The sequence below is a fragment of the Bryocella elongata genome, from assembly GCF_900108185.1.
In the GTDB taxonomy this organism is placed as follows: domain Bacteria; phylum Acidobacteriota; class Terriglobia; order Terriglobales; family Acidobacteriaceae; genus Granulicella; species Granulicella elongata.
The window spans coordinates 806217-1036902 of sequence record NZ_FNVA01000001.1 but is presented as its reverse complement, the minus strand read 5'-3'; the positions used below and the strand labels follow the sequence as shown (position 1 = coordinate 1036902).

Annotated in this window: 189 protein-coding genes and 3 tRNA genes (2 of these 192 only partly in view); 99 read left to right on the top strand and 93 right to left on the bottom strand. The window is 62.2% G+C overall.

Annotation, left to right across the window (positions count from 1 at the left end):
- Positions 1–1193 carry the 5' portion of a M20/M25/M40 family metallo-hydrolase gene (locus tag C4S68_RS04290; protein WP_103931734.1) on the bottom strand. 106 nt of this gene lie to the left of the window's left edge, so the window shows 1193 of its 1299 coding nt (coding positions 1–1193); its start codon is at positions 1191–1193; its stop codon lies off the left edge, out of view.
- Positions 1190–2122, bottom strand: coding sequence for a tRNA pseudouridine(38-40) synthase TruA (gene truA / locus C4S68_RS04285; RefSeq protein ID WP_103931733.1), 933 nt, complete (start codon positions 2120–2122; stop codon positions 1190–1192). The genes C4S68_RS04290 and truA overlap by 4 nt, the downstream gene beginning before the upstream one ends.
- A gap of 224 nt (positions 2123–2346) precedes the next feature.
- On the opposite strand from truA, the gene C4S68_RS04280 reads away from it, so the two are divergent.
- Both C4S68_RS04280 and C4S68_RS04275 read left to right on the top strand, forming a co-directional pair.
- A complete protein-coding gene (locus C4S68_RS04280) occupies positions 2347–4431 on the top strand; it encodes a TolC family protein (RefSeq protein ID WP_103932179.1) in 2085 nt (694 codons plus the stop codon).
- 126 nt (positions 4432–4557) lie between these two features.
- Positions 4558–6666 carry a thioredoxin domain-containing protein gene (locus C4S68_RS04275; protein WP_103931732.1) on the top strand — a complete coding sequence of 703 codons (2109 nt, stop codon included), beginning with the start codon at positions 4558–4560 and terminating at the stop codon, positions 6664–6666.
- Between the two features lie 15 nt (positions 6667–6681).
- Here C4S68_RS04275 and C4S68_RS04270 read toward each other — a convergent pair whose 3' ends face one another.
- The gene (locus C4S68_RS04270) at positions 6682–7710 is read right to left on the bottom strand and encodes a mechanosensitive ion channel family protein (RefSeq protein ID WP_103931731.1); all 1029 of its coding nucleotides are present in this window, start codon (positions 7708–7710) and stop codon (positions 6682–6684) included.
- 81 nt (positions 7711–7791) lie between these two features.
- Between C4S68_RS04270 and C4S68_RS22865 the strand changes: the two genes are divergently transcribed.
- Positions 7792–8184 (top strand): hypothetical protein, encoded by a 393-nt coding sequence (locus tag C4S68_RS22865; protein ID WP_146072003.1) that lies wholly within the window; start codon positions 7792–7794, stop codon positions 8182–8184.
- Between the two features lie 25 nt (positions 8185–8209).
- Here the strand turns inward: C4S68_RS22865 and C4S68_RS04260 are convergent, their stop codons facing one another.
- Complete coding sequence (locus C4S68_RS04260; protein WP_235011339.1) at positions 8210–9442, bottom strand: S8 family serine peptidase; 1233 nt, start codon at positions 9440–9442, stop codon at positions 8210–8212.
- Positions 9443–9568: 126 nt separating this feature from the next.
- Between C4S68_RS04260 and C4S68_RS23510 the strand changes: the two genes are divergently transcribed.
- Both C4S68_RS23510 and C4S68_RS04255 read left to right on the top strand, forming a co-directional pair.
- On the top strand, positions 9569–9805 hold the full coding sequence (locus C4S68_RS23510) for a hypothetical protein (protein WP_235011338.1): 237 nt from the start codon (positions 9569–9571) through the stop codon (positions 9803–9805).
- Positions 9806–10372: 567 nt separating this feature from the next.
- Positions 10373–12505, top strand: coding sequence for an alpha-ketoacid dehydrogenase subunit alpha/beta (locus C4S68_RS04255; RefSeq protein ID WP_235011410.1), 2133 nt, complete (start codon positions 10373–10375; stop codon positions 12503–12505).
- Between the two features lie 80 nt (positions 12506–12585).
- On the opposite strand, the gene C4S68_RS04250 is transcribed toward C4S68_RS04255, so the two are convergent.
- Both C4S68_RS04250 and C4S68_RS22860 read right to left on the bottom strand, forming a co-directional pair.
- Entirely contained in the window at positions 12586–13587 is a 1002-nt protein-coding gene (locus C4S68_RS04250; RefSeq protein ID WP_200821464.1) for a DUF6976 family protein, read from the bottom strand.
- Between the two features lie 33 nt (positions 13588–13620).
- A complete protein-coding gene (locus C4S68_RS22860; protein ID WP_146072002.1) occupies positions 13621–13845 on the bottom strand; it encodes a hypothetical protein in 225 nt (74 codons plus the stop codon).
- A 364-nt stretch (positions 13846–14209) separates the two neighbouring features.
- On the opposite strand from C4S68_RS22860, the gene C4S68_RS04245 reads away from it, so the two are divergent.
- Positions 14210–16627, top strand: coding sequence for a DUF1800 domain-containing protein (locus C4S68_RS04245; RefSeq protein ID WP_235011337.1), 2418 nt, complete (start codon positions 14210–14212; stop codon positions 16625–16627).
- 124 nt (positions 16628–16751) lie between these two features.
- Positions 16752–18068: a DUF1501 domain-containing protein gene (locus C4S68_RS04240; protein ID WP_103931729.1), complete on the top strand. Its 1317-nt coding sequence runs from the start codon at positions 16752–16754 to the stop codon at positions 18066–18068.
- Between the two features lie 347 nt (positions 18069–18415).
- On the opposite strand, the gene C4S68_RS04235 is transcribed toward C4S68_RS04240, so the two are convergent.
- Positions 18416–19357 (bottom strand): alpha/beta hydrolase, encoded by a 942-nt coding sequence (locus tag C4S68_RS04235; RefSeq protein WP_103931728.1) that lies wholly within the window; start codon positions 19355–19357, stop codon positions 18416–18418.
- Positions 19358–19659: 302 nt separating this feature from the next.
- Here C4S68_RS04235 and C4S68_RS23765 point away from each other — a divergent pair, with 302 nt between their 5' ends.
- From C4S68_RS23765 to carB, 3 genes are all read left to right on the top strand, one after another.
- Positions 19660–19791 carry a hypothetical protein gene (locus C4S68_RS23765; protein WP_268807254.1) on the top strand — a complete coding sequence of 44 codons (132 nt, stop codon included), beginning with the start codon at positions 19660–19662 and terminating at the stop codon, positions 19789–19791.
- Between the two features lie 204 nt (positions 19792–19995).
- On the top strand, positions 19996–21132 hold the full coding sequence (gene carA / locus C4S68_RS04230; RefSeq protein ID WP_103931727.1) for a glutamine-hydrolyzing carbamoyl-phosphate synthase small subunit: 1137 nt from the start codon (positions 19996–19998) through the stop codon (positions 21130–21132).
- Entirely contained in the window at positions 21132–24419 is a 3288-nt protein-coding gene (gene carB, locus C4S68_RS04225) for a carbamoyl-phosphate synthase large subunit (protein WP_103931726.1), read from the top strand. The genes carA and carB overlap by 1 nt, the downstream gene beginning before the upstream one ends.
- Positions 24420–24491: 72 nt before the next feature.
- Here carB and C4S68_RS04220 read toward each other — a convergent pair whose 3' ends face one another.
- Complete coding sequence (locus C4S68_RS04220; protein WP_103931725.1) at positions 24492–24995, bottom strand: hypothetical protein; 504 nt, start codon at positions 24993–24995, stop codon at positions 24492–24494.
- A gap of 55 nt (positions 24996–25050) precedes the next feature.
- On the opposite strand from C4S68_RS04220, the gene C4S68_RS04215 reads away from it, so the two are divergent.
- Entirely contained in the window at positions 25051–26088 is a 1038-nt protein-coding gene (locus C4S68_RS04215; protein ID WP_103931724.1) for a dihydrodipicolinate synthase family protein, read from the top strand.
- A gap of 78 nt (positions 26089–26166) precedes the next feature.
- On the opposite strand, the gene C4S68_RS04210 is transcribed toward C4S68_RS04215, so the two are convergent.
- The 6 genes from C4S68_RS04210 to C4S68_RS04185 form a co-directional block, all read right to left on the bottom strand.
- Positions 26167–27123 (bottom strand): tetratricopeptide repeat protein, encoded by a 957-nt coding sequence (locus tag C4S68_RS04210; protein ID WP_235011336.1) that lies wholly within the window; start codon positions 27121–27123, stop codon positions 26167–26169.
- Positions 27124–27334: 211 nt separating this feature from the next.
- Complete coding sequence (locus C4S68_RS04205) at positions 27335–28120, bottom strand: OmpA family protein (protein ID WP_235011335.1); 786 nt, start codon at positions 28118–28120, stop codon at positions 27335–27337.
- Between the two features lie 165 nt (positions 28121–28285).
- Complete coding sequence (locus C4S68_RS04200; protein ID WP_235011334.1) at positions 28286–29617, bottom strand: translocation protein TolB; 1332 nt, start codon at positions 29615–29617, stop codon at positions 28286–28288.
- A gap of 140 nt (positions 29618–29757) precedes the next feature.
- The gene (locus tag C4S68_RS04195) at positions 29758–30549 is read right to left on the bottom strand and encodes a TonB family protein (RefSeq protein ID WP_103931722.1); all 792 of its coding nucleotides are present in this window, start codon (positions 30547–30549) and stop codon (positions 29758–29760) included.
- Between the two features lie 42 nt (positions 30550–30591).
- A complete protein-coding gene (locus C4S68_RS04190; protein ID WP_103931721.1) occupies positions 30592–31005 on the bottom strand; it encodes an ExbD/TolR family protein in 414 nt (137 codons plus the stop codon).
- Positions 31005–31814, bottom strand: a complete 810-nt coding sequence (locus C4S68_RS04185) for a MotA/TolQ/ExbB proton channel family protein (RefSeq protein ID WP_103931720.1) — start codon at positions 31812–31814, stop codon at positions 31005–31007. Before C4S68_RS04185 ends, C4S68_RS04190 begins: the two co-directional genes overlap by 1 nt.
- A 256-nt stretch (positions 31815–32070) precedes the next feature.
- Here C4S68_RS04185 and recN point away from each other — a divergent pair, with 256 nt between their 5' ends.
- The 7 genes from recN (at position 32071) to C4S68_RS04145 (ending at position 41167) form a co-directional block, all read left to right on the top strand.
- A complete protein-coding gene (recN, locus tag C4S68_RS04180) occupies positions 32071–33777 on the top strand; it encodes a DNA repair protein RecN (RefSeq protein WP_103931719.1) in 1707 nt (568 codons plus the stop codon).
- A gap of 445 nt (positions 33778–34222) precedes the next feature.
- The gene (locus C4S68_RS04170) at positions 34223–35257 is read left to right on the top strand and encodes a 4-hydroxy-3-methylbut-2-enyl diphosphate reductase (RefSeq protein ID WP_103931717.1); all 1035 of its coding nucleotides are present in this window, start codon (positions 34223–34225) and stop codon (positions 35255–35257) included.
- 249 nt (positions 35258–35506) lie between these two features.
- On the top strand, positions 35507–37540 hold the full coding sequence (gene shc / locus C4S68_RS04165; RefSeq protein WP_103931716.1) for a squalene--hopene cyclase: 2034 nt from the start codon (positions 35507–35509) through the stop codon (positions 37538–37540).
- 118 nt (positions 37541–37658) lie between these two features.
- Positions 37659–38819 (top strand): adenosyl-hopene transferase HpnH, encoded by a 1161-nt coding sequence (gene hpnH / locus C4S68_RS04160; RefSeq protein ID WP_103931715.1) that lies wholly within the window; start codon positions 37659–37661, stop codon positions 38817–38819.
- Between the two features lie 77 nt (positions 38820–38896).
- The gene (locus tag C4S68_RS04155; protein ID WP_103931714.1) at positions 38897–39355 is read left to right on the top strand and encodes a hypothetical protein; all 459 of its coding nucleotides are present in this window, start codon (positions 38897–38899) and stop codon (positions 39353–39355) included.
- A gap of 6 nt (positions 39356–39361) precedes the next feature.
- Positions 39362–40378, top strand: coding sequence for a hopanoid-associated sugar epimerase (gene hpnA, locus C4S68_RS04150; protein WP_103931713.1), 1017 nt, complete (start codon positions 39362–39364; stop codon positions 40376–40378).
- A 108-nt stretch (positions 40379–40486) separates the two neighbouring features.
- A complete protein-coding gene (locus C4S68_RS04145; protein ID WP_103931712.1) occupies positions 40487–41167 on the top strand; it encodes a phosphorylase family protein in 681 nt (226 codons plus the stop codon).
- Positions 41168–41179: 12 nt separating this feature from the next.
- Here C4S68_RS04145 and C4S68_RS04140 read toward each other — a convergent pair whose 3' ends face one another.
- Genes C4S68_RS04140 through C4S68_RS04120 form a run of 5 tightly spaced genes read right to left on the bottom strand, consistent with a single transcriptional unit; the run spans position 41180 to position 45728 of the window.
- On the bottom strand, positions 41180–42874 hold the full coding sequence (locus C4S68_RS04140) for a GMC oxidoreductase (protein WP_103931711.1): 1695 nt from the start codon (positions 42872–42874) through the stop codon (positions 41180–41182).
- Between the two features lie 46 nt (positions 42875–42920).
- Positions 42921–43301 (bottom strand): EVE domain-containing protein, encoded by a 381-nt coding sequence (locus tag C4S68_RS04135; RefSeq protein WP_103931710.1) that lies wholly within the window; start codon positions 43299–43301, stop codon positions 42921–42923.
- 39 nt (positions 43302–43340) lie between these two features.
- Positions 43341–44168 (bottom strand): glutamate racemase, encoded by an 828-nt coding sequence (gene murI, locus C4S68_RS04130; protein ID WP_103931709.1) that lies wholly within the window; start codon positions 44166–44168, stop codon positions 43341–43343.
- A gap of 4 nt (positions 44169–44172) precedes the next feature.
- Positions 44173–44871, bottom strand: a complete 699-nt coding sequence (locus C4S68_RS04125) for a GerMN domain-containing protein (protein ID WP_103931708.1) — start codon at positions 44869–44871, stop codon at positions 44173–44175.
- Positions 44868–45728 carry an N-acetylmuramoyl-L-alanine amidase family protein gene (locus tag C4S68_RS04120; RefSeq protein WP_103931707.1) on the bottom strand — a complete coding sequence of 287 codons (861 nt, stop codon included), beginning with the start codon at positions 45726–45728 and terminating at the stop codon, positions 44868–44870. Before C4S68_RS04120 ends, C4S68_RS04125 begins: the two co-directional genes overlap by 4 nt.
- A 99-nt stretch (positions 45729–45827) precedes the next feature.
- Here C4S68_RS04120 and ruvC point away from each other — a divergent pair, with 99 nt between their 5' ends.
- The 3 genes from ruvC to C4S68_RS04105 are packed head-to-tail and all read left to right on the top strand — an operon-like array spanning position 45828 to position 47742.
- On the top strand, positions 45828–46331 hold the full coding sequence (gene ruvC / locus C4S68_RS04115) for a crossover junction endodeoxyribonuclease RuvC (protein WP_103931706.1): 504 nt from the start codon (positions 45828–45830) through the stop codon (positions 46329–46331).
- Positions 46328–47056, top strand: a complete 729-nt coding sequence (locus tag C4S68_RS04110) for a hypothetical protein (RefSeq protein WP_103931705.1) — start codon at positions 46328–46330, stop codon at positions 47054–47056. Before ruvC ends, C4S68_RS04110 begins: the two co-directional genes overlap by 4 nt.
- The gene (locus C4S68_RS04105; protein ID WP_103931704.1) at positions 47053–47742 is read left to right on the top strand and encodes a hypothetical protein; all 690 of its coding nucleotides are present in this window, start codon (positions 47053–47055) and stop codon (positions 47740–47742) included. The genes C4S68_RS04110 and C4S68_RS04105 overlap by 4 nt, the downstream gene beginning before the upstream one ends.
- On the opposite strand, the gene rsmA is transcribed toward C4S68_RS04105, so the two are convergent.
- Genes rsmA through C4S68_RS04090 form a run of 3 tightly spaced genes read right to left on the bottom strand, consistent with a single transcriptional unit; the run spans position 47706 to position 51546 of the window.
- Positions 47706–48533 (bottom strand): 16S rRNA (adenine(1518)-N(6)/adenine(1519)-N(6))-dimethyltransferase RsmA, encoded by an 828-nt coding sequence (gene rsmA, locus C4S68_RS04100; protein WP_103931703.1) that lies wholly within the window; start codon positions 48531–48533, stop codon positions 47706–47708. The two genes, C4S68_RS04105 and rsmA, sit on opposite strands and share 37 nt — an antisense overlap.
- Positions 48530–49897 carry an APC family permease gene (locus tag C4S68_RS04095; RefSeq protein WP_103931702.1) on the bottom strand — a complete coding sequence of 456 codons (1368 nt, stop codon included), beginning with the start codon at positions 49895–49897 and terminating at the stop codon, positions 48530–48532. The genes rsmA and C4S68_RS04095 overlap by 4 nt, the downstream gene beginning before the upstream one ends.
- Before the next feature lie 53 nt (positions 49898–49950).
- Positions 49951–51546 carry an ArnT family glycosyltransferase gene (locus C4S68_RS04090; protein WP_103931701.1) on the bottom strand — a complete coding sequence of 532 codons (1596 nt, stop codon included), beginning with the start codon at positions 51544–51546 and terminating at the stop codon, positions 49951–49953.
- Positions 51547–51680: 134 nt separating this feature from the next.
- On the opposite strand from C4S68_RS04090, the gene ypfJ reads away from it, so the two are divergent.
- Both ypfJ and C4S68_RS04080 read left to right on the top strand, forming a co-directional pair.
- On the top strand, positions 51681–52577 hold the full coding sequence (gene ypfJ / locus C4S68_RS04085; protein ID WP_103931700.1) for a KPN_02809 family neutral zinc metallopeptidase: 897 nt from the start codon (positions 51681–51683) through the stop codon (positions 52575–52577).
- Positions 52578–52637: 60 nt separating this feature from the next.
- Positions 52638–53471 carry an SGNH/GDSL hydrolase family protein gene (locus C4S68_RS04080; protein WP_103931699.1) on the top strand — a complete coding sequence of 278 codons (834 nt, stop codon included), beginning with the start codon at positions 52638–52640 and terminating at the stop codon, positions 53469–53471.
- On the opposite strand, the gene uvrC is transcribed toward C4S68_RS04080, so the two are convergent.
- Complete coding sequence (gene uvrC, locus C4S68_RS04075; RefSeq protein WP_103931698.1) at positions 53468–55531, bottom strand: excinuclease ABC subunit UvrC; 2064 nt, start codon at positions 55529–55531, stop codon at positions 53468–53470. The genes C4S68_RS04080 and uvrC overlap by 4 nt on opposite strands.
- Before the next feature lie 94 nt (positions 55532–55625).
- Positions 55626–55844, bottom strand: coding sequence for a DUF3311 domain-containing protein (locus tag C4S68_RS04070; protein WP_103931697.1), 219 nt, complete (start codon positions 55842–55844; stop codon positions 55626–55628).
- A gap of 69 nt (positions 55845–55913) precedes the next feature.
- Here C4S68_RS04070 and mazG point away from each other — a divergent pair, with 69 nt between their 5' ends.
- From mazG to menC, 3 genes are read left to right on the top strand one after another with little or no spacing between them, the layout of a single operon-like run.
- A complete protein-coding gene (mazG, locus tag C4S68_RS04065) occupies positions 55914–56786 on the top strand; it encodes a nucleoside triphosphate pyrophosphohydrolase (protein WP_103931696.1) in 873 nt (290 codons plus the stop codon).
- On the top strand, positions 56783–57595 hold the full coding sequence (locus tag C4S68_RS04060; protein WP_235011333.1) for a GNAT family N-acetyltransferase: 813 nt from the start codon (positions 56783–56785) through the stop codon (positions 57593–57595). The genes mazG and C4S68_RS04060 overlap by 4 nt, the downstream gene beginning before the upstream one ends.
- A gap of 44 nt (positions 57596–57639) precedes the next feature.
- Positions 57640–58767 carry an o-succinylbenzoate synthase gene (menC, locus tag C4S68_RS04055; protein WP_103931695.1) on the top strand — a complete coding sequence of 376 codons (1128 nt, stop codon included), beginning with the start codon at positions 57640–57642 and terminating at the stop codon, positions 58765–58767.
- Positions 58768–58790: 23 nt separating this feature from the next.
- On the opposite strand, the gene C4S68_RS04050 is transcribed toward menC, so the two are convergent.
- Positions 58791–59669 (bottom strand): hypothetical protein, encoded by an 879-nt coding sequence (locus C4S68_RS04050; RefSeq protein WP_146072001.1) that lies wholly within the window; start codon positions 59667–59669, stop codon positions 58791–58793.
- 338 nt (positions 59670–60007) lie between these two features.
- Between C4S68_RS04050 and C4S68_RS04045 the strand changes: the two genes are divergently transcribed.
- Together C4S68_RS04045 and C4S68_RS04040 are read left to right on the top strand one after the other, a co-directional pair.
- The gene (locus C4S68_RS04045; RefSeq protein WP_103931693.1) at positions 60008–60505 is read left to right on the top strand and encodes a bactofilin family protein; all 498 of its coding nucleotides are present in this window, start codon (positions 60008–60010) and stop codon (positions 60503–60505) included.
- A 117-nt stretch (positions 60506–60622) separates the two neighbouring features.
- A complete protein-coding gene (locus C4S68_RS04040; RefSeq protein WP_327333376.1) occupies positions 60623–61171 on the top strand; it encodes a class I SAM-dependent methyltransferase in 549 nt (182 codons plus the stop codon).
- Positions 61172–61274: 103 nt separating this feature from the next.
- Here C4S68_RS04040 and C4S68_RS04035 read toward each other — a convergent pair whose 3' ends face one another.
- Complete coding sequence (locus tag C4S68_RS04035; RefSeq protein ID WP_103931691.1) at positions 61275–61523, bottom strand: hypothetical protein; 249 nt, start codon at positions 61521–61523, stop codon at positions 61275–61277.
- A gap of 321 nt (positions 61524–61844) precedes the next feature.
- Between C4S68_RS04035 and lnt the strand changes: the two genes are divergently transcribed.
- Together lnt and prfB are read left to right on the top strand one after the other, a co-directional pair.
- Positions 61845–63404, top strand: coding sequence for an apolipoprotein N-acyltransferase (lnt, locus tag C4S68_RS04030; RefSeq protein WP_235011331.1), 1560 nt, complete (start codon positions 61845–61847; stop codon positions 63402–63404).
- Between the two features lie 56 nt (positions 63405–63460).
- Positions 63461–64595 (top strand): peptide chain release factor 2 gene (prfB, locus tag C4S68_RS04025; protein ID WP_103931690.1). Its coding sequence is split into 2 segments (ribosomal slippage): positions 63461–63529 and positions 63531–64595, totalling 1134 coding nucleotides; the frame shifts between segments, so codons are not numbered across the junction.
- 26 nt (positions 64596–64621) lie between these two features.
- Here the strand turns inward: prfB and C4S68_RS04020 are convergent.
- Entirely contained in the window at positions 64622–65299 is a 678-nt protein-coding gene (locus tag C4S68_RS04020; protein ID WP_103931689.1) for a YdcF family protein, read from the bottom strand.
- Between the two features lie 132 nt (positions 65300–65431).
- Positions 65432–66082 carry an L-threonylcarbamoyladenylate synthase gene (locus C4S68_RS04015; protein ID WP_103931688.1) on the bottom strand — a complete coding sequence of 217 codons (651 nt, stop codon included), beginning with the start codon at positions 66080–66082 and terminating at the stop codon, positions 65432–65434.
- Between the two features lie 109 nt (positions 66083–66191).
- Between C4S68_RS04015 and C4S68_RS04010 the strand changes: the two genes are divergently transcribed.
- From C4S68_RS04010 to C4S68_RS04000, 3 genes are all read left to right on the top strand, one after another.
- A complete protein-coding gene (locus C4S68_RS04010) occupies positions 66192–67013 on the top strand; it encodes a TrmH family RNA methyltransferase (protein WP_103931687.1) in 822 nt (273 codons plus the stop codon).
- A complete protein-coding gene (locus tag C4S68_RS04005) occupies positions 67010–68353 on the top strand; it encodes a replication-associated recombination protein A (RefSeq protein WP_103931686.1) in 1344 nt (447 codons plus the stop codon). The genes C4S68_RS04010 and C4S68_RS04005 overlap by 4 nt, the downstream gene beginning before the upstream one ends.
- 642 nt (positions 68354–68995) lie before the next feature.
- Positions 68996–69415: a hypothetical protein gene (locus C4S68_RS04000; RefSeq protein ID WP_103931685.1), complete on the top strand. Its 420-nt coding sequence runs from the start codon at positions 68996–68998 to the stop codon at positions 69413–69415.
- Positions 69416–69606: 191 nt separating this feature from the next.
- On the opposite strand, the gene C4S68_RS03995 is transcribed toward C4S68_RS04000, so the two are convergent.
- The 3 genes from C4S68_RS03995 to C4S68_RS03985 all read right to left on the bottom strand — a co-directional run bounded on the left by C4S68_RS03995 (position 69607) and on the right by C4S68_RS03985 (position 73179).
- Entirely contained in the window at positions 69607–70212 is a 606-nt protein-coding gene (locus C4S68_RS03995) for a thioredoxin family protein (RefSeq protein WP_103931684.1), read from the bottom strand.
- A 329-nt stretch (positions 70213–70541) separates the two neighbouring features.
- Complete coding sequence (locus C4S68_RS03990; RefSeq protein ID WP_103931683.1) at positions 70542–72710, bottom strand: protein-disulfide reductase DsbD family protein; 2169 nt, start codon at positions 72708–72710, stop codon at positions 70542–70544.
- A 22-nt stretch (positions 72711–72732) separates the two neighbouring features.
- The gene (locus C4S68_RS03985; protein ID WP_103931682.1) at positions 72733–73179 is read right to left on the bottom strand and encodes a CoA-binding protein; all 447 of its coding nucleotides are present in this window, start codon (positions 73177–73179) and stop codon (positions 72733–72735) included.
- Between the two features lie 287 nt (positions 73180–73466).
- Here C4S68_RS03985 and C4S68_RS03980 point away from each other — a divergent pair, with 287 nt between their 5' ends.
- A complete protein-coding gene (locus C4S68_RS03980) occupies positions 73467–74888 on the top strand; it encodes a YncE family protein (protein WP_146072000.1) in 1422 nt (473 codons plus the stop codon).
- Between the two features lie 147 nt (positions 74889–75035).
- Here the strand turns inward: C4S68_RS03980 and C4S68_RS03975 are convergent, their stop codons facing one another.
- The gene (locus C4S68_RS03975; RefSeq protein ID WP_103931680.1) at positions 75036–75926 is read right to left on the bottom strand and encodes an anti-sigma factor domain-containing protein; all 891 of its coding nucleotides are present in this window, start codon (positions 75924–75926) and stop codon (positions 75036–75038) included.
- Positions 75923–76489 carry a sigma-70 family RNA polymerase sigma factor gene (locus C4S68_RS03970; RefSeq protein WP_103931679.1) on the bottom strand — a complete coding sequence of 189 codons (567 nt, stop codon included), beginning with the start codon at positions 76487–76489 and terminating at the stop codon, positions 75923–75925. The genes C4S68_RS03975 and C4S68_RS03970 overlap by 4 nt, the downstream gene beginning before the upstream one ends.
- A 194-nt stretch (positions 76490–76683) precedes the next feature.
- Here C4S68_RS03970 and C4S68_RS03965 point away from each other — a divergent pair, with 194 nt between their 5' ends.
- The 3 genes from C4S68_RS03965 (at position 76684) to C4S68_RS03955 (ending at position 80116) form a co-directional block, all read left to right on the top strand.
- Positions 76684–77460, top strand: coding sequence for a TlyA family RNA methyltransferase (locus tag C4S68_RS03965; RefSeq protein WP_103931678.1), 777 nt, complete (start codon positions 76684–76686; stop codon positions 77458–77460).
- A 77-nt stretch (positions 77461–77537) separates the two neighbouring features.
- Positions 77538–78404: an NAD(+)/NADH kinase gene (locus C4S68_RS03960; protein ID WP_103931677.1), complete on the top strand. Its 867-nt coding sequence runs from the start codon at positions 77538–77540 to the stop codon at positions 78402–78404.
- 230 nt (positions 78405–78634) lie between these two features.
- Positions 78635–80116: a nitronate monooxygenase gene (locus C4S68_RS03955; RefSeq protein ID WP_103931676.1), complete on the top strand. Its 1482-nt coding sequence runs from the start codon at positions 78635–78637 to the stop codon at positions 80114–80116.
- Between the two features lie 150 nt (positions 80117–80266).
- Here C4S68_RS03955 and feoB read toward each other — a convergent pair whose 3' ends face one another.
- The 6 genes from feoB to C4S68_RS03925 all read right to left on the bottom strand — a co-directional run bounded on the left by feoB (position 80267) and on the right by C4S68_RS03925 (position 84450).
- The gene (gene feoB / locus C4S68_RS03950) at positions 80267–82243 is read right to left on the bottom strand and encodes a ferrous iron transport protein B (protein WP_235011330.1); all 1977 of its coding nucleotides are present in this window, start codon (positions 82241–82243) and stop codon (positions 80267–80269) included.
- The gene (locus C4S68_RS03945) at positions 82240–82506 is read right to left on the bottom strand and encodes a FeoA family protein (RefSeq protein WP_103931675.1); all 267 of its coding nucleotides are present in this window, start codon (positions 82504–82506) and stop codon (positions 82240–82242) included. Before C4S68_RS03945 ends, feoB begins: the two co-directional genes overlap by 4 nt.
- Before the next feature lie 179 nt (positions 82507–82685).
- A tRNA-Arg gene (locus tag C4S68_RS03940) sits at positions 82686–82762 on the bottom strand.
- A 109-nt stretch (positions 82763–82871) separates the two neighbouring features.
- Entirely contained in the window at positions 82872–83501 is a 630-nt protein-coding gene (locus C4S68_RS03935) for a DUF4126 domain-containing protein (protein ID WP_103931674.1), read from the bottom strand.
- 40 nt (positions 83502–83541) lie between these two features.
- On the bottom strand, positions 83542–83808 hold the full coding sequence (locus tag C4S68_RS03930) for a heavy-metal-associated domain-containing protein (protein ID WP_103931673.1): 267 nt from the start codon (positions 83806–83808) through the stop codon (positions 83542–83544).
- 123 nt (positions 83809–83931) lie between these two features.
- Positions 83932–84450: a TlpA family protein disulfide reductase gene (locus C4S68_RS03925; RefSeq protein ID WP_103931672.1), complete on the bottom strand. Its 519-nt coding sequence runs from the start codon at positions 84448–84450 to the stop codon at positions 83932–83934.
- Positions 84451–84471: 21 nt separating this feature from the next.
- Here C4S68_RS03925 and C4S68_RS03920 point away from each other — a divergent pair, with 21 nt between their 5' ends.
- From C4S68_RS03920 to C4S68_RS03895, 6 genes are all read left to right on the top strand, one after another.
- Positions 84472–85650 (top strand): glycosyltransferase, encoded by a 1179-nt coding sequence (locus C4S68_RS03920; protein WP_235011329.1) that lies wholly within the window; start codon positions 84472–84474, stop codon positions 85648–85650.
- Positions 85651–85770: 120 nt separating this feature from the next.
- Positions 85771–86187, top strand: coding sequence for a 6-pyruvoyl trahydropterin synthase family protein (locus C4S68_RS03915; protein WP_103931671.1), 417 nt, complete (start codon positions 85771–85773; stop codon positions 86185–86187).
- Positions 86184–86606 carry a 6-carboxytetrahydropterin synthase gene (locus C4S68_RS03910; RefSeq protein ID WP_103931670.1) on the top strand — a complete coding sequence of 141 codons (423 nt, stop codon included), beginning with the start codon at positions 86184–86186 and terminating at the stop codon, positions 86604–86606. Before C4S68_RS03915 ends, C4S68_RS03910 begins: the two co-directional genes overlap by 4 nt.
- Positions 86607–86703: 97 nt before the next feature.
- Positions 86704–87318 (top strand): GTP cyclohydrolase I FolE, encoded by a 615-nt coding sequence (gene folE / locus C4S68_RS03905; RefSeq protein WP_200821494.1) that lies wholly within the window; start codon positions 86704–86706, stop codon positions 87316–87318.
- A gap of 309 nt (positions 87319–87627) precedes the next feature.
- Positions 87628–88500, top strand: coding sequence for a tRNA pseudouridine(55) synthase TruB (gene truB / locus C4S68_RS03900; protein ID WP_103931668.1), 873 nt, complete (start codon positions 87628–87630; stop codon positions 88498–88500).
- Between the two features lie 170 nt (positions 88501–88670).
- Positions 88671–92165, top strand: a complete 3495-nt coding sequence (locus C4S68_RS03895) for a serine/threonine-protein kinase (RefSeq protein WP_103931667.1) — start codon at positions 88671–88673, stop codon at positions 92163–92165.
- Between the two features lie 7 nt (positions 92166–92172).
- Here C4S68_RS03895 and C4S68_RS03890 read toward each other — a convergent pair whose 3' ends face one another.
- Genes C4S68_RS03890 through C4S68_RS03880 form a run of 3 tightly spaced genes read right to left on the bottom strand, consistent with a single transcriptional unit; the run spans position 92173 to position 94200 of the window.
- Positions 92173–92745: a ferric reductase-like transmembrane domain-containing protein gene (locus C4S68_RS03890; RefSeq protein ID WP_103931666.1), complete on the bottom strand. Its 573-nt coding sequence runs from the start codon at positions 92743–92745 to the stop codon at positions 92173–92175.
- A gap of 16 nt (positions 92746–92761) precedes the next feature.
- Positions 92762–93730, bottom strand: a complete 969-nt coding sequence (locus C4S68_RS03885) for a M48 family metalloprotease (RefSeq protein WP_103931665.1) — start codon at positions 93728–93730, stop codon at positions 92762–92764.
- Positions 93727–94200, bottom strand: coding sequence for a BlaI/MecI/CopY family transcriptional regulator (locus tag C4S68_RS03880; RefSeq protein WP_103931664.1), 474 nt, complete (start codon positions 94198–94200; stop codon positions 93727–93729). The genes C4S68_RS03885 and C4S68_RS03880 overlap by 4 nt, the downstream gene beginning before the upstream one ends.
- 172 nt (positions 94201–94372) lie before the next feature.
- Here C4S68_RS03880 and C4S68_RS03875 point away from each other — a divergent pair, with 172 nt between their 5' ends.
- The 3 genes from C4S68_RS03875 (at position 94373) to C4S68_RS03865 (ending at position 103853) form a co-directional block, all read left to right on the top strand.
- Positions 94373–97600 (top strand): WD40/YVTN/BNR-like repeat-containing protein, encoded by a 3228-nt coding sequence (locus C4S68_RS03875; protein WP_200821463.1) that lies wholly within the window; start codon positions 94373–94375, stop codon positions 97598–97600.
- A 407-nt stretch (positions 97601–98007) separates the two neighbouring features.
- Positions 98008–100962, top strand: a complete 2955-nt coding sequence (locus C4S68_RS03870; RefSeq protein WP_103931663.1) for a TonB-dependent receptor — start codon at positions 98008–98010, stop codon at positions 100960–100962.
- Positions 100962–103853 carry a TonB-dependent receptor gene (locus tag C4S68_RS03865; protein WP_103931662.1) on the top strand — a complete coding sequence of 964 codons (2892 nt, stop codon included), beginning with the start codon at positions 100962–100964 and terminating at the stop codon, positions 103851–103853. The genes C4S68_RS03870 and C4S68_RS03865 overlap by 1 nt, the downstream gene beginning before the upstream one ends.
- A gap of 150 nt (positions 103854–104003) precedes the next feature.
- On the opposite strand, the gene C4S68_RS03860 is transcribed toward C4S68_RS03865, so the two are convergent.
- The 5 genes from C4S68_RS03860 to C4S68_RS03840 form a co-directional block, all read right to left on the bottom strand.
- Positions 104004–107204: a WD40/YVTN/BNR-like repeat-containing protein gene (locus C4S68_RS03860; protein ID WP_103931661.1), complete on the bottom strand. Its 3201-nt coding sequence runs from the start codon at positions 107202–107204 to the stop codon at positions 104004–104006.
- 429 nt (positions 107205–107633) lie between these two features.
- A complete protein-coding gene (locus tag C4S68_RS03855; RefSeq protein WP_200821462.1) occupies positions 107634–110804 on the bottom strand; it encodes a WD40/YVTN/BNR-like repeat-containing protein in 3171 nt (1056 codons plus the stop codon).
- A 153-nt stretch (positions 110805–110957) separates the two neighbouring features.
- Positions 110958–114110, bottom strand: a complete 3153-nt coding sequence (locus tag C4S68_RS03850; protein WP_200821461.1) for a WD40/YVTN/BNR-like repeat-containing protein — start codon at positions 114108–114110, stop codon at positions 110958–110960.
- Positions 114111–114366: 256 nt separating this feature from the next.
- Entirely contained in the window at positions 114367–117900 is a 3534-nt protein-coding gene (locus C4S68_RS03845) for a carboxypeptidase-like regulatory domain-containing protein (RefSeq protein WP_103931660.1), read from the bottom strand.
- 319 nt (positions 117901–118219) lie between these two features.
- Positions 118220–118307: transfer RNA gene (locus C4S68_RS03840), tRNA-Ser, on the bottom strand.
- Between the two features lie 293 nt (positions 118308–118600).
- On the opposite strand from C4S68_RS03840, the gene C4S68_RS03835 reads away from it, so the two are divergent.
- A complete protein-coding gene (locus C4S68_RS03835) occupies positions 118601–119725 on the top strand; it encodes a glycosyltransferase family 4 protein (protein ID WP_146071999.1) in 1125 nt (374 codons plus the stop codon).
- Between the two features lie 44 nt (positions 119726–119769).
- Here C4S68_RS03835 and thiS read toward each other — a convergent pair whose 3' ends face one another.
- A complete protein-coding gene (gene thiS / locus C4S68_RS03830) occupies positions 119770–119991 on the bottom strand; it encodes a sulfur carrier protein ThiS (RefSeq protein WP_103931658.1) in 222 nt (73 codons plus the stop codon).
- 245 nt (positions 119992–120236) lie between these two features.
- The gene (gene thiD, locus C4S68_RS03825) at positions 120237–121076 is read right to left on the bottom strand and encodes a bifunctional hydroxymethylpyrimidine kinase/phosphomethylpyrimidine kinase (protein WP_235011328.1); all 840 of its coding nucleotides are present in this window, start codon (positions 121074–121076) and stop codon (positions 120237–120239) included.
- 316 nt (positions 121077–121392) lie between these two features.
- On the opposite strand from thiD, the gene C4S68_RS03820 reads away from it, so the two are divergent.
- Entirely contained in the window at positions 121393–121956 is a 564-nt protein-coding gene (locus tag C4S68_RS03820) for a septal ring lytic transglycosylase RlpA family protein (RefSeq protein WP_200821460.1), read from the top strand.
- Between the two features lie 175 nt (positions 121957–122131).
- Here the strand turns inward: C4S68_RS03820 and C4S68_RS03815 are convergent, their stop codons facing one another.
- From C4S68_RS03815 to C4S68_RS03755, 13 genes are all read right to left on the bottom strand, one after another.
- Positions 122132–123061, bottom strand: a complete 930-nt coding sequence (locus C4S68_RS03815) for a dimethylarginine dimethylaminohydrolase family protein (RefSeq protein ID WP_103931656.1) — start codon at positions 123059–123061, stop codon at positions 122132–122134.
- Between the two features lie 368 nt (positions 123062–123429).
- A complete protein-coding gene (locus tag C4S68_RS03810; RefSeq protein WP_103931655.1) occupies positions 123430–123609 on the bottom strand; it encodes an Rcat domain-containing protein in 180 nt (59 codons plus the stop codon).
- A 197-nt stretch (positions 123610–123806) separates the two neighbouring features.
- Positions 123807–125312, bottom strand: a complete 1506-nt coding sequence (locus C4S68_RS03805) for a DUF2845 domain-containing protein (protein WP_103931654.1) — start codon at positions 125310–125312, stop codon at positions 123807–123809.
- A gap of 133 nt (positions 125313–125445) precedes the next feature.
- Complete coding sequence (locus C4S68_RS03800) at positions 125446–126816, bottom strand: alginate export family protein (RefSeq protein ID WP_103931653.1); 1371 nt, start codon at positions 126814–126816, stop codon at positions 125446–125448.
- A 177-nt stretch (positions 126817–126993) separates the two neighbouring features.
- Entirely contained in the window at positions 126994–128055 is a 1062-nt protein-coding gene (locus C4S68_RS03795) for a CPBP family intramembrane glutamic endopeptidase (RefSeq protein WP_160114983.1), read from the bottom strand.
- Positions 128056–128111: 56 nt separating this feature from the next.
- Positions 128112–128966, bottom strand: a complete 855-nt coding sequence (locus tag C4S68_RS03790) for an acetyl-CoA carboxylase carboxyltransferase subunit alpha (protein ID WP_103931651.1) — start codon at positions 128964–128966, stop codon at positions 128112–128114.
- Between the two features lie 37 nt (positions 128967–129003).
- On the bottom strand, positions 129004–129453 hold the full coding sequence (locus C4S68_RS03785; protein WP_103931650.1) for a hypothetical protein: 450 nt from the start codon (positions 129451–129453) through the stop codon (positions 129004–129006).
- A 72-nt stretch (positions 129454–129525) separates the two neighbouring features.
- Positions 129526–129969 (bottom strand): DoxX family protein, encoded by a 444-nt coding sequence (locus C4S68_RS03780; RefSeq protein WP_103931649.1) that lies wholly within the window; start codon positions 129967–129969, stop codon positions 129526–129528.
- Positions 129970–130015: 46 nt separating this feature from the next.
- Positions 130016–130663 (bottom strand): hypothetical protein, encoded by a 648-nt coding sequence (locus C4S68_RS03775; RefSeq protein WP_160114982.1) that lies wholly within the window; start codon positions 130661–130663, stop codon positions 130016–130018.
- 104 nt (positions 130664–130767) lie between these two features.
- The gene (gene dnaE, locus C4S68_RS03770; protein WP_103931647.1) at positions 130768–134304 is read right to left on the bottom strand and encodes a DNA polymerase III subunit alpha; all 3537 of its coding nucleotides are present in this window, start codon (positions 134302–134304) and stop codon (positions 130768–130770) included.
- A 52-nt stretch (positions 134305–134356) separates the two neighbouring features.
- Positions 134357–135280 carry a tetratricopeptide repeat protein gene (locus C4S68_RS03765; protein WP_103931646.1) on the bottom strand — a complete coding sequence of 308 codons (924 nt, stop codon included), beginning with the start codon at positions 135278–135280 and terminating at the stop codon, positions 134357–134359.
- Between the two features lie 26 nt (positions 135281–135306).
- On the bottom strand, positions 135307–135918 hold the full coding sequence (locus tag C4S68_RS03760; protein ID WP_235011327.1) for a YdcF family protein: 612 nt from the start codon (positions 135916–135918) through the stop codon (positions 135307–135309).
- Between the two features lie 3 nt (positions 135919–135921).
- Positions 135922–137046, bottom strand: a complete 1125-nt coding sequence (locus tag C4S68_RS03755; RefSeq protein WP_407641092.1) for a M20/M25/M40 family metallo-hydrolase — start codon at positions 137044–137046, stop codon at positions 135922–135924.
- Between the two features lie 83 nt (positions 137047–137129).
- On the opposite strand from C4S68_RS03755, the gene C4S68_RS03750 reads away from it, so the two are divergent.
- Entirely contained in the window at positions 137130–137819 is a 690-nt protein-coding gene (locus tag C4S68_RS03750; protein WP_103931644.1) for an alpha/beta hydrolase, read from the top strand.
- 23 nt (positions 137820–137842) lie between these two features.
- Here C4S68_RS03750 and C4S68_RS03745 read toward each other — a convergent pair whose 3' ends face one another.
- Complete coding sequence (locus C4S68_RS03745; protein WP_146071996.1) at positions 137843–139045, bottom strand: acyltransferase family protein; 1203 nt, start codon at positions 139043–139045, stop codon at positions 137843–137845.
- Positions 139046–139212: 167 nt separating this feature from the next.
- Positions 139213–140100: an alpha/beta fold hydrolase gene (locus C4S68_RS03740; protein ID WP_146071995.1), complete on the bottom strand. Its 888-nt coding sequence runs from the start codon at positions 140098–140100 to the stop codon at positions 139213–139215.
- A gap of 408 nt (positions 140101–140508) precedes the next feature.
- Here C4S68_RS03740 and C4S68_RS03735 point away from each other — a divergent pair, with 408 nt between their 5' ends.
- On the top strand, positions 140509–143505 hold the full coding sequence (locus C4S68_RS03735) for an ATP-binding protein (protein ID WP_103931641.1): 2997 nt from the start codon (positions 140509–140511) through the stop codon (positions 143503–143505).
- Complete coding sequence (locus C4S68_RS03730) at positions 143498–144940, top strand: sigma-54-dependent transcriptional regulator (protein WP_103931640.1); 1443 nt, start codon at positions 143498–143500, stop codon at positions 144938–144940. Before C4S68_RS03735 ends, C4S68_RS03730 begins: the two co-directional genes overlap by 8 nt.
- A 105-nt stretch (positions 144941–145045) precedes the next feature.
- Here the strand turns inward: C4S68_RS03730 and C4S68_RS03725 are convergent, their stop codons facing one another.
- The gene (locus C4S68_RS03725) at positions 145046–146926 is read right to left on the bottom strand and encodes a tRNA nucleotidyltransferase/poly(A) polymerase family protein (RefSeq protein ID WP_103931639.1); all 1881 of its coding nucleotides are present in this window, start codon (positions 146924–146926) and stop codon (positions 145046–145048) included.
- Between the two features lie 245 nt (positions 146927–147171).
- Between C4S68_RS03725 and C4S68_RS03720 the strand changes: the two genes are divergently transcribed.
- The 13 genes from C4S68_RS03720 to C4S68_RS03660 all read left to right on the top strand — a co-directional run bounded on the left by C4S68_RS03720 (position 147172) and on the right by C4S68_RS03660 (position 158346).
- The gene (locus C4S68_RS03720) at positions 147172–147690 is read left to right on the top strand and encodes a DUF6982 domain-containing protein (protein ID WP_103931638.1); all 519 of its coding nucleotides are present in this window, start codon (positions 147172–147174) and stop codon (positions 147688–147690) included.
- 41 nt (positions 147691–147731) lie between these two features.
- Positions 147732–148826, top strand: coding sequence for a UDP-3-O-(3-hydroxymyristoyl)glucosamine N-acyltransferase (gene lpxD / locus C4S68_RS03715; RefSeq protein ID WP_103931637.1), 1095 nt, complete (start codon positions 147732–147734; stop codon positions 148824–148826).
- Positions 148823–149188 (top strand): hypothetical protein, encoded by a 366-nt coding sequence (locus tag C4S68_RS03710; RefSeq protein WP_103931636.1) that lies wholly within the window; start codon positions 148823–148825, stop codon positions 149186–149188. The genes lpxD and C4S68_RS03710 overlap by 4 nt, the downstream gene beginning before the upstream one ends.
- A gap of 302 nt (positions 149189–149490) precedes the next feature.
- Positions 149491–150198 carry a dTMP kinase gene (gene tmk, locus C4S68_RS03705; protein WP_103931635.1) on the top strand — a complete coding sequence of 236 codons (708 nt, stop codon included), beginning with the start codon at positions 149491–149493 and terminating at the stop codon, positions 150196–150198.
- Positions 150199–150230: 32 nt separating this feature from the next.
- Complete coding sequence (locus tag C4S68_RS03700; RefSeq protein ID WP_103931634.1) at positions 150231–151685, top strand: cytochrome P450; 1455 nt, start codon at positions 150231–150233, stop codon at positions 151683–151685.
- 203 nt (positions 151686–151888) lie between these two features.
- Positions 151889–152401 (top strand): SRPBCC family protein, encoded by a 513-nt coding sequence (locus C4S68_RS03695; RefSeq protein ID WP_103931633.1) that lies wholly within the window; start codon positions 151889–151891, stop codon positions 152399–152401.
- A 79-nt stretch (positions 152402–152480) separates the two neighbouring features.
- Positions 152481–153239 (top strand): DUF4184 family protein, encoded by a 759-nt coding sequence (locus tag C4S68_RS03690; protein ID WP_103931632.1) that lies wholly within the window; start codon positions 152481–152483, stop codon positions 153237–153239.
- Positions 153240–153291: 52 nt separating this feature from the next.
- Positions 153292–153954, top strand: a complete 663-nt coding sequence (locus C4S68_RS03685; RefSeq protein WP_103931631.1) for a Vat family streptogramin A O-acetyltransferase — start codon at positions 153292–153294, stop codon at positions 153952–153954.
- Positions 153955–154000: 46 nt separating this feature from the next.
- Entirely contained in the window at positions 154001–154768 is a 768-nt protein-coding gene (locus tag C4S68_RS03680; protein WP_103931630.1) for a DUF4184 family protein, read from the top strand.
- A gap of 7 nt (positions 154769–154775) precedes the next feature.
- Positions 154776–155930, top strand: coding sequence for a DNA polymerase III subunit (locus tag C4S68_RS03675; protein WP_103931629.1), 1155 nt, complete (start codon positions 154776–154778; stop codon positions 155928–155930).
- A 246-nt stretch (positions 155931–156176) separates the two neighbouring features.
- Entirely contained in the window at positions 156177–156563 is a 387-nt protein-coding gene (locus C4S68_RS03670) for an RNA chaperone Hfq (RefSeq protein ID WP_103931628.1), read from the top strand.
- 41 nt (positions 156564–156604) lie between these two features.
- A complete protein-coding gene (locus C4S68_RS03665; RefSeq protein WP_103932164.1) occupies positions 156605–157651 on the top strand; it encodes an L-threonylcarbamoyladenylate synthase in 1047 nt (348 codons plus the stop codon).
- Positions 157652–157779: 128 nt separating this feature from the next.
- Positions 157780–158346, top strand: a complete 567-nt coding sequence (locus C4S68_RS03660) for a class IV adenylate cyclase (RefSeq protein WP_327333294.1) — start codon at positions 157780–157782, stop codon at positions 158344–158346.
- A gap of 68 nt (positions 158347–158414) precedes the next feature.
- Here the strand turns inward: C4S68_RS03660 and C4S68_RS03655 are convergent, their stop codons facing one another.
- Positions 158415–159383 carry an energy transducer TonB gene (locus tag C4S68_RS03655; RefSeq protein ID WP_103931626.1) on the bottom strand — a complete coding sequence of 323 codons (969 nt, stop codon included), beginning with the start codon at positions 159381–159383 and terminating at the stop codon, positions 158415–158417.
- A gap of 351 nt (positions 159384–159734) precedes the next feature.
- Here C4S68_RS03655 and ileS point away from each other — a divergent pair, with 351 nt between their 5' ends.
- From ileS to C4S68_RS03620, 7 genes are all read left to right on the top strand, one after another.
- On the top strand, positions 159735–162614 hold the full coding sequence (gene ileS, locus C4S68_RS03650) for an isoleucine--tRNA ligase (RefSeq protein WP_103932163.1): 2880 nt from the start codon (positions 159735–159737) through the stop codon (positions 162612–162614).
- Complete coding sequence (gene lspA, locus C4S68_RS03645; RefSeq protein WP_103931625.1) at positions 162614–163117, top strand: signal peptidase II; 504 nt, start codon at positions 162614–162616, stop codon at positions 163115–163117. The genes ileS and lspA overlap by 1 nt, the downstream gene beginning before the upstream one ends.
- Positions 163118–163193: 76 nt before the next feature.
- Positions 163194–166331, top strand: a complete 3138-nt coding sequence (gene uvrA, locus C4S68_RS03640) for an excinuclease ABC subunit UvrA (RefSeq protein ID WP_103931624.1) — start codon at positions 163194–163196, stop codon at positions 166329–166331.
- Positions 166331–167698: a tetratricopeptide repeat protein gene (locus tag C4S68_RS03635; protein WP_103931623.1), complete on the top strand. Its 1368-nt coding sequence runs from the start codon at positions 166331–166333 to the stop codon at positions 167696–167698. The genes uvrA and C4S68_RS03635 overlap by 1 nt, the downstream gene beginning before the upstream one ends.
- Before the next feature lie 118 nt (positions 167699–167816).
- Entirely contained in the window at positions 167817–168251 is a 435-nt protein-coding gene (locus tag C4S68_RS03630; RefSeq protein ID WP_146071994.1) for a hypothetical protein, read from the top strand.
- Positions 168248–168835, top strand: coding sequence for a hypothetical protein (locus C4S68_RS03625; protein WP_103931621.1), 588 nt, complete (start codon positions 168248–168250; stop codon positions 168833–168835). The genes C4S68_RS03630 and C4S68_RS03625 overlap by 4 nt, the downstream gene beginning before the upstream one ends.
- 178 nt (positions 168836–169013) lie before the next feature.
- Entirely contained in the window at positions 169014–169637 is a 624-nt protein-coding gene (locus tag C4S68_RS03620; RefSeq protein WP_235011407.1) for a M48 family metalloprotease, read from the top strand.
- Positions 169638–169651: 14 nt separating this feature from the next.
- On the opposite strand, the gene C4S68_RS03615 is transcribed toward C4S68_RS03620, so the two are convergent.
- Positions 169652–170563 (bottom strand): prolipoprotein diacylglyceryl transferase, encoded by a 912-nt coding sequence (locus tag C4S68_RS03615; RefSeq protein ID WP_103931619.1) that lies wholly within the window; start codon positions 170561–170563, stop codon positions 169652–169654.
- Between the two features lie 115 nt (positions 170564–170678).
- On the opposite strand from C4S68_RS03615, the gene hpt reads away from it, so the two are divergent.
- Positions 170679–171245 carry a hypoxanthine phosphoribosyltransferase gene (gene hpt / locus C4S68_RS03610; RefSeq protein ID WP_103931618.1) on the top strand — a complete coding sequence of 189 codons (567 nt, stop codon included), beginning with the start codon at positions 170679–170681 and terminating at the stop codon, positions 171243–171245.
- Between the two features lie 119 nt (positions 171246–171364).
- Here the strand turns inward: hpt and C4S68_RS03605 are convergent, their stop codons facing one another.
- Complete coding sequence (locus C4S68_RS03605; RefSeq protein WP_103931617.1) at positions 171365–172735, bottom strand: sugar porter family MFS transporter; 1371 nt, start codon at positions 172733–172735, stop codon at positions 171365–171367.
- 177 nt (positions 172736–172912) lie between these two features.
- Between C4S68_RS03605 and C4S68_RS03600 the strand changes: the two genes are divergently transcribed.
- Genes C4S68_RS03600 through C4S68_RS03590 form a run of 3 tightly spaced genes read left to right on the top strand, consistent with a single transcriptional unit; the run spans position 172913 to position 178056 of the window.
- Positions 172913–175534 carry a M1 family metallopeptidase gene (locus C4S68_RS03600; RefSeq protein ID WP_235011325.1) on the top strand — a complete coding sequence of 874 codons (2622 nt, stop codon included), beginning with the start codon at positions 172913–172915 and terminating at the stop codon, positions 175532–175534.
- Between the two features lie 18 nt (positions 175535–175552).
- Positions 175553–176899, top strand: coding sequence for a 3-phosphoshikimate 1-carboxyvinyltransferase (aroA, locus tag C4S68_RS03595; RefSeq protein ID WP_103931615.1), 1347 nt, complete (start codon positions 175553–175555; stop codon positions 176897–176899).
- Entirely contained in the window at positions 176899–178056 is a 1158-nt protein-coding gene (locus tag C4S68_RS03590; RefSeq protein WP_235011324.1) for a glycosyltransferase family 4 protein, read from the top strand. Before aroA ends, C4S68_RS03590 begins: the two co-directional genes overlap by 1 nt.
- Here the strand turns inward: C4S68_RS03590 and C4S68_RS03585 are convergent.
- The 3 genes from C4S68_RS03585 to C4S68_RS03575 all read right to left on the bottom strand — a co-directional run bounded on the left by C4S68_RS03585 (position 178044) and on the right by C4S68_RS03575 (position 181128).
- Positions 178044–178571 (bottom strand): bifunctional nuclease family protein, encoded by a 528-nt coding sequence (locus C4S68_RS03585; RefSeq protein ID WP_103931614.1) that lies wholly within the window; start codon positions 178569–178571, stop codon positions 178044–178046. The two genes, C4S68_RS03590 and C4S68_RS03585, sit on opposite strands and share 13 nt — an antisense overlap.
- A gap of 40 nt (positions 178572–178611) precedes the next feature.
- On the bottom strand, positions 178612–180006 hold the full coding sequence (gene miaB / locus C4S68_RS03580; protein WP_103931613.1) for a tRNA (N6-isopentenyl adenosine(37)-C2)-methylthiotransferase MiaB: 1395 nt from the start codon (positions 180004–180006) through the stop codon (positions 178612–178614).
- Positions 180007–180177: 171 nt separating this feature from the next.
- Positions 180178–181128: a transcriptional regulator gene (locus C4S68_RS03575; protein ID WP_103931612.1), complete on the bottom strand. Its 951-nt coding sequence runs from the start codon at positions 181126–181128 to the stop codon at positions 180178–180180.
- A gap of 480 nt (positions 181129–181608) precedes the next feature.
- Here C4S68_RS03575 and zwf point away from each other — a divergent pair, with 480 nt between their 5' ends.
- From zwf to C4S68_RS03545, 6 genes are all read left to right on the top strand, one after another.
- Positions 181609–183012: a glucose-6-phosphate dehydrogenase gene (gene zwf / locus C4S68_RS03570; RefSeq protein ID WP_103931611.1), complete on the top strand. Its 1404-nt coding sequence runs from the start codon at positions 181609–181611 to the stop codon at positions 183010–183012.
- A 222-nt stretch (positions 183013–183234) separates the two neighbouring features.
- A complete protein-coding gene (locus C4S68_RS03565) occupies positions 183235–183594 on the top strand; it encodes a rhodanese-like domain-containing protein (protein WP_160114981.1) in 360 nt (119 codons plus the stop codon).
- Positions 183595–183598: 4 nt separating this feature from the next.
- Positions 183599–184120 (top strand): TlpA family protein disulfide reductase, encoded by a 522-nt coding sequence (locus tag C4S68_RS03560; RefSeq protein WP_160114980.1) that lies wholly within the window; start codon positions 183599–183601, stop codon positions 184118–184120.
- A 45-nt stretch (positions 184121–184165) separates the two neighbouring features.
- On the top strand, positions 184166–185512 hold the full coding sequence (locus C4S68_RS03555; protein WP_103931608.1) for an MGH1-like glycoside hydrolase domain-containing protein: 1347 nt from the start codon (positions 184166–184168) through the stop codon (positions 185510–185512).
- A 35-nt stretch (positions 185513–185547) separates the two neighbouring features.
- Entirely contained in the window at positions 185548–186327 is a 780-nt protein-coding gene (gene pcaD, locus C4S68_RS03550) for a 3-oxoadipate enol-lactonase (RefSeq protein WP_103931607.1), read from the top strand.
- Between the two features lie 177 nt (positions 186328–186504).
- Positions 186505–187146 (top strand): TetR/AcrR family transcriptional regulator, encoded by a 642-nt coding sequence (locus C4S68_RS03545; RefSeq protein WP_160114979.1) that lies wholly within the window; start codon positions 186505–186507, stop codon positions 187144–187146.
- Positions 187147–187149: 3 nt separating this feature from the next.
- On the opposite strand, the gene C4S68_RS03540 is transcribed toward C4S68_RS03545, so the two are convergent.
- Complete coding sequence (locus C4S68_RS03540) at positions 187150–188214, bottom strand: PLP-dependent cysteine synthase family protein (RefSeq protein WP_103931605.1); 1065 nt, start codon at positions 188212–188214, stop codon at positions 187150–187152.
- Between the two features lie 134 nt (positions 188215–188348).
- Here C4S68_RS03540 and C4S68_RS03535 point away from each other — a divergent pair, with 134 nt between their 5' ends.
- Positions 188349–188867, top strand: coding sequence for an Lrp/AsnC family transcriptional regulator (locus C4S68_RS03535; RefSeq protein ID WP_103932161.1), 519 nt, complete (start codon positions 188349–188351; stop codon positions 188865–188867).
- Positions 188868–188885: 18 nt separating this feature from the next.
- Here C4S68_RS03535 and C4S68_RS03530 read toward each other — a convergent pair whose 3' ends face one another.
- From C4S68_RS03530 to C4S68_RS03520, 3 genes are all read right to left on the bottom strand, one after another.
- Positions 188886–190343 carry a GH1 family beta-glucosidase gene (locus C4S68_RS03530; RefSeq protein ID WP_103931604.1) on the bottom strand — a complete coding sequence of 486 codons (1458 nt, stop codon included), beginning with the start codon at positions 190341–190343 and terminating at the stop codon, positions 188886–188888.
- A gap of 116 nt (positions 190344–190459) precedes the next feature.
- Positions 190460–191818 carry a glycoside hydrolase family 125 protein gene (locus C4S68_RS03525; protein WP_235011323.1) on the bottom strand — a complete coding sequence of 453 codons (1359 nt, stop codon included), beginning with the start codon at positions 191816–191818 and terminating at the stop codon, positions 190460–190462.
- 177 nt (positions 191819–191995) lie between these two features.
- Positions 191996–193267 carry a flippase gene (locus tag C4S68_RS03520; RefSeq protein ID WP_103931602.1) on the bottom strand — a complete coding sequence of 424 codons (1272 nt, stop codon included), beginning with the start codon at positions 193265–193267 and terminating at the stop codon, positions 191996–191998.
- 255 nt (positions 193268–193522) lie between these two features.
- Here C4S68_RS03520 and rfbB point away from each other — a divergent pair, with 255 nt between their 5' ends.
- Complete coding sequence (gene rfbB / locus C4S68_RS03515) at positions 193523–194608, top strand: dTDP-glucose 4,6-dehydratase (protein ID WP_103931601.1); 1086 nt, start codon at positions 193523–193525, stop codon at positions 194606–194608.
- A gap of 39 nt (positions 194609–194647) precedes the next feature.
- Positions 194648–195577: a dTDP-4-dehydrorhamnose reductase gene (gene rfbD, locus C4S68_RS03510; RefSeq protein ID WP_103931600.1), complete on the top strand. Its 930-nt coding sequence runs from the start codon at positions 194648–194650 to the stop codon at positions 195575–195577.
- A 232-nt stretch (positions 195578–195809) separates the two neighbouring features.
- Here rfbD and C4S68_RS03505 read toward each other — a convergent pair whose 3' ends face one another.
- The 4 genes from C4S68_RS03505 to C4S68_RS03490 form a co-directional block, all read right to left on the bottom strand.
- Positions 195810–196865, bottom strand: a complete 1056-nt coding sequence (locus tag C4S68_RS03505; RefSeq protein WP_103931599.1) for a YncE family protein — start codon at positions 196863–196865, stop codon at positions 195810–195812.
- Between the two features lie 57 nt (positions 196866–196922).
- Entirely contained in the window at positions 196923–199910 is a 2988-nt protein-coding gene (locus C4S68_RS03500; RefSeq protein ID WP_103931598.1) for an outer membrane beta-barrel protein, read from the bottom strand.
- An 86-nt stretch (positions 199911–199996) separates the two neighbouring features.
- Positions 199997–200509: a hypothetical protein gene (locus C4S68_RS03495; protein WP_103931597.1), complete on the bottom strand. Its 513-nt coding sequence runs from the start codon at positions 200507–200509 to the stop codon at positions 199997–199999.
- A gap of 36 nt (positions 200510–200545) precedes the next feature.
- A complete protein-coding gene (locus C4S68_RS03490) occupies positions 200546–200794 on the bottom strand; it encodes a hypothetical protein (protein WP_103931596.1) in 249 nt (82 codons plus the stop codon).
- 184 nt (positions 200795–200978) lie between these two features.
- On the opposite strand from C4S68_RS03490, the gene C4S68_RS03485 reads away from it, so the two are divergent.
- Together C4S68_RS03485 and C4S68_RS03480 are read left to right on the top strand one after the other, a co-directional pair.
- Positions 200979–201659, top strand: a complete 681-nt coding sequence (locus C4S68_RS03485) for a response regulator transcription factor (RefSeq protein WP_103931595.1) — start codon at positions 200979–200981, stop codon at positions 201657–201659.
- Positions 201656–203101: a sensor histidine kinase gene (locus C4S68_RS03480; RefSeq protein WP_103931594.1), complete on the top strand. Its 1446-nt coding sequence runs from the start codon at positions 201656–201658 to the stop codon at positions 203099–203101. The genes C4S68_RS03485 and C4S68_RS03480 overlap by 4 nt, the downstream gene beginning before the upstream one ends.
- On the opposite strand, the gene C4S68_RS03475 is transcribed toward C4S68_RS03480, so the two are convergent.
- A complete protein-coding gene (locus C4S68_RS03475) occupies positions 202986–203366 on the bottom strand; it encodes an AAA family ATPase (protein WP_235011405.1) in 381 nt (126 codons plus the stop codon). The genes C4S68_RS03480 and C4S68_RS03475 overlap by 116 nt on opposite strands.
- Positions 203367–203391: 25 nt before the next feature.
- Between C4S68_RS03475 and C4S68_RS03470 the strand changes: the two genes are divergently transcribed.
- From C4S68_RS03470 to C4S68_RS03460, 3 genes are all read left to right on the top strand, one after another.
- Entirely contained in the window at positions 203392–203886 is a 495-nt protein-coding gene (locus tag C4S68_RS03470) for a hypothetical protein (protein ID WP_200821499.1), read from the top strand.
- A 121-nt stretch (positions 203887–204007) separates the two neighbouring features.
- A complete protein-coding gene (locus C4S68_RS03465) occupies positions 204008–205321 on the top strand; it encodes a carboxypeptidase regulatory-like domain-containing protein (protein ID WP_103931591.1) in 1314 nt (437 codons plus the stop codon).
- 77 nt (positions 205322–205398) lie between these two features.
- Complete coding sequence (locus tag C4S68_RS03460; RefSeq protein WP_103931590.1) at positions 205399–208407, top strand: Ig-like domain repeat protein; 3009 nt, start codon at positions 205399–205401, stop codon at positions 208405–208407.
- A gap of 159 nt (positions 208408–208566) precedes the next feature.
- Here C4S68_RS03460 and C4S68_RS03455 read toward each other — a convergent pair.
- The 3 genes from C4S68_RS03455 to C4S68_RS23755 form a co-directional block, all read right to left on the bottom strand.
- Positions 208567–208643 (bottom strand) — tRNA-Glu (locus tag C4S68_RS03455).
- Between the two features lie 86 nt (positions 208644–208729).
- Positions 208730–209005, bottom strand: a complete 276-nt coding sequence (locus tag C4S68_RS23760; protein WP_103931589.1) for a DUF507 family protein — start codon at positions 209003–209005, stop codon at positions 208730–208732.
- Positions 209005–209283: a DUF507 family protein gene (locus tag C4S68_RS23755; protein ID WP_103932160.1), complete on the bottom strand. Its 279-nt coding sequence runs from the start codon at positions 209281–209283 to the stop codon at positions 209005–209007. Before C4S68_RS23755 ends, C4S68_RS23760 begins: the two co-directional genes overlap by 1 nt.
- A gap of 161 nt (positions 209284–209444) precedes the next feature.
- On the opposite strand from C4S68_RS23755, the gene C4S68_RS03440 reads away from it, so the two are divergent.
- The 8 genes from C4S68_RS03440 (at position 209445) to C4S68_RS03405 (ending at position 218075) form a co-directional block, all read left to right on the top strand.
- Positions 209445–209906, top strand: a complete 462-nt coding sequence (locus C4S68_RS03440; RefSeq protein ID WP_103931588.1) for a hypothetical protein — start codon at positions 209445–209447, stop codon at positions 209904–209906.
- Between the two features lie 10 nt (positions 209907–209916).
- Complete coding sequence (gene recJ / locus C4S68_RS03435) at positions 209917–211785, top strand: single-stranded-DNA-specific exonuclease RecJ (RefSeq protein WP_103931587.1); 1869 nt, start codon at positions 209917–209919, stop codon at positions 211783–211785.
- A gap of 74 nt (positions 211786–211859) precedes the next feature.
- The gene (locus tag C4S68_RS03430) at positions 211860–213101 is read left to right on the top strand and encodes an efflux RND transporter periplasmic adaptor subunit (RefSeq protein ID WP_103931586.1); all 1242 of its coding nucleotides are present in this window, start codon (positions 211860–211862) and stop codon (positions 213099–213101) included.
- A 98-nt stretch (positions 213102–213199) separates the two neighbouring features.
- A complete protein-coding gene (locus C4S68_RS03425; RefSeq protein WP_235011322.1) occupies positions 213200–214123 on the top strand; it encodes a tetratricopeptide repeat protein in 924 nt (307 codons plus the stop codon).
- A gap of 79 nt (positions 214124–214202) precedes the next feature.
- The gene (locus C4S68_RS03420; protein ID WP_160114978.1) at positions 214203–215540 is read left to right on the top strand and encodes a TolC family protein; all 1338 of its coding nucleotides are present in this window, start codon (positions 214203–214205) and stop codon (positions 215538–215540) included.
- 117 nt (positions 215541–215657) lie between these two features.
- Positions 215658–217136, top strand: coding sequence for a hopanoid biosynthesis associated radical SAM protein HpnJ (hpnJ, locus tag C4S68_RS03415; RefSeq protein WP_103931584.1), 1479 nt, complete (start codon positions 215658–215660; stop codon positions 217134–217136).
- Positions 217137–217239: 103 nt separating this feature from the next.
- On the top strand, positions 217240–217668 hold the full coding sequence (locus C4S68_RS03410) for an EamA family transporter (protein ID WP_103931583.1): 429 nt from the start codon (positions 217240–217242) through the stop codon (positions 217666–217668).
- On the top strand, positions 217665–218075 hold the full coding sequence (locus C4S68_RS03405; protein ID WP_103931582.1) for an EamA family transporter: 411 nt from the start codon (positions 217665–217667) through the stop codon (positions 218073–218075). Before C4S68_RS03410 ends, C4S68_RS03405 begins: the two co-directional genes overlap by 4 nt.
- A 22-nt stretch (positions 218076–218097) precedes the next feature.
- Here C4S68_RS03405 and C4S68_RS03400 read toward each other — a convergent pair whose 3' ends face one another.
- From C4S68_RS03400 to C4S68_RS03370, 7 genes are all read right to left on the bottom strand, one after another.
- Positions 218098–219435: a DUF1501 domain-containing protein gene (locus C4S68_RS03400; RefSeq protein ID WP_103931581.1), complete on the bottom strand. Its 1338-nt coding sequence runs from the start codon at positions 219433–219435 to the stop codon at positions 218098–218100.
- A gap of 10 nt (positions 219436–219445) precedes the next feature.
- A complete protein-coding gene (locus tag C4S68_RS03395; protein ID WP_103931580.1) occupies positions 219446–221626 on the bottom strand; it encodes a DUF1800 domain-containing protein in 2181 nt (726 codons plus the stop codon).
- Between the two features lie 174 nt (positions 221627–221800).
- Entirely contained in the window at positions 221801–223231 is a 1431-nt protein-coding gene (gene hpnE / locus C4S68_RS03390) for a hydroxysqualene dehydroxylase HpnE (protein ID WP_103931579.1), read from the bottom strand.
- On the bottom strand, positions 223228–224181 hold the full coding sequence (locus C4S68_RS03385) for a phytoene/squalene synthase family protein (protein WP_103931578.1): 954 nt from the start codon (positions 224179–224181) through the stop codon (positions 223228–223230). The genes hpnE and C4S68_RS03385 overlap by 4 nt, the downstream gene beginning before the upstream one ends.
- Positions 224178–225161: a squalene synthase HpnC gene (gene hpnC / locus C4S68_RS03380; protein ID WP_103931577.1), complete on the bottom strand. Its 984-nt coding sequence runs from the start codon at positions 225159–225161 to the stop codon at positions 224178–224180. Before hpnC ends, C4S68_RS03385 begins: the two co-directional genes overlap by 4 nt.
- Positions 225158–226282 carry an alcohol dehydrogenase catalytic domain-containing protein gene (locus C4S68_RS03375; protein WP_235011321.1) on the bottom strand — a complete coding sequence of 375 codons (1125 nt, stop codon included), beginning with the start codon at positions 226280–226282 and terminating at the stop codon, positions 225158–225160. The genes hpnC and C4S68_RS03375 overlap by 4 nt, the downstream gene beginning before the upstream one ends.
- An 85-nt stretch (positions 226283–226367) precedes the next feature.
- Positions 226368–227093: a metallophosphoesterase family protein gene (locus tag C4S68_RS03370; RefSeq protein WP_160114977.1), complete on the bottom strand. Its 726-nt coding sequence runs from the start codon at positions 227091–227093 to the stop codon at positions 226368–226370.
- Positions 227094–227205: 112 nt separating this feature from the next.
- Between C4S68_RS03370 and C4S68_RS03365 the strand changes: the two genes are divergently transcribed.
- Together C4S68_RS03365 and C4S68_RS03360 are read left to right on the top strand one after the other, a co-directional pair.
- Positions 227206–227985, top strand: a complete 780-nt coding sequence (locus C4S68_RS03365) for an MlaE family ABC transporter permease (RefSeq protein WP_103931575.1) — start codon at positions 227206–227208, stop codon at positions 227983–227985.
- Between the two features lie 9 nt (positions 227986–227994).
- The gene (locus C4S68_RS03360; RefSeq protein ID WP_103931574.1) at positions 227995–228834 is read left to right on the top strand and encodes an ABC transporter ATP-binding protein; all 840 of its coding nucleotides are present in this window, start codon (positions 227995–227997) and stop codon (positions 228832–228834) included.
- Positions 228835–228906: 72 nt separating this feature from the next.
- Here the strand turns inward: C4S68_RS03360 and C4S68_RS03355 are convergent, their stop codons facing one another.
- The 3 genes in view from C4S68_RS03355 to C4S68_RS03345 are tightly spaced (at most 26 nt apart) and all read right to left on the bottom strand, a layout consistent with a single transcriptional unit that may run on beyond the window.
- Positions 228907–229215 (bottom strand): hypothetical protein, encoded by a 309-nt coding sequence (locus tag C4S68_RS03355; protein ID WP_103931573.1) that lies wholly within the window; start codon positions 229213–229215, stop codon positions 228907–228909.
- Positions 229212–230525 (bottom strand): MFS transporter, encoded by a 1314-nt coding sequence (locus tag C4S68_RS03350; RefSeq protein WP_235011320.1) that lies wholly within the window; start codon positions 230523–230525, stop codon positions 229212–229214. Before C4S68_RS03350 ends, C4S68_RS03355 begins: the two co-directional genes overlap by 4 nt.
- A gap of 26 nt (positions 230526–230551) precedes the next feature.
- Positions 230552–230686 carry the 3' portion of a MarR family winged helix-turn-helix transcriptional regulator gene (locus tag C4S68_RS03345; protein ID WP_200821459.1) on the bottom strand. Its footprint extends 297 nt past the window's final position, so only the last 135 of its 432 coding nucleotides appear in the window; the start codon falls outside the window, past its right edge; it ends in the stop codon at positions 230552–230554.

Sequence of the window (230686 nt, the reverse complement as noted above, 5' to 3'; positions counted from 1 at the left end):
TAGAACTCGGCGAGGGTGTGAACTCCGGCGCCGTGTCCACCCGCGCCAACCGCCAGCGCAGGGATGCCCAGCGAGAGCGGGAGGTTCGCGTCGGTCGAACCGATTCGCAGCTCGGTTCCGATCCCCAGGTGACGGTCCACAGCGCTCAAGGATTGAGCGATCGCCGATCCTGGCATCAGCATCGCCGCCGGGCGATCGCCAATGCGTTCGGCGTGAAGCGTAAGCCGCAGGTCCGGGATTACGGCCTTGACCCCTCCGGGAGATGGAGCCGGTGCCAGTGGCTGGTTGTAGCGCTCTACCGCGTTCGTGAGGACGCGAAGGACGGCCAGCTCGGCGCGGTCGATCTCAATGGGAGCGATGGACCGCAGGTCAAAGTCGGCAGTGGCAAACTCGGGGATGGAGTTGACAGACGTTCCGCCGCGAATCGTACCTACGTTCAATGTGGTCCGCGGGCGCTGCGGGAGGCGGAGATCGCCCAGCTTCGCGATGGCCTCAGACAGCGCGATGATGGGGTTAAGCCGGCCGGCATCGGCCCAGGAATGTCCACCTGGCCCTCCAACAGTCACCCGCAGCCGTCGGCCGCCCAGAGCCCGGTTGACGGCCGATCCTGTCCCGCTACCTTCCAGCGCCAGAGCAGCTCCGATGCGCTGAAAGTACTCAGAGCCTGAACCAAAGAGGTGGCGCATGCCGCGAAGGTCGCCTTCTCCCTCTTCGCCGACGTTAGCCGCAAAGAGGATGGTGCACGCAGGCTCGACGCCCGACCATTTCATCGCAGCAGCCAGGCCGAGTAGCCCTGCGAGACCTGCGCCGTTGTCGCACGATCCGGGCCCGAGGATCCGGTCGCCATCCTCACGCGGTGTGCAGTCCGTCCCTTCCGGGAATACGGTATCCAGGTGTGCTGAGAGCAGCATCAGGGGAGGATCGGGTCCTTCGTTCGCTCCGCGGAGTTCGCCCAGCGCATTGCCGATTGCGTCGATGTGGACGTTCTCGAGGCCCAGATCCTGGAAGCGGTCCCGGAACCACGCGGCCCGGGGACCTTCCCCGAAAGGCGGCGCAGGGATGGCAAGAAACTCCAGCTGCCAGCGGCGGAGTTGAACCTCATTCAGGTGCAGCCATTGAAAGGCCTGATGCACCGCACGCAACTCCGCCAGGCCAGCGATGCGGCGCGGCGCGGGCGGCAATGGAAAGCTCATCGCGCGACTTCCTCATGTTCCGCGACGATATCCATCCCGCGCGATTCCATTCCAGAGGCCTCCAGGCTCGTGCGATCCAGCCGCATGTGCTCGAAGATTGGATGCGGAGGGTAGATCACTTCGGCCAAAAAAAGTCCTTTAGCCGGCGCTGTAGGGCCGGCTGCACTGCGATCTCTCGCCGTGAGGATGCCGGTCATCCGCTCTGGTGTCAGGGCCCCGCGACCGATCTCCACCAGTGTGCCCACGATGTTGCGGACCATGTGGTGGAGAAATCCCGAGCCGTGGATTCGGAAGGTGAGCAGTTCTTCCGTTCGGGCCAGGGCAATCGAGTGAATCGTTTTGATCGGGTTAGGGCCAGATTCGCCCGGGTCCGAGTCGTCGTCTGCCAGCCGTTGCCCCTTGTCCAGGTCGCCTGCGGCAAAGCTGGAAAAATCCTGCGTTCCAATCAGCGGCGTAGCCCCGCTCTCCATGGCCGCGAGATCCAGAGGCCACCGGCAGTCCCACACCCAGGGGGCGAGAAACGGGGAACATGCGCGTTCCGGCAGGCGACCAGCGAGCAGCGGACCGCCGTGCCTGCGACGCTCGAAGAGCCGGTATTCGTAGATCTTGCCGCGAGAGCTGTGCCGCGCGTGGAAGGAGGCGTCGACCTCCTCCGTCGTGAGCACACGGATGCTGGGAGGTAAGACACGGTTCAGCGCGCGATGGAGGTTCGCGACGGGAATCCTGACCGCGAGGCTGAAAGAGGCCACCTGGCCCAGCGCATGAACCCCGGCGTCGGTTCGCCCCGAGCCCTGCGGAAGCACGTTTTCCCCGGTGACCTCGGCGATGGCGTGCGCCAGGCAGCCCTGCACGGTGCTCAGGTCCGGTTGCACCTGCCAGCCGTGATACGGCGTTCCGTCGTAGCTCAGGGTCAGCTTGAAGTGCGGCACTCCTCCACGATACGGGAGCGGTGCGATCGGACGCCACGGGGGCGGCAGGGAAGCACTGGACTAAGACGGGCGGGGCTGGCACTCACCACCCCCGCACCTCGGTTCCGCACCTATACTTGAGCTTGTCCTGAGCGCAAAGGGAACCAATCGGGCACAGTCCGCGTAGCTGACTGTGCCGGGCAGCAATCGTCCATCCATGTGCCGCTCCGGCTGGAGAGTTGATCGTGAACTGGAAGCATGGGCAGGCTGCGGCCTGCGTGGCCCTCGTGGTGTGGAGTTCGGTTACACCGGCCGTGGCGCAGGTCGCCGCAGCACAGCAGGTATCTTCGAACGCCGCGCCGGTGAGCGCGGCACTGCCTGCGGCTCCGAACCCCACGCAGCCGCTCTTCCTGCGGCCGACCGCGCACGATTACAGCAAGGGCCATTCGGGCTTTCCCAACCCTTTGAGCTGGTATCAGCGGACGGACTACCCCGAGCCGCGCCTCACAAACACGCCCCGCCTCGACGACCTCCTGCGCGACGGCAAGATCTACCTGAGCCTGTCTGATGCTGTGACGTTGGCCCTCGAGAACAACTTCGACATCGCGATCGCCCGCATCAACCTGGACATCGCAGACACGGATCTGCTTCGTGCCCGGGCCGGAGCCTCGTTGCGCGGCGTCTCCACGGGCCTCGTGACGAACACCATCGGCGGCTCAACCTCGACCATCACCAGCGGCGGTGGCCCGGGCGGTACCAGCAGCGCTGCCGGTGGTTCAGGTACCGGCTCGGGCGGTATCGTGCTCAGCACCAATGGTGCGGGCCCGACGCCCGAGAACATGGATCCCACGCTGACCAGTGCGATCGAGTACCAGTCGCAGAAACAGGCGCAGGCGACGCCCCTGTTCAGCGGCGGTCTGCCTTCGATCTACAACAACACCGGCACCTTCAACTTTGGCTACACCCAGGGTTTCCTCTCGGGCACGCAGATGCAGGTGACCTTCAACAACCAACGCGTGAGCACGAACAACCCGAACAGCGCGTACACACCGCAGCTCAATACGAGCCTCGTCGCGCAGGTAACGCAGCACCTCTTGCAGGGCTTCGGCCCGGGGATCAACGGCCGCTTCATCCTGCAGGCGAAGAACACCCGCCAGATTACGGATGCGGCCTTCCGGCAACAGCTGCTCTACACGGTCAACCAGGTGGAGAACATCTACTGGGCACTGGTGAGTGCCTATGAAGATGAGCAGGCCAAAGAGCGGGCGCTCACCCAGTCCTCGCAGCTCACCGCCGACAATCGCAAGCAGGTCGAGATCGGTACGCTGGCCCCGCTCGATGTGGTGAACTCCGATGCTTCGGTCGCCAGCGATAAACAGGCGCTCGTCGCTTCGCAGACCAATCTTGAATACCAGCAGTTGCTGATGAAGCAGGCCATCGCTCGCAACCTGAATGATGCCGCGCTGTCCGCTGCTCCAGTGATTCCGACGGACCGCGTCAGCCTCGAGCGCCTGCCTGAAGAGGACGTCACTGCCGATGACCTTGTGAAGGAGGCTTACTCGAACAACCCGCAGATCGAGCAAGCCGTCCTGAACATGAAGAACAACCAGATCACTATCAAGGCAGAGCGGAATGGCCTGCTCCCGGTGGTCGACGCCTATGGCTTCTATGGCGGTAGCGGGCTTGGTGGTACGGTGAGTCCGGCGTGCGCGCAGGAAGTCCAGCTCTACGGCTTCCCGATCTCCGCGTGCCCTACCAATTCCGGCTATGGGTCGGTGCTGAACAGCACGTTCAACAACACCAACCAGAACTACGGCGTCGGGGTGAACATCAACATCCCGCTGCGAAACCGCGTGGCCCAGGCCGACCAGGCCCGTTCACAGATGGAGCTTCGGCAGAGCGAGATGCGCCTGCAACAGCTCTACACGCAGATCCGCATGAATGTGATCAACAGCCAGTTTGCGCTGACCAATGATCGCGCTCAGGTCAACGCCTCCCAGGCTTCGCGCGACTACGCCGCGCAATCGCTGGACTCCGAGCAGAAGAAGTATCACCTCGGCGCTTCCACCACGGCTCTCGTGCTGCAACAGCAGCGTAATCTCGCGCTGTCGGAGAACACGTTGATCGCCGCAAAGGCCGCGTACGCGAAGGACCGTGCAGCACTGCGGCAGCTGCTCGCCTCAACCCTGGACGACTATGGCATCAGCATCACCGATGCCGCTTCGGGCTCGATATCGAAGGTCCCGGCGATCCCGGGGCTCACGAAGCCGGAGCCTCCGGCAGCACCCAAGCCGATTCCGGCTGTAGCTCCGCCACCACCCGCAAGCTAGTCTTACCGCAACCTCCACAGCAACGTGCCGGCCTCATCGCCGGCGCGTTTGTTTTGTCGCTCGTGGATTGCGGATCGGGGGCTCTGTGAATCAACCACAGTGCCCGCCGCGTAGACTTAAGCACGTATGAGTCACGAGCATTCCCTCAACGCACTTGCCAACTCCGCATCCGCTTACCTCCGCTCCGCACGGCATCAGCCGGTGAACTGGCACGAGTGGGGCGCGGAGGCTTTTGAGCGCGCCCAGCGCGAGAACAAGCCCGTCCTGCTGGACATTGGCGCGGTCTGGTGCCACTGGTGCCACGTGATGGATCGCGAGAGCTACGAAGATCCGCAGATGGCCGCGATGATCAACGACCTCTTCGTTGCGGTGAAGGTCGATCGCGACGAGCGCCCCGACGTTGATGTCCGTTATCAGAGCGCCGTCTCAGCGATCAGTGGGCAGGGCGGCTGGCCACTGACCGCATTCCTCACGCCGGATGGCAAGCCCTTCTTCGGCGGCACGTACTTTCCTCCCGACAACCGTTATGGCCGCCCGGGCTTTGGCTCCGTCCTGCGATCGATTGCGGGGGCTTACGCCGAACGCCGCACCGAGGTGGAAGAGACGGCTGCGAGCGTGATGAACGCCATCGAGCACAATGAGAGCTTCTCAGCCTTCGCGAAGGATCCGGGAACGCCGCTGCTTGAGAAGCTCATCGGGGCGGCGCTGACCTCGTACGATCCGCGTAATGGCGGCTTTGGCTCGCAGCCCAAGTTCCCGCACTCGGGTGCAATCGATCTTCTGCTGGATGAAGCTACGCGGGGTACGGCGTTGTCGGATAAGTCGCGTGAGGTCGCGCTGACCACGCTCAAGCGTATGGCGCGAGGCGGCATCTACGACCAGCTCGCCGGCGGCTTCCATCGCTATTCGGTCGATGAACGCTGGATCGTGCCGCACTTCGAGAAGATGGCGTATGACAACTCCGAGCTGTTGAAGAACTACGCGCATGCCTTCGCCAGCACCGCCGATCCGGAGTTTGCCGCCGTTGCGAAGGACATCATACGGTGGATGGACGGTTGGCTTTCCGATCGCGTCCATGGCGGGTTCTACGCTTCACAGGATGCCGACGATTCGCTCGATGACGATGGCGACTACTTCACCTGGACGCGCGACGAGGCCGCGGCGGCACTCACGCCCGAGGAGCTTGAAGTAGCCGCGGCATACTTCAACATTCGCGTCGTTGGCGACATGCACCACAATCCGTCGAAGAACGTGCTGCACGTCCCGGCAGACATTGCAGTCGTGGCGAACACCCTTGGCAGGAGCGGCGAAGAAGCGCAAGCTCTCCTTGAGGCCGCCCAGGGCAAGATGTACGCGGCACGGCTGCAGCGCCGCACGCCGTATGTCGACAAGACCATCTACACCGGTTGGAACGGCATGTGCATCTCGGCGTACCTCATCGCCGGCCGCACGCTGCGCCTCGCCGAGCCCGTTGCGTTCGCGCTGAAGTCGCTCGATCGTGTACTCGATGCGGCGTGGGATCCGGAACTTGGCCTTGCTCGCGTGGTCGCTTACGGCGAAGGTGGTACCACAGTCCGCATTGATGCCGTCCTCGACGACTATGCGTTCCTCGCCGCCGCTGCGCTGGATGCATGGGAAGCGACCGCAGAGATCCGGTACTACCTGGCAGCCAAGGGGCTCGCCGACCAGATGGTCAAGCGTTTTTACGACACGGAGGGCGGTGGCGGATTCTTCGACGCAGAGACCAAACCCGGAGCTCTCGGCGCACTCTCTGCACAGCGCAAGCCGCTGCAGGACTCTCCGACGCCCGCCGGAAACTCAACTGCAGCGATGGTGCTTCTGCGACTCAGCGCACTGGCCGACGATCCTCAGTACGAGAAGCTCGCACGCGAAACGCTGGAGGCTTTCGGTGGCATGGTCGAGCACTTCGGCCTGTACTCCGCAAGCTACGGGCTTGCGCTGCGTCGCGCGATTTCGGGTTCGGTTCAGGTATGCGTTGTGGGTGACGATTCAGCGGCGGCGGACATGCAGCTCGCCGCCACAGCCCGCTTCATGGTCAACAAGAGTGTCATCTCCGTGCGTCGGGACCAGCTGAGGACGCTTCCCCCCGCTCTATTGCAAACCTTGCCGAACCTTCCTCATGAGCAGGGCGGCGTCGCTCTGATCTGTCGCGGAAGCTCGTGCCTGCCACCGGTGAGCAGCGGAGAGGAAGTCATCAACGCTCTGACGGAGTAGGCCGTCAGAGCGTTGTCACGCTCCCGGGGTGGGCGTCGATGGCAACGGCTCCGCAGCCGCGTCCGCCTTGGCCTTTGCGGCCTCGGCCTTCGGGTCGGGGCTCTGCAGGATCATGGTTGAGCTCGTCGAGCCAAAGGCAATGCTCTCGTCGGCAAAGGCCTTCAGGACCCGGCGGCGAAGCTCACGCAGCACGCCGTCGCGCTGGTTCACCATCACCCGGACGGTGATGGGATAGATCACCTCGTAGCCGGAGATCTTGTCGACGCCGGGGATCGAAGGATCGCTGATGACGATGTCCTTGAAGGCCACATCGTTCCGCACGGAGGTCGCGAGCTGCTGCAGCACGCGCAGGACACGATCTGGATCTTCGCGGGCATCGACACTTACATTCAGCGTGCCCACCGCGAAGTCGCGCGAGAGGTTCGACACCGTCGTGATCTGCGAGTTGGGAACGATGTACAGCGTGCCATCGCCATCACGCAGGCGCGTGATGCGCAGCGAGAGATCTTCCACCGTGCCGGTCAGGGACGCGATTTTGATTGTGTCGCCGACGTTGTACTGGTCCTCAATGAGGATGAAGATGCCGGTGAGCATGTCCTTGAAGATCGACTGCGCTCCGAAGCTGATGCCAAGGCCGATGACTCCTGCCGACGCGATGAACGGCCCGAGAGAGACGTTGAGCGCGGCGAGGAATTCGACGAACAGGTAAAAGCCGATGACACCGTAAGCCGTCGCGCGTACGATGGCGGCCATGGTGCGCAATTGGGCAGCCCTCTGCGAGTTTCCCACCAGCTTGTCGGCGCGATGCTGCAGGCGGCGAACAAAGAATGCAGTCACGCGCTGGGCAAGGAACGCCAGAAGAAACGCCACGACCAACTTCGGAACGCCGTTCTGGACGAAGGCGATCAGGTCTGTGTGCCACCCCTCAAGGATGGCTTTGAAGAAATGCTCATCCTTGGGGATCGTGCCGCCAGCAGGCGACGAGTCCAGCACGTGTGCAGTGGTCGTATTCAGCGAGGCAGAGATATTTTGTAGTCGGCTCATCGTTCGGTACCTCTAGGATTCAGAATACCGAGCTGGATGATGCCTGGTCCGCGAAGGAAGTAGAGTCCTCGAGGTGATGCGATGAACAGCGAACACAAAGTGACGGAAAAGAGGCGGACAGCGTCCTGGCTGGCCGGTGCAATCCTGATGCTGCTGGGTGTGTCTTTGGGCGGCGGTCAGAGTACTCACCCTTCGCCGCTCGATGGCGGGGCTGTGGGACCTCCACCTACGCCAAATATGCAGGACGAGACGGATCCGCTCGTGAAGACCCGCGAGGCTACGCAGGCGCGCACCTACGCGACGGATCGGCAGAGGAAGCTCCTCGCCGACGCTGACAAGCTGGTCGAGCTCTCCAATGACCTCAAAACTGAGGTAAACAAGTCAACCAAGAACGATCTCTCGCTCACCGTCATTAAGAAGGCCAGTGAGATCGAGAAGCTCGCCCACGAGATGAAGGATCGCGAGCGCTACTAGCGCACCTTATCCGGGAGACCTTCGCTCATCTGGCCAGGGCAGCTGGCAGATTGAGTTGCGGTTCGGTCATCCCGGCCGACGTTGTGGCTGTGGACTGCAGCAGCGCGACGATTTGAGCCGGGGTGAATGCGGGTCGTTCCGCGCGCAATATTGCAACAGCTCCGGCGACGAGCGGCGCCGCCGCGCTGGTTCCCATCGCCTGCACATACGGGACATGGCCCAGCCCGAAGCAGCCGAAGCTGGAACCGGTGGTTGCAGGAAGGCCGTCAGTGGTGTTGCTAAGCCCACTGGAGCACGCTCCGCGCACGAAGCCGCTCACCCCGGTATCGGGGCCCTCAGGATAGCTTCCACCCGGCGCGGAAATCGCTCCGGTCACGCCATAGTTGCTGTAGTAGGGGCGAGTGATCGCACCGGCCGCGCAGGTTGCATTCTCCGCAAGGTTCTCCGCGCAGGCTGGGTTCGTGTCAGCCACGACCGCCAGGACGCCGCGCGCTTGCGCGGGAAGCTCGATATAGCGGCCTCCGCCAAGGTTGAGGCCATCGTTGCCGACGGCGGCGACCACAACAGCTCCGGCCTGCTCCGCCGCATAGGTCGCGCTGTCGAACTGTGCCTTCCATCCGGCGCCATCACCGGTGGTCAGGTCGACGACCGAACCCAGGGACAGCACGATCACCGTCGCATGCTGCTCGACGGCGTCGTTGATTCCCGCGAGCACCCAGCTCAACAGCCCCCCGGGCTGTCCAGCCTCGCACTGCGCGACCGTTGAGGCCCCCGTAGCCGATGGAAGACGCTCCAGAACCTTAATGTTGAGCAGGGAAGCCTGCGGAGCGACACCCACCACGTTCCCTGTGCCGGAGCCGAGCGCACCCGTAGCCAGCGATGCGACCCACGTGCCGTGCCCCGTCTGGTCCTGCGGGCTGCCGTCGTCGCAGGGGCTTGGCTCGCCGTTCTGGGTCTGGTCGACGAAAGAACTCTGGTACACGAGGTTCGGAGCAATGTCGGGATGCGTGGCGTCAACGCCGCTGTCCAGCACGGCAATGCGCGCTCCCGCGCCTGCAGAGGTGTTCCACGGCCCTGTTGCCGGTCCACCGGCCACGCCAGCTCCGTATCCACCAGCCTGCCGGACGGCCCAGCCCTGCGGCGAATCGTAGTAGGTGTCGTAGGGGGAGACAACCGGAGGAGGAGGAGGAGGAGGAGGAACCGTTGCGGGTGGTGGCGTCAGGCTCTGGTCTCCAATGGAGCTGAAGATCCTCGGCACCAGGCGCGTCGTACTCGTGGGAGGAGCAGTCGGGGAACTCACAATGGCCGAACGGGCGACAGCCCTGTTCGGTGTCTGAGGAGATGCGAAAGCATCCGCATCAGGGCTTGTCGCGAAGAGGACAGCATGCCCGCGAACAACGCGATCCTGCAGGACGACCGCCACTTCAGGCCGTGCCGCAAGCCGGGATCGCACACTGGCTTCGTTCGCAGGCGCTATCGACACGGTGGACACACCAAGGTGTCGCAGGTGCCGTGCGGCGGGGGCTCCAGCAGCGGACAACAACGCATCGGCGTCGGCGGGGATATGGCCATCACGGTAGATGACAACCAGGTGTCCCGGCACTGTCTCGGCAACGATTGAGCTATCCGTAGATGTGAGACGTGTGCCAGGTGCGGCTGACTGGGCATTCGCGGTTGAAACCGAGAAGAGCAGGCACTGGGCGATGAGACCGGTAACGAGGAACGTGGTTTGGCGAAGAGCGGATGAGGAAAGGCGAAGCACTGGGAGGCCCTTTCGAGAGCGCAACGTACGACTCAACGGAAGGCCTATCGGCGGGGCTGCCAATCGATCTCAGCCGTGGTGCAGCGGTCGTGTGACGTGCGACACCATCAGAAACGGCCGTTTCGCCCACTTTGGAATGCCGCTCTCCGCCGCTGGAACATTCCTCTTGCGGCGCGTCCCGGCTAACTCGCTCCGCGGCACTTCGGAGCACGAGGTTTCCGCTGCAGCCTGCCGTCGCAGGCAACGATAGCTCTGTGGATCGCCCCACTCCACGAAACCCGGCCAGCGGGTAAAATCTGTAACGGCAGTGAAAGACCTGGGCCGAGAGGAGAACTAGCTGTGGCGCGTGCGACGTCGACCCCTGTGCAGTCCGCGGACGCACCCGCTGACCTTGCAGACCTTAGCGACCTTAGGGGCTCGCAGCCCATTGCAGGCGGCCTGAACGCCGCACAGCTCGTCCGTTTCTACCGGCTCATGTACCTTTCGCGAAAGGTCGATGACCGCGAGATCCTTCTCAAGCGCCAGCAGAAGATCTTCTTCCAGATTTCCTGCGCGGGACACGAGGCTCTTCTTGTCGCCGCAGGCCTTGCCCTGAGGCCCGGATACGACTGGTTCTTCCCGTACTATCGCGACCGCGCCATTTGCCTTGCGCTTGGCCAGACCGCCGAAGAGCAGCTTCTGCAGGCCGTGGGTGCCGCAGACGACAAGCAGTCGGGTGGCCGCCAGATGCCCTCACACTGGACCTCGCCGGAGCTGCACATCGTTTCGCCGTCCAGCTCCACTGCCACGCAGTGCCTGCATGCGATCGGCTGCGCAGAGGCTGGCCGCTACTTCTCGCATCACCCCGAGTCGGCGAAGAAGCCCGATCCGGCACTGTTCGACTACCGCCAGTTCAAGGACGTCCAGTACCACGGTGACGAGGTGACCTACGTCTCGATCGGCGAGGGTTCGACGTCGCAGGGAGAGTTCTGGGAGTCGCTCAATTCGGCTTCGAACAACAAACTTCCCGTGATGTATGTCGTTGAGGACAATGGCTACGCGATCTCGACCCCGGTAGAAGCGAATACTCCGGGCGGCAGCATCTCGAAGCTCGTGGCGAACTTCCCGAACTTCCACTTTGCCGAAATCGACGGCACCGACCCGATTGCCAGCTATGAGGCGATGGTCGAGGCTGTCGCGTATTGCCGCTCCGGCAAGGGACCGGCGCTGGTACATGGGCACGTCGTGCGCCCGTATTCGCACTCGCTTTCCGATGATGAGCGCAAGTACCGCAGCGAAGAGGAGATCCAGGCCGACGCGCTGCGTGATCCCATCGCGAAGATGCAGGTATGGCTGCTCGAAAAAGGAGTCCTCGATCAGCGTGGACTCGACGAGCTTCACAAGAGCGTGGAGGACGAGGTCCAGGTCGCAAGCGATCGTGCCGTGGGAGCCCAACCCGCCCAGCCCCCAACGATTCTGCTGCACCAGTACTCCGAGAACCTGAATCCGACCGACGGGCGCTTCTCCTCGACGCCGCAGAACAGCGGTGAGGACCGCACCATGCTCGACCTCATCAACACCTGCCTCCGGGACGAGATGCGCCGCGACGAGCGCATCGTGGTCTTCGGCGAGGACGTCGCTGACGCCACACGCGATCAGGCTCTGCGTGCAGGTGCGGTGAAGGGTAAGGGGGGCGTCTTCGGCGTGACTGCCGGGCTGCAGTATGAGTTCGGCAACGACCGCGTTTTTAACTCCCCCCTCGCCGAGGCCAACATCGTCGGCCGCGCCATCGGCATGGCCGTACGCGGCATGAAGCCCGTCGTTGAAATCCAATTTTTTGATTACATCTGGCCTGCTATGCACCAGATGCGCAACGAGATGAGCGTGATGCGCTGGCGCTCGAATGGCACGTTCTCCTGCCCGCTCGTGATGCGCGTTCCTATGGGTGGCTACCTCACGGGTGGTTCGATCTATCACTCGCAGTCGGGTGAGAGCATCTTCACGCACACACCTGGTGTGCGTGTTGTGATGCCATCGGACGCACGCGATGCCATCGGCCTGCTGCGCACGGCGATTCGGTGCGACGACCCAGTGCTCTTCTTCGAGCACAAGAACCTGTACCGTGCGGTCTATGGTCGCGAGCCGTATCCGGGACCGGACTACACGGTGCCGTTCGGCAAAGCGAAGGTCGCTCGCAAGGGTAAGGACCTGACCGTGATCACCTACGGCGCCGTTGTTCCGCGGGCGCTCGAAGCGGCTCGCCGCATGGAAGTCGAGAAGGGCATTGACGTCGAAGTGATTGACCTGCGCTCGCTGAGCCCGTACGACTGGGAAGCCATCGCAGAGTCGGTGCGCAAGACGAGCAAGGTGCTCATCGCGCATGAGGATATGCAGAGCTGGGGCTACGGTGCGGAGATCGCCGCTCGTATCGGCGATGAACTCTTCCACGACCTGGACGCTCCGGTACGCCGCGTCGCGGGTATGGACACCTTCGTCGCCTACCAGCCCATTCTCGAAGACCTTATTCTGCCGCAGGCGGGGCGCATCTTCGACGCGATGGTGGAACTGGCCGCGTTCTAGACCCACTGCGACACGAGCGACTGCAATGAAGAGAGCCTGGACTTTGGTCCAGGCTCTCTTCATTGCAAGCGCCCTGCGCGCTAGGAGGCCTTTTCGAACGTCAGGTAAACCAACGTCTGATTGAGCAGCATGTAAGCGATCTCGCCGAACGTGATGGGCCCGGTCCAGTCGCCCGTCTTGGTGCCTTCGAGTCCGGCATAAAGGTAGTTCAGGATGCAGTTGCAGGTGAACACCGGATTCTCGTGGTTGTCGACGAGGCGATTGCGGAACTCCGTGGCATAGTCGGCCACGGGGGCGGCAGCCTTATATTCCACTCCCGGAAAGACCGGAGCGTAGAAGCTAACCTTACCTGCGAGCGCGTCCACGCTGCGGACACTCACGTTGACATGCGCCCCCATGTAGTCCGCCACCAGCGGGAGCCGGGTGTCGTAGGCGTGCTCTGTCAGGTAGGCCGAAAAGTTACGCGCCTCGCCGTTGACGAAGCACTCCGTCACGTCGAAGCCCACGGCCGGGAACGTAAGCACATCGCCAGCGGCCGGCTCGAAGAGGTTGATGATGTTCGCGTGAGCCATCAATTCCGAAACGAGCTCAACGTGCATCACGACGGCCTTCTCCGCGGAACTTTCCCCCGTAAGACCATTGAAGACCTTTGGCGTCGCTGACCCGATCTGGTCAACGTTCACACCGGCAATCCAGCCGATGAGCGGACGATCGAAGACACCCGGCCAGTTCGAGCAGTCCTGCGCGAAGACGCTGTGGGCTTTGCTGAACGCCGGAATCAGAATGTAGGCAAACCCGTTGGCGGGATAGTCTGCCGCCAGGCCGCAGAGCTCTTCCGCCGAGTAGAACCGGGCCGAGATCTTCGCGACCTCCTTCGGGAGAATTGTCACCTGGAGAGACTGCTGGGTGTGGGCTCCGCCCTCTTCGGTCATGAAGTAGGGAGTCGTGGCCCCGATCCAATCGCCCTTGGGCAGTGTTGAGAGCAATGCCTCATCGCCCGCGACCCATACCCGCTGTCCGGCCTGGATCAAAGACGAGACCTGCTCGCTGGTCATCATCGAAATCTGTGCTGTTTCTGTCATCTGCCTTCTTCCTTCCGGGAAATGCGATGTGGGCTATCCGAAGATGAGGGGGAGCTCATTCTTCACGGCGCCGTAGTTCTTCTCAAAGTAGTCATGGACTTCACTGATGGCGCGTTGCAGCGTCGCGTCAGAGGTGTCCAGTTGAAGCCGGACCTTGATGCGGGCGAACAGCATGCGAGTTGACAGGCTGCACTTCTGAATGGCGGGGACGTTGCTGAATGCTCGTTTCCACCGCGGATCCTGTAGAGAAGGGATCATCGTGTTACTCCTTGGCAAACCGGAGTTCTCCGGGACCTGCCACACTTCATGCGCCCCGACCGGAATCCGGGGGTATTGCGTGTTTCAGTCAACGCAATGTATCGGCGCCCGTCTGCGGAGCTCGCTTTGCGGAGTGAAATGCGACAGTCGCAGCTGTTGGGGTGGCGAATTTCGCGCCCTCGGACATCCGCGCCGCGATCAACCCACGGTATTCATCGCGTGATGCGATGAATACGACGTGGTTCACAGAGAAATTCATTCCTTTTCTCGCGACCATGGCTCCGGTTCCGGGTATTACTGGGCGTGCCCTGTTTTTGACGGCGCAAAGTCGCCATCCCACGGGACGTGAAGGAGTTCCCCATTTATGCGCCCTGAACGCAACGCCTCCCGCTACATCCTGTGCGCCTTCAACGCGTCAGTGACTGCTGTCCTTTGTGCGCTCATGATGGTCCCCCCCGCGATTGCTGCTCCTCTCGATGGCGAGACTCCAGCGCAGGCGTCGCGCGAAGTCAGACTTACCGGGCACGAGCGTGCACTTCAGGCGCTCAATCGGCTCACCTTCGGCCCTCGTCCTGGGGACGTAGCGGCTGCCGAGCGGATGGGGCTGGATCGCTGGTTCGACCAGCAGCTTCATCCCGACCGGATCGACGACGCAGCGTTCCAGGCGGAGCTCGCTCAATATCCTGCGTCGCAGATGAAGAACTCTGACCTGATGCGGCGGTTTCCGCCTCCGCAGGTCTTGAAGCAGATGGCCAGTCGAGGCACGCCGCTTCCGTCCGATCCGGTCGAGCATGCGATCTACGCTGACGCCCTGGCGAACTATGAAGCTCAGCAAAAGAAGCAGAGCGCAGGCCAAAGAGAGCAGGCGGACGGCGCCGCTCCCGGCATGGCGCGGCCGCTGACGCAGGCTGCGGGAGAAGCCAATCCCGAAGGCGACATGGCCGACTCCGCGATGATGCAACCGTCGGCTTCACGGGGCAGCGGGGTAGCACCCGCGGACACCGCCAAAGGGAAGAAAGGCAAAGCTCTTAAGCACTCCGAAGTCATCGCCGCGATGGATCCGGCCGACGCCCGGCAGATCGTCCAGCTTCCCTCCGACAAGCGCTATGACCGCCTGCTTGCAATGTCCGGCGAGGAGTCTGTCGCATTTCGTGAGGCCCTGAAGCCAGCGCAGCGCGCGTTGCTGACGCAGGGCATGACGCCAGCGCAGACCGAGGTCGTGCTCGCGATGCAGGGCCCGGCGCGCGTCGTTGGGGCCGAGGCCATGGAGACGCGGCTGCTGCGCGATATCGACTCCAACCGCCAGCTGCAGGCGGTGATGGCTGACTTCTGGCTTAACCACTTCAGCGTCTACGCCCGCAAGAACCAGCTCGAGCCGTACATGCTCGCGACCTACCAGCGCGATACGATCCTGCCGCGCTCGCTCGGTCGTTTCGAGGACCTGCTGGCCGCTACTGCCGTGAGCCCAGCCATGTTGATGTATCTCGACAACTGGGAGAGCATCGGGGACCATTCGCTCGCCGCCGATCGCGTCAAGAATATTCAGTCCCTCCGTCCCGACGCCGCTGCCGCGCAGAAGCTGCCCAAAGGCATCAACGAGAACTACGGCCGCGAGCTGATGGAGCTGCACACCCTCGGGGTCAACGGCGGCTATACGCAGAAGGACGTCATCGAGGTCGCAAAGTGCTTTACCGGCTGGACGATCGATCGCCCCTACCAGGGCATGTTTGCGCAGCAGCCGATGGGCGCAGGCATGGGCCGCTTCGGCGGTCGCGGCGGGCAGCGCGGGATGCAGCAGTATCACAGCGCGCCGGGTGAGTTCCTCTTTGATCCCAACCGCCACGAACCCGGGACCAAGGTCGTCCTCGGGCACGAGATCAAGGAAGACGGTATCAAGGAAGGGTTTGAGGTGCTGCACATCCTTGCAACCAGTCCGGCGACCGCTCACTTCATCTCGCAGAAGCTGGCCGTGCGCTTCGTCAGCGACGATCCTTCCCCTGCGCTGGTCGACCGGATGACCGCCACGTGGATGAAGACCGACGGCAACATCGCGGCCGTGCTCTCGACTATGTTCCACTCACCGGAGTTCTTCTCACCGGCGGTCTATCGCGCCAAGGTGAAGACGCCGATTGAGTTCATGGTCTCGGCGCTGCGTGCGAGCGACGCGCATGTCGTCAACCCGTTGCCCTTGGTTCAGGCAATGGATCGCCTGGGTATGCCCGTCTACGGGATGCAGACGCCGAACGGCTACTCGTGGAAGGCAGATGAATGGGTTTCGAGCAACGCGTTGATCGCGCGGATGAACTTCTCGCTGGTGCTCGCCGGAGGACGGCTGCCGGGAGTGAAGACAGATTGGCCTGCGCTCCTGGGGGCGTCTGATAGCGGTGTAACCTCCGGCCACCCCGGAACGCTGACGGAAAACAGTCTGGAGACGCTTCTGATCGGTCAGGCAGCCTCCGACCGGACACGAGAGGCTGTCCTGGCGCAGTTCGACAACCCGAACACGCAGATCGAGGCCGAACGGAACTTCCGCGCGCAGCCAGCCCCGCAGACAGCGGAGCTTTCGGGCGAGGATGCAGCCGGTAACACCATGCAGGGACAAGGTATGCAAACCGCGCCAAATGCCGATATGCAGTCCGGAGCCATGCTGTTGCGAGCGAAGGCGGCAAAAGGACGTCGCAATGCAGGCGGTGGTTTCGACGCCGTCGCAGCCGCTCCCGCGACGCCGCTCGACACCATGGCTGGGCTCCTGCTGGGCTCTCCGGAGTTTCAGCGCCGGTAGCAAGTCCGGCTCACTCGCGTCGGAGGAAGGGCAACTTCTGCCAGCCGGCGGCGTTAACATCAACAGCAACGGAGCCGAAAGGCTCGTCGGGCACGATACACAGCACCACCAAGGAGCAGACCCCATGTCCATCAGGAACCTCTTCACCGACTCGAGCGACTGGGGATGTGACATGCACGGACGAGATCTGGAGCGTCGCAACCGTGTGAGCCGCCGGGCCTTCATGCGCAATGGCGCTCTGGCCCTGGTGGGAACCTCGGTGGTTCCGGCGTTCCTCACGCGGTCGATCTACGCAGAGATGGATCGCGCCGCGGCTGCGAACAAGAAGCTCGTCGTCGTCTTTCAGCGCGGGGCCTGCGACGGCCTGAACGTCGTCGTACCCTATGCCGAGAAGAACTACTACGCGATGCGGCCCTCGATCGCGATCCAGCAGAAGGATGTCGTCGATCTCAATGGCTTCTTTGGCCTGCACCCTTCGATGGCTCCCCTGAAGCCGCTTTACGACCAGGGTCACCTCGCCATCATCCACGCCGCAGGTTCGCCTGACCCATCCCGCTCCCACTTCGACGCCCAGGACTACATGGAGTCCGGCACGCCCGGCGTGAAAGTAACGCAGGACGGCTGGTTGAATCGCGCTCTCATCGATGCACCGCAGTCGAATGCGACAGCCTTCCGCGCGGTGGCTCTGGGCACGCAGGTCCCGCGCACGCTGCAGGGAAAGATCCCGGCAATCGCCGTTGCCAACCTTCAGGACTTTTCGGTCGCGGGCCGCGGGCCGCAGACGTCGCCGATCTCAAATGCCTTCCAGGCCATGTACGACCAGAGTACCGACGCGATGCTGCACGGGACCGGGCAGGAGACCTTTGAGGCCGTGCGAATGCTGAAGGCCGCAGACCCGGCACACTACACACCGGCTGCTGGAGCGAACTATCCCAACGCCCCCTTTGGCAACAGCCTCAAGCAGATTGCTCAACTCATGAAGGCGAACCTTGGCGTCGAAGCCGCCTTTGCCGACATCGGCGGCTGGGACACGCACCAGAACCAGGGAGCCGCGACGGGCCAGCTTGCCAATCGTCTGACGGAGTTCTCGAAGTCGATTGCCGCCTTCTGGACCGACATGGGAGACGAAGCCGAGAACATCACACTGGTGACCATGAGCGAGTTCGGCCGCACCGCACGGCAAAACGGTACCGGTGGCACCGATCATGGACATGCGAATGTGATGTTCGTGCTGGGCGGACAGGTAAAAGGTGGCAAGGTCTACGGGAAGTGGCCTGGGCTCTCGAACGAACAGCTTAACGAAGGTCGCGACCTCAAGGTGACGACGGACTTCCGCAATGTGCTGGGTGAAGCCGCGTTCCGATCGCTCGGTTCCCGCGATATGGAACGCGTCTTTCCCGGTTCGAAGGTCAACCAGTCGACGTTCCTGAACTTCGTGTAACGCCTGCAGCCAGGGCGGGTGATGGCGATCACGGGCACGAAGTTTGATCGCAATTACAAAAGGATCACGAAACGGCGGCAGGATTCAGGCAACGTTCCAGAGTGGCACGATTGGTTCCACCAAAGGGCCATTGTCCACACAACTTTTCCCGGATATTACCGTCATATTCCATGTGCGGCGCGATGAGCGCGGCATAACCAGATAGCCGGCCCAGCACTCCCATCGGCAACCGGCTTCCCCTATCCGCATAACCCTCCCCTACCTTTCGTAGTGCCCCCGGAACACCGGGGGCGCTATGCCTTTAGGGCGGCGAACAGGAGAAAAGCGAAAAGCCGATTGGAACTGGACTATTTCCCGAGAACGGGTGTCGGTTGCGCGACATATTGGTCGAGGAAGCGTGCCAGCGCAGCATGTATTGCAGCAGTGTCGCCGACGTTTAACTCGACGGTGGTCTTCGGATCATGCGCGCCAGAGAACGCGACAGGGGCGCGGCTGCTGTTCGTCGAGATCAGCAGCTTCGGCGTGGTGAGCGCTGCAAGGGGAGCCGCCAGCGCGAAATCCTGATCGAAGAGCATGCCGACAGGAACGATCCGCACGCGGCGGTCATGTTCTACGCGATCACGCAGGTCACCATCACCGTTCAGCAAAACGAGCGCAGGAATCTCAGGATGCTTCTGGCATAGATGCACAGCGATCGCAGCGCCCAGGCCTGTTCCAAACACCACAATCTGCTTCGGGGCGATCCCGCGGGTCCCACTCAGGTAGTTCAGGGCGTTCTCGGCATCGGTCTGCATCAGTTGCTGCGTCGGATGACGCCCACCACTCTTGCCGAAGCCGCGGTAGTCGAAGAGCAGCACGTTGAGCCCGGAGTCATGAAGCATCTGCGCTGATGGGAGCGCGTCGCTCATCGAGCCGTCGCCGGAGTGCAGAAAGAGGACTGTATTCGCCGCGCTCGAAGGCGCAGGCATCCACCAGCCATCAAGCTGGGGCTCGCCCGATGCGTCCACGCCGAAGCGAACTTCGTCGAAGGCGAGACCGTCCCTGGCCGGCGTGGAAAGCACCGCGCGGGAGGGCTTCAGCACATATTGCCATTGCGTCTTGTAGAACACGTAGCAGACGAGCAGTTGCGCACAAAACAGCGCAAGCACCACCATGCCGCCCAGCATCTTCGCGATCCACAGCGGATGCACGATCTCGAACACCTGCTTCGGCGTTTGAGTGGCAGACGCCTCGGGGCGGGCGGGCTTCTGTCGGGTGGAGGGGCTGCGCTGGGAGGTTCGGCTGGACATGCTCGTGACTCTTCTAGCATCTCACGCGCCGTCGCATTGATGCGGTGCAGGCAGCTGCGGTTGCACGCGAACCACGCTGTATAAGCGAATCCGCACCATTCGAGCTTTACGGGAATAAACCCTTCTCCACGGCAAACCCAGGAACGGAGTTTTGTCTCTTACCCACTAGCGTTGAAGACATCGACGGGCTGGAGGTGGTGAACCTCCTGAGCAGAGCTTGAATCCGGTCACTCGTTCATCGCAAAGCTTTCGAACACAGGCGCAGACTCTACAAGGTGTGCCCCAACCAGGAGAACCATCCCATGAAGCGTGTATTCCTCTCCCTCGCTGCGCTGCTGTTGCTGGCAGGCGCCTTCAATCCCGCCCAGGCACAGGAGCATCGCCACAGGCACTGCTGGTATAGCCACCACCACCGTCATTGCCGTTGGAGCTAGTCCCGGCCATCTCGTCCAAGCAAAGGCCCGGCAGTTTGCCGGGCCTTTGTGCGTCTGGAGAGAGTGGAAGCTCATCCAAGAGACTGTGCGGGCGAACCCTTCGCGTGAACTTCGCGAAACAAATTGGCGGAAACTCGCCCCCTCGCTGCATTCCTCTCTCTGGACTGCTAAAATCGATTGAATCCGCCCGAAAGGGGAGAGCCCATGCAGGCTATCCTTGCCCTCGAAGACGGACGCCTTTTCCGCGGTAAGGCTCACGGCGCTGCCGTGGAGCGCGTCGGAGAGGTGGTCTTCAACACATCGCTGACTGGCTACCAGGAGATCTTTACCGATCCCTCGTATGCAGGTCAGATCGTCGTACTCACCAATCCCCACATCGGGAATTACGGCACATCCCCCTCTGACGCCGAATCCGTGCGCCCGTACATCGAAGGTCTGGTCGTCCGAGAGTTCTCGCCGGTCAGTTCGAACTGGCGATCGACCGAGGTCGCTGACGAATACCTCGAGCGCACCGGTGTTCCTGTCATCTCCGAGATCGACACCCGCGCCGTGGTGCGGCACCTGCGCGCCAACGGCTGCCTGCGTGGCTGCCTGTCGACCAACGTGTCTGATCCCGACGCGCTGGTGGCGAAAGCTCGCGCACTGCACGTGATGAGCGGCACCGATCTCGCCAGCGTCGTCTCGACCAAGCAGAGCTACACCTGGGATTCGTCCGAGCCGAAGAATGAGACCGGCGACGCGTTCCTGCCGGCCAACGATGCCACCGCGAAGGACAAGCTGCACGTCGTGGCGTATGACTTCGGCATCAAGCAGAACATCCTGCGCATGCTGGCCCGCGAGAACTGCAAGGTCACCGTGGTCCCGGCCAAGACGTCCGCTGCGGATGTCCTCGCGATGAATCCGGACGGCGTGTTCTTCTCCAACGGCCCCGGCGATCCAGAGCCACTCGATTACGCGATCAAGAATGTCCAGGACTTGCAGGGCAAGAAGCCGATCTTCGGCATCTGCCTCGGGCACCAGATCTTCGGCCTTGCGCTGGGCGGCAAGACCTACAAGCTGAAGTTCGGCCACCACGGCGGCAACCACCCCATCAAGAACCTCGAGACGGGCAAGGTCGAGATCACCGCGCAGAACCACAACTTCAACGTCGATCCCGCCACCCTGCCCGACGACGTCGAGCAGACGCACATCAACCTGAACGACCAGACGCTGGCCGGCCTGAAGCACAAGACCGACCCGATGTTCAGCGTGCAGTATCACCCCGAAGCCTCACCCGGACCGCATGACTCGCACTACCTGTTCAAGCAGTTCCGGACGCTGATGGAGGATTGGAAGAAGTAATGCCACGCAGGAATGACATTGCAAAGATCCTGGTCATCGGCTCCGGTCCGATTGTTATCGGGCAGTCCGCTGAGTTCGACTACTCCGGCACGCAGGCCTGCAAGGCGCTCAAGGCCGAAGGCTATGAGGTCGTGCTGGTGAACTCCAACCCGGCGTCCATCATGACGGACCCGGACGTTGCCGACCGCACCTACATCGAGCCGCTGACGATCACCTACCTCACGGAGATCCTCCGCCGCGAGGTAGGGCTGCTCGATCCCAAGCTCGGCAAGTTTGCCGTGCTGCCGACCGTGGGTGGACAGACCGCGCTGAACCTCGCCGTCGATCTCGCCGATGCAGGCGTGCTCGACGAGTTGGGGGTGGAGCTCATCGGCGCCAAGCTGGAGGCCATCAAGAAGGCCGAAGACCGTCTGCTCTTCAAGGACGCGATGACCAAGATCGGCCTCGACATGCCCAAGTCGAAGTTGATCAATAACCTTCGCGACGGTCTTGAGTTCGCTGGCGTGCTGGGCTTCCCGGTGGTCATTCGTCCCAGCTTCACGCTCGGTGGCTCAGGCGGAGGCATCGCCTTCAATCGTGAAGAGCTGATTGAGATCCTGACCCGCGGCCTCGACCTCTCTCCTGTCCACGAGTGCCTGCTCGAAGAGAGCGTACTCGGCTGGAAGGAGTACGAGATGGAGGTGGTGCGCGACCTGAAGGACAACGTCGTCATCATCTGCTCGATCGAGAACTTCGATCCGATGGGCGTGCACACCGGCGACTCGATCACCGTAGCGCCGGCGCAGACGCTCACCGACCGTGAGTTCCAGCGCATGCGTGACGCTTCGATCGCTGTCATTCGCGAGATCGGCGTCGAGACCGGCGGATCCAACGTGCAGTTCGCGGTGAATCCACAGAACGGCCGCATGACGGTCATCGAGATGAACCCACGCGTGTCGCGTTCGTCAGCGCTGGCATCGAAGGCTACCGGATTTCCGATCGCGAAGATTGCGGCGCGTCTCGCCGTCGGCTACACGCTGGACGAGCTGCAGAACGACATCACAAAGGCCACGCCGGCCTGCTTCGAGCCCACCATCGACTACGTGGTGGTGAAGATTCCCAAGTGGCAGTTCGAGAAGTTCCCCGGCGCCGATGAGACGCTGGGCCCGCAGATGAAGTCGGTCGGCGAAGTGATGGCCATCGGCCGGACCTTCAAGGAAGCCATGATGAAGGCCGTGCGTTCGCTTGAGACCGGCAAGAAGGGCGTGATGGATGACATCGATCCGCGCCGCCTTCGCCAGCGTCTTGTGACACCGCACCCGGATCGCCTCTCGTACCTGCGCTATGCCTTCGACAATGGCATGAGCGTGCGCGAAGCGGTGAAGTTCACCGCCATGGATCCCTGGTTCCTGCACCAGATGAAGCAGATCGCGGATGAGCTGAAGGCCGTCGAGGCGATCGGCTACCGCAAGCTCGACGAAGAGACTCTCCGCTCCGCTAAGCGGATGGGCCTCTCCGACGCGCGCATCGCGGCCGCGCTCAAACTCGACGAGAAGGACGGCGCCACCAAAGTGCGTGCCCTACGCCAGGAGCTCGGCATCAAGCCGGTGTACAAGCTTGTCGATACCTGCGCCGCCGAGTTCGAGAGCTTCACGCCCTACATGTACTCCTGCTACGACGAGGAGGACGAGTTCCAGGCGACCGCGAAGAAGAAGGTCATCATCCTGGGCTCGGGGCCGAACCGCATCGGGCAGGGCATTGAGTTCGACTACTGCTGCTGCCATGCTGCGTTTGCGCTGCGCGAAGACGGCTACGAGACGATCATGGTCAACTGCAATCCTGAGACCGTCTCGACCGACTATGACACCTCGGACCGTCTCTACTTCGAGCCCCTGACGCTCGAAGACGTGCTCGCCGTATATGAGCACGAGGCCGCCGCAGGTGCAGACATCGGCATGATCGTGCAGTTCGGCGGACAGACTCCGCTGAACCTCTCCATGCCCCTGAAGAATGCGGGCGTGCCCACTATCGGCACCAGCCCGGAGTCGATCGATCTCGCCGAAGACCGCAAGCGCTTCGGCAAGCTCATCACGGAACTCCAGATTCCTCAGCCGCAGGGAGCCATCGCGACCAACGTCGACGAGGCACTCTCGGGTGCCCGTCGAGTCGAGTACCCGGTGCTCGTCCGTCCAAGCTACGTGCTTGGCGGCCGCGCCATGGTCATCGCCTATGACGACGCCGACATCATCCGCTACATGACCAGCGCCATCGAGTACTCGCAGGACAAGCCGATCCTCATCGATCACTTCCTCGAGGACGCGATGGAGGTCGACGTCGACGCTCTTTGCGATGGCAGAGATGTGGTCATCGCCGGCATCATGCAGCACATCGAGGAAGCCGGCATTCATTCAGGAGACTCATCCTGCGTGCTGCCTTCGGTGGATCTGACGGCCGATGTGCTTGAGACGATCCGCGTGTACACGCGCAAGCTGGCTCTCTCGCTGGACGTCGTGGGTCTGGTGAATCTCCAGTTCGCCGTGCAGCGTGGCAAGGTCTTCGTCATCGAGGTGAACCCACGCGCTTCGCGCACGGTGCCCTATGTCTCGAAGGCTACCGGCGTGCAGCTTGCGAAGATCGCCTCGCGCCTGATGACGGGCCGCAAGCTCATTGAACTGCTGCCCGATGCGGTGGCGAGCGGGGAAGATCTCTCGACAGGGAACCACTACTTCGTCAAGAGCCCGGTCTTTCCATGGGGCAAGTTCCAGGGCGTCGATCCCATCCTCGGGCCGGAGATGCGCTCGACCGGCGAGGTCATGGGCGTTGCGAAGACCTTCGGCGAAGCCTTTGCCAAGGCCCAGATGGCCGCCGGCCAGGTGCTCCCGACCGGTGGCACCGTCTTCTTCAGCGTCAACGACCATGACAAGCCGCACGTCGCGGCGCTCGCCAGGCGGTTCGTCGATATGGGCTTCCGGCTCGTCGCGACCTACGGCACAGCAGAGTTGCTCGAAGACGCGGGCCTGCAGGTGGAGAGCGTCTTCAAGGTGAAGGAAGGCCGCCCCAACGTGGTCGACTTCATCAAGGGCGATCGCATCCAGCTCATCATCAACACGCCCCGCGGCCAGGAGAAGGTCTTCGACGAGCAGGCGATCCGCAAAGCTGCAGTCAATGCCCGCATCCCGACCATCACCACGCTGGCTGCCGCGCACGCCGCCGCCGAAGGCATCGCCGCACTGCAACGAGGCAAGGTGACGGTTGAGTCGCTGCAGGAGCTGCATGCCGCGCGCGTTGCCGTCCCGGTCACTCAGTAGACTCACTCCAACGCAAAGCGGCGCATCCCATCGGATGCGCCGCTTCATTTTTAACTGAACCCGGATCTTCAGCTAGACTTCAACGCGCTTCGTCGCTCCCAGCGCAGAGCCTATGGCGTAGCCGACCATCGCGACCGGAATCCAGCAGCCGACGAGCGGACCCGCACCATCCATGAGTCCGCTGCCATGATAGAAGTCGAAGAAGGTGCGCCAGATTCTGAGCAGGAGATGCCCAGGGCCACACTCGGCACAGAGTCCCGGTCCGGTCTGCAGATCGATGACCCACACCGAAGCGCCGAGTAACACAATCAATCCTGCAATCCACACGTACCGGCCGCCATTGTTGCCCGTAAACCGGGCCACGAGTGCGCCGACGATGGTGGCGACGGCAAAGCTCAACGCGGTGAGGGTGAGCTTCGGGCCGGCGGCAGTCGGATCTGGACGTGTGATGCCGACCCCGATAACGAGAACCAAGACGACGAACACGGCGATGAGGTTATGGCCCGCGAACCACGATGCCTCGCGCCCCAGGTCACCCATTGACTTGTTGTATTTATCCTCAGCTCCGCCGCTCATCGAACACCCGTCTCTCAGATTAGGATGCACCGGACTAAACTGGGAATGACACATTATGTTGATATCCGGAATCCACGTCCCATTGACCGCGCCGTTCTACCTCGACCAGCGCAGCTACCTGCGGAAGCTCGAGCACAACGTCCGCCGCTATTCGCTGACTCCTGCTTCAGCCCTGGTCGCATTTGCCCCGGGCAGTGAGGGCGACGGGCTTTCCGACAATGAGATCGCCGAGTCTCTGGCCTCGATCGTCGAATGCGCGGCGAAGGAGAAGGTGCTCGTCGCTGGGCTTCCACGGACGAGCGTAAGGTCCGCGCTTGCCATCGCAGTGCAGGCGGAGGCCGCAGGCTTCGACGCCGTGCTTGTGTCCGCGCCTCTGGATGCCGCCTCGCTTAAGCAGGAGGAGCGCCTCGTGTGGTTCCGGGCTATCGCGGATGGCTCGCCGCTGCCTGTCATGCTCTACAGCGACGCAAACATCGGGGCGACACTGTCCGTCGCCGAGGCCGCGGCTCTGGCGCATCACCCAAATGTTCTCGGGCTGTATGACGCAGCCCTGACCGTGGACCGATTTGCCGCCATCACCGCCGCAGCCCAAATTCGTCGCGATGTCACAGTAACGACGATCTTTGAGCCGGTGACGCGCCGAATGCTACGGGTGGAACCGGTGCAGACGAACCTCGTTACCATCGGTGAAGTGGGTGGAACCGCGGTTGCGGTTGCGCCTGCCGCCCCGGCGATCAAGACGCGAACCAGAGCAGTTGGCTTTCAGATCATCGCCGCAGGCCGCATCACCGGGGCCGTGGAGTTGCTGCAGGCTGGCGTTCCCGGGCTGATGCCATCGCTCGCGGCATCCGCTCCGCAGGGCTGCCACGAGGTCTTTGCAGCCTTCAAGGATGGCGACCCCGCGCTAGCCGCGCTCAAGGCGGCTCGACTTGCCTCTGTCGATGACGCTGCAACGGCGTTAGGCATTGCCGCGATCAAGTATGGCTGCGACCTCAATGGCTACTACGGCGGCCCACCACGCCTTCCTCGTGTGCCGCTGACGGCGTCGGATAAAGAGCTCGTTGAGCGGGCACTGGGAAGCGTCAGGAACTGAGCTCCGCCCCGAGGCGCTGCATGAAGTCACGACAAAGGCCACGGCAATCGCCGTGGCCTTTGTCATTCACTCAGCGTCTTAGCGTAGGGAAGCGAGCTTGGTACGGGCCTGGACTGCCTCTGGGGAGTTGGGATAGCGCTGAATCAGCGCCCGCAGCTCGCGCTGGGCATTCTCCTGCTGCTTCATGGCGATCATCGCTTCGGCACGATGGAGACGGGCTGCAGGAAGTTTGGAGTTGTCGGGGTAGTTGTCGATGACCTGCGTATACGCCTTGATGGCAGGGCTGGGCTTGTTGCCACGCAGGTTCATCTCGCCGATGTAGAAATAGGCGTTTCCCGAGAGATTGTCGTTCGGATAAGCCTGAATGAGGTTCGTGAACTCCGTCGTCGCCAGGCTGTACTTGGCCGTAACGTAATCACCGTACGCGGTGTGGTACATGTCGCCGGCCGACAGCCCGGGGCTTGGCGACTGCGTGCCGGGGTCGTTTCCGGCTTGCGGCGCTGAGGGGGCCGGCCCGCCGAAGCCCCCCTGTGGAGGGTTTACAGGAGCAGGAGCGCCTCCGGACGCCGGCAGCGGCGCACCTTGCTGGACGCCCTGCGGAAGCCCCTGCAGGATCGAGTTTGCCGCAGCCTGCTGGCTCTGGACATCAGCAAGCGCCTTCTCCATCCGATTCAGCCGGGCCTTCAACTCGTCTACCGAATCATTCAACGACTGCATCTGGCCGGAGAGCTGGTCATGCTTCGCGGACTCTGCATCCTGCACATTCTGCAGCTTGAGCTGGAGTCCGTTGACCGTCACCGCCATCTTGTTCACGGAGTCGGCAGTCTGCTGCACCAGGTCCTTCAGAACGCCCATGCGCTCGTCATTGGCCTGGGTCAGCCGGGCAACGGCGTCCTGCAGCTCCTGCACCTGCGTCTGCAGCTGAACCATGTCTTTATTGACGGCATGGGCAGGTGTCGTGCACAGACTCAGTCCCAGAACTGCGAGGGCTGCTGTGCTTCGAAAGGTGGTGCGGAGTTGGCGTTGGGTCATCATCGGGGGTCTTCACTCCTGGGCAGGTTGCAGCGAAACGAGCTGAAGGCGGGTGCGCTCGGCGTCAAGAATCTCTGCAACCATCGTCCACAATGGGACGCCTGTAAGGCAAGCGGCGCACGTCAGTCGGAACTCAGAAGACGCGCGCCACGATGGAGATTGCTGCACGAAGTTCCGCGCCGAGCCGGTCGAGATGACCGGCCCGGCGTAACGGTTAGCGGTCGAGTGAGAACTGATCCCGGCGATTCTGCTGCCAGCAGCTCTCGGACTCCTCGGTGCAGAATTGGCGCTCTTTGCCATAGCTCACAACGCGGACGCGATTCGGAGACACGCCGGCATTCACGAGAGCGGTCTTGGCCGAGTTGGCGCGGTTCTCACCCAGGGTGATGTTGTACTCGGCGGAGCCGCGATCGTCGCAGTAGCCGGCGACCAACACCTTCACCGCGGGGTGAGCGTTCAGGTAGCGAGCGGCAGATGACACCGAGGACTGGGCGTCGGGCCGGAGCTCGTAGCTGTCGTAGTCGAAGAAGAGATCCTTCACGTTGGCCTTGAACTCTGCCTCGGAACCCATATTGCCGTCGTCGTTTCCTGTAGGCCCGGTAGGCGCCTCGGGAATTCGCACGGTGACGCGAACGTTGGCCTCCGTCGTACCACCGTCACCCTTCGCGACCAGGTGGAAGTTGGTCGAGTTCGCTGGAGACACCGTCGTGGTGCCGTTGACGTTCACCTGGCCGATGCCGTCGATGCTCACGCTCGTGGCATTCGTTGTCCTCCAGTTCAGCACCACGGACTGGCCCAGGTCGATTGCCAGCGGGTCCGCCGAAATGGAGGCCGTCGGGGCCGGAACGCTGCTGGGCGCCTCGGTATTCGCCGGGGGCAGGTCATTGACCTTCTTCTTGCAGCCCGCCGCCGTCAGCATCAGCAGAGCGGCTGCGCCGGCGACGATTGCCGTCCGCATCCTCTGCCCGTTCATGAACTCAGTCTTCCGTTCGTTCGCCATGAGCATCATCCTTAGATTGTTGCAAGATTTGCAGTCCCATTGGTCTATCCGCTTTCGCGGTGCCCGCAGTAGCTGCCCGGTCCCGAAGTATTTTGCGCGGTGAGCCAGACCGCGCCAAAGGTTTCAGTATCGGAGTACGATACTATTTCATTATATCGAAACTATTTACTTCCAACTCCAGTTGGGCATATCTGCGCCTGCACCCGTAAGTGCTTTCCGGTCAGTTCCATCTGCAAGCATCCCCATGATCCGGGTATGATTCGCGCGGCCGTCGGGGGAGTTTGCAAAGGCAATGTGGCGACCGTCAGGGGACCAGGTGGGGAAGTCGCAGCGCCCGATTCCGTTCGTTAGCTGGATCCATCGCTTGGTTGCGACCTCCATCACGTAGATATCCTGACCGCCCGGCGCACCCGGACCGTACTTGCGATCCCACGCGAAGGCGATGAATTGCCCGTTCGGTGACCAGGAGGGCGAGGAAGCGTACCCGCCATCGGTCATACGCGTGACCCCGGAGCCGTCCGAATCCATTGTGTAGAGCTGCGGCAGCCCCGTCCGTCCGCTAATGAACCCGATCTGCGAACCGGTCTTCGGGTTCCAGGTGGGAGACGAATCAAACCCGAAGCTGGTGAGCCTGCGAGCCATCGCTCCCTGCGGGTCGGAGACCCAGATATCGTTGCGCCCCAAACGTGAGGACGAGAAGGCAAGCTGGCTCCCACCCGGACCCCAGGCTGGAGAGATATTCGAACCGCCAGCCGTCGGAAAAGCGACGGGACGATTCAGCAACAGCGAGTACATCTTGATCTGGAAGCCATCGCGGGAAAGGGCACTGAACGCAATTCGCGAATTGTCGGGCGAGACACGAGGAGAGATGGCATCGGTACCCAGATGCGTCAGAATATGCTGGTTGGCGCCGTCGAAGTCCATCTCGGCGATCTCTTTGACGCCGTCGCCCATCAGCCGAACGTAGTAGATCTTCGACTCGGCGATGCCGGGGACGCCACCGGACAAGCGGAAGATGATCTCATCGGCGAAGCGGTGGGCGACCTGACGGGCAGCATCGTCGGTGGCTTCGTCCGTATACATCTTCGTGAAGATCAACGGGTACTGGGCGTTCTTCGCGTCATCGAGGAAGCCGTTGACCACGAGCTTCCCGGCGCTGACATTGAGGTTGCCGAAAGCCACCATCGACGCCGAGGTCGGCGCGGAGGCCCACTGCGCGATGCTGATCTCCTGCTGCGAGCCGGGAGTAGCCGTGGGCTGCATCGACTTCGAAACCATGTCGAAGATGCCTGCCGAGCTGAGATCGCTGAAGAGCGTTGTGTCGAAGACGCGCTTCTCCGACGACGCCTGCGGATCGGCGCTCAGCGGCTTGAAGTCCGCCGCAGCGACGCGAATCTTGTCCGCAGCGCCCTTGTTGATCTCCATCTGGTACCAGTCCTGCGCGCAGGCGACATGCCCGCAGGCCAACGCCGCCAGAAGGACTGTACTGGCTGTCAAGGTACTGGCTTTTTTCACGCTGTCGAGATTCAGGGCGATCTCCTCTCTAAAATGGTAGACGCTGCTCCGGTGGGAATCAGCTGCTTGGAAGACAACAACTTAGGTCCACGTCTCTGCGGTTGGACGGCGCCGCCGTACGCTCACTGGGTGTGGAAGTCGAACTTGTATTCGATAGTGATGTGGTCTCCCGCTGGAAGATTTCCGAAGGTATCGATGCGCTGGATGGCGGCCATCGCCGCGGCGTCTAGCGTCGGAGAGCCGCTTCGCTGGTAAAGCCTGAGGTTCTGCACCGTGCCGTCCCTCTCAATGTCAAAGACGACCACGGCGCTCTTGCCATTGGATGCGATCGCGCTGATCCCGTCGGTAAAGTAGCTCTGGGCAACCTTGCGGCCGATGATCCCAAAGTAGTAGGCATAACGCGCACCATAGACGCGGTCGGGCACCGTGAGGCTTGCCGTGCCGTTCTTCACCTGGGTCACGGACATGGGCAGCTGTGTGGCGACCTCACCACTGGCGGCCTTGGTGGTATCCGGTGTGGGCTGCGGATGCTTGGGTGGCGCGGGCGCGGGGATGGGCGCAATCTTGGCAGGCTGTGTCTTGGCCTTGACCTCAATGTCCGTAGGCCTGGGTGGAGGCTGTGTTTCGACCTTTGGTGGAGGTGCAGGGGCTTCGCTCGCATTCTCCGTCGCCAGCACAGACTTCTCAACGGGCGCAGCCTTCTGGGGCAGGGGGATCGCTGAGACCATTGAGGCCTGGATCGCTCCGGCGTTGGCCTCGGGGCCACCCCAGCGATCATGCAGCATCAGGCCGGTCCAGGCAGCCGCACCAACGCCCGCCACCACAAGCAGGTGCAGCGTGATCGACAAGCCCATCCCTCCGCCGAAACGCTCCTCGGTGGCGATGTTGCGATGCTGGATTACGGTCGTGCTCATCGTTCTTTCCCAGTCGAACTGGCGCTGTTCTGTGCTCTGCGATTACTTTTCTACCGGCCGCGTCACGATGCTGATGTTCGTGACGCCTGCACTCTTCACCGCGTCCATCACCGAAGCGAAGGCTCCGAACGGGACGCTCTGATCCGCTCGGACATACACCACCCGCTTGGTGTCGGGCGTCGCGGGAAGCGCGCTCAAGGCTCCCGCAAGTTCATTTACGTTGACCAGCTTGTCCTGCAGGTAGACGTTTCGATCCTTGTCGATCGTGATGACGGTGTGGACCTCTGTAAGCTGGTTGACGGTCCGCGTCTGAGGAACCGCCACGAGGATGCCCGACTGGAGCACCGGTGCGGTGAGCATGAAGATCAGCAGCAGCACCAGGACTACGTCGACCAACGGCGTGATGTTGATTTCGGCGAGCGCCGTCTGTGTCCGGCCACGCATCGAGAAGGCCATTAGTAGCCCCTCCGCCTTGGATCGTCCTGCGGGATCGCGGTGGGATGGACTCCGGAGTAGCCGTCACGTCCCTGGCTGCTCATCAGCGCAGCGTTCTCAATGGCATTGAGCAGCTCGCGGCCGAAGTCATCCATGCGCGAGGCAAACTCGCGCAGCCGCGCGGTCAGCTGGTTGTAGCCCACCAGGGCAGGGATGGCTACGATCAGGCCCGCAGCGGTGGTGATCAGCGCCTCCGAGATGCCCGGAGCCACGGCGCGCAGCGAGGCAGCGCCCTCCGTGCCCAGGCCATGGAAGGCGTCGACGATGCCCATCACCGTTCCGAACAGGCCGATGAAGGTGGCCGACTGCGCAATCGTGGCGAGCCACGTCATGCGGCTTTCCATCAGCGTCAGCGACTCGCTTGCCGCCGTGAGCGCCGCGCGCTCCAGGGCCTGCGGGTTCGGAGGTACGCCGCGGCCACCCTGGCGCTGATACTCGTCGTGGATCTCACGAAAGATCTCTACCAGAGGGCTGGGGCGAAACTGGTCCGCCAGCGCGGCAATCTCGCTCAACCGGCCGGATTTACGGAAGGCGCGGACGAACCGGCGGTTTTGCGTATCGGCCGAGCGGAAGAAGCGCCACTTGGAGATCATGATCGCCCACGAGAAGATGCTGGCCAGCAGCAGGACGATCAGGACCGCGTCGGCGACCGGGCCGGAGTTGCGCAGCATCTCCACCAGCGCGCTCTGGTGAGCGCCTGCGGGCGCAGGGCCAAGCGGGCTGGCGGCAGGCGAGTCTTGAAGGAAAAGGGCGAGAGCGTACAGGTTCATCGGCTTCCAGTGTACTCGTAGGTCGTAACTCGATTGTTGTGATGCGCCTGCAATGCAATACAGCGCAGAGCCCGTTGATCTTTGGATGGTAATCGCAGACCGTTGAGCCGTATGGCTCTTGAGGTTCGACGCAAATTTGCCCGGACAGTCGCGCGAGAACGTTGGAACCTGGCTCTCAGGTATCTGCGCATGCACATGGGGCTCGCTCTCACAAGCGGCCCTGCTATGCTCACGGTGAAACTGCCTGTCATACCGTATGCTGCTGGAACTTCGCGCCGAAAACTACGCTGTCATCGACCACGCGGTCGCCGGATTTGGCCCGGGACTGAACCTGTTGACGGGCGAAACCGGTGCCGGCAAATCGATTTTGATCGATGCGCTGGCCCTTCTGCTCGGCGGCAAGGGCTCGAGTGACGTCGTGCGTCATGGGGCCGAGCGGGCTGTTCTCGGGTGCGTCTTCGAGTCCACTGCAGGAGCCGAGGCGATCCTTGAAGCCAACGGCATCGACCCCGAGGGCGAGGAAATTCTGCTTCGCCGCGAGATCGGCGCGACTGGCAAAGGGCGAGTCTTCATCAACAACCAGCCCGCAACTGTGGGAGTGCTGCGCGCCCTGGCTCCGGAGCTGGCGCTGGTGCATGCCCAGTCCGAGACGCTGATCGCCTTCGACGCCGAACAACAGAGGCTCCTTCTTGACCGCTACGGGGACATCACCACGGAGCTCACCGCGGCGGCCTATACCAGCTGGAAGGAGATCGCAGCCCGCCTCGCGGAGCTGCGCGCCGCCGATCAGGATCGCCTGCGTCTCATCGACCTGTGGAGCTTCCAGGCGAAGGAGATCAGCGCGGCAAAGATCGAAGATGCCGAGGAGGACATGCGGCTCGAGACCGAAAAGCGCGTCCTCGCGAACTCCGAACGCTTATTTACGGCCGCAAATGCTGCTCAGGAGATCCTCTACGAGGCCGAGGTCTCGGCGGAATCTCTCCTGGGGGCAGCGATCCGCCACGTCGAAGACCTAGCCCGGTTCGAACCGAAGTTCGCGGAGACGGTGCAGCAACTCACGGCAGCGAAGGCCTCCGTCGAGGACGTCGCAGCGACGCTGCGTGACTTTGCCGGCGATGTAACGGCGTCTCCCGAGCGACTCGAAGATATCGAGGATCGACTCGCCATCCTCGATCGCCTGAAGCGCAAGTACGGCAGCTTTGACTCGCTCACCGGTCTCGCTGCCGTGATCGCATTTGGCGAGGACGCAGAGCGCAAGCTCGGCGAGATGGAAAATCGCGAGCAGCGGCAGGCACAGCTCGAGCGCGAGCTCACCGTGGCCGCGGGCATGTACAAGGCCGCCGCGAACGACCTGACCGCACAGCGCCAGGCTGCGGCGAAGAAGCTGGCGAAGTCTGCCGAGAGGAACATCAACGAGCTCGCTATGAGCGCTCGCTTTGCCGTCGAAGTTGTACCAGGACAGGAGACCTCCCACTGGAGCGCGGCGGGCTGGGACACCGTCTCCTGCACGATCGCGACGAATGCTGGCGAGCCGCTGAAGCCTCTGGCTGAGGTTGCGTCGGGCGGTGAACTCTCCCGCGTGATGCTGGCGCTGAAGGTCTCCGTCGAAGAAGGCGAAAACGCCTCTGCCCGACGGCGCAAGACGCAGCTACCACGCACCCTGGTCTTCGACGAGATCGATATCGGCATTGGTGGCCGCGCGGCGGAGGCAGTTGGGCAGAAGCTGAAGGCGCTCTCACGCGTACAGCAGGTCATCTGCATCACGCACCTGCCACAGATCGCGGCCTTTGCCGACCAGCACTTTCTCATCGAGAAGAGCGAAAAGCGGGGCCGTACCCAGACCGGCGTGCGCCAGATCGACCCCAACGAGCGCGTTGAAGAGATTGCGCGAATGCTCTCCGGGGCCGAACTGACCGATACGTCGCTTCGTCACGCGGAAAAGATGCTTGAGCAGGCACGCTAACGGTTTCGCCACAGAACGCGGCAGCTGGCACGACTCAACGCGGGATGCGAAAGGTGCTTGCATCGTCGCTGCAGCATGCGTTTATGATGTGGGCAGCATCCCCAGCAATTCCGCCAGCTAGAACCATCGTTTCAATCGAAACCAGTTCTGAGGAGATCTCCATGTCCGAGCCGACGAAGTGCGCCCACGAGTTGTGTACCTGCACCTGCCCCCCAGGCGAAAAGTATTGCTGCCAGCTTTGCGAAGATTCAAGTGACACCATGACCTTGTCCTGCGACTGCCGCCACACGGAGTGCGGCGGGGAGATGTAGTTCGTTCTCTTTGACCTGGAGCGCGGATATCGCAACACGGGTGTCCGCGCCGGGTTGCCTCGGGATACGAAAGTTTTGCACCGCTGCTGGTGCCCCCAACGCATAACTCCGACCACTTTGGGTATACTTGGGGAGTGACTAACACCCTCGTCGACCCCGTCGCAGCCCCCCAGGAAAATCAGGAAAGCACGGGCGGAACCGCCACCGCCACCAAGCGCGTCCTGCTGCTGAAGCCCCGTGGCTTCTGTGCCGGCGTGGTGCGCGCCATCGATATCGTCCAGATCGCGTTGGACACCTTCGGCGCTCCGGTCTACGTCCGCAAGGAGATCGTCCACAACAGCTACGTGGTCAACGATCTCGCTCAGAAGGGCGCAATCTTCGTCAACGAGCTGGACGAAGTGCCCGAGGGCGCGCGCGTGATCTATTCCGCGCATGGCGTCTCGCCGGCCGTCCGCCAGCGCGCCAAGGAGCGCAACCTCAAGGTCATCGACGCGACCTGCCCGCTGGTCACCAAGGTTCATCTCGAGGCCATCAAGTTCGCCAAGCAGGGCTACTCGCTCGTACTGGTCGGCCATCGCGACCACGAAGAGGTCGAGGGCACCCAGGGTGAGGCTCCGACCGTGACCCAGGTCGTTTCGACGCCCGCCGAAGTTGACGTGCTGGTCGTTCCTGATCCCGACAAGGTCGCCTACCTGACCCAGACCACGCTTTCGCTGGACGAGGCGGGAACGATGATCGAGGCCCTCAAGAAGAAGTTCCCGAATATCGCCGGCCCGCATGCGCAGGACATCTGCTACGCCACCGAGAACCGCCAGACAGCGGTCAAGAACGTGGCGCACGGTGCAGACCTGGTCCTCGTGGTCGGCTCACGCAACAGCTCGAATTCAAACCGCCTGGTCGAGGTCTCCATGAATCTCGGCACGAACTCACACCTGATCGACAAGGCTCAGGACATTGAGCCCCGCTGGCTCGAAGGCGTCGCGACGGTAGCCATCACGGCAGGCGCATCCGCTCCGGAGATCCTTGTGCAGGAAGTCGTCCAGTATCTGCAGGGTAAGGGATACGGTTCGGTTGAAGAGGTTGAGGTCATGCCGGAGAATGTTCGCTTCGGTCTTCCGCCGGAGATCGTGCAGGCCATCACGCCAGCGCGTCCCGCGGCGCAGGCATAGCTTTACCAGATCCACTCGGGTGCCGGTGAATTGACCGCTGGCATCGTTTGAGCCTCCAGGTTGCGGGTATTTCGGCAGCAGCCTGCCTCTAAGAGGCTCCTTTTGTGGCGCATCGGATCATCGAAAGATAGCCGGGTTCCAGCGGCCGCAGGGTTGAATAGTACGAAACCGGACGGACGTCTCGTCTGTCCAATGCACATGGGTTCCCATGGAACCTCGGAGCTAGACGAGCGGTTCCGCCTGTCGCCAATGAGCACATTACCCCAGAACCCGTCCGGTACGCCCCACACTCCCAGCCAGCCCCGGTTTGGCAGACTCGACCTCTCGATTGACCTGGTCAAGCGCGGCATCAACCGCTCCGCAGAATGGCTGCTGGGTCAGCAGCACGAGGACGGCTACTGGTGCGGTGAACTCGAAGCAGACGTCATGCTCGAGGCCGACTATATCTACATGCATAAGCTGCTCGGTACCGGTGATCCCGGCCGCCTGGAGCGCGCGCGCAACGAGATTCTTCGCCATCAGAACGACGATGGCGGCTGGAGCAACTACCCCGGCGGACCGTCGAACGTGAACTACGGCGTGAAGGGATACTTCGCGCTGAAGCTCATGGGGCACAAAGCCGACGAGCCGTTCATGGTCAAGGCCCGCGAGAGCGTTCTGAAGCTCGGCGGAGTGGTGCAGTGCAACACCTTCACCAAAATGTACCTTTGTGCCTTCGGCGCGTATGACTACGACGCCGTCCCGGCGGTACCGCCCGAGATTGTCCTCTTCCCGGACTGGTTCTATTTCAACATCTACGAGATCAGCGCCTGGTCGCGTGCCATCCTCGTTCCGCTGTCCATCATCTACGCGAAGAAGCCGTTCAAGAAGATCCCCGCTGAGCAGGGAATCGATGAACTGTTCGTTGGTGGGCGCGACAAGTCGGACCTGCATCTGCGCTGGGACAAGAAGCACCCCTTCAGCTGGCGCAATTTCTTCATCTTTACTGACCGCGTGGCCCACCTGGCAGAGCGCGTTCACATCCGTCCGCTGCGCAAGATGGCTCTGAAGAAGGCCGAGAAGTGGATGCTGGATCACTTCGAGAAGTCCGATGGACTGGGTGCGATCTACCCGGCCATGCTCAACGCGATCATCGCGCTGCGCTACCTCGGATACTCACCCGACGATCCGCAGTTCATCCGGGCGATGGACGAGTTCGAGAAGCTCGGCCTGGACTTCCCGGAAGGCGAGCCGAACTACCCGACACCGACCTTCCGTATGCAGCCGTGTTTCTCTCCGGTGTGGGACACGGCGCAGGTGCTTTCGACCCTGGGCGAAGCCGAGCTTCCGCGCACCGATGCGCGCCTGGTCAAGGCTGCCGACTGGCTCCTGTCCAAAGAAATTCGCTACAAGGGTGACTGGTCCCACAACGTCAAGATCGAAGATCCCAGCTGCTGGTGCTTCTTCTATAACAACGATCACCAGCCGGACGTTGATGACACTGGCGAAGTGCTCCTCGCGCTGAAGTGCGTCGACAATCCTCGCGAGCGCTACCAGCACGAAGTGACCCAACGCGCAGTCGAATGGGTCTTCGCCATGCAGTGCAAGTCCGGCGGCTGGGCGTCGTTCGACAAGGACAACACCAAGCGGATGTTCGAGTCGATCCCGTTCGCTGACCACAACGCGATGATCGATCCGCCGACGGTGGACATCACCGGCCGCATCCTCGAGATGCTGGCGGCCTACGGCTATACGCGCCGCGACAAGCGGGTCGAGAAGGCCGTGCAGTTCATCCTCAAGGAGCAGGAGCCGGATGGCGCATGGTTCGGCCGCTGGGGTGTGAACTACCTCTACGGCACGTTCCTCGTGCTGCGTGGCCTTCGCGCGATGGAGTTCGACACCTACGAGCCCGCGGTACAGCAGGCAGCAGAGTGGATTCGCATGGTGCAGAACACCGACGGTGGCTGGGGCGAGACCTGCGGGACCTATGACGATCCGAACCTGCGCGGCACTGGTCCCTCGACCCCATCGCAGACGGCATGGGCACTCCTTGGGCTGCTGGCAGCGAACGACACTCGTTCCGACTCTGTCGCGAAGGGAATCCGCTGGCTCATTGAGCGCCAGCAGGATGATGGAAGCTGGTCAGAACTCGCAGCCGGCCGCAACGGCGAGAGTTATTACACTGGCACCGGCTTTCCGCGGGTCTTCTACCTCGGTTACCACCTGTACAAGCAATACTTCCCGCTCCTCGCACTGACGACGTACAAGAAGGCATTGGAAAAGGAAGCTGCGGAAGGCATCTAGCTCTTACTACACCTTTCCGCCGACTTAAGGCATCAACCGCAACACCCGCTGGCTGCACCAATGCTGCTGCAAAGTCAGTAAACTAGGGCGAGCACTTCAGAAGGAGCCAAAAACCAGCATGGCCGTTCCCGTATCCCAGGCTTTCACCGTTGCGACCTATGTCCTGAAGCAGAAGCTTTCAGGCCGCAAGCGCTATCCGCTGGTACTCATGCTGGAGCCGCTCTTCCGCTGCAATCTGGCGTGCGCCGGCTGCGGCAAGATTCAGTACCCTCCACACATCCTCAAAGCCCAGTTGACTCCGGAGCAGTGCTTCAAGGCGGTCGAAGAGTGCGGTACGCCGATGGTGTCCATCCCCGGCGGTGAGCCGCTGCTGCACCCCCAGATGCCCGAGATCGTCGCCGGTCTCGTCGCGCGCAAGAAGTACGTCTACATGTGCACGAACGCTCTCCTGCTCAAGGAGAAGCTGCACCTGTTCAAGCCGTCGAAGTACCTCTCGTTCTCTGTTCACCTTGATGGCGAGAAGGAACACCACGATATGGCTGTCTGCCGCGAAGGCGGTTGGGACATTGCGATGGAAGGCATCAACGCCGCCGTCGCCGCGGGCTTCCGCGTCACGACCAACACCACGCTCTTCGATGGTGCTGATCCCAACTCCGTTCGCCGCCACTTCGATCAGCTGATGGCTGCGGGCGTCGAGTCCATGATGGTTTCGCCCGGCTACACCTACGAGAAGGCGCCGGACCAGCAGCACTTCCTCGGCAAGGCGAAGTCGCGCCGCCTCTTCCGCGCGATCCTCTCGAACCGCAAGAAGAACTGGGAGTTCAACACCCACCCCCTCTTCAGCGAATTCCTGATGGGCAAGCAGAGCTTCGAGTGCACGCCCTGGGGCATGCCGACGTACTCCATCTTTGGTTGGCAGAAGCCCTGCTATCTGCTCCAGGACGGCTATGCGGACACCTTCGAGGAGATGCTCGAGTCCACCAAGTGGGAAGAGTACGGCGCTCGCAGCGGCAACCCGCGTTGCGCGAACTGCATGGTGCACTCCGGCCATGAAGCCTCGGCCGTGGATTACAACTTCTCCTCGCTCAAAGGCTTCTGGGAGACCGCGAAGAAGTACATGTTCAAGCCGCAGTATGAGGACGAAGGCGCGATGAAGATCCTCAACGAGTGGAAGAGCGATTCGCATGGCCCGCTGGTGCAGATCAGCGATGGGGCGACGCCGGTCGTGGTCAGCACGACGATCACCGAGACCAGCAACGCGAACATGGCTGGCGACTAAGCGGCAAGCGTCATTCCTAGCGTAGCGAAGAACCCTTGTATTTCGCCCATCGCGGCATAACTCCTTGAGGTCCGATCATGTCCACACCCCAGCAGGAACACCTGAAGATCGAGCAGCTGCAGCACGCCAATCCCGATGAGCTGGAGCACGCCGCAGGGCGTGAGCGCGAGGCCCTGCAGGGCTGGATTCCCGAGCTCGCCACCGAGGCAGAGATCCGCGAAGCGCTAGAGAAGGCGTTCGACTACCGTGGCGATGTCACCATCACACGCAAGGACGGCACCCTCGTCGAGGGCTACCTCTACGACCGCTTCAATGCACCGACCCTCGAAGCTTCCCGGGTGCGCGTCATCCCGACGCCCAAGCCTGATGCGCCTGTCGAGCGCGTGAACATCCCCTACTCGGACGTCGCTCGTCTCGAGTTCAGCGGCAAGGACACCGCCGCCGGCAAGCGCTTTGAGGACTGGGTGAAGCACTACTGGGAACGCAAGGCCGCGGGCGATAAGAACATCCAGATCGTGCCGGAGAGTCTGGACTAACTTCCGATGAAGCTCTTTCTGACCGGTGCGACCGGCTTCGTCGGCTCGCATGTGGCCCACCGTGCGGCGCTCCAGGGAGCGTCGCTTCGGCTTTTGGCCCGACCCACCTCGAAGATCGACCATCTTCCGCAATCTGCCGAGCTCGTCATCGGTGACCTTCGCAACCCTGCAGCCTTCGCCTCCGCGTTGCAGGGCTGTGATGCGCTGGTGCATGTGGCGGCGGACTATCGCCTTTGGGTTCCGAAGCCCGACGAGATGTACAAGGCCAACGTCGAGGGCACACGCGAACTGCTGCGTATTGCTCGCGAGGCTGGAGTGCCGCGCGTCGTCTACACCAGCTCCGTCGCGACGATGGGCTTCCACGGCAACGCCATCGTCGACGAGGATACGCCCGTGAGTGAGGCCGCGATGATCGGCCACTACAAGCGCTCCAAGTGGCTCGCCGAGCAGGTCGCTCTGGATGCCGCCCGGGCCGGGCAGCAGGTGATCCTGCTCAATCCCACGACGCCGATCGGCTCGATGGACGCGAAGCCTACCCCCACCGGTCGCATCGTCGTCGACTTCCTCAACAGGAACTTCCCGGCATACGTAGACACCGGCCTCAATCTCGTGGACGTCCAAGAGATCGCCCGCATGCATCTTGCGGTGCTCGAACCCAACGAGACCTGCAGGCCCCGCGCGGGCGAACGCTATATCCTCGGTGGCGAGAATCTCACGCTGAAGCAGATCCTCGATCGCCTCGGGGAGATGACAGGCCTGCCTTCTCCGAAGCACAAGGTGCCGCACGCGGTCGCGATGGCATTCGCGTTCTTTGACGAAAACATCACGGGCAAGCTACGCGGGAAGGAGCCTCGCGCAACGGTCGAGGCCGTGCGAATGGGCAAGAAGATGATGTTCGCCTCCAGCGCGAAGGCTGAGCGCGAGTTGGGACTCCGAGTTCAGCCAGCTAACGGCGCGCTGCGCGAAGCCTGCCACTGGTTCGTATCGAACGGCTACGCCCCGGTACCTCCGCTGCTGGTGTAGAGCAGAATCGTGCCGATGCGCCTGCGCATCTCATAGCCTGAAAAGAACAGGTCGATTCCGCTCTTTCAGGTGGAGCGGTTCTCCTTTTCCCCGGCTAAGATCACCACAATGTCCACGAAGCTCGCCATCATCGCTGCACTGCCGCGTGAGATCGCCTCACTGGTCCGTGGCCTCAAGCCTCATCCGGCGTTCACGCAGCGCGCAGTCTTCCTCTACGAGATCCCTGGCGCTGTGGTCGTCGCTGGAGGCATGGGCGAACGCCGTGTCACGCTGGCGCTCGAGGCAGCGCGGACCATCGCTCCCATCGCCACGGTCATCTCGGTCGGCCTCGCGGGCGCCTGCACCGCCGAGCTTGCTCCCGGAACTGTGGCTGAAGCCTGCACGATCATCGACGTTCGCACCGGCGAGCGCTTCTTTGGCAGCGAGCCCTCACCCCACACGCTCGCTACCAGCGAGAGCATCGCAGGCATCGCCGAGAAGAAGCGGCTGTCTGAGGCCTATAACGCGGCGATGGTCGATATGGAAGCGGCCACTCTCGCTCGGCTCGCGCATGCTCACACGCTTCGCTTCCGGGCGATCAAAGCAGTGTCTGACGGCCACGACTTCGAGCTTCCATCTCTCTCGCTCTTCGCGGACCGCGACGGGCACTTTCGCACGGGCGCGTTTGCTCTGCACACCGCGCTGCACCCGAGCCAATGGAGCAAGGCGGCGCAACTAGGCCGCGAGAGCTCCAAAGCGCTGAAGGCCCTCGACGCTGCGTTGCGCACCGCGATCGAGCAGCACGGCTGAGAAGAAGTCGAGTCAGAATCGTTCTGCCAGCAGGTGGTCCGCAACTCGAATGGCGTTGGCGATGATCGTCAGCGAAGGGTTCACCGCGCTTGAAGAGGGAAAGAAGCTCGCATCCACGACGTACAGGTTGTCGAGCTCATGCGCCTTGCAATTCGTATCCAGCACGCTGGTGGCCGGATCGCTGCCGAAGCGGCAAGTGCCGTTCTGGTGGCCCACTCCTTCGAGAGGAATGCGCTTCTTGAAGTAGGCGTGGAAGGGAAGCGACGCATCGGCGTGGCCGGCTCGCTTCAGGATATCGACCCAGCGATCCTTGAGTCGCTCAAAGCTCTTCACGTTGTTCGGCGTGTAGCTCAGGCGGATATGTCCGGGTGTCGCCGTCGTCACCATCGCTGCAAAGTTGGGAGCGCCCTTGGCTGACGCTGGATGTGCTCCGGCCACTCCGGGAGAGATATCGGTATGCGAGCTTGGTCTCGCATTGCGCAAGGTGACGCGATTGTCCGGATCGGGCAGATCCTCGGTCGTGAGCCACCAGGGCACCGCGTGGTGGCGCATGCCTTCGAGGACGAACTCCGGTGTCATCGGTGGAGCATCGCCCTTCATCATCTCGTGGTGGAAGCTCCCCACAGGCTGGACCTGGCCCAGCGGATAGGGATAGGCGGGATCGGGGTCCCGCAGATAGAAATCGTTGGTGCCCCAGGTCTTCATGTAGGCGTCTTCATTGACCTTTGTGGAGATCGCGAGCAGAGCATCCGCCTGGTGATACATGAAGTTCCGCCCTACCTGGCCTGAGCCATTGGCAAGGCCGTCAGGGTGTTTGTCATTCGCAGATTGCAACAACACCACGGCCGAGTTCACCGCTCCCGCGCAAAGCGCAACGATATGCCCCTCATACTGCTCGATGCCGCGCGAATCGGCATGCTCTACTTCAACCGCTGACACTGCTGTTCCGCTGGCGTTGGTGATCAGGCGAAGAGCACGGGCGCCGGTCAGCAGCGTCACGTTGTCCATGTGTAGGATCTCGCGGATGCAGTTGATGTCCGCATCGGACTTCGCGTGAACCAGACACGGATAGCCGTCACAGGTATCGCAGCGAACGCACTTCGATGCAACCGGATCCGCTGCATCGCGCTTCAGGCCAAGGGGAATCGGAAATGTGCGAACGCCGAGCTTCTGTACCTCTGCCTCGATCGCACCCATGCGCTCTTCATTACTGAAGGCAGCATAGGGATACGGTTTCGAATGGAAGGGTTCGGTGGGATCGAACTCGCTCAGCAGGCCGCCCGCGACCTCAACACCGTTGCCGAGGTCCCCGTGAACGTGGAAGAGCTCTTCGGCGCGCGTGTAGTACGGCTCCATGTCTTCATAGCGGATGGGCCACGCCGGAGAGATGCCTCCCTGGTGAACGACCTCGCCAAAGTCCTCCGCGCGCATGCGGAACATCGCCGCGCCATAGACCTTGGTCTGCCCGCCGACGAAGTAGGCCTGCTGCGGATGCAGCTCCTTGCCCTCGCGGTCGTGCCACACCTCGTGGGTGTGATAACGGTTGTCGAGGAAGACGGCAGAGGTGTCCCAGTTGAGCTTCTCCTGCGGGAGAAACGGTCCTCGCTCAAGGATGAGGACGCGCTTGCCCGCACGTGCGAGGTGCAGTGCCAGCGTGCCTCCGCCCGCCCCAGAGCCGATGATGATCGCGTCGTACGGATTTGCCATACAACCTCAGATGCAATGGAGCGTCGTATCGTCTGGAGGGGAAGGACTAACTCACCAGCCAGTCGTACTGCTCTTCGGTCAACGGAACCACCGAAAGCCGGAACTGGCGGAACATGATCGACCCCTGAAAGACGCCTGCCTCGCGGATCTCCGCGAGCGTCTTCTCGCGCTTCAGGCGCTTGCCAGCCTTCAGCGTAACGATGGGCGTCTTGCCATCTTCGGCCAGCTTCACAGACACGACCTTCGCCGTGCCGACAGCTGCCTTGCCAACGTTCGAGTGGTAGATGATCGCCATCTCGCCCTTCTTCATATTGCGAAGGGTGATGAGCGCCTGGTTATTCTTGATGCCGTCCCACACGGTTTCGCCATCACGCAGCAGGTCGTCGTAGGAGTACTTGTCGGGTTCGCTCTTCAACAGGTAATGCATGAAGACAGTGAATCATGTTCTGCAGCGGATTACGACGCCTTAGCCACCGAGGTCGAGCAACGTCACTGGCGGCATCGTTCTGCCCAGGAAATGTGTTCCGAGGCGTTGGAATTTTTCGACGGAGTCCGTCGCGAAGCACTCGAAGGTCGCTGGAGCAAGCGGGCTCGCCGGGCCATGCGCTCCGAGTGCATGCGACGTAGCTTCGGCCGTAGCGCGCGCCGCATCAACCACCACGGCATCGCAGCCCAACTCTCGCAAGGCAGCTTCAATCTCATGCGCGATCAACGGATAGTGTGTGCAGCCAAGGACCACAGCTCTCGGCGTGCAGCGCGTCAGGGCATCGCTGAGGTAGATGCGAATCACCTCGCGAGTCACAGGATGATCGGTCCAGCCCTCCTCCACCAGTGGCACCAGCAACGGACAGGCGACCTCTGTGGCTTTCAGGCCGAGCTGCGCGCACGCTGCAAGGTACGCATGCGACTGCACGGTGGCGGCGGTCGCCAGCACAAGCACCTCGGGATGGGTGGCTTCGATGCTGATTCCTGCCGCTCGGATCACATCGTGCGCGGCCGTCGCTCCCGGATCGATGACGCCGACCACGGGAATCTGCACCGCGGCGCGGATATCTTCGAGCGCGAGCGCGGTCGCGGTGTTGCAGGCGATCACCAGCATGTCTGCGCTGCGGGCTTCGAGGAATCTCGCAGCCTCCACCGCATATCGTGCGATGGTGCCCTGGGACTTCGCTCCATAGGGCAGCCGAGCGGTATCGCCCAGGTAAACATAGTGCGCGTTGGGGACCAGCGGAAGGAGCGCGCGCAGCACCGTTAGGCCGCCAAAGCCAGAATCGAATACGCCCAGGACTGGCATGGTGCTAGTGGCCCGCTGCCGTCGTGGTCGTGTCCCGCACCATATAAAGCCGCAGAAGGTCTGCATGGCCGGCAAGCGTCTCGCGCGGCTGCCCGTCCACGAGGAACCGGACCTGCTCAATTTGCGGCAGGTTCGCATGCAGCGTGCCGATGATGGACTGCAGTGTGAGCTGCTCGACCTCAACACCCGACGGATGAGCATTCACAAAGGAGCCGCGAAGATTGATCACCGCGAGTTCGTCCCCTGGGGACTGCGGCTGCAGGGCATCGGGATCCGGGGGGACGAGGCTCGTTGGTGTGTTGCCATCGGCGCTCGGTTTTGCGCCAGCATCGATGCTGTAGCCCACGACAGGCAACGGAACGAAGTACACGTCGTCGACCATCGCGCCCGGCGAGAGTGGATGGACCGAACCTGGTTGCGCGTACTCTGCTGCAAGGTGGTCGAGCAGCGCGCGCGCACGGGCAGTCACTTCGCTGGGAAGTGCGATCTGCCGCTGCTGCGCTGTGATGGTCCCATCGTCATCGCTGGCCAGATCCATCGTGATGGACTCGGTGGTCGTATAGGGTGCATCGATCGGCGTGTTGTCCGCCAGCTGCGAGACGCGGTCGCGCGCACGCTGGCGCTCCCAGAACAGTAGAAGCCCCATGCCAAGGATGCACACGACAAGGCACCAGAAGACGATTCGCTGATGGCGCTGGATCATGGATTGCTCTCCGTCGCAGCCGCACTGGCCGCCGGGGCTGCCGGCGGTGGAACCGGCAGGATGCGCACCGGAGCCTGCGCCTGATGCTGCCAGAAGACCATCGCTCCCGCGATCGCTTCACTGACCTTTTGCTGGTACGACGTATCGGTGATGGTCGCTGGATCGTCACCACTGGGCGCAAGTTCGACGACCACTGCGGGACACGTGAGCGAATCCACGGGCCGTACTGCCGCGTTCCCTGATGCCAGCACCACGCGCGACCGGTCCAGCGCTGTGGCGATCTGCCGCTCCAGCTTTCCGCTTTCACCCACCCAGGCGGCTTGAGCTGTGAGCCATGGCTGAAGCGCAGGTTCTCCGGCAGTGGGAGCGATGTCTGAGGTGTAGAGATGCACGCCGGATCCCGCGCTCGTTGCGTGCAGCAGAAGGCACGCAACGGGTCGTTGATGGTTCGCGATTCCGGCACGATCGTCCAGCGAGAGCGGCGTCGACGGAGAGTTGGCTTCGAAGGCCGCATCGCTGTCGCGCGTCATCACGACTGTGAATCCACGCGAGGTCAGCAGGGAACGCAGTTTGAAGGCGAAGGCCAGCGTCACGTCCTTCTCCACCAGGGTATCGCTGATCCGCGAGCCACTGTCTACTCCGCCATGGGCAGGATCGAGGACCACCACTCCACGGTTCATCGGGACCGGTTGCGGCACCGTAGTGGCTGCAGTTGCCGGCGGCGTCGACGCGACCGTGCCCGATGTGGGAGTAGGCGTCGGTGTGGCGGTCTGCGCGAACAGCACGCTCGACGGGATCGATGCGATCACAAACAGCATGGCTGCGGCGGGTCGGCGCTGGAGGTCGGTAAAGGGCATGCAGGTGTCGGGTTGATTGTAGCGGGTTTACTCCGGGTTGGATGCAGTCGGGCCGCCTGCCGCTGCCAGCGCCTGCCAGAGTCCGTTAGACTCTTTCGTATGCGGGTCTTCGGGGTCGACTGCGGGACGGAGTTCACCGGCTACGGCGTGGTGGAAACCGACGCTGCCGCTCGCCTTTCGAAACTCCGCCCCCTGTGTTCCGGCGCCGTGCGGCTGAACAAGAAGCACACTACGGCAGTTCGCCTGGCGCAGGTCTATGCGGAACTCACCGCGTTGATGCAACTGTGGCAGCCCGAGATCGTCGCCATCGAAGAGGTCTTCTTCTCGGCGAACGCCAAATCCGCCCTGAAGCTGGGGCAGGTTCGCGGCGTCGCCCTCCTTGCGGCCGCGAATTGCGGCCTTCCAGTAGCCGAGTACGCTCCGCTCAAGATCAAGAGCTCGGTCGTGGGCTACGGCCTGGCGGCCAAGGAACAGGTCGGCTTTATGGTGGCGCGCCTCCTTAACCTGGATGAGGTACCCGAGCCCGCCGATGCCGCTGATGCCCTGGCCATCGCCATCTGCCATATCCACCACGCGCAGACGGCCGAGGCTCTCAAGCGATGATGCCGAAACTGCTGGCGATGACGTGCTGCCTCGCGCTGAGTCTCCCCGCAGTCGCGCAGCAGCCCGCACCGCCGTCCATCCCCGAGCCGCATCACCTCTCCCCTACGCTTCAGCTTCCGGTCGATGTCATCGTCTTCGATCTGCGACGCGAGGCCCTGGAGCCAAAGCGGTGGGGATTCGAGATCCATGCCGATGGGCATGGGCGCTACTACGCGCAAGGGGCTCCTACGGTGGAGGCGCCTTCCGGCACGGTCTGGCAGGATGTCACGGTGAGCAAGGCCACGATGGAGCGGCTGCTCGCCGGAGCCCAGCACGACGACCGCTGCGAGACCAGGGCAAAGCACATCGCCAACACCGGGCAGAAGACCCTGAGCTTCGTTCACGGGGACGCGTGGTTCACGTGTAGCTTCAACTTCTCGGACAATGAAGCGGTGACGAAGACCGAAGAGACGTTTCAAGCGCTGGCGGAGACCATTCAGTTCGGTGTTCGCCTCCAGCATGAGCGCCGCTTCGATCGGCTCAGCCTCGACCCCGAGATGGAGAGCCTCGAGGGTGAACTGAAGGGCGGTCGTGCCCTGGAGATCGCCAACATCGCTCCCATCCTGAAGTCGCTAGCCCAGGACGAGCGGGTCATCGACCGCGTTCGTCGCAGAGCCGCGCGTATGCTGGAGAGCGCCGGGCTCACCCAAAACCCGAGCCAGTCGCAGGAGGCGTTGCCACGATGAGCCGCTTGAACGCCTTCGTGATCGGTGCCGCGATGATACTCGCCACTACTGTCCGCTGCGGAGCCCAGCAGACCGCTTGCCCATACAGCGATGCGAGTTCTTCGAAGTGTGTGTTTTTCACGATGGAGCGCTTCGGCCTGATGGTTCCTGCCTATACCGTCGTGGTCCTTGGCGATGGCGAGATGAAGTATTGGGAGAACGCCGAGCCACGCTCACCGGCGGCCCAGCGCGCGCCGTGGTTGAAGCTTACCGATGGCACAAAGCAGACCCTCGTCGCAGCAGAGTCCAGCATTCGCTCCGGAGCCTGCATGTCGCACACCCGGACGATGGCATTCGGTGGCAAGACAACGATGATCGCCTGGTCGCAGGAGGGATACGCCACGTGCAGCTTTGGCGCCTCCACCGACCCCACGATCAGCGCCGCATCGACGACCTTTCAGGCCATCGCCGAGATGCTGCAGGGCGGTGAGCGGCTCGATCGCGACCACCACGGCGACCGGCTTGCCCTCGAGCGCGATCTGGACGAGCTCATCGAGAGGGCAAAGTCGGGTAAAGCCATCGAGCCACAACTCATTGCCACGGCTCTTGAGTCCATCGCGAACGACGATGCGGTGATCGATCGCGTACGGCAGAAGGCCAATGGCCTGCTTCATCCTGCAGCGGACGCGGCTCCCAGCGCACGATAGAGCTTCGCCATCAGCTCCAGCGAAACGGCCTCTGACCGCACCTGCGGGGGGATATCGGCAGGCCACGCGGCCAGCAGCTCCTGAGGCGTGTAACCTGCATTCCGCAGGTTGTTGCTCAGCGTCTTGCGCTTCTGGGCAAAGCTCGCCCGCAGGAACTTGTTAAAGCCTTCGGCATCAACCTGAAGTTCGTCGAAGCGGGGCGCAAAGTCCAGCCGCAGGACCGTAGAGTCCACCTCCGGTGGGGGAGAAAAGCTGTTTGGGCCCAAGGTGAACTGGTTCACGACGCTGGCATGCAGCTGTGTGAAGGCCGACAGGGGACCGTAGTCGCTCGTGCCTGGTGCGGCTGCAATGCGCTCTGCAACCTCCCGCTGCATCATCACGACGGCTCGCCGCAACAGTCCCTGCCGTGCAGCTTTGAAGAGGTGCAGCAGAATATCCGAGGTGATGTAGTACGGCAGGTTGCCGACGACATCGATCGTCGCTGCCTCTTCCCCCACCTGCTCCGGAACAAACGCGGCAGGATCCGTCATCAGCACGTCGCTGTGATGGATCGTGACCTGTGGCTGGTCGCGGAAGCGGAAGGTCAGCTCTCGGAAGAGCGAGTCGTCGAGCTCGATGCAGTGCAGACGCGCAGCACGCTCGGCCAGCCGCGTGGTGATCGCGCCGTGTCCTGGGCCGATCTCAACGACCGTCCTGTTGCGAATGTCTCCGAGTGCGCCCACGATGTTGATGCAGGCGGCCTCGTCGACGAGAAAGTTCTGGCCAAGCTTCGGCTTCTTCACACTACTCAGGATAGTGGAGTCGCGGGCTTGCGGCGTATCGCATAGTACGCAGGAATGCCTGCCAGGATGACTCCCGCCCCAAGCATCGACGTCACCGGCTGATCGACAAAGCTAAAGACCATCAGGAGAACAGCCGCTGCGATGAACAGCGCTGGCACAACCGGGTAGCCACTCACGCGATACGGCCGCACGGCATCCGGCTCGCGACGCCGGAAGACGAAGACCGTCGCGGTCGTCAGAGCGTAGAAGAGCCACTCCGAGATGATCGCCAGCGAGAGCAGCGCCTGGAAGCGGCCCACCACCAGCAACAACAACGTGCTCAGCACCGCCTGCAGCAGCAGACTCACCCACGGGGTGCGAAAGCGTGGCTGAATCCGCGCGAGGACAGGCGGCAGCAGGCCGTCACGCGCTGCGGCAAAGGGCACCCGCGCCCCCGAGAGTGAGCTGCCGACGAAGGTAGCGGCGATGCTCACGGCCATACCCACGCTCACCAGCGCCGCGCCGGCCCGGCCACCTACGAGTTGCAACGCCTCCACGGCGGGCCTTGGCGAGTGGGCGATCGCTGTGGCCGGGAGCACATACTGGATCGCCGCATTGGTCAGCATGTACAGCACCCCGACCAGCGCGACTCCGCCCACGAGCGCGCGTGGCAAGGCACGCTGCGGGTCCTTCACCTCGCCAGCCATCTGCGATACATCGGACCAGCCATCATAGGCCCACAGGGCGGCAACGAGCGCGATCATGAAGCCCGCGAACCCACCTCGAGCTCCGCTGAAGTGCGTGCCGAAGTTGGCCATCGAGCCGTGCGACCTGGCAGCGAAACAAAACCCGGCGATTACCAGGATGAGGGAGACCTTGAGCCAGGTCAGTACCGTCGCAAGATTCGCTGACTCCAGCGTGCTGACGATATTCATCCCGGTGATGAGCCACGTCGCGAGGATCGCCATCACCTGCGCCCAGGTCATGTACAGCGCGGCCGGGTGATCGAGAAACGCGAAGGCAGGGAAGTTCCCGAGTACTCGCATCAGTCCCGCAGCGATCGTCGCAATCGATGCCGGCTTCGCGATCAGCGTCCAGGTCCACGTGTATAGGAAGGCAGTCAGTGGGCCATAGGCGTCGTGCAGGAAAGCATATTCACCCCCGACACGCGGCTTCATCGCCGCGACCTCGGCGTAACTCATCGCGCCAAAGAGCGAGAGCATGCCGCCGACGATCCACACCGCATATACGCCGCTGGAGCTGCCAACGGCGGACATCATCTCCCGCGGAACGAGAAAGATGCCCGACCCGATGATGATGCCGACGACGATCGCCGCGGCGTGCCGGGCCGTCAACAGGCGTGGAAGTTCGCTGTGGCTGGGTTGATCGCTCATGCTGGTTGGAGGAAACAGCTTGAGGGTAGCACGGTGCAGTCCGCGCGATTCCGTTAGATGTAGAAACGCTCGTCCTTCCAGTCAAAGGGAGCCGAAGGCTTTCGCCCACGCAGCAGGTAGATGTTGCGATGCTCAAACGGCATGGAATACGGGTCGTACATCTGGCCGACGATGGTGACGGAGTCGTACTTGGTCGCGACCTCTTCTGGCTTGTCGTCGATCACCGCGATGACGAGGTTCGTGTCGCAGCCATGCATACCCCACCACCAGTAGCTATTCTGTCCGCTCAGCGCCGGAGGCAGCCCGAGGTGATCCTTGCGATTGAAGAAGTCGATGGCTCCCGCCTCGCCGTAGTTGCTTGCGAAGAGGCACACTCGTTGACGGTCCCCCGGGGAAAGAGCGTCATACGTACGCTTTACGATTCCAACCTCGCGCTCCCAGCCAAAGCGGTCGGCATAAAACTGCGGCAACGGCCCCGTCGCAGAACGCTCCGTATTGTCATGCGGCAGATGCATCGCCTCCGTGTAGCGAACCCACGCAGCCGGCGCCATCACGGGACTCGCCATCGGAAGGACGATCAAAGTCGTAATCACGAGCACTGCGGTAAGAATGGGGAAGCCAATCAACCTCTCGTTCCGCACCCTCGGGCTTGCTGAGAACCGATGCTCCCAGGCGATAGCGCCCGCAGCGAAGAATGCCGGATAGATCCCTTCGAGATAGTAGTCCTTCGCGTGCGCGGCGAACATGATCGCATAGAAGAAGAGCATCGTTGCGCCCAGCCAGCGGCTATTGCGTATCGACTTGCCGCGCAACAGCGCGACCACGCCTGTCATCCAGATCAGCGCATTCACGGGCTGCATCGTCGAGAACTGCGCCAGTACGAACTGCACGGGCCCCAGGGTGATGTTCTTGTGATGGATCTTGCCGTTCTGGAGGAACTTCAACGTCGGCCATTGATAGTGAATCTGCCACAACACGTTCGGGAGCGCGATCAGAAGCATCAGCACAATCCCCAGAGCAGCCCAGCGCGTGAAGAGAATCTTCCTCTGTGGCGTCACCAATAAGCCCAGCGCCACAGCCACCAGGAAGAAGGCCATCGACGGCTTGTTCAACAGGCCGATGCCTGCAACAACGCCAAGAATCGTCCACCATTTCGCCGGCGAACTTCCTCGCAGGATCATGACGACAGCCAGCACGCATGCGGACCAGAACGCAGCCTCGAACGAGTTCATCGAGAGGAAGCCATCTACACCGATGTACTGCGGTGTGCACATCAGGCCGAGCATCGCCAGCGACTGTGCCGAGCGATGTCCTCCCAGCGCCCAGCAGATCATCCCGCCGAGGAAGACCATCACTGCTCCAGCGCACGCCGAAAGCACGCGAATCCCGAAGACCGATTCGCCGAAGAGCACTTCTCCCAGCCGGGCCTGCAACGCAACGATGGGGCCATGGTCAACATAGCCCCACGCCAGGTGCCGCCCGCACGCAAGGTAGTAGAACTCGTCGCGGAAGTAGCTGTAGCCAATGTGTGTGGTCCACAGCGTCAGCGCAAAGGTGAGCAGGAGGTTCGCAACGGCGAACCCTGCTGCGAGGCGCAAGGCTGCACTGCGCTCAAGGTCGTAGGGGCGCACCACTGTCGAGGAGGTCATCACAGGAAAGAGTACGCGCGAGGGCGTCAGAACGTTCCACCGGAAATTGTGCGAGCAGGTCGCCACCTCGTCCTACAATCGACGTGGTACCGCGCCCCTTTGCATCTAAGGGGTTCAGGATACGGAGGATAGCGATGGAGTGGACACCCGGCAACATGAGCAGCGACATCGAGGACCGCCGCGACGATTCGGGCGGCAGCGGTGGCGGTGGAGGCGGCTTTGGTTTTGGTGGAGGAATCGGGATCGTAGGTTTCCTCGTCCTGCTCGTCATCAGCCTGCTCACGGGGCGCAACTTCCTCGGCGCCTTTCTCGGCGGCGGTTCTTCCGCGCCTGTCGCGCAGACCCAACACATCTCACCGACGCCGAGCGCAGGCAGGGCCGGCAGCGCAGGCGAGGACCGCGACGCCCACCTCATCAGCTTCGTGCTGGACGATGTGCAGAAGACCTGGACCCAGATCTTTGCTCAGCAGGGGAAGCAGTATCGCCACGCCAAGCTGGTGCTCTTCCGCGGCTCGACTTACTCGGGCTGCGGGACAGCGCAGGCCGCCACGGGCCCTTTCTATTGCCCGGCCGACGAGAAGGTCTACATCGACCTCGACTTCTGGGATGACCTGAAGCGCTTTGGCGGAAGCACCGCCGACTTCGCCCAGGCCTACGTCATCGCGCACGAGCTCGGCCATCACGTTCAGAAGCTGCTGGGAACCGAGCAGAAGGTGACGCAGCTGGAGCAGGAAGAGCCCTCGCAGCGTAACCATCTCTCAGTCGATGTCGAGTTACAGGCCGACTGCTACGCGGGGGTGTGGGCGCACTCGGCGCAGCAGCGCAACATCGTCGATCCAGGGGACGTTGAGAACGCATTGAACGCTGCTGCCGCCGTCGGCGATGACCATCTGCAGAAGATGTCCGGCCGTGCCGTGAGCCCCGAGAGCTGGACGCACGGCTCGAGTGCGCAAAGGCAACATTGGTTCACCCGGGGCCTTCAGGGCGGCGAGATATCGAGCTGCAACACCTTCGGCGGTAGCCAGCAGTAGATACAAGCACCTGGCCTTTGCGGGCTGCTAGGCTCCAACGGACGATGCTACGATGCCCTCATGCGGCGACTCGTCCTCCTGCTTCTTGCTGCCACGCTGTGGTCTTCGTCCCATGCGCAGGTGGTCACGCGCCTCATTGTCTTCGGCGACAGCTACTCCGACATCGGCCGTGGCTATCTCGATGGCAACGGGCCAACCGCCGTCGCATACCTCGCGCAGCGGCTCGGTTCACCGATGGTGCCCTCCAACGCGAAGGACCTCAGCGGCAGGAGCTTGAACTTTGCGGTCAGCGGAGCGCAGACGGGGGAAGGCAAGGGCTTCGAGATCGGCGGCTTTCTGCTGGGCTATGGCATGCGCAACCAGGTGGAGGAGTTCTCGGCGATGGTGAAGAGTGGCCGCGTCTCCTTTGATCCCGCGACGACTCTCTTCTTCATCGCGGGCGGCCTCAATGACTCGAGACGCACGACCGACGACACGATCTCAAACCTCACCGCAGAGATCGCGGTCCTGTACTCGCTGGGCGCGAGAAGGTTTGAGGTGGCGATCCTGCCCGAGAGCATTCCCGGGTTTCACAACGTCGCCGTTCGACTCAATCCATCCCTCGCGATGATTCAGCAGATGATGAAGCCGAAGTTGCCGATGGCTCAGATTCGCTCGTCCCAGTGGGGTGCGTACTTTGATGAGGTGATGGCTCATCCCTCGAAGTACGGGATCGTCAACACCACCGATCGTTGCGCAGGCCGCGAGATTCGTCACGAAGACACGAAGCCGTGCGCAAAGCCCGAAACCTACTTCTACTATCACGAAGAGCATCCTTCGACCGCGACGCAGAAGGCTGTCGGCGACATGCTGTACGACGAACTCAAGCGGTACGGTGGCGTGGCTGCGCGTTAGGTCTCGATATTCACAAGATCGCTCGCGCTCGCTCCACCTTCGCGTTTGGCAAAGTGAAGCCGGATCTTCTCCGCCGTCGCCTTGTTTGCAACGGCCAGCAGGGAATCGGGGTTCTTCTCCGCAGCCTGCTGCAACGCGCGCACGCTGCCAAAGTGCTCCAGCAATCGCTGCCGAGTAATCGCGCCGACACCAGGAATCTCGTCGAGTTCGCTGGTACGGTCGCGCATCTCGCGACGTTTCCGGTGGTACGTGATCGCGAATCGATGGCTCTCATCGCGAATCTTCTGCACGACGTGCAGCACAGGTGAGCGGCGATCAAGTACCACCGGCTCGTCCTCCTGCCCGTAGACGTAGATAATCTCTTCGCGCTTCGCAATGGAGGCCAGCGGCTGTGTCGTGAGGCCAAGCTCCTCCAGCGCTGCGGCTGCAGCATGCAACTGCCCAAGGCCGCCGTCGATAAGAATCAGGGAGGGCAGCACGGAGTCCTTGCCGGTCGGCTGCGCTCCGTTGGCGAACTTCGCATAGCGCCGCAGCAGGACCTCGTGCATCGACGCGAAATCGTCCACGCCGCTCACGGTCTTCACCTGGTACTTGCGATAGTCGGCCTTCTTCATCGCGCCCTTTTCCCAGACCACCATCGATGCCACGGTCTCCGCGCCCTGGATATGCGAGATGTCGAAGCATTCGATGCGCTCGGGGAGCTCCGGCAACGTCAGTGCATCCTGCAACGACTCCTGAATGGCCTTGATCGAAGGTGCCAGTACGCGGAAGCGCTGATCGTACGACTGCTTCGCATTCTGCGAGGCGAGATCGACAAGCGCACGCTTGTCGCCACGCTGCGGAACGGCAAGCTCGATCCTGCTTCCGACGCGCTCACGCAGAGCCTCGGCGAGCAACTCGCGGTCGGCGAAATCCACCGGCGAATAGATATGCTTTGGCACATACGTCTGGTCGAGGTAAAGCTGCTTGAGCAGGGCAGAGAAGAACGCCGCTGGTGAGAATCCGGGCTGCGATTCGAAGTCCGAGGCTCGGGCCGAGAGGCCATCTGCGCCCGTCTCAAACGGCGAGGCGAGCACCGAATGCTCCTCGAGCGTTGCCGAGTCATCCACGATCTCCGGTGCGATGTGGTTCGGTTCTGGCTCCAGAGCCTGGTCGGCAACCTCTTCCTCGTCTGGAGCGAGACTGATGTCTTCCAGCTCCGGCAGGTCCTCCCAGAACATCTCGCGGCGATCGACGATCTTGCCGCCGCGCATGTGGAAGAGGTTCACCGCAAGCATCTCGTTTTCGAAGTGGAAGCCGAAGACATCGATGTCCTCTTCCTCTGCGGACTCGATGCGCTGTCGATCCTGTGCCTGAGAGACGGTGATGAGCTGATCGCGCAGCCTCGCCGCCAGCTCAAACTGCATGTTCTCCGCCGCATCCGCCATGCGTTGATGCAGTCGAGCCTCCAGCTCGGTCGACTTGCCTTCGAGAAACAGCTGCACATCGCGGATCGCGGAGCGATAGTCCTCGGTCGAGATCAGGTCCTTCACGCAAGGACCCAGGCAGCGCTTGATGTAGTACTGCAGGCACGCGCGCGGATGATAGCGGTTCAAATCCACCTTGCAGCTCGGGATCAGGAAGCTGCGATGAATCAGGTCCACCAGCCGATGCGCTAGATTGCCAGGGAAATAAGGTCCAAAGTACGCCGAGCCATCCCGGCGCAGGCGCCGCGTCACGAACACCTTGGGATGCCGATCGCCCAGCGTGAGCTTGATGTATGGATAGGTCTTATCGTCGCGCAGCAGGATGTTGAAGCGCGGCTTGCGCTGCTTGATGAGGTTGTTTTCGAGTGCCAGCGCCTCGCGCTCGTTGCCGACGAGGATGTACTCGATGTCCACGGCCTCGCGCATCAGCGAGCCGGTCTTGGCGTTAGCCTGCGAGGCCGCGAGGAAGTAGCTGCGCACGCGAGCGCGCAGGTTCTTCGCCTTGCCAACGTAGATCACCTGCCCCTCAGCGTTCTTGTAGAGGTAGCAGCCAGGTCCTGTTGGCAATGTCCGGATTTTCTCGTGCAGATCCACGCGTCGTCAGCCCATCTTCTAGTGTAAGCGGGTCGTATCGATCGCGCCCAACGGATGGGATGCGGCAAAGCCGGTGCGCGGTGCGGGAAGGTGCTTACTCGGTGCGGAGCTGGAGATAGACGACCCACAGCAGCGAAGAGGTCAGGATGACCCAACCGAGCTGGTACCAGTAGAAGAAGGGAAAGCCCAACAGCACCGGCGTGGCGCGGTTGTACATCTGCGGGAAGCAAAGGAAGACATAGGGCAGCGCCAGCAGGAAGGCGATGAACGCCTTCTGCACGGTGGATCTCCTGGGCCTGCTGCGTTCGCTCATCGTTTGCTCCAAGCCAGCCTTCCCCAGCAGCTTACCATCAGCCTCGCCTGCGGCTGTACGATGGAAGGGATGACGGAACAGGAACTTCCGCACAATGCGGAGCTCGAGGCGAGCCTTGGGCGCGCGGCAGCTATCATGGCCCGGCTGCGCGCCCCCAACGGCTGCCCCTGGGATCTCGAACAGACCTTCGACAGCATCAAGCGACACACGCTGGAAGAGGTTTACGAGGTCTTCGACGCGATCGAGCGCCGCAACTTCGCGGACCTCAAGGATGAACTCGGCGACCTGCTGCTGCAGGTGTTGTTCTATGCCCAAATGGCGTCCGACGAGAGCCGCTTCACTCTGCGCGACGTCGCCGACAACCTCAGCGCCAAGCTCATCCGCCGCCATCCTCACATCTTCGGCGACGTAGAAGCCGAGACCCCTGACGCCGTGTTGCGTAACTGGGAGCAGATCAAGGTCGAGGAGAAGAAGGCGAAAGCAGCCGAAGAAGATGGCCCGCGCTCGCTGCTCGATGACGTACCGCGCTCGATGCCAGCGATGATGGAGGCCACGAAGATCGGCTCGAAAGCTGCAAAGGTGCACTTCGACTGGCCGGACGCACAGGGCGTGCTCGCCAAGGTCGATGAGGAGTTAGCCGAAGTTCGTGCCGAGCTTGCGGCCAACGATCCCGAACGCATCGAGTCCGAGGTGGGCGACCTGCTGTTCTCCGTCGTGCATCTTGCGCGGCATCTGAAGGTCGATCCGGAACAGGCTCTTCGAGGCACCAACGCCCGCTTTCGAGCACGATTCGCAGCGATGGAAAGCGTCAGCGAAGCTCGCGGCCAGGAACTCTCAGGCATGAACGCCGACCAGCTCGAAGCTCTATGGGCAGAGGCCAAGCGTGGCCTCGCCGCAGAGAATCATCAGAAACAAGATCAGGACGAAGGAGAGCGCGCATGAGCGCCATGGAGACGGCACAGACCGTTACCGCAACCTCAACTCCGAGGGTCGAGATCCGGCCCGTGACCAATCTGGATGAGTGCCTCGAGTGCCTGGAGATCGAACGCGCGGTATGGGGCTACGATCCCGAGGACCTCATCCCCTCGCGCATGTTCCTGCTCGCTGCGCGTATCGGCGGCCAGGTGCTCGGAGCCTACGTCGACGACAAACCGGCCGGCTTCGCGATGGCGCTCCCCGGCGTGCGTAACGGGCACCCGTATCTCCATTCGCACATGCTTGGGGTTCTCTCGGAGTATCGCAACCTGCGCATTGGCCAACGCCTCAAGTTGGCGCAGCGCGACGAGGCGCTCACGCGCGGCTTCGAGCTCATGGAGTGGACCTTCGACCCGCTCGAAATCAAGAACGCGCACATGAACATCACACGGCTTGGCGCGGTGGTGCGACGCTATGCTCCAAACTTCTATGGCCCTTCCACCTCGCCACTGCAAGGCGGCCTGCCCACCGACCGTGTCTACGCCGAGTGGTGGCTGCGCTCGGAGCGCGTCGAGCGGATCCTTCGCGGCGACGCACCGACCTACGAGATCGTCGAGCAAGTCGATGTGCCCAACGCCATCTATGCCTGGAAGGCGCAGCCCGAACATCGCGAGGAGGCACTCGCCGTGCAGAGCCGCAACGCCGACGCCCTGCAGGCGGCCTTCGCACGCGGCCTCACCGTTGTTGGTTATGACCGCAAGGCGGATGGCGACGGCGCCTACCTGCTGGGTATCTGGACCGATGCTCCTGCCAACATTACGGACTACAAGAAGTAAGTCCCACAAAAGATCAACCATAAGCAACACGACCCGGAGAGACCATGAAGTTCGATGCCATCCATATGCGCGAGTTGAATATGCCGCTCGCGCACCCGTTCGAGACCAGCTTTGGCGTGACCACAGGCCGCCGTGTGTTGCTCGTGGAGATTGAAGCGGATGGCTTTAGCGCGTGGGGAGAGTGCGTCGCCGGCGAGCACCCGTACTTCTCCGACGAGATGATCGACACCGCATGGATCATCACCGAGACCGAGCTGATTCCGCGCCTGCTGAAGGCCGACATCGGTAGCGGACGCGATTGCCCCGCCATCTTCGAACAGGTGCGCGGACACCGCATGGCCAAGGCCGCGCTCGAGAACGCGGTATGGGAGCTGCACTCTCTTGAGCGCGGGATCCCCCTCTCAAAGCTGCTGGGCGGCACACGCGAGAAGATCAGCTGTGGAGTGTCCATCGGCATCCAGTCCTCACCGGAGAAGCTGATGGAGGTCATCGCAAAGGAGCTTGCAGCGGGCTATCAGCGCATCAAGCTGAAGTGCAAACCCGGCTGGGACGAAAACATCTTCGCCATGGTGCGTGAGCGCTGGCCGAACATCCTGCTGAGCTGCGATGCCAACTCCTGCTACCGCCTCGAAGATGCGGACCGCATCGCCAAGTGGGATCGTTTCAACCTGCTGATGGTGGAGCAGCCCATGTGGTACGACGACTTTTACTTCCACGCCGCGCTGCAGAAGAGGATGAAGACCGCAATCTGCCTGGATGAGTGCATCCGCAATCGGCGTGACGCTCGCGCTGCGCTCGAGCTGGGCAGCGGGAAGATCCTCAACATCAAGGTAGGGCGCGTTGGCGGATTCACCGAAGCCATCGCCATACACGACATCGCGAAGGAGAAGGGAGTTCCCGTGTGGTGTGGCGGCATGCTCGAGACCGGAATCGGCCGCACGCATAACATCGCCCTCTCGTCGCTGCCGAACTTCTCGCTGCCGGGCGATGTTTCAGCATCGGCCCGCTACTGGGCGGAGGACATCATCGAGCCCGCAGTTACCGTCAGCGACAAGGGCGAGATCATCGTGCCTACCACCCCGGGCCGGGGCTTCGAGGTAGTTCGCGAGCGCATCGAGCACAACACGGTTCGCTCGAAGACGATTCGCCGGGACGCCGCGGTCAGCGTCTAGCTCAGCCTGTCGGGCGCAGCCGGTCAGCGTGTAGGAACGTGCATCGCAAGCAGCATCTGTACTGCGTCCTGCATGCTGACCGGCCCTGGCAGAGCCTCAAAGTCGCTCGCAACCATGCGGTCATTCATAGCGAGGCTCTTCACCACGACACGCATGTTAAGGTGCATATCCAGGTTGGAGTACACCCACCGTTCTCCGGCTGGGTTAGCCTGCTCCAGCGCGAGCGTGCCTCCCGGGTAGATCTTGCCCACGATCCCCCAACCAAAGCTCACGGGCTTCAAGACTCGAGCTTCCACGCGAACCATCCGCCCCGACCTCGCGTCGATCCACAACCTCCCCTCGAGGCCGGTGAGCATGTCTGCCGCCATCGAAGGCGGGTGGAAGGCCGGGTTCGGCCTGAAATCGATCGATACCTGTTGGCCGGCAAAACCCTTCCACTGCGGCTGGCCGGCAGCGTAGGTAAAGAGCATGGCGCGCGGCATCAACTTCACGAGCTCAATCGTGTCCTGCCGCGTTCCGGCGTCCCGTTTGTGATGGCGGACGAATTCTTCAGGACGGCCCATGACGCCTCGCAGTCGCTCCTGTTCCGCGAGGTCTTCTGCCACCGTCAGCGGACGGCCATTGCGCTCAACGAGCCGCGCCACGGCCCCGAGCTTTGTCTCAACCTCCACCCGCACCGTGTCGGATTTCGCGTCGATCTTATGGACGCGAAAGCGGAGAGGTTGCGTGCCGTCATCGTCAATGACCTTGAGTTCGTGCGCGACAGCAGCGTCGGCCCAGACCTGCGGCGGGCGACTGACAAGTGCGCCTGCCGTCGTGCCTTCCGAATCTGCGGTGTTCCCCGAGGAGCTCGCCTGTCCATTCGCGGGCTGCGCATAGAGAGCTGTGACGAAAATCATCATGACCCAGAACACTTTGCCCTGTCTGTTCAACCCCATCCATCCCTTGAGATAAGCCCGGTCGGCCCATCGCAACTGCATCGAATCAATCAACTCGGCGTGCCTCACTCCTATTTTGACGTAACGAGATGCCCAGAGGACGATTGTGCCCACTTGCTCCCGGGCAGTATAGTTGCGGCAACGGCAGTCCCGCGGAGAGGCCTTGGGCCATTGGCGGTATAAGAAGTTCGCTTGCAGACGCGGGCGAACAGGGTCAGTTGTGTGCGCGGCGATAGAATAGCCCGCATCCAACCCAGATGTGTGGCGTTGCCACAGCGATTTAGATAGAAGGGCGAAGTCGAATGAACTCAGCCGAAGGCGCGACCATCATCGGTCTCAATACAAAGGTCCAGGGAGAGCTGAGCGGTACGGAAAGCCTTCTGATCGAGGGCGAGGTAGAGGGAACCATCACCCTGCCTGGCGGTCGTGTCACCATCGGCGATCAGGGACGGGTCCGTGCAACCATCTTCGCGCAGGAGATCCTCGTCTCGGGAAGAGTCCATGGAGACCTGCAGGCGACCGGATTTGTGCAGCTCCGCGGCAATTCCATGGTCCTCGGCGATATCACGTCGCCGCGCTTCACGATCGAAGAGGACGCCATGCTACGTGGTCACGTCGATCCGGTCACTCCGTCAACGCCGCATGAAAATTCCTCGGCGACCAGGCACGACGCAACGGAGCTTCCGTCGGCGTTGGCTGCAGCGGAGCGTCAGATTCAAGGCGCAGTCTCGGGCTCGGAAGCCACCAACCATCCCAGCAGCTCAACGACGACCGGGGAAGACGGCCCCTCGTTATTTTGATCGCGAGCGACGCTTCGCGGAGGCAACGAACGAATGCTCGGGATCTTTCGTAGAGACCAGTCCAACGCTGCCAGGCAGCCGGAACGCTCGTCGCGCCATTCGCGCGGGTGGACCGGTCTGCACGCTCACCTGCAGTCTCACGACTCTCTTCGAGTCCTGGACTTCGGTGCCACTTCTCCGTCGAACATCAACTATCTGACGGCTTTGGGACACAGTGTCTACATGGCCAACATCGTTCAGGACGCCAGCCGCCCTGAGTGGCTCACCCCCTCGGGGGAGGGGGTGACGCCCGAATATGACGTCGAAAGATTCGTCAGCTCGAATCTCGATTTTTCAGGTCGGGATTTTGATGTCGTCCTGCTTTGGGACACCGCAGACTATCTTCCCAAGCAACTCGTTCCTGCAGTGTTTGATCGCCTACGGACCGTGCTGCGGCCTGATGGCCGCTTACTGGCTTTCTTTCATGGGAAAATCGACGGAACAGGCACCCGATTTTCGCGATACCAACTCACCAATACGGAGAACCTTGACCTCATCGAAAGCGGCGAGTTTCCGATGCTGCAGGTGTATCCCACCCGGCAGATCGAGAAGTTCTTCGAAGGTTACTCCAGTACCCACTTCTATCTTGGCAAGGACAATGTCCGCGAGGTAATCGCAGTTCGCTAACTGAAGCCGATCTTAAGATGAAAAGGCCGCCACATCCGTGGCGGCTCTTTGTTTGGGCTACAGCAGGGAATTGATCCAACTCTGCCTTGATGCCGTCTCCGGATTAGGCAGTCTTCTTACGGCTTTCAGCCCAGCGGCGCTTCTGCGCTTCTGCAATTCGCTTGCGGCCCTCAGGGGAAAGCTTCCGAGCGCGCTTGGCGGCCGGCTTAGGAACATTTGTGCTTCCCTTGGGTCGGCCCCGGCGACGTGTCACTGTAACAGTCGTACCACTGATATTGACCAGAGCCGACCGTGCCTCTTGCAGGCGCTTGATCTCGGCATCGATCTCACTCAGAATCTTGCTTACATCCATTGGAATTCCTTCCAGCCTTCGATATTTGCAGTCCCACTCCGCCAAATCATGCAATGAAGACAACTCTATGCCTGTTAGCGAGCATATGTAAACCCGTTGAACCTAGGTTTATTCATTTATCTGACTCAGATGTCCCGTCCCGAGTTATCCGAGAGATAGAAATTTTGCCTCAATTCGAACCACGGACCTAAAATCCGCCGAAACAAGAGGTTGCTAGCTCACCGTAGACAGGGCATCACCAGGTGTCCCTCCAGGAGTGCTATCCTCAACGCGATGCGTACGATACCACTGCGGATCTGGCTCCTGTCGGCGCTCTCAGGAGTGCTGCAAGCCCTCCCATTTCCCCTTGAAGGGGCTGTCCCGCTCTGGCGAAGGGCTTTTTGCTGGATATGCCTGGTTCCACTTCTGCTTGCGATTCGTGATATCGAACGATATGGCAAACGATATGGCAAAGGAGCACGCTGGTTTCATGCGGCCGCCATCGGATACCTTTGTGGGATCGTCTGGTACTTTGCAAATTGCTACTGGATCGAAGGCACCATGCAGCTTTACGGTGGCTTACCGGTACCTGCTGCATGGGGCGTGCTCCTTTTGTTTTCCCTGTATCTCGGGCTGTATCACGCCTTGTTCTGCGGGCTCCTTTGGGCGATCCAGCGGCGACGGAATTGGTGCACCGCGCTAGTGGTGGCCCCCTTAGTCTGGGTTGCGGTAGAACTTGCTCGTACGCAAATCACGGGGTTTCCGTGGGACCTTCTCGGCTACACGCAAATTGACCATCTGATATTGAATCGGCTCGCGCCTCTTACCGGAGTGATGGGATTATCGCTGGTGGTGGCACTGGTCAATGTCTTGTGGCTCCTTCCGTTCGCCTGCGAACTGTGCGGCACGCCCAGAAAACTTGCCATCGGGAGCCTGGCACTTGCAACCACACTGCTCGCGCTATCGGCAAATTGGTGGACACCGCCGCCAGACACTCGGTCGCAGACTGCAGTGCTCCTGCAGGACAATCTCAATATCGGTGGCGCCGCCCAGGGAGATAGTCCGACCGATGATAGCAGGGCAGCGATGCTCTCCTCATTTGTCGCCCTTAGCGAGTCCCCGGCGATGAGTTCAGGTGTCCCGGAGCGTTCTGGATATCCCACGGTCATTCTCTGGCCAGAGGCTCCAACAGATTTCTTCGACAGCGATCCGCAGTTTCGGAGTGTCCTGAACTCCCTCGCGATCAACGCTCACTCTACAGTGATCGCAGAGGACGTAACTCCCGCAGCGACCGATTCCGACGGAACGCGCCACCTGTATAACTCAGCTCGCCTCACGACACCCGCGGGAAGAGATGGGGGGCGTTATGACAAGATGCACCTCGTCCCGTTTGGCGAATACACACCCTACAAGCCACTGTTCTTTTTCGCCGGAAAGATCCTAGACGATCTACCCTTTGTTCCTGGACTTTCGCGCAATGCCCTGGTCAGCGAGGGACACCGTTACGGTGTCTTTATCTGCTATGAGTCGATTTTTGGAGATGAAGTACGGAGGTTGACCCAGGATGGCGCCCAGGTGCTCGTGAACCTCTCCGACGATGGCTGGTATGGAGACTCGAGCGCGCCGTGGGAGCATCTTGACATGGCCAGGATGCGCGCCATCGAGAATAACCGCTGGGTCCTGCGTTCTACAAATACTGGGGTAACGGCCGTTATTGATCCGCACGGACGCGTCGTGGCGCAGCTGCCACGGCACGTGCGCTCTTCACTGGCTGCAGGATTTGCGTTTCGCGACGGCCTGACACCCTACACGAGGTTTGGCGACTGGGTCGGTTGGTTGTGTGCCCTGATGACAGCTCTCGCGCTGGGGGCGAGCTTTTTCACCCGGCGGCCAGTACACTAGAGTTTGCCGCGTGCCTTGCAGGCACAGCGTAAGCCTTCAAAGAAAGATCTGATTCGATGCTGAGTGACCTTGAATTCCTTTACTCCCCGGTTCGCGAGAAAGTACGCGATCTGCGGGAGTATCTTTGACTCGCCCCGCCTGAAGTCCGAGTTAGCCTCCGTTGAGGAGAAGATCGCAGACCCTTCGGTTTGGGCCGATGCGGCGAAATCCCAGCCGCTGATGCGGGAGCGCAAGCGTCTCGAGACGGCTCTCTCCCACGATGCCGAAATCGAGCGGCGTACCAGCGATATCGACGCCTACTTCGACCTGATGCGCGAAGGCGAGACCTCGATCGAGCCCGAAGTCCAGCGCGAGATCGAAGCTTTGGCCAAGCTCACCGAAGAGCTTGAGTCCCGGAGCATGCTCAGCGAGGAGACCGATCCGCTCAATGCGATCGTCACGGTGCATCCGGGAGCCGGGGGCACCGAAAGCCAGGACTGGGCCGAGATGCTCATGCGCATGTACCTGCGCTGGGCCGAGCGGCAGGGCTTCAAGACCGAAATCAACGAGCTGCAGGATGGTGATGAAGCCGGCATCAAGTCAGCTACCTTCACCATCACCGGAGAGTACGCCTTTGGCATGCTGACCGGCGAAACCGGCGTGCACAGACTGGTTCGGATATCTCCCTTCGACTCCGCCAAGCGCCGTCACACCAGCTTTGCCAGCGTCTTCGTGAGTCCGGAGATCGACGACACCATCGTCATCGACATCAAGACAGAAGACCTCCGCATCGACACCTACCGCTCGGGCGGCAAGGGCGGACAGCACGTGAACACCACCGACTCCGCAGTCCGCATCACACACCTTCCGACGGGCCTTGTCACCGGCTGCCAGAACGAGCGCTCGCAACACAAGAACAAAGAGCGCGCCATGAAGATGATGCGCTCCAAGTTGTACGAGTACGAGCTGGACAAGAAGAAAGCGGCTACGCGCAAGATTGAAGATTCGAAGCTGGAGATCAACTTCGGCTCGCAGATCCGCAGCTACGTGTTGCAGCCCTATCGCATCGCCAAAGACCTGCGTACTCGCGTCGAGGTTGGCGACGTGGATGCAGTGCTCGATGGTGCGCTGGAGCCATTTATTCGCGGCTTCCTCAAGATGCGTCGCGAAGGCGGCATCCCCGCGCCGATCACCGATGACGATGAGGTTTAGGCTGCGCTCGGCGCGGCCTAAATCCTCTAGTCGCCCTTGCCTGCAAGCCAGCGATGCAACCAGCTGATGTGCAGGTTGAAGCGTAGCGCCGTATAGCTCAGCATCTCGTGCATCATGCGCTGTGCTGCATCCATGTCATCGAGGTGACCAATCACTTCGCGTGGTGAGGTGTACGTATCCAGACCCGCGCGCTCGCATAGCAGTTGAATACGGAACAGGTGCGTTCCATCGCTGACGACGACGATCTTGTCGAAGTGCTGGCTCTCGGCGATCTCCTTCAACCGCGCGACCTGCTGCTCGGTATCGAAGGAGTGAGTCTCCGCGATGATGTGGTCAAAGGGCACGCCCTGGGCGAGCAGATAATCCCTGCCCACGCCACCCTCGGTCTTGCCTGAATCCTTGTCACTGCCGCCACCAAGGGTCACGATGACTGGCGCTATATCGCGATCGTAGAGGGACACGGCCTTGTCGAGGCGAGCATGTAGCACCGGCGAAGGCCGTCCGGCATACTCCGCTGCACCGAAGACCGCGATGGCGTCGGCATGTTGCGCATTGTCAACATGCGCTGTCGACTGTATCTCGTGGTACACCCAGCCGAACCAGCCTGCGGTTACCAGCAGGCCGAGCAGGATGAGGTCGCGCAGCAGGCGGCCGGCGAAGTTCGTTTTGCGGCCCTTGCCGCTGGACTTAGTGTTGGCACTCATCGTTCATGTGCTTTGGCTTCGTGTGCTTTGGCGATATCGTATCGCGCAAAGGATTCCCTCGTCCCGCAAAGTGCGGTGACGCAGGCATATTGGATGACGGCCAGGTCGCTCCGGTGTCGCCACTCGCAAGTTTCAGGCAAGTTTTTGCAAAGTCAGGGCGATCTCGTGGGTGGGGATCGCACCTTCGCGGAGAATCATCCACGAGTTGCCTCCACCGCTGAGATCGACGATCGTCGTGCCGACAGACCGCGCCGTCGGGCCAGCATCGACGATCAACGGAATCTTGTCGCCAAACTGGTCACGGACGCCGCCAGCGTAGGTGCATTCGGGCATGCCCTGGAGGTTGGCAGAGGTCGCGGTAATCGGCAGGCCAAGACCTTTGACGACCTCGCGGCAGAGAGGGGAATCGGGCACTCGGATGGCGACATTGCCGGTATTGGCGGTGACGCGGAGAGGCAGCTTGCTGCCCGCCTTGACGATCAGCGTGAGCGGGCCGGGCCAGAAGCGTTCCGCCAGCAGATCAAAGGCTGTGTCGATGGAGCGCGCGAGTTCGTAAGCCTGCGAGATGTCCCCGATGAGCAGCGAGAGCGGCTTATGCTGGGCGCGCGACTTCAGCTCATAGATCCGATCCACCGCATGCAGGTTGACCGGGTCGACGGCCAGGCCATAAAAGGTGTCCGTCGGCAACGCGACTACGTGTCCGGCGTTTAGCGAGCTCACCACCTGCGCGACCAAATGTGGCTCAGGTTCGTCCGGATGAATGCGCAGCGTCTCAGCGTTCAAGTACAGGCCCTCAACGGAAACTCTACCGCATCTTGCTTCGGAGATGGTGCAAGCCGTCACATCGTCGCGGGCCAGAGGCGCTCATTGCCGGCGGTACACTTGAGGTTGCATGGATCCCATCGACTTCGGAGCACCGATTACCAGCCGCACGAACGCCCGCGTGAAGGCACTGCGCGCAGCGTTGAGCGGCAAGGCTCGCAAGCCAGGCGAGTACATCGGGATCGAAGGCTCGACTCTGATTCTCGAGGCGCTACGCAGCGGTCTTCCTCTGGATACGGTCTTCGTCCGGGAGGGCAGCGAGGGGGCTCTTGATCCCCGTGCGTGGCAGGGTGCTGAAGCGGAAGCCTGGGTGATCCTGAGCAAAGACGTGTTCGACAGCGCCGTTGAGACGGAGACGCCGCAGGGGATCGCTGCGACCATGGCGATTCCTCCGTTACGGCCATTGCCGGAGCGCGTTGGGACGGTCCTGCTGCTGGAGAATGTGCAGGATCCTGGCAACGTAGGCACTCTGATCCGCTCGGGCGAAGCCTTCGGAGCCTCGGCGGTGTTCCTGACGAATGACTGCGCCAATGCGTGGAGCCCGAAGGTCCTCCGCGCGTCGGCGGGTTCAGCGTTTCGTGTGCCCATGTTGCGCGCCAGCCTTGGGGAATTGACCATCACGCTGAGGGAGCATGGTTGCGGACTGCTTGGCGCGGTCGCGCATGGTGATGGTGTCGTCGCAGTGCAGGAGGCGGACCTGACGCAGGCCTGTGCGGTGCTGATCGGCAACGAGGGCGCTGGTCTCTCGCAGCAGGCGATCTCGGCCTGCGATGGAGGCATCACGATCCCGTGCGAGATTGAGTCGCTGAATGCTGCGATGGCTGGCTCGACGATTCTCTACGAGGCGATGCGGCAGCGGCTGGCGGCGGTGAAGAGGGGCAGTAGCCGATGAGCCTCTTCGACACGGCGATGACGCAGCAGGGAACTCGCACAGCTGCTCCGCTCGCAGAGCGCATGCGCCCGCGCACACTGGATGAGTACTTCGGACAGACGCACCTGCTGGGGCCGGGAAAGCCGCTGCGGCTGCAGATTGAGGCCGAGGCCAGCAGGGCGGCGGTGAATGCGGCGTCGATGATCTTCTGGGGACCTCCTGGAGTTGGGAAGACGACGCTGGCCAAGATCATCGCGGGTGTGACCAGCTCGAGCTTCATCGAGTTCTCGGCGGTGCTTTCGGGGACCAAGGAGATCAAGCAGGTCATGGTGGATGCCGAGAAGGCGTCGACCTACGGCTCGCGGACCATCCTGTTCATTGACGAGATCCACCGCTTCAACAAGGCGCAGCAGGATGCGTTCCTGCCCTATGTGGAACGGGGATCGATCCGGTTGATCGGAGCGACCACCGAGAATCCATCTTTCGAGATCAATGCTGCGCTGCTCTCACGCTGCCGCGTGTACACGCTGCGGGCGCTGGAGCAGGAAGAGATCATGGCGCTGCTGGACCGGGCGCTGAAGGATTCAGAGCGCGGGTTGGGGGCGTCGGGGCTGGAGATCGGCGAGGGGGCGATGGAGGCGATTGCTTCGTACTCAAGCGGCGATGCGCGCAATGCGCTGAATGCTCTGGAGGTCGCGGCTGGGCTGGCGAGCGGGCGCGGCGAGACGTTGATCACGCGGGAGATTGCGGCTGAGGCGCTGCAGCAGCGGGTGTTGCTGTACGACAAGAAGGGCGAACAGCACTACGACCTGATCAGCGCGCTGCATAAGAGCGTTCGAAATTCTGATGCGGACGCTTCGCTGTACTGGCTCGGCCGGATGCTGGCTGCTGGCGAGGATCCGATGTACGTCGCCCGGCGCGTGGTGCGGATGGCGGTGGAGGACATCGGGCTGGCGGCTCCGGAGGCGCTGAATCTGTGCCTGAGCGCGCGGGATGCGATGCACTTCCTGGGCTCGCCGGAGGGCGACCTGGCGCTGGCGCAGGCGGTGGTGTACCTGGCGCTGGCTCCGAAGTCGAACGCGGTGTACATGGGCTATGGGCAGGTGCTGGCGGATATCGAGTCGCGCCCGGCGGAGCCCGTGCCGCTGCACCTGCGGAACGCTCCAACGAAGCTGATGAAGGAGCTGGACTACGGCAAGGGCTACCAGTACGCCCATAACGTGGAGGGCAAGGTGGCGGCGATGGAGTGCCTGCCTGCGGGGCTCGCCGACCGGCGGTACTACCAGCCTACGCAGGAGGGCCGGGAGAAGCTGCTGGCCCAGCGGATGGCGGAGATTGAGCGGATCAAGCGCGGCGAGTAGGTCCCCCTCCCCCCTAAGTCCTGAGCTAAAGTCTTTACTCTCAACGCAAGGCCCACAAAATCTTCAGCAGCGAGGGTTTACATGCAAAATATTCTTTCGAAAAGAGTTAGCCGCGTGTAATTGCATCCTTGCGTGGATGCTATTCCGGGGGCTTATTCCATGATAGTTGGTGGAATGGGGCGATTACGCCAAGGGGACGAGCGTGAAATCGCCTGTGTTGGCGAGGGTTTCGCTGGTTTGCGGTGTGGCGGAGGGCTTGACAGGTCCCTCGGCGGCTGAAACCGCAGGTTGGGCGAAGTGGTGATTGTCGCGGCTTAGGCCGCGACCTGCCGTTCGTCCCAGGCTCGAGGGACTCGCAGGTTGGCCCGTGGCGTTCGTGTGACCTCTGAGCCCGGCTCCCTTTAGAAATCTGGGGCTCCCGGTGTATCTGGGAAATGCTTCGCGAAAATGAGATGTGGGCACCCGCTCATTGATGGCGTGTAGGATCGGGACATCTTTCCTTTGCGGAGTCTCATGCGTTCCACTGTCCTCGCAGCGCTTCTGTGCCTCGGCCTATCCTCTTCAGCTCAACAGACGTCCCCGGCAGTCGCTCCGACACCGGCGTCACACCAGGCTGCGCTTCAACTTGTGGAGGCGAGCGGAATGCGCGCAGGGTTTGTTGCGAATGAGGACAAGATGATCGCTGCGGGCAAAGAAGCGATGGTCAAGCAGGATCCGACGCTGAACGCAGCGTTCGTGGAGGAGTGGGGGAAGCGGATGAAGCAGACGCTTGACCCGAACGAGTTTGTGGCGATGGCGGCTCACGTTTGGGAGAGCCATTTCACTGAGGCTGAGCTTCAGGTGCTGGCGCAGGGCGCAAAGGACCGAGCCGCGGGCAAGCAGCTCACCCTCTCGCCGGAGCTTAAGGAGAAGCTCACTGCAAACATCGTGGCGATTCAGAGCGAGATGACGGGAGGCTTCTCGCAGATCGGGTCGAGGGTCGGCGGCCAGATTGGCATGGATCTCCAAAAGGAACATCCGGAGTGGTTCAAGGCTTCGCCTCCTGCTGGTGCGAAGCCGTAGGCGAGAAGCGAATTGGTAGAAATGGGGAGAAATCGGTGGCTGGGCGAGCAAACAGCAGGTCCTTCGACTGCGCCTCTCGCGATGAAGCTGCGAGAGGCTTCGCTCAGGATGACAATCCTTCTGTAGGTCAGAAGCTTGCGCTCGATCTATATGCGCTCGATTTATATATCGACAGTGCCCAGACCCTCCGACTAATTCCCGTACTTTACGCTGCAACCGTAGGCCGTCGTGACTGGTTTGATTACGGGCTTGCCTGCCAGGGCTTCGGTGAGGGCTGCTGAGACGTAGTTGTGGGCGGCTTTGATCGAGCTGGGGTCTGGCGTGGGCTGGTCGTCGATGGCACCTTCGTAGATGAGCTTCCCCTGGGGATCGATGACGAAGAGGTGGGGCGTGGTTTTCGCGTTATAGAGGCGGCCAAGGGCTCCAGTGGGGTCGAGGAGGGCGGCGGTAGGCGCGGCGTGCATCTTCGCGAGGTACGCGTTCTCGATCTGTGGCGTGGCGTAGCCCTGCTGGCCTTCCGCGGAGGAGAGAACCGAGAGCCAGACGACACCTTTGGAGGTCCACTCGTGCTGCAGGGCCTCCATGTTGCCGGACTCGTAGTGCTTGCGGGTGTAGGGGCAATCACGATTGGTCCACTCGAGGACGACGAACTTGCCGCGGTACTGGGCCAGGGATTCGCGCTTGCCGTTAGAGTCGGTCGCCTTGAAGTCGGGGGCGGGGTCGCCGGGCTTGAGGGCGAAGGCGGCGGTGGTGAGGCCAAGTACGGAGAGAGCTACGATGCGGGACAGGGTCTTCATGGGGAGTCTCCTGCACAGAGCTGTGAGGTTTAGGGTGGGATGCTTGCGGGCGCTACAGAGGTTGGACGCAGCGGATGAGGCAGGTGTTTCGTGTGGGGCTGGTGAGCTGTGGAGGCGCCAGGTTTCCCGGGTGGGCGGGTATGAGGAGACCTGTTGAGCTGCGAGCGTTGAGGGATTGAGCTACGAGGGGGTTGCTGCGCATCCTGCGCAGGAGTGCCGGGGCTACCTGCTCCGCTCGGAGCGACGGTGGAGGCAGGTCCGGGTGCTCCGGATCCGAAAATCCGGGGCACCCAAAGCGCAAATGATCTGAGCGTTGGACGCGGGGCGCGCTAGTTCTTCGTGCTGAGCTTCAAGTCCTTGTCGATCTGCTTGGTGACGAGGTCCTTGGTGAGTAGTTCCGGGAGGACGTCGGGGTTGGACTTATCGCCCGGCGGGTAGATGACGTAGGTGGGTACGCCGCTGCGGCCGAGGGTCTGGAGGGACTGGGTGATGTTGGCGTCGTACTGGGTCCAGTCGGCACGGAGGAGGATGAAGTTGTTGTTGCCGAGGAGGGCTTCTATGTCTGTGGAGTCGAGGACGGCGCGCTCGTTGACCTGGCAGCTGAGGCACCAGGCGGCGGTGTAGTCGACGAAGATGGGCTTGCCGGAGGTGCGGGCGGCGGCGAAGCTGGCGGGAGTCCAGGGCTGCCACTGGAGTTTTTCTACGGTGGGCTTGCGCAGGGGAAGGAGGATCGCCAGCACGATGATGGGCGCGGCGATGAGCAGACCTTTGGTCTGCCCGGGCCAACGGCCGAGAAACCAGCCGCCGATGGCGAGCAGGAGAAAACCGGAGAGCAGGGGGACGATCCGGTCGACGCCATTGGGGCTGTAAAGCTGACCATAGACCCACGTGAGCCAGATGGCGGTCGCGAAGAGCGGGATCGAGGTGGCCTGTTTGAGGACATCCATCCAGGCGCCAGGGCGCGGAAGAACGCGGGTCCATTGCGGCTGCATGGTGAGCGCTAGGTACGGCAGGGCAAGGCCGAGCCCAAGCATGGTGAAGACGAGGAAGGTAACCACAGGAGGCTGCGCCAGCGCGAAGCCGACGGCTGCGCCCATCAGGGGAGCCATGCAGGGCGTAGCGACAACGGTTGCGAGCACGCCGGTGAAGAAGCTGCCGGCAAGGCCTTGCTTTTCGGCAAGCTCGCCACCCGCGGAGGTAAGCGAGAGGCCGATCTCGAACTGCCCGGTGAGAGACAGCGCCAGGAAGAAGATGAGAGCTGCAAGGACCGCGACGAAACCCGGCGACTGGAGCTGGAAGCCCCATCCCAGTTGCCTTCCTCCGGCACGGAGGATGAGCAGGACGGCAACGATGGTCCAGAAGCTGGCGAGGATGCCCAGCGTGTAGACGAGGCCATGCATCCTCTGGCGGGAGCGTTCTTCGCCGGAGCTGTTGACCAGCGCCAGCCCCTTGAGGAAGAGCACGGGGAAGACGCAGGGCATCAGGTTGAGGATGATGCCTCCGAGCAGAGCGAGACCGAGGGCTCCCCAGAGGCCGATGTCGCTCGAGGGAGCCTCCGCGGCACCGGGAGCAGAGCTGGATGCAGCCACGGCGGGTGGCTCGCCAGGAGTGACGGGCACCGTGACGTCGTAGGCTTCCTTGTCCGAGAACTCTATGAGGACGTGAAAGTCCCTGGGGAGGGCGGTGGAGTCTTTCGGACGGGGAAGCCAGAGCTGCCAGCCGTCGGCGGTGGCGTTGCGCTGATCGGGAGCATCGATGTCGATGACATCCTGATCGAAGGGATAGATGCCGATGTCGCTGGAGCTGGTTCCGGAGTGGAGGGTGAGGAAGATGTCCTTGGAACCACCGGTCGCAGTGACGCTCCAGCCCGAGGGTAGAGGCCTGGGCAGCGCTTTGACCGCGTTGCCGAGCGCGCCGAGGAGCGCAGGTTCCTGAACGGGGCCTTTGACGATGTTGATGTCGAGGCCGAGGTGGGCCTTTCCGGGGACGCAGACGCTTTCGCAGACGAGCCAGCTGACCTTCGCGTCGAGGTGAACCTTGCCTGGGGCGGCGGAGGGATCGACCTTGATGGTGAAGGGGAAGACAGCCTGGTCTTCGTAGCCGAAGTCCTTGAGGGGGCCGAGCGGAAGGGGCTCGGGCGGTGTGAACAGGAGCGGACTGGCGGTGATGCCCCTGGGAAGTGTCCAGGTGATGCGTGGAGGCTCGCCCGAGTCGCCGGGGTTGGTCCAGTAGACGTGCCAGTGCTCCTCGAGGGTGAGGACGAGGCCAGCCTGGAGGGTACCGCCGGGCATGGCCTGCGCTTGAGGGCTGAGGGTGGTCAGCTCCGCGGTGAGGTGTTCCGCCTTGAATGGGCCCGGGCCGCCGTCGCCGACCTCAACGATCTGCGCGTGCGCCGGCGTTAGACAGGCCGCTGCGGCGAGGAGCAGGGTGAAGAGGAGGTCCAGAGGGCGCGCGGCGCTGCTTCGCGTCCTGTATGGCGAGATCGTTCGGGAGGCCATTCTTTTCATTGTAGAGGCGTTTTCAGCTCGCCAGTTCGCGGGCGAGACGGCGGTGTTCGATGAAGATGCAACGGTCCATGACGACGTGGATTCCAGCGGCCTCGGCCTTGGCTGCAGCCTCTTCGTGAACGATGCCGAGCTGTACCCAGAGATTGCGGAGGCCGAGCTCGATCATCTCGTCGACGATGTCGGGGATGAATCCGGGCAGGCGGAAGACGTTGACGACGTCGGGCTTGATGGGCAAGTCGCGCAGACTCGGGTAGCTGGTCTCGCCGAGCGCGGACGGAATCGAAGGGTTCACGGGGAGGATGCGATAGCCGTGGTCCTGCATGTAGCTGGCGACCGAGAAGCTGGGCCTGGCGGGATTATCGGAGAGGCCGACGACGGCCAGCGTACGTCCGGAGCGCGAGCCGGGACGTAGGGCGCAGGGGCCACCGAGCATCTCCAGGATCACTTCGGGCTCGTTCATGCGATCTCCTCGGAGAAGTTGGGGCAGGGTGACAGATGGAGGAAGCTCTGTTGAGGAGCCCGGTGCAGCAAGTCTCAGATGCGCCAGGAAACCCTGCGGCTGCGGTGTGACCGGTAGTAGACGCGCATGACGCAAGAAAGTAACAGGTTTCGCGCCATGCGGCGGGGTATTCCTCTGTAGACGGGTGAGAAGTGCACCGGGCCGCGACGAGTGCGTGGTTTACAGCGGGCATTCGTTTACAATCAAACGCTGTAGGGGCCTGATATCGGCACCTTCGTGGAGCACTTTTGTACCCAGTTCGGAAGCACCCTGTTGTAAGCGATGGTCGGCCATCGCTCGGTGTTGTTGCAGCCCTTGGCTGCGCGCTGCTATTGACCGGCTGCGGCGAGACGTACCGTCCAGTGGTCAGCGCGATCAATCCGGTTGGGCCCGCCAGCCAGCCGACGAAGTACGCGGTCGCGGTCTCGAGCCCGAGCTCGACGCAGCCGGGCCTGTTGACATTCGTGGATGTCTCCGGCGACACAGTGCTCTCCACGCCTCAGATTCAATCGAACCCGAGCTACTTCGCCGTGAACTCCGGCGGTACGCAGGGTTTCACGATCAATGCAGCCGGCGCGCTGGACACCTTCGCTCTCTCGAGTCCGACGAGCCTGCTCACGCAGAACATCGTCCAGGCGACGTTGCCGGCGGGGCTCACCCCGGTGAGCGTGCAGGCGATTACGCTTTCGGGTTCCGCGACGGATCTGTTCATTCCTGAGACCCAGACGTCGTCCGCGGCGGCTTCCATCGCGGTGCTGAGTTCGACGGGGCCGTCCCTGCTGGAGCAGGTCGCGGTGCCGGATAACCCGGTGTACGTGTTTGGCGCGCAGGGCACGGCTCGCGTGTATGCGATCAGCCAGGGCAGCGTGAGCGGAGCGAAGGGTTCGGTGGCAGCGCTTGAATCGGCCAGCCCGATCGCAGTTTCGGCGACGATCCCGGTGGGGGTTACGCCGATCTACGGTGTGATGACTTCCGATGCGCGCCGCGCTTTTGTTCTGAACAAGGGCTCGGGCAATGTTTCGGTCATCAATGTGACGAACAATGCTGCGGACTCGACGACCCCGACGATTCCGGCTACGGGCACGCTGGGAACGAATCCCGTGTGGGCCGATCTTTCTCCGACGACGACGCAGCTGCTGGTGCTGAGCGCAGGCAACGGCACGAGCGCGGGAACGGTGAGCATCATCGACATCCCGCTCTGCACGGTCACGACGGTGGTCGGCAACCCGGGTTGCAATACGTCCAACCCAACCGACGCTGCGACGTTTGGCACGATTGAAGCCACGGTGAAGGTGGGCATCAACCCATCGATGATCTCGGTGCTGCAGGATGGCAGCTTTGCCTACGTGATCAACCAGACGGATTCGACGGGTCTGTGCACGGCAGGCGAAGGTTCGGTGAGCGTGATCAGCCTGACGTCGGACACCGTGGTGTCGACGATCTGCGCGATCTCGACGACTGCTGGAACAGCGACGGCAACCTCGAGCCCGGGACTGATCTACGGCCATCCGAACAGCGTGATCTCCACGACGGGCTCGCCGACCGGCAAGGTCTACGTGACGTCGGGCGACAGCAACTACCTTTCGGTGATCTACACGGATACCAACACGGTGCAGCAGCATATCAATCTGCAGGGAACCGGTGTGCGTGTGCTGGTGACGGCTCAGTAGCGGACGATAAACCTTCAAACGCAAAGGCCGCCCTTCGGGGTGGCCTTTTGTGTCTCTGCGAGGAACTGGTGTGTCGGATACGTGGCTCCAGCAAACGAAACCGGGTCCCGTGAGGGACCCGGAGACAAAGAAGGGGAAGCGGTCGGGCTAGACGGTTCCCACAAGAATGATCGGCTTGGTTGGGGTCTTGGAGCCTCCGTCGTCTTCGATGGTGACGCCGAAGCCGCTTGCGGGAACGCCCTTCGGCAGGTTCGGCATGACGACGTTGGCGCTGCCGTTGCCGTCGGGCTTGAAGATGCCGGCCGCTATGGGATCGTGCCCGTTGGCGGGCAGCACCCACAGCTCATAGGTCTTGTAGGCGGGGAGCGGCGTGAGATGATCGGCGATGAAGACCATGGAGCCAGACTCGGCGACATAGGCGACGTGACCTTCAGGAGCCGGCGGCGCCTTGACACCTTCGGGCGGCGGGATGCGCAAGGAGACCTGCATCGCTCCCGCGCCGGTCAGGGTCTTCATGGCCTCCTGGGCGCGTGCGGCATCTTCCGCCGGTGTGGCGGCCTTCAGCTTCGTCGTGAGGGATGCGACGGTCAGCTCCATCTTCTGCTGCTGATGGAACTGGACGCCTGCAAAGACAGCGACACTGGCAGCGACAGCCCAGCCAGCCCAGCCGAGGGCTCCCATGGAGCTGCGGGTGGTCGGTTCTTCGATGTGCTCCGAGAAGAGGAGACTGTTACGTGAGGCGAGCATCGGCTCCGCGACCGGCAGCTGCTGCTGTTGCGGCAAGGGGCGGTCGATGGGTACGAGCTTCTTTTCGCGCTGAACCTGTTTGAGCAGGCGGTCGCGGGCGGCGGCGGGAGGCGAGTGGAGTTCGGCGGTGACTGCAAAGGCTACGAGGTCGCCCTGGACCTCAGCCACCTTCACGCGGCACTCCTCGCACTCTTCCAGATGTGCGACGACTGGCTTCTGCTCTTCGTCGCTGAAGAGTTGAAGCGCAAACAACGCGAGGTCGTCTTCTGTCAGATGGTCAGCGGTGTTCATGCCTGGAATGCCTTTCTCAGCGTGAGCAGCGCGCTGCGGATGCGGGTCTTGACGGTGCCGAGGGGGTCGCCCGTCATCTCGGCGATCTCTGTATGGGTAAGGCCGTCGAAGAACGCCATCTCGAGGGTCTTGCGCTGTTCGGCGGGAAGCTGTGTGATCACGACCTTGGCGCGCTCCATCATGAGCGAACGCTCGGCTTCGTTGGCCAGATTGGTCGGAGAGGCGAGGATGGCGTCCTCGACCTGCTCGGTAGGGCGCTTGCGGCGAAGAGCATCGATGGAGCGGTTGCGCGACACAATCGCGAGCCAGCCACCAAGGCTGCCGCGAGTCGCTGTGAACCGGTCCGGATTACGCCACACCTGCATGAAGATCTCCTGCAACACGTCTTCGGCTGCCGAGGCATCCCGCAAGACGCGAAGAGCGACCGAATAGACCAGTCTCGAATAGCGGTCGTACAGCGCGGCCATCGCCTGCTCGTCGCCACGTTCTACGCGGCCCAAGAGCAGTGCGTCGTCCTCGCTGGCCAACGATCCGCTCATTGGTCCCTGGTACACGCTGTTCATAAAACGCACCTGGCCTCAATTTGGATTGCTGCTGCAAGTAGCTTGTGTGGATTACAGCCGCTCGTCCGGAAGCTCAGTGTACGTCAACCGGAAGGGGAATTGACTGTTGTGGCATCGTTGGGGCGCTGTGCGATCGACATGCGTTGGCGTTCCGGAGAGTGAGGTGAAACGATAGAGGAAGAGATGGGCGGGAAATGAAGCTTCGACTGGACAAGGTATTGGTGGACCGAGGGTTGTTGCCCTCGAGGGAAAGAGCGCAGGCGATGATTCTCGCCGGGCGGGTGATGGTCAACGAACAGAAGGTCGAGAAGCCTGGGGCCTCAGTCTCGGAGGATGCGAACATCCGGCTGCTGGGCGAGGACATGCCCTATGTGAGCCGGGGCGGCCTGAAGCTGGAGGGTGCGCTGGCGACGTGGGGAATCAAGCTTGATTCCCGCAGGTGTGCGGACATTGGAGCGTCGACCGGAGGTTTTACCGACTGCATGCTGCAACATGGCGCCACGAGCGTGCTGGCGGTGGATACCGGCTATGGGCAGATCGCGCACAAGCTGCGCGTGGATGAACGCGTGACCCTGCTGGAGCGCACCAACGCGAGGCTGCTGGAGGTTGGGCAGCTGGCCAAGCTGGTGCGTGGCCGCATTACGTTCTTTGCGATGGATGTGAGTTTCATTTCGGCGACGCTGGTGCTTCCTGCGGTGCTGAAGGCCCTGGTGCCCGTGGCGGACGAAGGACAGCCGCAGTCGCGGTGGCAGGGCGAGGCCGTGATGCTGGTGAAGCCGCAGTTCGAGGCGGGGCGTGAGCATGTAGGCAAAGGCGGCATTGTGCGCGATCCTGAAGCGCATCAACTGGCCATCGACCGCGTGAAGGATTGCATCGTGGAACAGGGCGGAGAGGTGCTGGCGTTGATCGACTCACCGATCCTGGGGACGGAAGGGAACAAGGAGTTCCTGCTGCATGCTCGGTTTGGCTGACGGGTAGCATGTGCTCGGATGGCACGCGTTGCCGATGAGCGGGTTCATGTTGTGCCAGCGCGATTTACACTGGTGCCATGCTTCGCGCCGCGTTGATCTCCAAGCCACAGAAGCCCGAACTCGCTCAACTTCTTCCGGAGCTCATTGGATGGTTGCGGCAGCATGGGTACGAATCTCTGCTGGATCCCGAGAGTGCGGCTTATCTTGTGGACATGGAGACGATCGAGCCCATCGATCGGACGGATCTCCCGAAGTATGAACCGGACCTGGTCATCTCCCTGGGCGGCGACGGAACGCTGTTGTCGGCGGCGCGAGCGTTCGCGCAGACCAATACACCGATCGTTGGCGTGAATCTTGGCTCGCTGGGCTTCCTGACCGAGGTCCCGGTGAATGAGCTCTACGAGACGATTGAAGCCTGGATGCAAGGTTCTGCGGTGCTGGACGAGCGATCGTTGATGTGCGCGGAGCTGGTGCGCGACGGGCGGCACTTCCGAACATGGGACGCGCTGAACGATGTGGTGATCGCAAAGGGTGCGATTGCGCGCATGGGCGAGTTCACGATCAAGCTCGATGGGCAGCTGGTAGCGGGCTTTCGCGCGGACGGCGTGATTGTGTCGACTCCGACGGGCTCTACGGCGTATACCCTGGGCGCGGGTGGGCCGATCCTGATGCCGCAGCTGGACGCGATGGTGTTGACGGCGATCTGTCCGCACCTGCTGACGATCCGGCCGATCGTGGTGCCGGGAGATGCAGAGATCTGCGTGGCGGTGGATGTGGTGCCGCACGAGACCTACCTGACGGTGGATGGTCAGGAGGCAGTGGAGCTGTTGCTGGGCGATGCGATCTATTGCAGGCGCTCGAAGCACTCGGTGAAGCTGCTTCGACTGCGGCCGAATGGACTGTTCAATGTGCTGCGGTCGAAGTTGAGCTGGGGTTCGCGCTAGCGGAGAGCCGTTGCTCATCTTCCGTTTTCCGTTGACTTGTCCTATCTCTGGATGAGCGTTTTGCTGGCGTCCGCGATATCTGCTGTGACGCGCGTCACACGCGCGGTGCGGCGCTTGCGATATCCATAAAGATGGTGGGTTCCGTCTTCGATTTGAGTTATGCACTTACTCGTCGATGTGTTACGGAATTACGACAATTCACTGTCTTTTTGAAGCGAAGAATTGAGTGCATGATGAACGAATATCCCGTGATCATTCAGGGTGGTATGGGTGCAGGCGTGTCGAACTGGCAGCTTGCGAGAGCGGTATCGAAGCGTGGGCAACTCGGCGTGGTCTCGGGCACCGCGCTGGATCAGATCCTGGTGCGGCGGCTTCAGGATGGAGACCCGGGTGGGCATATGCGCCGGGCCCTGCTGGCATTTCCATTTCCGTCGATGGCAGACAACGTTCTGAGCACTTACTTTGTCCCCGGCGGCAAGGCGAGCACCGCGTCGTACATGGTGGCGCCGATGCTGGGGCGTGATAACTCGCGGGCTTCGGTGGAGCTGTGCATCGTAAGCAACTTCGTCGAAGTCTTCCTTGCGCGCAAGGAGCACGACAATCCGGTGGGCATCAACTACCTGGAGAAGATTCAGGCCGCACATCTGCCGACGATCTATGGAGCGATGCTGGCGGGCGTGAGCTACATCATCATGGGGGCGGGGATTCCACTGCGTATACCGGGAGTGCTGGACGGCCTCGCGCGGCATGAGCCGGTGGAGTATGCGATGCATGTGACGGGTGCGGAGGAGGGCGATGACATGGTCGCACGCTTCAATCCGCGCGATTACATGGAGCGCGAACTGGAGCCGTTGCTGCGGCCGCAGTTCCTGCCGATCGTTTCGTCGAATGCGCTGGCGACGACGATGGTGAAGAAGGCCAATGGCGTGGTGAACGGGCTGGTGATCGAGATGAGCCGCGCTGGAGGCCACAATGCTCCCCCACGGGGCAAGATGCAGCTCAACGACAAGGGCGAGCCCGTCTACGGCGAACGGGATCAGGTGGACTTTGCAAAGCTGCGCGAGCTGGGCGTGCCGTTCTGGCTGGCCGGCGGCTATGGCAGCGCCGAGGGGCTCAAGCTGGCGCTGCAGGAAGGCGCCACGGGCATCCAGGTGGGTACGGCGTTTGAGTTTGCCGACGAGTCCGGATTGGACCCGGTGTTCAAGTCGCGCCTGCTGGCGAAGTCGATTGCTGGCACTGCGGAGGTCTTCACGGATCCCGTGGCTTCGCCGACGGGGTTTCCGTTCAAGGTTGGCATGCTGGAGGGAACTGGCTCCGATGCTCACACGAGCGGCGAACGTCCACGTATCTGCGATCTTGGGTTCCTGCGCGAAGCCTATCGCACGGAAGAGGGCGGTATTGGATATCGCTGCCCGGCTGAGCCGCTGAGCCTGTACGTCTCCAAGGGCGGCAAGGCTGAGGACACGGTGGGGCGCAAGTGCCTGTGCAACGCGTTGCTCGCGAACGTTGGCCTGGGGCAGGTCCGCAATGCGTATCGCAAGGAGATCGCGCTGGTGACGGTGGGCGATGACCTGAAGCGTGTATGGGAGTTTCTGCCGCCCGGAGAGACTAGCTACACGGCGTCGGACGTCATCGATGAGTTGCTGACGGGGGCTGGAGCGCTGGTCGCAGAGCTGCCGGAGTTGGAGCCTGTTTGTACGGTGAAAGCCTAGCGGCGACCTTATTCACTTCGGGACCGGTGCGGTGCAGGAAATGTGCAGCCGCGCGGAGTGACGTTGTGACACCGAGTGTCGAATTGCCCCGGGTTCCTTGAGGGCCCCGGGGCTTGACTGCGAGGTGCGAATCCCGCTGCTGCTTGAGCCTCAGCCGAAGATATGGCTGACGACGATGTTCGTGACCAGGGCGGCGGTGTAGGCGACGACGGTCATGTAGGCGAACTGGATCGCGGGCCACTTCCAGCTGTTCGTCTCGCGGCGGACAACCGCGAGGGTGGACGTGCACTGCATCGCGAAGGCGAAGAAGACGACCAGGGCGACTGCGCCGCCGAGGGTCATGTCATGGCGCAGCGCGGTCTGCAGGCCGACGGCGTGGGTGGTGGGGTCGACGCCGTAGAGCGTGCCGAGGGTGCCGACGATGACCTCGCGAGCGACGATCGAGCTGAGGAGGCCGATGCCGATCTTCCAATTGAAGCCGAGCGGGCGAATAACGGGCTCGATGAAGTGGCCGATGTGTCCGATGACGCTGGTGGTGAGGTCGGCGAACTGCACTCGGGAACCCGACAAGCCAGCTACGTCATAGACGCGATGTACAGGAAGCACGCTGAGGAGCCAGACCAGGAAGGTGCAGGCCAGGATAATGGTGCCGGCCTTCTTGAGGAAGAGCTTCGCGCGGTCGTAGAGACGCAGCGCGAGCGATCGGGGCGTGGGCCAGCGGTACTGCGGCAGCTCGAGGATGAAGGGCGCGTTGGAGGCCTTCATCACGCGGGAGTTGAGCAGGCGCGCGGTGACCAGAGCGGCGAGGAAGCCGATGACGTAGAGGCCAAGCATGACCATCGCGCGCAGGCCGAGCAGGCCGCCCAGGAACATATGGTTGGGGATGAAGGCTGCGATGATGAGGGTGTAGATGGGCAGGCGGGCCGAGCACGTCATGAACGGCGCGATGAGGATGGTGGCGAGGCGCTCGCGCTTGTTCTCGATGGTGCGCGTGGCCATGATGGCCGGGACGGCGCAGGCGTAGGCCGAGAGCAGGGGAATAAAGGCCTTGCCGTTGAGGCCAATGGCGCGCATGAGGCGGTCGGCGATGAGGGCGGCGCGGGCGAGGTAGCCGGAGTCTTCCAGCACGCCAATGAAGAGGAAGAGCAGAAGGATCTGCGGCAGGAAGACGAGGACGGACTGAACGCCGTTCCAGAGACCGTCGCGGAGCAGGGCACGGAGCCAGTTGTCGGGCAGGAGCTGGGCTACCTGGGCGCCGAGTTTGGTCAGGAGATCGCCGAGGCCGTCTGAGAGCGGCTGGCCGAGGGTGAAGACGACCTGGAAGACCGCGAAGACGACGGCGAGGAAGATCAGCGGACCCCAGACGCGGTCGAGCAAGACGGAGTCGAGGCGGCGGGACCAGAGAGAGGCCTGGGGCGACTGGTAGGCGGAGCGCTGCGTGACCTGCGAGGCCCAGGAACGGCAGCTGGCAGCGGACTGCAGGATGGGGAGCTGTACCGGGCGGAGGCCGTCGTCGAGCTTGGCTCCGGCGCGAAGCAGGAAGTCGGGGATGACGTCGAGGTTGGTGCCTTCGGCGGCGGAGATGAGTGCTACAGGGTGGCCGAGCTCCTTGGCGAGCGCCAGGGTATCGAGCTTGCCGCCGCGTGACTCAAGCTGGTCGGCCATGTTGAGCAGGACCAGCGTGGGGAGGCCGATGGAAAAGACCGGAGCGGCCAGCATGAGCTGGCGATTCATGTGCGTGGCGTCGAGCACAAGCAGGACGACGTCGGGCTTGGGCACGCCGGGCATCTTGCCGGTAAGAACATCGACGGCGACGCGGGCGTCCTCTGAGTAGGTCGCGAGGGAGTAGATGCCGGGGAGGTCGATCAGCGTGAGGTCGGGGCGGCCGATGGCCTTCATGCGGCCCGAGTGGTGATCGACCGTGACGCCGGGGTAGTTGGCGGTCTTCTGGCGCAGGCCGGTGAGGCGGTTGAAGAGGGTGGACTTGCCGCAGTTGGGCGGGCCGATGAGGGCGATGGTCTTGAGCTTGACGGCCTGCTTCACGGGCTTGCCGTTGGGGCCTATCAGTTCGGGGAGCTGGACGTCGTCGGGGGCGTCCGCGAGGGCGGTGGGGGTGTGACAGCTCAAGCGACGACCTCTTCCTCGCTGGGTGCATCTTCCAGAACGGTCATGAAGATGTGGCGGGCGGTTTCGTTGCGCAATCCAACCTCAACACCGTCAATGCGATAGACGCGGGGGTCGCCGGCGGGAGCGCGCCGGAGTACTTCCACTTCAGCTCCTGGGAGGAAACCCAGATGGGCGATATAGTGGCTCACATCCTGCGGCAGATCGACGTTATCGACCACCCCGTGGGATCCAACCTTAGCGTCACTCAGAGCGGTCTTCGACATATCCGACTAACTCAGTCCCTATTTACTATACGCGCTTGGCAGAGGAAGTCCAGTGACGGAAAGCACTCATGTCGGCACGTCTTGGGATGAGATGTGGGAGGTGGAAGAAAGGCTCGAACGAAGGGTTGGTGGAGCTTGTCGCGCTCGCCTCAACCATAAGGACATCAGGGAGGGAGTGATGGTGCGCCCGGAAGGAGTCGAACCTCCGACCTTTTGGTTCGTAGCCAAACGCTCTATCCAGCTGAGCTACGGGCGCACATTGCAGGGAAGCAAGCGCAACTCATTCAGAGTATCAAGAGAGCGCCGGATGATCAACCCTTGGGGCACCTTTGTTGTGGAAGAAATGACACAACGGAGCGAAATCGCTAGTGAATATGGGCCTGTGGGGCATCCGCACGAGAATGCCAACGCGAGCGCAGAGCGTCGATCTGACGCCGCAGCGAGACGTAGATCCAGCGGCTGAGAAGCACGATGATGAGCGTGGCGATCGCCACTGCAGAACCCGCCGCGTAGGGGTGCTTTGTCGCGGCCCAGGAGAGCCCGATGGCCGCGACATCTTCCGACGAACTGAGGGCGATGTTGGAGAGCGGCTCGGGTGAGGCACTGACGCCGACGCGGGCACCCGTCTTGGCCGTGTGAGCGATGGCCGCGATGGCTCCGGCAGCGATGGTGACGAGCAGCTGCATCTCCGGGGCGAGCGGAGCAGAGGCCCGCCAGGCGAGCAGCGCTGCGACGGGGATGCGCACGAAGGTGTGGACGGCGTTCCAGATGAGATCGAAGTAGGGGATCTTGTCGGCGAAGAGCTCGACGAAGAAGAGGGCGGAGCTGGCCGCGATGATGGGCGTGCTCACGAGGCCGGAGATCCCCAATGGCAGCGCGATGACGTGGAATCGCCCCAACAGGCCCAGCGTCGCGACAGTGGCGTAGGTATTGAGGCCAGCTGCGAAGCTGACGGCGACGAGGAACGAGACCAGCGATGCCGGATCGAAGCTCATACGGATGGCCTCAGAGGGGACGAGCCGTTGTGGAGAAAGCCTAGCTGGCTGCGGGAGCGGCGACGGGCTCGGGCTGCGGTGGGATCAGCGAGAGCTGTCCGGTGATGGTGAGGCCGGTGCGGCGAAGGAGCTGGTGCACCACGGACTCGGTGAGGCGGGTGGCGTCGTACTCGACACGCACGGTCTTTTCGGCTTCATCCACGGTGAGCTTGCGGATGCCATAGACCTCGCGGATGCGGCCGAGCGCCATGGCGACGGGCTCGCTGGGCGGCACGCTGTATCCGAACATCACGTCCAACTGTGTCATGGGTTGATTTTAGCAGCGGGTGGACGCTTGGTGCAGTGAGCCAATGCTGGCGGGTTGCGGATCAGAACCCAGGTCCCAGAATCGGGACGTGGGGCACCCGGGATCTTGCGACGTAGAACGAAATCAGCCGGCGAGGCCCTTGAGGTAGCTTTCGATCTCGGGGCTGGCCCAGTTCTGCGGGCCGATGAACTTGCGGCGGATCATGCCGCTTTTGTCGATGACGTAGGTCTCAGGGAAACGGAAGCTGCCGTAGAGGGCGTTCGACTTCTGCTGGGCATCGAAGACGGAGAAGATCGTGATGGGATGGCGCAGGAGCCAGGCGCGGTAGTCGGCGGGGTCCTGCTGGCTGGCGATGCCGACGACGTGGACGTCGGGAAGATCACGCTGCAGCTTCTCGAGGGAGGGCATCTCCTCGATGCAGGGGCCGCACCAGGTGGCCCAGAAGCTGAGGACCACGACCTTGCCGTGGAGCTGGGTGAGGTCGACGGCGTTGATGCCGTCGTTGACGGCGAAGGTGGGCGCCACCTGGTCGAGCTGGCCGGGCTTCACGGTGCGGTCGCAGCCGGTGGCAGCGAGGAACAGACCCGCCGCAGCGAGGAAGCCGGAGAGGTGAAGCCAGCGGGATGCGTGTCTCGGGACCATTGGTTCCTATAATACGAAGCTGTGCCGGATGACTCCAAGCCGCAGGCCGCTGATGCGGCGAGCAAACCGCAGAAGCTGAGCCCTATCCTGGGGCTTCCCATCGATGATGATGATGCGCCGCGGTCGCGAGCCGCTGCGGTGACCGAGAGCACCCTGCCAGCGGCTACGCTGCAGCTGACGGTGATCATCCCGGCGCGGAATGAAGAGCGCAACCTGCCGGTATGCCTGGAGTCGCTGCTGAAGCAGAATGACAGCTTCTTTGCGCTGGACAAGGACTGGGAGCTGCTGATCGTCGATGACGGCTCGACCGATGCGACGGGGCGGATTGCGCGAGAGGCCGCCGCGAGTGCAGCGGGGATTCGCGTGATGCATGCACCTCCGCTGGATACGAAGCTGTTCACGGGCAAGTCGAATGCGTGCTGGGCGGCGGCGAGGGAAGCTCGCGGGCGCTGGCTGCTGTTCACCGATGCAGACACGATCCATGAGCCGAGCGACATGATCCACGCGCTGCACGAGGTGCAGAAGCACAAGGCGGCGATGCTGAGCTACTCGCCGAAGCAGATCGTGAGCGGCTTCTGGCAGCGGGCCCTGATGCCGCTGGTGTTCTCGGAGCTGGCGAGCGTGTATCCCATGAAGCAGGTCAATGATCCGGCGAACCGGCTGGCGGCGGCGAATGGGCAGTTCCTCATGGTGGAGCGGGAGGCTTACTTCGCGATTGGCGGACACAAGGCGGTGGGGAACTCGGTGCTGGAGGATGTGGACCTGGCGTTTAACCTCAAGCGGAGCAAGCGGGGGCTGCGGTTTCGCTACGCTCCGGACGCTCTGAGCACGAGGATGTATCGCGGCTTCGGGGACATGGTGGAGGGCTGGACGAAGAACCTTGCGCTGCTGTTTCCGCATGCGCTGCGGCTGGCAGCCTGGCGGGTTCTGGACATCGCGCTGCTGCTGTTGCCGCTGGTGGTGCTGGCGGATCCGCTGCTGGAGTTGTGGAAGGTGATGGTGATCTGGGCGTTGTGGATCCGGACGCTGTTTCGGTTCTTCGGGAGGGTGCGGCGGTCGAACTTTCCGGTGCTCGACTGCCTGCTGTCCGTGTGTGCGCTGCCTCTGTTTGTGGTGCTGTTGATCCAAAGCTGGATGAAGCACCATTTGTTTCATCAGGTGGCATGGAAGGGCCGGGAGTACAGGACGACGAGACAGTAAGGGTAGACAGTAGAGCTTAGGGAGTAACGAGTTGCGCATCTCGGCCAGAGTGGATCGCATCCAAACGGTGCGTGGATTTGTCCGATGCTCTTGCTCTACTGTCTACTGTCTGTACCTCTTATGATCCTGCTGACGCGCAAAGCCGAGTTTTCTTCCGCCCACTTCTACTGGAACGACGCCTGGAGTGCCGCCGAGAACGAACGTGTGTTCGGAAAGTGCTCGAACCGGAACGGCCATGGGCACAACTACACGCTCGAGGTGACGGTTTCGGGCGAGATCGATCCGACGACGGGCTTCGTGGTGGATTTGAAGGAGCTCAAGGATATCCTCGAGCGCGAGGTGGTGAGCGTGTATGACCATCGCCACCTGAACTACGAGGTCCCGGAGTTCAAGCAGGCTGTGCCCACCACGGAGAACATGGCTGTGGCGATCTGGCGGCGGCTGGACGGGAAGATCCCCAACGCCAAGCTCTATCGCGTGCGCGTGTACGAGATGGCGGACCTGTTCGCCGACTACTACGGGGAAGTGACCGAATGAGCGCGGGAACGCCCATCGCGCATTTTGGACGCCGGTATCACTTCTCGGCGTCGCATCGGCTGCACTGCGGGGAGCTGTCGGCGGAGCGTAATCGCGAGGTCTTCGGCAAGTGCAACAACCCGTTTGGGCATGGACACAACTATGTGGTCGAGGTGCTGCTCGCGGGGCCGATTGACGCTGCAACGGGCATGGTGACGAACCTTGCGGATCTCGATGCGTTCGCCGGCCAGGAACTTCTGGCTCGGTTCGATCATCAGAATCTGAACCTGTTGCCGGAGTTTGCATCGCAGGTCTCGACGACGGAGAACCTTGCGGTTGAGATCTGGAAGCTGTTCCAGGGATATCGTCACGCCACGCTGAAGAAGGTGCGCGTGGAAGAGACGGGGAACAATTCGTTCGAGTACTTCGGCGAGCGCTGAGGGGCCGGGAATCGCGCGACGCAAGAACGTTAAGGACCAGGAAATGACGATAAAGATCCACGATACGAATTTCAGCGGTACAAACGGCCACAGCCCGATGGAGACAGAGCTGAGTGCTGCGAAAGCGCATCCCGCGCTGGCCAAACCATTGGGCGAAGCTTCCACGCAGGAGATCTACGCGGAGCTGCTGAGCCGGCTAGGGGAAGACCCCACGCGGGATGGGCTTCTCCGAACGCCGGAGCGTGTCGAGAAGTCGATGGCGTTTCTGACGCGGGGCTATACGCAGTCCATCGAAGAGGTGCTGCACGAGGCGCTGTTCGATGTGGACTACGACGAGATGGTGGTGGTGAAGGACATCGAGTTTTACTCGCTGTGCGAGCACCACATGCTGCCGTTCTTCGGGCGGGCGCATGTAGCGTACCTGCCGCAGGGCAAGGTGGTTGGGCTGAGCAAGATCCCTCGGATTGTTGATGTATTTGCTCGGCGGCTGCAGGTGCAGGAGCGGATGACGCAGCAGATCGCCGAGGCGATTGAGGATGCGGTGCATCCGCAGGGCGTGGGCGTGGTGCTGGAAGGTCAGCATCTCTGCATGATGATGCGTGGGGTGGAGAAGCAGAGCTCGTGGACGACGACGAGTGCGATGCGTGGGGTGTTCAAGACGCAGGTACAGACCCGGAGTGAGTTTCTGTCGCTGGTGCGGCCGGTGCGGTAGGGCCGTGGTTAGCGTGCGCCCCTCGTGAATCTATGGGACGGGCAGAGCGATAAATTTGACCAGGTAATAGAAGGGCGAATGTGGATGTTCGACGGCATACACGACAGCCGCAATGAACACTGTGAAGGCCGCCACTTTCCTCCAGGGAATCTCTACAGAGGTCTTGTGGGGATCCTCATCCATACTCGCCATCCTCTCAGAGCGAGACGTTAGCCGCAATGGGATAGGTCATGGCTAAAGACCGTGCGCTGCGTGGCCCTTTGACTTCGTGGGCTGGGGCTGTTCTGCTAGCTGTTGGTTGGTTTTCTGATGAATGGTTTGATTGTGATGGATAAGCCTGCGGGCATGACCTCACACGATGTTGTCAACATCGTGAGGCGCGCGACAGGTGAGCGTTCCGTGGGGCATTTGGGCACCCTGGACCCGATGGCAACCGGGGTGTTGCCGCTGCTGCTCGGGAAGTACACGAGGCTGGCGCAGTACTTCAGCCAGGCTGAGAAGCGTTACACCGGGACCATACGATTCGGCTGGGCGACGGACAGCTTCGACGCCGATGGTGAGCGGACGACGGAGCCGGCGACGTTGACGAAGTCGCTGGAGGAGCTGCGAGGTCTCGCGACGCACTTCCATGGCGAGATGGACCAGATGCCTCCTGCGTTTTCGGCGAAGAAGATCAACGGAGTTCCCGCGTACAAGCTGGCTCGAGCCGGGCAGGAGGTTCCTGTGAAGCCGGCGAGGATCGTGATCCACGGATTCGAGCTGACCGGGCTGGATGGAGACGTGGCCGGCTTCGCGATGCATGTGTCGGCGGGCGGGTACGTCCGGTCGGTGGCGCAGGAGCTGGGGCAGATGGCGGGATGCGGAGCGCACCTGACGTCGCTGCGGCGAACGCAGGCGGGGCTCTTCACGCTGGATCAGGCAATCACCGTCGACGAACTGAAGCAGATCCCCCGCGAGGAGATTGAGGGCCGGTTGCCGCATCCCCGGACCCTGCTGGAGGAGATGCCATCGGTTACGGTGGATGCGGCGACGGCGGGAAAGCTGCGGAACGGGATGCAGGCGAATGTGCCGGAGTTCTCAGCGGCCCCGCTGGTGAAGGTGTTCAGTGGGCCACGCGACCTGCTTGCGATCGTTCGCAGGGTTGCGGGGACTCTGGTGCAGCCCGTGGTGGTGATGGGATAGGGATTCCCCGTGTAGGAATAGTGACCGAAGTTTGTGGCGCCGGGAATAACACTTCCACCTAGGTAATGCTGGCGATGGCATCCGTATCATCAGGCGGATGTTGTCGCGCAGTATGATGTTGGCACGTCGGCGACGAGACCGCCCGCCCCGGTGGCGGCGCAAGGAGAGCCATGGTCCCGCGCGTGGGACAACGAATCGGGCCCTACGAGATCCTCGGCCGCCTCGGCAGCGGGGGGATGGGCCTCGTCTTCAGTGCCTGGGACGCTCGTCTGCATCGGGACGTGGCGCTGAAGATCCTGCGCGACGAATACTCGACGCCGGAGATGCGCGCGCGCTTTCTGCAGGAGGCCCGGGCGGTTTCGGGCATGAACCATCCCAACATCTGCACGATCTTCGACATAGGCGAGGATCAGGGCGATCCCTACATGGTGATGGAGCTGCTGAAGGGGCGCACGCTGCGCTCCAGGATTCTCGAAGGGCCGCTGCCGTTTGAGGATCTGCTGCAGGTGGCGACGGAGATCGCGGAGGCGCTTTCGGCGGCGCACGCTCGTGGGGTGATCCACAGGGACATCAAGCCGGCGAACATCATTCTTGTCGACAAGCCGGGGGGCAGGTTCGTCACCAAGGTTCTGGACTTCGGGCTGGCGAAGATCGATCTTGGCGATGGGCTGAACGCCGCGCTGGACTACACGAACAACGGGTCGACCGTCGGAACGGTAGCGTATATGTCGCCGGAGCAGGCGCGCGGAGAGCCTCTGGACGCGCGCAGCGACCTGTTCGCGCTGGGCACAGTCTGCTATGAGATGGCGACGGGCGAGGTCCCATTCCGCGGCGCGACGAGCGCGATGGTGTTCGTGCAGCTGCTGAATCACCCACCGGAAGCGGTTCGGCAGATCAATGCGTCGGTGCCGAAGGAGTTCGAGAAAGTACTGGACAAGCTGCTGGAGAAGGATCGCTCGCAGCGCTACCAGAGTGCAGCCGAGGCAGTTGCGGCGCTGGAGGAGGTGCGGCTCAAGGCGAAGCCCTCCCGCAGCTTCTGGCGCGGTCTGCTGGGACCGAATCCACCGTCCGGTCCATCGACTCGCGCAGAGATCCGCGAGGAGTCGCTCATGGATCTGACTCCGCCGCTCCCACCGCGGAATCGGCCGGGAAAGGTCGAAGGGGATGTGCTTCTGCGGCCGGTGCGGCGGGTTGTCTCGAGTGACTTTGGAGCGAGGGTGGCGAGGACAGCGAGCGGGTCTGCCGCCGCTGTGTCGTCGGGCGAAGAGGCAGTGGCTGGCGCGGGGGCGGCAGAAGGACCCAAGTCGGCCGTGCCCGAAATGGGTTTCGCGCAGGACGCTGATTTGGCTGTCGTAGCAGGTGATTCCTCGGGAATCTCTGAGAACGCTTCGTCGCCTGGGAACGGAATCCTTCAGTTTCAGGAGCCGAAGGCACCTCGCGAGCCGCCGGCGGCTGCGGAGCCGCCGGCGGTCGTTGAGGGCGCGGTTGAAAGCGACGAGAACGCGGAGATCCGACCGCTGGACCTCAAGGCGTCCGCGAACGAAGCGGCACAGGAGATGGAGCCGGGCGCGGCGGCCGAAGCTGCGAACGGCGAGGGCAATGAAGAGGCTCCCGCGCCACACGTTGTTTGGTCTGGTTCGTCCTCTGAGCGGAGGGCTGCGAGGGCCGCGACCGATCCGCGTCCCAGCCGAAGTCCGTTCCGTGTGGAAGAGTTGCGCGACGCACTTGAAAAGAACGTCGACCGGGAGCCAGAACAGGGGTGGAGGCCAGCTCCCGGAGGGCCTCTCTTGCTGGCAACGATCGCGGCTCTGATCGTGATCGTCACGGGCAGCATCCTGGGTTGGAATCTCTGGCAGCATCATCGGGTGCCACCGCCGCTCCCACCGTCCACGTTGGTCATTGCCGGGATCACGAACAACACAGGCGACGACCAGCTGGGATCGATTCTGCTGGGTGGGCTTGAGCTGGATCTGAAGCCCTCGCGAAGGGTAAGCCTGTTGGGGCTCAACGCGATGTCCAGCGGCCTCCGGGCATTGGGCGTCTCCTACTCGCCCACGGGGCCCGTGCCATCCGTCGGAGATGCACGTCGCGGTGCGCAGGCGGTGGGGGCCGGGATGGTGCTCTTCGGTTCGGCGCAGCTTGCCGGCTCGAGCTACATCCTTTCGGCGCAGGTTTACAACGTTGCAACCGGGGCGAAGGTCGTCGATCTGACGGAGAATGCTGGGAGCCGCGAACAGCTGCTCGGAGCGATCGACCGGCTGGGCGCCGAGATCCGAACGGGGCTGGGAGAGAGTGGCGATTCCGTGGCGCAGAACTCCGTTCCGCTGTCGCGGAATGGGACAGCGAACCTGGATGCGCTGGCCGCTTACGCCAAGGGCGAATCCCTGCTGGACTCCGGGCAGTTCCTGGATGCGATGCATGCGTTGGGCGCAGCTGCGCAGGCTGACCCACACTTTGTGGAGCCGCAGCTTGTACTCGCGGAACTGTTCCGGAGGCAGCGGGCGGAGGTGGAGTCCGCGAAGGTCGCCACGGCAGCGCGGGACAACAGCGCGTCCACGTCGGCCCGTACGCGCCAGCTGGCACAGGGGGCTTATGACATCTACGCGTCGGGTGATCTGCCTCGCGCAGAGGCAGAGCTGCAAGCTCTGGCCAAGGATTACCCCAACGACGAGGAAGTGGCCTCGGAGCTGAGCCTTTGCCTTCGCCTGGAAGGGAAGTTCGAGGAGTCGCTGGCGTTATCTCAGGCGATCCTGTCGAGCGATCCGTTCGCACAGGACGTTGCGTCGAATGCGGAGTATTCCCTGATTGCCATGGACCGGACGGAGGCTGCCCTGCAGCTGGAGTCGCAGATCCAGCGCTCGGGCAGGAGCCATCCGGGTCTGCGGCTGCTGATGAATCTGCTCGTTCCGCACGACGACGGCCCACAGGGTGTGGAGTTGACCGGAGCCATGGGGCGGCTGGCGCCACAGCAGTATGAAGCGATGACCCTCGATGCGGGAGGGATGCTCGACGGAGGGTTGCAGGCCTGGCATGCCGTCGCGGCGCAGGCGAGCGTCAACGCAGAGCTGCTGAGCGCAGCGGGGCACACACTGGCGCAGGCCGGTCTGGATCGCGCGCTGGTGGACGAATGCGTGACCGCGAAGGGATTGATTGCGGATGCGCAAGGCTATCCGCAGGGGCCGTCCACGTTGTTCGATGAGGGGCTGGCCGCCGCTCTTTGCGGAGACCTGGCGCTGGCACAAAGGAACATCCGGCAGCTGGAGAACGACTACCGCGAGAACTGGGTGGTGAAGTCCTACGAGCTGCCCGATTTGCAGGCGGTTGTGCTGTGGAAGCAGCATGCTCCGGAGGCGCGCAAGCTGCTGGAAGATGCGCATGGATACGACCGCATCTCGCTGACGCCGTACCTTCGAGGGCTGATTGCCATCGAGCAGCAGCCGAAGAACGCGATCATCGACTTCCAGGGACTGCTGGAGCACCGCGGCGCGACGACCCTGGCGAATCCGGTACTGTTCGCGATGGCGCAATACGGACTGGCGCGTGCATACGAGGCGAGTGGAGATGAATCGAACAGCGCAGAAGCGTATGCGAAGTTCCTGAAGCTCTGGGGAGCAGCGGATCCGGCGCTGACGATGTTGCGCGAAGCGCGGCAGCACGCTAAGTAGCAGCTGGCTATTTCGACGCGCTCCGGCGGCGGAAACCCTCTTGATGAATCCTCATGCGCCAGGCGGTGGCAGCGATCAGGACTACGGTCGTGATCTCGAGGAAGACCTTGCCGCCGTCCAGCAGGTCGGGATGTCCGTCCTTGAGGTTGGGGTCCGTGAGGATGCTGTGGATGAGCAGCAGCACGGCGCTGGGATAGACGAGCCAGTGCAGGTTGCGCCATACCGCGCGAGGGATGCTGTTGCGGATCAGCGAGCTGATGAGGACGATCAGGATGAGGTAGAGCGCAGCGGCTCCCGTCGTGTTGAGCTTCGGCTGCAGGTAGGAGTGCAACGGCCAGAGGATGTCTGTGATGCCGAAGTGCGGGGTCTTCAGGAAGAGCAACACTGCGGGATGGGCCAGAGTGAGGATCACCGCGAGGTAGGCGGTCCAGCGATGCAGGGAGAAGACGTCGATTCTGCGATGCGGCCAAAGGCGCACGGGGCTGTAGCGCAGCGACATGAGCATGCCCAGCAACAGGTTCACCGCAATGGCGCCGACGGCTCCGAGGCCGAGGTAGGAGCAGAGATCGAGGAGGGTCATCGGGATTAAGGCAAGTTTAGCCGAGGTGCAGGAGGAGTTCTGCGGCGCTGTGGCCGAAGAGCGCGCATGCACCCGCCAAGGTGACCAGGGACGTCAGGAGTGCGACGATCGGCAGGCGCGAAGACGAAGCTGGTACCGAGCGGGAGGGGCCGGAGGTCGCCGAACAAAGCAGCTGTTCCACTCGCATGCGGAGGTGGTCCGGGGCTGAGAGCAGAGTGACCACGCCAGTCGGAAAGCTTCCGGCATGTTCGCGGGCCAGAACGACGAGAAGATCGGCGAGGAGCAGGGAACGGTGCGCGTCGCCGGCGGTGGAGTCGGCATCGGCGGCCAGTTCAGCGGCGAGACGCCAGCGATCATCCAGTGAGGATCTGCGGGCGGTGCGAATGGGGATCCGCGGGAGGATAGACAGTGCAAGGAGCTTGAGGTTATCGCGCTGGGTCGCGTGCGCAGCTTCGTGCGTGAGTGCCACCTCGAGAGCTGGCGCGGCCACGGTGTGATCGTCGAGGAGGTGCTCGGAGACGATGAGGCGGGAGCGGAAGATACCGGCAACAGCGAGCAGCGAGCGGGACTCCCGATGGACGCGAACCTGGCGGCCACCTACCGTCCGCACCCCATCCTGGCAACGACTGCAGTAGCGTTGTGTCCGCAGGGAGGTGACCGCAGAGCGAAGGAGTGTCGCGCCAACCCAGCCGAGGACGAGGACGGCCGCAGCGATGCAGGGGAGGGCGACGTGTTCAGCCGCCGTGTTGTCTTCGCCACGAAGGTATGCGGGAACGAGGGCGCCGAAGGCAAGCACCCACGGGAGGATGCGTGCGCCGAGCGCGGCGGTGAGGAGCCATCGTTCTGACGAACGCGCGCTGCCGGAGCGTGAGAGCTCCGACGAGGAGGGCGTGAGCCGCCAGGTGATGGCCTCGAGCACGAACTGAAGCAGGCCGGCGCTGACCAGGGCGAAGCAGAGGGTGCGAAGGAGCGGGGAGAGCATCATTGCGCCAGCTCCTTTGCTGCAGCGTCGGCCAGGGTGAGGCTCTCGCGGGCTGCGCGGATCTTGTCTTCGAGCTGATCCAGCATCGCGCCATCGTACTCTCCGAGTGCATCGACGAGACAGGAGATGAGCATCTCGGGCTGCGCGGTGGTGGACTGCAGGAAGCGATCGACGAGGGCCCGCGCGCGCTGGCTCTCGACCTCCTGCGGCGAGACCGCAGGGCTGTAGCGGAAGGCACGATCGTGTTTCTCGCGCAGCAGCAGGCCCTTCTTGAACAGGCGGTCCAGCGTGGTCATCACGGTGGTGTAGGCGAGGCGGATGGGGAGACGGCGGCTGACCTCTTCGACAGTGCCGCTGCCTTCTGCCCAGACGATGTCGAGCACCTCACGCTCGCGGTGACCGAGACGCGCGGACGGGTGCTCGGGTGCGGCAAAGTCGGCCACTTCGGCCGGAATGGGGGTCGATTCGCTCAACGGGCCTGCCTGTGGTTGAAGTGCTTACGGAGAGAGACGCAACAGAGGGGCAAGAGGCCGCAAAGCAACGTGGAAAAGAGTGAATTTCGAAGCTTCGCGGTGGTATAGCTTGAGTACCGATTCTTTCGATTTTAGAGGCCCGCCATCTCTGCGGTGCCTGAGGAGATCTGCCATGGCGCGCCGTGCACCGGTCGCTTTACTTCTGACGTTAGGCCTGGGGCTTGGATTTGCTGCGGAAGTTGTCGCGCAGGCCCAATCGCCGCTGGTCGATCCTGCGCTCTACTCCGACATGAAGTGGCGTGGGATCGGTCCGATTCGTGCGGGCCGCACACGCGCGCTGGCAGGTGTTCCGAGCCAGCCTGCGACGTTCTACCTGGGAGCGGTCAACGGCGGCGTGTGGAAGACCACCGACGCGGGCGACACGTGGCACAGTTTGTGGGACAGCCAGCCCTCGGGCTCGATCGGTTCGATCGCCGTGGCGCTGAGCGACCCGAACGTGATCTACGTCGGCAGCGGCGAAGGCCTGGCGCGTCCCGATCTTTCAGTGGGTGATGGCGTCTACAAGTCGACCGATGCGGGCAAGACGTGGACACACCTTGGATTGCGGGACGGGCAGCAGATCGGGCAGATTGCGATCGATCCGAAGGATGCGAACCGGGTGTTTGTGGCGGTGACCGGGCATCCGTATGGGCCGAACAAGGAGCGCGGGCTGTATCGCTCGACCGATGGGGGCAAGACGTTCCAGAACGTGCTTTTCATCGATGAGTACACCGGAGCTTCTGAGGTGCGGATCGATCCCAACCATCCCGAGGTGGTGTACGCGGGCATGTGGGAGCGGCAGGAAGGCGCCTGGGAGAACGGATCGTGGAGCGGCACGCATGGTGGGTTCTTCAAGTCCACCGATGGCGGCGATCACTGGACGAAGATTACCGGTGGCGGATTGCCGGATGGCATCGTGCAGGTGAACATCGCCGTGTCGCCGGCGGATTCGAACCGGATTTACATCACGGCGGCGACTGAGCGCGGTGTGGGGCTGTATCGGTCGGAGGATGGCGGCAAGACGTGGGTGCATGCTCCCGACGATGATCCTCGGCCTGAGGCTCGTATCGGTGGTGGGGATCTTCCAGTGCCCGTCGCCGATGCGAAGGATCCCAATGTGCTTTATGTAGCGAGCACGGTGACGTGGAAGTCGAGCGATGGCGGCAAGACGTGGTTTGGGCTGCGTGGCTCGCCGGGTGGGGATGACTACCAGAACATCTTCGTGAACCCGAACAACCCGAAGATCATTGCGCTGGCCAGTGACCAGGGCGTGATCATCTCGCAGAACGGTGGTGAGAGCTGGGCGAAGTGGTACAACCAGGCCACGGCGCAGATGTACCACGTGACCACCGACAATGCGTGGCCGTACCGCGTGTGCGGGGGCCAGCAGGATTCGGGTTCGGCGTGCGTGCTGAGCCGCTCCAACGATGGGCGCATCACCTTCCATGACTGGCATCCTGCGGGCATTGAAGAGTACGGCTATGCCGCGCCGGATCCGCTGGACCCGGACATCGTCTACGGCGGCAAGGTGACGCGGTACGACCGCCGCACGGGGCAGATTCAGAACGTCGAGCCGAGCCCGTTGCGGAGCTATCGCGTGCTGCGTACCGAGCCGCTGATGTTCTCTCCGGTGGACCCGCACAAGCTCTACTTTGCGACCAACACGCTGTGGCTGACGGAGAACGGCGGCAAGGACTGGAAGCAGGTGAGCCCGGACCTGAGCCGCGAGGCAGGGTATGAGATTCCTGCGTCGCTGGATCACTACAAGGACTCGCCGACGATGAAGCCGATCCGGCGCGGTGTGATCTATGCGCTGGGGCTTTCGCCGCTGGACGTGAAGCGCCTGTGGGCGGGCACGGACGATGGGCTGATCTGGACGACGACCGATGGCGGCGCGAACTGGAACAACGTGACGCCTCCTGCGATGAAGCCGTTCTGGAAGGTCTTCAACATGGATGCCGGTCACTTTGACGCGGGCACAGCGTATGCAGCGATCAACACGCTGCGGCTCGATGACTGGCGGCCGCATCTCTTCCGCACGCACGATGGCGGCAAGAGCTGGACGGAGATCAACAACGGGCTTCCGGCGAACGGCGCGACGAGCACGATTCGTGAAGACCCGAAGGTGAAAGGGCTGCTGTACGCCGGCACCGAGACGCAGGTATTTGTCTCGTTCGATGACGGCGATCACTGGCAGTCTTTGCGGCTGAACATGCCGGCGAGCTCGGTGCGCGATCTCCAGATCAAGGATGATGACCTGATCGCGGGCACGCATGGTCGCGGGTTCCAGATTCTCGACGATGTGACGCCGTTGCGGCAGATTGCAGAAGAGGTTACGAAGAAGAAGCTCGCTGCGGTGCCGATGCATCTGTATGCGCCGCAGGTTGCGATCCGTGTGCGCTTCGATATGAATCCGCCCACGCCGTGGCCGCCGGACATGGCGACCGGTGAGAACCCACCCAACGGCGCTGTGATCGACTACACGATTGGCGGCAGCTTCAAGGGGCCGTTGACGCTCGAGATCGTGGACTCGAAGGGCGAGACGATCGCGAAGTGGAACAGCACCGATCCAGTGCCACCGCTCGATCCTCGCTATCCCGACCCGACGTTGTGGGCGCGTCCGCCGAGGGTATTGCTGGCGACGCCGGGGCATCATCGCTTCCTGTGGGACATGCAGTACGCGCAGGTTCCGGGCATGTCGACGGGGCCCGATGCGGAGCAGGCGATTCCGTATGACACGCCGCAGGTTTCCACGGCGCCGTGGGTGATGCCGGGGACGTACACGCTGAAGCTGACGGGTGAAGGGAAGACCGAGACTCAGAGCATCACGGTAAAGATGGACCCGCGTGTGAAGACGTCGATGGCTGACCTGCAGACACAGTTCGATGTGTCGAAGGCGATGTATGACGATCTGCTGAAGGCGACGGAGGCGATGCACCAGATCACGGTGCTTCGTCAGCAGCTGAAGGCGCGTTCAGACGACGCGGCGGCAGCGTCGGGGCAAGCCATCAACGCGAAGCTGGATGCCATCGCGGGGCGCGAAGGCCGTGGCGGCGGTGGGGGTGGCCGTGGAGGTCCGGCGGGGCCAGCGACGCTAAGCAGCGTACGGTCGCAGATTGCTCGTATCGAGCACGCTATCCAGAACACGGATGAGGCTCCGACGACGGCGCAGGTGGCGGCAGCGAAGCAGGTGTCCGCACCACTCAGTGGTCTGCTGCAGCAGTGGAATGAGGTGAAGGCGACCGATCTGAAGGCGCTCAACCAGCGACTTGAGAGCCAGCATCTTGCAACGTTGAAGCTGAATACGTTCCGCATCGACCATGATGTGGAAGACCAGTTCGAGGCAGGCGACGAGCCATAGCGGATGGTGCAAGAAGAAGGATCGCGGCTTCGGTTGCCCGTTGATGTCTTCGGACTGAAACGCGCCGCTGAAGCCGCTTTCGTTTGGGCGGTCATCTGAGGGAAGGTGCAGCTGGTTTGATCCAACCAGAAGAGTGCATGCGAGCAGTTTGCAGGCGACGTAAAGACCCTGTACCAAGTTTCACCAGCTCGGTCTTTTTGGGGCTAAAGATGCAGGGTTTTCGCGTGTTGCCTCTGCAGTGACGGATATCGCGCAGCCGTGCGATGAGCTGAAGAGTGTAGCGCAGGCAGCCGGCTACTACTGCTGGTAGTAGCCGGCTGTGACATGTCAGGCTAAGTCATCCGTCATTCACACAACGTCTGCGCGGCAGCTATGCGCCGCAAGCGCAGACTGAGCCTCGGAGGCCCATGCGCGCGAATCGTGTCATCCTGTCGTCCTTACTCTTGTTTGCACCAACTCTTCTCGTCGCGCAGACGCCGGACACGGCGACCCTCCGGGGGCGAGTGCTTGACCCGTCGAAGGCTCTGGTTGGCGGTGTGTCGGTCAGCGTGCGCAACACTTCGACGGGCCTGACGCGCACGGTAACGAGCGATGCACATGGTGAGTTCGCCGTGGAGGCCTTGCCGGTGAGCGGCGAGTATGACGTGACGACCATGAAGGATGGCTTTGCTGCCGGGCACCTGGAACACGTTCAGCTGGCGGGCGGAAGCACGGCACGGGTCGACATCCGCCTTGATGTCTCGGCTGCATCGAGCACGGTGACCGTCGAAGGCGCGGCGCAGGACGTGAACCTCACAGAGCCATCGTCGGGCATTCGCCTCAGCTTCCAGCAGATCGAAGAGACGCCGCTGCTGAACCGCCGCATCACGTTTCTGCCGCTGCTGAACGCAGCCAATCGGCCCGCGATCAACCAGGGCGACATCTTCATGAACCAGAACCTGTTCACGACCAACGGCGGTGGGCGTCGTCAACAGGCGTACGTGGTGGATGGAGCGAACGGCAATGACAGCTGGGGCCGGCAGACGATCTTCACCAACATTCCCGAGGACGCTGTCGCCGAGATGAGCGTGCTGACGCAGAGCTTCTCTGCGGAGTATGGCTCGAGCACCGGCAGTGTGGTGAACCTCGTTACGCGCAGCGGCACGGACAAGCTGCATGGCAGCGTGACGGAGCTGTATCGGCCGACGCAGGGCGAAGCATCGCTCGCGGGCTTTACGGCCGCGAGCGTGACCAGCGGCAACCAGGTGACCTCGGACCAGCTGGCGCAGACGGCGGCCACGCTCTCCGGCAAGCTGCTCAAGAACGATCCGACGTACTTCTTCTTCGCAGGCGAATGGGGGCAACAGCGCCGGACGTCTCCTGTGCTTTCGGCGATCGATCCGGTGAACTTCATCGGGCACTACCGCGACCTGCTGGGCAGCCTTCGTCTGGATCGCCAGTTCAGCCCGAGCAACAATGCGTTTCTGCGCATCGGCTCGGATGGCTTCTACGACACGAACCCGAACGGTATCGTTGGCGGGCAGACGCTGCCTTCGGTGGCGCGTACCTTCCACCGCAAGACGTACACGGTCGAGGCGGGCGATACGGCGATCCTCTCGCCTCATATCGTGAACAACGCGCGTGTGCAGTTTCAGTTGGGCTCGCCCATCACGGAGTTCGATCCGGTGTCGCTGGCGACGCAGTACTCGATGGCGATCGCGGGCGGACCGACGTACACGGCCGGCACATCGCAGTCAGCGTTGCTGATGAACCGCCAGTACGGTGTGGATGAGACGTTGTCGATGGTCTTCGGCAAGCACCAGATCGCTGCGGGCGGGGACTGGCTGCTGGCGCACACCGGCGGTAACAGCAAGGAGTTTGGTGGACCGTACTTCCTGGGGCGCTTCGTCTTCAACACGTGCCCGGCGCAGAGCGGCCTTACGGCAGCACAACTCATCACCTATTGCGAGACGACGTGGCTGAACAACTTTGCCAACGTGGCGAGCTACACGCAGGGCTTCGGGAATCCGAGTTACACGGTCAACGACAACCTGTTCGCGGTGTTCGCGCAGGATAACTACCACCTGAGCCGCAAGCTCACGCTGAACCTGGGGGTGCGCTATGAAGATCAGACGTTCACGGATCAGCGCACGAACTTCGCTCCGCGCGTTGGCTTCCTCTACGATCCCTTTGGCAATGGCGGGACCGTGGTGCGCGGCGGGTTTGGGATGTACTACTCGCAGGTGGTGGACAACTCGCAGGCGAACTATGTGCTGAGCGGGCCGGGGTACATCAACTACACCGCGACGCCGGGACAGCCCGGGTTTCCGACGAGCTTCGGTGCCGCACCGTTGTCCTCGCTGGCTTCTGGGGTGAGCGTACCAGGACGTACGCTGTACATTCGTCCGGGTAACAGCGCGTATCTGGATCAGTTCTTCCCGACGTCGACGCTGGTGAACTATCCGAGCAAGCTGCTGAATCCTTATTCGGAGCAGTACGACTTCGGCGTGGAGCAGAAGCTGACGTCGCGGACGATCCTGGATATCGATTACGTGGGCACGCACCAGCTGCATGGCATTCGTCCGCTGGATGTGGATGCGCCAACCTCGTTCATTCGCACGGCGCAGAACCAGACTCGCTCGGCGGCAGCGGCGAACTGCACGCGGCCTTACTGGGTGTACTACTACAAGCAAGAAGGGCTGACGTGCACGGCGCCCTCGGCTGCAAGCACACAGCCGCAGTATGCGACGATCCAGAGCGACGTGAACAACGGCTATGTGCACTACGATTCGCTGAATGTGAACCTGAAGCACAACTTCGGCACGCGGGGCATGTTGCTGGCCAGCTATGTGTGGTCGCACACCATCGACAATGTGGACCCGGATACGACCGCGCAGAACCCGAACGATGCGCTGCAGACCGGCGCAGCCGAGAAGGGCAACGCGATCTACGATCAGCGCAATCGTGGCGTGGTGAGTGGCTACTATGTGGCTCCGCTGAAGATCCAGATGGGCGGCATCCTGACGCTGGGTGGCGGGCTACCGTATAACCTGGTGACGGGAACGACGAACAGCGGCGACACCGGTGGCACCACGGATCGGCCGGTGATCAACGGTGTGGTGGTGGGACGCGATACTGGCCGTGGCACGCCGATCTATAGCTTCGATCCGTTCCTCGCGCGCGAGTTCTCGATTTTCGAGCGCGTGAAGCTGAACCTTCGCGCTGAGGCCTTCAACGCGGCAAACCATGCCAACTACGTTGGCTTCATCAACACGTATGGCAACGGCGCTGCACCTGCGACACTGGGTAAGCCTTCGGGTGCGGGCCTCACGGCGCAGCTGCCGGCGCGTGAGCTGCAGTTCGAAGCTCGGGTAAGCTTCTAATGACGATGCGTAATAAGGGATTGCTCTTTCTGATCGGGGCCGGTGCGATGCTTGCACCGGCCCCGATCATCGCACAGGCAAGCACTGCGACGATTGCGGGTCGCGCGGTGGACGCGCATGGAGCCGTCGTTGCCGGCGCGACCGTGACGGTGAAGAACACAGATGTCGGCACCTCGCGCACGGTGAAGACCGGAAGCGACGGCGGCTTCCGTGTGGCGGGGCTGCCCTCCGGCGCTTATACGGTCGAAGCGAAGGGCAGCGGGCTGTCGACGAGGAGGCCCGCACGACTGACGTTGACGCTGGGTAGCAGCACGGAACTCACGTTGCAGATGGGCGTGCCGGCGGTGAAGCAGAGCGCGACGGTTACCGGGCGTGGCAACACGGTTGAGGGCAACACGGTGGCACCTCCTGCGAACACGGCGGAGGCGTCTGTCGGAACGTTTCTCGCGGGCATGACGGTGACGTATCTGCCCAATCGCGATCGCGACTTTACGCAGTTCACCAACCAGGTGGCGGCTACAGAAGATGATGCTGACGGCACGGGTGTGAGCATCGCGGGACAGCGCAGCCACACGACGGCGTTCCTCGTGGATGGCACGCGGTACATGGATCCACTGCTGGGCGGCCGGCGTGGCGCGGAAGATGGTGGACTCTTCCTGCCGCTGTCTGCGGTGCGGGAGTTCGAGGTGCTGCATAGCGGCGTGGATGCGAGCCAGGGGGATACCAGCGCGGGGTTGATCAGCGTGAGCACCAAGGGCGGAGCGAATCGCGCGCGCGGCGATGCTTTCTATACCGGGCGGCCATCGCAGTTCACCTCCGCGGATGCTTTCGGGCACTCGCTGGATGCAACGCAGAATGCGTTTGGGTTTGGTTATGGACGGCCGCTGCGCAAGGACAAGAGCTTCGCGTTCCTGAGCGTGGAGCAGGACTTTGTGCAGGCGCCGTACTTCGTGCAGTTTGCTCCGCAGGCGAGCGGCACGGTGGTTCCGGCGTCTTTGTTGGTGCAGCAGGGGCAGGTGGTGGAGCATCAGTCTCCAACCGCCGTCTTTGCGCGTTATGACGAGGTGTTGTCGCAGCGCAACAACCTGAGCATATCGATCGGCTATGACCGCGAGCATCGCACAAACATGCAGGACGACGATGCGGGGCTAACGCGGTCGCTGGACACCGTGGGGCATGCTGGACGCTTCACGGGGCAGAGCTTTACGTCTCGGGTTGGATTGACGTCGGTGCTGACGTCGCGGGCGTTCAACTCGGCGGTGGTCGCGTGGTCGGAGGACCATCGCGCGCGCACGCCGAACTCGACGGCGCCGGAGTTCTTCATCAACGGCTTTGGCGCGTTGGGTGGGGACTCGAATGGGGCGCATGCGTATACGTCGCGGCAACTGCAGGTTGTGGATGATGTGACGTTGACGCGCGGGCACAACGAGCTGAGCGTGGGCGGACGCTACGCGAATGATCCGGCGTATGAGCAGATGGAGCAGAACCTCAACGGGCGGTTCGACTATGACACGTTGACGGACTATGTGAACAACGCGCCGCGTCGGTTTCAGCAGACGTTTGTTACGGGTAATACGCGCTACAGCGGCAGCGTGAACGAGCTGGCGCTGTATGCGAATGCGCGGTTGCAGCTGCGGCCGGAGCTGTACCTTACCGCGGGCCTGCGCTGGGCGGGGCAGTGGAATCCGCAGCCAGGGGCGGTCAACTCGCAGCTGGCTGTGACGCAGAAGATTCCGAATGATCTGAGCCAGTGGCAGCCTCGTGTGGCGCTGGCGTGGGATGCGCGGAAGTCGACGGTGGTGCGGGCTTCGGCGGGATTGTTTGCGGCTCCGACGCCGGCGACGTTCTTCCACCGGGTGTTCGCGGACAACGGTGTGCAGACGACTACGGCGGACAGCTACTTCGATGGAGCGCTGCTGTCGCTGACGGGAGCGAATACGCTTGCGCCTCATGCTCTGGGCGCGGCGCCGGCGACGTTGACGACGCCGCATGCGTCGGTGGAAGGAATTGCCCCGGGGTTCCGCAACCCGCGCACGCTGCAGTCAGCGATCAGTGTGGACCAGAAGGTTTCGCCGAAGTTGGAGCTGACGGCTGGGTATCTCTTCGCGCAGTCGTGGCGGCTGGAGCGGCAGCTGGATGAGAACCTGAATGCGCCGGTGAACTTCACGGCAGCGGGTACGCCGGTGTTTCCGACGGCGCGTCCGATCGCAGGCGTGGGGCGGTTGCTGGTGATGCAATCGACGGCGCACAGCACGTATCACGCGGGCTATCTGAGCGTGAATGCGCCGATCTCACGGCGGACGACGTTGCTGGCGAACTATACGCTGGGGCGGAACCGCGATGATGATTCCAGCACGGGGCCGTACGATGCGGTGACCGCAGTGAACCCGTTCAACCTGCGCGCGGAACGAGCGTATTCGAACCTCGACCAGCGACACACGCTGAACGTGAATGCGATTGTGAACCTGCCGGTGGGGTTCAAGCTGAATCCGATCTTCGATGCGCACTCGGGCGCGCCGTATACGCCGATTGTGGGCTTCAATACGCAGAATGATGCGAACGACTGGAACGCCCGTGCGGTGATCGCTGGTCCGAATGGGGGCGTGATGGCTGAGCGGAATTCTTATCGGCAGCCTGTGTTCACGGACTTCGATCTACGCGTGGTGAAGGACTTCACGCTGAAGGGCGAGGGGCATCACCTCGACCTGTTCATGGATCTGTTCAACCTGGGTGGAGCGCAGAACCGGCGCTTCGATCCTAGTGGGACGAGCTTGTTTGGCAACGCGGCGCATCCGGTGGCTTCGGCAGGGCAGGCGCTGTTTGCTCCGGGCGTGACGAAGTTCGGGGGACCGCGGGAGATACAGTTCACGGCACGGCTGGTGGGGTTCTAGGGGCAGGGATTAGGGCACAGGGGTTAGGGATTAGGAAATGCCAGAACAGCAAGGGCCGGAGAGAGTTTCTCTCCGGCCCATAGTTTTGGGTGATGTCAGTCGAACACGTTGTGATCGAGTTTCGGGTTACGGGTCTTGAGCAATGAGTTGTTACTTTGCTAGAGGTACTGCGGGGATGTTCTGATCGCGGACTAACGAGTTGAAGGCGCCGATGTCCTTGGACTCGATGGCGGCGAGTTTGTCGAGCTGGACTTGCAGCTGCGCGTTGAGGTCCTTGAAGACGGCGTAGCTTTGCTCGGTGGGGGCAGTGTCGCTTTGGCTGACCACCCCGACCATCGCTGCGAGTTTGTTGTTGAGCTTGATGGGGAAGTTGAGGGCGTCTTCGTTGGCGCGGAGCTTCGTCTGGTAGAGCTCGTTTTCGACGACGTCAAGCTCAGCGGAGATGCGTTTGGCTTCGCTGGCGACCTGCGGGATGGAGGAGGTGGCGAAGCTGTCGAGCTGCTTCTTCTGCGCGCGGATGGTGATGACGGCGTTGTTGGCCGCGTTGGTGCGGTCCGCGATCTGGAGAGCGAGGTCGAGCTGCTTCTTATACTCCTCGGGAGTTGTGGGCACGCGGGGATCGGGCTTGACGAGGACGGTCTGCTTCTCGGTGTGGCCGTCGGCGGTGAGCTCGATGGTGTAGGTGCCGGGGACGACCTGCGGGCCCTGGTTTCCGGCGGCCCAGTAGATGAGTCCCGGGAAGTGAACGAGGTCGGTGTAGCGGAGGTTCCAGACGTAGTGGTTGAGGCCGGCCTTCTTGGTGGGCTTGGGTGTCGCGCGGCGGCCCTCGTCCTCTTCGAGCGCCTCGGGCTCCTTGGGCTCGGGCTTCGAGGTGAACTCGTTCACGAGCTTGCCGTCGGAGTCCTTGATGCGAATGACGATGTCGCCCTTGGGAGCTTCCTTGAAGCTGTAGTAGATGCCGACACCTGCAGGTGGGTTCTTGCCGAGCGCGGCTGCGCCGCCGCCACCGAAGCCACCACCGCCGATGTAGCGATAGGTGGCCTTGGGGGCATAGAGGTGCACGGGCTCGTCGGAGAGTTTGCCTCCGGGGAGCGAGCGCACGAGCGGCATGTCATCCATCACGTAGAAGCCGCGGCCCTGGGTGGCGATGACCATGTCGTCTTCGCGCTTCTGGAAGGTGATGTCGGTGATGGGGACGTTGGGCAGGTTGAGCTGGAACGGAGTCCAGCTATCGCCATCGTTGGTGGAGATGTAGAGGTGCGCCTCCGTGCCGGCGAAGAGCAGGCCCTTCTGCTTCGGGTCAGGACGGATGGTGCGCGTGAAGTCGTCGGTGGGGATGCCGCTGACGATGAGCTTCCAGGTCTTGCCGAAGTCGGTGGTCTTGTAGAGGAACGGGCGATAGTCGTCGGTGAGGTAGAGCGTGGCGGCGAAGTAGGCGGTGCCTGCGTCGAAGGGCGAGGCCGCGATGCAGTTGATGCGGATCCAGTCGGGGATGCCCTTGGGCGTGACGTTGGCCCAGGTCTTGCCGCCATCCTGCGTGAGGTGGACGAGTCCATCGTCGGAGCCTACCCAGATGAGGCCGGGCTTCACGGTGGATTCGTCGACGGTGAAGATAGTGTCGTAGTACTCGACGGCGGTATTGTCCTTGGTGAGCGGGCCGCCGACGGGGCCTTGCTTGGACTTGTCGTTGCGGGTGAGGTCGGGGCTTATCACCTGCCAGGAACGGCCTTCGTCGCGCGTGCCGAGGAGGTATTGCGCACCGGCGTAGAGCAGTTTGTTGTCATTGGGCGAGAACAGCAGAGGGAAGTTCCACTGCATGCGGTACTTCATGGCTTCGACGCCGGAGCCCATGGGGTTATCGGGCCAGGGATTGATGTTGCGCTGACCGCCGGTGGCGTGGTCGTAGCGCGTGAGCAGGCCGTCGTAGGAGCCGGCATAGACAAAGCGCGAGTTGGTGGGATCGGGAGCGATCCAGCCGGACTCGCCGCCGCCGACGTCCCACCAGTCGCTCTCGGTGATCAGCCCGCTGTTGCCGCGGGAGCTGGTCTCGACGGTGCTGTTGTCCTGCTGCGCGCCGTAGATGTGATACGGGAAGTCGTTGTCGGTGATGACGCGATAGAACTGGCCGGTGGGCTGGTTCATGATCGTGGAGAAGCTCTTGCCGCCGTCGAAGGAGATGTTGGCTCCGCCGTCGTTGGATTCGATCATGCGCTGGGGATCGTCGTTGGCGATCCAGAGGTCGTGGTTGTCACCGTGGCCGGTGGGGATGGGACGGAAGGTGTGGCCGCCATCGACGGACTTGTAGAAGCTGGTGTTGAGCGCGTACATGGTGTCGGCGTTCTTCGGGTCGGCGAAGATACGGGCGTAGTACCAGGCACGCTGCTTGACCTCGCGCTGATCGTTGACCTTGGCCCAGGTAGCGCCGCCGTCTTCGGAGCGGAAGATGCCACCTTCCTCAGCTTCGACGAGAGTCCAGAGGACTCCGGACTTCGCGGGCGAGATTGCGATGCCGATGCGGCCGAGGAGTCCCTTGGGCATGCCGGGATTCTTGCTGAGGTCGGTCCAGGTTTCGCCGCCGTCGGTGGACTTCCAGAGTCCGGAGTCGGGGCCGCCCGACTCGAAGGTCCAGGGCTTGCGGATGAACTGGTAGATGGAGGCGTAGAGGACCTGTGAGTTCGTGGGATCGATGGAGAGGTCGATCGCTCCGGCCCTGTCGGACTTGAACAGGACCTTCTTCCAGGTCTTGCCGCCATCCACGGTCTTGAAGACGCCACGGTCGGCGTTGTAGCCGGTCATGTGGCCCATGGCGGCGACGTAGGCGATGTCGGGGTTCTTCGGATCGATCTTGATGGCGCCGATCTGCTGGGTGTCGGTGAGGCCCATGTGCTTCCAGGTCTTGCCGGCGTCGGCGGACTTGTAGACACCGTCGCCGTGGGAGGCGTTGCCGCGCAGGTCGGCTTCGCCCATGCCGACGTAGACGATGTTGGGGTCGGAGTCCGAGACGGCGATGGCTCCGACGGAGCCAAGGGCGAGCTGCTTGTCGGCGACGGGGGCCCAGTGGATGCCGCCGTCGGTGGTCTTGAAGATGCCGCCGCCGGTCGCGCCGAAGTAGAAAGTCATGGGCTGCGACTGGACGCCGGTGACCGCGCCTACGCGACCGCCACGGAAGGGGCCGATCTGGCGGAAGTTGAGGCCGGCGTAGGGGGCCTTTGTGGGGGTGGCTTCCGGAGCTTGCGCGACGAGTGTACCGGCGAGCAGGAAGGGAACGGCCAGCGTGGGGATCGAGCGAAGACATCCGTGCTTGCGGTTGAGGGTACGGCGGTGGGCTCGGTTGAGATGGCTTGCTGGCATGGGGTTCCTTTCGTGCATGTCGCGCGGTGTTCTGCCGGGTCTCTGTGTCGCGCTTACAGCGCTCTGGATCGCCCTGGCATGGTTACCTGGGCCTTCGGCCCAGGCTAGGATGTGGTCGGGCCTTTGGCCCTTGAAGCCGTGTTCAAAGATGACGCCGTGGCGGGTTCTAGGGTTCGACTGCGACAGCAGGTTTCTCCACTACGCGGACGATGAAGCTGTCCGCTTCGGTCGAAATGACACATCGTACTGGTTTGAGCGAGAAGCTGGTCCTTCGCGATGCTCAGGATGACAAATAGAAGGAAGTGAGGCCCCGTTTGCATTTGAGCCGCAACGGACGAAATACAGGGGTTCCTCCCCATTCGCTCCGCTCAGGGTCGGAATGACGGTCCTTGGAGAAAGCCCCGGACTGTTGGTCCGGGGCTGGGGTGGCTATTCGTTGTCGTCTTCCGTATCGCCAGCGTCGTTGGTGGAGGAGCTGGAGACCGGAGTGGCGATCTCGATAGGTTTGCTGTGCTTGGCTGCGAGGGCCTTGTTCAGCGCAGGAAGACCGGCCTTTACCGCGTCGTCGAACTCCTTCTGCTGACCGACGAGACGGGTGGAGAGTTCCTGATCGATGACGTAGGCCTGCGCGGTAGGAGCGGCATCGCCGGACATCACACTGCGGCCGAGGGCGGCGATGTAGTTGTTGAGGCGGATGGGGAAGTTGAGCGGGTCCTGGTCCGAAGCGTTCTGGACCTGGTAGATCGTCTCTTCGATGGTCTTGAGCTGGGAGAGGAAGGGATCAGCGGCGGACTTGAGCTGGGCATCATCCTTGAGCGCGGGCGTCGTTTTGAGACGCTCGTTGTACTCAGAACGGATGCCGCGGATCTTGGCGACGATGATGTTGGCCTGGGAGAGCTCACCGTTGATCTTCATGGCGAGATCGAACTGCTTCTTCAGGTCATCCTGGGGAACGTCGAGGCGGGGATCGGCCTTGACCTCGAGCGGACGGGTTTCGGTGACGCCATCGGCGATGAGGCGAACCTCATACTTGCCGGGGACGGCTTCGGGGCCCATCTTGGCGCTGCCGCCCCAGAGGATCATGCCGGGGAACTCGAACGCGCCGGGATAGCGGAGGTTCCAGGTGAAGCGGTTGACGCCGGCCTTGGTGGGCGGGGGCTTGGGACCGAAGTTGCGGCCACCTCCGCCGGCGTCCTCGCCTTCAGTTTTCTTCTTGTCCGCGGGCTCGCTCTTGAAGGTGCCGATGACCTTGCCGGTGGAGTCGAGGATCTCGATGCTGACTTCCTTGGCGGGCTTGGCAAGGTAGTAGTCGATGTAGCCTTCGTCGACGTTGCGGACGGCGGGACGGGGCTGGAAGAGGTAGACGGACTTTTTCGCCGTCTCAGCCGTCTGCTGACGGAGCCAGTCGATGTCGTCCATGATGTAGAACGAACGGCCATGGGTGGCGATGACGAGGTCGTCCTTCTCGACGACGATGTCGGAGACCTGGGTGTCGGGAAGGTTGTAGGCGAGCGAGCGCCAGTGCGCGCCGGCGTCGTCGGAGACGTAGATGGAGTGCTCGGTTCCGGCGAAGAGCAGGCCTGGCCGCACGCGGTCTTCGCGAATGACGCGGGGGAAGTCGGTGGCGGGGATGCCGGTGATGATCTTCGTCCAGTGCTTGCCGTAGTCGTCAGTCTTGAAGAGGTAGGGAGCGAAGTCGTCCATCTGGTAACGGTTCGCGGCGAGGTAGACGGTGCCGGGCTTCTGCCACGAGGCATCGATCATGCTGATGCGGCTGTAATGCGGAAGGTCGGGCGGGGTGATGTTGTTCCAGTTCTTGCCGCCGTCGCGAGTGAGGAAGACGAGGCCGTCATCCGAGCCGGACCAGATGGTGCCTTCTTCGAGGCGCGAGGGCGCGATGGTGAAGACGGTGGCGTAGATCTCGGGGCCGTTCTGGTCATGCGTGATGGGGCCGCCGGAGTCGCCGAGGGTCTTGGGGTCCGCGAGGGTGAGGTCGGGGCTGATGATGTCCCAGCTCTTGCCGGCGTTGGTGGTCTTGAAGATGTGCTGCGAGGAGGCGTACATCGTGTTCGGATTGAGCGGATCGAAGACGATGGGGAAGGTCCACTGCCAGCGTTCCTTCATGGACGAAGCGGGCTGTCCGGAGAAGAAGAAAGGGTAAGGCTGGATGTCGCGCTCCTGGCCGTCGCGACGGTCGTAGCGGGTGAGCATCGCGCCCTGGCTGCCGGCGAAGAAGATGTTGGCGTTCTTGGGATCGGGAGCGATGTAGCCGCTCTCGCCGCCGCCGACGGCGTACATCCACTCGCCCTGGGGCTCCATGGGGTTGTGGAAGTTGCCGCCGCCCTTGCTGGCGACGCAGATGGTGGTGTTGTCCTGCTGCGCTCCGCAGACCTGGTAGGGGACGTCGATGGTGGTGGCTACGTGGTAGAGCTGCGCGGTGGGATAGCGCTCGGGCGTCCAGGTCTCACCGTAGTCGACGGAGACGGTGCCGCCGCCGTCGTTGGACTCGGCCATGCGCTTGGGATTGCTGGGGTCGATCCAGAGATCGTGGTTGTCGCCGTGGGGCTGCTGGATGGGCTTCCAGGTCTTGCCTGCGTCGGACGAGCGATAGAAGCGGACGTTGGTGGCGTAGAGGACGTCCTTGTTCACCGGGTCGGCCGTGATGCGCGAGTAGTAGAAGGCGCGCTGGCGGATGTTGTGATCTTCGGAGATCTTGGCCCAGGTGGCTCCTGCGTCTTCAGAGCGGTAGAGACCGCCTTCGGCGTTTTCGACGATGGCATAGATGCGGTTGGAGTCGGCGGAGATGGTCACGCCGATCTTGCCGTCGATGCCGGAGGGCAGGCCAGGGTTGCGGGTGATGTCCTTCCAGGTCTCGCCCGCGTCGGTGGACTTGTAGAGCTTGCTGCCGGGGCCACCCGAGGAGAGCGACCATGGGGTGCGCTGCACGTCCCAGATGGTAGCGAACATGGTGCTGGGGTTGCGGGGATCGATGGAGAGATCTTCGGCCCCGGAGTGGTCGTTCTCGTAGAGGATCTTCTTCCAGGTCTTGCCGCCGTCGATGGACTTGAAGATGCCGCGGTCGGGGCTGGGGCCGTAGGGATGGCCGAGGACGGCGGCGTAGACGAGGTCGGGGTTCTTCGCGTCCACGCGGATACGCGAGATGGCCTGGGTGTTCTCGAGGCCGATGTGGGACCAGGTCTTACCGCCGTCGGTGGTCTTGTAGACACCGTCACCCTGCATGACGTTGCCGCGCAGCTCGGACTCACCCATCGCCACGTAGACGATGTCGGGGTTCGAGGGCGCAACGGTGACAGCGCCCACGGAGGAGCTCTTGATCTTCTGATCGGTGACGGGTTTCCAGACGACGCCACCGTCGACGGTCTTCCAGAGGCCACCGCCTACCGCGCCGAAGTAGTACTCGAGCGGGCGAGCCGTGCTGCCCGAGATGGCGAGGGATCGGCCCCCGCGATCGGGACCGATGTTGCGCCAGGACTCCGCTCCTTCGGAGGCTCCGCCGCGGCCGCGCTGTGCGGAGGTGTTCGGTGCGAGCATTCCCAGGAAGGCGATCGGCAACAGCAGGGCGAGTGAGGCGTGCTTCATGAATCCTCCGGCAAGTTTGGCTCGAGTCGAGCGGGCCTGGGTCTCGTGTGAGAAAGGGTTCCGCGGTATCGGTGGATCAGACACCGTCGGGGTTCTTCGACTGCGCAGGCCGCAACATGCGTTGCGGCCTGCTTCGCTCAGAATGACGGCTATCTAGTTGTTGTTGTCGTCATCGTCATCGCCGGGCTTCGCGGTGACGTCGCCGGGGAAGCTAGGGCGACCGAGGTCGGCGTAGTCCGTGCCGAGGATCGCCATGAGCTCCTGATTGCGCTGGGCGAGCATCTTCTTCAGCACGTCGTAGCGCTCGTACGCGTCATGGCCGATCTTCTGGTCGGTGGCGTTGGTCATGCTGTAGAGGTAGGTGATGTGCGTCTGCAGCTCGGGCTTGGAGTAGCGGATGGTGGGCGTGATGACGTGGGAGGCGACCTCGTTCAGCTTGGCGAGCTTTGCGGGATCGGATGCCAGCTTGACGCGCGCGGTGCGGATGCGGGCGACGGTCTTGTTGACCTCCGAGACCAGGTCGCGAGCCTTGAGGTTCTGCTCGAACTGCTCGCGAAGGTCGGCGGTAGTGACGCCGTCGGCTGTGATGCGCGGATCTTCGATCAGAGTGAAGCTCTGGGTCTGCGTAGCGCCGCCGACGGTGAGCTTGACCTGATACGTGCCGGGGACAGCCATCGGGCCCTGACCACCTTCCGGCGTCATCACGCTGGTCCAGAAGCCGGGGTAACGAAGATCCCAGGTGAAGCGGTGCATTCCTGCGGACTTGTCGAGGCGAGCGGGGGCCTGACGACGGCGGAAGCCACCTTCGTCATCGCCCTCTTCAGCAGGCGGAGCTTTGGGCGCTTCGACGCTGGAGAAGGTCTTGATGTGCTTGCCAGCGCCGTCGAGGATTTCAAGGGTGATGTCGCCGTCGGCATCCTTGGGCAGGTAGTAGTCGATGAGAGCGCCGGGTCGTGAGTAGGTTGGCGAGGGCACCGAACGCTCGATGGCGTCTCCACCACCGCCGGGTTGCACGGTGCGGACGGCTTCCTTCGGCTTGAAGAGGATCGGGGTGGTCGAGCTTGCGGACTTGAGCTGGTGCAGGGGAGTGACGTCGTCCAGGATGTAGAACGAGCGTCCCTGCGTGGCGACCTGCAGGTCCTTATGCGTGACCTTGATGTCCGTGACCGGGGTGATGGGCAGGTTCAGCTGGAAGCTCTGCCAGTGCTTGCCATCGTCGAAGGAGACGTACATGCCAAACTCGGTGCCGGCGTAGAGGAGGCCAGCGCGGTCGGGGTCTTCGCGGACGACGCGGGTGGGCGAGTCTTTGGGGATGCCGTTCGTGCCGTCGGTCAGCTTGGCCCATGACTTGCCGAAGTCATCGGTCTTGTAGATATAGGGCGAGTAGTCACCACCGTTGAGGAAGCAGTAGATGGCGGCGTAGGCGCGGGAGGCCGTGATGGGGCTGGGCTCCATGTTCTGGACACGGCAGCCGGAGGGAAGGCCCGAGGGCGTGACGTTGGCCCAGGTCTTGCCGTCGTCCTTTGTCACCGAGACGACGCCATCATTGGAGCCGACCCAGATGAGGCCCTTCATCTTCGGGCTCTCGCGGATGGAGTAGATGGTGGAGTAGATCTCTTCGCCGGTGGCGTCGCGGGTGATGGGTTCGCCGCTGGCGCCCTGGGTGCCGGCCGGATGCGCGGTCAGGTCCGGGCTGATCTTCTCCCAGGTGACGCCGCCATCGCGGGTGCGGAAGAGAAATTGCGCGCCGTAGTACTCCTCGTGCGGCACGTTGGGCGAGGTCTCCATCGGAGCCACGCGTTGGAAGCGATACATAAGATCGCTGCCCGCATTGCCATAGAGCGACTCCGCTCCGATCCAGTAGCGCTCCTCGTTGTGGGTGTTGATGTTCTGCCGCGAGAACTGACCCTTGCAGCCGCCGTAGACGATGTTGGGGTCGGTGGTGTCGGGCATGATGGGGCCGGTCTCGCAGCCGGGGCCGTCGCGGAAGTCCTGCGCACTGCCGAGGGGCAGGCTGGGCACGATGACGGCGGTGTTGTCCTGCTGCGCGCCATAGACGCGGTAGGGATACTGATTGTCGACCGCGACCTGATAGATCTCGGCGGTGGGCTGGTTGTTCTGCGGAGTCCAGGTCTTGCCACCGTCGATGGAGACGGTCGCGCCGCCGTCGTCACCCTGCACCATGAACATGGAGTTCTTCGGGTTGATCCAGACGTCGTGGTTGTCGCCGTGCGGGATGGGCTGGCGCTGGAAGCTCCTGCCTGCGTCGGTGGACTTGAACCAAGTCTCGTCGCCGAGCCAGATGACGTCGGCGTTGTTGGGATCGACTCCCAGGGTGTCGTAGTAGAAGGGGCGAGTGGAGATCTCGGTGGAGTGATTGACGAGGGTCCAGTTGGCGCCGCCGTCGTCGGAGCGATAGAAGCCCTGGCCGGGTTTAGCTTCGATGAGGGCGTAGATGCGGTCGGGCGCGGCGTTGGAGATGGCCACGTTGGAGCGGCCGATGAGGCCGGTGGGCAGGCCGCCGCCGAGCTTGGTCCAGTTCGCTCCGCCGTCGGTGGACTTGTAGATGCCGCCTTCTTCTGCGCCGGAGATGATCGTCCAAGGCTTGCGCAGGGCGTGCCAGATGCAGGCGAAGATCACGTCGGGGTGGCCAGGCTGGATCTCGACGTCAGCCGCACCAGCGGTGTCGGAGACGTGAAGCACCAGCTTCCAGGTCTTGCCACCGTCGGTGGTCTTGTAGATTCCGCGCTCCGGATTGGCCTTGAAGGGGTCGCCCTGGGCGGCGACGTAGACGACGTCGGGGTTCGTGGGGTCGATGCGGACGGTGGCGATCTGGCCCGTGTCGGGAAGGCCGAGGAACTGCCAGGTCTTGCCGGCGTCGGTGGACTTGTACATGCCGCGGCCGACGGAGACGTTGCTGCGGATCTTCGAGGAGCCGGTGCCCACGTAGATGATCTTGGGATTCGAGGGGGCGACTTCCAGCGCGCCGATCGAGGCTACGGCGAAGTAGCCGTCGGAGATGTTCTCCCAGGAGTGGCCGGCGTTGGTGGTCTTCCAGACGCCGCCGCCCGTGGAGCCCATGTAGTAGGTGTAGGGCTGCTGGGCGACTCCGGTCACGGCCGTGACGCGGCCTCCGCGGATGGGGCCAATGCTGCGGTACTTGAGCGCGGAGAACAGCTGGGGATCATAGCTCTGGGCGCCAGCGGCAGGAACAGCCTGCACTGCGATCAGACCCAGTACGCCAGCGAGGCAAACACCAGAAAACCACTTCGAAACGTGCTTCGAACTGAACGTTGAAACGAACAAGGCCCCTCCGCCAGGTACGCAATTCTTGCGTGGATGGAAACAGCACCGCGCGCCGCGTCACCCGGAGTTCGGGAGAATCGGCGCAACAGGATAGGTCAAGGTCTCGGGGACCGTGCGCTGCAAAGATGATGCGGAAACACCCATACCATATATCAGCCGCGGGCCCCGTGGATAGAGCTACTACCGCTGGTCGTAGATGGTGCGTCGGTATACGAACAGCGGTACCGCTGCGGGGGGAGCAGAAGCTGGGCTGGCTTCAGAAGCTGAATTTGGCGACCAGCTGGATGAGCCGGGGTGCGGCAGCACTGATAATCCGGCCGAAGTTGGGGTCTTCGACCTGGCCATCCACGGATGCGGGGCCGTAGAACTGCGCGTGATTGAAGACATTGAAGCCTTCAGCACGAAGGTCGAGCGCGTGGCCTTCACCGAGGCGAAGCGATTTCTGCAGGGAGAGATCGAAGTTCTCGATTCCCGGGCCGTAGAACATGCGACGCCGGGAGTTACCAAGCTGGCCGAGGACCTCTTCGGGAAAGACTGCGGTGTTGAAGGCTGGCTGGTTGTTGCGGCCGTTGTGGTTGATGTGGAGCGCTTCTCCGGCGAGGTAGCGGGGCGTATCGAGCAGGTAGTTGTTCACGCCGTTGCCCAGCGTACCCAGCAGTGAGTTGTCCGAGGTGTCGGTGAGGGTGACCGGGAAGCCAGTCGCAAAGCGGGTCGTGCCGGACACCGTCCAGCCCTGAGTCCAGCGGTTGGAAGCACGAAAGAGGTTCTGGACGGGGAGCGCCAGGGAGTAGCTCGCGACGAAGGTGTGCTTCTGGTCCCAGGCCGAGATGGCGCGGCTCAAGCGTGCGTCGAACGGGTTCAGCTGCTCGCCGATGTTGGAGCCCTGGTCGATGGACTTTGCCCAGGCGTAACTGAGGAGAAGATGCGAAGCTCCGTGCTGATAGCGCAGCGTGGATTCGAGGGCGTTGTAGCTGGAGTTAGCGATCGTGCCGACCGAGGTGTTCTCGCCAAACTGCTCGGAGCCATCGACAGGCAGGCCGTCGTTCTGGCCAGAGCGAGTGCCGTAGACTGTCGCTCCGCTTGCCGAGGTGTAGTTGTTGTCCTCGCCGAAGGGGCCACATTGGGAGAGGCTCAGGCAGAGCGCAGCATTGCCGGGGTTCACCGAAACGACCGTGGGGACGCGGTGCCCCTGGTTTCCAACGTAGCTGACGGTGAGCAGCGTGGCGGGGTTGATCTGGCGCTGGAAGGAGAGCATGTAATTGCTGAGGTAGGGCGAGCGGTTCTTCACATTGAAGAAGGGATCGGACTCGAAGGGAAGAAAGTTCGACCAGTCGATGGAGCTGTCCGGGTTGCTCCTGGAGACGTTGTGAGACGGGAAGGCGAATGGGAAGCGCTGCCCGTTGTCCACGCCGGTGGCGGCCGTCACGAAGGGAGTTCCGAGCAGGGGTGGTCCGGGGCTGATGTAGGTGTAGCCATAGGGTGGAACCGCGTACATGATTCCGGCGAGAAGTCCGGGAAACTGGGTATGGAAGACGCCGAAGCTGGCGCGGATGCTGCTTTGGCCAGTGACTCCGAAGAGCAGATGGGCAAGGCCGCGATCAAAGGCTGGAGCGTAGGCGAAGCCGATGCGCGGCGAGAAGTCGGTGTAATGCGTGGGGGCGATGGTGCTGGGCACGCCGGGATCTCCCACGACGACGACGCCGGCTGGAGCTCCGGGAAAGAGCGTCGACTGGTTGCCCGGAAGGAAGGTGCCGAGCTGGTTGTACTTCTCCCAGAAGGGCATGATGACGTCCCAGCGCAGGCCGGCGTTGAGGGTCAGGTTCTGGCGAGCGTGCCAGCTATCCTGCGCGTAGGAGCCGAAGTAGCGGTTGCGCAGGTAAAACTGCGGGCCAGAGGATTGCTGATAGCTACTGGGAACCCCAAGCAGAAGATCGGCGAAGGCGTCCCCGGTTTCGGTGCCGTTCAGGTTGAAGGTACCGTTGAAGATGCCATTGGGGTGCTCGTTCACCTGGTCGAAGTGAGCCTGCACGCCGACCTTGACGGTGTGCGGACCGAAGGCTCGCGAGAGGCCATCGCTGAGATAGATCGTATTGTTCACCTGGGTCTCATTGGAGATGGGAACACCCATGGTGAAGCCAGGAAGGTCGAGGTTCTCCACGCCTTCGAATTGCGGCGCCTGAACCACGATGCCGGAGGTGTTCGCACCGGTGGTGAAGCCTTGCGACGCAAGGCTGACCCCGGTACCGCCCTTTGGCTGGCCAATGACATTTGCGTTGCGCAGGAAGCCAAGATGCAGCTCATTGACGGTGTTCGCGCCAAGTACGGTCGTCGCGCCCAACGCGAAGACCTGCGCGCGGCCGAGGAAGAGAGCATCGAAGCCCGGAATGCTGGCGCCTCCGACTGCACCCGGATAGGGATTGTCGAGCCGGTAGTCGTCGGCGAAGTAGTAGCCGGAGATCTGGCCGAAGTGGGTGTTGGCATCGGCGCGAAGCGAACCCTTGTCGTCACGCACCGTCTGGGCGTAATCGGATGTCGAGAACTGATTGCTGCTGATGTTGGGCTTTGGGATGTACTGGAAGAGCTTCTGTCCTGGCGTGGACCACGCTGCGGCGGGGATCGTTCCGGAGGGGAAGACGCTGCTGTAGGCCTCGCCGGAGGTGACGGTGCGCCCGAGTTTGCTCGTGAGGAGGGAAGCCAGGTAGGGGCCGCTGACGCTTCCGGAGAGATCGTCGAAGGAGCCTGCGCGCTGGGCGAGGGTCGGCACCGTGATGGAGCCGGTGGAGATGCCCTGCGTCGTACGCGTGCCCTGGTAGTCACCGAACACGAACAGGCGATTGCGAAGGATCGGGCCGCCAAGCGTTCCGCCGAACTGGTTCTGCTTGAACGCGGAGCGGGTGGGGTCGAAGTAGCCCCGGGCATCGAGTGCCGTGTTGCGGAAGAACTCGAAGGCCGAGCCGTGCAGGCTGTTGTTGCCGGAGCGGGAGATGACGGTGATCATGCCGCCGTTGTAGTTGCCGTACTCGGGATCAAAGCTGTTGGTGAGGACGCGAAACTCGTCGATGGAGTCCAGGTTCGGCACAACCGATGTGCCACCGTTCATGTGCTCCTGCACGTCGATACCGTTGACGAGGAAGCCGTTGGAGGACTCACGCTGGCCGTTGATCGAGAGATTTCCGGGATTGAGGTCGCCCGAAGGATCGAGGCTGCCCGTGACCCCCGCCATGATGACGGAGCTGGGCAGCAACGTCGAGATGGGGGCGACGCCCGGCTGCAGAGCAAGCAGGTCCGTGTAGCTGCGGCCATTAAGAGGCAGAGAGGTCATCTCACGGCTGTTGATGACCTGGCCAAGGTGAGTCGAAGTGAGGTCGATCTGCGAGGTCTCGTTCGCGGTGACGGTCACCTCGTCGGCACGCTGGTCGAGGGACAGCTTGAGATCGAGCTGGAGGGCGGCATCCGCATCGACGGCGATCCCGGGCCGGCGCAGCGGAGCAAACCCACCTGACGTTGCGGTGAGGTCGTAGTGGCCAACGGGGAGATTCGGGAAGCTGTAGAAGCCGTGTTCGTCGGCTGTCGCCCGATAGATGCTGTGCAGGCTTGCACTCTCCAGCGTGACCGTGCCGCCGGGCAATACAACGCCGGTCGGGTCGGTGATGGTGCCCGTCAGGCTGCCTCCGGTCGCAGCGCATGCGTTATGGAGGGGAAACATCAGAGCAAAGAGCAGGAACAGCAGGCAAGCCGATGCGGGGAGCTGAAGGAACGTCTGGCGTGATTTTCGTTCGGATGCAAGCATCTGTGTTTCGTCCAATCATATAGGACTGATACAGTCCGCTATGAGTGGTTATATCGGCCAATCCTGTGGAGGCTCGGTGATTTGAGTCACGCAGCGACGGAACTTTCAAGCTCCAGCAAGGAACCGGGGAGACGACAGCTCCATTCGTGCCGGGGACGCAGAGGTTCCGGCTGAAAGCTCCGCGAGAGCTGGAAGCCTCTGGGGATAAACTCAGACCTGGAAACCAGAATGTGTTGGGGATGTCACGGGGCTCGGCACCAAACGTAGACGCTCTAGAGCGACCGTTCGAATGCTTGATCAACAGAAGGGAGAAGCTTGATGGCGGAGAGACAGGGATTCGAACCCTGGATACCTTGCGGTATACACGCTTTCCAAGCGTGCGCCTTCAGCCACTCGGCCATCTCTCCGCAACTGCTTGCGACAGTTTGAATTTATCACAGGGGGCCGATGCGGATAAGTCCTGCTCGCGCGGGCCGGGTTCAAGTTGCGTAGGCCGGAGGATAGCGGTGATGGCGATCAGATTCACGCTGCAGCATGAGCTTTGGTGTCGAGTCTATGTCCGATAACAGATATTCTGTATATATAAGATCCAGCGCGCCAGGTTCCCTCGGACTGGAATCTGACGATTGTCCGATGCTATCGTTTCCCTGTGGCCCGTAGCAGCGACTCCCGGCAGGTTCTGATCTCGACGGGACGGCAGATGCATTATCGCCTTCCGGCCAACTCGCTGATTCAGCGCGGCTTCGGCGTGACGATGAACACGAGCACGCCGCGCAGCCGAATGTCTGGCTTTGAGACCGGGGTCCGCCACCAGTTCACGCCACAACCGTTCAACATGATTCAGGGCTTGACCCGAATCTCGATCCCACCTGCGCTGTCCGACGCTGACAGCTCGCTCTTCGACCTTGTGTCGTCCCTTCGTATCGGCGATGCGGACATTGTGATTGGTGCGGCCAGCTCCAGCCTGGCGACAGGACGCGCCGCAAAGAAACGCGGTGCCAAGTTCGTGCTTGACCGCGCCTGCCCGGACATTCGGGTGCAGCAAAGCGTGTGTGCGGAAGAAGCCCGGAAGCTGGGAGGAATATTTCCGGCGAGCTCTACCTCTTTTATTGACAAGCAGTTGCAGGAATATCTTGAAGCTGACGTCATCCTTTCGCCTTCGGAGTACAGCCGCAGTTCTTTCGCGCCTGACCTACGCGCCAAGGCCGTACTGGCTCCCTTGCTGGGGAGGGCTCCCAAGTCATCCTCAACAGTTATCAGACGTTCCAGCGATGCTCCGTTCACTGTGGGGGTCGTAGGTGGCAACCCCTTGCGTAAGGGGTACTTCTACCTGCTGGAGGCCTGGAAGCGGCTGGGATGGGCGAATGCCCTGCTGCTCATCCGGAGTGATGGCGAGCTGGAGGAGTACCCGGTGCTGGCGGAGCTGCTGAAGGCGCTCCCCAACGTGGAGGTGGTGCGGTACGTGCCGAACCTCAGCGACTTCTACCACCGCTGCGACGCGTTCGTGCTGCCGAGCATCGATGACGGGTTCGGGATGGCGCTCTTTGAGGCGATCGGCCACGGCCTTCCCGCGATCGCGACCCGGAACTGTGGAGCTTCGGAGCTGTTGCGGGATGGAACGGACGCCCTGATCGTCGATGCGTTCTCGAGCGAGCAGCTTGCCGAGGCGCTGGAGCGGCTGCGGCAAGATCCCCAGCTAGGTCCATCTCTGGCGTCGGCAGGCGCCCGGACGATCCAGGGGCTCTATGACGGTGGACGGGCGATTCTCTACGAACGCGGGATGGACGAGATGCTCAATCGGCTTGGCTTCCCAGCGATGGCGTAGCTGCCGAATCGCGGCCAGCATCTTTGGCGCTAACCATTTTGCTGCTATAGCGTTCCGCCACCTACAAAATGAACTACTTCAAGTTTGTCCAGATTGCTGACGTTCCGCGTCTCCCAAATGGATCGCGGAACGATATCGCCGTTGTGTTCAACCGCCACCCGCCCGGCCTGCAGGCCCAGATCGGCAACTACGATGTCCAGCGTGACGGGTGGTTGCAGGTCGGCGAAGTGGCGGAGGACGCCGTTGACTTGTAGATCGAGGGCCATAGCTGCTTCAGGATATCAGGGTGATCTCTGCGTCTCCGGCTTTAAGGCGGGACCATTCGCCTACGGATTGGCCGGTAAGATAGGTTTAACAACTGATTACCCTGTAATGGTTTGTGAGATCTCTTGAAAGTCCTGCATGCGGCCCGGGGCCAGCATGTTAACTCCCGCGATTCCTTTCGGGAATTGTGTGGGCTTGACATTCGAGGCAGCCGAAGGTTCGAACTAAGGCGGCTTCACAGCTCCGGCTATGCCTTACGGTCGAGAGGCCAGGTGAGATGTAGCGGGCCGCGGCCACCGCCAATTCCCTTTGCGAGCCGGATGCCTTCGCTGACGAAACTCTTGGCTCCCGCGACGGCAGCCAACGGGCCCGCTCCCAGAACGAGTCCGGCGAGCAAAGCAGATGAAAAGGCGCAGCCGGTGCCGTGGGTCGAGGTCGATTCGATCCGCGCGCCCGGGAACGCAGTCCACGTCCCTTCTGTCGTTCTCAGAAGATCGGTTGGCTGCTCCCGGTCTCCACCTGTCACGACGAGGTTCAGCTGGGGGTGGCGGAGGGCGAGAGTATCTCCGGCTTCCCTCGCCTGCGACTCAGAGCTCACGGAGAGGCCAGTAAGCGTGCTGAGCTCGGCGTAGTTGGGGGTGGCGAAGGTCACGAGCGGCAACAGCCGGGCGTGAAGCTCTTCGATCGCTTCAGTGGGAAAAAGAGCTCGACCGGAGCTTGAGACCAGAACCGGATCGAGCACGACTGGGATCGGCGGCCGCTTCTCGCCGGAGATAGAAAGCCTACGCAGGACGTCTGCGATGACTCCTGCGGCGTCAGCTGAGCCGAGCATGCCGATCTTGATCCCGGCCGGCGGAAGATCGGCCAGAAGGGTCTCCAGGCTGAGTCGCAGGAACTCAGCACGCACCGGTTCCACGGCGGCGACCCCAAGGGTCGACTGCGCCGTGAGCGCGGTTGGAACGGTTGCAGCGAAGAGGCCGTGGGCGGCAAAGGTGAGCAGATCGGCGGTAAAGCCCGCGCCCGATGAGGGATCGTGGCCGGCGATGCTCCAAACGACGGGCGGCTTTGAAGGTGAGGCTATGGGCAAGCATCGCCCCAATCTGAGACACCGGAAGCAGCAGGCGAGGCCTGAACCGATGGGGTTTCATCACCCGTATCCAGTGAGACAACAACAAAGTTGGCTGGACGGGCAGCGTGAAGCACAGGTGAAGTATTCAAAGGATAGGAAGCAGACTCTGAGGCCGGTTGCTCGACATCACGAAACGAGAGATGGTTCTAGTCGTTTCTGGATACTTCTTTCCTACCATAACCGGGCCCGGAAAGCAATATTCTTTTCAAGATAAAGTCCTTTATCTTGTTTGACTTAAGCCTAAGAAGCTCGGGACAATAGATACATGAACGAAATGAACCTGCAGACAGGCGAAGTAATGCCGGCGCGCAAGGGTCGCATACGTTCGACAGCCAGCTTGCTGGCTTTCTCTCTGGGCCTGACGGCAACACTTCTGGCTGCGCCTGCGCAGCCAAAGGGATCTGCCGATCAGCCAAGCAACAAGCCGCACTCAAGCCGGCATTCCTGGTTTGAGATCGGCCGAGCGTCCTGGTACGGCAAGAAATTTCAGGGACGCCGGACGGCGGGTGGAGAGAAGTTCGATATGAATGCGCTAACGTGTGCGCACCGTTCGCTGCCTATGGGCAGCTGGGTGCGCGTGACGAACCTGGGCAATCGGAAGGTCGCCTTTGTTCGCGTGAACGACCGCGGTCCGGTGCCGGACAACCGCATGATCGACCTGAGCTGGGCTGCGGCCCACAGGCTTGGGATTGGCGGTACGGCAAAGGTCCGCATCGAACGCGTCACTCCCAACGATCCGGAGCTGATTGCGTCCCTGATGAAAGAAGGCGAACCGCCACTGTTTCCCGGCATGCCGGGTGTAGGCGGAGGCCGACTGGTCGGGGTCGCAGATCGATAGCCAGCTGGACTGAGGACGCCTCGAGTCGAAGACAACTTAATAGCCACAATCGAATAGAAAGACCCCGCCAAGGCGGGGTCTTTCACTTTGGGGTTGGATAGGCACAAAAAATGGCGGACGCAATCGCGTCCGCCTCTCGATGGGCCGGGTTCATTTCCGGCCAATACTGGTTCGATCAGGCCACGAGACCTGGCGTTGGATGAACTTGTCCGAGTAGCCCGTGAGTAACAGGCAGGTCGCTGAGCCGCAAGGCCATGGACTTCGCACCACCGCCACCCTTGATGAACTCGGATAGCTCCAGCTGCACGACGTCGAAGCCTGCGTCGAAGAGGCGCATAGCGAGGTCCTGGCTGAGCTCTCCGGTGAACACCGCGCGGCCAATGTTGAGCGCGCAGCAGGCCATCCGCATGGCGTCGGCCTCGGAGACGAGGATGCGCTTCTCCGCCGGGTAGACGCTTTCGATGAGGGCCAGCGAGGCCTTGTCGAAGGCTCCGGGGTAGTACATGACGAAGCCGCCGAAGAGCGGCGCGAAGCAGGTGTCAAGGTGGAAGAAGCGGGGATCGACCAGGTGCAGCGAGCGCACCGCGATGTGCCACGCGTTCGCGATGTGCGAGTGAGCGGCGCGTGCGGTACGAACGCCGTGGCCTGCCCAGAGGGTGTGGCCGGAGTCGTCGAAGGTGACGTCGCCTTCGCCTTCGAAGGCGGTGTTCCGGGGTGTCTCCCAGAGCAGGAAGCCCTGGCTTGCCAGCCAGCGGCGGAGATAGGTGCTCTCGGCGCGGCGTTCAGCGTGGTGGAAGCTGGAAAGAGCTGCGACGCCGTGATTCACGAGCGCGCCGTGGCCGAGGAAGACCATGTCGGGACAGCCGGGTTCGGGATGCAGCAGACGCACGTCGGCGACGCCACGAAGGACGTTGTGGATGCCCTTCCATTGTGCGAAGGCGAGATCGCGAGAGCTGCGGTGGAGGTTTCCGGCCATCCAGGGATTGATGACGTAGTCGACGCCGTACCACTCGGGCGGACACATCAGGAAGGTGGGCCGGGTGTAAAGCGGGGTGGAGGCGAAGACTTCAGCGACGGGGGAGGTTACGGTGATGCTCGTTGCCATGGTTCCTGTACTTCCTGTAGTTCCTGTACTTCCGGCTACGGTGGTTGCCGCAGACTGGGTCAAGACTTCTAAGCCGAGAGGGAGTCTGCTACCGGGAAGTGACGGTCGTCAAGTCACTTGTGGAAACAAAGGTGTTACGTCCGGCTCTCCCTGACCCAATCCTGGACACCTCCATGAGACGCGACCTTAAGTGAAAAAGTCCGCCACCAAGGCGGACTTTTCACGGTCATTTTTCAACAGCAAATCGGGTTGCCCGAGGGTGGTTCAACAAACGATGAAGGACTCAAAAGAGGTTCCTTCGGGTAGCGAACCTGAGCCCTGACTGCGGCCCCGACTGCAGAGGGTTTCGAGGGCTCTCGAAGTGCGGACTAGAGCTTCTCGAAGAAGTCGCAGGCCGAGCAGGAGATGTAAACGCCACCGGGGACGCCGCGCTCACGATCCTTCACGCGCTTCACGATGCGGGTGGGCTTGGAGCACTTCGGGCAATCGGTGCTCTTCTGGGTATCCATGACCTTAGCGCGGTCACCGGTCTTGGCAATCTTCGCCATGGTGGTTCTCCTTCGACAGAAAAATTTCGCTTGCGGCTTTGCTCCGACGAGGTGCGGCGGGCGCAAGACTCGTCCGTTGGCAGACTGTTGAGGCTGGCTTTAGGCGGGGCCAAACAGGGAGGACGAAGCCGGTATAGCTCGCTCTTATCTTACACCAGGCCGCCGGTGAATGCAGCTTAGGACGCCCTGGAATCCGTTCAGGGCTGCAGGCCAGCGGCTGCGTGATTTGGCCCGAGGGGGATGTTGCTTCCCGGCAGCGTTGGCGACGAGTTCGGCAGGCCCATTCCGGGTGCGCCGGAACCCGGATAGGTCGCCCCGGGGGCTGAACCGTTCGTCGGAGCAGTGGTGCGGCCCGAGACTCCCGTGCCATCGTCGTCCGGCAGTCCTGTCGGGAGGCCGATTGAACCTGCGTTGACTCCCCCGCTGCCAGTGGCCCCGGCGGATCGCTGCGGTGCTTTCCTGCTGGCGTCAGCTACGGTCGTGCAGGGTGCCGGAGCGGTTCCGGAGGCAGGCTGGGAATTCGCGGCGCCCGCGGTGGCTGGCTTGCTGGCCGCTCCCGCAGTGGAATCCGGGCTATTTGCCGAGGCGGAAGGCGAAGACGTTGAGGTTGGAGGGGTGCAGGTCTTGTCGCTATCGGAGCTGCCAGGGATCAGGACCTTGCCCATTGTGGTGGCCTCAGCGTTGAGGACCTCTCCGGGACGCGCGAGCGTCGGTGGCCGACGGGATCCGAGATCTCCTCCGGGGACCCGCTGCTCGTCGCCGTTAAGGACGGTGCGGGCCTGGAGGACAGGCTCGTCCTGGTTGCCCATCTCATTTCGGTCGTGCACCTCGATGGGCCTGCCGATGGCTGCGATCTCGAGGCGAACGACGCGACCTCCGCGAAAGCGGACGAACTGGATCGGCGTGGGCGGCTCTCCGTAGATCCACTCCTCTAAGACGGGTGAGTTGGCGTCGTTGCCGTCGGTGTGCTCTCGGTCTTTACTCTTAGGGGCTCCCAGTGATGCGAGGACCATGCGCTGATCCATGCCGACGAGGATGGTGTGGGACTCGATGGCGTCCCGCACGACCGGGGCCATGGAGTTGGCATAGGCTTCGGCGGCGGAGCGGGCGCGGAAGTCGATGACGGGATCGAGGAGCGCCTTCACCTCAGAGGCCGTTACCTCCGGGATGCCCCCCTCAAAGACGAGGGTAATGCGCGAACCAGTCGCAAGCGGTCCTGTCTGAGCGAGCGCCATGTCGTTGATGCTGATGTGCGAGAGGAAGCGGTGCTTCGCGTAGGGACCGCCGTTGACATCGATGACGATGCGGTCGCGCTCGACCTTGAGGCCGGTGATGGCGACGCGCTCCCCGGCGGCGGCTGACTCACCCTTCTTGTACAGGATCTGCTTGTACTCTTCGCCACGGGGAGTAAGGTTTCCGTTGGCAACGAGGGTCAGGCCTGCGCCGAGAGGAAGCTCGCGGTGGGCAAAGCCCTGCTCGGACTCGAGGTTGCGGATGAGGTCCTGGTAGCCGCCCTCGCTGAGGGGTTTCGTTGGGAGCTCGACGTGGGTCGGGTGGAAGTCCGTGGTGACGTCTGCTTCTGCCGTCTTCTCCCCAACGACGAAGACCTGGCCTGCAGCGCCTCTGGCAGACGCACAAAGCACCATCGCCGTGAGGATGGCGATGGAGGTGACCGCGCTCAGCCTGCACTGCAGAGAGCCCATGGAGCACCACCTGATGCTTTCGGTACCTGAGTGTGCACCTTTCCCGAGGTTCTGACAAGGGCTGCTGTGTAGCAAAAAAGGTGCTGACTTTCGAATGATGAAAGCCAGCACCGATTCAGGATTCCAGATTGAATTAGTTCGCTTCTTCACCCCGTTTGTCCACGCGATAGCGGTAAACGAGGCTGAAGTATGCGAGGGTGTTGTCGTACTTCTTGGCATTGACCATCGCCGGGGAGTCTGCGAAGAAGTGGCCGACGCCGATGTTGGCGACGACGTAGTTGTGCCAGACGTACTTGGCCGAGGCATCGAACTCCTCGCCGAGGTGATCGGAGGTGAAGCCGGCGGTCGGGACCTTGATGAGCGCGGAGCCGCTGGAGGTGTAGACGCTGTCGCGGGTCGTGGCCATCTCCAGGAAGCTTCCCTGAACCAGGATCGAGAGATCCTTTGTGGGAAGCAGGTCCAGATTGAGGCGCTCCTGCCGGATGTTCTGATAGCCGAAGATATCGGTCAAGCCGAAGGCGTTGTGGTTGCTGGGGTAGAGCTGGTCGAACGTAGACCAGCGGCCGGCGAGGGCGTGATTATTGCCGGTGGCGTAGTCCACTTCCGCGCCGAGACGGGGCTTCCAGGGCAGCTTTGTGGCCGAGTAGAAGAGCTTGCCGTAGGCCTGGCCGGAGCGGATTCCATCGTTCGAGTAGGAGCCGCGCTGAAGCGCTGCATTGAGGTTGTAGCAGAACCCGGCCGGCAGCTTGCCTTCGATGTCGACACCCGGAGTCCAGGCAAGCTCGCTACCTGCGATGTTTTCGGCGCTGGTGACCTTGCGGATGGCCTTGATGAACAGATAGGGCTCGATGTGCACCTTGGGGATCGACACGATGGAGGCGTCAATGCCGTGGAAGGTGAGGCCCGCGCCGTGCTTGTCCAGCGAAGTCGGAGCGACGGTAACGACCGAAGCGGTGAAGACGTCGACCCGGTTTCTGTTGCCGATGCGGAGGTCGAAGCCGTCAAAGGTGCGGCTGTTGTTGGTCCAGTCGCTGATACCTACGAGGCGCTCGCCGCCAAACTTGAGCTCCTGCCGCCCTGCGAGCAGGTGGACCGGGCCGTGGTGCAGGTCGAGGTAGCCCTGGCGCAGGTCGAAGGTGTCGCGCATGTTGGACGACACCGTGTGCAGCGGCAGACCGAGGGCGTGGGTGTCATGGAACTGGGCGTAGGCCGTCAGCCAGGACGACGGCCGGACCTCGAGGCCACCGCGGACGCGCGAGAGCTGGTAGTCACGATCGGCGTTCAGGGCCTGGGAGAAGGCGGTCTGGCCTTCGGTGCGCTGGCGAAGCTCCATGTCCAGCGTGATCCAGGAAGGCAGGGCGGTCCACTCGAGCCCCTGGGTCTTGCCCTTCTTCTGCGGGTAGTCGATGTAGATCGACTTCTGGGCGAGGACGCTGAGAGGGGCGGCGAGTGTGCAGGCCAACAAACTGACCGCAACGGCGAGAGTACGACGGGAAGAAAACAAAGGGAGCTCCGCTTCCGGGTACGGCGCTGCTTTACTGTCCTGCGCACCGCCGCTACCCGACACCAAACTGCATTTATGTCGCAGTTGCTATCGGCGAGGCTTCTTCTGTCTGAAGGAATGTCCTTTGGTGAGACGTTTCGCTGCCAACCGTCCGAAACTGGGACGGTTGCCAGCTCGCTATTCGGATCCGGGGAGACCCCGCGCTTCACGCTCGCGACGGAGGAGATCGTTGGCCTCGACCAGGGTGGAGGCGCCGGCCGGTGTGATGGAGGCGATCTGCACGAGCGGTGCGGGCTTTGCCTGGGCTTCCATCGCGGCGTGAGCCGGAGGCGGCGCGACCTCCATCGCGTAACCGGCCGCGATGATCTCCGGCGCCGTGTAGTGCCAGGCGTAGTCGCGGGTGATGCGGTAGAGCACGGGGAGACCGAGGCATACCGCCACGGCGGCAACGAGCGAACCTTCCAAACCGTAGGCCCCCCCGGTGAGGAAGTCATACCCAGACGTGGCGCTCTGAACCAGGGTGGAGTAGTTCGAGTAACCGGCGACAGGCAGACCGAAGATCACGCCGGCAACGGCGCTCCAGGCGAAGTGAACTCCCCATCCGACCCAGAGTGCATGGGTTCTCTGCCAGGCCACGGAGTAGAAGAGGCCGAAGAGGAACGTGACGATAAAGGTGAATGCCGTGGCGTTGGGATGAGACGCGCAGAAGAAGGCGTAGAAGAGCGCCATCAGGAAGGTCGAGCCAACGATTCCAATGGCTGCGGTGAGGCGCTGATAGAGGAAACCACGAAAGGCCAGCTCCGTCGCGAGCGTGGAGAAGGCCAGCGTGAGGATGGCAAGGACGCTGCGACCGAGCAGGGATGGCGTAAAGAGGAAGCTAGGTCCGAGACCGCCGAAGAGCACGAGCGGAAGGAGTGCGAAGAGGACCATTCCCCAGCCAAGGGCGAACCCGCGGGACCACTCCTGCCGAACGGTGGACCTGCTCGGCAAGGCGTTCGACTCGCGAACGCCACCGCGGCGGGTTCCGAGCCAGTTCAGCGCGGCAAATCCCACCGCCAGCAACGCAGCAAGACACGCGTGCTGCAGCGGAGCGTAGAACAGAGGCAAATTAAGCTGCGTGGCGATGATCTGGACGCTGCGTTCCGAGACCGCGCGGGCGGCAAACATCCAGAGCAGCCCTGTCACGAACAGGGCTACCTGCATGGAGCGAGGTGTCGCGGGCTGGAGTGGGGCTTGCAATTCTCTGTTGGACGAGTCTCAGGCAGGAACGGGTTTTTTCCCGTCTGCGGATGCGCTCAGGCTGCGCTGGTGTAGAACTGCGCAATGTTGCGGAACTTGTTGTAGCGGGCGGCCAGAAGGTCGTCGACTGAAAGCTTCGTCAGATCGGAAAGATGCGAGACGAGGCGCTCATTGACGAGCTCCATGGCGAAGGCGGGATCATTGTGGGTGCCGCCTTCGGGCTCGCGGATCACATCGTCCACGCAGCCGAGCATCTTGACGTCGGTCGCGGTGTAGCGGAGCGCTTCGGCGGCCTGCTGACGCTTGCTGGCGTCCTTCCACATGATCGAAGCACAACCTTCCGGAGAGATGACCGAGTAGATGGCGTTCTCGAGCATGAGGACGCGATCGGCAACGGCGAGAGCGAGCGCACCGCCGGACCCACCTTCGCCGGTGATGGTGGCGATGGTTGGGACGCGGATGCGGGCCATCTCAAGCAGGTTGCGGGCGATAGCTTCGCCCTGGCCCCGCTCCTCGGCGCCCAGGCCGGGGTTGGCGCCGGTGAGATCGATGAAGGTGAAGATGGGGCGGCCGTATTTCTCGGCGATCTTCATCGCCCGAAGGGCCTTGCGGTAGCCCTCGGGATCGGGCGAGCCGAACTTGCGGGCCATGCGCTCTTTGAGCGTGCGGCCCTTGAGGTTCCCGACGACGAGTACCGGCTCACCGTGAAAGCGCGCCATGCCACAGGCCATTGCGGGATCGTCGGCGAACTGACGGTCGCCATGGATCTCGCTGAAGTCCGTGAACAGCGCGTTGATGTAGTCCATCGGGTAAGGTCGTTGCGGATGCCGGGCAAGCTCAGTCTTGAGCCAGGCCTCTGGGACGGGAGCAGCGGGACCGGGAGCTGTTTTCTGCGGGGTGGGTTTAGCCATGCGCGATACCTGTTCGATTGTAAGCGAACAGGGGCAATCAGAGCTGAGATTTGCGCTTGATCAAAAGACGGTGCCAGGGTTGATCGAAGCGGCGGTGGCCGACCATGAGGAAGGCCAGAGCGCAGCCGGTACCAAGCGCGACGAGGAGAGACAGGTAGTCGACGTCGAGCGCGAAGTTGACGATCAACGCGCAGAGATAGACGAAGGCCAAAAGAATTGCGCCCATCGTCGACACGCCGAGGATGAGCATCCCGCCGATGAGGAAGTCGATGAACGGCAGCGAGTAGCCAAAGAGGAGAATCAGGTTCGACGGCAGATGCGTCTCAGCCAAAGCGAACATCATGTGATTGGCTACGGAGGGCAGGCCGTTGCCGAAGAACAGCAGGATCAGCGCGTGAGTCCAGAAGCAGACGCCGAAGAAGGAGCGCAGCACAGCGTAGGCGAACTGTTGCTCGCGAGTGGCCGGCCGCTCGAAGGTCTCAAGCATGGGGTGATTGGAACCTATCGCGGAGAGTTTGTGAAGTACCGCGATGGGGTGCGGGCTCACCAGAAGGGGACCTTACCTGCCGGTAGACGATCGAAACACAGCCGGCCAGGAGGTGTCGTACGGCTCACGAGCGAACAGCAGAAGAGCCAGCACCAGGGCGTAGAGCAGCTGCTGCCCGGCTACGTTCCAGTCCTGCTTCATGGTGACGCCGAAGATGAGGACGAGCATCAGGGCTGAAGCGGCAAGCAACGCCTCGCGCACGAAGAGCCCGGTGAGAAGCAGGATGCCGACGAGCAGTTCCACGCACGGGACCGCGTAGCCAGTGGCGAGGACGAGTTGTGGCGGAAGCGGCGCAGCGGCCATGCCCTTGGCCATCCCCTGCGCGAATCCTGCCAGGTGAGTGCCCGTGAAGATGCGGGCGAAGCCGTGGCCGAAGAAGTCGAAGCCGGTGAAGACGCGGAGGAAGAGGTAGGCCAGTCGCTGGTCGCGTGTGGCGGGCAGATTCGGGGTCGGCATCGATGTCTCGCTCCTTTGGAGTGAGACGCGTCAGCTGCCTGTGAAGTTACGGCTTTGCTGGCAGCAACAGGATGCGCAGATATTGAGCATGATCGCGGCTCGTGGTGATGACGACGTGCTCGCCTGGCTGCACCCACCGTTCCAAGTGTGGCTCCTTCGCGAGCTCGTCTGGCGTTGGAATGGTGATGAGCACGGACGGTGCGGGATCGGCGTCGATGCTGCACGCGGTGGCGGCTTTGCAAATGATCCGGTCGATACGCAGCCGTGCGTCCGTGTACTCGGTGGAGACACCATCGTGTAGCGGAGGCGTTGGCGCGGGGCCGCGAACCTGATCCTTGAGCCAGTCGAGGGGGAGCTGCTTCAGCTCAACACGGAAGAAGTCAGACGGAACATCGCCGAGGTTGCGGACGGAGTGGCGCTCGAAAGCCGCAGGGCCGATTCGGAAGGCGCCGGTGTGGGTTGGTGGGCGCTTCACGACGTCAGGCTCGGTGTCGCCGGGCTTGGGCTCGTGAGCGAGTTCGACGACGCCGGAGTCGTTGAGATAGACGAGCACGGTGACCACGGCGTAGTGATCGTGCGGCGGGATGAACTCATGCGGGCCGTAGTGGACACGCTGTACGAGGACGTCGGCGTTATCGAGGACGGTCTTGTAGTTGGGTGGGAGAGGCTGTTGCGAACTTGCTGGTGAAGCCATCGAGAGCAAGAGCACAGCTGGTATCACACGCGCCAAGGAGGCGGCCTTACGGGCCCACGTCTCAGAATCGAGACGTGGGGCACCCATGTGTGCCATGGCGCGCATCAGTTGATCACCTGCACAGCACCGCGTCCTACGAGGTTCTCGACGCGCTCGATGAACTGGATGTCTGCTGCTACTGACATACCGCTCGGCTCGAGTACGGCGCAGAAGCTGTCGGGCTCTTCGAGGTTGAGCAGGAGCTTGCCCTTGCCGGGTGCGCCCTGGAAGATTGCCGCAAGCTTTTCGAGCAGCTCGGCATCGGGATGATGGAGTGGCACTCGGATGCGAAGCGCATCGGGCAGCTTGATCTGGATGTCTTCGAGCGCCTGGATGCCGCTGATGGCGAGCTTGGGGGCCGAGTCTTCTTCGCCGCGGAGCGAGCCACGCATCAGGACGGGGACCTCCATCTTGAGCTTCTCGGCGAGCTTCTCATACGCTGCGGGAAAGGCGATGATCTCGATCTTGCCCATGGTGTCTTCGAGGAAGCCGGAGGCGTACATCTCGCCCGAGCGCTTGCTCTTGGCAACGCGCAGGCCGGTGATGACGCCGGCGATGGAGATGTCGCTGTTGCCTTCCTCGCGGCGGCCACGATTGAAGACGACGGGCTCGGGCTTCATCTCGATGGCAGTCGCGGTATCGACGACCTTCATGTTGCGAAGCTTCTCGCGGTACTTGTCCATGGGGTGTCCGCTGACGAAGAAGCCGAGGACGTCCTTCTCGTTCTGAAGGCGTTCATGCTCATCCCAGTCGGGTGCAGCAGGCAATGGATCGTTGCCGCTGGCCTGTGTGGCGGCAGGCTCGTCGAACATGCCGAAGAGACCATGCTGTCCTGCGGCGGCATCCTTCTGCGCCTTCTGCGCGCGCTCGATGGCTTTATCGATTGCGGCCATGACCTGACCACGACGACCGAAGGCATCGAGTGCACCGGCCTTGGCGAGAGACTCGAGCACGCGCTTGTTCATCAGGCGGAGATCGACCTTCTCGCAGAACTCCCAGAGCGAAGCGAAGCCCTGCTTCCCTTCCGCCTGCAGAGCTGCCCGCGCCTGGATGATCGACTCGATGGCGTTGTGGCCTACGTTCTTGATGGCTGCGAGGCCGAAGCGGATGGAGTCGCCAGCGGGCGTGAAGTTTGAGGCGGAGATCTGCACGTCGGGCGGCACGACGGAGATGTTCATCTCGCGGCACTCGCCGATGTACTTGACGACGTTCTCGGGCTTCGAGGTTTCGGAGGTGAGCAGCGCGGCCATGAACTCGACGGGATAGTGCGTCTTGAGCCAGGCGGTGTGATACGCGAGCATGGCGTAGGCCGCTGAGTGCGACTTGTTGAAGCCGTAGCCTGCGAACTGCTCCATGAGATCGAAGAGCGCGCCCGCCTTGGTCTTATCGAACTTCTGTGCTGCAGCGCCGGCCATGAAGATGTCGCGCTGCTTGGCCATCTCAGCCGGGTCTTTCTTACCCATGGCGCGACGCAGGAGATCAGCGCCGCCTAGCGAGTACCCGCCGATGGCCGAACTGATCTGCATGACCTGCTCCTGATAGACGATGACGCCGAGCGTCTCGCGCAGGATGGGCTCGAGTTCGGGGAACATGAACTCCACCGGACGGCGGCCCCACTTGCGTTCGATGAAGTCGTCGATCATGCCGCCCTGGATCGGACCGGGGCGATAGAGCGCGTTGAGGGCGGTGAGGTCTTCGACGGAGGTGGGCTTGTAGCGGCGCAGCACGTCGCGCATGCCCGACGATTCGAACTGGAAGACGCCCGAAGTGAGAGCCCGGTGGTAGACCTTCTCGTACGTCTCCTGGTCGTCGAGCGGGACCTTCGCCATCTCGATGGTGTCGCCGCGATTGGACTTGATGAGCTTGAGGCAATCGTCGATGACGGTGAGCGTCGTAAGCCCGAGGAAGTCCATCTTGAGAAGGCCCATCTTCTCGACGGCCTTCATGTCATAGCTGGTGACGATGGCATCGTCCTTGGTGCGGGTGACGGGGACGAGCTCAGTGAGCGGAGCGGGCGCGATGACGACGCCGGCGGCGTGCACACCAGCGCCGCGCACGAGGCCTTCGAGCTTCATCGCGGTGTCGATGATCTCGCGGATCTTGGTGTCGGACTCATAGGCCTGAAGGAGCGGGCCTGCGTCCTTGAGCGCCTCGGCGATGGTGATGCCGATGGTGGGCGGGATGAGCTTGGCGATACGATCGACTTCGCCGTAAGGAACGTCGAGCGCACGACCTACGTCCTTGATCGCGGCCTTGGCCGCCATGGTGTTGAAGGTGATGATCTGTGCGACCTGGTCGACGCCGTACTTGCCGCGCACATACTCGATGACCTCGCCGCGACGGTTCATGCAGAAGTCGATATCGATATCGGGCATGGACACGCGTTCGGGATTGAGGAAGCGCTCGAAGAGGAGATTGTTCTGGATCGGGTCGACGTCGGTGATCTCCATGACGTACGCGACCAGCGAGCCTGCAGCCGAACCACGGCCCGGGCCAACGGGGATGTTCTGCTGCTTGGCGTAGCGGATGAAGTCCCAGACGATCATGAAGTAGCCCGGGAACTTCATGCTCTTGATGCAATCGATCTCGCGTGTGAGCCGGGCCTCATACTCGGCGATGGTGTGGCGCAGGTTGCCGGTGGCTTCGAGGTGCGCGATGGCGGTCTCGCGGCGCATCTTCCAACCTTCGCGGCAGACGCTCTCGAAGTACGCATCGAGGTCCATGCCAGGAGGGCAATCGAACTTGGGGAACGGGTTCTTGACCTTGGCGAGCTCGATGTTGCAGCGGTCCGCGAACTGCATGGTACGGGTGCAGACCTCAGGCGCTTCGCTGAAGAGACGATGCATCTCTTCCGCGGACTTGATGTAGAACTCCTGCGTATCGAACTTGAAGCGCTTGGCATCGTTCATCGATCCACCGGTCTGCACGCAGAGCAGGATCTCGTGCGCGCGGGAGTCGGTATCGGCGACGTAGTGCGAATCGTTGGTCGCGATCAGCGGGATGTCTAGCTCGCGCTCGAGGCGGAACATGGCCTCGATGACGGGCTTGTCGGGCTCGAGATGATGGTCCTGAACCTCGAGGAAGTAGTTGCCGCGGCCGAACATGGTCTCGTAGTCGCCGGCGGTCTTCTTGGCGAGATCGTACTTCCCTGCCATCAGGTACTCGGAGACCTCGCCAGCGAGACAACCGGAGAAGCCGATGAGGCCTTCGGTGTGCTCGGCAAGGAACTTCTTCGAGACGCGAGGCTTCTTGTAGAAGCCATGCAGCGCAGCCTCGGAGGTGAGGCGCACGAGGTTGCGATAGCCGGCTTCGCTTTCGGCGAGCACGAGCAGATGGTTGTACTTGGAGTCGGGGTTGGCGAACTCGCGGCGGTGGTCGTCTTCCTTGCAGACGTAGAGCTCGCAGCCAAGGATGGGCTTGAGGCCCTTCTTCTTCATGGCGTCAAAGAAGTGGACGGCGCCATAGATGTTGCCGTGATCGGTCATCGCGGCGGCGTTCTGGCCCATCTTCGCGACGTGCGCGGCAAGCTTGTCGACGTCGCAGGCGCCGTCGAGGAGAGAGTAATCGGTGTGCAGGTGAAGATGGGTAAACTCGGCCGCCATAGGGCTAGTTTACTGCGTGGTTAGTGGGTGGGGCGGGGTGGAAAAGGGAACCCTAATGCTTTCGGCGAGAAGACCGTCGAGCACGAGAAGGCCCGCTCTCGCGTTTTAGCCGCTCCACTTGTTTTGCGCACAGGTCCGATCCTGCGTCCGCACCTCGACCGTACCAATAGAGTGCCGTACGCTTGCCTAACGCTGGGCTTTGCTCCGTGATATGTCCGAGCCAGTACAGAGCGTTTTCGATGTAAGAAGGATGCAACGTCCCGTTGTCGGCGTTATCGCGTAGCTCGAGTGACCTTTCGAAAAGAGCGTACGCCGTCGGCAAATCCTGCGAGATCTCCTTGCCCTTCGCATACATGATCCCTAGGTGAATTGCAGCCCTCTTCGAGTGGCGACGCAGCGCGCAGGAGTACAGCGTTAAGGCGAGCGCGAGGTTCTTCTCGACCCCGAGGCCTTTCTCGTGCATAGAACCCAGTTGCACGAGGGCCAGTTCGTGTCCGCTTTGGGCCGCCCGTGAATACCAAGTAACGGCTTTGTCCAGATCGCGGTCGACACCCTTCGCCTCAAACCAGATCCCACCGAGGTTGAATTGTGCAGCGGCGCAGCCACCTTCAGCGGACCGCGTGTACCACTCTCTCGCCAGTTCATAGTCAAAGTCTGCGGCTTCACCGTAGAAGTGCCCCAATCCGACGGTATTCTGCGCTTCGCGGTCCCCAGACCGACCAAGCTCTTCAAGCCTTCCCCACTCTTCTCGGCTTACTGAAACCACACTATCTGACCTCACTGCCATGAGGCAGAGGTTGTTGAGTGCGGTGAGATGACCTCTTGTTGCGGCGCGCCGATAGTAATCGGCTGCTCGACGCAGGTCGGCGTCTCCTAAAGCGGATTCCTCGATCGAAACGGCCATCTCGAAGAGCGCGTAAGGGTCTCCCGCCTCCGCGCGGTCTATCAATATCTGCTCCGTGGGAAAGGCTGGCATGGAGGCATTATCCACTGCCCGGCTCGTTAGGTGCCCGGCAGATACGTATTGTGCTTGAACCCCTCGTGGGTCAGCGTCCAGCAGTAGGTAGCTTCGTGGGCGAAGGCGGCGTCCTGGGCGGCCTGGGGGTACTCGGGCGGCCAGTGGCTGGCGTGGGTGGACCACTTGAGATCTTTCCAATGCGACAGGATCAGCGCCGTGCGGGGCAGGTGGTGCGAGGAGCTGACGACCTCGACCGTGTGCCAGTGGTGGGCTTCGAGGATCTGGTCGGAGTAGTAGATGTTCTGGATGGTGTCTTTGGCCTGGCCTTCGACGATGAGGTCTTCGGCGGGGATGCCTTCGCTGACGGCGAGCTTCTTCATGGCCTCGGCTTCGACGAAGGTGTTGTGGGCTGCGCCGCCGGTCATGATCAGGATGGGAGCGACACCGGCCTTGAACTCCCGGACGCCTTCTTCGGTGCGCTCGCGCTGCTCGGGACTGGGCGTGCCCTCGGCGTTCGTGGGTGTGCCGAGGACGATGATGGCGTCGAAGTGTTTGGCGTCCGTGTTGCGCAGCGGGATGGCGTGGAAGTTCGCCATCAGCGCGGCGGTGGTGGCTGTGGCCACCTGCATCGTCAGCCAGAAGCGGAGGGCGAACATCCCTTACTTCCCTGCTTCGCCGTTGAGGAGCGCCTTCACCGCGCGAACGTAGAGCTGAACGCAGTCGAGCAGCTCCTGCTTGAGGATCGTCTCGTCGGGTGTGTGGGCGACGTGGATCGAGCCGGGGCCAAGCAGCAGAGGTTCACCCCAGGTCGTGAGTGAAGGGATATCGGTGGTGAACTTCGCGACCATGGTGTCGAAGCCTTCGAGGGCACGCATCTGGACGAAGGGCAGTTCGAGCGAGAAGACGACCTCGCACAGGCCTTCGCAGGCGGTGAGGATGCTCTTGCGAATGTCTTCGGCCGGGCCGACGAGGCGGACGAGGATGTGAGCCTCGGCCTTGTCGGCGATGACATTGGGCGCGCGGCCGCCGCCGAGGATTCCGATGTTCAGCGTGGTGTCGCCGATGCCTTCGACCACCGGAAGCTGGAGCGCGCGGACGTTTTCGAGCGCCGCGAGGAGCTTGTTGATGGCGCTGTCGCCGAGCTCAGGATAGGCGGAGTGGGCCATCTTGCCCGAGGCGTAGAGTTCGACGCGAAGGCAGCCCTTACTGGCAAGTGCGAGGCGGTTGTCCGTGGGCTCGCCGTTGATGAGGAACTTCGGACGGGGCGGATCGTTGATCGGGAGCTCGTTGGCGATCTTCGCGCCGGCGGAGTCGCGCTCTTCGCCGACGACGAAGAGCAGGCCGGTCTGGATGCCCTCTTCGAGCAGCTGCTGCGAGGCGGCGACCTGCGCTGCGAGGATTCCCTTCGCGTCACAGACACCACGGCCGTAGAGGTGAGTTGCGTCCTCGCGGCAGGGGCCGAGGAAGGGCGGCACGGTGTCGAAGTGGGTGGAGAGCACGACCTCGGGCTGGACACCGAAGCCATGCTCGGAGCGGGGCACGGCGTAGACGTTGAAGCGCGGCTGCGCCGGCTTGTCGCGCAGGGCGCCGGGAGTGCGCGCGGGATCGGGCGGCGGGACGGGCTGACGGGTGACGTCATAACCCAGGCCGAGCAGGTATTCGGCAAGGAATTCGCCGCATTCGCCTTCGTGGTAGGTCGTCGACTCGATATCGACAAGCTGCTTCGTGAGCTCGATGGGATCGATGGCCATTGCAGGTACAGGATAGCTTGTACGGGCACCCACGCCTGTGAACCTTCCGCCATGGTGGACTCTCCGTGCTGCAGCCGGGGCAAACGACGTGACGCCGGTTGGGGCAGAATGAAGGGATGCAGTGGCGTTCGCATGTGAAGACGGTGGAAGGCCTGAGCGGTCCTGCAGGACGGCTTGAGGCGTTGTTGAACACGGGCCGCGAGGACGCGCTTTACGCGGTGCTGGTGGCGCATCCGCATCCACTGGGCGGCGGGACGATGCACAACAAGGTGGTCTACCACTCGGCCAAGGCGTTCTCCAGCTTCGGGCTGCCGGTGCTGCGGTTCAACTTTCGCGGTACGGGGCTGAGCGAAGGGGCGCACGACGAGGGGCGTGGCGAGGTGGACGATGTGCGCGCCGCGCTCGACTGGCTGGACACGGAGTACAGGCTGCCGGTCCTGTTCGCAGGGTTCTCGTTTGGCTCAAACGTCGGTCTGCGGGCCTGTTGTGGCGATGCGCGTGTCCAGGGGCTGGTTGGAATCGGTTTACCCGTGGAGGCCGATGGTCGGAATTACAGCTATGGTTTCTTGCCGGGGTGTGGTGCGGTTCCAAAGCTGTTTGTCGTGGGAGACCATGATCCGTTCGCTCCGAAAGCAGCGCTGAATGCCGTGCTGGAGACGGCCCTCGAGCCAAAGCGCGTGGTCTGGGTGGAAGGCGCGGACCACTTCTTTGCGGGGATCGAGGGGTCGCCTGAGACGAAGCTGCCGCAACTCGGGGCAGCGATACGCAGCTGGGTGAAGGACGAGTTCGGACTGGCAGAAGGATAAATCGCGCGGGGCAACGTCGGATCCTAGGCCGCGATTCCGATGTCGCGGACACCGGAAGGCCTGCTGACGTGTGCGATGGGCGGAGCCCAACGGTCCTTGAGGCGCAGGAACGGCGACTCGATGTGCGCGTAACTCCATTGGGCGGCGAAATAAGTTAGCAGGAAGGTGCACGGAACAACGACGACGGCGGCGTGCCAGTGAGCGAGCTTCCAGCAGATCGCGTCGACAAACTGCATGGGCAGGGCATGCAGGAAGTAGATGCCATAACTGACAACCCCAATGCGCTTCAAGTACCGGTTACGGAGTAATCGGCTCAATGCAGAGTTTTCGTCGATTGCGAGCATGACGATTCCCGCGGCAACAATACCGACAGAGGTGTACCCGTAGGTGCTGAAGACGGGATTGAAGAGGTCCCACGGCAGGGTCCGCCCGAAGGTCAGGAGCCCCGTGGCGAGCGTCACCATACCGAACGCAATACAACCAAGAGCTATCGCGCGGAATTGACGAAGAGCCATTCGATACTCCCGCAGCAGGAGTGCGAGAGAGGCACCGATGAGCAGCGTATCGAACCTGGTGAAGCTCGCGCGATAAAGAAAGCTTGAGGTCCGGTACCTGACGGGATCGTGAAGGTACAGGGCCATGCGTAAGGACATGACGCAAACGATGCCCATCAGACAGATTGAAATCAGCAGACGGCGACGGCCGCGAGCATAACGGACGACGAAGGGCCAGAGCAGGTAGAAGTGCTCTTCCACGCAGAGACTCCAGAGAACGCCCAATCCCACCGTTGGCTGAATCGTCCGGATGACATGGCCAATCATCACGATGCTGGGATTATGCTGGGGAGCGAAGGCGACGGTGAAGTTCAGGAGATACAGAAGGTTCGTCCAAAGCATGGGGTCGTAGCGCAGATGCACCAACGGCGTAAGGACTGCGACGCAGAGGAAGAAACCATAGTAGAGCGGGAAGATGCGCAGGGCTCTGCGGGTGTAGAAGTCGCGATAGTACGTGGGTGAGTCGACGGAATCCCACAGGATGCCGGTGATGAGAAATCCGGACAGGACGAAGAAGAGATCAACACCCGTCCAAAGGCACTCGACATATTTCGCTGGCACCACCATGTCGCCGTAGTGGATGGTGAAGACCATAAGGATGGCTATAGCGCGAAGTCCGTCGAAGGATTGGTAGTTCCTTGAAATCCAGTTCCTGGGCCCGTTGTTGTGCACGTGAACTCACTCCAAGTGTGAGAGTCACGTGAATGATGCGAAATCATTCCCCTCAAGTTGTTGGCGTAGCAAAAAGGTATTGCGACGCACCTGCAATTCCGTTTCATCCTGCGAACGGTTGCCGGATTTCTCAGAGCCGGACAACCCTACGGATATCCAGAGCTATCTTAGAGCGCGCGATGCAAGAGCCAGTCGTGGATGACAGCGGCTGCTTTATTAGGTGATTCGTCGTTCGGAAGATGGCCCACACCATGGAGCTGAACGAGCTCCCCGTCCGCAAGACGCGCCGACAGTCGCCGGGCGCTCCAGGCAGGAACGACGACGTCGCGTTCTCCCCAGACCATCAGCACGGGAGCGGCGATGGGATTCTCGTCCATCAGGGATCCGAGCTGGTGCATGTCGTTGTTCCAGCATTCGACCATGCGGAGAATCTGGTCGACGGTGCCTGGCGTACGCAGCGTGTGCAGATAGGGAGCGATGTCCGTCATTTCGAGCGTCCGGCGCGAGCCCGGCATGTGGCGAAAGACGAAGAGCATCAGCCAATCCGGCAGCCGGGGGAGAAGATGGGCGAAGGCGTGTCCGACGGCCGAGAGATAGAAGCGGATGATCTTGCGCTCCACGCCGGAGTACGGATGTGCCGGGCAGAGGAGCACGAGGCCGCGGAGGTGCTCGGGGTGTCGAGCAGCCACCGACAGCGAGATCGCTCCGCCGTGGGAGTGGCCGATGAGGACTGGACGGTCGAGCCGCAGGGCAGCCATGAGGTCGACGACGAGGCCCGCGAGGTCGGCGAAGGTGGTGCAGGAGGACTGCTGCCCTGGGCTTGGGCGCTCAGAGTAGCCGGAGCCGGGAAGATCGACGGCGATCACCCTGCGATCCTGGGGCAACCGGCGAAGCAGACGCTTGTAGCAGGTGCTCTCGGAGACAAGGCCGTGCAGAAGGATGATCGGCGGCGCGCTGGCGGGGATGCTCGAACCGCGCTCGAGGAAAGAGATACGGAGCCCACGAATGAAAACTTCGGAACGCTTCCAGGCTGTCTCCCGCCGGACTGAAGTCATGGTCGTCACGAGCGCCTTGCCTGACAGAGGTCATTGGCGGAAGGTCGAAGTTCGGCTCGGCGGAGACGCTGTAGCGGAAACGTAAGGACAAAAGTTGGCGGATTGCGTCCCACGAAGGAACGAGCATCGGCCCCGGGCCGTAAGACAGACATGATCTCTTGAGTTCACAGGATTTCAAGGGTCAGGGTCAAGCGAAGGGTCCCTGACTAACGTTGGCGACGCCGTATGGAACCCCTGCAAATACTGGCAATTCGCGGGGTTTCATCTTCCGATTTCAGTATCCACCTATGGAAAGATACATATCCAGCGTTACCGGTACACTGAAATGACATACCAGGAGAGGGTTGCGAGATTGGCACCAAAGTTGCAGCGAAGAATCTCGTATCCGGAACCTGAAGGCCGCCATCCGTGAAGAACGGTGCCCAAACCCGATTGCTTGCCCTGCTTCTGGCGATCATTACGCTGGCAGCGGCGGGATTGGCTATTGCAAATCTGGTCCAGGAGGGAACGTATGTTCCCCCAACCGATGGCGCACCCAAGATAGAAGTTCGCAGCGGACTTGAGATTTACATGGTTCCGGCCGGTACCCCGGCGGATCGTGCGGGCCTGCGAGCCGGCGACATCCTCACCGCAATCAATGACGTGCCGACGCCAAGGATGGCTGTCGCGGAGCGTCTGCTCGAGGCCAGTGGTATCTGGTCGAAGGCGAAGTACACCGTCCTGCGGCATCCGAGGGCAGGTGGTCCTCCGGCATCGATCGACATCTCGATCATCCTGGAGCCAGCGGACCGCACCGATCACCAGGTGATGCGGCTGATCGCGCTGGTCTACCTGGCAATCGGTCTTTACGTACTCTTTCGACGCTGGACGGCTCCGAAGTCGACGCACTTCTATGTCTTCTGCCTCGTCTCGTTCATCCTTTACGCCTTCAAGTACACGGCTGTATTCGATGGGCTGGATCTGACAGTCCTGACGGCGAACTTCATCGCGGCGGCTCTGCAACCCGCGCTGTTCCTGCATTTCGCGTTGAGCTTTACAGGGGAGTCCGAGACGCGGCGGCGACATCGCTGGGTTCACGCGCTGCTTTACATCCCGGGGGCTGTGCTCGCAACGCTGCGCTTCCTTTCGCTGGAATACTGGTCGCCGACACAGCGCCTGCAGCATCGCCTGGACAAGATCGACTATGCGTACCTAGCGACCTACTACATCCTCGCGGCCGTTGTGTTCTGGGTCCGGTACCTGACGGAGCGGCGTCCGCTGGAACGCCAGCAGTTGAAGTGGCTGTCGCGCGGCACGGTGCTGACGACACTTCCCTTCACCGCGATCTACGTGGTTCCGTTCCTGTTCGACTGGTCGGTGCCACGCAACCTGACGAACCTTGCGGTCTTTGCGCTGATTCTGCTGCCCCTGACGTTCAGCTGGGCGATCGTGCGTTACCGCTTGATGGACGTGGACCTGATCTTCAAGCGCGGCGTCACCTACACGCTGGTGACGGCGGCGCTGGTGGGATCGTACTTCGGCCTCATCGCGCTGGCCGCCGAGGTGGTCCATAACCAGGTGAAGAGCGAGAGGCTTCGCGACTGGGGATTGATCCTTGCGGTCATCGTGACAGGCCTGGTGTTTGATCCGCTCAAGCGGATGGTGCAGGGCCACGTCGACCGCATCTTCGATCGCAAGAAGATCGACTACCGCACCTCGCTCGTGGAATTTGGCAAAGAGCTGAACGCCCAGACCGATCTGCGGGCGCTGATCGACTCGATCGTTGAGCGTCTACCCGAGACGTTGCTGGTAACGCGTGTCGCGGTTTTTCTCGCGCAGGAGTACCGCACGCCGCGGGGCCGCGTCGAGACACGCTTCACCCTGGCGGGATCGCATGGGCTCTCGCAGCAGGTCGCCTCAGCGCCGGAATCGCTCGACCTGGGCTTCCTTGACTTTGATCGCCGCGACAGTGGCACTCACCTGTTCTTCGAGAATGCGCAGGCTGTGCTGCGGCTGCCGGAGTCAGAACGGCGTGCTGCTTCTGCGCTGGACCTGAACTACTTCGTGCCGTGCCGGGCAGCCCGCCACGAAGGCTCCGGGCTGTCCACGATTGCCGTGCTGGGACTTGGCCGCACGGGCGATGGAGACTTCCTCAGCTCCGAGGATATGGAGTTGCTGGAGTCGCTCGCCGGCTACACGGGTATCGCGATCCAGAACGCTCAGCTGTATCAGCGGCTGGAGCAGAAGATTACGGACTTCGAGCGCCTGCGCGACTTCAACGAGAACATCGTCGAGTCGATCAACATCGGCGTGTTTGCGGTGGACCTCGAGGACTGCATCGAGAGCTGGAATGCACAGATGGAGGTGATGTACGCGACGGCCCGGGCCGATGCGTTGCGCAAGCCTCTGAACGAGGTGTTTCCGCCTGAGTTCCTGACGGAGTTCGACCGCGTGCGCGACGAACAAGGCACGAGCACGCTATACAAGTTCCGCCTGCCCACGCCTACAGGTGAGGCGCGGATAGCGAACATCACGATTGCGCCGCTGCTCAACCGCGACTTCCAGGCGGTGGGGCGGATCATCATCGTGGATGACATCTCCGACCGCGTGAACATGGAGACGCAGCTGACGCAGGCCGAGAAGCTGTCGTCGATCGGACTGCTTGCTGCAGGAGTGGCGCACGAGGTGAACACGCCGCTCGCCGTCATCTCGAGCTATGCCCAGATGTTGAACAAGCAGCTGAGCAGCCACCTGGCGCAGGATGAGAACGGTCGCGCCAGGCTGCAACCGGTGCTGGACAAGATCATTCAGCAGACCTTCCGCGCGAGCGAGATCGCCAATGGATTACTGAACTTTTCGCGCATGGGCACGACAGACTTCTCGCGCACGGATGTGAATGCCACGGTGCGCGAGACGGTCATGCTGCTGGAGCACCCAATGCGCTCGGCTGGGATCACGGTGACCACGGAGCTCGCGGAGGGGTTGCCTGTCGTCAACGGCAATCGCGGCAAACTGCAGCAGGTTCTGGTGAATCTTGTCCTGAACGCGAAAGATGCCTTGCAGGAAAAAAGCCGGGGGACTGTACGCATCGTTACGACAGCACCGTCTAACGGTCAAAGCGTGGAGATACGGGTAGAGGACGATGGGTGCGGCATGAGCGCAGAGGTGATGCGCCGCATCTACGATCCGTTTTTTACGACCAAGCTCGCGCCCAAGGACGGTCAACGCAAGGGCACAGGCCTCGGCATGGCTGTTACGTACGGAATTGTCCAGGAACACAGTGGAACCATTGAGGTGTCTTCCAGCGTAGGAGAGGGTACGGTATTCCGTTTGGAGTTCCCCGCTCTCGATGCGCCGTCGCGCACTGAATTGCGAGCGACTGGACCTGAAGGTAATACGGAGGAAGGCAAGGTAGTACATGTCTAATGCAGCTTTAGGTGAGCGGCCAGCGTCGGGGACGATCCACGCGGCACCCTCGCCGGGCCAGAAGATTCTGATTATCGATGACGAAGCCGGCATCCGTGACTCGTTAGAGACTTTGCTCACTCTTGAGGGCTTCAGCGTCGAGATGGCGGCCGACGGCAACCTGGGCCTCGACCTGTTGACTCGCTACAGCTATGACCTTCTGCTGCTGGACCTGGCTCTGCCCGGCGAGAGCGGCATCGATCTGCTGCCCCGCATCAAGGCTCTTGCGCCGGAGCTTCCGGTCATCATGATCACGGCCTATGGGACCGTGGGGAATGTCGTCGACGCCATCCGTGCGGGGGCATCGAACTTCGTTCAGAAGCCGTGGGACAACGAGAAGCTGCTGGCGGATATCCGGGCGGCGATTGGCAAGAGCTCGGCCGAGCGCGAAGTGGCCCAGCTGAAGAGGACGTTGAAGCAGCGCTACTCGTTCCAGAACATCGTGGGCAAGAGCGATGCGATGCTGAAGCTCTTCGATCTGGTCGCGCAGGTGGCGCCTTCGCGTTCCACCGTGTTGATCCAGGGCGAGAGCGGTACGGGCAAGGAGCTGATCGCGAAGGCGATTCACTCGCACTCTCCACGGCGCGATAAGCCGTTTGTACCGATGAACACGGGCGCCGTGCCCTCCGACCTGCTGGAGTCCACTCTCTTCGGACATGAGCGCGGTGCGTTTACGTCTGCCGTGGCGGCGAAGAAGGGCCTTTTTGAGGTCGCCGATGGCGGCACGCTCTTCCTCGACGAAATCGGCACGATGACCATGGACATGCAGGCGAAGATCCTGCGCGTGCTGCAAGACCGCCGCTTCATGCACGTCGGCGGAACGCAGGAGATTCAGGTCGATGTCCGCATCGTCGCGGCAACGAACGTGAACCTTTCCCAGGCCGTCAAGGAAGGGCGGTTCCGCGAGGATCTGTTCTACCGGCTCGCCGTCATCCAGATTGAACTGCCGCCGTTGCGCAGCCGCAAGGAAGATGTGCCGCTGCTGGCGTCGCACTTCCTCAAGGTCTACGCCGACGAGAACGGCTTTCCTCCACCAGATCTCGCGCCGGAATCATTGCGGCTCATGATGGACTACGATTGGCCCGGCAATGTACGCGAGCTGGAGAATGCGATGGAGCGCGGTGTGGTGCTGGCTAATGGTCCGCAGCTCACTCCGGACCTGCTTCCTGCGCAGCTTCGCGGCAACTCATACTCGACCGCGCTCCTGGATCAACGGTCGGACGCTTCTCTTTTCGACGTGATGGAAGACATCGAGCGGCGCATCATTACGGACCGGCTGGAGCGCTGCAACTGGAACCAGACAGAAGCGTCCGCCTACTTCCGCATCCCGCTGTCCACGCTGAATCAGAAGATCAAGCGCCTGAACATCGAAGTGCGAAAGCGCGGGCGCGATTAGCGCTCGGTATCGGAGACCAAGAAAACAGCCCGTAGCGAGATCGCTGCGGGCTTTCTTTTTTGCTTGAAGTGATCCAGGCGAGTGGCCGAAACGATCAAGTAACGTCTAGCGACGTTTGGGTGCCTTCTTGGCAGGTGCAGCCTTCTTGGCTGGCTTGGCCGGAGCCTTCTTCGGAGCGGGCTTGAGCGGGGCCTTGGCGACAACTTTCTTCGCCGGTACAGCTTTTGCAGCCGACTTCGCCGGTACTGCCTTCGCGACGGGCTTCGCTGCCGGCTTCTTCGCAGAGGCGGCGACAACCTTGGCAGGCACCGCAGCCTTCGCCGGAGCTGCCTTGGACACGGGTTTGGCAGGCGCGTGAGAGGTCGGCTTTGCCGGGGCAGCCTTGGCAGCCGCCGGTTTAGCGGGCGCGGCCTTTGCCGGGGCCACGTCCTTCTTCACTGTGGCAGCCTTCACGGGAGCGGCAACCTTGACCTCGACCGGCTTGGACTCCGTGGCCTTCTTGGCAGCAACCTTAGGAGCTGAGGCCTTCGGTGCGGGTGCACCGAAGGCCTCAAGCTCTGCGGGGGTAGGTGTTGGAGGAAGCGCTGGGGACTCGGCGGCCGCCATCTCGGCCAACGTCTCATCCACCACCGGAGTAGCCTTCTTTGCCTTGGCCTTGGAGGTCTTCGTGGCCTTCGCAGCGCGGCGGCGCAGCGTGGGCGGCGGAGGCGGAGCCGGCGGAGAGTAGGGCTCGAGGAAGGCCTTGGCCATCTCCACCGTCTCCAGCTGACCATCCATGATGGCGAAGTGCAACTTCTCGATCAACTCGGCATAGCCGGGCAGATCGGGAGTGATGCGCATCTCCTGCATGAGCTGGTACGGAACCTTGGTCCGGGCCTGCGACCAGTCGTTGAAGAAGGCCGTGAAGCGTGCCTGCACCGGCGAGCTCTTCGAACTGTGCGCGAGAGACAGGACGACCTCAGGCGAGGTGACGTGCAGCAGCTTCCAGGCATCGGAAGGCACCGCTGCAGCCTTGCCGGCGAAGGTCGTGCCGAACTCCCGGGTTGCGGGCTCGAGCGCAGCGATCTGCTCGACAAAGCCGGGACGCGCGAGCAGGGCCTTGAGCTCGGTGACCTCCGCTGCGGTCAGCTTCGCGACCAGCGATGGGAATTGGACAGCGGAAGGATCGGCGAAGATGCTGACGACCTCGAGCTGCCCGGTGAGATCGCGGATCTTACTGATTTCGTTCTCGTTGGCCTTGGCGGCGGAGAGTGCCGGGAAGAGCGCCTGCATCCAGCCTTCGGACTCGAGACGGCGCAGGACGCGGAGCGGATCTTCCTCGTGGAGGATCTCCTCGAGCTCGTAGCCGCGATCCCACTCGCTCATGGCGGAGATGTAGCCCTCTGCCTTGCCGGTCTCGTAGCGCTGGTGGGTCTTCTCTTCGAGATGCCAGCCCATACGCGCAACGAGGCGCTGCGAGCGGATCATTCGAACGGGGTCTTCGATAAAGCCATAGTTCGAGACGAGGCGAAGCTCGCGGTTCTCGAGGTCGGCGATGCCGTTGAGGGGGTCCATGAGCAGCCCGAGCGACCCCTCGTTGAGGGAGATCGCCATGGCGTTCGCCGTGAAGTCGCGGCGGCGAAGGTCCTCGAGGATGGTTGCCGGCTTGAAGACGGGCTTTCCGGGCTTCGGCCAGGTGGCGCTCAGAGCGGAGCTGACTTCGACGCGGACACCGCCCGGGAAGTTGAAGAACAGCGACTGCGTAGCGGCATGTTCGCCGATCAGCGTCGCTCCAACCTTCTGGATGTCCTTTTTCAGCTTGGTCGCATTGCCCTGGATTGCGATGTCGAGATCGCGCACAGGGGAGCCACTGGTCAGGTCGCGCACTGCTCCGCCTACGAGGAAGACCGTCATGGCGTGAGCCTTGGCGACATCGCGCACGTGTTGGAGAGCAGTTTGCTGCGCGGGTGTCAGGCGAGTTTGCAGCAGGTAGATGTAATCGGCCATATGAGGTGATCGTTCCCGGCAGCGCACGAGTTCTTGTCCGACGTTGTTGTCCGACATCCGGACAGCAGAGCTAACCCCATGCCTGTCAGTAGGTTAAGCTGCCGTCTTTACGTGGCGACCCTCGTGGATTGTACAGCAATTGGGGCAAAACAGCCAGAATTTTGCACTCATTCTGCAGCGTTCGGGGTTTCACATGCGAAAATCTGAGCCGAAGCACCCCGTTGGGTCGGCGGGAATAGAGGATTATGCCTGCGGCACGGAAGAAGGTCGTCATCCGCCAGTTCGATGCGGGGCCGTCGTGGGGATATCTTCCCCCGGCAGGCTTCGTCGAGGGCGACGCGGTGGTGCTGCTTTTGCCGGATGGCCGGACCAAACCCCTGCAGCTCAATACGATCAAGCTTATTGCTTATGTCCGCGATTTCAACCTGGACGATGCGAACGATCCGGAGCGATTGGGGCGTAAGACGTTTCTGGGACGTCCGCGGGGTGAAGGGCTGTGGCTGCGGATCGGGTTTCCCGATGACGACCAGCTTGAGGGGCTGACGAGCTTCGATCTCGGCTTCCTCGACATGCTGCTTGAGGACCGAGGCCTGCTGCTTTCGCCGCCGGATGGGCGCGGGAACACGCAGAAGATCTTCGTGCCCCGCAGTGCGATACGGTCCCTGGAGTTGCTTGGGGCGATCAGCTCGCCCTCGAAGCGGGTGTCGGCCGAGCGAGCCAAAGAGCTGGTCGAGGAGCTCCAGGCCGGGCTGTTCGAGGGCTAGGATCACAGCCGCACAACAGCCAGCGAGCTACAATCCCCAACATGACTTTGGAAGAACTGGCCGAGCGGCTTGGGGCTGAACTGCGGCCTGGCGCAGATGGCAACCTTGCTGCGGCACGCGCCATTGAGATCACAGGGTTGAATGGGATTGAGAGCGCCGGGCCGACCGAGGTGACGTTCGTTGCGAACCAGGCCTACGCACGGCTGGCCGCAAAGACCGGGGCGGCGGCGATCATCGTCGAACCGGCGTTCCATGACGTTCCGGTAGCCACGGTGCGCGTTAAGAACCCGTATTTCGCCTGGGCGAAGACGATCGAGCTGATGTACCCCGCTCTGCAGTACGCTCCCGGGGTGCATCCCATGGCGGCGATCGATCCAACGGCTGAGATTGGGAAAGATGTTCATATTGCGGCGTTTGCGGTCATTGGCGCAGGTTGCGTGGTCGGCGATGGCTCGGCAATTCTGTCGCATGCCGTGCTTTACCCCGGGGTCAAGCTGGGCTCGCGCTGCCTGATTCACGCGCATGCCGTGGTGCGTGAGGGTTGCGTGCTCGGTGACGAGGTGGTGCTGCAGAACGGTGTGGTGATCGGGGCCGACGGCTTTGGCTTTGCGAAGGATGCAACCGGTCGCTGGAGCAAGATCCACCAGGCGGGGCGCGCTGTGCTGGAAGACCGGGTCGAGGTGCAGGCGAACGCGTGTGTGGACCGGGCCAGCATTGGCGAGACGAAGATTGGCGAAGGGACGAAGATCGACAACCTCGTGATGGTGGGTCACGGGTCGACGGTGGGGTCGGACACGCTGCTTTGTTCGCAAGTTGGATTGGCAGGATCGACGACTGTGGGGAACAAGGTCATCCTGGCGGGGCAGGTCGGTGCGGCAGGACATTTGACGATCGGCGACGGTGCCGTTGCGACGGCTCAGACCGGGATCGCAAGTGATGTGGCGGCGGGAGCGTTGGTCAGCGGCACTCCGGCAACGGATAATCGGACATGGCTGCGGACGTCTGCGGCTTTGAACCGGCTGCCCGAGCTTGTCCGCCGGGTGCGGTCGCTGGAGAAGTCGATGGAAGCGCTGGCTCCGGCCGAGTCCGCGGACCCGGAGACACAAATGACAGAAAAGCAAGGGAGTGCAGAGTGAGTTTCGGGATGGTGCGCAATACGATTCTTGCCACAGCGGCCGTGGCGCTGGTGGGGCTGGGCGGCTGCAAGTCGGCGTTTATCGGGGCAACCGTCACGAACGAGACGGGCGGAAACATCTCGGAGATTGAGGTCGACTACCCGAGCGCGAGCTTCGGGACGAGCACTCTTCCCGTGGGTGGATCGTATCAATACCGCTTCGAGGTGATCGGGAGCGGGCCGTTGAAGGCGACCTGGACGGACTCGTCCAGGAAGCCACACAGCTCGACCGGGCCAAGTCTCGGTGAAGGACTCAGGGGCACCGTGGACGTCAGGCTCGAGCCGGACGGGACTGCAGTCTGGAAGACAGGGCTCTCCCATTAGGGAGGCGCCCCTGTTGGTTGCCGCTCCCCGGCAAGGGTTGAATCAATGCGAGTGGCGGATCGGTCTTGGCTGCACAGGGTCGTGGGAATGGGCGTCCTGCTCCCGGTAAGCAGCCCGAGCCAGAGCTGCAAGGCAGATGGAGAGCAAGGCGAAGAGACCAATCACGATGTAAAGAAGCATGTCACCCTCGGTTCCGCGCGGGTGAGGCTGTCATGGCGTGCCGCGCTTTTCTCGCGCCACGAGAGATTAGGATGCCGGGTGGTCATCACAAGCCGCCCGGCTCACGAGATACACTCGGCTTGATGTGCCACGGTATGTTCATTACGTTTGAGGGGCTCGACGGATCTGGTAAGACGACGCAGGTCCGACGCCTCGTTGCAGCGCTGGAGGCAGAGGGACGGCGGGTCGTCTCGCTGCGGAATCCGGGCGGGACGGCGCTGGGGGACCGTATTCGCGCGATCTTGCTGGATTCGCGATCGGAGTCGGAGCTGGGTGCAATTACGCCTACGGCGGAGCTCGCGCTGATGTTTGCGGACAGGGCGCAGTCGCTGGCGGAGATCGTGAAGCCGGCGCTCGCCGAGGGGGCGATTGTAATCTGCGACCGCTATACCGATTCGTCGGAAGCCTACCAGGGCGGCGGCCGCGAGCTGGGTTCGGAGCGCGTTCTGGAGCTGCACCACGCGGTCTGCGATGGCTTTCAGCCGGACCTGACCATCCTGCTGCTACCCCCGCTGGAGAGCTCACTGCGACGCGCGCGGCGGCGGAATGAGCGGCACATCCAGACCTCCGGCACGGACGAGAACCGGTTCGAGCGCGAGGGCGATGAGTTCTATCGCCGCGTGTACCAGGCGTACCGGAACATTGCACAACGAGAGCCGCAACGGGTGGTCGCGATTACCGAAGATGCGCGCATCGAAGCGATCGCTTCCAGCGTGCTCACCGTTGTAAGGGAACGTCTACAAGCGCATGAAAGTGCACGTCCGATTGCATCTCCGCAGACCGCGTCCTGAGCGACTGCGAGCGCATCGCATGAAGCGAGCCCATGCCAGACTTCGAACGTAGCAACGACTACCGACCTGCCTACAGCCAAGGCGACTTCCGTTTTCCTCCCGGACTGCGACACAGCCTTCCCTTTTATACCCGGCGCAGCTGGGTGAAGTTTGGCCACCCGATCCCGCTCTTCGAACATCTTCACCAGACCTTCGGCAGCATCGCGCAATACAGGTTCATGGGGACGACGATCGTCTTCGTGAACGATCCGGAGTATGTGCAGGAGATCCTCGTCAACCAGGCGCAGTCGTTTGTGCGTGAGCGCACGATCAAGCGGATGAAGATCCTGCTGGGCGAAGGGCTGATCACCTCGGACGACCCGATCCACATGCGGCAGCGGAAGTTGATCGCGCCGGCGTTCCATCGGCAGCGCATTGCGGGCTATGCGGACGAGATTGTGAAGGCTGCGGAGGGGGTCGCGAGCTCGTGGCGTGAGGGCCAGGAGATCGATGCAGGTGACGCGATGATGCGACTCAGCCTGCGGATCGTGGCAAGGACGCTCTTCGACAGCGAGGTGGACGCGGATGTGCTTTCCGTCGCAGATGAAGCGAACACCGTGATGGGGCTTTACAACTTCCTCGTCGCCTTCCCGAAGCTGGAGCAGGTGCTGCACTGGCCGATCCCGGGGGTGGTGAAGTTTCGCCGGGCCAAGCAGCGGCTGGACGACATCGTCGACAAGCTGATCGCAAACCGGCGTGCCTTGAGTGCGGAGCAGCTTGAGGGCCGAGGCGATCTGCTCTCGATGCTGGTGGCCGCGCACTACGAAGGCGAAGATGGCGAGGAGGAAGACGGGAGCTCCGCGACCGGCATGAGCGATGCCCAGGTACGCGACGAGGTGCTGACGATCTTCCTCGCCGGCTACGAGACCGTCGCGAATGCACTGACTTGGACGCTATACCTGCTGAGTCAGAACCCCGAGGCACGCGACAGGATGTTCGCGGAGGTCGACGAGCTGCTTGGCAACACTGGCGCAGCCCGCGACCGCATGAGGCCCGCCGCGCTGGCCGACTATCCGCAGCTGAAGTACACCGAGATGGTCTTTGCCGAGGCGATGCGGCTCTATCCGCCGGCGTGGGCGATGGGGCGGCAATCGACCGCCCCGGTGACGCTGGGGGAGTACAGGCTGCCGGCCGGGGCTCACTTCTTCATCAGCCAGTACATTCTGCATCGGTCGGAAGAGTACTGGGACGAGCCACTGGCGTTTCGGCCCGAACGGCACACACCTGAGGCCAAGGCTGCAAGGCCGCGTTACGTGTACTTCCCGTTTGGCGCGGGTCGACGCCACTGCATTGGCGAAAGCTTTGCGTGGATGGAAGGCGTGCTGGCGCTGGCGACGATCGCACAACGCTGGAGGCTGGAGTTTGTCCCGCGGTTTCCGGTCGAGGCCCAGGCCAAGATCACCCTGCGACCGAAGTTTCCGATGAGCATGCGGACCGTGGCGCGCTGAAGCAAGGGGCGGGCACGATCGCTATCGCGCCGGTGTCTGGCCCGAAAGAGAACGCGCGTCAGAGAAGTCGTGTCCGAGGGCTCGCCGACGACACCATCTGTTAGCGATACTTGGCGCGATGTAAGTCACTGGGAATGCTTTAGCGTCTGCGGCACGATAGATATCCATTCGCATTCCGAAGAATCTCCAGCAAAGAGGTACCCATGAACTCCATTCAATGGCCTGAAGGCTATCTGCCCGGAACGACCGACAACTTTGTCTCCAACGAGGAGATTGTGCGAGGCATCTCGGCGGGGGATGTATGGCCGTTCCTGGTCGACGCGACGCTTTGGCCTTCGTACTACCACAACGCATCCGATGTGGTCGTTGCAGGTCGAATTCTGACCGAGGGTGCGAAGTTTCGCTTCACCACCTTCGGCCTGCTGGTAGAGGCGGAGGTTACCGAGTGCGTGACGCCGGCACCGAATGAACCCGGTCGGCTCGCATGGAAAGGACTGATTGAGGACGATGACCACGGCACGCTTGAAGTGCTCCATGCATGGCTGATCGAGGACCTCTCAGGCGGCCGGGTGCGAATCCTGACCCAGGAGACCCAAATCGGTAATCTTGCGGCCGACATGGCCAAGCGACGGCCGAATCCCATGCTGAACGGTCACCAGGCTTGGCTGGATGGATTGATTTCGTCGGCCAGGGTCGCTCACGCGCTGGGGCGCTAATACCGTTGGTTCACCGTGCTGGGCTATCCTTCGCGCATAGGTGCATGCCTCGATTCGCAGGCGATGCGACACTGATGCTATGCCCTTTACTCCGGCCCATGCGGCTGCGTCGTTGCCCTTTCGCAGAACGCCTTTGCCCATGGCCGCGATTGTGATGGGCTGCCTCGCGCCGGACCTGTTGTACTTCATGAGGCTGGCGCCACGGGGGCGATTCGGACATACGCTGCCAGGGGTATTTCTCTTCGATCTTCCCATCGCGCTGGCGTTGTTCTGGATGTGGCGAACGTTTCTTCGCCCCGGGACGCTTGCGGTCGCGGTCTCTCCCGAGGCGGGCGTGAGGGCAATCGATGAGCGCAGATGGAGCACGGGATGCGTCCTGATCGCCGTGGTTGCGATTCTGCTCGGCATCGCGACGCATCTCGTGTGGGACTCGTTCACCCACCCGGGCTATTGGCCTTCCGAACATATCGCGTTCCTGCAACAGACCATCACGGTGCCGCTTCTCGGTGATGAGGCCGGCTATGACCTGATGCAGCAGTTGAGCTCTTTCGGGGGGCTTGCGATCCTGGGCGTATGGCTGTGGAACCATTGGCGAGATGACACCGGAGATATTCGCTTCCACATCTCTTCCGAGTGGAAAGGGCGATCCATCGCCGCATGTCTGATCGCAGCGGCGTGCGGTATCGCGCGAGCGCTCTGGGGGACGCGAGGCGTCCCGTGGCAGGTCTGCGAGCCTTTACTGGTGGTCGAGTTCATTGTGACCGGGATGGCGGTTCTTTTCGGAGCGTGGCTTGTGGCTGCGGTGATCGTGACCTACCGGCTCGGCCGTTCCTGCTGAGCCGGTAACGGCTCAGGTTCCCGCGTGCGGCTTCGTGATATGACGGAGAGGCATGCAAGGTCCAGATCCCAGCAACCCGCACCCGATGGCCGGCTTTCCGCAGGTTTGTTTCATCCGCAACACGGTGAAGAACCCGAACATCGTCGTGGGCGAATACACCTACTACGACGACCCCGAGGACTCTGAGGGGTTCGAGCGCAACGTGCTGTACCACTTCCCTTTCATCGGCGACCGGCTGGTGATCGGGAGGTTCTGCGCGATTGGCCGTGGGGTGAAGTTCATTATGAACGGAGCCAACCACAAGCTCGATGGGATCTCGACGTACCCGTTCTTCATCTTCAGGAGCGGATGGGAGTCGGCGGCTCCGCAGCCGGGCGAACTGCCTTACAAGGGCGATACGGTCATTGGAAATGACGTGTGGCTGGGGTATGACGCGCTGGTGATGCCGGGCGTGACGATTGGCAATGGCGCGGTGATCGCGGCGCGGTCGGTGGTGACGTCCGATGTGCCCGCGTATGCGGTGGTCGGTGGCAATCCAGCGAAGGTGATCCGGATGCGGTTCGATGAGGGTACCGTGGCAAAGCTGGAAGAGATTGCCTGGTGGGATTGGCCGGTCGCGAAGATCACGGAGAATCTGGGGAAGATCGTGGCGGGGGATGTGGGGGCGCTGGCCACGTGCGTTCCGGCTGAGCCTCGGCGCTCCAGGACATCCTGACTACGTTGCAGTTTGTACGCAGCCATCCGAATGAGACACTCTTGCCGTGCCCTTCACGCCCGCACATGCCGCCGCAGCGCTTCCATTTCGCCGGAGCTTCCTTCCGACGGCTGCCATCGTCATTGGCACGATGTCTCCGGACTTCGAGTATTTCCTCCGTCTGGCCCCACGAGGGCACTTCGGTCATACAGCGGTCGGCGTGCTCGTCATGGACCTGCCATTATCCTTGCTCGTGCTGTGGTTTTACAGGCGGGATCTCCGTCTAACATTCATCGCCCTGTTTTTTGACTCAGCAGGACATCCCGAGTCGAAGGCTTGGGACATTCCGGGCGTCACCGCCGAGTGCGCTGGCATTCTTGTGGGTGCCGCGACCCATATCCTCTGGGACTCGTTCACTCACCGAAGTTTCTGGCCTTATCAACACCTGTCTTTCCTGCATAGGCCGGTCTTTCAGGTTGGCACCGCCCGCGTCGAGCTATTCGAGTTTCTCCAGCAGTTGAGTTCTCTAGTGGGTCTCCTTCTCGTTGCCATTTGGTGTTGGCAGTTGCTGACGACTGACGCTCGGCACCGGGCCATGAAAGAAATTTCCGGCCGGGGGAAGGCTCTGGCCACCTTTGCCACCATCATCGGGATTTTCTCCATCATGCGCGCATGGGCAGGTGCCACAACTGCGCCTGCACCCCTTCGCATTGCTGTGTTTGTGGGCGACCTCGTCGTCACCACGATGTCGTTGACCTTTCTAGCCGTCCTCTCGTTCAGCGTGATCTACGTAAACCGCCGAATCCCACCTCGGCCACCGCAGACGATAAGCTGAGAGAGACATGCCGCTTCCTCGCACCTTCGACGACTTCCACGCCAACCATGCTGTGCTCGACAACCTGCGGGCGGCGATTGCTTCGGGGCGGTTGCCGCATTCGATGATCCTGCTGGGGCCGCGCGGGGTGGGCAAGTACACGCTCGCGGTGATGCTGACGATGGCGCTGGAGTGCGAGCGTCAGCCGCGGGAGGTCTCCGGACGAGGCTTGCCGGAGGGTGAGACGCGGGAGCTGGCCAGCTACTGCGGCGAATGCCGCAACTGCACACGGATTGCGGAGTCGGCTGACCTGAGCGCGCGTGTCGAAGAGGCCATCGCCACGCGCGAAGAGATGAAGGACACCGACAAGCGCGAGACGCGCGTGCTGGTGCAGACGCATCCGGACGTGCTGATTGTGCCGCCCGATCCTCCGCAGCTGATGATCAAGCTGGGACAGGTGCGGACGGTGATCCAGCGGTCGCACTACCTGCCGACAGAGGCGCGGGCGCGGGTGTTCCTGTTTACCTCGGCTGGATTCATGAAAGAGGCGGCGAACTCGCTGCTGAAGCTGCTGGAGGAGCCGCCGGCGCAGGTGCATCTGATCCTGCTGGCGGAGAACCTGGGCGAGCTGCTGCCGACGATTCGCTCGCGCTGCGCGGTCGCGCACCTGGGCGCCATGAGCGTGGAGGAGATCACAGCGCTGCTGGCGGAGCATCGCAAGGAAGTGAAGGGCGCGGAGCGCGAGCTGGTGGCGCGGCTGAGCGAAGGCGCTCCCGGGCGGGCGTTGAGCTTCGATCTGGCGACCTACGCCGCGGCCCGCAACGATGCGCTGACCATCCTGCACACGGCCGAGAGGTCGGGCGGAATGCAGGACCATTCCCTGCTCTTCAAGATGACGGAGAGCTATCGCGCAGGCGCCGAAGGTCAGGAGAAGACGACGGCGCTGCTGCGAGCGTTGTCCTCGGTGCTGGAGGATCTTCTGCTATTGAATGCGGGTGTGCCAGACCGCATTCGCAACGTGGACAAGCGCGCCGAGCTGGAGCGCATGGCTACGGGCTTCGATTATGCGTGGATCGAGTCTGCGGTACGGGCGATGGACCAGGTTCAGAGCGGGATGCGACGCAATCTGCTGCGGTCGCTGAGTCTTGACGCGATGGCGGTGGGTCTCGAATCAGTCCGCTGAACCAGCCTTCCGGCGGATGACCCGGGTCGCCGCTTTGTGTAACCATCGAAGTGGCAGGAATGCAGTTTGGAGCGGCAACGCGTGTTCGGCGAGCCGCGCCGGATGTCTTGGAATTGCCGGGTATCTCTTCGCCGGGTTCCTGCATCCAACGGCCAGCACTCATGACAGGCGAAGGCACTAAAGAGCCTTGAAGGCCACGTCTTGGCCTGTCCGCAACAGCTTTTTTGTCTTTAGGGAGAACGATCGTTGACCGACGATAAACGCAGCAGCCGACGCGACGATTCGTTCAATGGAACGCGCAAGCTCATCCGGCCTCGCCTTCCGTTGGGCGGACGCCGACATGACCCGTCGCAGGGGGAAGACCCCTTGACCCACGCCAATGCGCAGGAGTCGAGCTCCGCGCTGGAGAGCTCGCACGCAGAGGCGTTCTATTTCCAGAAGCAGGTTCAGCAGCAGACCGAGATGACAGTGGTGCTCGACGATGGCGAAGAGATTCATGGCGTCATCGAGTGGTTCGACCACTTTGTGCTGAAGCTACGCACCAGCAAGACCCGCGTCCTGGTCTACAAGTCCAGCATCAAGTACCTGTACAAGGCCTCTGAAGCGCAGCCTCGCATCAGTGTGATGAAGTAGAGGAACCAGGGTGCGCTGATTGGCCGCGTGCCGTGCAGGAAATGTTGCCGGAAACCCTCCATCTTTACGCCGACCAGGCAGGTGACCTGCCCCGCGCCGCCGAGCTGTTGCAGGCGGGCGGTCTTGTAGCGTTCGCGACAGAAACCGTCTACGGCCTTGGAGCCAATGCGCTCATGCCGGCGGCGGTGGCTGCCATCTTCTCGGCGAAGGGACGCCCGGCCTGGGATCCAGTGATCGTCCACCTGGCGACGGTGGAGCAGCTAGCGGTTGTCGCAGCGGTTCCCACCGAGCTCGCCACTCGGGTGGCAAGGCTGACGGAGGCATTCTGGCCGGGGCCACTCACGCTGTTGCTGCCACGGACGGAGGCCATCGGCGATGCCGTCACAGCGGGGCGTCCGCTGGTGGGAGTGCGAATCCCTGCGCATCCGGCGGCGCAGGCTCTACTGGCAGCCGCAGGCGTTCCGGTCGCGGCACCCAGCGCCAACAGGTTCGGGCATACCAGCCCTACGACGGCGGCGCATGTTCTCGCGGACCTCGATGGACGCATCGACGCGGTGCTGGACGCCGGACCGACTCGGATAGGCGTCGAGTCCACGGTTCTGGATCCGACGCAGACGCCCATGGTTCTGTATCGACCGGGAGCTATTTCTGCGGAGGAACTCGCAAAGGCAACCGGGGTTGCAGTAGAGGTTTATGTAGCTTCTGCAACTTGCTCTAGTAATGAGCCTTCTTCTCTGCCGTCCCCTGGCGTCGGAATCCGACACTATGCTCCACAAGCCAGAGTTGTTCTGGTGGAGCCCTTGACGGGCGACCTGGCCTCTACTCTGTTGGAACCTGCTTCGAAGGCGAAAGACTCTGGCGACCGCGTTGGGTTATTGCTACCGGACGGCTGGGCACACCTTTCCGGCTCGCAGACGGTGGCGTGGGGGGATTGGGACGTCCCTGAGACGCTGGCGGCGAACCTGTTTGCCGGGCTGCGGGAGCTCGACGCACGGGGTGTTGACGTGATCCTCGTCCCTCTACCGCCGTCAGGCGGGATTCGCGACGCCATCCTGGACAGGCTGAACAAGGCAGCCCGGCCGAGCTAGCCGAGCCTGGGGTGGCGTATTTCGCTACTGCCGAAATGGGGCCTGTGCCACGAAAGTGGTCCGCGTTTTCCACCTTGGGGGCTGCGCGAGAGGCCTATACTCCCCCCATGCAGGTGGCTGAGATTGAGTTGAAGTTTGCCGTCGAGGATCCGGTCCCCTTCCGGTACTCGGCGCTTCGTGCGGGCTTCCAACTCGTCACCGAGCGATCGCTCGAGACGAACACCCTCTACGACACCAGCGATCGGCAGCTGCGGGCGAAGAAGCAGATTCTCCGGCTGCGGGAGTACAACGGCCATCATGTGCTGACCCATAAGCGGACGGCCGCACCCAGCGAGCTGGACGCCCGGTTCAAGACGCGGGTCGAGACCGAGACGATGCTGGAGGACAGCGAGGCCATGGCTGAGGTGTTTCTTCAGCTGGGGTATGGGCCAGTCTTCCGGTATGAAAAGTTCCGGACAGAGTTTTCCTCGGGTGCGGGGCACCTGGTGCTCGACGAGACGCCGATTGGCGTCTGGGCGGAGCTGGAAGGCGCGCCGGAGTGGATTGACGCCATGCTGGAACGGCTGCAGGTGGGGCGCGAACAATGCTCCACGGATAGCTATGGAAAGCTCTTCGAGCGCTGGAAGACCGAGACTGGGAGCGACGCACTGAACCTGACCTTCGAAGAGGTCCAGGCGGAAGTGCTGGTGCCCTAGCAGCCGAAGTCACGCAGAAAGACGAAGGCCCGCCGCGATGGCGGGCCTTCGATGTTGTGGCTGCCTGATTAGAAGATCTGGAAGTTGACCTCGACGTACAGGTCGACCTTGACGGGCTTCCCGTTCTGCATCGCCGGCTTGAACTTGTACTGGCGGACGGCTTCGACGGCCTTCTCGTCCAGTCCCATACCGACGCCACGGACGACGCGAACATGGCTCGGGTTCCCCTGCTCGTCGACGATGAGATAAACCTGCACGTTGCCTGAGAACTTGGCCTTGCGGGCCTCTTCAGAAAACTCAGGTTCGACCGAGAACGTAAGCTGGGGAGGCTTTACCGAACCGCCGATGTGCATCACGCCGCCGCCGGTGTTGCCTCCGGAACCCGGGCCGATACCGGCGCCGTTTCCGGAGCCGATACCTGTTCCGTTGCCGTTGCCCATCGAGACGCCCTTGAGATTGGAGTTCGGCATGCCGAGGTTTGGCATGTCGTTATTCGCCATCTTGAGGTCCTTCTGCATGACGACGGTGGGCTCGATGGCGATCTTGGGGGCCTCGGTGGGGGGAGCCTTGGGTGGCACGATCTGCTCCTGCGCGAACTTCGGCAGGTGGCCCTGGGTGACTGGGCTGAGATCGTGCTGTCCGCCGCCGCCACCGATACGATCCGCTCGCGGGAGGACCGGCGGGGGCGGCGGAAGCGTGATGGCGGTGATTTCCTTCTTTTGGGGTGCGACGACCTCAGCCACCTTGCGGCCAACCAGGAAGAGGATCAGCAGCGCGATGGCGATATGGACGCCCGCGGCGACCGCCGTGGAGACGGGATCGCGCTTGATCGCCATGGGGTCGGCGACCGCGATGGGTTTGGACTCAAGTACGAGTGGCGGCAGCTTGGGCGCGAAGAATACGTCGCGAATGTTGTCGATCAGGGACTGAAATACGCTGGGTTCTTTGATTTCGCCCGCTAGATGCGGAGCTTCGGCCTGCGCGTGCAGGACATGATTCAGCGGACTCTCGGGGGGAGGAAGGGGGTCAAAAGGCATAATGTGCGGCTTGAGGGAGCAACGTGCTCGGGGAGGTTCCTTTCCGCTACGGGAGCTGCGACCTCTTGGGGTTTCGATTCAGCGTCCGAATGCGGCGCTCGCGAACTCCGTGGTCATTGTACAAAGCTTTGGCCCCGGAATGCTTTAGGTGATTAGACGCGAGAAGTCCGGTGGAAGTTTTTAAGGTGCCGCCTTCGATTCACCGGTTGAAAACCTTCTTGTCCCGGAGGGGTGTTTCAGGGTTTCGAACCGCATCCCGACTACAATAAGGGTTTGGCTGCCTGGCTGTGGCGCTCCACCGTGGAGCCCCGCCAGTGCGTGCACCCTGCAGGAGAAGAAACGAGCAAGCGGATGGCAGACGGCGAGAAGAACAAAGGTCTTAAGGGAACATTGAACCTGCCGCGGACGGAGTTTGCCATGAAGGCAAACCTGCCGCAGAACGAGCCCGCGCGGCTGGAAGGCTGGGACAACTCCGGCCTGTACGAGAAGATTCGTGCCGCTCGCGCCGGCGCGCCGAAGTACATCCTGCACGATGGCCCGCCGTACGCAAACGGAGCCATTCACCTGGGCCATGCTCTGAACAAGTGCATCAAGGATTTCGTGGTGAAGACGAAGACCATGGCTGGCTTCGATTCGCCCTACGTGCCGGGCTGGGACTGCCATGGGCTTCCCATCGAGATCAAGGTGGACGAGCAACTGGGCGGCAAGAAGCTGGAGATGGACCCGGTAGCGGTCCGCAAGGCCTGCCGCGAATATGCAGCGAAGTACGTCGACCTGCAACGGTCGCAGTTCAAGCGGCTTGGCGTCTTCGGGCGCTGGGACAAGCCGTACCAGACGATGGACTTCCCCTACGAGGCGAAGATCCTCGAAGCGTTCTATGGCTTCTATGAGAGGGGATTCGTCTACAAGGGGCTGAAGCCGGTGTACTGGTGCTCGCACGACCGTACGGCGCTGGCCGAGGCGGAGGTGGAGTACGAGCAGCACACCTCGCCGAGCGTGTATGTGCGCTACAAGCTGACCTCGAAGCCGGAGGCGATCGATCCGCGCCTGAAGGGCAAGGATGTGTACACGATCATCTGGACGACGACACCGTGGACGCTGCCGGCGTCGATGGCGGTGGCGTTCAACCCGGAGATCGACTATGTTGCGATGCAGGCTGAGGATGGCGTGGTCTACGTCGTGGCCGATGCGCTGCAGGAGGCGACTCGCACTGCTTGCAGCATTGCCGTCTGGACCGAGATCGCTCGGTTCGAAGGTGCGAAGCTCGATCGCGTGACGTTCCAGCATCCCTTCCTGGATCGCTCGATCCTTGGCGTCAACGCGGACTATGTGACGACAGAGCAAGGTACGGGTGCGGTGCATACGGCTCCTTCGCATGGACCGGATGACTTTGCGACCGGCGTGAAGTATGGCTTGCCGCTGGTGTGCAACGTGGATGCGCAGGGCAAGCTGCAGAACTACGAGGGCATGCCGTTCGATGGCTTGTTCGTGCAGAAGGCGAACCCGATCATCATCGAGCTGGTGAAGGAGAAGGGTGCGCTGATGGGTCGGCATGACCTGGTGCACTCGTACCCGCACTGCTGGCGTTGCCACAAGCCGCTGATCTTCCGCGCGACGGAGCAGTGGTTCATCTCGATGGAGACGCCGGTGCTTTCGCCCAAGGAAGGCACGGCGCAGACGACCTTTCGCCAGCGTGCGCTGGATGAGATTGCGGGTGTGACCTGGGACCCGGCGTGGGGACAGGACCGCATCAGCAACATGATCGCGACCCGGCCGGACTGGTGCATCTCGCGGCAGCGCATCTGGGGTGTGCCGATCGCGGTGTTCCTGTGCGACAAGTGCCACGAGCCGCTGAACGATGAGGCGATCAACAGGTCGATCGTGGAGCTTTTCGCGAAGGACGGCGCCGATGCCTGGTATGTGAAGGAACCTTCAGATCTGTTGCCAGCGGGGACGGCGTGCAAGAGCTGCGGCGCGGTGATGCAGTTCCGCAAGGAGATGGATATCCTCGACGTGTGGTTCGAGAGCGGTGCGAGCTGGCATGCGGTGCTGGAGACCGAGCCGGAGCTGAGCTTCCCTGCCGACTTCTACGTTGAGGGCGGCGACCAGCATCGTGGCTGGTTCCACTCATCGCTGCTGTGCGCGGTGGGCATGCGCGATGCGGCGCCGTACGAGATGGTGGCGACCTGTGGGTGGACGCTCGACGAGCAGGGCCGCGCGTTCTCGAAGTCCCTGGGCAATGGCGTCGATCCTGTCGATATCGCGAAGCGGCTTGGCGGTGAGATTGTCCGGCTGTGGGTTGGCTCGGTGGACTTCCGCGAGGATGTAGCTGCCAGCGAGAACCTGATGCAGCGCGTGAGCGAGAACTATCGCAAGCTGCGCAACACGCTGCGCTTCCTGCTCTCGAACCTGGCAGACTTCGATCCTGCCCGGGACAGCATTGCGTTTTCGGCAATGCAGCCTTTGGACCAGTACATCCTGGCGCGTACGGCGGAGCTGGATGCGGCGATTCGCAGGGCGTACGACGAGTTCGAATTCCATCGTGCCTATCAAGCGCTGAATGAGTTCACGAACACGGACCTGAGTGCGTTGTATCTCGACGTGGTGAAGGACCGGTTGTATACCTATGCGCCGAACAGCGCGGGCCGGCGCAGTGCGCAGACCGCGATGTGGCGGATTGCGGAAGCCATGACGCGGCTGATCGCGCCGATCCTAAGCTTTACGGCGGACGAGGTGTGGCAGTTCCTGCCGAAGGTTGAGGGACGTCCGGAGAGTGTGCACCTTGCGCTCTTCCCTGCCATCGACGAGATCGTTCCGGGATCGGTTGAGCGGCTGGAGAAGGAATGGGAGCAGCTGCTGCGGGTCCGCGAGCAGGTGAACCTTGAGCTGGAGGCGCTGCGCAACTCGAAGGCGATTGGCAAGGGGCTTGATGCTGCGGTGACGGTGATCGTTACCGAGGGCTCGCCGGAGCAGGACGTCTTAGTGAAGTATGAATCTGCGCTCGCCGAGTTCTTCAACGTCTCGCAGGCTAGCGTGCAGGCCGTGGGAGCGAGCAAGGATGCTGCTGCCATCGTGATCGAAGCGAAGGTGGCTGGCGGCACGAAGTGCGAGCGTTGCTGGCGCGTGGTGCCGGATGTAGGCAGCGATGCTCGCTGGACCAAGGTGTGCGGCCGCTGCGCCGAAGCGCTCGACGCGATTGGGTTCTCAGATGTGGATGGAGGCGCGGCCTGATGTCGACTTCACTCCAGACACGGCGCGATGCGCGTCCGCTGCTCTTTGTCCTTTCAGCACTGGTGATCGTGCTGGATCGTCTCTCGAAGCTTTGGGTGATCAAGCACATTGCTCCGGGACGCAACATCGCTGTGATTCCGCGGGTCTTCCGGCTCTCTCATGTGCTCAACACGGGCGCAGCGTTCTCGATGTTCGACGAAGCGAAGAACCCGGATACGGTGCGCTACATGCTCATCGGGTTCTCGTTGATTGCGGCGCTGGTGGTCGTGGGGTTGATCTGGAAGCTGGGACGGACGATCAACGTGACGTCGATTGCACTGGCGCTGATTCTTGGCGGGGCTATCGGGAATCTCTATGACCGCTGGAAGCTGATGCACGTGATCGACTTCCTGGAGGTGCACATTTATCACTACCACTGGCCTGACTTCAATGTGGCGGACTCCGCGATTGTGGTTGGCGCTTGTTTGCTGCTGATCGAGATGTTGCGACCGCAAAAGAGCTAGGGCACAGGGATTAGGGATTAGGGATCAGGGATTAGGGATTAGGGATTAGGGATTAGGGATTAGGGATTAGCAGAGATTGAACGACAAGATCACAATTCGGGGAGCTCGTACGCACAACCTCAAAGGCATCGATGTGGACATTCCACATGGTGCGTTGACGGTGGTGAGCGGCGTGTCGGGCTCGGGCAAGAGCTCGCTGGCGTTCGATACGGTGTATGCCGAGGGACAGCGGCGCTATGTCGAGTCGCTGTCGGCGTATGCGCGGCAGTTTCTGGAGCGCATCGAGAAGCCTGACGTGGACTTCATGGATGGGCTGGCTCCGGCGATTGCGATCAAGCAGAAGAACCAGACGCGCAACCCGCGCTCAACCGTTGCGACAGCGACGGAGATCTACGACTACATGCGGTTGCTGTACGCGCGCTGCGGCACGGTGACGTGCCTGCACTGCGGCGGCATCGTGCGGCGCGACACGGTCGACGAGATTGTGGCGCGAGTGCTGACGCAGCCGGAAGGAATACGTGCGTACGCACTGTTCCCGATCTTCCGGCGCGAGGTGAAGCTGGAGTCGATGGATGGTGTGGCTGCTCCTGAGGGCATCGACACTGAGGGCGAAGAGAGTGCCCCGAAGAAGCGCGCGACGAAGACCACAGCTGCGAAGAAGGCGGCGAAGGTTGTGAAGCCAGCGGCGGAGGCTTCGACTGATTCGTTGACCGACGCGTTGCGCGAACGGCTTGGAGAGCTGCGCAAGCGTGGCTTCAATCGACTGTGGCAGCTCGAATCAGGGGGCGACACGCGCGGCAAGATCGTGGAGTTCTCGACGCCGGAGTCGCTGTTGGAGCTCGACTTTGCGGCGGCTCAGGGCGACAACCCGGAGCGGCCAATCTTTGTGCTGGTGGATCGTCTCGCTCTGTCGGCAGATATACGGTCGCGGCTTGTGGACGCGATTGAGACAGGCTATCGCGAGTCCGGCGAGATTGTGTTTCGCACGGTGCCAAGGGAGGACAACGAAGAGCCGAAGGTGTTGCGGTTCTCTTCGGCGTTCACGTGCGTGGATTGCCATCGAGCGTATCGCGAGCCGGAACCGCAGCTGTTCAGCTTCAACAATCCATTTGGCGCGTGTCCACGGTGCCAGGGCTTTGGCAACACCATCGACTTCGATCCGGGGTTGATCGTGCCGGACAAGACGAAGACGCTCGATGAGGGTGCGATCGATCCGTGGACGAAGACGAAGTATCGCGCGTGGCATGGTGAGATGAAGCGGGCGGCGAAGGCCGCGCATATCTCCGTCGATCTGCCATGGTTCGACCTGACGCAGGCGCAGCGCGACTTCCTCTGGGAGGGCGGCAGCGGCTGGACAGGTGTGCGTGGGTTCTTCGCAGAGCTGGAGCGCAAGAAGTACAAGCTGCATGTGCGCGTGTTTCTTTCGAAGTACCGTGGCTATGCCACATGCCCGGACTGCAAGGGCCAGAGACTGCGCGCCGAAGCTCGCGCGGTGGTGCTGGCGGATTGGGTGTCCGGTAAGGCTGGCTCGGGCGCGACGAAGAACATCTGCGAGGCCTCTGCGCTGACGATCACGGACGCGAAGAACTTCTTCAACGCTCTGCAGCTGACGCCTTCGCAGGAGGAGATTGCCGGCAAGATCCTCGAGGAGGTGCGGCAGCGCATCGGGTTCCTGGAGCAGGTGGGACTGGAGTACCTGACGCTGGATCGGCTGAGCTCCACGTTGAGCGGTGGTGAATCGCAGCGCATCCAGCTGGCCAGCTCGCTGGGATCGCGGCTGGTGGGTGCGCTGTATGTGCTCGATGAGCCGTCGATTGGCCTTCATACGCGGGACACCGCGAAGCTGATCCACATCCTTGAGGATCTCCGCGATTTGGGCAACACCATCATCGTTGTCGAGCATGATCCCGATGTGATCCGCGCGGCGGATTACATGCTCGACCTCGGTCCGGGTGCGGGTGAGTTGGGCGGCAAGCTGCTGGCAGCGGGAACCGTCGACGAGATCAAGAAGAGCGAGGCTTCGATCACGGGCCGGTATCTGAGTGGGCGTACGCAGATCGCTGTTCCGAAGCACCGGCGTGAGCCGGGCCGTGAGAGGTTGATTCTGCGCGGTGCTCGGGAACATAACCTGCGCGGCGTGGATATCGAGATTCCTCTGGGCATGCTGGTGTGCGTCACAGGCGTGTCGGGCTCGGGTAAGTCGACGCTGGTGCACCAGGTGTTGTATCGGGCGCTGGCGCAGTCGCTGGGCCAGGGCGAAGAGGGGCAGAAGGATCTTCCGGCGCATCTCTTCCGCGAGCTCACGGGAACGCAGTACCTGAACGATGTGGTGCTGGTCGACCAATCGCCGATCGGACGCACACCGCGTTCGAACCCCGTGACATACATCAAGGCCTTCGACGCGATTCGCGAGCTGTTTGCTTCGCAGCCGGACGCCAAGCGCAAGAGCCTCACGGCTGGAAGCTTCAGCTTCAATGTGCCCGGTGGGCGCTGCAACGTCTGCGAGGGTGATGGCACGGTAACGGTCGAGATGCAGTTCCTCGCCGACGTGGAGCTGCCCTGCGAGGAGTGCAACGGGACACGCTACAAGGCGGCGATCCTCGAGGTGAAGTACAAGGGCAAGAACATCCACGATGTGCTGGGCATGACGGTACGCGAGGCTCTGACGTACTTCGCCGGTCATCCGAAGATTGTGGACAAGCTGGCGGTACTGGACGAAGTGGGCCTGGGCTACGTGCGGCTGGGACAGTCGGCGACGACGCTCTCGGGCGGCGAAGCGCAGCGCGTGAAGCTGGCGACGCATCTTGCCAACGCTCGCGGCGGAGCTTCCGGCGGTGCTGTGGGTGTTCGGGGCGAGGCCAAGCGGGCGGCGAGCCGGATGCTGTACATCCTGGACGAGCCGACGACTGGCCTGCACTTTGAGGACGTATCAAAGCTGCTGGTGGCGTTCCGCAAGCTGATCGATGGAGGCGGTTCCCTGCTGGTGATCGAGCACAATCTCGACGTAATCAAGTGTGCGGACTGGATCATCGATATGGGGCCGGAGGGTGGCTCGGGCGGTGGTTCGGTGGTGGCCACCGGAACGCCTGAGGACATTGTGAAGGTGAAGGAGTCTCACACTGGGTACTGGCTGGCGCCGGTGCTGAAGGGCGAGATCTCTCCACGTGCCGCGTTGAAGCAGGAACGCGCGACGGAAGAGCAAGAGGTAGCTTGATGGGTTGGTCAGTTCGCCGTATGGCGAGAGGCGCGGCGTTTGGTTCTGTTCTGAGCGCGGCGGTAGGTTTCGGCCTGAGCGCGGTTTCAGGAGAAGCCCAGGCGCCACCGCCCGGAGCGCATCGTCCGGACGAGGTTCGCGAGGATGCTACGACCCAGGTTCTCCGCGAGGCTGAGGCAGCGCTGGAGAAGGGCGACACCCGAACCGCTGAGACCAAGCTGCAACAGCTGGCAGAGAAGAAGCCGAACGATCCGCAGGTGCTCTACGACCTGGGATACGCGCAGGAGTCGAACGACGAGAATGACGCTGCGGCCAAGTCCTACGCCGCGGCAGTCGCGGCGGACGGTGGGCTGGCGCAACCTCGGCTGGCGCTCGGTCTGCTGGAAGCTCGTTCGGGCAAGTCCGACGAGGCACGATTGCAACTGACGGCGGTTGCCGGGATGAAGACTGCCGCTCCCGACCTGCGTGGCCGAGCACTGCGCGCGCTCGCCAGGCTGGACGCCACCGCCAATCCGGCACAGGCCTCCGACGAGCTGCTGGCAGCGGTGCGGTTGACTGGCGAGATGTCCGGGGACAGCGCTCTTACGGCTGAGCTGGCGGAACGTTCCGGCGATGCGGCTGACTCGGAGGCAGCGTACCGGCGCGCGCTGGCGGCGAATCCGGGCAACGTCGATGCGACGGTTGGGCTCGCGCATGTGCTGGTGAGGGAGGGACGCAACGCCGACGCTGAGGCGGTGCTGCAGCCTGTGCTGGACAAGCACTCCGATGACCCGCGGCTGGTAGCGCAGATGGCATCTGCGCTGGCGGCGGACGGCAAGACGGACCTGGCGATTCCGCTTGTGGAGGGCCTGCGGGAGCGATCGCCCGAGTTTGCCGCTGATCCGGCGATGACGCGCCTGCTGGCACAGATCTATTCCCTGGCAGGGGAGGGCCCCAAGGCCGAACCGCTGTACCGCCAGATGGTGGCAGCGAATCCGGGCGATCCGTCACTGAAGGACGCGCTGGGAGGGCTGCTGGTGAAGGATCAGAAGTACGCGGAGGCGGAGAAGGTGCTGGCCCAGGCCGTGAGTGAGCGAGCCGCCTTCCACAACGATCAGGACTGGGGTGAGGCCGCCGGACACCTGGCCTTTGCCGCCTCCAGAAACGGGGATCCGAAGACGACGTTGCAGGCGCTCTCCGCTCGTGCTACAGTGCTTCCCGAATCGCCAGCTACGCTGTTCCTCGAGGCAACAGCGTACGATACCTTGCATCAGTATCAGCAGGCAGCAAAGACATATCGGGCCTTTCTGGCTGTGGCGGACGGCAAATTCCCCGACGAGGAGTTTGAGGCGCGCCATCGGCTGGTCGCACTGAAGTCGATGAGGTAAAGCAAAGTCGACTCCGTCGTCACCAACAAGGCGTCACCCGGGGAGGTGCGCTATGGTCGATCGGCAGTTTGCAGGAGCAACACATCGGGCCAGTCAGTGGGCAGGATTCGGGCTGGCATTGAGCATTCTGGTGGCTGGCGGCCCAATGGCACGGGCGGCGTCCTCTCCAGATGAGCCTCTGCTTGATGCTCCCGCGCTCGCATTGCTTGAGCAACGGGCGGACGAAGCCAAACCACAGGAGCAATGCTTCCTCTACACCGAGGTCCTTCACGGCCTGACCGAGGCCGCTGGCCGAGCCATGGCTGCAGGCGATGAGGCTCAGGTCGCAGAGACGATGGGCCGCATCGATCGGGTGATGCACAAGATCGACGGGGCCTCTGCTGGCAATGCGCGTCGGTTGAAGAACGCGGAGAAGCTGATGGAGCACACCGAGCGCCGGCTGTCGGACATGGCGCGTGCGGCGACCAGCAACGAGCAGGCCGCGGTGCAGGCGACGCTGACGCAGCTGGGCAAGCTGCATGCAACGATGCTGCGGCTGGTGTTCTCGAAGTGAGGCACCAGGCCCATATCCTCGCCACGCTGTTGCTGGGCGTCCTGCTGGGCGGCACCCTGGCTGGTCCGCCCAGGCTGCGCGCGCAGGCTGGCGAAGGTGTCATGAGCGAGAAGGAGGTTGATGCCCTTCGCGACGCCGCCTATGAGCCGCTGGGGCGCATCGCAGCGTACGTGAAGATCCTGGATGACCGGCAGCGATGGATCGATGATCTGGTCCATGGGCCGAAGCATCTCTCGACGCCGGACGATCTGCATGATGCGATCGACCAGTTCGCGCAGATTGCCGATGAGCTGAACGATAACCTCGACCAGCTTGCTCAGCGGCATCGCGATGTGCGCAAGGCCCTACCCAAGCTGGTGGAAGCCACAGAGCGGTGGTCGACTTCTCTGCGTGCTGCCGCAGAAGACGAACACTTCAACGTGGTCCGGAGGATCGCGCTGGACGCAGTGAAGGACACGCGGCAGATCGCCGTGCAGCTGAAGACAGACCAGGAGGCCTACTTCAAGGCGCATCCTGAAGCGGAGAAGGCCGAGAACGATCGAAGAAACGCTCCTCATGCTCCGACGGCCCGGGGCGAACATTAGGCCATCTTGTGCTTCGCTGACGGGCTAGTAGACTTCCATCCGATCAATGCGCTGGCGGTGCCGTGGAAGCCGCACATGTTAACCTTGTATACGCGTGCCCACTGCTCTTCCCCCCGTCTCTGAAGCTGTCTATGCGGTCTTCGCGGAGGCGTATCGTGACCTTCGTCCGCGAGCGCCCATGCCGCCGATGGAGATCAAGTTCAGGCGCTTCACGAGCCTGAATACGACGATCCGGCTGCGGGAGGGGCGTCTGATTGTGCGGTTGTCGGACCTGCTTGAGCACTCGCCAGAGAGCATTCACCAGGCGATCGCGCACATTCTGCTGGCGAAGCTGTATCGCAAGCCGATTGAACCTTATCTCGCCGACCGCTACCGGCGCTATACGCAATCGGAGCCGGTCGCGAAGCAGGCGGAGCGCATCCGGCAGGATCGCGGGCGGAAGCGCATCACGACGTCGAAGGGCCATGTGTGGGATCTCGACGAGGTCTTCGAGTCGATCAACCAGCGGTTCTTCCACGGGCTGCTGGGTCGTCCGACGCTGACGTGGAGCGAGCACGCAGCGCGGCGTATGCTGGGCCATTACGACGCGGCCCACAATACGATCGTGGTGAGCAAGGTATTTGACCGGCCGGGCACACCGCGGTATGCGATCGAGTACCTGCTGTACCACGAGATGCTGCACCTGAAGCATCCGGTGCGAGTACGCGCAGGACGGCGATGCGTGCATTCGCGCGAGTTCCAGGCCGAGGAACGTCTGTTCCCGGAGCTGGCGCTGGCGCGGGAGTATCTGAAGCGGTTGTAGCGATCGTCCCGGCGCTACGCTGTCGCTTCCCTTGCCTCGGGAGACAGCGGTACTGGCTCGATGGCGAGGTTTCTTCGCGAGGCCAGAATCACAATGAGGCCGAAGAGGATGCTGCCAAGCGAGGCCACCTGGGCATTCGAGAGCGTGTGCCCGAAGTAGAGTCTCGGATTGACGCGGACGAACTCAACGAGAAAGCGGCCTACCCCGGCGAGCGCGAGGTAGAGGCCGGTCATCCAGCCGAGCGGGCGGGCCTTCGAGGCTAACGTCCACAAGAGCCAGAAGAGCAGCAGGCCGAAGAAGAGCTCGTAGATGGGCGTGGGCTGGACGGCGGCGGTGGGCGGCGTAGGCACCACCAGGGCGCGATGGTACTGGTCCGGCCCGTTCATCATGTGCACGCCCCAGGGGAGTGTGGTGTTGACGCCGTAGTCACCATCGCCGGAGGTGAGGCAGCCGATGCGTCCGACGCCGTAGCCCAGCGCTGCCGCTGGAGCCGCAAGGTCCAGCATGCGAAGCGCAGCGCGAAGGCCGGTGAGGCCGTTCGGCTTCACGGAGGCTCCGCAGGCCATGAGCGTCGCAATCGCAGCAAGCAGGCCACCGTACCAGGCAAAGCCCGCCTGGAACCAGTGCAGAAAGTCCATGACGACGTCGACGGGGCGCTGCCACGCGGGAAGATTGGAGGCGTGCAATGGCAGCAGGATCTGACGCCAGGCTTCGGCAAGCTGGGCCGGGTCTTCGAGCTCATGCCACGCTTTGGCGCCGAGGATGCCCGCGAGAACGACGAGTGCGACGACGTTGAGGGCGTCCGTGGAGACACCGTTGCGGACAAAGTTCTTATGCAGCACGATGGTCGCGCAGACTGCGGCGACCCACAGCAGGAGACCAAAGGTGCCGACGTGGATCGACCCAAGATTGAGATACGGATACATGCATCTTTGAGTATACGGAGCGTGCGAACAGCGGAGCGAGAGGAGCGATAAACGCTAGTTTTCCTCAGATCGAGGGTCGCCATGCCGTCGGGATTTCGCTAGGCTTGATCTCGCTATGGCGACTTCACCCCTCCCACCGTACCTTGCGCCCGCTTCCATGGACGTCCTCTTCTCCAAAGAGCAGATCGCTGAGCGTGTTCAGGCGATCGGCAAGCAGATCTCGGAAGAGTATGACGGCCAGTCGATCGTGCTCATTGGCGTGCTGAAGGGCGCCGCCATCTTCCTTGCCGACCTTGCCCGCTCGATTACCGTCGACAACACCTTCGACTTCGTGGCGGTCTCCAGCTATGGCCGTGCCCGCGTTTCGTCGGGCGCGGTGAAGCTGATCAAGGACATTGACAACCCGATTGAGGGCAAGCACGTGATCATCGTCGAGGACATCCTCGACACAGGCCTGACCCTGAGCTACCTGCGCCAGCTGATGCTGCAGCACAAGCCGGCATCGCTGAAGATCGCGACCTGCCTGGACAAGCCGGAGCGCCGGCTGGTGCCGATCGAGGCCGATTATGCGTGCTTCAAGATTCCGAACCGGTTCGTCATCGGCTACGGCATGGACTATGCCGAGCGCTACCGCGGTGTGGATGACATTCGCCTGTACCCGGACACGCCTCCGGGACACTAGGATTTTGGTGTAGCAAAGGGCCGTCCCAATGGGGACGGCCCTTTTTGCGTTGGGGATGGATCGCCTGGAACCCACGTCTCGGAAGCGAGACGTGGGGCACCCCCAATCGGTGCAGGAACCTAGACGATCTTGAGCTTCTTCTGCAGCTCTTCGAGCGAGACCTGCTTGGTCTCCGGGAAGAAGAAGAGTACGACGACAAATTGCAGGGCCATCATGGCGGCGAAGAAGACGAAGGGGGCGCCCCCTCCGGACTTCGCGGCAACCAATGGAAACGCATACGAGACGATGGCGTTGAGCACCCAGTGCGTACCGGAGCCGAGGCTCTGGCCCTTGTTGCGGACGCGAGTTGGAAAGACCTCGCTGATGTAGACCCAGATAACCGCGCCCTGGGAGATGGCGAAGAATGCGATATATGCCACCAGCGCCCAGACCAGCAGGTTCTGGTGACTGTGCGTGGAAAAGATGACAGCGACGAACGCCAGGCAAGCTGTTGTTCCGACCGCGCCAATCAGCAGCAAAGCCTTGCGGCCAAGTCTGTCGATGAGGAGCATACCGAGAAGCGTAGCCAGCAGGTTCATCGTGCCGATGGCCACGGCCTGCATGTTGGCGGACACCTGGCTGAAGCCTGCGGCCGCGAAGATGTCATTGAGGTAATAGAGGATCGCGTTGATGCCGCTGAGCTGATTGAACGCGGCGACAGAGAACGCGAGGAACATCGGGACGGCATAACGGAAGCGGCCATTGAGTCTCTCAAAGAGGCTGGCCTGCCGGCCGGAGATCTCGAGGTGCAGAGATTCCTTGAATTCGTCGATCTCGGCCTGCGAGTCGGGCGAGCCCATGAGCTCGAGTACCTCGCGAGCTTCGTCGAAGCGGTCTTGTGTGGTGAGCCAGCGCGCCGACCGCGGGATGGTGTAGAGCAGCGCCATGAAGATGGCTGCGGGCCCAGCGGCGACGCCAAGCTCCCAACGCCACTCGAGCGGGCCCAGGTGAGCGAGGCTGATGAGGTAGTTCGACAGGTACGCGAGCAGGATGCCCACGACGATCATGATCTGAAAGGTGCCGACGAGGCGGCCGCGGATCTTTGCGGGGGCGAGCTCTGCGATGTAGACCGGGCCGAGGACGGAGGAGCCACCGATACCGAGTCCGCCGAGGAAACGAGCCGCGAGGAAGATGCCCCACGCCGGCGAGAGAGCGCAGCCTACTGCCGAGAGCAGGTAGAGGATCGCGGTGAGACGAAGCATCTCGCGCGAGCCGTACTTCTGGCCGAGGGAGCCGGCGGTGAGCGCTCCGATGACCGTGCCCCAGAGCGCGATGGAGACGGTGATGCCGAGCTGGGAGACGGTGTGACCGTGCCACTGCACATTCTGGAGCCCGAAGGTCGAGGTGAGGCCGTGGTTGGCGCCCGCGATGACGGCGGTGTCAAAGCCAAAGAGGAGCCCGCCGAGCGCGCCCACCATCGTGCTGCGAAGAACATACGAGTTCAGTTTCATGGCACCTGCAAACGGGAAGTCGGATCATTGTCGCCACGGAGGTGGCGTTTGGGCAAGCGATCTCTGACGACGGTTGTGATAGCGCTATCACAACCGTTGGCAGATGCATGTACCGCGCGGTGAGGATAGCATCGAGCTTGAACCAGAGAAAACGGGAAATGGGCGGAGGACGCAACGGTGCGTTTCGGAACGTGGTGTGTGGCGACGATGGGGATCCTGTTGGGCAGCAGCACAGCGTGGGCGGCATCTCCTGGCCCCGGAGTTTCGCGGACGCTGGCACAGGAGCGCGCGGCACGGGTGCACGATGTGCGATATAGCCTGCAGCTTGTCTTGCGAACGCACCAGGATTTCATCGTCGGCTCCGAGAGGCTGCGCTTTAGCCTTGATCCCAGTGGCGCGGCCGAGGATCTGGCACTCGACTCTCGCGGTCTTCGCATCGCACGACTCGATGTCAATGGAACGATCGCAAACGGCGCCGAAACTGACGGCCATCTGATTCTCCCGGCAAAGCTATTGCACACCGGCGAGAACATAGTCGAGATGGCATTTGTCGCCCCTGTCGCCACCGCTGGCACAGCCATTACCCGTTTCGACGATAAAGACGACGGCAACGAGTACCTCTATTCCCTCTTCGTGCCCATGGACGCGAGCATGGCGTTCCCCTGCTTCGACCAGCCGGATCTGAAGGCGCAGTTCACGCTGCAGATCGATGCCCCAGCGGCCTGGACGGTGATTGGCAACACGAAGCCGGAGGTGAGCGAGACGCGTGAGGGCCAGCAGCGGTGGATCTTTCCGGAGTCGAAGCCGATCTCGACGTATCTGTTCGCATTTGCGGCTGGGCCATGGGCGAAGCTGGCAGGACAGCCGGGGGAGCCGGACCTGTATGTGCGGGCGTCGCAGCTCGCGAAGGCGAAGATCGAGGCGCCAGCGGTACAGAAGCTCACCGCCGAAGGACGCAAGTGGCTGGAGCAGTACTTCGCGCAGCCGTATCCGTTTCCGAAGTATGACCTGGTGCTGATTCCCGGCTTCGCCTTCGGAGGCATGGAGCATGCGGGCGAGACGTTTCTGAAGGAAGAGAGCGTGCTGTTCCGCGTGGCGCCCACGGCCAGCGAGCGGTTCAATCGCGACGTGACGGTGCTGCATGAGCTGGCGCACCAGTGGTTTGGCGACCTGGTGACGATGCGGTGGTTCGACGACCTGTGGCTGAAGGAGGGCTTCGCGCAGTACATGGCCTATAGCGCGATGGCTTCGCTGCATCCCGAGACGAATCCGTGGAAGCATTTCTACGAGAGCATCAAGCCGGCGGCGTATGGGATCGACGAGACGCTGGGCACGACGCCGATCTACCAGGATGTACCGAACCTGAAGGACGCGAAGAGCGCGTATGGCGCGATCGTGTACCAGAAGGCGCCGTCGATCCTGAAGCAGCTGGAGTTTCGGCTGGGGCATGAGGCGTTTCGCGATGGGCTAAGGATCTATCTGCGTGAGCATGCGTATTCGAATGCGACATGGGCGGACCTGGTGGATGCGTTTCATCGCGCGAGCGGTCAGAATGTAAAGAGCTGGGCGGATGCGTGGGTGTTGCGGCGTGGGATGCCGGAGATTTCGGTGGCCTGGAGCTGCGATGCGCGAGGCAAGCTGGCGAAGCTGACGCTGTCGCAGCAGGACGTGCTGCAGGATGGGTTCGTGTGGCCGATTGCGAACGAGGTGCTGCTGGCTCCGATGGACCCTGCGGGAAAGCCCGAGACCTTGCGCGTGGACTGGGCGACGCAGAGTTATTCGGTGAAGGCGGCCATTGGAAGGCCTTGCCCGGCGTATGTCTTTTCCAACGCGGGCGATGAGGGCTATGGGCGGTTTCTGGTCGACGATCGCTCACGGGCGGACTTGCAGGGCCGTCTGCTCGATGACCGGGCGAGCTTCACTCCCCTGCTGCGCAGCATGGTCTGGGGAGCGCTGTGGGACCAGGTGCACACGGTTCGCTGGGCACCGCGCGAGTACGTTGCGCTGGTGCAGAAGAACCTTCCCACGGAGGACGATCCGGATCTTGCGCGGGCGCAGGGCGGACACGCCATCACAGCAATGCATCGCTACCTGAGCGCAGGTGCGCGGCAGCCACTGGCCGCATCGCTGGAGTTGGCGATGACGCAGCGCATGCTCCATGCACCGACCACGGATCTGGCGCTGATCCACTTTAGGCTTCTGACTGCAGCCGCGGAGACCGAAGCTGGTCGAACAACGTTGAAGTCCATGCTGGCGGGCACGCTGAAGGTGCCAGGCGTCGAGTTACGGCCACTGGATCGCTGGAACCTGGTGGGCAAGCTGGTGGCGCTGGGCGATCCTGACGCACCGGCGCTGCTGGCTGCCGAGCAGAAGCGCGATCCTTCCGGCGATGGGCAGAAGTACGCCTGGACGCTGGCGGCAGGCAGGCCCGATCCGGCGACCAAGGCCAGCTACTTTGCGGCCTATCAGCAGCTGCCGGGAACACCCGGCGCGAAGCCGGAGGACTGGATCTCGTCCAGCCTGGGCAGCTTCAACGCGTGGAACCAGACGGAGCTCACCGCGCCCTATCTGCGACGGGCACTGGATCAGCTTCCGGAGATCAAGAAGGACCGCAAGATCTTCTTCCTGGGTGGATGGCTGGGGGCTTTCCTCGATGGCCAGACGAGTGCGGCGTCGCTAGAGGTGGTGAAGGATTGGACGGCGCAACCGGGGCTCGATCCGGACCTGCGGCGAAAGGTGATCGAGAATGCGGACGAACTGGAGCGTACGGTACGGATCCGGACGAAGTATCCCCAATAGCGCGGGTAAAATACAGGGATGGCAACCGCAACAGAGACCACGTCGTCGCACTCGCACACCACGTCCGTAACGCAGATCGTTCGCCCCGCGCGCAGCTTCCGGGGCTCCCTGATGCTGCCGGGAGACAAGTCGATCTCGCACCGCTACGCCATGCTGGCGGGTTATGCCGAGGGCACGACGAAGCTGGAGAACTTTTCGAGCGGACAGGACCCGCACAGCTCGCTGGGCTGCATGAAGGCGATGGGCGCGAAGGTCGAGTTCGACGGTAAGGACATCCACGTGACCGGCGTGGGCGGCAAGCTGCAGCAGCCTGCCGGCGACCTCGACTGCGGGAACTCCGGCTCCACGATGCGTATGCTTGCGGGCCTAGTGGCTGGGCAGCAGGGCGAGTTCCGGTTCATCGGGGATGAGTCACTGACGGTGCGGCCGATGGAGCGCATCCGCAAGCCGCTGGAACTGATGGGCGCGAAGATCGACCTGACGGAAGGCCACGCGCCGATGACGATTCACGGGGCTTCTTCGTACGGCGGGTTGAAGGCGATTGATTTTGAATCGCCGATTGCGAGCGCGCAGGTGAAGACGGCGGTGCTGTTTGCGGGGCTTGAAGCGGCAGGTACGACATCGATCGCGGAGTCGGTACGGACGCGCGATCACTCCGAGCATGCGCTGCGGGCCTTTGGCGTGAAGCTGGAGCGCAAGGACAATCGGCTGCACATCGAGGGCGGCCAGAAGCTGAAGGCCATCCACTCGGTGACGATCCCGGGCGACATGAGCTCGGCGGCGTTTTTCCTTTGCGCAGCGCTGCTGTTCGAGGACTCGAACCTGGTGCTGGACTCGCTCGGCGTGAACCCGACACGCGCGGCGATGCTGGATGTGGTGACGGCGATGGGCGGCGTGGTGAAGGTCCTCGATGTGCAGGAGCAGCACGGTGAGATGGTGGGCACGATCCAGGTCAATCGCGGACACGAGGGACTGAAGGGCGTGGACATCTCTGGCGAGCTGGCAGCGCAGCTGATCGACGAGCTTCCGGTGATCGCCGCGATTGCGCCGTTCAGCCGCGACGGTGTGAAGATTCGCGATGCGCGCGAGCTGCGGGTGAAGGAGTCCGATCGCATTGCGCTGGTGGTGAAGAACCTGCGCGCGATGGGCGCCGAGGTGACCGAACACGAGGATGGCATGGACATCCCCGGCGGCCAGACGCTGCGCGGCGGCGTGGTGGATTCGGGTCTCGATCACCGCATCACGATGGCGTTCTCGATCGCCGCGCTACGGGCGCAGGGAGAGACGGAGATTCATGGCGCAGAGGCTGCCAGCGTTTCGTTCCCCGAGTTCTACACCTGGCTGGATGAGCTGGCGGTGCGCTAGTGCCGGGGGCTGATGCTCCTTTTGACATACGTGAATCTCCCGGTCCTATCGACCTGTTCATCACCGAGGTTGAGCAGTTTGGCGGAGCGGAGAGGAGCCTACTGGCCCTGGCGCGCTGGCTGCATGGTCATGGCCGTAGGGTGCAGGTGCTTTGCTACGTCGATCGTTGCGGGCTGGGGCACTATGCGGAGTTCCCGCTGCCCGTGAAGCAACTTCTGCCGGAAGGCGGAAGCGTGGTGGCGAAGGTACGGGCACTGCGAACGTATGTGCGTGGCTTGTCGAAGGAGGGCCCTCGCATACTGGCTTCGGGGTATCAGCCAGCGTTGCATCTCACGCTGGCCGGCGCCAGGGGATTTCATTGCCTGATGCATGACACGCCGGCGCTCTTCTCTGATGCAGGTAGTGGAGGCGTCAAGGCGAAGCTACGGACTGCGATTTCAAACACGATCATTGGGCGCGGCATGCGTCGTGGCGGAACGATGATCGTGACCAGCGAGTTCCTGCGCGACGATTGCCTGCGGGAGTTTGGTGCACCCGCGGTCATCGCCAGGATGGGCGGTCTGGGCGCTCCGCGGGGGTTCCAGCGGCGGCTTGCAGTGCACGAGCTGCGGCTGCTGTCGGTGTGCCGCATCGAAGCGAACAAACGCATCGAATGGATGCTCGAGTCCTTGGCGGAGCTTGAGCGCGGGCCGGAGCCACTGTCGGCAAGCATCGACTGGAGGCTCGATCTCGCAGGTCGTGGAGCGCTGTTGCAGGCGATGCAGGCGCGCGCGCAAGAGCTTGGACTCGACGCACGGGTGACCTTCCACGGCTTTGTGCCGGACACAGAGCTGGAGCGAATGTACGACCGCGCGCATGCCTTCCTGATGCCGGCAGTGCAGGGCTACGGGATTCCGGCCATTGAAGCGCTGGAGCGCGGGCTGCCGGTGCTGCTGCATCGCGAGTCCGGGGTGAGCGACATCCTGCTCGAGACGCCATGGGCGGTGGTGATGCGCGGCGGCCAGGAAGAGATGACGCCTGCGCTTCGCAAGCTCATCCATCTGACAAGAAGCGAGACCGTGCTGAATGCGCCGGAGCCGGTACTGCCGAGCGAGGATGGCTGGGCGGAACAGGTCGCGCTCCTGTGCGGCTACGTCGGTCAGGGCTACATCTTGTAGCGGCCCATATCGTCGTCGTTGAGGCCTTCGAGCCAGCGGCGGAGTTCCTCGGACGGCGTGGCGCTGGCGCTCGACGTGGCCTCCTTCGCGTGGTCGAAGACGGACCTGGAGACGAAGATGGGGCAGTCGGAGCGAAGAGCCAGGGCGATGGCGTCAGATGGCCGCGCGTCGATGGCTACCGATTCGCCGTTCTGGTCCAGCCACACGGTGGCGTGGAAGGTGTCTTCGAGCAGCGCGCCGACGACGACGCGGGAGACGCGGCCGTTGAGCCCGCCGATGAGGTTGCGCATGAGGTCATGCGTCATGGGCCGGGGCATCGTGGACTTTTCGATTTCGAGATAGATGGCGTTGGCTTCGAAGAGGCCGACCCAGATCGGAAGCACCACTTCGCCGGAGAGGTCGTTGAGGACCACGATGGGTTGCCGCGTGGAGGGGTCCATCATGAGGCCGCGGATGCGGACCTCAATCTCCTGTTCGGTGGCAACTGTCTCCGACTTGAAGCCCGGAATCTGCATGCGAAGAGTCTACTCCGAGGAGCGGGTGCAGTGAACTGCGTTAGCCCGCAGCCGAGGTAAAGCGTGCGTTGAGCGCCTGCTGCGCGAGAAGCGCGGGCGACGCGGCCTTGGGTCGCGAGGCCGCGAATCCTGCCAGCGAGCTGGGGAATATCTTGTCGATGCGGACATCGAGATAGCTGCCCATTGGCGGCGGCTCGATGCCGGGCTCCATCGTGAAGTTCACAGTCTTGTTCTGCGAGCTGCGGCCTGTGAACTGACCTCGCGGGTTGAGCGTGTTGGATTCGACCATCACCTCGACGAGCTCGTCCATGTGGCGTGCGTAGTGTTCGCGCTGGATCTCACGCTGCCGGGCGTTGAGGATGGCGAGGCGCTCGACCTTCACCTCCTCCGGAATCGCGTCGTGCATGTGGATGGCCGGCGTGTTGGGGCGGGGCGAGTACTTGAAGCCGAAGACGCTGTCGTACTTTGCCGCGTCGAGCAGGGTGATGGTGTCTTCGAAGTCCTTGTCCGTCTCGCCGGGGAAGCCCACGATGATGTCCGTGGTGATGGAGATATCGCGTTTGGCGGCCTGAATCCACGCGATGCGCTCGAGGTACCACTCGCGGGTGTACTCGCGCTGCATGGCCTTGAGGACGTTCGAGGAGCCGGACTGCACGGGGAGGTGGATATGGTCGCAGAGCACGGGGCGCTCGGCGATGGCGTCAACGATGTCCTTGGTGAACTGACGCGGGTGCGAGGTGGTAAAGCGCACGCGCTGGATTCCCGGGACCTCGCCGACGGCGGAGAGCAGGTCGGCGAAGTTGCGCTTGCCGCTGGGATCGACGTAGCTGTTGACGTTCTGGCCGAGGAGCTGGATCTCGGTGTAGCCCATCTGGGCGATGCGCTGAGCTTCGGCGAGCACGCTGGCCGAGGTGCGCGAGCGCTCCTTGCCGCGGGTGTATGGCACCACGCAGTAGGCGCAGAACTTGTCGCAGCCTTCGATGATGGTGATGTAGCCGCGATGGGGATTGTTGCGGGCGGTGAACTCGGTGTCGAAGGTCTCGTCGGTATCACGGTCATCGAGGCCGGTGATGCGCTTCTCGCCGGCTTCGAGTCGGTCGAGCATCTGCGGGAGATTGCGGTAGGACGACGATCCGGCGACCAGCGTGACATGCGGGGCGCGATCAAAGATCTTGGTGCCTTCCTGCTGGGCGACGCAGCCGATCACGGCGAAGCGCTTCCCTTCTCCCTGCAGACGCTTGTAGACATCGAGGCGATGGAAGACCTTCTGCTCGGCCTTATCGCGGATGGAGCAGGTGTTGTAGAGGATCAGGGAGGCGTCGGCCTCGTCGATGACCTGGGTATAGCCCTCCTGCAGCAGCGTGCCGACGACCTTTTCGGAGTCGTGGGCGTTCATCTGGCAGCCAAAGGTTTCGATGTAGAAGGTGCGCGACATGGGCGAGGGGTATCCGGTTCAACGAGACTGCGTGCTGGCGTGCGGTCAAGCGCGATCAGCACTTTGTCTATTGTAGCCGCGCCAGGTGTCCGAAGGCGCGCGCTTCCGGGACTCGGCTGGTCCGCCTATAACGACGGAGGTCATGGATCTTCGATAGCTTCCGGTGGGGCGTTAGCGAGCAGCGACGAGGGCGGCGATCCTGCGCCGCTCCATCACGGCCTCGCGCGGGACGGGAACGTTGCTCGAGCTCAACCTGCGGCCGAGCTTCATCATCAGGCTGGAAGCGATGGCCTTGGCGCGATCCCGTGCGGGAAACTGTCCGGGAATCGAGGGCGTGACGCCAACCTTGCGGAGGAAGTGATTCGCGCGGTAAAGGCTCGCGTGGACGGCATCGCGGAGATGAAAGACGATGTTGAGCGAGATCGACACCTCGGGACCATTCAACAGCCAGTGCGGGGTGTTGGCGGGAATGTGCAGTCCTGAGCCGGGCGCGATCGTTGTGATGTTGGCGCGGCTCTCGTATTGCGGCTTGTAGCGCGGGGCGCGCCGGTCTACAGCATAGAAGCGCTCCAGTTCTTCCTGGGGAAGGATGCTGGTGTCTTCGCGGTCGAAGAGGTGGATGGACTTGGCGCCACCGACCTGGAAGATCCACGAGCAGTCGCTGTCGACGTGGTACTCGGTGACACGATTGGGAGAGGTGACCAGCAGGATGGCCTCGAAGGACTCGATCCGCCGAAGGAGGTCGTTGGTGCCGGCGCCGGCGAGCGACAGAGCGTCGAGGACCAGAGCTTCCATGATCTGCCGGTAGCCATCCTGGCGCTCGATATGGCGAAGCGTCACGGAGGCATCCGCCTGGTTGATGAAATGCAGGAGGCGGGCAGCGTAGTCCCGCGTCGGAGGCGGGCGATGGCTGCGGTTCTCGCGGGTCTCGATGACGCCCTGGTTGTAGTCCACGTCCGAGGGAGCGCTGGATGCCATCGCATCGGCCAGTTCGATGAGTGCGCTGAGTTGCAGCAGGGGATGGTCGCGCAGAGTATGAGCCACCTCGAAGGGCCGCAGGTTCAGGTCCCGCTCAAAGACCCCGCGCTCACACTCGATGACTCTTCCAATGCTGTAAGGCATGGGCCCCTCTCCTTGCAAGTCACTACAGGGTCGATCCTACGGATTCGAGAGGGCTTCGGTATGACACGAACGGGGTGCGCGTCCCACTGCAGATGCACGACATAATACGCGGCCTGTCGAACGCTCGAAGCGACGCGAATTCGCTGGTATGTCAACGGTTTGCGAGGCCCAGCTGAAAGTGCAGTGCTGGTGCGGAGATTTCGATCTGCACCTGCCACGGAACTCCTTAAAGCGATGTCGCGAAGGGGCCTCGCACACGTTACCGAGGCACTCAGGCCAACGCCTTTCGGCACGTGCGCATGGGGCATGACCTTTGTAATAGCTGCGCCTGCAGCTTCGGCACGAAAGGGGGGCTGCGGGCCAACCAGTTTGAGTTCTGGCGACGAAGCCCCCACACCCGTCCGGGCATCTATGCTGGGAGAGAACCACCTCACCGGACATCATGTCCGGTAAGGTGGAAGACTCCCGGAGGTCGTGTACATGAGCAAGACGCAGTCGGACGCGCTGGTTTTCTTTGGCGCCACCGGAGACCTGGCTTACAAGAAGATCTTCCCAGCCCTGCAGGCGATGGTGAAGCGCGGCTCGCTGGACGTTCCGGTGATCGGTGTCGCCAAGGCAGGCTGGAACTTGGACCAGTTGAAGGCGCGGGCCCATGACTCGCTGGAAAAGCACGGTGGGGTGGACTCGGCGGCGTGGGAGAAGCTGAGTTCCCTGCTGCGCTACGTGGATGGCGACTACGCCGAAGCTGCCACCTTTGCCGAGGTCAAGCGCCTGCTTGGGGATGCAAAGTGCCCGTCGCATTACCTGGCGATTCCTCCGGTGATGTTTGAGAAGGTCGTCGAGCAGCTAGTGGCCTCCGGAGCGTCTCAGGGCGCGAGGATGATCGTCGAGAAGCCGTTCGGTCACGACCTGGCCTCGGCCCGGGAGCTGAATCGCATCCTGCTCAGCGCGTTTCCAGAATCCTCCATCTTCCGCATCGATCACTACCTGGCCAAGGGCCCGGTGCACAACCTGGTGAGCTTCCGCTTCGATAACAGCTTTCTCGAGCCCATCTGGAACAGCAAGTACATCGAGAGCGTGCAGATCACGATGGCCGAAGACTTCGGCATCCAGGGGCGCGGGGCGTTCTATGACCAGACCGGCACGATCCGCGACGTCGTGCAGAATCACATCTTCCAGGTGCTTTGTAACGCTGCCATGGAGCCGCCGGCCTGCAACGACTCCGAGTCGATCCGCAACGAAAAGGTAAAGGTTCTGCGCGCCATGCAGACCGTCCATCCAGAGGACGTGATGCGCGGGCAGTTCAACGGCTACCTCGATGAGCCGGGCGTCGCGAAGGACTCCGACGTCGAAACGTTTGCTGCGATGCGCGTGGACGTAAAATCGTGGCGCTGGAGCGGCGTTCCGTTCTATATCCGTGCCGGAAAGCAGATGCCTCTGACGTGCATGGAGGTACTGGCACGCCTGAAGCGGCCCCCGGAGACGTGGATCAACGAAGATCCCGGTCCGCAAAACTATATTCGCCTGCGGATCAGCCCTGAGATGACGATTGCGATGGCCGTGAGCGTGACGAACCCAGGCAAGCCGGGCCGCGCCGGAGTGGAGCTTGTGGCCTGCCGTCACTCTCAGCCCGAGGAGATGGAAGCCTACGAGCGCGTCCTTACCGACGCCATGGCGGGTGACCCAACGCTGTTCGCGCGTCAGGACTACGTCGAAGAGGCGTGGCGGATCGTGGATCCGGTGCTGGCGGCCCATACGCCACTGCGTTCCTATGAGCCGCATACGTGGGGGCCGACGAGCGAGCGCACAACACCCCCGGGGGGTTGGGAGGTGCCGCAGGGCGCCGAGCCTGAGGACTTCCGGATGATTCCTGCCGGGATGTAAGACACCGGCTGGCGTTAGGATGGCGGGAAAGGTATATCGATGATTCGCGTTGCTGAGATTCATTGTGCTGTTTCCCGCCATTCGTTCCGCCGTCTCGTTGCCAGGGCAGTTGTAGCTGCCGTTCTGATGAGTGCTGCGTTGCTGGGCTCGCGAACTCTCACGGCTCAAGCTCCAGCCGTGCCCGAGCATGTGCCCGCGTCCTCAGTGCCACAGGACCATCTCGTGCAGCCTGAAGTGTTCGCAGCCGAGTTGAAGTCCGGCGCTGCGAAGGGCCAGCTGATCTTCCAGGTGGGCTCGCGTGTTCTCTTTGAACAGGCGCACATTCCTCATGCCGAGTACATGGGCCCGACGGGCAAGCCGGAGGGACTGAACATCCTCGGAGCGCGGGCGGAAAACCTCGCGCCGGACCAGGACATCGTCCTGTATTGCGGCTGCTGCCCGTGGGCTCGTTGCCCCAACATCGCACCGGCATGGAACCTGCTGCATGACATGGGCTTCACGCACGTGCGCGTGCTCTATCTCGCGGACAACTTCGGCACGAACTGGGTCGCCAAGGGCTATCCGTCTGAGCCGAGCAAGTAGCGCCATGCAATTCGCGACTCGACTTCTCGTCTTCGCTGCGATGGTGCTGTTCGGTTCGAAAGCACGACCTGCGCCCGCAGCGGAATCCTTTCCTTTGCTGAACCACGCGGCTCCGGCCTTCACCCGTGACAGCATCGACCATCGTCCTATCAGTCTGTCTGCCTACCGAGGGCATGTGGTGCTGCTCAATTTCTGGGCGACGTGGTGCGGTCCGTGCCGGCTGGAGATTCCGCGCTTCATGGAGTGGCAACAGCGTTATGGGACCAGAGGTCTGCAGGTGCTCGGGGTCTCGATTGACGACGACCAGCCACCGGTGGATACCTATGTCCGAAAGACGAAGCTCAATTACCCGGTGATGATGGGCGATGCAAAGCTGGGACGCCTTTACGGTGGTGTGCTGGGTGTGCCGGTTACGATACTCATCGACCGCGACGGAGTGATCCGGGCGCGATTCGAGGGCGAAGCGGACCTCGATGCGATGGAAGCAAAGGTTGGGGAGCTGCTTCGTAAGAAGCGCGGTCGATAGGGATTGATGCGCAACCTGCGTGCGGTTTGAACGGAGAAGCAAACAATGAATCGACGCGATCTTCTTCGCTGCCTGTCCTTTGCCGGGGCGTCCTCGGTCGCGGCAACGTCCTTTGCAGCCGGTCCGGAGGCGAGCGAGGATGACGCGACCCTGCTGCTTCGCTACTTCACGCTGCACGCTCGTGATCTCCTCCGAAAGCCAGCGGGAGTGCTTCGCTTCCCCAGCATTGCACCTTCCCTGCCCGGCGCGACATACTCCGCCGACCTTTGGGACTGGGACACACTTTGGACCGCGCGTGGGTTGTTCGAGGTGGCCGATAGAACGAAGGATGCCGGGCTATCAAGCGAAGTAGCTCAACATGCACAAGGCAGCCTCGCGAACTTCTTCGATCACCAGAGCTCTGAAGGCCGTGTTCCCATGCTGATCACGATGAAGGACGCGGATCCGCTCGGATGCCTGAAGGGCTCGCGTCCTCACAAGGAGAACCAGGCAAAGCCGGTGCTGGCGCAACTTGCTCTGCTGGCGGCGGACCGCGGCCCGAAGGAGATGCGCGACGCGCGATGGTTCGAGCCATCACTTGCCAGACTGAGGCGCTTCTACGATTCGTGGAGGGCGGACAACCTGAGCCACACCGGCCTTCTGGTGTGGGGCGATGATGTGGCCATCGGCAATGACAACGACCCCACGACCTTTGGGCGGCCGTTCTTTTCGTCGGCCAATCTGCTGCTGAACTGCCTTTACTACCAGGATCTGAAGGCTGCCGCGGAGCTGTCGCGTCGCACGGGACACAGCACCGACGGAGAGCAGTACGAGCGCGAGGCTGCGGCTTTGGTCCGTGCAATCCAGCAGCATTGCTGGGACCCGCGCGACCGGTTCTTCTACACAGCGGACGTGCAGTGTGCCGATCGGCGCGCCGAGCTGATCCATGGCATTCCTCTGGGCATGGCGATGAGCTGGAGTTCCCTTCCGCTTCGGCTGCAGACCTTCACCGGCTTTCTTCCGATGTGGGCGGGCATCTGTACTGAGGATCAGAACCGGGCGCTTGCCGAGCACCTGCGAAATCAGCGTGGCCTGGGTGCGAGCTACGGCGTGCGAACGCTCTCGGCGGCTGAGCCGATGTACTCCCTTGCTGCAAGCAGCAACCCGAGCAACTGGCTGGGGCCCGTGTGGATCATCGCGAACTACCTGACCTGGAGCGGACTGGTCCGTGCAGGCTTTCGCGAACAGGCCAACGCCATGGCCTCGGCCACGATCAGCATGCTGGCGCGCGACCTTCGCCGCTCCGGATCGCTGAACGAGTACTACCATCCTGATAGAGGGGAGCCGCTGAGCCACGCGGGCTTCATGGACTGGAATTTGCTCGTGCTGGAGATGCTTCCGCAACACGGCTGAGCCCCCGGAGACAACCGCCGAAAGCACGGAACACGATGCCATTCTTCGAACACAACGACCTCCGCACCCACTACGAGTTCACACAGAATCCGGGCAGGCCTGTGCTGGTGTTTTCGAACTCCCTGGGAGCCACGCTGACCATGTGGGATGCACAGGTGGCGGAGCTCGCTGCGCACTACAGCATCCTTCGCTATGACGCGCGAGGCCATGGCGCGTCGTCCGTCCCTGAAGGGCCATACAACGTTGAACAGCTCAGCCAGGACCTGCTTGCACTGCTCGATCATCTTGGCCTGGAACGGGTTCATCTCTGCGGGCTCTCAATGGGCGGCGCTGTGGCGCAGTGGATCGGCGCCAACGCTGGAGATCGGCTGGCGAAGCTCGTCCTTGCCAGCACTGCGGCGAAGTTTGGAACTGCGGCTGGCTGGAATGAACGCATTGCCACGGTGCTTGAAGATGGCATGGTGTCGATCGCTGGGGCGACGATGGAGCGCTGGTTCACCGAAGGCTTTCGCTGGCGAGAGCGGGAACTCGTAGCGAAGGTGAGGCAGGAGTTCGAGAGCTGCGATCCTCTTGGCTATACCGCAGCCTGCGCGGTGGTGCGCGATGCGGACTCGCGTGGCAGCCTTGAACGAATCACCGCTCCTACGCTGATCATCTTCGGGCCACAGGATTCCACAACCACCGGCATCGACGCGGGGTTTCTCGCGGAGCATATTGCCGACTCGAAGGTCACGGAGGTGGATGGAGCCCACCTGCTCAATATCGAGCATCCGGAAGCCTTCAATCGTGCGCTTCGAGAGTTTCTCGGGGGCTGACCGGCGGCCTAGCTGGTTAGCGTCATCATCCGCAGTGACGGCGGCAGCTACAACGAAGGTTGTAGCCACATAATTGCGATGAGATGAAAGTCTTGCAACGGCTGGGGTTTGAGCGATAATCCCGGACAGATATCAGACGATTGCCGGATCGTCGCCCATAGAAAGACAATGGCCGCCATGCCGAAGAAGGAAGTAAGTGACAAGCCCGAAGCGTTCGGGCGTATTCTCGATGCCGCAACCGAACTGTTCCTGGAAGCCGGCTATGAAAGCACCGGCACGTCGGTGATCGCAAGCCGCGCGAAGGTCTCTAAGCGAGAACTTTACACACACTTCGGTGATAAGCGCGCTGTCCTGCATGCTGCGATAACGCGTCTGCAGGAAGAGATCGCCACCGAGATGAGGGCGGAGTGGTCTGTTGAAGGCGACATGAGTACAGTGCTGCTGCATGCCGGCGCAACGATCCACAGGCATGTCTCGTCACGGCGCTTCCGGCAGCTTTTCCGCATCGTAGCGGCAGAGTCCTTCCACGATCCCGCGATGGCTAAGCAGTTTTACAAGCTGGGGCCGGGGAGTGGGAGGATCGATACGAGCCGTTACCTGGCGAAGCAGATGAAGGCCAATTTCCTGCGTGAGGAGGATCCCCTGCGTGCTGCGGACGTATTCCTGGATCTCATCATCGGGGCCCGGACCATGACCGCTTCGGCCCTCGGGATCTCCGAGAGCGCGCCAGCGAAGAAACACATCGAACAAGCGGTGGGGTTGTTTCTCCGCTGCTATGCTCCTGAGCCCGCCGCAAAGAAGCGCCGCGGCCACGCGTAGCACCTACGCTGCGGCCGCAGTCCGGGCGATCACCCGATAATCCAGCAACTCGACGTGTGGGGCTACGTGATCGTCACGCACAGGCTCGTCTGCGAAGAGTGCCGTGCTCAGGTATTTCTTGTTGTCATCAGAGAAGATGGTAACGACCGGAGCATCGACGCCGAGCCGGTCCTGAGCCATCAGGGCCGCAAGGAAGTTACAGCCTGAAGAGATCCCGACGCCGAGCCCCAGCTTGCGAGCGAGCTTCTGCGCCATCAGGATCGAATCGCTGTCTGAGATGGCAAGGATCTCATCGAGCTGGCTGAGTTCAAGGATCGGCGGAATGAATTCATCGGAGATGCCCTGGATGCGATGCGAGCCGACCTTGTGGCCCGTGGAGAGCGTCGGCGACTCGGCTGGCTCGACAGGGTGGATGGCGATGCCGGGAACCTGATCCTTGAGATAGCTTCCCACGCCCATAATGGTGCCCCCGGTACCCACGCCCGCGACGAAGGCTGCCGGAGTCATGCCGATGCCCTGCATTTGCTCAAGGATCTCCGGCCCTGTGGTGCAACGATGTGCGTCGAGGTTCGCGCAATTGGCGAACTGGCGTGGCAGGAAGACGTTGGGCTCGCGCGCGGCAAGCTCCTGCGTCATGCGGATGCTGCCGAGGAAGCCACCCTCTTCCCTGGAGACGAGGACGATTTCGGCGCCGAAGCTCTGGATGAGCTTGACGCGCTCCTGGCTGAGCCAGTTGGGCATGTAGATGGTGGTGGGATGTCCGAGCGCACGTCCGATGGCCGCCAGGGAGATGCCGGTGTTGCCGCTGGTCGCTTCCGCGAGCCGATCACCCGGCTTCAGGGAACCATCGCGATACGCTGTCTCGAGAAGGTGCAGGGCCATGCGGTCCTTGATGGAGCCCGTCAGATTGAGGTGCTCGGCCTTCGCGTAGATCGTGCGGATCTGTCCATGCACCCGGAAGCGCACTGCGAACAGTGGCGTGTTGCCGACGAGATGCCGGAGCGGCTGAAAGGCTTCAGCGATGGAGGAACAGTTGGCGGGGAGCTGCGAAACAGCCTGGGCGGACATGTAATTACGGTAGGGGATTCTGCCGCTCCCGCACAGCGTTGACGTAAGGTGCTAGTGGCATTCTTCCTTATACTTTCAGGAAACATGTCCGAATTGCCATGGATCTGCAACCCAATCCGCCAGAAAGGCTCCAGATGACCCATACGACGCTTTCCGAACCCGAACTTGACGCGTACGACCGTGCGATCCTGCTCGCACTGCAAGAGAATGCGCGCACGCCCTTTGCAGAACTTGCGCGCCGCGTGGGCCTGTCTACGCCGTCGGTCATCGAGCGGGTTCGCAAGCTCGAGGATCGTGGTGTGATCCTCGGCTACAGGGCGATGGTCGACGTGGCGAAGATGGGACTGCCCGTGCGTGCCTTCGTGAAGGTGACGGTCGCGGGGGACAAGCTTGATCGCTTCGCGAAGATGACGACAAAGATTCCCGAGGTGCTCGAGTGCCACCGGGTAACGGGGGCGGAATCGTTCCTCGTACAGGTTGCGGCCCGTGACATGCAGCACATCCAGGAGGTCATCGATTCCATGATGCCGTACGTCTCGACCAACACGGCGATGGTGCTTGCATCGCCGGTGCCGTGGCGAGTGGTCGAAGCTCCCGCACCCGCACCGGCGCAACGGGTCATGCCGAGAGCTACGCGGCGAACGCGTGCGTAGCTCCCGGTGACGGAGCATCTACACGATGCGATTCTGCATAACGATGTTCCGATAGAGGTGTGCGGATAGCTTGGGCGTGCGCTTCTGCGTCTTGTAGTCCACGTAGACGATGCCAAAACGCTTGTCGTAGCCATCCGCCCATTCAAAGTTGTCCAACAGGCTCCAGACAAAGTAGCCCTTTACCGGCGCACCATCCGTGATGGACCGTTGCAGCTGGTTGAGGTAGTTGCGCAGGAACATCGCGCGGTCGATGTCGAGCACCTCACCGTGGGGTGTCATCAGATCGGCTGCGGAGGCGCCGTTCTCGGTGATGTAGATCGCCCTGGGCTGCCACGTGCGGCCGACGAGGAGCGGCACCCAGTACAGGGCTTCGGGCCCGACCGTGAGCCAGGGACTCGCCATGCGCGGATACGTAGGCGAGGGATGCACGACGGTGTAGCCAGCCGGGGTGTCAGCCGCCTTGATGTACATCGGGTTGTAGATGTTGAGACCGACAAAGTCGAGGGGGCTGCTGATGGCTTTCATCTCAGCGTCGGTGAACTTTGGAGCGGAGCCGCCGAGTTGCGCCAGATAGCGTTCGGTGTACCTGCCTTCGAAGATCGCGGTCAGGAAGGGTGCGTTCTCCTCGCGCAGAGCGGCCTCAGCGGCATGGATGTTGGCCGCATCGGGGATGACCGGGGTGGCCGCAGCAGGGTTCTCCGCGAGACCGATCATCGTGCCCGGCCTGGCATGCGCTCGAAGGGCCTGCACAGCCAGGCCATGCGCCAGCACACCATGATGCTTCACCTGGGCGACACCTTGCGCATCGAGCTTCAATCCCGGCGCATGGACACCATTGGCATAACCGAGCTCCGTGAAGGACCGGATCTCGTTGGTGGTCATGAAGTGGCTTACGCGGTCTGAGAGCTTCGAGCCTACGACGGCGGCGTAATCGGCGAAATGCTGGGCCGTATCGCGATTCTGCCAGCCGCCCTTGTCCTCGAGGGCCTGCGGAAGATCCCAGTGAAAGAGCGTGCAGTAAGGCTCGATACTCGCCTCGCGAAGCGCGTCGACGAGGCGCTGATAGTAGCCCAGGCCCTCGGCGTTGGGATTGCCTGTCGCCAAGCCATCGGGGAAGATACGCGTCCAAGAAACGGAAAAGCGATAGCCCTTGACGCCGAGATCCCGCATCAGGGCGATGTCTTCTTTGAAGCGATGGTACTGGTCCGCCGAGACATCGCCGGTATCGCCGTTAGCTACCTTGCCGGGGATGTGCGAGAAGGTGTCCCAGATGGACTTGCCACGGCCGCCCAGGTTCGCTGCTCCCTCGACCTGATACGCAGCCGTGGCGGTGCCCCAAACGAAGCCTTGAGGGAAGCTGCCTCCCTGCGCTGCGGGTGAAGCTGGCGAACGAGCAGCGTGCGCTGGGGCTTCTAGCAAAGGAGTTGCGGCTGCGGCTAGCGCGAGCTTCGCGAGCTCGCGGCGGTTCATCGACATCTTCAGATTCTCCGGGTTTCGTGCGTGGGCAACAAGTGCCTGCACGTTGCCGCAGCCATCCTAAACGGATCGGCTGAATCGTGCGAAGGAAAACGTTTGAGCAGAGGCTGGAAGCTTTAGCGCTGCAATAGCTCGGGCTTCGACATGGCGACCTTCGCTACGAGCTCTCCAAACAGCGTGTTGGCCCATGCGAACCACGACCGCGTGAAGCGGGTTACGTCGTCCTTGTTGTAGCTCTCGTGCATGAAGCCAGTGCCGGCGGTGGAAGCTTTGAGCCTCTGCACCGCCTGACGAATCTCGTCGTCGGAGTTGCTGGTGAGAGCGTAGATGATCTGCGACATCGGCCAGACACTGTCCCTGCCGACGTGAGGGCCGCCGATTCCCTCCCCTGCGCTACCGCGGAAGAACCACGGGTTACGTTCGCTCCACAGCATGGATCGCGTGCGCAGGTATAGAGAAACATCGGGCGAACTCTCGATGTACGGGAGGCCAAGCAGACTGGGGACGTTTGCATCGTCCATCAGCACCTGCCCGCCGAAACCATCCACCTCATAAGCCCACACCGTGCCTTGCGGCGTGTCCACGATGGCGTGTTCCTTGAGAGCTGCCGACACTTCGTTGGCCAACGCCGTGGCCTGGTTGGCCATCGCAGCGTCGAAGAGAATGTCGTTGGCCATCTTCGCCAGTTGCTGGAGGCTCGTGACGGCAAAGAGGTTTGAAGGGACGAGGAAAGGAAGGAGGCACGCATCGTCTGACGGCCGGAAGCATGAGGCGATCAGGCCCACCGGATTCCCGGGCGAACCGATGCCATTGATCAGAGTGTCAGTGGGATTTTCCGCGTTGCGCTGGAAGCGGTAAGGCCCGTCTCCGTGCTTCCTCTGTTGCACGCGCATGGTGTTCAGAACGGCAAGCATCGCCTTCTTCCAGCGCGTGTCGAAGGGGCTGGTATCTCCCGTGGCACGCCAGTACCCATGCGCCAACCGGATCGGATAGCAGAGCGAGTCGAGTTCGTACTTGCGCTCGCCGACACCCTGCTTCATCTCGGTGCGGTCCTTCACGCTCCACTCCAGTGGCGGCGCATTGAGGTCTGCCATAAAGGCGTTCGCGTAGGTGTCGATCAGCAGACAACGAGCCTGGCGGCGGATAACGCCTTCGATCAGGGCACGAAGGCGCGTGTCTTCCTTGAGCAACGGAAGATATGGCCAGACCTGGGCGGAGGAGTCGCGCAGCCACATGGCTGCGATGTCGCCGGTGAGGACGGCAGTGTCGGGCTTGCCTTCAAACGTGCCTGGCTGGACGGTTGTGTCCAGCGTATTCGGATAGCAGTTGCGAAAGATCCAGGCGAGCTCAGGATCAGGGATGCGCGCCGACACTCGGTCCAGGAAAGCCTCGACCGCCGGGCTCGAGAACTTGCGATCGGCCTGACTGGGGCGCTTCGAGGGGTACGAGCCAGCCGCGGGAAGCATTGCGCCCATGGCACTCCATGCGGGCCTGGCAGCCATCACGCCGGAAACTCCCACTGCTTTCAGAAAGGTCCGCCTGCTGCGATCATTCCAGCGATTCATCCTACCGAGTATGCCTGATGGAGAGGTACCTCGGCACGCCACTTGAGCATAAGGAACCCGATGCCCGGCGAATGCCGGAGTTACGATTCAGGCTTGTGACGCCGCGGCCCGCCAGCGTCGTTCCTGCGATCGCATGAGCCACAGTACCGAGATCCAGTTCAGCGCCGCTAATGTTCCATCGGAGATCAGACTCGCCGCAGCCGCGCCCCTCCAGGAGTAATGCGGTATGAGCCATAGATTCAAGCCCACGTTGAGGAGGGCGACAAAGACCTGCTGCACCGTTCTGTACCACTGCGACACCGACGCGGTGAGGGTCATACCGCCGGCGTAATGCAGGGAGCGTATCAAAGGCAGCAGGCATAGCCACCGAAGCGCGGCGACCGATCCGGCAAAGCTCTGGCCAAAGATATAAGGCAGCAGGCCTGCTGAAACGAACATCAATCCCGCAGCGGCCAGAGAGAACGGTATAGTCTTGCGCGAGATCTTGAGCGCCATCTGCATCGCGTAGCGCATTCCCTTGGCTCCTTCGCGGAAGAACGCTGGAAATGCTGCAGAATAGACGCTGTAGATCGGTGAACTTGCAACATCGACGATGCGATATGCCGCGGAATATGTACCCGCCGCCTCGTCCATACCGCGGCTGACCAGAATCGTCTTATCGATGTCGTTGTAGATCGAAATCGAGCTGTTCGAGGTCATGAAGCCGAGCCCTTCCACCAGGCTCCGACGATCGATGTGCCCTCTCCCCGCGGGACCGATGTAGATCGTAACCAGTGCGAACGCAACCACCGCCGAGACCATCGAGGCGATCCAGTACACGTGCGTCCAGGTCTGCGCCGAGGATGGCATCTTCGTGAAGAGCACGTAGCCGTAAAGGCAGGCCGCAGTGATCGCCTTGCTCACATTCGTCAGGACAGAGACGTTCGCACTGCGGGCAAAATCTCCCACACCCTGGAACGCTTTGCTCGCCATCAAGGCGATCTTCGCAAACAACAGATCAGCGACCGCAATTCCCGGGATCAGGTGGTACACACTCTTGTCGAGGAAGAAACGTCCCAACGCAAGCGACGCCGTCGTCGTCACCACGAAGCCCAGCAGAATGACCCTGAGGGACGTACCCCAATACCTGGCAAAGTGCTCGCGGTCGCGACTCACATCCCGGACGAGGATGAGTTCCATGCCCATCGTACTGAACTGACCGAAGACGCTGAGGAAACTGGCGACGCCAACAAATAGACCGTATTGCGTGCTTCCAATGGCTCTTCCGATCAGCACGAAGTAGACGGCCTGAAAACCAAGCGAGAGGAAGTTTCCTCCCATCATCCACAAGGTATCCCGCTTGAGAGTTCCTCCGGCCATTCGCCTCCCCGGGCGTCCAACTGCAGCGTATCTGTTCCCCGTGCCAGGGAACCCGTCGAATGAAAGTCTTTGATTTCGGGGGAACCTGCTGGATTGTCAGTGTATCGCAGGCAGCCGCGATGAGGATGCCGGCCTGGCATTACCTGATGGTGCGGAGCATGCCGCTACAATGAACCAGAATCAAGTGTTCAGTGGTTGGCAATCACACTCGATTGCGCTGGAATCAGGCGCACATTTCTTCACGGAGGCGATCTCATGAGCGATCCCCACAACGCCCCCATTCTCGTGACCGGCGGCGCTGGTTTCATCGGCGCAAACTTTGTCCTCGACTGGTTTGCGATCGGGGCAGGACCGCTGGTTAACCTGGACAAACTTACCTACGCTGCGAATCCACTTACGCTCAGTTCTCTCGAAGGCAATCCTGATTACACCTTTGTCCACGGCGACATCTGCGATGGAGAGCTGCTTCGCGGGCTCTTCCAAAGGCACCGCTTCCGTGCCATCGTCCATTTCGCAGCCGAGAGCCACGTGGATCGTTCCATCCTCGGACCGGAAGCTTTTCTCAAGACAAACATCGATGGCACCTTCCAGCTGCTGAAGGCTGCACGTGAACACTACGACACTCTCGATGGCGCCGAGCGGGCCGCATTCCGCTTTCATCACGTCTCGACGGACGAAGTCTATGGGACGCTCGAGCCCCAGGATCCCGCGTTCCACGAGAACACGCCCTACGCACCCAACAGCCCCTATGCCGCTTCCAAGGCGGCCAGCGATCACCTCGTGCGCGCGTGGCACCATACCTATGGCCTGCCCACGACCATGACGAACTGCTCGAACAATTACGGGCCGTATCATTTCCCTGAGAAGCTGATCCCGCTAATGATCCTCAACGCTCTCGACGGCAAGCCATTACCGGTCTACGGCGATGGGCAGCAGGTGCGCGACTGGCTGTACGTCAAGGATCACTGCTCTGCCATTCGCACTGTGCTCGAAAAGGGGCGAGTCGGAGAGACGTATAACGTCGGCGGCTGCAACCAGCGCGCGAATCTTGACGTTGTGAACACGCTCTGCGCGCTGCTCGATGAGCTTGTGCCCGAGTCCAAGTATCGTCCCCACTCCCAGCTCATCCGCTTCGTGCAGGATCGTCCCGGCCATGACCGCCGTTATGCCATCGACGCAACGAAGATCGAAGGTGAACTTGGTTGGCATCCGCAGGAGAGCTTCGAGACCGGCTTGCGCAAGACGGTCTCCTGGTATCTCGAGAACACCGAATGGATCGACTCCGTGAAGAGCGGCGAATACCTCAAGTGGATCGACACCAACTACAGCGATCGTGCCTAGGACTCGAATTCACTCATGACCTCTTTGGACAGGCCTGGCATGCAGGTTCCCCGCCCCGTTCTGATTACAGGCGCCACCGGTCAGGTGGGTGGCGCCCTGGTATCGCTGCTGCGAGAAACAGGCCGCCCGCTGTTGACGCCCGGGCGCCACGATCTAGACCTCAGCGACCCCGACTCCATTCGGACCTACATCCGTGCTCACGAGCCGGGCTGGATTCTCAATCCTGCGGCCTACACGCAGGTAGACAAAGCTGAGTCCGATGAAGCGTCTGCAGCAGCGATCAATGCGATCGCCCCCGGGATCATCGGCGAAGCGGCAGCCTCGGTCGGGGCGGGTGTCGTGCACTTCTCGACTGACTACGTGTTTTCCGGCGAGGGTACGATCCCGTGGAAGGAAGACGACCCCAAGGCACCTCAGAATGTCTATGGGGCGACGAAGCTTGCAGGCGAGCAGGCTCTGGCTGCGAGTGGAGCTCCACATGTGATCTTCAGAACGAGTTGGGTCTATGCCGCGGGCGGAAAGAACTTCCCTCTCACGATTCTTCGACTGGCAGGCGACCGGGCTCAGATGAACATCGTGGCCGACCAGATCGGAGCTCCTACGCTGGCCGACGATCTGGCTGCCCTTACACTCCACACGATCGTTGCAGCAGAGCGCGGGGGTGACCCTGGCGACGTGCTCAGAACCGGCCTGGGGGGCGTCTATCACGCCTGCAATGCGGGAGAGACATCATGGTGTGGTTTCGCCAATGAGGTCCTTCGCCTTGCGCAGCAGTGCGAACCAAAGAAGACCTTCGCGAAGCTGGTTCCAATTCCCACGAGCGACTATCCAACGCCGGCGAAGAGGCCGCTCAACTCACGCTTGAACTGCCATCGCATTCACAAAGACCTGGGTTTCGTTATGCCCACCTGGACAAGCGGCACGGAACGGTTTATCAGTCAGCTCTTCCCTGACACCCGAAGAGATTGATTTCTCCCCTCAATCTGACGTCGAGGAAATAGAGATCGTAATTTGACCGAGTCGTTCCGCTGACTCCCGTGATCACGAGCGTCGACGTCATGGTGGAGATGCGGCGATTGACGCCGCATCTGGCCGTTGGCAGAAGACGTGGGCCGTGGTGCGCGAATCCCAGAGTTTTCAGGGCTTCAGACGGCTGTCATCTGTTCTTCTCCCATCCGCTCTGCACCAGGAAGAGATTTGCCTATGGATTGACCTTGTAGACCAGCAACGCCGCAACGTCGACATCCGTCTTTGGATGGATGACGAACAACTGGTGGAGCGAGGGCACATACGCGGAGGTCTTGCCTCCGTTGGTGGGCAGGTTGAGAAGCTCCGTGTAGCGGTCCGGTGTGTCCTCGTGGAAGACGCTCAAGCCACCGAGTCCCGAGACATAGACTCGCTTACTGGAGGCATCGAAGATCATGTCGTCGTTCACGTTCACGCACGGCATCTGCGCGACGACCTTGCCGGTATTCACATCGAAGACATAGAAAAGGCCGGGGTTGCGGCCGGCGACAAAAAGCCGGCCTGTGGCCTTATCCATAGACATCGCTGTGTTCTTGTTGAGGCCATCGACGGTCCAGATCGCGATGACCTTGTTCGCTTCGAGGTCGACAACTCCAATCTCTCGCTTGTCGCGGATGTTGACGTAGAGGCGGCGGTGCGCGTCATCGACGACGATGCTCTCCACGTTATTTCCAGGAATGTCGATGTTCGCGATGATCTTGCCAGCTTCCGGCGAGAAAACAGAGATCGTTGAGTTGGGGAGATCCGCCGAGGCGCCACCGTTGCCGATGTAGAGCAATCGCGTGGCAGCGTCATAGTAACCCGCATCGGGCGAGTCTCCTTTGCCGGTCGCAGAGCCATCGACGAGCTGTATGCGATCAATGCGGTGGAAGTCGGAAGGATCGACCACCAGCAGCGAGGAGTCGCCACCATCGCACACCAATAGTTCATCCTTCTTCGCATCGAAGGCCAGCGTGTGGGGGGTCTTATAGCCGCTCAGGCTGCGCAGGTGCTCGCCGGTGTGCAGGTCGAACATCTCAACGGAGTGGTGTACCTCGGCAGAGACGAAGAGGTGGTTGCGCTTGAGATCGACGGCGAAGTGGTCGAAGTCCCCGGTGATCTCCGGCAGGTAGATCGTCCGCAGCAGCGTGACGGGCGTCTCCGCGAAAGCGGGATGGAAAACAAGAGAGAACAGAGCGACAGCAGCGATGCCAAGCGGAAGCTTAAGCGTGGGAGTGAGGGACAGTTTCACATTTCCTCCAGGAAAAGTGGCCCTCCACGAATGATGCCGTGGAGGGCCGGGGAAGACTTAGTATTCGAACTTCAGCATGAACTGAAGTTCGCGAGGCGTTCCGGTACCTGTTGGTACCGTATTGAACGAGCTGGTGATGACGCCGAAGGAGCTGGTGCCCACCGTGGCGCCCGGCGTGCCATACTGCGCGCGGTTGAGGATGTTGAAGGCTTCCGCACGGAAGTTGAGCGCCATGCCCTCGCGGATCGCGAACCGCTTACTCAGCGCAGGGTCGATCTGCCAGAGTCCGGGAGCGCGGCCGTAGTTGCGTGGCGTGTTACCCCACGTGCCGTTTGCGGGCGTAGAGAACGCCGCAGCGTTGAACCAGTTCTGCGGTGTGCGATTGGTGGGATACAACGGCTGCCCAGGCACAAGATTAGGACGTTGGTTCTTGTTCAGCTGATCGGGCAATGCGGTCGTCGCACGGCTGATGAGGATATTGACCGGCAGGCCAGAGCGAGCGTCTGCAATACCGCTCAACTGCCATCCGCCAAGAAGAGTGTTGGCCAGCGAAGGGACGTCGCCGAGCAGCGCGTGACCGCGACCAATGGGCAGGTCCCACACCAGGCTGGTCGTGAAGTAGTGGCGCATGTCCTTGTCGCTGGAGGCTCGCTCGCAGCGCAGGCAGTTGAAGTTCTGCGGGATATCAGCCTCGCCGCCACCGACACCGCCGCCATCAATGGAGTGCGACCATTGATAGTTGGCTTCAACGAACAGGCCAGGATGAATGTTGCGCTGAATCGTCGCATCCAGGGCATGGTACGTTGCATGATTGAAGCTGCCGCGGTAGTCCAGCGTGGAGTACCCAGCATAGGGACGCGTGTTCGTGTTGGGGTTGATGCCATTGAGCGTCCAATCAGAGAAGGCGTGTGACTGCGAATCTCCGATGTACGTGAGCGTCACCTGCGTCCGCGGCAGCACCTCGTGCTGCACGGAGAGCGTCCATTCGTCGATCTGCAGGTCCTTGCGGTTACGAGGGGAAGCAGCCGGGCTGTAGCTTTCCGAGATAGCGCCGGTGTAAGTGCCAAGCGGATAGCTGAGGCCCGGAGCCTGCTGCTGCGTCAGCGTGTAGCTCGCTGCGGTGATGTTGCCTACCGGCTGACCAAGATTCCCGAACTGGCCGTTGCCGTCATAGATTCCGAAGCCCGAGCGCACCACGGTCTTGCCATGCAACGCCGTCGGCGACCACGTAACGCTGATCCGCGGCGAGAAGTCCAGCAGGTTGGGACTGTACCATTGTGTCCCCGCCGGGCAGGTGACGGTAGGGCACGTCAAGGGGTCGACCAGCACACCCCGACCAAGCACCTCGTGGTCCACGCCAAAGTATTCGTAGCGCAAGCCCACGTTCCACATCAGGTTCGGACGCATCTGGTACTGATCGAGGATGTAGCCAAAGTACTCCGTCATGCGCTGGCCAGTGAGCGGCACCGAGCCCTTGTAGCTGTCGCTGTCGATCAGGTCGTTCTGGAAGCTCTGCAGACTCGTGAAAGAGATCGTCTGGTTGAAGGTGTTCGGCGAGGACTTGTTCTCCTGGATGCGACGAATGTAGACGCCTGCCTTCAGCGTGTGGCGGCCCTTGGTGTAGGTGAGATCGTCCACCGTGTTGAAGCTATTATCGAAGCGCACCGAGCCGCTGGGATTGCCGAAGGCGGAGAGCCCCGAGACGGAGACCGCGATAGGCAGCGCAGTGCTCTGACCCTGCGTGAATGCCGCGCGATTTACGCCGAACTTGAAGTCATTGAGCAGGCGTGGAGAAAACGTACGCTGCAAGTCGACAACGACGTTTGGCGTCGTCAGGGTCGTGAAGCCTGTATCAGTGAGGTATCCGTTTCCTGCGCTGTACGGAGCAGTGTTGACGAAGTGGTCCGTCATATAGCGGACGGAGAGCGCAGTCTTCGCATCGACCTGGTAATCGAAGCGAGCGAGGCCGGAGTCTTCCGTCTGCGTATTCTTGCCGTTGCCATACCAGATGTTCTCACTGGCGTTGGAGGTGGTAACGGTAGAGGTCGGAAACGCATTGACAATGGGAGCGAGTTGGGGGGACGTGGCGAGAACCGCAGCCCTGTAGGAGGCGCTCGGCACGTAGCCGTTGATGGGCTGATTGATGTCCTGGCGCAGCGACTCCCAATTGACGAAGAAGAACATCTTCCTGCTGCGCCACGCTGGGCCGCCCAAGTTCGCTCCGAAGTTGTTCAAGTGCAGCGCGGGGAGGCCTGTTGCGGCGCCCCACGGTGCGGCATCGAAGACACTGTTGCGGATGAATTCCCACATGGCGCCATGGAAGCGATCGCCGCCGCTGCGGGATACGAGTTCCATCTGCCCCCCGGGCTCACCGCCCTGATCTGCGCTGTACACCGCAGCATTGGCGCGAAACTCAGCCAGTGCTTCGGTGGAAGGCTGCAAGCGGATTGTGACCTTTTGATAGGAGTGATTGACGCCAGACATGTCCACACCATCCAGGTGATAGACATTGTCCTCGTCGGAGAGGCCGACGAAGCGCATCTGGTCCTGCGAGCCAGTACCCGAATCGATCACGCCAGGAGTAATCGTCATCAAGCTCACCCAGTTACGCCCATTGAGCGGCACCGAGCGAATTTGGCCGCCCTGGACAACGATGCCCAATGCCGCGGAGTTCTTGTCGAGACCCGTGTCAGCCGAGATGACCTCCACCTGTGTCGAGACGCTCTCCGGTCGCAAAGTGACGTTCAATATAAGGGTCTGGCCCACATTGAGTTGAAACGCTTCGACGTGGATGGGCTCGAAGCCCTTCGCCGTGATCTCCGCCGTGTAGTTACCCACGCGCAATGCGGAGATCGTGTAGACGCCTGCGCCACTCGTGGCGGTCTGATGCGCGATGGCCGTATCGGCAGCGGAAACAACTACGCTGGCGCCCGGAACGCGGGCACCCATCGAATCCTCGATGGTACCCGTCACTGTAGCGCGGTCGGTCTGGGCCGACGACGACATCACGCAGGAAAACAGCAACAAGAAAATGAGCTTTCGCACGTCACACTCCTGAAAGAACTGTTCGGCTCCGTCTCTGGTCGAAGCGCCCGCATTCTGCGCATGCCGCCCCGACGCAACGGCTCCGGCTATCGGTACAACGACTCTTTGCTGGGGATCTGGCGCTGCAACTCATCGCGGATCGCAAGACCGATATGCATGGCCTCGCTTTCGCTGGCAGCATCCGCGTAGGGCACTTCCATCACAAGCAAACCGCCGCCGATGTCGCGGCCGGCCTTGTCGTGGACGGGTATCGCGAGGTCGAAGAACTTACCCTTCTCATCACGCAGCAGATGAGGCTTGCCCGCGGCAAGAATCTCCATATCAGAAGCGGAGTTTTTCTTGCCGATCTTCTCCGGCAGATTCGAAGCGATGATCACGTTGTCGCTGGCCTGTGGAGGCACCGCATGCAAACCAATCTTTTGGATCTGGCTGCTGTGCCTCTTCATCGCGGCAACGACGATCTTCTCCGCATACGGCGCCGAGACGCGGATGTAGTTGGAGGGGAGTGTTTGCGGCTGCTGTGCCGACGAAGGTAGGAATGCCGCAGCAGAGAAAAGCACGATTGCAGGGCAGAGGAAACGAAAACGCTGAGAGTTCATTGGAGCGGTTCTCCTTTGGAGGTATTGGGATAACGGTTACTTGCTCTGCGCTCCCCAAGGCTGGTCTGGCATCAGCTCATGCAGTACATGGCCTACGCTGCCACTGGGCGCCTGGATATGGAGTATGGCTGCGAGGGTCGGGGCAACGTCGCTGATGCCCACGGTCTCGGTGTAGGTGCCCGCGTGAATCAGACCGCCATAGAAGATCAGCGGCACGGCCGCGCCCGCAGGAATCTGCGGTGACAGAAGCGCCAATAGGACAAGAGTGTTGCAGATCTTTTTCATCCCGTTCTCTCTCCGGGTCAGTCGAATGCCTCATCACTGCGTCATTGCAGCGCGATGCGGCACACAGACTCTGCGGAACTGAAGCCATTCAAGCGAACGAGGCTTAGGGGAAGCTTAGGAATCGAGAGGACGCAGGCATAATTCACCGGAACGCAACCTTGACCGGCTAGCGTTTGAACAGACCATGAATGTTCTGATCATCGAGGATGACAAGCGCATCGGACACGTGATTCAGCAGGGGCTCGCTGAAGACGGGCATCAGGTGCATACGGCTCATGATGGCGCGGTGGGCCTAAGTCTCATCGAGAGCAACCACTTCGACGTAGCAGTGCTGGATGTCATGCTACCGGCGCTGGATGGCTTTTCCGTGCTTAGCCAAGCGCGCTCGAGAGGCTTCGCGATTCCGATCTTGCTGCTCACGGCCCGCGATGGAAAAGCCGACATCGTACGCGGCCTCGATCTCGGAGCGGATGACTATCTCACCAAGCCGTTCCAACTTGAAGTGCTGCTCGCCCGCGTCCGTGCTGTTGCGCGACGTGGTCCCATCTCCCAGCCATCCACACTACGCGCCGGCCATTGCGTGCTTGAGCGCAGCAGACGATTGCTCGTTCGTGGAGACCAGGAGATCACGCTTACCAAGAAAGAGTTCATTCTTCTCGAGCTCATGATGCGGCGTGTCAACAATGTTGTCACGCGCGATCAACTCATTGAAGCCGGTTGGGGATTCGACGCCGATGTGCGCGAAGGCAGTCTTGAGTTCTACATTCACAGCCTGCGCGTGAAGCTTTCTCCCGGCGATCCGACAGCGATGATTCGCACGATGAGAGGACTCGGCTACATGCTCACCGCGCAAGAACACGCATGATTCGCTTCCGCTCCATTCGCGTGAAGTTGAATGTGCTCTACGTGCTGCTCACAGTTAGCTGGATGAGCGTGGTGGGCCTTAGCACGTATCTGTACCTCCGGCGCGCATTGCTCACGTCTCGTGCCGAAACCATGCAGCGACGCGAACAGCGGCTTGAACATTACATCAACGACACCTATGCGCACGTTCCCGGCATCAGCCTGAGAGATCAGCTGCGCTACTTCATGGACGCGACCGTTGCTCCTTACGACACCCTGGAGATCTTCGATCTCTCCGGACGAAGAATCTATCCTGACGAGCTCCCACACCCTTCGATCCAATGGCCGGAGGGCATTTGCCGGCAGGCCTGCTTCGGAGAGGTCACGTTGGATGGCCACCGCATGCGCACGCTGAAGCACGCGGCGCAGCTCGATGGAAGGCCGGTGGTGTTATGTCTGGCTGGCTCGATGGACGAACACTACGACGTGCTGGACCGTGTGATCCGTTCGTTTCTCATCGCTGCGCCTCTGATGCTGATCGCATCGGTCGCCGCGGGCTTTCTCCTCAGCCGCCGCGCGATGCATCCGGTGGATCGCATGACCAGCGATGCGCGGACCATCGGGATTGGAAGCCTCGAACGCCGGCTCCCCGTACCAGATACGGGCGACGAAATTCAGCGCCTCGCAGAGACCTGGAACGAGTTGTTGGAGCGCGTCGACCTGGCCGTCGGCCGCCTGAAGCAGTTCACGCACGATCTCTCGCATGACCTGCGAACCTCAACGACCGTGATGCTCGCGACTGCACAGATGGCTCTTCGTGCAGAGCGCAGCAGCACGGACTATCGCGCGGCGCTCACGACAATCGCGAATGAATCCATCGCTACCTCACGGATGCTCGATGACCTGCTGGCGATCGCCTCTACCGACCCAAGCCAGCAGGAGGTCGTCCTGTTGCCTTTGGATCTGAACGAGGTCGTCGAAGAAGCATGTGAACAGTTGCAGGGCCACGCTGCGCTAAAGCACCAACATCTGTGCTGGACTTCATCCGCCGGAGCCTACGTTCGCGGAGATCTTCCACTGCTACGCCGACTGGTCACCATCCTTATCGACAATGCCGTCAAATACACCCCCGAGAATGGAACCATCTCTGCGCGCGCACATATCGAAGACTCCGCCGTCGTGCTGCAGGTCACGGACAACGGGATAGGCATTTCGCCGTCTAACCGCGAGCGAATCTTCGATCGCTTCTTCCGCGAAGACCCCTCTCGTGCACATGAAGGCGGACGCGGCCTCGGTCTCGCCATTGCGAAAGGGATCGCTGCAGCGCATCACGCTGGAATCGATGTCATCAGCGATCCTGGCGCCGGAAGCACCTTTTCCATACGTTTCCCACGCTATGTCCCAGAGATCCAAGTCGAACGCCGCCCGAAGCGCTTGTATAGTGCGCTTCGCAATGGGGCGTAACTGTGTCTTCGACGTGAATGCGGCTGACCGCAACGCGCTCATCGCGTCCTTTCACCTGGTGTACTCGGCCCTGCTGATCAAAACTCTCGACGGCGGCTCCCACCTGTCCGCGTGCCAACTGTTCGACGACATGCTTCAACTCTGGATCGAGCTGGCGAACGATGTCATTCAATGTAGCCGTCCGCATCCCGGCTTCTTGCAGCTGCGCGAACGGACGGCCTGCTTCGACGGCCTCATGCTGGCGACTATCTCCAACCAAGAGCACCCGGTCGTTTCGATGGAGACGTCCGATGAACTCGTGCACCGCAGCTAACGGAGCGACCACCTGCACGAACTTCCCCGGCAGCCGCGCGATGAACTTCAACCCATCCCTGGCCTACTGGAACGGTACGCTTTACATCGGCTACGAGGAGTACGACAATACACACGCCCTGAGGATGTTCACGTCCACGGACAACGGACAGACGATCCAGGAAAACACGAACATCACAAACAACAACGAGGACACTACCTCCACGGAACCGTCGTTGCTCGTCACGACGCAGAACGGGAACGTCCCGCCGACCATGTACGTTGGCTTCCGGAGCAACGACAGTGGACACAACTTCCTCTGGAAGTACTCCACAGACGGGGTCAACTACACCGCCAGCACAAACACCGGGATTCAGATGACCAGCCGTCCGGTCCTGGTCCAGGGAGTCAGCTCATTTACTCCTTACATCACTGCGTTTTATAGCTCGAACGATAGTAACTACTACCTGTACCAGGCTACGACGACGTTCTGATTCCCTTTGGGGCATGTCCTCGGTGAACGCGGACATGCCCCTTTTATGTTCTCAAGCGATTGTGGGGGCCTTTTGTATGGTCGTTCGAAGTTCTATCGGCAAGCACTCCAAATGGAACCTAGTGGCATTTGCCGTGCTATCGCTCATCACCCTTTGCGGTGCTGCTACGGCACAGACCAGCGCCTTGGATCTAGCGCGGGACAGATCGGCATCCATTCAGGGAAGGATCGCGGATGCCGAGGGGCATCCCCTGGTAGCAGCCGTCGTGGTCTACGGACGGGCGGTGGTGAACGGGAAGCTCGATCTGTTCGCGATGTGTTCGACCACGAGCACGGTCGAGGGCAGGTACGAGTGCGGTTCTCTACGACCAGGGCAATACATCGTCTCGGCAGTCCCGGCGCCACCGTCCACATCAGAGCCAGACAAAGCTATAGAGGCGATTGCCAAGATCTATCCGCGAACGTTCTCTCCCGGAACTACGCAATTCCTTGAATCGACCGCTGTCTCGCTTAGCCATGGGGCAGTCGGTATCGCCGACGTAGTGGTGAGACCAGAGGTTCCCAACTCGGTAAAGGGAGTTCTGTCACTAAGACCGCAGCATCCATCGTTCTTGCTGAGAGCCCATGTTGGCCCCTTCGATCTGCCGACTTCCGGGAAGGTGGAGTACGATCCCGCAACAGGTAATTTCACCATTGCGGGGGTGCCTTCAGGGGAGATCAGTCTTGGCGCGGATTGGGCAGACGGCGGGCGTGTCCATCATGAATATGGCACCGCCACGGTTGTTTCTGGGCGGGCGAACACCATCACTTTGGCTCTCATCGGGCGTCACCGGCTAACAGGGAGCGTCCTTCAGCCGTCTGCGGACGGCTTAGATTTAGAGCATTCGCTACCTAAGACAGTCACCCTGGCGGGACTTGGCTCCCGGTCTGGATGGCATCTGGAGATGCCGATCGACGAAAGGGGCCATTTCGTTTTCCCAGACCTTGCCGATGGAAGCTACGCTCTCGGGGTTCGGGGGAAGGATATGTATGTGGCGCGGATGGAGATCGGCGGTAAGCCGGTGGAAGGAGATATCCTTCGCCTCACTGCCGAGATGAACGATCCCAATGTGACCGTTCCATTAGCCGACACGCGTGCCTCGGTTTCAGGCAGGATTTCTGCGGATGAAGTCGTTCCGCAAAAGACGGCGGTCTTGCTGGAGTCGCTCCGAGACTCGACTACACTGGTCGCTCAGGTCGGGCAAGCTGGAGAGTTCTCCTTCGGACCTCTGCCTCCGGGGGACTACAGGCTCTACGCCTGGAAGGACATCACATCGGTACCCTATCGTGACCAGGAGGTACTCAAGAACGTGCTGAGTAAGAGTCGTGAGGTCCACCTGGATAACGATTCCAAGGTGGCGGGAGTCCAACTCAGCATCATTTCTGACGGCCGATAACCCGCGCAGCACGTTGCGTAGAGTCATTCGCAGGATCAGGGTTCAGCCTCATTTCAGAGCGGTAGGGCTAGAGTTACATGAGTATTCGGGACCAGATCGTTCGAGGGCGTGGTTTTCTCTTCGCGGGTAAGCTGGCTTGGGTCGCTGCATTATCCGCCGTGATCGCAACCCAGGGAACGGCACAGACGACGATTCACGTTCCAGCCGACCAACCCACCATCCAGGCGGGGATCGACGCGGCTGTGAATGGAGATACCGTTCTCGTTGCGCCGGGCACCTATGCCGAGAACATCGACTTCAAGGGCAAAGCCATCACGGTCACCAGCGGCGCAACCGCATATGCTGGCGCCACGGCAACGATCATCCAGCCATCGCAGCCCGGTCCGGGTGTGAACCTGTCGACGAACGAGCCGAGCACCGCAGTCCTGAACGGGTTCACGATCCAGGGGGTGTATGGTCTTCAGACCTCGACTGCGAATATTGCGGGGGTGCTTATTTCGGGATCTGCACCCACCATCACCAATAATGTCATTCAGCAGAATCGTAGCTGCGGCATCCTCATCGTGAATGGCGGAAGCCCCACGGTCACAGGGAATCACATCTGGTACAACCGCTACCCGGCAACCACAGATCCCCCCAGCCAGTCGATGTGCGGATTGAACAGCAACGCCTTGGCGGGGACTGGAATCGGGATCTTCAACGGCGGCTCCATTACGCTGCAGTCAAACCTGATTGAGCACAATACCAATGTGAATCCACATGGGCCCGAGCAGTTTTACAGTGCCGGCGTAAGCCTGCTGAACGCGCAGAGTATCGTTCTGAAGAATAATGTGATCCAAAACAATACCCCGGCTATAGGGGAAGATGTTATTCTCGGCTACCAACTGCATTGGCCAGCGACCACTGCGATGCTGGTGCAGAACATCATTGGTTCGTTTTATGAGGGGGGCGACTCGGAGTTCGGGCTCAACGAATCGCAGATTACGCTAATAGCAACCAATAACACGTTCGGGGGCGCGGCAATGTACGTGCCCCTGGGGGTTAACAGTGTGTTGGAGAATAATCTCTTCTACACAAATTCGCCCGGCAACTTTACTGTCGATTGCATCGGTCTTTCCTATTCCACTCCGATCAGCTATAGCGATGTGTTCGCGACCAGCGGGATGCCTACCACCTGCCAACTTGCGAACGCAGACGTCGAAACCGATCCGCTTTTTCTGAACGCGGGGGCTGATGATTTTCACACGCAGAGGAACTCTCCGGTACTTGCAGCCGGTACGGTGACGGCTCCCTACATTCCGTCCGAGGACATGGATCACAAGAACCGCACGGTATGCGGCACCATCGATATGGGCGTGTATGAGGTGCATCCGCAACCTGCAACGGTAATCACCTCCAGCAATAACCCCGCACCCGGCGGCAGCAATGTCACCCTGACGGCCACGGTGCCCGGCAACTGCAATACGCCGACAGGGACCGTGACGTTTCTGGACGGAACCACAGCCCTTGGCACCATGACGCTGGATGCTTCAGCGAAGGCCAGCGTCTCTACCTCGTCTCTCACCGTCGGATCGCACAGCATCACGGTGACCTACCCCGGTGACTTCAACTTCGATGCCAGCACCTCAGCCGTGTTTACGCAGGTCATCACCGGCTATCCCACTGCGACCACACTGGTTCAGGTGTCGCCGAATCCTGCGCAGGCTCTCCAGAATGTTACGTTCTCGGCGAGCGTAACTTCGCAGTTCGGCAATCCCTCCGGGACGATCTCTTTTTACGCTGGATCGACTTTACTAGGATCCGCTGCCACAAATGCTGGTGGCACGGCATCGATGACGGCCGGCAGCCTCACTCCGGGCAGTTACAACATTACCGCCGTGTACAGCCCAACGACTGAGTTCGCATCCAGCACCTCGGCGATGGTGCCTCTTGTCGTCAATGGAGCACAGACCACGACCAAGCTGTCGTCAACGCCGAATCCCTCAGCGTTCGGCCAGCCGATCAGCCTCACTGTGAGCGTCACCAGCCCTCAGTCCACGGCCGCGCCCACAGGCACGATCACCATCATGGATGGTTCCACCGTCTTGGGGTCTGGGACGCTCACGCCGACGGGCACATACGCTTTCACTACATCCGCATTGACGGTCGGTAGCCATAGCCTGACCGCGATCTATTCCGGATCAAGCAACGATAACGCGAGCACATCGAATATTGACGTTCAGATCGTAGGCGCGGGAGCGACAGTTACAGCTCTGACCGCAACGCCAAACCCGGCCAACCAGGGGCAGGCGGTCGTGCTGACGGCCACGGTCATCCCTCAAGTCAGTGGCGTGCCTCCACCTGGGGGTACGGTCGTGTTCGCGGATCAGTTCGGGACGCTGGGCTCTATGCCGTTGGCCGGCGGGACCGCGAACCTCAGTCTTAGCTCGCTCGCGCTCGGCACGCACAATATTGTGGCTAGTTACGGTGGTGCTTCCGGATATGCAGCGAGTAACTCGAACACCGTCGCAGAGGTGATTCAGCCGTACGACTTCGCCGTGGCGGTCTCTTCAACGTCCGTGAGTATTCCGTCGGGGGATTACCATCCACTTACAGTTACGCTCACGCCGCTGGGAGGATTCCGCGATACGGTGGCGCTTAATTGCACGCTGTTCCCCATCAATGCAGAGTGCTACTTCCAGCCAACGTCGAAGTCACTTGCCAATGGCCCGCAAACCGTAACACTCATTCTCAATACAAATCAGGTCTATGAGTTTGGCCGACAGGCAAAGCTCGAGCGCAGGTTGGACGATAAGCGTCCATTGAACCTTAGAGGAACGCCTGACCGACCTGTCATCCCTGGGCTCTTGCTGTTTCCGCTGCTTCCATTGCGCCGCGCAGCGAGAAGGCGCATGGGAACCGCCGTGCTAAGTCTGGGCCTCCTGATCGCCATCATTGGCGTGGCTCCCATGGTCTTCCTGCAAGGATGCGGCAACGGAAAAATTCCAGGCAGCACTCCCCCGGGAACGTACACCGTGACCGTCCTCGCGACAGACACCACCAGCTCACTTGCCCACTCGGTCAATATCCAACTGGTGGTTCGTTGACGCTGTATCGATAGGTTAGCCATTCGCGAAACCGAAGAACCGAGCGGAACACACTGGAGAACCTGGAAATCGAGTGCCACCAAAGTGCCACCAAAACGAAAAGGGCAAACACGGAGCGTTCCGTATTTGCCTTCAAATTATTGATTCTGTAGGGGATTTTGGTAGCGATATCGGGGCTCGAACCCGAACTCTTCGCCTTGAGAGGGCGACGTGTTAACCAGTTACACCATATCGCCACGTTCGGGCTTTGCAACCCTCTGCGACTTTCAAAGTATAGCAAAAGTTGGCGGTGGAAAGCCAGAACTCAGGACTCTTGCTGACATCACAGGCCGAGCTTCTTGACCTCGTCGTTGTAGTACTTCCGGTAGAGGATGTCCCATTCCTGGGAGCCCTCGGGGATGATGCGGCGCTGGGAGGCGATCTTGAGCCGGGCGGCGGCGTCGAGCTTCAACTCGTCCATCAGCAGCTTCTCGAGTGCCTTGCGGGCTTCCTGGCGGATCGTGTTGCGCTCCTCGAGGAACTCGACTTCGTCGATCTCGGCCAGAGTGTCGGCGACGGTGTGGGCGAGCTTATTGAGCTTGTCGCGGGAGATGCGCACTAGAGCACCACCTTGTACTGATTGACGAGCTTCTGCTTCACCTTTTTGAACATCTCCGGGTAGCTGACGCCGGTTTTGTGCATATCGTCCTGGATGGCCTCGAGGATGACGCGGACCTCGTCGTTGATACGGTCCTCAAGCGACAGCTCGTCGACCATCGAGTTGGCAACGCGTGCGTTCACCAGCTCTGGCTTGTCGGTCTTGATCATCTTCGCGGCGATCAGGTGCTTCGTGGTCTGCTTCGCGAGGTAGCCTACGTAATCCTTGGAGAAGATCATGGTCAGGGTTAAAGGTAGCACGTCGGCGGGGACGCCCAAACGTGGCACCTGCTGCCGTTTCGGGTACCGGGAGGTCCCGGCGGTACCTGGTCGAAGGGCATCCGGAACCTGGGGGAAATCCAGAGCACAGCGGCGTCCAAATCTGCGAGAATACTAGGGATATGAAGTTCGATGATCTTTCGACCCTGCGCGACGACATGGTCGCGTTCATCGCCGGCCACGGGCTCCGCCGCATGAAAGCGTACGTCCCGGAAGACGTACCTACCGTCATCTTCGAAGAAGATGACGTTGATAGCTGGAAGGACTTTGTCGAGGACGCGAAGGCGGCAGCCGTGCCTTTCGTGACCATGAGCGAAGTCCTGCTCGAGCCGGAAGATGTATCGACCCTGCTGGCCCAGATCAAGGACCAGAACTTTCCGGACGGCGACGCTGCCGAGCTGGAAGAAGCTCGCGAGCTGCTGCAGCATGTCGGAAAGATTGGCTACCTGCAGCTGGGCTTCAGCCATGGCGGAGTGATCTTCCTCTACGAGACCGCGACCGAGTGGTACGACCTCTTCCAGGAGCTGATGGAGAGCATGACCGAGCTGGGCAGCATCATCGTGGACGATCACGAAGACGAGTAAGGGCGGCGGTGTGATCGACGCAACCTGGAGGCCGAGGACGGTTGTCTCCGAGGCATCCCTGAGCCTTGCCCGCGAGCTGTCCCTCGCCGAACCTCTGGCGCGGCTCCTCATTGCACGAGGGGTCTTACAGATCAGCGACGCGCAGCTTTTTCTTCAACCAACACTTCGAGCCCTGCACGATCCCCTGCTGATGCTCGGCATGGAGCGTGCGGTGGTGCGTCTGCGTTCCGCCCTGGCCGCTGGCGAGCCGATCCTCATCTATGGCGACTACGACGTGGACGGGACGGTCGCAACGGTCCTGCTGAAGACGGCGGCGGAACGGGTGGCTGCGGCCTTCGGACAGAAGCCCGATGTTCGCTACCACATCCCGCACCGCATCCGCGAAGGGTACGGAATGCAGGGCTCGCGGATCGTTGAGGCTGCGACCGAAGGCGTGCGGCTGGTGGTCAGCGTGGATACCGGCATTCGCGGCTTCGCGGCGGCGGAAGAAGCTCGCCGCGTCGGGCTGGACCTGATCGTCACGGACCACCACCTGCCGGACGAGATTGGCGGAATTCCGGATGCGCTGGCGGTCGTGAATCCGAACCAGCCGGGATGCCCGTATCCATATAAGGAGCTTTGCGGAGCAGCGGTGGCGTTCAAGTTGGCGCAGGCTTTGCTGGAGTCGGTCGCCGCGGATGACGCCGAGCGAACGAAGCTCCGCGCCAAGGTGATTCCCTCCTTCCTCAAGCTGCTGGCGATTGCGACCATCGCGGATGCTGTGCCTTTGACGGGCGAAAACCGAATCATCGCGGCGCTGGGGCTGGCGGAGCTCAGGCACCCGAGCCAGCACGGACTGCGTTCCCTGATGGAGCTGGCGGAGATTGAATTTGGCCCGGGAGTCGAACGCCCGATCAGCGCGATGGACGTGGGTTTCCGGCTGGCGCCTCGGATCAATGCGGCTGGCCGAATGGACGCCGCGAACGATGTGGTGGAGATGTTTCTCACCCGTGATCCAGAGCTGGCCCGAACACTCGCCACGAAGCTGCATCGGCTGAATGATGATCGCCGCGCCAGTGAGGCCGAAGCTCTGCGCGAGATCGATACGTACCTGGAAGGTCTGCGCGAAGCGCAAGGCGATTGGCCAGCCTGTCTTGTACTGGACGACGGCTGGGATGGCAAAGCACAGGAGAGCGGCGAAGAGACAACGCGATGGCACCGTGGCGTCATCGGGATCCTGGCCTCGCGAGTGGTGGAACGCACCGGACGGCCAGCCCTGGTCCTGGCACATGAGGCCGACGGGCTCGCCTATGGATCGGGGCGATCCGTCGCCGGCTTTCATCTGCTCGACGCTCTGACTGCAGTCCACGGAGAGACCGGCGGAGGTCTGCTCGCGCGCTTTGGGGGACACGCGCACGCGGTGGGGTTCGCCTTGTCGTCGGAGCGAGTGGGGCGGCTGCGGGAGGGTATGCAGGGCTATGCGGCCGAGCATTCGCCGGATCCGGGAGCTGCAGAGGTCGTCCAGTACGATGGAGACCTTTCACTCGCCGAGGTGACGCCGGAATTTTTGGCGGCGCTGGAGCGGTTGGCACCCTTTGGCAATGGCAATGAAGAGCCTGTCTGGCGGAGTGCCGGGGTGCGACTCGCGGCTCCCCCGCGGACCGTGGCGCAGAAGCACCTGCGGCTGCGCGTGGAAGATCCTGACACGGGCGTTGCCTTCACCGGAGTGGCCTGGACCCGGAGAACGAACTGGGCCGAACTAGCGGCGGACGAAGGCTGGCAGCAAGGAGATGCGATGGACCTGCTCTATCGTCTGCATCGCAACTGGAAGCCTGGATTTGCCGGATGGGAGCTGGAGATCGTAGCCGCTCGTCGAGCCGATGCAGGTAGCCGAACTTGATCCCGAGATCATCAACGTAAATCTTCCGGATCGAAGGGCGTGTCGAAGCGTCTTATATACTGCGCTTTGTACATATGGCTTCCCGAGAACCAGCTCCAAACCGCAACTGGATATGGATCGCCGCAGGTATTGCGGGCGTGGGTCTGGTTGGTTTCCTTTTTTGGCATGCCTCACGCCCCAGCACCACGGTCGAAGGCATCGCGGTGTCGCGTCGTGACATCACCAGCATCGTGACCAGCAATGGCATCGTGCAGCCTACCGTGGACTTCCAGGCGCACGCCAGCGCCCCCGGTCAGGTGAAAAAGCTCTTCGTGAAGATCGGCGATTGGGTGGAGTCCGGCCAGCGCCTTGTAGAGATGGACACCTCCGACGCGGCGAGCCGCATTGCCACGGCGCAGGCAAGTTTGCAGACCGCGGAGCAGGGTCTCCGTAACCTGCAACAGGGTGGCACCCAGGATGAATTGCTAAGCCAGAAGGCTGACATCGCTGCCGCGAGGACGACTGTGGCGCAGGATCAGCAGACGCTGGCGACGCGGAAGCAGCTTGCCGCTTCTGGAGCTGCTTCGCCCAACGAGGTGCAGCAGGCACAGGACAAGCTGAATGGCGACCAGGCTCACCTCGATCAGCTGCTCTCCAGGCAGGCCGGACGCTACTCCGGCGGAGATTTCAGCTCGCAGAAGGCACTCGTGACACAGGCATCCACGGCACTCAGTGCGGCTGAGAGCGACTTCGCGGCCTCCGATATCCGTTCCCCAATCTCCGGCAAGGTTTATGCCATTGCGGTGAACCCGTATGACTACGTTCAGACCGGTGCCCTGCTGCTGAATCTTGCTGACCTGAACAAGCTCCAGGTTCGGGCGTACTTCGACGAGCCGCAGATTGGTGACCTCGCAGCCGGCCAGCCTGTGACCATCGAGTGGGCGGCCAAGCCGGGCAAGCTGTGGCACGGCCATGTGCTCAAGGCCCCGACCACCGTTACGATCTACGGCACCCGCAATGTTGGCGAGAGCATTATCACGGTCGACGACGCCAACGGAGACTTGCTTCCCAATACCAACGTCACTGTTCATGTGACGACGAAGGAACGGCACGGCGTCCTGTCCCTGCCTCGCGAGGCACTGCACACCCAGGGCGCGAATGACTACGTGTACCGCGTGGTCGGCGGCAAGCTCGCGCGCACGCCCATCACCGTCGGCATGGTCAACCTTGCGCAGTTCGAGATCACAAGCGGTCTGCACGAGGGCGACGTCGTCGTGCTGCGCTCCACCACCGAGACCGAGCTCTCCGACGGTCTACCGGTGAATCTCCAGCGTTGAGCACTGTCTTGTCGAACCGGGTTCCACTCCAAGCCGCGCATTTCGCATCCCCCCTGACGCCGCATCCTGTGTGGCGATTCCGGGCTGCCGTGTGGCTGGTGGCAGCAACCTTCGTGTTCGCTGGAGCTTCGGCATGGGCGCTGGATCGCCCGGCGGCGGAGCATGCCTTGATGGAGGGCCGCGTCGACGAGCTGGTTCGGATGCTGGTCGGTTCGCAGGACGGCCAGTCGCAGCTGCTTTTGTGCCGAGCGTATTACGCCGAAGAGCTGGGCGATCAGGCCGTGACCGCCTGCGAGGTGGCACTTCAAACGCTCCATGACGACAGCCAAGCGCAGCTGTGGATGGGCCGCGCCTACGGGTTGAAGGCCAGGAACGCTGGCCCCTTCGCGGCAATGAAGCTCGCCCGCAAGGTGAAGTCGTCCTTCGAGTCCGCGTACCAGCTTGATCCTCACAACGCCGCCGCCGCAAACGACCTTGGGGAGTTCTATGTTGGGGCTCCGTCCATCGTCGGCGGAGGTGTGGATCTTGCCGCCGATCTGGCTGACAAGATCTCCGGAACAATGCCGGAAGCCGGCCACCGCGTCCGGGCGATGATCGCTGAGAAGCAAAAAGACTTTCCGACTGCTGAGCGCGAGTTTCGTGCTGCGACAGCGGTCGCGAATCGCCCCGAGGCCTGGGTCGATCTCGGAGCGTATTTCTTCCGCCGTAGCGACGGAAAACAGGCGGTGAGTGCACTGGAGCATGCGGTGGCTCTGGACACCCGCCACGGCTCACCGACTGTCGACTCCGCTACGCTGCTGCAGGAGAATCACTGGGGGTTGGAACGTCCGGAACACTGGCTGCGGCAGTACCTCGAAGGCTCCGCCAAGAGCGACGAAGCTCCAACCTTCCGGGTCCACACCAAGCTGGGACTGATGTTGAAGAAGGACGGCGATGTGGCGGGCGCTAAGATCGAAATCAACAAGGCACTTGCGCTGGCGTCGAACTACGCACCGGCAAGCAAAGCACTGCAGGGCCTGTAGATTGGAACAGACCTCCCGGGCAGTTTCCGGAAGGCATCAGAGGATGATGGGACGGATTCGGTTGTCGGCGCGATGGACGATGGTAGCAATCGTGGTGCTCTGCACCACCGGGCGGGCGCACGCGCAGCTCTCCCTGAGCTCCGCGGTGGACCTCGCCCTGCGCAACGATCCCAAGGTGCTTGCGGCGCAAGCCGATGTGAAGCGAGCGCAGGCCGCCTTTTCGGAGGCGCACGACGCCTATGTGCCAACCGCCAGCGCCAGTGGTGGCTATGGAACCTCCACCGGAGTTCCGCTGAGCGTGCCGACCGTGTTCCAGCTGTCGAGTTCGTCGCTGCTCTTCAACTTCTCCCAGAAGGACTTCGTGAGAGCCGCTGCGGCATCCGTCGAATCCGCCCGGCTCTCGCTGCAGGAGACCCGCGAGAAGGTGATTGAGGACGTCGTCGCAACCTATCTTGCATTGCACAACGATGAGGAGAAGGCCGCGGCCCTGCGCGACGAACATGCGGCTTCGGGACGGCTGGTAAGCATCGTTCAGCAGCGCATCGATGCCGGTCAGGACGCTCGGGTGGACCTGCTCAAGGCCCGCCTGAAGCTGGATCAGACGCGCTTTGCCGAGCTCCAGATCGAGGACGATATAGCGGCCCAGGCCGACCACCTGGGACGCCTCATCGGCATGCCCGGAAACAAGCTGGTCACGGTTGCGGACTCCATCCCCCCGATCCCCGACGTGACGCAATTGGGTGGACCGCTCAACACCCAGCCAGACAGCTACGGAGTCCGCGCGGCCTTTGCGAATGCGCTTTCGAAGCAGGAGAAGGCTTTCGGAGACTCGCGGTATCGCTTCCGTCCGCAGCTGAGCTTCGGCGCTAACTACAGCCGCATCAGTACCACGCACACAAACTACGCGTTCTACTATCCCGCATTCCAGACGCAGCACTCCGACAACGCGGCGTCGGTGGGCATCCAGATCATGATTCCGTTGTACGACCGCGGCCATGAGGCCAGGGCACACGAGTCGGCCGCGGAGGCCGTCAGCGCGCGCTTCCAGGCAGAAGACCAACGCAACCAGTTTCTCGAAGGCCGGGCGAAACTGCAGCATTCGCTATCGGAGCTCGAAGCTTCCGCGCGGGTCTCGCAGGACTCGCAAGACCTCGCCGAGGAGCAGCTGAAGGCGATCATGATCCAGCTCAACGCCCCGCCGGATGCAACGAACCCGCAAGCCCCGCTACTCAATCCGAAGGATGAACAAACCGCGCGTATTGACCTGCAACAACGGCGGTTGGACTACCTCACAGCCAAGGGCACGCTCGACCAGTCCAAGGTGAACCTGATGCGCCAGACCCGGCAGCTGGACAACTGGCTGCAGGGCACCTCGCCGGCGGGAACGGGTATCTCCGCGACCGTTGGTCACAAGTAACCGCCGGGACCTCCCGGCGGGTTCGTCAGAAGCTTTTTCTGCACCAGCGCGGATGCTGCCTGAGGCACCCGGAAACCGCTCGGAACCCCTGCCCAGGTGCTAAAATCGGAGACTGATATGCCGCTGAAGACCCTGCTCCTGAACCCCCCGTCCTTTGAGAATTTCGATGGCGGCGCCAGCTCCCGCTGGCCTGCCACCCGCGAGATCGAGTCCTACTGGTACCCGGTGTGGCTTGCCTACCCCGCGGGCATGCTGGAAGGGTCTCGGCTCCTCGACGCGCCGCCACACCACATTTCGGCCGACGAGACCATTCAGATCGCCAAGGACTATGAGTTCCTGGTGCTCTTCACCTCGACGGTAGGCTGGTCGGGCGATCACGGTCTCGCGCGCGCCATTAAGGCTGCGAACCCGAAGATCAAGATCTGTTTCGTTGGACCACCGGTGACGACCGACCCGGATCGCGCTCTGAATGAGTGCGAGGTGATCGACTTCATCTGCCGCCGCGAGTTCGACTTCACCGTAGTGGAATACGCCAACGGCAAGCCAATCAACGAGATTCTCGGCCTCAGCTACAAGGACGCGAACGGCGTCATCCAGCACAACCCCGACCGTCCTCAGGTCGAGGACCTGGACGCGATGCCCTGGGCGACCAAGATCTACAAGCGCGACATGGACGTGACGCGCTACAACGTGCCCTTCCTGCTGCACCCTTACATCTCGCTGTACTCCACACGCGGCTGCCCGGCGCAGTGCACCTTCTGCCTGTGGCCGCAGACCCTCTCGGGCCATGCGTGGCGCAAGCGCTCCACCGATGACGTGGCAGCGGAGATGAAGTGGGCGAAGGAGAACTTCCCGCATGTGAAGGAGTTCTTCTTCGATGACGACACGTTCAACATCCAGTCGGCCCGCACAATCGAGCTTTGCGAGAAGCTGAAGCCGCTTGGCCTGACGTGGAGCTGCACCTCGCGCGTGACCACCAGCTACGAGACCCTGAAGGCGATGAAGGAAGCCGGCTGCCGGCTGCTGATCGTCGGCTTCGAGTCTGGCGATCCGCAGATCCTGAAGAACATCAAGAAGGGCGCCACGGTTGAGAAGGCGCGCGAGTTCGTGAAGAACTGCCACGACCTCGGCCTCGTCATCCACGCTGACTTCATCCTCGGCCTGCCCGGCGAGACGAAGGAGTCGATCCGCAACACGATCAACTTCGCCAAGACCCTGGACTGCGAGACCATTCAGGTTTCGGTGGCGCATGCTTACCCCGGCACGGAGTTCTACGACTTCGCGAAGAAGGGTGGCTTCATCACCAACGAGAACATGCAGGACAGCGGCGGTCACCAGATGGCGCACATCGAGTACCCGGGGCTTCCGACCGAGTACGTGATGGAGCAGGTCCACCGCTTCTACGACGAGTACTACTTCCGCCCCAAGGCTGCGTTCCGCGTGGTCTGGAAGGCAATCGTCAACCGCGACGTGCCGCGTCTCTACGTCGAGGCAAAGAGCTTCATGAAGCTTCGTGCACAGCGCAACAAGGCTGCCCGCGCCAAGGCCGAAGAAAAGGCACTCAAGGCTCAGGAATCGGTGAGCATGAACGCGTAAGCGTTCGATGCTCGACGCTCGGTAAACGGTCAGCCTCGGCTGGCCGTTTTGCTTTGCCCCGTGCGACGTTCACACACCGCATTCATCTAACCTAGTAAGAGCAATGAAGCACGCACTAAAGCCCTCGCAGTACGCCATCCTCATCGCCATCATGCTCACGGCCTCCGTGGGCGATTCCCTGCTTGCCCGTGGCATGGCGCAGGTGGGGCCGGTCGATGTCCATCATCTCGGCCTGCTGTGGCACGCTCTGTTCAATGTTTACGTCGACCTCGGTATCGTGCTTTTGATTGGCTTTTTTGCCAGCTATACGACCGCGTTGAGCTGGGCGGATCTTACGTTTGTGATGCCTGCGACGGCATTCGGCTACGTCGTGATCGCCCTGCTGGGCCGGTACTGGCTGCATGAGCAACTGTCGTGGTCGCGCTGGGCTGGGATTGGCCTCATCGTCTGCGCCGTAGGCTTCGTCGCGGGTGGGCCTTCGCGGACAGAGCATCCGGAACTCGATCGGATGGATGCAGGAGCTGGGCGATGAAGACGCTCCTGATTCAGCTCGCACCGGCCGGTAGCCTGCAGGCGTGGACGGCAATCCTGCTCGTTGCGGCGCTTGCCGTGGTGGGTGAGGTCATGATCGCGGCAGGCATGCAGCAGCTCGGCGACCTCGATGACATTCGCGCGGTCAAGGGGCTCGGTGGCGCGATTGCTGCTGTGCTCACCAACCTTCGCTTCGTCACCGGAGCGCTCTGCATGGCGCTGAACTTCTTCACCATGCTCGCCGCGCTGAGTCTCGCGAACCTCTCGCTCGCGGGACCAGCCATCGCCGCGCTGACCTACATCGGCAACGCGATTGCGGCGAAGTTCTTCCTGCGCGAACGTGTGGACAAGCGTCGCTGGATGGCGACGGCGTTTGTGGCGCTGGGCGTCTTCCTGCTGTCGCGCTAGAACGCAGTCCCAAGGCTACGGGTTAGATAAAACCCATGTTGTTCGACTTGAAGTTCGCGATGTTCGGGAAGACCGTTGCCAGTGCAGACTGGGGTACCCCAAACCACTCGGCCAGTGTAGCAGCATACTGAATGCTCGCCGACGATGGTACCCAGCGGCCGTTCGAGCCTGAGTCGTCCGGGCCACCGAGCGCGAGCGTCGGCCAGGTGCCGTACATCTGGCCGCCCTTCACTGCTCCGCCCATGACGATGTGATGCGAACCCCAGGCGTGGTCGCTGCCGGAGTTCGAGTTCGGCTGGAAGGTGCGAGCGAAATCGCTCATGGTGAAGGTGGTGACGTTGCTCTGCACGCCCATCTCGATGGTCGCTGCGTTGAAGGCGGCGAGTGCTCCACTGAGCTCCGTGAGAAGGCTCGCCTGGAGCGTCAGCTGATCAGAGTGCGTGTCGAAGTTGCCAACGCCCGCGAAGAAGATCTGGCGCTGTACGCCGAGCGCGGCTCTGACCTGGATGATCTGCGCGATCTGTTGCAGCTGCGCCGCGAGTGGGCTACCGGTGGGAAATACGGTCTTCAACGGCGTGACTGACTGCGTCGCAGCTGTCAGGATCGATGAGTATTTATAGGCGTTCGAAGCGATGCCCTGATCCTGCGTGACCAGCGAGACACCGGTGCTCATCGTGATGAGCGATTGCGCGGTCGAGAGGCGCGCGGCGCAGGCTGCGCCCTCCGAACAGGCTGCATTGCCAAGGTTCCCTGCAGACACAGAGACCGGTGTGGTCGCGATGCCATTGCAGAAGAGCGTGTCACCATCGACCGAAGTAATCATCGGAACCGATGCCGATGCGTTGTAGCTGCCGTTCAGCACATCCGAGATGCGGCCAGCCCAACCGGTAGGCGCCGAACTATCCTGCGACGCGTTCTGCCACTCTTCCTGCTGGTCCGGGTGCGAGAAGAGGTTCTGTGGCACCGTGCTGCCCGCGAGGTACTGAGTGCGCGTCGTGGGCTGCACGAGTGTACCCACGTTCGCCACCAGCGCGATATTCCCCGAGTTGAACAGCGACTGCACGTCCGGCAAGCTTGGGTGCAGCGCGAAGTTCGGCAGAGGCGTCAACGGGAGCAACGTGTTCTGCGCAAGCGCCAACCCGGCGCGAACGTTGGAGTAGTTGGTGTAACCCGAAGTGTCGAACGGGATGATCATGTTGTTGGCGTCATTGCCGCCGAACATGAAGACACAGACCAGCGCCTTGTAATCGCCTGCGGTCTGCGCGAGCGCATTGAGCGCACCGAATGGACGAAGACCCGCGATGCTGCCGGCGGCTGCCAGCGAAGCGTACTTGATAAATCCGCGACGACGAACGTACATGGTGGGCCCCTTAGTGGATGATCTTGTACTGCGGGCTGGTGACAATCAGGAAGATCGCAATGCGTACCCGCTGCGCGTTCGAGGTGAGCGGTGTGATGGTGTTGACGATGGCCGTTTGCATCGCCGACGGCATCTGCGAGTGCATGAGAAGAGTATTGAGTGCGGTGACGAGGTTCGTTGGATTCGCCGCAAGCACACCCCACGAACTGGTGTTGGAGAGATCCACCGTAAAGGCGGAGATCTTGTTGTTCACGATGGAGTCCGCGAGAGACTCCTGCAGCGTGGCGGTGGCTGTGTTTTCGATTCCAAACTCGGGCGCGTTGATCGTCGTTGCCGGGATCACGTAGTCCGGAGGGAAGAAGTTGAAGACCGAGTTCGCACGATAGGGCCGCTCGTTGAGATTGTTCGAATACGTGGAGAGCGAGACCCAGGACCCAGTCGTTGAAGTGTTTGAAAAGTTGAATGCCCGCATCATGGCGGTGATGAAGAGAATGGGCTCGCGGAAGTGGCCACCATCGAAGCTCGCATTGGTGTCTCCGGCGCGGGCTTCCTGGTCTGTCAGGATCGCAGTGATGACCGCTTGCATGTCGCCGCGGACTCCGCTTCCGTTATTGGCGAAGACCGCAGCGACACGAGAGACGTAAGCGGGACTTGGCGTGCTCGTGACGAGATGCTGGATGAGCTGCTTGCAGACGAACGGACCTGCATTGGGATGGTTGAAGAGATTGCCCAATGCGCCGGCGAGGTCCTGCGTTGTGGTCTGGCCCGCGGGGAGCACCGTACTGTTCAGCAGCGTCTTGGAGGTGGTGTCATGTGCGCTGTCGACAGGCTGCATCGGATCGACCCAGTCGGCGGTCGAGTTCGGAAACTTGGTAAGTGTGGTTCCGGCCGCGTTGCCGTAGGTCCAACCGGTATACGCACGAGCAAACGCTTGCACCTGTGCCTGGGTATAGGCGGGAATCGGGTTTCCAGAGCCGTCTAATTGCAGGGAACCATCCTGATTCAGCAGATCCAAGCCAATGGTGAACAGCTGCATGTTCTCGCGAGCGTAGTTTTCGTTCGCAATCTGCCCTGTCGCAGGCTTGGCGCTGTTCAACATGTTGAGGTAATCGCCCATGCCGGGAGATACAGAGACGTCATGCATGATCGTCGCGAAGTTGGTAAAGGCGTCGTTCGCGAGCATGTTGTGATACGCAGGAATCGTCTGGCCAGGCACGGTCTGCGTGGAGATGACGAACATCTCCGATAACGCAAATGCCACGCGCTGGCGAAGTTGATCCGGGCCGGTGATCACCGCCTGCCACCACTCACTCTCCGCACATGAATACGCCGTGTTTGAAGAGAAACAAAGCGTTGGCAAGGGGTTGGTCGGGATCGCGGCGAGCGTTGTCGTAGGCTGCGAAAACTGGTTCTGGATCCACGCGCTGACTCCCATCTGCTGGACCTGCGTGATCGCCGCCGTGGTGGGGCCAAACGTTGCCTGGTCGAGCAGACGTGCCGCTGTGGTCGCTGTCGTCGTAAAGAAGGTGATGCTGACCGTGGCCGTCGAAGACGAGCTGGAACCCGGATTCGGGTTCGTCACGCTGAGACCGATGCTGGTGGTACCGGACGGTACCGTAATTGTTGCCTGCAGTTCCGTCGATGAGACGAAGGTTGTGGACTGCGCCGTGGAGCCGTAGTTGATGGTGGCCCCTTGTACGAAGCTGGTTCCGATGACGTCGACGGCATAGGACAGCGAGCTGCCCACCTGCAACGCGGTGGCGCTTGTCAGTATGGGTACCGGGTTCTGCAATGCCACGCTTTCCGTTCCCGAAGCAGAGGCACTCACCTGGCTTACCGCAGTCACAGTGAGCGTTGCGTTTGCAGGGAGTGTTGCAGGAGCGCTGTAGAGTCCAGAGTTTGAGATCGTTCCTGTAGCCGCGCTGCCGCCCACGAGGCCGTTGATCTCCCATGTCACGGACGTGTTGGCCGTGCCTGTGACAGCGGCCGCGTACTGGGCTGTGCTGCCAACGCGTACTGCCGAGGAGCCCGTGACCGCGACCTGCACGGATGGCGTGCCTCCCCCTCCCGTACCGCCGGAACTAACCGAGTTGGAGCAACCGATGAGGGTACCGGCAAAGATGGCGGTGGCAAGAAGGCCGCAACGCACGAGACAGACTGCGACGGAGGGCGACTGCGGTAGTTGCTGCATGACGCGGAGCCTCCCACACCGTCAGCCTCGCGGAGAGCGCGGACTGCGGGGCGGTAGTGACATGGGAGTCAAACCATTCCGGAGGGGAATGTCGCGGGAGGTTAGAACTATTTCCGTCAGCGTCTCATTGCGGAACACATTGTGTCGCAACGGGATAGACTCCGCGTTCGTGCGTTAGAGGATCCAGCGCATGAGTCCGGAGGCAGGAAGTTCCGGGGCAAGGAAGCTCCGGGGAGCTCCGCATGCCGTTGCGATCGCCTCCGCGGCCAGGCGGCCGCTGCGTGCGGCGCCTTCCATCGTTGACGGCCATCCTGTGCGAGTCCAGTCGCCGGCGAGAAACACGCCGCCGCCAGGATCCGAAGCGTTGGGCCTGTGAGCATCCAGGCCCGGCAGCACGGAGAACGTGGCCTTGGCCTCCTTCAATACTCCGGACTTGAGCAACTTCGCTTGCAACACTCCAGGAAAGAATTTTGGAAGCTCCGCAAGTGTATCCGCTAGGATCTGCTCACGGGATTGATGCAGCTCGTCAAACGAAGCTGCGATCGAAAGCTCATAGTAGTGACCGCTGGCGTTCGTATGGCTCGGATCACCGGCGCGGATCGCGGCCTTGTTGAACATCCAGTCGAGCGAGGAGTCGAGCAGACCCGCCTGCTCAAGCTCGGTGATGGGCCGGTCGTACCAGAGATGGACCGTTGTATAGGGCCCGTACTCGAAGTGTTCGAGATGCGGAAGGATATTGGCGCGTTGCGGAGCGGCTTCGGGCAGCGTGCGCAGCAGCTTCGCAGTCTGCTCAAACGGAATCGCGAGTACCAGGTTCGGCGCTGTGAACTCTTCGCCAGTGGAGGACGTAACCTGCCACGAAGCGTCCGGCAATTGAGCGATGCGATCGACGCTGGCGCGGAGATGCAACTCACTTCCCTGCTGCTCCGCGAGCCGCGCGAAGTATCCGTAGAACTCCGAGAGCGGTATCGTCGGCACGCCTTGACGGCTTCCCGTGGAGCTCTTGAGGAAGAGCTCGTGGAAGACCTGCCCTGCATACTTCGTCGAGCTTCGCTCGAAGGAATCGTTCAAGGTTGCGACGACCAGAGGATGCCAGAAATGGCGGATCGCCTGATCGGACGGGTTCTCCCGGGCGATCCACGCGGAGAAGGGCTCTTCGTCCGTCTGGGGATAGCTACGCAGAAACTTCAACAACGATTGTGCGATCGCGAGCTTGTCTCCCGCAGAGAGCATCTTCGCAGTGAGAAAGCTCCACGACGCATGCGCAGGCGCGGGTAAGGCACCCGAACCGATGTAGCTGAGCCGGGGACCTGCGCCTTCCTTTGACGGCTCGAGGAACGGTATGCGGTCGAACCAGCGAAGATGCTGGTCCGCGCCCGAACGCTTTGCGAGGTCAACGACATTCGCGCAGCACTCCACGATGACGTGCTGTGAGTCGACCACTTCACCCAGCGTGGGGTGCATGTACGAGTACGCACGACCACCGACGTAGGGACGGCGGTCGAGGACCGCGACCCTGGCGCCAGCCCGCGAGAGCGCTTCTGCAGCAGAGAGACCAGCGACTCCGGCGCCCACGACGATGACGTCGTAGCTGTTGGAGCTCATGCTCGCCCTCGCACGAAGAATGCGGACAACAAACCGCGGCCGAGCATCGCAAGCTTCTGTGCGGTCGGCACAGAGACGCGCTCGCGAAAGACAGCGGTAGGATCGGCTTCTATGCGATCGAGCAGGCGATGATAGATCGCTGCGAGCACACGCATCGCTTCGCGGGCATCGGCGTCAAGTAGTGGGATCAGCTCATCGGAGGCGCGGTAGTATTCCTGCGCGCGGGCGATCTCGCGCTCGATCAACTCCATGGTCTGGGAGGACGGGGCGGCGCTGGTCGTGGCGAGAAGGATGTCGTCTACGCTGGAACCGGTATCCTGCATGTCGTCAAGTGGAAGATAGACTCGGCCACGCTCGGCATCTTCCTTCACATCGCGCAGGATGTTCGTGAGCTGGAACGCCACACCGGTCTTCTCCGCAAGCTGCTCCGCGCGAGGATCGGTGTAGCCGAAGATGCGAATGCAGACGAGCCCCACGACAGACGCTACGAGATAGCAATAGTGATAGAGCCCATCGAAGCTCTCGTAGACCTGCAGGTCTTTGCCGGCTACATGCATATCGACCACGCCCTGCATACGTTCCCGCAGGTCCATGGTGGTGCCTTCGACAAGCTGATCGAGCAAAGAGTCCGGGATGCCGAAGCGCTGCTGCGTATCATTCACCGCAAGGAAGATTGGGTCGCCTGTAGGCTCGGTGCGTGCGCGCCGAAGGGCGTCTGTCCATGCAGCCATGGCGAAGCGGCGGTCTGCAATGCTCATCGACTCGTCGTCGGAGAGATCGTCGGCTTTGCGCATAAAGGCATAGATCGCGCACATCGCATCGGACTTGTGCTTCGGAAGCACGAGGAAAGCGTAGTAGAAGTTGCGAGCCTCCCGCTTGGCGATGGCGCGGCATTCGTCGTAGGCGCGTTGCAACTCGGGTGTGCGAGGTGAAGGCTGAAGCGCGGTCATCGCGATGCGTCTCCCCTTGCACCACGACCAGGCAAGAGTGTCGCACCAAGCTTGCCACCGAGGGCCTTCATCAGGAGCTTCAACTTTGCCGACTTCGTAACCACCGGGCGCGAGGCCAGCGTGTTGTAGTCCTGCGCTTCAATCGCGTCGAGGATCGCGTGGCCGCCCGCGGCGAAGAGCGAGAGCGTGGCTGCCAGGTCACGTCGAACCAGCGTGACGATGCGCTCTCCACGATGCAAGCGGGCGCGAGCATCCTCTACGAGGAACTTCATCATCGCGCGAAAGTTTGCGTCGAAGCGACGATCGACGATCTGATCGTCCGTCACGCCGAAGCGCTTCATCGCATCGGCAGGAAGGTAGCGGCGGTCTCGTTCGACCCAGTCACCGACTACGTCCTGGTAGAAGTTTGCGAGTTGAAGCCCTGTGCAGATGTCATCGGAGAGGCCGAGCAACTCCTCGCTCTTGTATCCGCTGACGAGCAGCACGAGGCGGCCCACAGGATTGGCCGAGTAGCGCGAGTAGTCCTCCAGCGTGGCGAGCGACTCGTGCTTCGTGTAGACCTGGTCGCGTTCGAACGCGGTCACGAGGTCATCAAACGGGTCTATCGGGAGCTCATGCTGCTCGATGGTGGGTTGCAGGGCAACGAACACGGGATGGCGCGACTGTCCAGGCGTTGCATAGGACTCGTGAAGCATCGCGCGCCACTCAGCCAGCAGGCGCGTCGCGAGTTCGGTGGAACCGACCTCATCTCCCAGATCGTCGGAAGTGCGGCAGAAGGCGTAGATCGAATCGAAGTGCGGACGAAGGTATTTGGGCAGCAGGAAGGTGCCCACGTGGAAGTTCTCGTAGTGCGTGGTGGCGAGGTGGTGACACCATGCCTGGGCCTCGGCCAACGTTGGGCGCGAGGTCGGCGTGCGGTACTCTGCCGGCGCCTGCGCCAGGTCTCCGCTGAAGGCTACGGGGATTGATGCGGTGCTCATGCCGTCTCACCGACCAGGCTGTGTTCGCTCGCAATCGGCCTCGGTGCATGAGCCGGATGAATCACCGTCTTGATCTCGGGCGCAGTGCCTTCCGGGGGACGCGTGAGCATGTTGTGAAAGACCTCGGGCACATCCTCCAGCGACGCGGTGCCGGTAAGGAAAGCTTCGCAGTCGAAGCGACCCGAGGCCAGCATCTCGAAGGCGCGCTGCGCTGTGGCGGGCGTGTGGTGAAAGCTCGCTTTGATGTTCAGGTCGGAATAGTGGATCAGATTCGTATCGAAGGCTGCCGTCGTCCCAGCCGGCGGTCCGCCGAAGAGGTTCACGGCGCCGCCTTTGCGCGCCAGATGGAGCGCCATCTCCCAGGCCTCGGGTGTCGCAACCGCTTCAATGACGATGTCGGCGCCGCGAGCTTCAGGGGTGAAGGATCGGGCAGCCTGCACGGGGTCGTCAACGTCGGCGAGACGAACGACATGTGCCGCACCGAAGCGCGTTGCTGTCTCCACCTGATCGCGACGTTTCACGATGGCAATGACATGAAGGCCCTCAATGGCCGCTGCGTGGATGAACAGCAGGCCAATCGGACCTGCCCCGAGGACGATCATGGTCTGCCCGGCACGGGCTTCCGTTTGCTCAAGGCCGCGGACGACGCAGGCCAGAGGCTCGGTCAGGGCAGCGTGTTCAAAGGGCATCGTATCGGGGATGCGGTGCGTGTTCTTCTCCACGATGCGAGCTGGGATGGAGATGAACTCCGCGTAGGCGCCATTGTTGAACAGAAGATCGTCGCAGAGGTTCTGCTGGCCATTGCGGCAGAAGAAGCATGCATCGCAGGGGGCGGAATTCAGCGGCAGAACGCGGTCGCCAACTGCGAACCGGGTGGCGCCTTCCCCCACTTCAACCACGGTGCCGGCGACCTCATGCCCGAACAGGCGGTTCGCCGTGAGCATCTTCGCGTGGTAGCCCCTGCGGAAGACCTTGAGGTCCGTTCCACAGGTGAGTGCAGCGTCGACGCGCAGCACCAACTCCCCTGCACCCGCGCGGGGTACCGGAACGTCCTCCACGCGGAGGTCTTCTTTGCCGCGAAGGACAGCAGCTCGCATGGTCGTGGGTAACATCTCAGCCATCTCCCCATTTTCTCACTCCCGGCATCGCAACAGCGAGTCCCCCTGGTGGGATGCTTCAACATCGATCGCTCGAAGGGGGCTGACTTTACGGCAGACGTGGAGAGGCGGCGCGCAGCATCGCGGCCGTCCAGGCGAAAGCAGGAAGCCCGCTCACGCGCAGCCGATCGCACTCTGCCTCCACGTCGTAGGGCACGCGGCGAATCAAGGGGCGGCCGGCCGTGAACAGGAGATACGAAGCCCGGGGATCGCCGTCGAAGGGCAGGCCTACGCTCCCACAATTGATTAGGGTCGAGACGACGCCCCCGAGAGTCCGGACGGAGGGGACGTGCGTATGCCCGAAGACCACACAGGAGCGCTCCAGCGGTGCGTAGATCACCTCCAGGTCAGCCTCCGATGCGTTTGGCGGCGCCGCCCTCCAGCAACTCGCAGGAGTGGCGTGAACGAGAGCCAGCTCAGGAATGACGACCTGGTACGGGTGCGAGGCAAGCCACGCGAGGCGCTCGTCGCCGAGCCGCTCGCGGGTGGAGGCTGCCATGGACCGGACGACATCCCACATTGCGGAGTTCCCGGCAGAACACTCTGCAAATTCCTCGAGTGCCGCGGGGCGGGCGAGCATCTCGTCCCCATTGCCCATGACCCCGGCACAGCCTGACTCCCGCAGCGTATCGACGACTTCGGCGGGGCTGGAGCCTCCGTCCGCGAGGTCGCCGCCATGGAGGATCAAGTCGGGCGCGGCATCACGAAGGTCGGCCTGAACGGCCTTGAGGGCCGTGAGGTTGCCATGGATATCGCTCAAAATCGCGATGCGCATGATGTCCTCCCAGGGTTGTCGCCTTGTTATCAGCAGATTAGGTGATTCCACCATGGATTGCGACTTGGTGTAGGGGTAGCTGCATCTGATAGCCTGAGCCAACAGCGAACAGATGCCCTTTTCCACGCCAGAAGATTTTGCCAAGGATGTCGCCTCCTCCGTACAGGACTACTCGATCCTGTCCGGGCGGGCGGTAGCAGATCTGTTTTCCAAGCCGCGGTACGTGGCCGATATCTTCACGCAGATGGACCTGATTGGCGTGGGCTCCCTGCCGATTGTCGTGCTGACGGGCTTCTTTACCGGCTGCGTTCTGGCGCTGCAGGCGGCGGTGTCGCTGAAAGAGTTCGGCGCCGTCAATATGACCGGTCGCCTGGTCGCGCTCTCGATGGTGAAGGAGCTCGGACCCGTATTGACTGGACTCATGGTGTCGGGGCGAAATGCCTCCGGCATGGCCAGTGAACTGGGCTCCATGAGGGTTTCGGAGCAGATTGACGCAATGCGAGCGCTGGGAACAGACCCGGTGCGAAAGCTGGTTGCACCGCGTCTTCTGGCCAGCGTTGTGATGATGTTCTTCCTCGCGATTATCGCCGACACCTGCGGCATTGCAGGTGGCGCGGCGGTGGCCGTGGTGCTGCTGCGGCTCAGCGCCAGCGAGTTCTTCCACACCGGCTACATGGCGTTGCAGCACGGCGATGTGATCGGGGGGCTGGTCAAGCCGATCTTCTCCGGATTCATTATCGCGACCATCGGCTGCTATTACGGCTTGACGGCGACAGGCGGCACGCGCGGCGTAGGCCGGGCGACCACGCAGGCTGTCGTAGCCAGCGCTGTGCTCATCATCATCGGCGACTTCGTCGTCACCCAACTCCTGATTGGCTTCTTCGGAAGGTAGCGCGAACTGATGGCCTCTGCCTCTCTCTCAGAAAAGGGCATGGTCGAAAGCATGGCTCCCGGAACTCCCGTCGTGGAGTTCGAGCATGTTTCGATCGGCTTCGACGGTCACGAGGTTCTGCGTGATGTGAGCTTCCGCGTCGAACCGGGCGAGACCCGGATCCTGCTGGGACCAGCCGGCGGTGGCAAGAGCGTGTTGATGAAGCTCACCAATGGGCTGATGATGCCGGATTCCGGCAGCATCCGGGTCTTTGGCCGCTGCCTGCAGGAGATGACCGAGAAGGAGCTCTTCGAGATGAGGGCGCACGTTGGCATGGTGTTCCAGGAGAGCGCCCTCTTCGATTCGCTCAACGTGGAGGACAACGTCGCCTACCGCCTCCATGAAGAGCATGTGTCCGAGGAGGAATCGCATGCCCGGGTCGTTGAAGCGCTGCGCTTCGTCGAGTTGGAGAAGGCGATCGCCAAGTTCCCTTCGGAGCTCTCTGGCGGCATGCGGCGGCGCGTCTCGATCGCACGAGCGATCATCACCAAGCCCGACCTGTTGCTTTACGACTCGCCCACCGGTGGGCTCGATCCCATCACCTCGACCACGATCATTGAGCTGGTCGTGAAGCAGCGTGATGTCTCCCATGCGACGGCGCTGCTGATCACCCATCGCCTGCAGGACGCCTTCACTCTGGCAACCCACCGTTGGTCGCCGACGAAGAGTGCGATGGAGCCGATCCCAGATCATGGTCTCGATCCCGGGACGAAGTTCCTTGTGATCAACGAAGGGAGCGTGGTGTTCGATGGCGGGACGCTGGAACTGACCGGAAGCACCGATCCCTGGCTTCGCTCTTACCTACAGTAACCAGTTCTGCGATCGACACGAGCGTTTGTCGCTTGACCGTCGAAGGAGCGCTACGCTGGTCCGAGTGATTCGTTACTCCTTGTCTTTATGCTGAAAGTGCGAAGACATCTGAAGGCTCAACAGCGCAGCTCCCGCGAAGCAGATTCCAACCGGGGCGAGTTCCCCGCTGCCGACGCGGCCTATGCGGAAGAGAAAGAATGCAGCGATGAGGTTTACCAGGCTCCATGCCACGTTCACCGTGGCAGAGGAAAGCCCCTTGCCCGGAGGCTTCGCGAACGGCGTCGGGAACCTATCGCCACATATCCCTTTAACGAAGTGAGGAACGAAGTTTGCGAGGAACATTCCTGCAAAGAACGCCGCAACAGCACTGCCGATTGTCATCTTGCTTCCCCTTCTCTTGCAGCTTCTTCCTCGGCCCCGATCAGGCTCGCTTCGCTGCTGTTTGAGTGCAATGCGCCGCCGATGTGGCGGAGCTCCATCGAGAACCAGACGGCGCCCAGCAGGCAGAAGCCGCCGGTGATCATCACCGTGATCGGCGCACCGATGCGATGGGCCAGCGCGCCGGCCAGCAGGCTTCCGATCGGGGCCGCACCGAAGAACGCCGTTGTGTAGTAGCTCATCACCCGGGCACGCTTGTCTTCGGTCACCAGCGCCTGGAGGATGGTGTTGCATGCGCTCGCGACCTGCATCAGGCCGAAGCCGCCGATCACCATCAGCAACATGGAAAGCCACAACACGTGCGAGAGCCCAAAGCCCACCAGGCCACCGCCGAGCAGCACGGTTGCGATGAGCACCATCTGCAGCAGCCCGGCTGCGTTCTTACGTACCGTCAGCGACAGCGCTGAGAGCAACGCGCCCGCGCCGGACGCGCCGGAGAGCCAGCCCAGCGTGGTGGCATTGCCGTGCAGCACCTCAGCGGCGAAGACCGGCAGCAAAACCATGACGGGATAGCCCATCAAGCTGACCAGCGCGAAGACCAGCAGGGTCGTCCGCACTGGGCGGACGCCGGTAACGTAGTCCCACCCCTCCTGCAGCTGCTCCTGCATGCCACCGCGCCGAGTCACCGGGTTATGTGAAGGCAGACGCATTGCGATCAACGAGGCGATGACCGCGAAGTAGCTCACGCCGTCGATAAGAAAGCACCAGCCCTCGCCAGCCCACGCGATGACAAATCCCGCGAGCGCCGGGCCGATCAGCCGCGCGCCATTCACCACGGTGGAGTTGATCGCAATGGCGTTTCCAAGGTCGTTGCGATCCTCGACCATCTGCACCAGGAAGGACTGGCGGCCGGGCATATCGAAGGCGTTGATGAGCCCCTGCAGAATAGCGAGGATGATGATTTCGGTGAGGTTGATGCGGCCGCTCAGGGTGAGTCCGGCGAGAGCCAGCGATTGCGCCGCCGCAGCAGCCTGCGTCCACACCAGCATCGTGCGGCGCGGCCAACGCTCGACCCAAACACCAGCGACTGGACCGAGGACCGAGGCCACGATCTGCCCCAGGAATGCCACCACACCGAGCATGAGGGCGGACTTTGTCAGACGATAGACCAGCCAGGTGATCGCGACCCGGGTCATCCACGACCCCATCACCGAGATGCCCTGCCCGAAGAAGTAAAGACGGAAGTTGCGGTGCCGCAGCGCTCGCCACGCATGGTCGAACCGACCGGGCTCCCGCTCTCGCGCCACCTGCATTGGCTGTCTCTCTTGTTCCGTCGCGCTCATGGCTCCTGCCTCTCTGCGAGGCGGCGAAGGATGCCCGTCACTGCCAGGAGTGTCTCGCGCTCCTGATCGTCCAGCTGGGCCACTGCGTTTGCCAACCAGAGCCGCTTCGCATCCCTTGCCCTGGCACGGAC

Excerpts from the sequence above, each read along its gene's own strand:
- C4S68_RS04275 (WP_103931732.1), top strand. The coding sequence starts at position 4,558 with ATGAGTCACGAGCATTCCCTCAACGCACTTGCCAACTCCGCATCCGCT.
- C4S68_RS04270 (WP_103931731.1), bottom strand. The coding sequence starts at position 7,710 with ATGAGCCGACTACAAAATATCTCTGCCTCGCTGAATACGACCACTGCA.
- C4S68_RS22865 (WP_146072003.1), top strand. The coding sequence starts at position 7,792 with ATGAACAGCGAACACAAAGTGACGGAAAAGAGGCGGACAGCGTCCTGG.
- C4S68_RS23510 (WP_235011338.1), top strand. The coding sequence starts at position 9,569 with ATGCCCGCGAACAACGCGATCCTGCAGGACGACCGCCACTTCAGGCCG.
- C4S68_RS04250 (WP_200821464.1), bottom strand. The coding sequence starts at position 13,587 with ATGACAGAAACAGCACAGATTTCGATGATGACCAGCGAGCAGGTCTCG.
- C4S68_RS22860 (WP_146072002.1), bottom strand. The coding sequence starts at position 13,845 with ATGATCCCTTCTCTACAGGATCCGCGGTGGAAACGAGCATTCAGCAAC.
- C4S68_RS04245 (WP_235011337.1), top strand. The coding sequence starts at position 14,210 with ATGCGCCCTGAACGCAACGCCTCCCGCTACATCCTGTGCGCCTTCAAC.
- C4S68_RS04240 (WP_103931729.1), top strand. The coding sequence starts at position 16,752 with ATGTCCATCAGGAACCTCTTCACCGACTCGAGCGACTGGGGATGTGAC.
- C4S68_RS04235 (WP_103931728.1), bottom strand. The coding sequence starts at position 19,357 with ATGTCCAGCCGAACCTCCCAGCGCAGCCCCTCCACCCGACAGAAGCCC.
- C4S68_RS23765 (WP_268807254.1), top strand. The coding sequence starts at position 19,660 with ATGAAGCGTGTATTCCTCTCCCTCGCTGCGCTGCTGTTGCTGGCAGGC.
- carA (WP_103931727.1), top strand. The coding sequence starts at position 19,996 with ATGCAGGCTATCCTTGCCCTCGAAGACGGACGCCTTTTCCGCGGTAAG.
- carB (WP_103931726.1), top strand. The coding sequence starts at position 21,132 with ATGCCACGCAGGAATGACATTGCAAAGATCCTGGTCATCGGCTCCGGT.
- C4S68_RS04220 (WP_103931725.1), bottom strand. The coding sequence starts at position 24,995 with ATGAGCGGCGGAGCTGAGGATAAATACAACAAGTCAATGGGTGACCTG.
- C4S68_RS04215 (WP_103931724.1), top strand. The coding sequence starts at position 25,051 with ATGTTGATATCCGGAATCCACGTCCCATTGACCGCGCCGTTCTACCTC.
- C4S68_RS04210 (WP_235011336.1), bottom strand. The coding sequence starts at position 27,123 with ATGATGACCCAACGCCAACTCCGCACCACCTTTCGAAGCACAGCAGCC.
- C4S68_RS04205 (WP_235011335.1), bottom strand. The coding sequence starts at position 28,120 with ATGGCGAACGAACGGAAGACTGAGTTCATGAACGGGCAGAGGATGCGG.
- C4S68_RS04195 (WP_103931722.1), bottom strand. The coding sequence starts at position 30,549 with ATGAGCACGACCGTAATCCAGCATCGCAACATCGCCACCGAGGAGCGT.
- C4S68_RS04190 (WP_103931721.1), bottom strand. The coding sequence starts at position 31,005 with ATGGCCTTCTCGATGCGTGGCCGGACACAGACGGCGCTCGCCGAAATC.
- C4S68_RS04185 (WP_103931720.1), bottom strand. The coding sequence starts at position 31,814 with ATGAACCTGTACGCTCTCGCCCTTTTCCTTCAAGACTCGCCTGCCGCC.
- recN (WP_103931719.1), top strand. The coding sequence starts at position 32,071 with ATGCTGCTGGAACTTCGCGCCGAAAACTACGCTGTCATCGACCACGCG.
- shc (WP_103931716.1), top strand. The coding sequence starts at position 35,507 with ATGAGCACATTACCCCAGAACCCGTCCGGTACGCCCCACACTCCCAGC.
- hpnH (WP_103931715.1), top strand. The coding sequence starts at position 37,659 with ATGGCCGTTCCCGTATCCCAGGCTTTCACCGTTGCGACCTATGTCCTG.
- C4S68_RS04155 (WP_103931714.1), top strand. The coding sequence starts at position 38,897 with ATGTCCACACCCCAGCAGGAACACCTGAAGATCGAGCAGCTGCAGCAC.
- hpnA (WP_103931713.1), top strand. The coding sequence starts at position 39,362 with ATGAAGCTCTTTCTGACCGGTGCGACCGGCTTCGTCGGCTCGCATGTG.
- C4S68_RS04145 (WP_103931712.1), top strand. The coding sequence starts at position 40,487 with ATGTCCACGAAGCTCGCCATCATCGCTGCACTGCCGCGTGAGATCGCC.
- C4S68_RS04140 (WP_103931711.1), bottom strand. The coding sequence starts at position 42,874 with ATGGCAAATCCGTACGACGCGATCATCATCGGCTCTGGGGCGGGCGGA.
- C4S68_RS04135 (WP_103931710.1), bottom strand. The coding sequence starts at position 43,301 with ATGCATTACCTGTTGAAGAGCGAACCCGACAAGTACTCCTACGACGAC.
- murI (WP_103931709.1), bottom strand. The coding sequence starts at position 44,168 with ATGCCAGTCCTGGGCGTATTCGATTCTGGCTTTGGCGGCCTAACGGTG.
- C4S68_RS04125 (WP_103931708.1), bottom strand. The coding sequence starts at position 44,871 with ATGATCCAGCGCCATCAGCGAATCGTCTTCTGGTGCCTTGTCGTGTGC.
- C4S68_RS04120 (WP_103931707.1), bottom strand. The coding sequence starts at position 45,728 with ATGCCCTTTACCGACCTCCAGCGCCGACCCGCCGCAGCCATGCTGTTT.
- ruvC (WP_103931706.1), top strand. The coding sequence starts at position 45,828 with ATGCGGGTCTTCGGGGTCGACTGCGGGACGGAGTTCACCGGCTACGGC.
- C4S68_RS04110 (WP_103931705.1), top strand. The coding sequence starts at position 46,328 with ATGATGCCGAAACTGCTGGCGATGACGTGCTGCCTCGCGCTGAGTCTC.
- C4S68_RS04105 (WP_103931704.1), top strand. The coding sequence starts at position 47,053 with ATGAGCCGCTTGAACGCCTTCGTGATCGGTGCCGCGATGATACTCGCC.
- C4S68_RS04095 (WP_103931702.1), bottom strand. The coding sequence starts at position 49,897 with ATGAGCGATCAACCCAGCCACAGCGAACTTCCACGCCTGTTGACGGCC.
- C4S68_RS04090 (WP_103931701.1), bottom strand. The coding sequence starts at position 51,546 with ATGACCTCCTCGACAGTGGTGCGCCCCTACGACCTTGAGCGCAGTGCA.
- ypfJ (WP_103931700.1), top strand. The coding sequence starts at position 51,681 with ATGGAGTGGACACCCGGCAACATGAGCAGCGACATCGAGGACCGCCGC.
- C4S68_RS04080 (WP_103931699.1), top strand. The coding sequence starts at position 52,638 with ATGCGGCGACTCGTCCTCCTGCTTCTTGCTGCCACGCTGTGGTCTTCG.
- C4S68_RS04070 (WP_103931697.1), bottom strand. The coding sequence starts at position 55,844 with ATGAGCGAACGCAGCAGGCCCAGGAGATCCACCGTGCAGAAGGCGTTC.
- mazG (WP_103931696.1), top strand. The coding sequence starts at position 55,914 with ATGACGGAACAGGAACTTCCGCACAATGCGGAGCTCGAGGCGAGCCTT.
- C4S68_RS04060 (WP_235011333.1), top strand. The coding sequence starts at position 56,783 with ATGAGCGCCATGGAGACGGCACAGACCGTTACCGCAACCTCAACTCCG.
- menC (WP_103931695.1), top strand. The coding sequence starts at position 57,640 with ATGAAGTTCGATGCCATCCATATGCGCGAGTTGAATATGCCGCTCGCG.
- C4S68_RS04050 (WP_146072001.1), bottom strand. The coding sequence starts at position 59,669 with ATGATGATTTTCGTCACAGCTCTCTATGCGCAGCCCGCGAATGGACAG.
- C4S68_RS04045 (WP_103931693.1), top strand. The coding sequence starts at position 60,008 with ATGAACTCAGCCGAAGGCGCGACCATCATCGGTCTCAATACAAAGGTC.
- C4S68_RS04035 (WP_103931691.1), bottom strand. The coding sequence starts at position 61,523 with ATGGATGTAAGCAAGATTCTGAGTGAGATCGATGCCGAGATCAAGCGC.
- C4S68_RS04020 (WP_103931689.1), bottom strand. The coding sequence starts at position 65,299 with ATGAGTGCCAACACTAAGTCCAGCGGCAAGGGCCGCAAAACGAACTTC.
- C4S68_RS04010 (WP_103931687.1), top strand. The coding sequence starts at position 66,192 with ATGGATCCCATCGACTTCGGAGCACCGATTACCAGCCGCACGAACGCC.
- C4S68_RS04005 (WP_103931686.1), top strand. The coding sequence starts at position 67,010 with ATGAGCCTCTTCGACACGGCGATGACGCAGCAGGGAACTCGCACAGCT.
- C4S68_RS04000 (WP_103931685.1), top strand. The coding sequence starts at position 68,996 with ATGCGCGCAGGGTTTGTTGCGAATGAGGACAAGATGATCGCTGCGGGC.
- C4S68_RS03995 (WP_103931684.1), bottom strand. The coding sequence starts at position 70,212 with ATGAAGACCCTGTCCCGCATCGTAGCTCTCTCCGTACTTGGCCTCACC.
- C4S68_RS03990 (WP_103931683.1), bottom strand. The coding sequence starts at position 72,710 with ATGGCCTCCCGAACGATCTCGCCATACAGGACGCGAAGCAGCGCCGCG.
- C4S68_RS03985 (WP_103931682.1), bottom strand. The coding sequence starts at position 73,179 with ATGAACGAGCCCGAAGTGATCCTGGAGATGCTCGGTGGCCCCTGCGCC.
- C4S68_RS03975 (WP_103931680.1), bottom strand. The coding sequence starts at position 75,926 with ATGAACACCGCTGACCATCTGACAGAAGACGACCTCGCGTTGTTTGCG.
- C4S68_RS03970 (WP_103931679.1), bottom strand. The coding sequence starts at position 76,489 with ATGAACAGCGTGTACCAGGGACCAATGAGCGGATCGTTGGCCAGCGAG.
- C4S68_RS03965 (WP_103931678.1), top strand. The coding sequence starts at position 76,684 with ATGAAGCTTCGACTGGACAAGGTATTGGTGGACCGAGGGTTGTTGCCC.
- C4S68_RS03960 (WP_103931677.1), top strand. The coding sequence starts at position 77,538 with ATGCTTCGCGCCGCGTTGATCTCCAAGCCACAGAAGCCCGAACTCGCT.
- C4S68_RS03955 (WP_103931676.1), top strand. The coding sequence starts at position 78,635 with ATGATGAACGAATATCCCGTGATCATTCAGGGTGGTATGGGTGCAGGC.
- C4S68_RS03945 (WP_103931675.1), bottom strand. The coding sequence starts at position 82,506 with ATGTCGAAGACCGCTCTGAGTGACGCTAAGGTTGGATCCCACGGGGTG.
- C4S68_RS03935 (WP_103931674.1), bottom strand. The coding sequence starts at position 83,501 with ATGAGCTTCGATCCGGCATCGCTGGTCTCGTTCCTCGTCGCCGTCAGC.
- C4S68_RS03930 (WP_103931673.1), bottom strand. The coding sequence starts at position 83,808 with ATGACACAGTTGGACGTGATGTTCGGATACAGCGTGCCGCCCAGCGAG.
- C4S68_RS03925 (WP_103931672.1), bottom strand. The coding sequence starts at position 84,450 with ATGGTCCCGAGACACGCATCCCGCTGGCTTCACCTCTCCGGCTTCCTC.
- C4S68_RS03915 (WP_103931671.1), top strand. The coding sequence starts at position 85,771 with ATGATCCTGCTGACGCGCAAAGCCGAGTTTTCTTCCGCCCACTTCTAC.
- C4S68_RS03910 (WP_103931670.1), top strand. The coding sequence starts at position 86,184 with ATGAGCGCGGGAACGCCCATCGCGCATTTTGGACGCCGGTATCACTTC.
- folE (WP_200821494.1), top strand. The coding sequence starts at position 86,704 with ATGGAGACAGAGCTGAGTGCTGCGAAAGCGCATCCCGCGCTGGCCAAA.
- truB (WP_103931668.1), top strand. The coding sequence starts at position 87,628 with ATGAATGGTTTGATTGTGATGGATAAGCCTGCGGGCATGACCTCACAC.
- C4S68_RS03895 (WP_103931667.1), top strand. The coding sequence starts at position 88,671 with ATGGTCCCGCGCGTGGGACAACGAATCGGGCCCTACGAGATCCTCGGC.
- C4S68_RS03890 (WP_103931666.1), bottom strand. The coding sequence starts at position 92,745 with ATGACCCTCCTCGATCTCTGCTCCTACCTCGGCCTCGGAGCCGTCGGC.
- C4S68_RS03885 (WP_103931665.1), bottom strand. The coding sequence starts at position 93,730 with ATGATGCTCTCCCCGCTCCTTCGCACCCTCTGCTTCGCCCTGGTCAGC.
- C4S68_RS03875 (WP_200821463.1), top strand. The coding sequence starts at position 94,373 with ATGGCGCGCCGTGCACCGGTCGCTTTACTTCTGACGTTAGGCCTGGGG.
- C4S68_RS03870 (WP_103931663.1), top strand. The coding sequence starts at position 98,008 with ATGCGCGCGAATCGTGTCATCCTGTCGTCCTTACTCTTGTTTGCACCA.
- C4S68_RS03865 (WP_103931662.1), top strand. The coding sequence starts at position 100,962 with ATGACGATGCGTAATAAGGGATTGCTCTTTCTGATCGGGGCCGGTGCG.
- C4S68_RS03860 (WP_103931661.1), bottom strand. The coding sequence starts at position 107,204 with ATGCCAGCAAGCCATCTCAACCGAGCCCACCGCCGTACCCTCAACCGC.
- C4S68_RS03855 (WP_200821462.1), bottom strand. The coding sequence starts at position 110,804 with ATGAAGCACGCCTCACTCGCCCTGCTGTTGCCGATCGCCTTCCTGGGA.
- C4S68_RS03845 (WP_103931660.1), bottom strand. The coding sequence starts at position 117,900 with ATGCTTGCATCCGAACGAAAATCACGCCAGACGTTCCTTCAGCTCCCC.
- C4S68_RS03835 (WP_146071999.1), top strand. The coding sequence starts at position 118,601 with ATGCATTATCGCCTTCCGGCCAACTCGCTGATTCAGCGCGGCTTCGGC.
- thiS (WP_103931658.1), bottom strand. The coding sequence starts at position 119,991 with ATGGCCCTCGATCTACAAGTCAACGGCGTCCTCCGCCACTTCGCCGAC.
- C4S68_RS03820 (WP_200821460.1), top strand. The coding sequence starts at position 121,393 with ATGAACCTGCAGACAGGCGAAGTAATGCCGGCGCGCAAGGGTCGCATA.
- C4S68_RS03815 (WP_103931656.1), bottom strand. The coding sequence starts at position 123,061 with ATGGCAACGAGCATCACCGTAACCTCCCCCGTCGCTGAAGTCTTCGCC.
- C4S68_RS03810 (WP_103931655.1), bottom strand. The coding sequence starts at position 123,609 with ATGGCGAAGATTGCCAAGACCGGTGACCGCGCTAAGGTCATGGATACC.
- C4S68_RS03805 (WP_103931654.1), bottom strand. The coding sequence starts at position 125,312 with ATGGGCTCTCTGCAGTGCAGGCTGAGCGCGGTCACCTCCATCGCCATC.
- C4S68_RS03790 (WP_103931651.1), bottom strand. The coding sequence starts at position 128,966 with ATGGCTAAACCCACCCCGCAGAAAACAGCTCCCGGTCCCGCTGCTCCC.
- C4S68_RS03785 (WP_103931650.1), bottom strand. The coding sequence starts at position 129,453 with ATGCTTGAGACCTTCGAGCGGCCGGCCACTCGCGAGCAACAGTTCGCC.
- C4S68_RS03780 (WP_103931649.1), bottom strand. The coding sequence starts at position 129,969 with ATGCCGACCCCGAATCTGCCCGCCACACGCGACCAGCGACTGGCCTAC.
- C4S68_RS03775 (WP_160114982.1), bottom strand. The coding sequence starts at position 130,663 with ATGGCTTCACCAGCAAGTTCGCAACAGCCTCTCCCACCCAACTACAAG.
- dnaE (WP_103931647.1), bottom strand. The coding sequence starts at position 134,304 with ATGGCGGCCGAGTTTACCCATCTTCACCTGCACACCGATTACTCTCTC.
- C4S68_RS03765 (WP_103931646.1), bottom strand. The coding sequence starts at position 135,280 with ATGCCAGCCTTTCCCACGGAGCAGATATTGATAGACCGCGCGGAGGCG.
- C4S68_RS03760 (WP_235011327.1), bottom strand. The coding sequence starts at position 135,918 with ATGTTCGCCCTCCGCTTCTGGCTGACGATGCAGGTGGCCACAGCCACC.
- C4S68_RS03750 (WP_103931644.1), top strand. The coding sequence starts at position 137,130 with ATGCAGTGGCGTTCGCATGTGAAGACGGTGGAAGGCCTGAGCGGTCCT.
- C4S68_RS03740 (WP_146071995.1), bottom strand. The coding sequence starts at position 140,100 with ATGACTTCAGTCCGGCGGGAGACAGCCTGGAAGCGTTCCGAAGTTTTC.
- C4S68_RS03730 (WP_103931640.1), top strand. The coding sequence starts at position 143,498 with ATGTCTAATGCAGCTTTAGGTGAGCGGCCAGCGTCGGGGACGATCCAC.
- C4S68_RS03725 (WP_103931639.1), bottom strand. The coding sequence starts at position 146,926 with ATGGCCGATTACATCTACCTGCTGCAAACTCGCCTGACACCCGCGCAG.
- C4S68_RS03720 (WP_103931638.1), top strand. The coding sequence starts at position 147,172 with ATGCCTGCGGCACGGAAGAAGGTCGTCATCCGCCAGTTCGATGCGGGG.
- lpxD (WP_103931637.1), top strand. The coding sequence starts at position 147,732 with ATGACTTTGGAAGAACTGGCCGAGCGGCTTGGGGCTGAACTGCGGCCT.
- tmk (WP_103931635.1), top strand. The coding sequence starts at position 149,491 with ATGTGCCACGGTATGTTCATTACGTTTGAGGGGCTCGACGGATCTGGT.
- C4S68_RS03700 (WP_103931634.1), top strand. The coding sequence starts at position 150,231 with ATGCCAGACTTCGAACGTAGCAACGACTACCGACCTGCCTACAGCCAA.
- C4S68_RS03695 (WP_103931633.1), top strand. The coding sequence starts at position 151,889 with ATGAACTCCATTCAATGGCCTGAAGGCTATCTGCCCGGAACGACCGAC.
- C4S68_RS03690 (WP_103931632.1), top strand. The coding sequence starts at position 152,481 with ATGCCCTTTACTCCGGCCCATGCGGCTGCGTCGTTGCCCTTTCGCAGA.
- C4S68_RS03685 (WP_103931631.1), top strand. The coding sequence starts at position 153,292 with ATGCAAGGTCCAGATCCCAGCAACCCGCACCCGATGGCCGGCTTTCCG.
- C4S68_RS03675 (WP_103931629.1), top strand. The coding sequence starts at position 154,776 with ATGCCGCTTCCTCGCACCTTCGACGACTTCCACGCCAACCATGCTGTG.
- C4S68_RS03665 (WP_103932164.1), top strand. The coding sequence starts at position 156,605 with ATGTTGCCGGAAACCCTCCATCTTTACGCCGACCAGGCAGGTGACCTG.
- C4S68_RS03655 (WP_103931626.1), bottom strand. The coding sequence starts at position 159,383 with ATGCCTTTTGACCCCCTTCCTCCCCCCGAGAGTCCGCTGAATCATGTC.
- ileS (WP_103932163.1), top strand. The coding sequence starts at position 159,735 with ATGGCAGACGGCGAGAAGAACAAAGGTCTTAAGGGAACATTGAACCTG.
- lspA (WP_103931625.1), top strand. The coding sequence starts at position 162,614 with ATGTCGACTTCACTCCAGACACGGCGCGATGCGCGTCCGCTGCTCTTT.
- C4S68_RS03635 (WP_103931623.1), top strand. The coding sequence starts at position 166,331 with ATGGGTTGGTCAGTTCGCCGTATGGCGAGAGGCGCGGCGTTTGGTTCT.
- C4S68_RS03620 (WP_235011407.1), top strand. The coding sequence starts at position 169,014 with ATGCCGCCGATGGAGATCAAGTTCAGGCGCTTCACGAGCCTGAATACG.
- C4S68_RS03615 (WP_103931619.1), bottom strand. The coding sequence starts at position 170,563 with ATGTATCCGTATCTCAATCTTGGGTCGATCCACGTCGGCACCTTTGGT.
- hpt (WP_103931618.1), top strand. The coding sequence starts at position 170,679 with ATGGCGACTTCACCCCTCCCACCGTACCTTGCGCCCGCTTCCATGGAC.
- C4S68_RS03605 (WP_103931617.1), bottom strand. The coding sequence starts at position 172,735 with ATGAAACTGAACTCGTATGTTCTTCGCAGCACGATGGTGGGCGCGCTC.
- aroA (WP_103931615.1), top strand. The coding sequence starts at position 175,553 with ATGGCAACCGCAACAGAGACCACGTCGTCGCACTCGCACACCACGTCC.
- C4S68_RS03585 (WP_103931614.1), bottom strand. The coding sequence starts at position 178,571 with ATGCAGATTCCGGGCTTCAAGTCGGAGACAGTTGCCACCGAACAGGAG.
- miaB (WP_103931613.1), bottom strand. The coding sequence starts at position 180,006 with ATGTCGCGCACCTTCTACATCGAAACCTTTGGCTGCCAGATGAACGCC.
- C4S68_RS03575 (WP_103931612.1), bottom strand. The coding sequence starts at position 181,128 with ATGCCTTACAGCATTGGAAGAGTCATCGAGTGTGAGCGCGGGGTCTTT.
- zwf (WP_103931611.1), top strand. The coding sequence starts at position 181,609 with ATGAGCAAGACGCAGTCGGACGCGCTGGTTTTCTTTGGCGCCACCGGA.
- C4S68_RS03560 (WP_160114980.1), top strand. The coding sequence starts at position 183,599 with ATGCAATTCGCGACTCGACTTCTCGTCTTCGCTGCGATGGTGCTGTTC.
- C4S68_RS03555 (WP_103931608.1), top strand. The coding sequence starts at position 184,166 with ATGAATCGACGCGATCTTCTTCGCTGCCTGTCCTTTGCCGGGGCGTCC.
- pcaD (WP_103931607.1), top strand. The coding sequence starts at position 185,548 with ATGCCATTCTTCGAACACAACGACCTCCGCACCCACTACGAGTTCACA.
- C4S68_RS03545 (WP_160114979.1), top strand. The coding sequence starts at position 186,505 with ATGCCGAAGAAGGAAGTAAGTGACAAGCCCGAAGCGTTCGGGCGTATT.
- C4S68_RS03540 (WP_103931605.1), bottom strand. The coding sequence starts at position 188,214 with ATGTCCGCCCAGGCTGTTTCGCAGCTCCCCGCCAACTGTTCCTCCATC.
- C4S68_RS03535 (WP_103932161.1), top strand. The coding sequence starts at position 188,349 with ATGACCCATACGACGCTTTCCGAACCCGAACTTGACGCGTACGACCGT.
- C4S68_RS03530 (WP_103931604.1), bottom strand. The coding sequence starts at position 190,343 with ATGTCGATGAACCGCCGCGAGCTCGCGAAGCTCGCGCTAGCCGCAGCC.
- C4S68_RS03525 (WP_235011323.1), bottom strand. The coding sequence starts at position 191,818 with ATGGGCGCAATGCTTCCCGCGGCTGGCTCGTACCCCTCGAAGCGCCCC.
- C4S68_RS03520 (WP_103931602.1), bottom strand. The coding sequence starts at position 193,267 with ATGGCCGGAGGAACTCTCAAGCGGGATACCTTGTGGATGATGGGAGGA.
- rfbB (WP_103931601.1), top strand. The coding sequence starts at position 193,523 with ATGAGCGATCCCCACAACGCCCCCATTCTCGTGACCGGCGGCGCTGGT.
- rfbD (WP_103931600.1), top strand. The coding sequence starts at position 194,648 with ATGCAGGTTCCCCGCCCCGTTCTGATTACAGGCGCCACCGGTCAGGTG.
- C4S68_RS03495 (WP_103931597.1), bottom strand. The coding sequence starts at position 200,509 with ATGAACTCTCAGCGTTTTCGTTTCCTCTGCCCTGCAATCGTGCTTTTC.
- C4S68_RS03490 (WP_103931596.1), bottom strand. The coding sequence starts at position 200,794 with ATGAAAAAGATCTGCAACACTCTTGTCCTATTGGCGCTTCTGTCACCG.
- C4S68_RS03485 (WP_103931595.1), top strand. The coding sequence starts at position 200,979 with ATGAATGTTCTGATCATCGAGGATGACAAGCGCATCGGACACGTGATT.
- C4S68_RS03480 (WP_103931594.1), top strand. The coding sequence starts at position 201,656 with ATGATTCGCTTCCGCTCCATTCGCGTGAAGTTGAATGTGCTCTACGTG.
- C4S68_RS03470 (WP_200821499.1), top strand. The coding sequence starts at position 203,392 with ATGAACTCGTGCACCGCAGCTAACGGAGCGACCACCTGCACGAACTTC.
- C4S68_RS03460 (WP_103931590.1), top strand. The coding sequence starts at position 205,399 with ATGAGTATTCGGGACCAGATCGTTCGAGGGCGTGGTTTTCTCTTCGCG.
- C4S68_RS23755 (WP_103932160.1), bottom strand. The coding sequence starts at position 209,283 with ATGATCTTCTCCAAGGATTACGTAGGCTACCTCGCGAAGCAGACCACG.
- C4S68_RS03440 (WP_103931588.1), top strand. The coding sequence starts at position 209,445 with ATGAAGTTCGATGATCTTTCGACCCTGCGCGACGACATGGTCGCGTTC.
- C4S68_RS03430 (WP_103931586.1), top strand. The coding sequence starts at position 211,860 with ATGGCTTCCCGAGAACCAGCTCCAAACCGCAACTGGATATGGATCGCC.
- C4S68_RS03420 (WP_160114978.1), top strand. The coding sequence starts at position 214,203 with ATGGTAGCAATCGTGGTGCTCTGCACCACCGGGCGGGCGCACGCGCAG.
- hpnJ (WP_103931584.1), top strand. The coding sequence starts at position 215,658 with ATGCCGCTGAAGACCCTGCTCCTGAACCCCCCGTCCTTTGAGAATTTC.
- C4S68_RS03410 (WP_103931583.1), top strand. The coding sequence starts at position 217,240 with ATGAAGCACGCACTAAAGCCCTCGCAGTACGCCATCCTCATCGCCATC.
- C4S68_RS03405 (WP_103931582.1), top strand. The coding sequence starts at position 217,665 with ATGAAGACGCTCCTGATTCAGCTCGCACCGGCCGGTAGCCTGCAGGCG.
- C4S68_RS03400 (WP_103931581.1), bottom strand. The coding sequence starts at position 219,435 with ATGTACGTTCGTCGTCGCGGATTTATCAAGTACGCTTCGCTGGCAGCC.
- C4S68_RS03395 (WP_103931580.1), bottom strand. The coding sequence starts at position 221,626 with ATGCAGCAACTACCGCAGTCGCCCTCCGTCGCAGTCTGTCTCGTGCGT.
- hpnE (WP_103931579.1), bottom strand. The coding sequence starts at position 223,231 with ATGAGCTCCAACAGCTACGACGTCATCGTCGTGGGCGCCGGAGTCGCT.
- C4S68_RS03385 (WP_103931578.1), bottom strand. The coding sequence starts at position 224,181 with ATGACCGCGCTTCAGCCTTCACCTCGCACACCCGAGTTGCAACGCGCC.
- hpnC (WP_103931577.1), bottom strand. The coding sequence starts at position 225,161 with ATGAGCACCGCATCAATCCCCGTAGCCTTCAGCGGAGACCTGGCGCAG.
- C4S68_RS03375 (WP_235011321.1), bottom strand. The coding sequence starts at position 226,282 with ATGGCTGAGATGTTACCCACGACCATGCGAGCTGCTGTCCTTCGCGGC.
- C4S68_RS03370 (WP_160114977.1), bottom strand. The coding sequence starts at position 227,093 with ATGCGCATCGCGATTTTGAGCGATATCCATGGCAACCTCACGGCCCTC.
- C4S68_RS03365 (WP_103931575.1), top strand. The coding sequence starts at position 227,206 with ATGCCCTTTTCCACGCCAGAAGATTTTGCCAAGGATGTCGCCTCCTCC.
- C4S68_RS03360 (WP_103931574.1), top strand. The coding sequence starts at position 227,995 with ATGGCCTCTGCCTCTCTCTCAGAAAAGGGCATGGTCGAAAGCATGGCT.
- C4S68_RS03355 (WP_103931573.1), bottom strand. The coding sequence starts at position 229,215 with ATGACAATCGGCAGTGCTGTTGCGGCGTTCTTTGCAGGAATGTTCCTC.
- C4S68_RS03350 (WP_235011320.1), bottom strand. The coding sequence starts at position 230,525 with ATGCAGGTGGCGCGAGAGCGGGAGCCCGGTCGGTTCGACCATGCGTGG.